This window comes from Thalassoroseus pseudoceratinae, from assembly GCF_011634775.1.
In the GTDB taxonomy this organism is placed as follows: Bacteria; Planctomycetota; Planctomycetia; order Planctomycetales; family Planctomycetaceae; genus Thalassoroseus; species Thalassoroseus pseudoceratinae.
The window spans coordinates 1,211,102-1,441,787 of sequence record NZ_JAALXT010000001.1 but is presented as its reverse complement, the minus strand read 5'-3'; the positions used below and the strand labels follow the sequence as shown (position 1 = coordinate 1,441,787).

Genomic DNA, 230,686 nt, shown 5'->3' with positions numbered 1-230,686 from the left:
GTTTTGCGCGGACTTCGTTGAGGCTTGTCACACCGAAGTTTCGTGTTCCGAGAAGTTCGTCCTGCGTTTTGTGGACGAGTTCGCCAATGGTGGTGATGCCAAGGCGGCTCATGCACTTGCGGGCACGGACAGACAGGTTGAGCTCCGAGATCGGCTTGCCGAGCACCGCTTGTTCCTGTGGAGACAGGTTGACGGATTGGGTCGGTGCGTACGGAGGTGGGGTTTCTTTCTTCTTGTTGATGTTCTGCCCGATCATGAGTCCGTGTTGGCTCATGAGGTCACGGATTTCGTGCAGACTGGTTTCCCCGAAGTTTTTACCGGCAAGCAGTTCGCCTTCGTTGATCCGGGTGAGATCGCCGAGGCTGTAAATATTCATGTTTTGCAGGCAATTGCGTGCTCGGACCGAAAGTTCGAAGTCGGTGACCGGGCGGTTGAGCAATTGCTCGACGCGGGCTTGCTCTCGGGCTTGCTCCTCGTCGTAGTACATGTTGCTGGTGGCTTCGATGTCCTTCAGGTAGAGCTGCGCACGTTCGTGGTTTGGGTCTACCGAGAGGATTTGTCGGAAGCAGTAAGCCGCGGCTGGGTAGTTTTCGTTGTCTTCGTAGAGCAGGCCCAGATTGAGCAGTGCTCCGAGGTAATAGGGTGGCTTGGAGAGAGCTTGTTCGTAGAGGCGGATGGCGTCGTCGTCGTTGCCCCGCAGTGCGTTCTCAGCAGCCAGTCGGAAGAGTGCACGGGAGTGGTGCGGTTGCATGTCGACCGCACGTTCAAAGTATTCGATGGCACCGAATGAATCGCCACGATCCGAGAAGACACACCCCTTCTGGTAGGAATACTCGGCTCGACCGGCCGCTTCGGTGGCGACGCTCTTGAGGATGTCGTCGGCTTCATTGACGCGGCCGGTTTGGCGGATCACGCCAGCCTTTCGCATCGTGCATTCGATTCGATCTTGCCCGAGGCTGGCGGCACGGTCAAAGCGTTCGGCGGCTTCTTGGTATCGCTCCATCGCGGCCAATGCGATTGCGTGGTAGAACACAGCCAAGCTGTCGCTCTCAACCCGTGACAGGTAGCGGTCGGCAGCCGGGTGGTCTCCCAAAATGTAGGAAATGATCCCGACTTTGGCGAGTAGTGTGTCGCTTGGTGAGCTCGATTCTTCGATTTCACCTTTCAGAGACCCGAGTTGCTGGCGGACTTCGATCGATTGCGGGCCGGCAATTGCTTGTTCAAGTAAGTCGATCTCCGCCGGCCCAAATCCGGATGGGGCTTGGATAAGCTCCTGAATGTTCATTGGCTCTGCAACAGGCACGGGGTTGTCCTAACTCAAGAACTGGAGTGTCAACGCTGGCCGTCGTTATTGACCATATCGTTGCCACTAGGTACGCGAACACAACAAGCCCCGATCGTCGGAACTTCAGCGACGATGGGGCGAATGTTTACAAACAATTTCTAAAATATAAATCGCTGAGAAATTTCTTGCAACTCACTTGACGTGCGTCTCTGTGCAGATCGGGTACAGCAAGATTGCTGAATCTGCTTCGATTCAGCAAGTTTTGGAGGCTGTTTGGGGACGCTCGGCCGGTTCTTCCGTCTCGGTTTCGGTCGGCCGATTTCGTGTGGGAGGGAAGCTGCGGTACAGTCCGACCGGGAATCGTAGTGTTCGGAACGGTGTCATCCCGACCAATTGTGTGACGACCTCGCGTGTTTTTTTCGATTCGTCCTCGCGAACACGCAGAACCAGCGGAACTGCGAGCAGTCTGAGCAAAATACTCAGTAGGAATGCCATGTGAAACGCTGTGAAGTCGCGGCCGTTGAGTTCGATGCTCACATCGGAAAACGAGACAATTGCAGATCCCGTGAGCAACGCAGTCGCACCGCCTGCCAACCCGGCGATAGCGGTTCCGGCAGCGATGAACATGGTTCGATTTGCCGGCGGTGAGTTCTTGAGCAGAAAGCCGTTGTTCGCGATGGCCATTCCCGCATTCATGATTGCATCGACCACGAAGACAGGAACAAGAATCCAGAATGCCAGGTCCGGGTCTCTCGGCAGAAAGAGCAACGCGATCATGTTCAGCGACTTAAAAGCCGTACAGAGAACGAGAAGCGGCCGGTTGCCCACGCTTTCGCTGAGATGCCCCATCTTGCCGCAAAGGATCGCTCCGCCGGCCCAAGAGCATGTCCAAAGAAGCATGACCGATTGCACACTCAGGCCGATTCGAGTGAGCAGAAAGAACGATATAAATGGGGCACCCGTGTTGGCCGCGATCTGCCAGAAACTGGTGAAGGCGATGAACGACCGAAAATTGCGGTCTTGGAACGGTGCTGAGAACACAGTCCGCAATCGTGGGATCGGGATCGGAGTGACGGGCGGTTCTTCAACTTTGAGGAACATTAGTAGGTCCGCAATTCCGAAAACCGCTCCAACCAGCAGGTGGATGGAAAAGGCGTAGCGTGTTTCCAGGCCGCTGTTGGCAAGATGGACCGCTCCCACGAACAACGCGAGTGCTCCCGCCCATTGCATCCAGAATTGGCGAGAACCCCAAATGCGGTTGAGTCGCTCGCGGGGTAGGTAGTCGCCCATCCAGGACAACCATAAAGGCGTGCAGAAGTGGAGTAGAAGATGGTTTCCCGCGGTCAGTCCGATAAACAACCATAGCCAAGTTGCATTCAACGCAGATGGGAACAGCCAAGTTCCGATCGCCAATGGAATAAAGAGGCTGCGTTGGACGATCGCGACCGACAGCCAAAGTCGTCGCCGATACCGCAAGTGGTTGGCGACCACCGCAGCTAAAAACTGCGTGAAGAGTGTTGCTGCCGGTAACGCCCCGAGCAGGCCGATGTGAAATGCGTTTGCGTCAAGCGATCGTGCGTATTCGATTGTCGCCGAGGACATCGTCAGTTGAGTGTAGATCATCCCCAAACACCCGGCGAGGATGATGCCCGTTTGCGCCTGTCGTTGATTCCACACGCGAGAGATCCAGAGACTGAATTCTTGAAAAGCCGACTCGATATCCAATTACGTTTGCGGAATCTACCGAGCCGGACCTTTTTTCACGAGATCAGTTCTTGACCACAAATGAGCAAACGCTCGATTTGGTATTTAGGTCGATGCCGGATAGCGATGGGTAGGCACCGGGCGGCCGGGGCGAAAGCTTTGTGTGGAACCAGGTTCCATGTTCAAACCGTGTGCGGTCGTCACGCTCTTGACTGCATCATCAACCAATTCTTGCAAAGTCTCGGGATCGATCGCAACACGAGCGTTGATGACGACATCGGCGGTCTTGGTTTCGGCGTGTGAGGCCAGGGATAGTTCGCTGGCGACATCACTTCCGACAAGATTCGCCACCCCGTAGGCACCTTCGCAGAGACCGATCGCCTTCAGGTGGGCCGTTTCCGCACCGGCGGTTTCCAGTCGATCTCGTAGAGCTTGGACCGCATCGGTTAGGAATTGGTCGAGCGAGAACGCCTCGTCTTTGGAAATCTTTAGGCTGCTGTTCAGCCAACCGAGTTCCGCTTCGCCTTCGGCGTAAACATCGTAATCGAGTTCCAAGACTCGTCGCACACCCTGCCCTGGTTGATCAAGGTGTTGGACGAGTTCATCGAATCCGTCGCCGTTGCGGGCGGAGATTCGCAGAATGGGTACGTCCGGTTGTTCTGTTTTGAGCAGTGATTCGAGGTGGTCAACGTCCTCCGGCGAGAGTTCATCAACGCGATTGATGAGCAGTAAGTCTGCTTCCTCCAATTGTTTACGGAAGATGTATTCCGCTTTGGGGGAGAAGCCTCGTTTGCCGTCGCCTTCCAGAATCCGTCGTCCGTGATTGGGTTTGAGGATGACGGCGTACGGTGCGACTTCGAATTTGTGCTCGAACAGTTTCTGCAACGGCAATACGACCGTGGCGACCAAATCCGTGCAGCTGCCGACCGGTTCCGCCAGGATGACATCGGGGTGTTTGGTTTCTTCGAGTCGACCTACGGTGTCGGTGAGTTCGTTGAAATTGCAGCAAAAACACGCGCCGGCGACCTCGCCGACATCGTAGCCCTGTGATCGCAGCATGTGCGTGTCGACCAAGTCGGCGGCTTGGTCATTCGTCACAATTCCCACGTTCAAGCCCTGCTCTCGGTAGAGTCTTGCGAGTCGGGAAATCGTGGTTGTTTTCCCGGCTCCCAGGAAACCACCGAGCATAATGTAGCGAATTTTCTTGGCCATATTCTTGACTCTCAGAAATTCTGAAGAATGTGATATTGTCGTGTGGAAATGAACCGCCGACATTGCGGCGGTTCAACTTTTCTTAGGTAATGTGAGCACCTTGTGTTTCGACGTACACCGCGTACACTGATGTGCTTGCCGTCATGAATAACCGATTCCGCTTCGCTCCGCCGAAACACACGTTCGAACAGATTTCCGGCAACCGAATCTGACCGATGCGTTGTCCGTCTTCTGCGGCGAAGACGTGCACGCCATCATAACCATCACCAACCCAACCCGCACTGGACCAAACGTTGCCATCGACATCGCAGCGAATGCCGTCGGCTTGACCAGCTTTGATGTTGGGGAGTCGGCGCTCAGCAAGAATCTTGTTAGCTTCCTCGCGGCTGCCGGCCGATCGCAATCTCTCCGAGAACTCACGCGATTCTTCGGGGGTCATTTGGCGGCGTACTGTTCCCATCTGTAAGTCCATCGAGGCAAACACGCGGCCGTTTGCCAATTTCTTGCCATCCACGACATCCCACACCTTGATTTCCTTTTTCGCTTCCGGGTAGTGCGAGGAACCGGTGTCGGCAACGTAGAGTTTCTTGTAATCCGGCGAGAAACACAGCCCGTTTGGTTTGAAGATTTCGTCGGTCACCTGCTCGACTTTCATCGTCTTGGCGTCGATGCGGTAGACGGCTTCCTTCTGATTCGGTTGGACGGAACCGGTGTCGGCTTTGTGGCCTTCGTAGTTCATCAGACTGCCATAACCGGGGTCGGTGAACCAGATGGCTCCGTCTTCGGGATGCACGACGGCATCGTTGGGGGCGTTGAATTCCTTGCCGTTGTAGGAGTCGGCGAGGACCGTCACGGAACCGTCATACTCATACCGCACGACCCGTCGGTTGCCGTGTTCGCAGGAAATCTGTCGGCCTTGGAAATCGAATGTGTTCCCATTGCTGTTGCCGGAAGGATAGCGGAAGCGTTCGCTCACATGTCCGTCTTCGGCCATCCAGCGGAGTTGGCGATTGTTGGGGATGTCGCTCCACACCAGATATTTTCCCACGCCATTCCAAGCCGGACCTTCGGCCCAGAGCAAATCGGGACTATGGTAAATCCGTTGAATCGGCGTGTTGCCGAGGGCGTATTTTTTGAACCGATCGTCCAGCGTCACAATATCGGGATCAGGATACCGCACCGGAGGGGCATCCGGGCCGTAATCACGTCCGAGAGCTGACTTCGCAGCCAAAATTCCGGCAGTCGTCGCGGCTAGAAAACTACGGCGATTAACGGACGAATCCTGCGTTTTTGTCGTCGGAGTTCCTGAAGTTTGATCCATGAGCGGCTCCGTGGCTTGGTCGAGTCATGATGTTGAAATAGTCAGATCAAGAAATCAGCATACCGCCGAACTGTCTTCACGTCGAACGAGTTGGTCGTGTCATGCAGGTTACGAAACTTTTGATAAGAATTTGATGAAAAAAGCGAATAGTCTGAGTGTTTGCGGTGTTGGATTCGTCACCTATGATACAGCAGACCATGTGATTTTTTAGTCAGTATCTTTTTCCAAGGACATGAGAATGAAAAGGGACCGTCGCTCGGGCTTCACGTTGATCGAATTGCTGGTCGTGATTGCGATTATTGCAATTCTGATCGCATTGTTGCTGCCCGCCGTTCAGCAGGCACGGGAAGCAGCGAGAAGAACGCAATGCAAGAACAACCTCAAGCAATTTGGGTTGGCGTTGCACAATTATCACGACGTTCACAAATCCTTTCCGCCGCGGCAAGGTGGACCGATCACCTCGGGAAACACGAGTGGCACCTCACTCCCGCCGCGTCATAGTGGATTTGTGATGTTGCTGCCGTACATCGAACAAAATGCGATGGCGGAGCAAATTCAAGCCAACCCGCAATACGTTTGGAATACCGCGTTTCAACCGTATACCACCCAAGTGGATGCGTGGCTGTGCCCTTCGGATTCCTTGGCCGGGAGCCCGTTTGGTGAAGTCAACTATTCGTTCAACATGGGGGACAATTACAACTTGGCAGGCAGCAATGTGCGTGGAGTCTTCGGTGAGCAATCCGCAGTGAAAATGCGGGATATCACCGATGGAACCAGCAACACGATTGCGATGTCCGAGTTCGTCAAACCCAAAGGCGACAATCGGCTCGGCATGCACATTTCGTCCAACACGACGAATCCGACCGGCTGCTTGGCACAATTTGTGGGTGGGCAGTATGTCAGTGGAGCCCCAGTGATTGCGGCCGATCGTTGTTCGGGCTACCGTTGGCCCGATGGCCGATCCGGGTATGTCGGGCTGACGACGATTCTCCCCCCGAACGGACCGACTTGCAGTTCGCAGTCAGGTGGTGGGTTGTATACCGCTAGCAGTCTTCACCCTGGCGGGGTTCAGGTCTTGCTGTGTGATGCATCCGTCCGGTTTGTGAGTGAAAACATCAACACCGGCGATCTCACGCAAACCGCTGTCACCGGCGGCGTGAGCCCGTATGGTGTGTGGGGAGCATTGGGATCCAAGGGCGGAAGCGAAGTCATCAGCGAGTTCTAAACCGGATGACCGTATTCTGTGTCTGCGAAAGACGTAGAACAGAACCCGCTCTGAACCAGTCGAACAGCGACTGTGTTCGAGTGTCCTGCAATTCTTGCGGAAATTTATGGACTCCGGTTGCAATCGTCGCCGCCGGAGTCTCTTCAATTAACGACCGTCGATCCGGGCCTCCCTAATGTTTGGGGATGAGCGTCCGACACGGTGTGAATCAAACAACTCTGAGGAAATCGATGTTTATGCGTTCGAGGATTCTTGCTCTTTTCTGCATGTTGCCCATTGTGATTGCTGTGGGATGTGGGGGCGCAACGGAAGATCAATGGACCAAAGATCGACCCAAAGTCGTCCCCGTTTCCGGGACGGTCACATATAACGGTGATCCGGTCGAGGGAGCCGATGTGGTTTTCCGTTCGTCGGCCAAAGGTGGTCCCGCGTATGCAAAAACCGATGCCGAGGGTCGGTTTGAACTCACCACTTACGAGCCAGGCGACGGAGCGGTTCCCGGGTCTCACCAGGTGCGGATTTCCAAGATCGTCGTTCACCAACCGGAGATCAAAGATCCCGAAGGCGTGATTCCGCCGACGACCGAGGAAAATCAGCTACCGGCGAAATACAACGACTTTGATCAGTCGAAACTCACCGCGAGCGTGGCGGAAGATGGTGAGAACGATTTCAAGTTTGAACTCACGGATTGAGCGGAAGCTCGCGGATTGGGGCCGATCTCGGAGAAGCTGGGTTGACCGCATCGACTTTGCGAATTATTCAAGTCGTGACGGTACTGGTGACGATAACGATTCTAGATCGATGCGCAGACAGCGTTTGATTGCGTATCGACGGAATCCAACAACTCCTCCCCCGATCGGCTTCGATGACTACTGCGTTGTACCGAGTCGAATTAGACATTTTCAGCGGTCCGCTCGACCTATTGCTTTACCTGGTCGAGCGGAGCGAGCTGGATATCCGCGAATTGCCGATCGCGAAGATTACCTCCCAGTTTGCCGAGTTTCTCGAAGTTCTCGAATGGATCGATCTTGATCTTGTCGGCGACTTCATCGTGATGGCGAGCACGCTGGTTGAGATTAAGAGTCGCGAGGTGCTGCCTCGTCCTGAGGAATCGCAAGACGACACCGAAGATCGCGATCCACGAAGTGAACTGATCCAGCAATTGTTGGAATACAAGAAGTTCAAGGAAGCGGCGACGGCACTCGAAGAACAAGCGGCGATCTGGCAGGAACGTTTCCCACGTTTGACCGACGACCGTCCGCGTGGCGGCAAGGACCCGTCGGCCGATTACATTCGTGATGTGGAATTGTGGGACTTGGTGAGTGCTCTCGGGCGAATCGTCAAGACGAAGACGGAAGAACCGTCGCATGCGAACATCCGCTACGACGACACCCCAATTTCCGTCCACATGGACCGCATCCGCGATCGCGTGATGAAGTCGGGGCGTGTGAAATTCAGCGATTTCTTCCAAGGCGAAAACGAACGTAGCCGAATTGTCGGTGTGTTTCTGGCGATTCTAGAGCTGATCCGTCACTACAGCTTCCGAGCCGAGCAGCCCGCCGATTACGGCGAAATCACCGTCTTGCCACCGTTGGAAGAATCGGAACAAGAACCAGCACCGCAACCCCAGCCTGAACAGGCAGAACCCTCGACCGAGCAAACAGAAGCTCCGGACGACTCCGAGGAAGAGCCGCCGCTACAACAGGCGGCTTGATTGAGTCGACCAACTCGAAATTCGCCAGCGTTCGTTTTACGATCTGGGAACACGTTGGGTTCACTCTCTTGATTGAATGCCGGAGGGCAGCGATGTTCTCGCCCGAATTCCGTCGATTCCTACGCAGTGGCGACGCCTTTCAAATCCACCTGCTGTTTGGTGGGCTTACGGTGGTCCTAGTGGTGGGGCTATTGACTGACGATCGACAACCGGATCTTGGTTGGGGGTTGCTGTTCGCAGTCGTGGCTTGGCCGATTGTCCTGGGATTGGCCTGGTTGGGCCAGAAGTCCGATGAAAAATTCGTGGCCGATCACATTGCTGAATCGATCTCGGCACCGCGACAACTGCTTCAAAAACGCTGCCGTTGGCGGTTGATCTCTCTCGGTTTCTTGTTGGTCGTTGGATTGGCGTGTGTGTTCGCCGGTCATCACGGTTGGGAGTTCGAATCACTGCCCGCGTATTGGTTGGGATACCTGTTGCTGCTCATCGCGGGTTTGGGTGCCGTCGGTGTGAATGTTTGGTATGGTGGTCCGCTCGATCCGAGGTTTGATCCGTCGTTGACGGACGAAGACCTCGTTGCCGATCCAGAATTCACCACCGAAGCAGGACTCCACGATGACCACTCCCGGCCTGACCAATGACCAACTTGCCGCTCTCGCCAAGTACGATACACCGACCGTTTGCAATGTCATTGAGTTATGGGACGTTCGCCCTCGCAACACGGGGTACATGAACCACTCCATCAAGGCGAGTTTCCCCAAGATGCCGCCGATGGTGGGATATGCGTTGACATCGCAGTTTCGGTCGATGGCTCCACCACGCGGGGGCGACGTTTATGCGAGTCTCGATCAACAAGTGGCCCGGTTCGACGAACTTCCCGGTCCGCCAGTCGTCGTGTTTCAGGATCTCGATGAACCCACGACCTCCGCGACATTCGGCGAGGTGATGTGTACGACCTACCAGGCCTTTGGAGCAAAAGGACTGATCACCTCCGGCACGGGTCGGGATTTGGACCAAGTCGAAGCTCTCGGCTTCCCAGTGTTCACGAACGGCGAAACCTGCTCACACGGGTACTGTCATATTTTAGATATCAACGTGCCGATCAGTGTGGGCGGGATCATCGTCTATCCTGGCGACCTGCTTCACGGCGACTTGAACGGTGTTTCCACGATTCCCCCCGAAATCGCCTCCGAGATTCCGGACGCTTGCAAAGAGTTGATGGCCGCTGAGGATATCGTGCTGGATTACTGTAAAGCGGGGAATGTTACTCCAAGTGGGCTTGCGGAAGCTCGCAAAGAATGTGCCGCTGTGATTGCGAAACTCACCCAGCGTCTTCGTGGGGAATCATGAATCGAGAATCGTGTGAGATTCGGACGTGACAACGAATGTTGATTTGTTAAACTGTCGATAAGAGTATTTGTTGACGCGCCTCCCCCCATCGATCTCGCCCGATTGAGAGTACGGAATATGACTCACTCACCGCATGCTGCAAGTCACGCCCAACAAGTTGCCCGTTCTCCGTTTGCGCCCGCCGCACGGGATTTGATTCGCGTGGGTGGTTCGCGACGTTGGTTCTTGCAGACCGGTTTAGCCGGAATGGCGGGGTTGTCGCTTCCGAGTGTGCTTCGCCAAGCCGCAGCCAGTCCGACAGGAACGCCGAAGAAATCTGTGATTCTCTTCTGGCTGTCCGGCGGACCGAGTCAAATTGACATGTGGGACCCAAAGCCGGATGCTCCCGTCGAAATCCGAAGTCCGTTTGGTGACATTGCAACGAAGATTCCGGGCGTGCGATTCTCGGAGCACATGCCGTTGCAAGCATCGATTGCAGATCGCCTGTCGGTGATTCGCTCTGTGGACACGACGGCCAGTAATCACACGCCAATCACGATGCAAGCCGGAAATCCCCTGGCACGTCGCACGAACGATGGCAAAGACGGGGCCGGATATCCTTCGATGGGATCCATTGCGGCGAAGTTTCGCGGCTCGAACAATCCCAACATGCCGGCGTTTGTCGGGCTCGCGGATAGCTGGGCCGCCGATGTGTACGGTGCAGGCATGATGGGCTCAGATTTTGAACCCGTGAAGGGAATGGAACTCGCGGGTAAGTTCGCCATGCCGAAAGGCGTTTCTGTCGATCGTTTGCAAGATCGGGCGGGTTTGCGTCGGCAGTTTGATCGTCTCCAGAAGGATTTGGATCAAAGCAACACGTTGGCTCAAAGTGATCGTTTCACACAGCAAGCGGTTGACATGGTTCTCTCCGGCAAGGTTCAAGAAGCGTTCAGTCTGGACGATGAATCAGCGGAGTTGAAAGAACGATACGGGCAAACGAGCGTTGGACAAAAGGCGTTGTTGGCTCGGCGTTTGGTGGAAAACGGTGTGTCCTTCGTGCTGGTTAGCGGTGCCTGGGGGTACTTCGATCACCACGGCGACAACGTGCGTTGGGGCGGAATCGAGAAGGGATTGAAACCGCTGCTGCCGCGAGTCGATCGTGCCATGTACGGTTTGGTCACCGATCTGGAAGAACGGGGATTGCTCGACGAAACGCTGGTGTTGATGATGGGCGAATTCGGACGCTCTCCACGAATCAACAATGAATTGGGACGCGATCACTGGACGCCGGTGATGTCGATGCTCGCCGCCGGTGGCGGATTGAATCACGGTCAAGCCATCGGTAGTACCGATCGGCAAGGTGGAGCGATCCAATCACGAGCCGTTCGTCCACAAGACTTGGCAGCCACGGTGTTCCAACATCTCGACATCGATCTCCAATCACATTGGACAAACCCGCAAGGTCGGCCGATCCCAATCGTCGAAGAAGGCGGCCAACCGATCTCGGAATTGTTCTGATTCGATGTGGAAACTCCGCCCCTATCAAGCGGGCGATGCATCCGAATTGTTGTCTCTCTTTCGCGATACAATTCAACGAATCAACTGCCGCGACTACACGCCTGAGCAAATTGAGGCTTGGGCGTCGGACGACATTGATGACATCGCCTGGGCCGATCGGTTTACCGGGCGATTCGTCATTGTCGCGGAGCAGAACGAGCGACCGATCGGGTTTGGTGAATTGGAACCAAACGGGCACATCGATCGGTTTTATGTGTCGGCAGATCATCAGGGGATCGGAATTGGTCGAGGGTTAATCACGACCATCTTCGAAGAAGCGACTCGGCAGTCGCTGCCGCGACTCACGGTGGAAGCCAGCATCACCGCCCGCCCCTTCTTTGAACGTCACGGTTTTGCAACGCTGGAACGGCAGATCGTGGTTTGTCGCGGCGTGGAAATGGTCAACTATCGCATGGCCCGCGAACTTCCCGTCTGATTGCGAATTCCCGCCGAAAGTTTTCTCTGAGATTCTTGTTGACGTTTCCGTAATCGTGATTACTATGAAACCAAATCTAAAAAACCAAATGTGGAGGTTTGGCGATGGCTCGGCCGCGTGCCAAAGAGTTGACAGATCGAGAACTGGAAATCATGCAGATTTTTTGGGACTTGCCCGAGACTGATTCCGAATTGACGGTTGCGGAAGTTCGAGACCGGCTGGCCGCCTCGAAGATAGAGCTGGCCTACACGACGGTGGCCACCTTGGTTCGGATTTTAATGGAGAAGAATTTTCTCGATCAAACCAAGTCGGAACGACCGTTCTGCTATCGCGCTCGAAGGTCGTTCGAAGATGTCTCCGGGAGCTTGCTTGGTGACTTACTCGACCGTGTGTTTCGCGGATCGCGGGAGTTGTTGTTGAAACAACTCGTGGACGAGCAGGAACTCACAGATCGCGAACGCCAGGTTTTGGAAGACATCTTGCGGGAGAGTCAATCATGAGTGTTTCCGCTGGTCTGTGGTGTGTGTGTCAGGTCACGTTGGTATCGACCGCGGCGTTGCTGCTCTGCCTGTCGATTCGCAAACGTGGACCGTCATTGCGGGCGGAAGTCGCTTTCCTAGGATTGGTGGCGATTGGCTTGGTGACCGTGTTTGCTCCCCTGCCCGTCCCGAGTTGGGCATCCGTGCTCAATAGGAATCCGCAGCCGGAAACGTCAGAAACCTCGCCATCGAACCGCATCGAGAATATGACAGAAACGGCTTTCACGCCGAATGATGTCACCAATACCGCAGTGCCGAGCCAACCGCATGTGGAACGAGTCTCGATCGAGGCGGAACCAGTGTGGTCAGCGGCTTGGGATGGCTTCGTTGAAGCGTTGCAAGAACCGCGTGCGAGCGATTTGGAAGAATCGTCCGCAGTCATCTGGAGTTGGCAGCGTTATCTGGTGACGGCATATCTGATCGGTTTGGGATTGGGACTGATTCGGTTGCTGGTGGCTTGGGGGCTCTTGTGGCGTGAGTGTCGCGGGCCGGTCGTGGATGATCCCGAGCTGAACCGTTTTGTTTCCGAATGGACGAAGCCCAATGTAGCCAAACGTATTCGCTTGATCGAATCCAAACGATTGAACTCAGCCGCGACAACCGGTTGGCGACGACCGGTGATTCTGCTGCCTAGGACGTGGCGGAGTTGGTCGGCTGTTGAGCGGGAAGCGGTGTTGGCTCACGAGTTGAGTCACATTGTGCATCGGGATTGGCTGACCACATTTGTCGCCGAATGTGTGCGGACGCTGCACTTCTATCATCCGCTGGTTCATTGGTTGACGGCTCGGTTGCGGATGGATCAAGAACTGACTGCCGACGCGAACGCCGCCGGTCAGGTAGGCGGTAATGAACCGTATTTGAAGGTACTCACACAGATGGCTTTGGCTCGATCTTCCGGACGCACTTGTTGGCCGGTTCGAGCGTTTCTTCCCACTCGGAATGCGTTGATGAGGAGAGTCGACATGCTACGCAATAATAAGAAGCTGCAGACGAACACACCGCCGAGGCTTCGCTGGGGGCTGCTGGTTGGTGTGCTGGTGTTGGGAGTGATGGCGATCGGTGTGCGACCTTCCAATTGGCTGCAAGCACAGTCCGATCAGTCGGCGGCGCGCAATGGGAGTGCATTTTCCAGTGGTAAATCCCCTGCGGATCCAAATTCGAATCGTCCGCAGGCTGCAAAGGAAGGAAGCCGAAACGAACCGGCGGAAACGCGGGCGTTCGACATGAGTTTGCGTCCAAGCAATGCAATCGCGACGTTCGGCATCCGTCCGGCACGGATTTTGAACCATCCGTCGCTCGGGCCATTCGTGAAACTCTTGGAGGCTTCCAACATCGAGAAGAATTTGGGAGTTGGTTTGCGAGACACCGAACAGGTCGTTTTCTATTTCGATCTCGGCCCCGATGGAAATCAAATGCTCGGCAATAATACCGGCTTCGGCGGCGGCGAAGGAATGATGGGTGGGATGGCGATGGGGGGGCCAGGCATGATGGACCCTGCGGGTGGTGCTCCGGGCTTGCAACACATCGGGCCGGAACTGGCAGGTTTTTATGTGCGATCGGTGCGGCCGTTGGATCAGGCTTCGGTGGTGCGACAGTTGACGCCGAACGTTCGCTCGGGGACGTATGGCGGACAAATCTATCTTCGTGATAACGAGAACAAGACCAGTTTTTGGTTCCTTGATGACTCTTCTTTCGCCGCTTCGCCACGCGAAGACGGACTGCACGGGATGATAACGGCTCGCAATCAACTCAAGAAGACTGCGGAAAAGTTCTTCGAGGACTTCCAGTTTGCCGACGTGGCTGGATGGGTCGATGTGCATCGTTTGAACCAGCTTACGCCGAGTCTCGGTGCAATGAATCCGAACGTCGATGGTCTTTGGAAAAAGACGGGCACGCTGATTGTCTCTGCAACGATGGCGGACGACTTGAAACTTGCGTTGACTTTTGCCCCGTTGGCCTCACGCGGCGGGGGGTTTGGTTCGGAAGAATCTTATGCCGAGGGCTTGGGAGGCGAGGGATTTGATGCAACCCAGGCGCTCTCGTCGGTTGCTGATGAGCTTCAGGAAAATCTGAACGCACTGTTGGACGTTGGCAAGAACATGGTGAATCAGAATCGGCAGATGGTCCCGCATCTGCCACCGGGCGAACGCGAATCGATTGGAACGATGCTGCAACTGGCCGACGCCGTCTTGGCGAATGCAAAAGTGGTTCGGGCAGACAACTCGACGTTGGTGACTCTTCAAACGGAGATCGACGCGAACACCAGCAAGCGTTTGATATCTTTGCTCGTTCCGGCTGTCAGTAATGCTCAGGCCGCCGCCAGCCGCACGCTTGCCAAGAACGACCTCAAGCAAATCTTGCTGGCGTTGCACAACTACCACGATTTTCACAAACATTTTCCACCACCCGTGGTCATCGGGCCGGACGGCAAAACGCCGCACAGCTGGCGGGTGGCGATTCTGCCATTCCTCGATCAGGCTGAACTCTACGAGCGTTATCACCTGGACGAACCTTGGGACAGCAAACACAACCAACAGATTCTCAAGCAAATGCCCAAGATGTTTCGGCATCCGCTCGATGATGATGACTCGACCAATACCGGCTATGTCGGGTTTGTTGGCGTGGAGACTGCGTTTGGAACGAAGGACGGAATCGACGTCCAAGCGGGAGTCCCTGGCGGCGGCTTCGGTTTTGCTTTCGGCGGCGGTGCGTCAGATGGTGGATCAGGAATTGGCAAGCCGAAGGAGTCGGCAACCAAGAAGATCATGGGAGTGCGGTTGCGAGACATCCTGGATGGCACCTCGAACACGATTTTCGTGGTGGAGAACAAATCCGAGGTTCCGTGGACGAAACCCGTGGATCTGAAATACGACGCGAACAAACCTCCTCAAGTGGGGGGATGGTTCGATGGTGGTTTTCATGCGGGATTGGCCGACGGTTCAGTTCGCTTCGTCTCAGATGATATCAGCGACAAGACGCTCAAACTCCTCATCGAACGTGCGGATGGTCAACGAATCCCTCAAGATTTTCGTTGAGCGTCCTGCGATGCAAACTTCAGCGAGTCGAGTCCGTAGATGAATTCGGCTCGCTGTTGTCATCGACGCCGGGTTCAACATTGCGTTTGTCGGCGTCTGTCTTCCCCTCTTCGACAAGCTCGTTGGCTTTTTGTTTGTCTTTGGAATTTGCCGGTGGCGTCTCGCCGGGAACCGGACTGGCAACCGTGAAAACAGCAAAATGGTCGGAACCGGGAGCGACCACGCGATCGATCCGATGGATGCGGGTGTCTTCTGAGAAAAAGACATGGTCGATCGGGTAACGCAGCAGCGGATAACTCTGATGGTATGTGGTGAGCAACTCACGTCCGATTCGGGGATCCTTGAGTCCGCTCAGCTCTTTGAATAGCTCCGTCGTCGCGGACCAAGCCACATCGTTGAAATCTCCCGCCACGATCCAACGAGCATCGGGATCGTCGGCAACTTCGTCCGCGACGAGAACAAGTTCCGCGTCACGAATTCGGCTGTTTCGCCGATCGTTGCCCGTGGAATCCTTCAACCCAGGCGGTGTTGGATGTAATCCCACGAAGCGAACCTGCTTGCTGGGCTTGAGTTCGATCGTGGCGAAAATTGATGCACGTCGGTCGGAAACCAAGTGGCGAATTTCTCCGTTCTTGACTGGCAGCCGACTCCACAACGCAATACCGAGACCTTCGTCGCGGATCTCGTTCACTTGTTGTGGATACCTCTGCGAAATTGGACTGAGTCCTTTGGCCCATGCTTCATTGAATTCAATCAACAACAACAGGTCGGGTTCGTAGTCCTGAATCATTGCGATCATCGCGTCAAACTGCGTGTTGTCCTTCTTGAGATTCACGACAAGCACGCGGACGTCGCCTTTCGCATCAGCGGCCGCGTCGGGGAGTTCCTTGTCCCACAATGGCGTGTAGGGAACCAAATGACTCATCTGCCATGTGGCCAAGAGCAGCATCAAGCCCACGAGAATGGCATGCTCGCGTCGAAATGATGTGCGTTGGAAGTGAATGCCAAGCAGCAAAAGCGGCAGAATCAGCACCAGCGTCAGTTGGACCCGAGGAAAGTCGCAGAGCTGCACCACCCAAAACCCGCTGGAGAACAGGGGCAGGATTGTCAGCAGCAGCACACCACCGATGAGGACACGCGAGGTCCAGATGAGAAAAGAATTCATGGGCCCGTTCGATACGGTGATGAGATGGGGGGGAAAGGATCGTCTTTGCATTATCATAGTCGGTTTGGCTCTTGGGGAAGGTCGCAAGTGAAATTTCTCCGGATCTAGAACGATACGCGCCTCCCGTGTCACGGATTGAAACGATTCCATGGGATCGGCGTCCCGCGATACCGGCGATCGAGGGCCGAAGAATCCTTGATTCCCGTACGACAGTGTGGCAAATTGACATTTCATCAGGTCGATTCCGCCGACCACACCATCTTGACAGCTCATCACCTTGGAAGACAAAGCCGGTTGACAATTATGAGTGATATCACCATCGAAGTCTGGGATGCGACCGGCAACAAAAAGCAGCAGGTGGAACTTCCCGCGAGTGCCCCGGTGAATCGGGTCATCGCGGTGCTTGTTGAGAAAATGAATCTGCCTCGGAACAGCCCCGATGGCCAATTGATGAGTTACAAATTCCACCACCGGGCCAGTGGTCGGCAGTTGCTTGACGATCAGACATTGGAATCCGCGGACGTTCGTGATGGTGATATTCTCCGCCTGCAACCCGAGATCACCGCCGGTGCGGAGGATGCCAATGGCGGACGCTGAACCACTGCGGCTAAACGAGCAGTTGGAAGAACCCTCCGACGGGCGTTTTTCGCGATTTGAATTGATCAGCTGGTGGGATCAAGAACGGCTCGCGAATGCGAAGGTTGTCGTCATCGGTGCGGGAGCGCTCGGCAACGAGATCGTCAAGAATCTGGCGTTGCTTGGCGTCGGGCGAGTGTTCCTAGCGGATCTCGATACCGTCGAGAATTCCAATCTATCTCGATCCGTATTGTTTCGTGAGTCCGATTGTGGGCGGGCGAAAGTCGATGTCGCATCGGAACGCGGGAAAGAAATTTATCCCGAAATGCGGGTGCGGCCGTTTCGGGGAAATGTCGTCTATGAATTGGGGTTGGGAATCTTTCGATGGGCGGATGTGATTATCGGTGGGTTGGATAATCGCGAAGCCCGTGTGGCGATCAACTCCGCCGCTGCTCGCACCGAAAAAGTATGGATTGACGGAGCGATTGAACGGCTCGACGGTGTGGCTCGCGTGTTCGACCCCGCTTGCGGACCGTGTTATGAATGCACCATGAGCGAAACCGATTGGAAGATGCTCGAAGCTCGGCGGAGTTGTGCCCTGCTCACCCGCGAACAAATGGCGGCGGGAAAAGTGCCGACCACCCCCACGACGGCCTCCATCATAGCCGGGATGCAGGTGCAAGAAGCCGTCAAATTCTTGCACGGAATGGAGACGATTTCCGGTCAAGGTTTTGTATTCGACGGCACCTATCATCAGAGTTATCTCGTCACGTACACGCAAAAAGATGACTGCCCCGCGCATGATCCGTTCGACCCCATCGCACTGTGGGATCGCAAGGTCGATGAGTTGACGGTTGGTGAATTGCTCGACCGCGTGCGTCATGACTTCGACGATTCGGATGCTGTGATCGAGTTGAATCATGATCTGCTTTCGGGACTTCATTGCCCGCGTTGCAATGCCGTGGAACCGCGGTTCACATCGTTGGCTCGTGTCACCGAGTCAGATGGTGTTTGCCCGGCGTGTGGAGAGCATCGTGTCCCGCAAACTTATCACAGCATCGGAAAGCAACTTGGGAACGACGAGCTGCTCGGTGAGAAAACACTGACGGAGATCGGTGTGCCGCCGTGGGACATCGTGGGTGGTCGTGTGGGACTTCAACAGCGTTATTACGAGTTGATCGGTGATCGCACCGCCGTTCTCGGGGAACTTCATGACTGACAATAGCAGCCCGAATCGACCGGACATTCACGAACTCACGGGCGAAGACCTACCACGCCACGAATTTCCCGCAGGACGATCTGAACCGTTCCGGGTGCACTTTGCCGATTCCGCTCACGAGTCGATTTGGTCACATGCAACCGAGAACACCACTGTCGAAATCTGTGGCGTACTGGTCGGGGCGATCGAACACGATGACGATGGCCCGTTTTGCCGGATTGCTCACGCCATTCGTTGCGACTCCGCGACCAGCAAGTTCGCGGAAGTCACGTTCACGCACGAATCATGGGCGGAAATCAATCGGCAGATGGACGCCGACTTCACGGAATTTCAAATCGTTGGTTGGTATCACACGCACCCAGATTTTGGGATCTTTCTGAGCGACCGGGATTGTTTCATTCATCAGAATTTCTTTTCCGGAGCCGGGCAAGTCGCCCATGTGGTCGATCCCATTCGCAAGACCGAAGGCGTGTTCCAATGGCGAAACGGGACGCCGGAACCGATTTCCCATTTCTGGATCGGTGATCGAATTGTCGCGGACACGCACACGGAAAGCCTCGCGGTTGGCGGACCGGAACAGCGTCGCGGGTCAAATTCCAATTCACCGCAAATGGCTTCTCCACAGCCCGCGTTTTCGGAAACTCCTCAGAAGGAGAGTCTGTCCGAGTTTTGGCAACCGATCTTGGTTGCGGTGGCGTTGTTTCTCTTGGGGTTTCTCGTCGCAGAGTGGCGGCGTCCGCGTTTGACCGCTTGGGAGCAGCAAATGATCAAGGCGGAAGTGCTGCGAGATTATTCGATTTGGAAGGGAATGCGTCCGGGGTTGCGGGAGAAGTTGGAGGTCTTGAGTCGGCAACTCGACGAGATCGAGAACGCTACACGTGAACTGTCCGACGATCACACCAACGCCCTCAAAGGAAACGATGCGAAAGCCGTTCGGAAGTCGTGGCAGACCGTGCTGACCGCATTGCAGAAAACGCGAAGTGCGACCGACGACATCGCCAACGACTATGGACTGAATGCCTCCGATACCGAACTTCTCAACCGTTTCCTCGAAGCGGAGGCGAAGTTGATCGAACGCCAAAAAAGCGAACCGACAGACGAGCCCAAAAGTCTGCCTACGAAGAAGAAACCAGCTGAAGAAACTTCACCGAAAGAATCGTCCGACGAGTCCTAACGTTTCCCGGAATCACCGCGAGAGCCACGGCCAATCTCATGCCCCCGTCCGATCCCATTCGCATCAATGACGACGATTTGTTCTCCGATTCCGTCGAGGATTATCTCGATGTGCAAGACGGGTTGCGTCGCGAACTCCACGACACGGAACCCCAACCGCTTTTTCAACGAATCTTCTTTTCCAGTTGGTTCTACTTGTCACTTGCGAGCGGACTCGGTGCGTTTATCGCTTGGCTCTTCATTGTCGAACCATTGATCGACGACGTTGAAACTCAACGGCAATTCATCCGACGATTGCTGTACCTGAAGTACGGTTCGCAGTTTTTCAGCAAGGATTTGATTCACGAGTCCAACCCATTCGCGTTGTTGATCTTCCCCGCAGTAACGGGGGGCGTGGGGTTGTTTCTCGGGGCGGCTGAAGGGGTGATGTGCCGCAATCTTCGTCGGGCGGCCTTGTCCGGATTGATTGGCTTGGCGATCGGTTTCTTCGGCGGCGCGATTCTGAGTTTTCCTTCGGGATTGATCTACGGCACGATGGAAGAGTTCTCGGTTGAATTAGACGAAGAGATTCGCAAAGACGAGGGCATCACCGAAGCCGAACGAGCATGGGCGACCGCTGAGCAACGGTTGTTCGCCGGTGAAGATTACATGGTCGTCGAGTATTGGCTCGTCGCGGAGATGACGCGGATCAAGCCGGCCCCCAAGAAGTTCGCGTTCCTGCTACAAATGATTGGCCGATCGTTGGCGTGGGCGATCTGTGCGATCGCGGCGGGTTTGGGTCAGGGAATTGCGACCAAATCGAAGAAGGTTGTGTTAAACGGTGTGGTTGGCGGCGTCTTGGGCGGATTGTTGGGCGGGATGTTGTTCGATCCCATCGACTTTCTGTTGGCTCCGAGGTCGGGGGAAGCCGATGTGAGTCGGATGGTTGGGTTTACCCTGATTGGTTTGTTCGTCGGATTGTTTGTCGGATTGGTCGAAGGTTGGACCAAATCCGCCTGGCTCTTGATGCGGCAAGGACCGTTGGCAGGTAAACAATTCGTCTTGTTCCGCGATACCACCACGCTGGGCAGTTCGCCCAAAGCCGACGTGTATCTGTTTAAGGATGAGGTCATCGAACCAGAGCATGCGACGATCACGAACCGAGGCGGGCGGTTTGAAATTGTCGACCTGGATACGCCCGATGGAACCTACGTCAACGGACAACCCATCCGGAAGCATATCTTGCAAACGGGCGACCAAATTTCTCTAGGACGGACGGTTTTGGAATTCACCATCAAAGAGCAATAACGTCTAACGCGATTGACTGTCTATAATAGAATGTGTCTTAGCGGTCGGATGATCGGGGAGGTTTTCTGTGCCAATTGAAGCTCAGTGTGGTTCGTGCGGCCGCTTGCTGCGAGCACCGGATTCGGCGGCGGGGCGGCGGGCGAAGTGTCCCGCATGCGGCGAAGCCGTTCGGATCCCTCAGCCCGAAGAACCTTACGAAGACGAAGTTTACGATGCTGAGGAAATCTCGGGATTCGACTCTGAATTCAGCGGATCAACGAGTAGCCGTGGAGCACGCGAGTACGAAGCAGACGATGAGGAAGATTACGAGGAGACCTTCAGTGCCTACACCACCGACGAGCATGCCGAAGTCGAGGGGGATCGCCGCCGCCGAGTGCCGTGCCCCGTATGCGGAGAGCAAATTCTTGCGCGTGCGAAGAAATGTCGGTACTGTGGTGAGGTGCTGGACAACTCCTATTTCGTTGGCGTCGATTCCCGCGCGACTCGTACCAAGCTAGAACGGTTTCGCAAGGAGATCCATGGTCTCGGTGGGTTTTGGATTGTCATCGGTTCACTCGGACTCTTAGCGGCGATCGTGCTCGGCAACGCGCCTCGGAATAACCAGTTCGATCCCGATATACTTGTGGTTCTAGTTCCACTGACATTGTTCTGGATTGCGGTTGGTGTTTGCATGTGTCTCAAACAGATGTGGGCCGTCTATACTGGATTGGTCATGAGTTATTTGAGTTTGATCGGCAATATCTTTCTGAGCTTCAATATCTGTGCCATTGCGATACTCGTCGCCGCTGTTGTTCAAGGGCATCGCGTGATCAAGTGGGCGAGTGAACTGAAAGCGTTGGGTGTGCCGATCAATACGAAATTGGATTGACGTTGTCTCTGGCACGTCGTGAACGTGAGGTAGTCTCTATGGCGATTGAAGTTGAATGTCGGAATTGTGGACGCATTCTGCGTGCGCCCGATGACGCTGCCGGTCGCCGTGCAAAGTGCCCGGAATGTTCCGCCGTTGTGTTGGTTCACGAAGATGGCGACGAGTTCGATGAGTTCTTCGATACTGATTTTTTGCCGACGGAAGAACCAAGCGGATTTCACGAGGACTACGAAGAAACGCCACCACGGGATCGTCGCGATGTACGCCCCTGCCCGGTCTGCGGCGAATACATCAAAAGTCGTGCAACCCGCTGCCGATTTTGCGGTGAGTCGTTGCGAGAGTCTCGGCATGCCCGTCCAGGAGATCGCAGCGAAGGTTGGGCAATTGCGTCACTGGTGTTAGGGATTGTTTCGCTCGTTTTGTTCTGTCTGGCACCGATTAGTGTTCCGCTGGCGTTGATGGCCGTTGTCTTTTCGGTGTTGGAAATGGTGAAAGCCAGTCAGGAGCATCGCGATCGCAGTGGTATGGCAATCGCCGGGCTGATTTGCGGTTTGATTCCCTTGGCCTTTTGGATGGCAATTCTGATTGCAGCGATGACGGACAACGCGCGAATGTTCAATTTCTGATCCACCAACACAGGGCGACAATCGGTATGGCATCGGGACTGGCGGCGGATTCACCGATCATCGAATGTGCGTGTGGCGCGAAAATTCGTTTGCCCAAGCAGCGGGCGAATCGGGCATTCCGCTGCCCTCGTTGTAAACAAGGCATTCCGTTGTCCGCTCAGGCAAAAGTTTTAGCGACAAAGAAAGCCGGTCCGCGATTTGCGGGCTCGATGTGCCCGATCTGCCAATCGGAAATGGCCGCCGAGGATTTGGCAGTGAAGTGCCCGGCGTGCGATCAGGTCCATCACTCAGAGTGTTGGTCTGAGATTGGTGGGTGTGGAACGTACGGTTGTGGGGAGGCTCCGGAACTCAAAAAGGAAGACAACGAACCGGAGGAAGGTCGCGCCGGTTGGGGTGACACAAAACGTTGCCCTTCGTGTCGACGGAAAATCAAATCGATGGCGTTGCGGTGTCGATTTTGCCGGGCGGAATTTCCCACCGCCGATCCGATGACACCCGACGAATTTCACAACCGTAGTCGCACTGAGACTCGAGCATCCGCATTGCGAACCGTTACTGTGGTGTTGTTCGTTTTGAGTCTGATCGGCGTGCTCGCCCCATTGCTTCTGCCGTTGTGTGCCGTCATCTTTGGGCCGCAACGCAAAGCACTGCAAGCAGCGGGACCGTTGTACGTCGTGTTGGCTTACGCAACTGTTGGGTTGTCGTTCGTGTATTCGCTGTTGATTTTGATGTTCTGGTTGGCTCCCTAACGGGGACGAGTATCTGACGAAAGAGCACTCCTTTGGACGACGTGATCCGAATTACCGAGGGCGATCTTGAAAATGCCCAGCCACTCGAAACCGCGCGGCCCGTGCAAAGAATGCCAAGGGACGGGCGTTCTTGCCCCATGTGTGGAACCGTTGCGGCGGCGTCGGCTCGGCAGTGCCCTGGTTGTGGAGAAGCCTTTTCGCGAGAAACGACTTCAAAAAAGCGGCGGTACGATCCTCGGCAACGCATGCGTGATCAAGAAGCCGTTCCGTTCGTCAGAGGTGTGTCGATCACACTGTTTGTGCTGTCGATTGTCGCGATGCTGGCGCCGGTCATTCTCGTTCTTGGACTTGGCCTAGTCACGCTCTATCACCGACCGCTCAAGATCGCGGGGGCCGCGTTTCATGTCATGGCGTATGCCGCAATTGCGGTTTCCTTGGTATACTCGACACTCGCCGCCTTTTATCTTCTGACTTAATTAGACAATCTGTCGTTACCACATGAGTACTGTTCGACTACGGCGACTTCAGGCCGACTTCGATAAGCTCGCGGATTATCTCGTGCGTCATCCACGCTTGCGTCTCGTGGAAGCGAATGGTGATCCGCCGGAACAGTATCGAATCGAGTATCGTATTCGAAGTCTTCGTCAGGCGGCCGATGACGAAATCGAACCGATGACGAAACATCAAGTCGAGATCAGTCTGCCTCGGAACTATCCGCGGACAGCTCCGCAATGCCGAATGTTGACGCCGGTGTTTCATCCAAACATCGCACCGCATGCGATTTGTGTGGGCGACCATTGGAGTGCGGGCGAGCCGTTGTGGTCGATCGTCGCGCGAATCGGCGAAATGCTCGCGTACCAAAGTTACAACGTGAAAAGCCCGCTCAATGGCGATGCGGCTCGCTGGGCCACGGAGCATGCCGACGAGTTGCCACTCGATCGCGTGAGCTTGTTACTCGATGAAGACGATACCCCCGAGACGCCTCAGGTGAAGGCAACATCACGTCCGGCATCTTCGCAAGCCGTTGTGTCGCAAACACCACCGCCTGCGGAAGCCGATCCGATCTTGGTCATCTGTCCGAAATGCAAAGCCAAGTACCGTTTGCCGCCGAAACTCGCTGGTAAACGGGCTCGGTGCAAGCAATGTCAGGGCGTGATCGAAATTCCCGGTTGAAACAATCTTCCGGGAATCGCTGAGCCGGATCGGGTTTCTGTCTAGAACAGTCGATTCAAACCGTTCAACGCCGCCACGCGATACGCCTCGGCCATTGTTGGGTAGTTGAATGTCGAATTGACGAAGTAACGCAGCGAGTTTTGATCGCCAGGCTGCGACATGATGGCTTGGCCAATGTGAATAATTTCCGAGGCGTTCGCACCGAAACAGTGGATGCCGAGGATGTGCAGTGTCTCGCGGTGGAATAACAGCTTCAGCATTCCGACCGTTTGTCCGGTGATTTGGGCACGCGCGAGGTTCTTGAACATGGAGTGGCCCACTTCGTACGGCACGCCGGCTTCGGTGAGTTCGCGTTCGGTCTTGCCGAGGGAACTAATTTCCGGACTTGTGTAGATGCCGGTTGGAATGTCGCTGATCATCGCCCGTTCGCAGGACCCGTTAATCATGTGATGGGCCGCGTACCGCCCTTGCACGTATGCCGCACTGGCCAACGATGGCGGACCGATGACATCTCCGACGGCGTAGATGTGTTCGAGACCGGTTTGGAAGTCATCGTTGATCGGAATCTGTCCGCGGCTATTCGGTTCGATACCAATTTCTTGCAAGCCGAGTGTATCACTGTTTCCGCTACGACCGGCAGCCCAAAAGAGAATATCCGTCTTGATGCGTTTGCCGGATTTCAGCTCGAGCACCACGCCGTCCGCATGCGGTTCGACATGATCATAGTTTTCATTGTGGCGGATGATGACACCACGATCACGCAGGTGATAACTCAATGCATCGATGATTTCGTCATCGAGGAATTCGAGCAACTTCGCCCGAGTGTTGATGAGATTAACTTTGCAACCAAGGTTGCGGAACATCGATGCATACTCGCACCCAATCACACCGGCCCCGTAAATTGTGATGGAACGCGGTGTATCTTCGAGGTCGAGAATGGTGTCGCTGTCGTGCACACGGGGATGACTGAAGTCGATATCCGCCGGACGATACGGTCGGGTCCCGGTAGCGATGACAAACTGATTGGCGTGCAACTGTCGTTTGCCACCGAATTCGCCTTGAATGGAAATCGTGTGGGGATCAACAAACGCCGCCGATCCATAGAAAACCGGAACCCCATTGCGTTCGTAGAAACTGAGCCGCATATCGACTTGTTTCTCGATCACCGAAGAGGCCGACCGTCGCATTTCCGCAAACGAAAGCTGAGGCTTGATGCCGGCTTCGCGGAACAGTTTGTTTTGTGTTACGGATGTCAGTTGAAAGATCGCGTACCGCAACGCCTTGCTGGGAATTGTGCCCCAGTGAGTGCATCCCCCACCGATTCGGCGAAACCTCTCAACGACGGCGACGGATTTCCCCAGTTTGGTGGCTTGCATCGCAGCCCCCTCTCCACCGGGACCCGTGCCAATGACCACAACATCAAAATTCTGCTGACTCATAAAACGAATCATTCCATTCTTTTGAGTTCACTCAAGACGATGTCTCGTTTGACGTAGTGACCGGTGTTTCCTCGTCGCTAAGAAACACCGGTCTTCGATCGCGCCAAATCCACTAGTCTTCGCTTGTCAACAAATCGTGTGGTTCGGCACCGATCGTTCCGACCAATGATTTGAGATAGGCTTCACTCGAGATCGAGTCGATCTGTTCTTGAACATAGTTCTTTCGCGCGTTCAGTTGTAGTCGATCAATTTCGACTTCATCCAATCCATCGGCCATCTTGGTGAGATAGTCGATTTGTCTTTGACGCAGCGACAACTGATTCTCTTGGAAGGTTTTCAGTCGGGCTTGGTACCAATCGCTGTTGTAGAGATACTCACGGGTGAACATCTGACGAACTTCGGGTGAGTGGGCGTCGTGGCCGTTCCATTCACCGTAGGCCATGATCGACAAGATCGCTTGCAACGGCGGACAGGCTTCCTCGTATGAACCATCGCGGAAATAAGCTTTGGCAACGCGTTCCTGAGCTTCCGCGATGTACAGCACGCCATCAGCGAAGTCGTCGGGGTTCTGCGATTCCGGTTGCAGTAGCTTTTCATCGAAGACTTGTCGAGGATTGTCGAACACTCGCCCGCAGAACTGCCGAACGAACTCCGTGTTGATTCGATAGCCCAATCGGCTGGCAGGGATTTTCTTTCCATTGTGCTCGAAGTCTTCGATGCGATCGAGCAGTCCGTTTTCGATCAAGTAACTTGGATCACGTTCTTCCGGACGAAGTCGGCACCAGATTTCGGGAACCAGCAAACTGATGTCATGATCGACGCGGTAGTCGGGGCCGACATGCCCGGCCGATGTCGAAAAACCACCCAATCCCGTAACCAGGAAATCGACGAGGGCGCTATTGAGGTCGGCGGACGGTCGGAGTGCGTTGAAGGGGCCCTTCGTTAGTGCGCCTTCACTCCCGGCTCCGGTTGTCGATGGACTTTTGCCCGTGAGCGAGCAGATGAAGTCCATGAACAATTCGGGAAGTTCCTGGTAGTGAATCGGACTGTAAACCGCGAGCGATCGAATGCCGGCTTCACGGTCAGGCGGATTGTTCCGCCGTCCAAGCAACACAGAATCGACAGGCATGTGAACCGGTTTGTCACTCGGGATAGCACGTCGCAGTCGTGTGCCGACATTTGCCACATACTTGTCGAGCGGGTTGACCAAGTCGGGTCGCGTTTGCAGATAACGCGGGTTTTTCGTGGGTTTGCCGTCGATCTGGCGTGGGTTCGCTGAACACACCACGTAGCTACTGCCGGACTTATCGACCGTCGACAGCATCTCTTGCATCGGTTCGCTGAATGCGTCGAAGTCGATCACATCGCGGGTCATCTTGACCACTTCTTCCCGCGTGAGCGGCTCGAAGTTCGAGATGAAGTTATCGTGTCGGGCGAGGTCGCGTTCGGTTTGTTTGTCCAAACCACGATGGATGGCATCGTCGGGGCGTTGGAACAGACGAAACTCACAGTTCTCGGAGAACTTGTAACTTCGATTTTCGTCCAAGCCATCGAGATTCTCCAAAGATCGACCGGGGATAATCACGGAAGCTGTGATGTCGTCTTCGGTTTGCACCTTCAAGGCGGGCATGAAGTCTTGACGAAGTTTATAGGTCCGCCACGCCGATTTCTCATCCAGACCAACTCGCAAGTAGGTTCCGACAAGTTTCCGGTCGCGGTACTTCAATTCGTGTCCGGAGTGGCCGTTGACGAAATCGACCCCAAAATGGTTCTTCCAATCGTCTTCCCAACCATCTCGGTAGAAACGTTTGATGATGAAGACCAACGCGTAGATATAGTTCGGAATGTCGTTGAGCCATTGATTGTACGCGTCGTTGTATTCCGGTGACGGGGTCAACAATTTGATAACGCTACCCAGCGACCGGTTGGGATCGAGCAACTGTCGACTCGGTCGGCGGTTGGGATGATCGGCTGGGAGTGGGTTTCGCCAACGGTCCTCGTAGTTGCGTTTGACGATCTCATCAATGATAGCGAAGTCTTGATCGATATCGTTCACGAAGACCGGCCCGTAGAGCATGTAGTCGCGGAGTGACTTGCTGATTTCGCTCTTTCCGCCCCCAGAAACCGTGCAGGGCTTATGACAGAAGACCGGTTGTGCCGGTGTGCCGATAATCCGCCACGATGGGGCCGCCGGGTGTTTTTCCAGCCGCAACTGGTAACCAGACGGTGCGATATACACTTCGCCTGGCAACAACGGAATCGACTGTTTTTCTCCGTTGCGATGCCACGAAATGCGTTGTTCTTCGAGACTGGCGTAGGCGTCTTCCGGGATATAGACGACTTCCGGGAATTTTCGATCGCGACCGAAGCCGGCCGGGTCGAATTCGATGAAGTCGGAGTAGTCGTTGATGACTTGATCGAAGGTGCGGTTGTTGTATTTGATGCTGTTCAGTTGGAAATCGTCACCGAGGTTGTAGCTTGGGAATGCCAACGCACCCCCGGCGTGTTCTTCCTCGACGCCACCCATCAAGTTGGCGGCGTAGCCGATTTGTGTTTTGACCTCTTTCTTACAGTAGCCGAAATAATTGTCGGCAATCAGTGTCACCACAATTCCGGCATCGGTTCGGCACGTCAATTTGAAGGCGGTGCCGTTGTTGTAGAGTTCGTCTTCGGATTCCCAGCACATCCCGTCGCGTTTTTGGCGATCGGTGGCTTCACTGATATGTGGTAGGCCGACTTCTTTCTTTGTCACCGTGACCAAATGCGGCGCGAGAATCACGCAACCGGTGTGTCCGGTCCAGTGGACAACGTCCAGGCCGGCATCGTTCTCTGGAATGAACGGATCGCCGGCATTTCCGAAAATGGATTCGACGAAGTCCAAGTTACTCGTCAGGTTGCCGGGCGCGAAGAACCGAACTTCCATCCGTTTTTGCGGGCACACCCCGGAGACCGCTGGTTGGACAAGCGGACGAATCAGCAGAGTCGCCCATCCGACGGCTTTGTCTTCCTGGTTGGAAGTGAATGGAAACTCCAGCAACTCCGGCGTCGATTGAACGCCGCGACGGAACAGCTCGACAAAGGTTTTCTGCGGGACGGCGAGTTTGTCATCGGCGATCGGTAGACCGCCTTCGGTGACGTGAAATGTTCCTTTGGTCGTTCGGCGGTCGTGCTTGGGGTTGTGAAGAACTCCATTTCGAACCCGGAAAGAATTGACAATGTCACTGTGGAATTCGTCGCCATCGGCTGGTAAAGACAACTCACGAGCCATGCCATGACGATCGAGCGTCAACCCCCGACGTGGCAGTTCCAACGGTTCCCCGTTCAGAACGTTCGCGAAATGCCCGTTCAGAAATCCTTCGATCCGTGCGTCCGCCGGTGATGGATGATCGGCAAGCAGTCGATTCTTCTGGGCATGATTCACCAGCAATCCGCTGGCGATCTCCGTGAATTTCAGTTCATCATGACCTTTGGCGGCGGGAAAGCCGTTAGCGATCAATTGAAGATTGATGTACTGAAGGAGGTGTTCACGTTCTGCAAGCCGAAATTCCTCATCGGTGGCCTCGTGAAAGCCAATCGCATGGGGCAAGTCGATTGACTTCTCTTCGGTAGGAGTAAACGGCAACGATCGAGTGAGGCGAATCGGAATGTCCATTGCAGTGTCGTTCGGTTTGGTCTTAAAGAGTTATCCAAGTAGCAAACTTCGATCGCATTCGATGTCTTGGATGTGATCAGCTAGACAACGTTGTGGATCGAGATGCCCCTGTGTTTTACCGGCAACTTCGATGCCATGAAAGGATCGTCCCGTATGATTCAACTGTTGTTGCCAAAGTTTACAGCATGCTTGTAGATTCTTAACGCAGCGGGCGAACAGGTTATGTGAAGGTTCATTCGTCTGATGTGAAATTTTGTCCCCTCGGGGAGCGTGGCAGTCACTTGCTAATTTATCAGGCGTGACTGTGTGAGATTTGTGCAGTGCGAGTCCGAGTCGCAAGACGAAGGAACTCGACTTCGAAATAGGAAGCTGGAGTGGAAGAAAACTCAATCGGGCGTGCCGAATTGGAACGTTTGGCCGCCGAGGCTCAACGGGAACCGGGCGCGAATTGGAAGCGATGGGGCCCCTACCTTGCGGAACGTCAATGGGGCACCGTGCGAGAAGACTATTCGCCGGATGGTGAGTCTTGGCAGTATTTTCCGCATGATCACGCGCGGAGTCGGGCGTATCGCTGGGGCGAAGATGGATTGCTGGGCATCACCGATCGGCAAGGTCGCTTGTGTTTCGCGTGGGCATTTTGGAACGGAAACGACAAAATCCTCAAGGAACGGTTGTTCGGTTTGAGTGGTCCCGAGGGAAACCACGGGGAAGACGTCAAAGAAGCGTATTTCTATCTCGACTCGACGCCGACGCACTCGTACCTCAAGGCGTTGTACAAATATCCTCACGCCGAGTTTCCCTACGATGAATTGAGGACCGTGAATGCGGAGCGTGGACGCGACGAGTTGGAATATGAACTAACCGATTCCGGGATCTTCGACGATAACCGATACTTCGATATTCTGGCGGAGTACGCGAAGGCGTCTCCGGAGGATATTTTGATTCGGCTCACGATTTCTAATCGTGGCCCGGACGATGCACCGCTGCACGTTTTACCGACGTTGTGGTTCCGTAACACCTGGTCTTGGCCGGGAACTTACGAATCCGATTTGCCGAACCCCGTTCTGTCCGCCTGCGAAACCCCGAGTGACTCGTGGACCGCCATCTTCGCCGAGCACGCGACATTGGGGCGTTTCCGGCTTTCGGCCAACACCGAAGGGAAAGCGGAGCCGAAGTGGTTGTTCACCGAGAACAACACGAACGCCAGACGGCTCGAAGACCCGAACCACAGCCAGCCGTCCTGCAAAGACGCCTTCCATCTTGCAGTCGTTGAGGGAAAATCCGGAGCGGTCAACGTCGCTCCACGGGGAACGAAATCGGCGTTGGTGTACGCAATGCACATTCCCGCCGGCGAGAGCGTGGAACTTCAGTTGCGGTTGACACGAGAAGGTCAGCTGACGGACCAACCCTTTGGCGAGGAATTCGAGCGGGTCTTTCGGGATCGCATCGAGGAAGCAGACGCGTTCTACGAAGCGAAAGTGGCGTCCGGCCTGACCGTCGACGAGAAGCGTGTGCTCCGTCAAGCAAGTGCCGGACTGCTTTGGACAAAGCAGTTCTACTATTACATTATCAAGGAATGGCTCGATGAAGCCCCCCGGACGGTCGTGCGAAACCGGGATTGGAAGCATCTGTTCAATCGGGATGTGATCTCTGTCCCCGACAAATGGGAATACCCCTGGTACGCCGCCTGGGACTCAGCGTTCCACATGATTCCCTTCGCCAACTTGGATTTGAACTTCGCGAAAGAGCAGCTGATTCTGTTTCTTCGCGAGTGGTACATGCATCCAAACGGGCAAATCCCAGCGTATGAATGGAATTTTGGCGATGTGAATCCACCCGTCCATGCATGGGCGTGTTGGCGGATTTATCAGCTGACCGGACCGCCCGGCAAACGAGACCGTGTGTTTCTCTCTCGGGCGTTCCAGAAGTTGCTCTTGAATTTTACTTGGTGGGTGAATCGGAAGGACGTTCGTGGCGACAACGTGTTCGCGGGCGGTTTCCTTGGATTAGATAACATCGGAGTGTTCGATCGCTCCAAGCCCCTGCCCACCGGCGGACACCTCGAGCAAGCCGACGGCACCGCATGGATGGCATACTACTGTGCGAGCATGCTTTCCATTGCATTCGAACTCGCCGAGAAGAACCCTGCGTACGAAGACATGGCTTCCAAGTTCTTCGAGCACTACGTCGCAATTGCCGAGGCGATGAATTCTCTGGACGGAAGCGGGCTTTGGGATGAAACGGATGGGTTCTACTACGATCATTTGTACGTCAACGGCGAAAGTATTCCGCTGAAGATCCGTTCGATGGTTGGGATTATTCCGTTGTTTACCGTCGATGTTCTCTACGAGGATGTGATCGCCAAACTGCCCGGGTTCAGCAAACGGATGCGGTGGTTCTTAGAGCATCGTCCGGACCTGTCGGACTTTATGACCTCCATGGAAAGCGATGGGCCCGCCGGCGAGAAAGGGCAAATGCGGTTGTTGGCGATTCCAACCCGCGACCGTTTGGAACGCATTCTCCGATATGTTCTGGATGAAGAAGAATTCCTGTCACCATTCGGTATTCGCTCGCTGTCGAAGTACCACCAAGACAATCCGTTCGTGTTTCATGTGAACGGGGAGGAACTCAAGGTTCAATACGGTGCCGGCGAGTCGGACAGCTACATGTTCGGCGGGAACTCGAACTGGCGTGGCCCGATTTGGTTCCCGCTGAATTACTTGTTAATCGAGGCATTTGAGCGGTATTACACGTTCTACGGCGATTCACTGCGTGTGGAATGTCCGACGGGTTCGGGTGTCTTCATGAATCTCCAGCAGGTCGCGGACGAAATCCGGCGACGACTGGTTGGGTTGTTCCTCAAGACGGAAGACGGTTCCCGACCGTGCTACGTCCGCGGCAAACGATTTGTCGACGATCCACACTGGCGTGATTTGGTTTTGTTCTACGAATACTTCCATGCGGATACCGGTCGCGGGCTCGGTGCCAGTCACCAAACCGGGTGGACGGCGTTGGTGGCACCGATCTTGGAACATATCGCCAGTCTTCGATCGACCGACGAACCTGTCAAGGTCAGCGATTACTGTCCGACGAATTGATGGTGGAATCTGCGACGGTCGGAAATCGGGCGGAGATCGCTTTCACGAGATTTGATCCGACCGTCACAGTGGCATTGTCGATTCCCGACCGCTACAATCGCGTTTTACGTCGGCTTGAATACAGGTTTACATCCAATCAATGATCACAATCCACCGCCATTTTTCGCGTCAGACCGATTCTGGTGGGTTGTTAATGCCCATCTTCTGGGGCGGTTCGCATTGGCGAAATTTCGTGGATTTCATCCAGTCAAATCATTCAGACGATTGATTCAAGTAGAACCTCTCTGGAGTTCCAGCGAAGGAGTTGATTTTCGTGCAAGTGGCTATTACCTGCCGACATGGCAGCATTCGCGATGAGCTTCGTCAGCAGATCACCGAGAAATCGGAGAAACTGCTGCATTATTTCGAACGGGTTACGGCCATTGAAGTTACTGTCGATTTTCAGAACGATCATCTCGTGAAAGTCGAGATGTTGGTCGATGCTGAACACAAGCATAATTTCGTGGCTCACGATACCGGCGAAGATGTTGTTGCGACTTTTCATCGCACGTTGAGTAAGATGGAGCAGCAAATTCGACGGTATAAGGATAAGCTGCAGGATCACAGTCGCGACGTGCCTACGAGCGAAGTCGCGCCGAATCCGGTCGAATTGCGTGATGATGAGTCGGCGGACGACGAGTCGGCGTAAGTTGTTGGGGTTGCGTGTTGGCTCGAGCATGGGTCAACGGGAACGGTTCAAGCAGATCACGGGTGGGCGAATGGTTCGTATGGAATTCTTTCGTTGCCCGGTGTTGTGTCTCTGAGGAGTCATTCATGAGGTTGTCGGACTTCGTGGTCAAAGGCGCTATCTTGCCCGAGATGCGTGTACGGACAAAAGAAGAAGCAATTCGGGCGATGGTTGGAAGTCTCAAAGATAGCGGTAGCCTTCCTGCTGATGAGGAAGAAAGCATCGTATCGGCGATCCTGAAACGGGAAGAACTTGGTTCGACCGGCATCGGGAACGGTGTGGCGGTGCCACATACCAAGCATCCTTCGGTCGATAATTTGATTGCAACCGTCGCAATTGCGCCGGATGGCGTGGATTTTGCTAGCCTCGATGGGGAGGATGTGTTCATCCTGTTCCTCTTGGTTTCTCCACCAGAGCGACCAGGGGATCACCTTCGCGCGTTGGAGACGATTTCTCGTCACTTGCGAAATCACAATTTTTGTAATTTTCTCCGGCAGTCCAAGACCAACGAACAGGTTGTTGAACTGTTGGCTGAGGCTGACAATAACCAGCTCGACTAACCGCCGGGCAAGCTTGTGAAAGCTTTGCCAGGCTGTCGGTGGTGTTGTTGGTGAGTTACCGGGTGTGTTTTGTCGTTTCGGGCATGGCTCTCCCGGGTGGAATGAAAGGACGGGCTAAATGGACGAGCGTCTTGTTTGCCGTCGTGCTTTTGTAGTTGGGGTGGAGGAAGGGTTGCATATGCGACCACTTTCCCAGCTCGCCGGTCGGGTGCGTCAATTTCGTAGTGAAGTCCGCGTCTCCAAAGGGGCGGTCGTAGCCGATGCACGTAGTGTGCTCGACTTGCTGACTCTCGACGCAGGGTGCGGAGAAGAAGTCGTCGTGGAAGTTGTTGGTCCGGACGCAACGGATGCGATCGAGTCGTTGGCTCGATTGTTCGAGTCCAATTTCACGGAATCACCAGAAGCTGGCGGGCAGGACATCGCCGCCGGGTGAGTCGAAGTGGTCGATAGCACCGTGGGAAAATTCTGCATGTGCGGGTTTTGAGAAGCTGCGGGGGTTGCCAGCACGTAGGGAAAACTGAAGCAAGGCAATGTTAGTCAAGCGTGGAATCGCAGTCTCACCGGGTGTTGTTTCCGGTCCGGCATTCGTGTTGGGCGATGATGACGCACGTATTGCCCGCCGGTTTGTCCGAGCGTCCGCTGTGGATGAAGAAGTCGATCGCTTTTATGCCGCGCTTGAAACCGTTTGTGCTGAAATTGCAGGCAACCGGGAACTCGCAGCCGAGCAACTGGGAGAACAATTCGGGCAAATTTTTTCTGCCCACCTCGATTTGGCGCGGGATCCGCTTTTGGCAGCGGAAATCGAAGATTTGATTCGGCAAAAGTCGTACTCGGCGGATTATGCCTCGTCGATTGCTCTAGATCGAAATGCCAAACGGTTGCGGTCTTTGGGAAATCCGTATTTGGCAGAACGCGCCACGGATGTCATTGATCTCAAAAAGCGGGTGTTGAGTCGACTTAACGGCGAAGATCGACTGGCATTGGCCAAACTGACAAGCCCGGTCATCGTGTTGGCCAACAATCTCACCCCGAGTGAAACGGCGCAGCTCAACCGGGAATTTGTCCTCGGTTTTGCGACGGAAGCTGGGGGGCACACGAGTCACACCGCGATCTTAGCGGGCGCTTTGGAGATTCCCGCTGTTGTTGGTTTGGGGCGGTTTCTGAACGATCTTTCCGGCGGTGAGACCGTTATTCTCGACGGGAATATCGGCGAAGTGATCATCGAACCCGATGAGGCCGCCGAGGAACAGTATCGGGATTCGCAGGCACGGTTTCGCAGTGTTGCACAACGCTTGGAGTCGCTGTCCGGTTTGCCGGCAGAGACCCAAGACGGGGTTCGAATCAGTTTGATGGGGAACATTGAGTTTCCCGAAGAGGCGGACCATTGCATTGAGCGTGGTGCGGACGGCGTGGGGCTTTACCGGACGGAGTTCCTGTATCTCGGCCAAAATCAGGACCCGACGGAAGACGATCATTTTCAGGCGTATTCGCAAGTCGTGTCGGCTTTGAACGGGCGACCGGTGGTCATCCGGACGCTCGATTTGGGAGCCGACAAAATCCCCGGTTCGATGGAACAATTGGTGCATCGGGGAGCGAACCCGGTGCTGGGATTGCGAAGTATCCGGTTGAGCCTCCAGAATCTGCCGTTGTTCAAGACGCAACTGCGGGCGATTTTGCGAGCCGCGATCGGTCACGATGTACGGATCATGTTTCCTTTGGTTTCGACCCTGCTTGAGTTTCGGCAGGCGAAGATGACCATCGCAGATGTGATGGAGGACTTGGAAGAAGAAGGGGTTCCCTGCGCACGGGGCTTGCAGATCGGAATGATGGTCGAAGTTCCCGCCGCTGTGATGATGATCGAGGAATTCGCTCGCGAAGTTGATTTCTTTTCGATCGGGACCAACGATCTCATTCAGTATGCGTTGGCTGCCGATCGTGGCGACCCTTCGGTTGCGAATTTGTATAGTTCGGGGGACCCGTCGATCTTGCGGCTCATCCAGCGAGTTGTTTCGGCTGCCCAAGCCAATGACGTGCCGGTATCCGTTTGCGGCCAAATGAGTTCCGACCCTAGGTTTGTACCGTTATTGGTTGGCATGGGGTTGCGGCAGATCAGCGTGACTCCCCATGTGATCCCAGAGTTAAAGGCCGTGATTCGTCAGTTGACGATTGCGGACGCGGAGCGAATTGCGTCTCAGGCGATGAGTTTTGAACTCGCTCGAGATGTCGAGAGCTTCTTGAATAGTGAGTTGATTAAACTGTGTCCAGATTATCTGCGGTGACGATGCGTTCCATTCGCTTCACCGCGATTGCCATTTGAAAATGAATACATCGGGCGGTCTTCGGGCGGCCTTTTGAAACACTTGAATTTACTTGGTGCGAAAAATTGCTTGAGGAGTTGTTTCGCAAAACAGGTCGATTTTGTTCAGGCACCGAAATGTGTCGTGCAGAATCGGGTAGCGTGCAATGTTGCCTTCCATCGGGTCGGCACTGACGGATAAACAGTGAATATGATTCCAGACGTTGAGACGAAGACGACAGAGTATCTTGAAAAACGCAATCACGACGCTGCAGACTCCGACACGAGTGGTCGAAGGGTGGTTTGTGATGGGGTTTCGAGAGCACCGTTTGAATCCACTCGTGTTGGTCAGTCAGCATAGGTCCCGTATCGATTAGGCGCAGACGCGGCTCTGAAGCGAAATTCGCACCCTTTCTCGTATGCAACATGCAAAGACTGAAAGGGTCTCACATGAAGAAGGAGATGTTGGTTAACGTACTCCAGCCGGAGGAAAGCCGAATCGCCATTGTTGAAGATGGCGTGCTGGAAGAGCTGTACCTGGAACGGACCAATTCCGAGAATTACGTCAATAACATCTACAAAGGCCGGGTCGTTAATATCGAGCCCAGCATCCAAGCCGCATTCGTGGATTTCGGTGTGGGGCGGAACGGCTTTTTGCACGTTAGTGATGTGGAGTATCAGTACTATCGGCACCTTGTCGATGATGACGACTCCAACGGGCGATCAGGCCGGAATTCCAGCCGCATGAACGATCGCAACCCGCGAAACAAGCCGCCAATTCAAGAAATTTTTCAACGCGGCAGCGAAGTTCTCGTGCAAGTGATCAAGGAAGGTCTCGGAGCGAAAGGCCCGACACTTTCCACCTACGTCAGCATTCCTGGTCGGTATCTGGTTCTGATGCCCGGTCTGCAGCGGATTGGCGTGAGCCGAAAAATTGCCGACGAAGATACTCGTCGTGAGCTTCGGAGTGTGCTGCGTGAGCTTCAGCCGCCGGAAGGGTTGGGGTTCATTATTCGGACGGCGGGCATCGATCGGTCCCGAAAAGACTTGCAGCGGGATTTGAATTATCTTCTGCGATTGTGGCGGGTGATCGTACGTCGGCTCGAAAAAACGAACGGCCCCAGCGATGTCTACCAGGACAGCGACATGATGATCCGGACAATCCGCGACATCTACAATGGGGAAATTGATACTGTTCTCATTGACGAGCCAGAAGCCTACGAACGCGCACGAGAGTTCATGAAGATCGTGCTGCCGAAGCACGTCGATCGGGTGCAGTTGTACGATGGCAAAGAACCGTTGTTCCATCAGTACAATATCGAAGAGGAAATTACACGGATTCAAAGTCGGCATGTTCCGTTGAAAGGCGGCGGTTCGATCGTCATCGATCAAACCGAAGCGCTCGTTGCCATTGATGTGAACAGTGGGAATTTCCGAACTGAGGATGATGCGGAGTCCAACGCATTTCAGCTCAACATGCGGGCTGCCGAAGAGATTGCCCGACAGATTCGGTTGCGGGACTTGGGTGGCGTGATCGTGAACGACTTCATCGATATGCACGATGAACGTCATCGCCGGTCCGTCGAGAAACGTCTTCGGGATTCCGTGGAACGTGACCGAGCTCGAACCAAGGTTCTTCGGATCAGTCCGTTCGGGTTGGTCGAGATGACTCGGCAGCGGATTCGGCCGTCGATTCGTCGGAGTATCTACGAAGATTGTCCGTGCTGCAGCGGTTCCGGTCAGGTGAAAACGGCCGAGAGTATGGCCATCGATGTGATGCGGACCCTCATGACCAGTGCCCATCACGCCGATGTGCGGACGTTGACCGTCGAGATGCATGAACGGGTGGCCAATTATCTCAATAACCGCAAGCGGAAAGAGATCACCGATCTTGAAGATCGGACGGACGCGGCCATCAATATCATCGCGCGAAATGACGTCGGACCAGAGCACTTGATCGTCAAATGCGCGGATGAAATTGGGAATGTCGTCAAAAATGTTCCCACGGGAGGCTCGAAAGTTGGTGTGTAGGCGACTACACTCATCGATTCCCATGGAGATTTGATCTCGCTCGGGTTGACCTACAACATCGTTCGCCGATCTGTTACGTTCGGTGACTGTTGTTGCCGAGTGAGTACGCAGCGTCATTCGCTGTACGATTACGAATAATAAGTGACCTTTTTGTCGGCAGGCTCGTGGGAACCCGCCCGGTTCCGCATGCCGCCGATATGCTGCACTGCATGATGGTGCGTTTCAACCGATAACCGAGGCCGTATCGTGTGATGCGGCTCAACTCAGGAGTGATCATGTTTGCGATCTTCGCTGACGGTGGCCGTCAGTACAAAGTGAAACCGGGCGACCTGTTGTCATTGGACTACCGTGCGGACGCCGAAGAAGGCGGAACGCTCACGTTCGACCAGGTCCTGCTTGCCAATGGTGGCGGTGCCAGCCAGATTGGTGCGCCAGTGCTTAGCGGTGCAACGGTGACGGCGGAAATCTCCGCACCGGAGCAAAAGGGTGAAAAGCTGGAGATTCAGCATTTCCGTCGCCGCAAAAACTCCCGAAAGCACAACGGACACCGTCAGAAGTACACGATGGTGAAGATCACCGGTATCGATGTGCCGGGGTTGGAGATCGTCGAGAAGTCTGAAGAGGAGTCCAAGCCAGAATCGCAGCCATCCACCGAGACTTCATCGGCCGCGGAGTGATTCGGGTTGTGGACAATTAGCGATTTGCCAAGCCGCTGGGTTTTTCAGCGGCTTCTTTTATTGGTTGGCACTTGAGAGGGCACGATGGGGTTAGCGTCTTTGGCGGAAGTTCGGCAGCAGTTCCCCGCGTTGACGCGCGAGGTGAATGGTCAGTTAGTCGCGCACTTCGATGGTCCTGCTGGTTCGCAGGTGCCGCAGCGTGTTGCCGATGCCGTTTCCAGCTATTTGCTAGAGCGAAATGCCAATCGTGGGGCGCCTTTTGCGACTAGCCGTGAGAGTGATGCACTGCTGGATGACGCTCACAAGGTTCTCGCTGCCTTTCTCGGTGCGACCGATCCGGGCACGATCGCTTTTGGGGCGAACATGACAACGTTGACGATGCATTTGAGTCGTGCGTTGTCGCGAACTTGGCAGGCGGGCGATGAGGTTTTGGTCACTCAGTTAGATCACGATGCCAATGTGACTCCTTGGGTCTTGGCGGCTCGTGATGCTGGGGCGAAAGTGAAGGCGATCCGAGTTCGTCCTGAAGATTGCACGCTTGATCTGGAAGACTTCCGTCAAAAACTCTCGGCGAAAACGCGGTTGGTGGCCGTGGGGTACGCATCGAACGCGGTCGGCACGATCAATCCGCTGCCGGCAATGGTTCGGGATGCCCACGCCGTTGATGCGGAGGTGTTCGTCGATGCCGTTCATTATGCCCCACATGGACTGATTGACGTGACGGCACTCGATTGCGATTTTCTCGCGGTCTCGGCGTACAAGTTTTTCGGTCCGCATGTGGGGGTGTTGTACGGGAAGCGGAATCGTCTCGAGGAGCTTCAACCGTATAAACTCCGCCCTGCTCCAAATTCACTCCCCGGTCGCTGGATGACGGGTACGCAATCGCACGAAGGGATTGCGGGGGCCGCGGAAGCGGTTCGGTATCTCGAGTGGCTCGGGCAAAATGTGTTGTCTGTGAGTGGTTCGCGGCGTGAGATCTTGGCGGAGGCGATGCAGCAGATTTCGCTGTCCGAGCAAGAATTGTGTACGAAGTTGTTGGCAGGGTTAGGTGATCTTCCACGAGTTCGTATTTGGGGGATCACAGATCTGTCACGAATGAGTGAACGGGTGCCGACGGTTTCAATCACGCATGAGTCGTTGACTCCGCACGAGATGGCGACTCAGTTGGCCGAACGTGGTTTGTTCTGCTGGCCGGGCAATCATTATGCGTTGCCGGTAACAGAGGCGTTGGGATTGGAGCCGCACGGGACGCTTCGCATCGGAATTCTCCACTATAACACGGGCGAAGAAATCGAACGGTTGCTGGCTGCATTGGCCGAAATCGTTTGAGTCCAACGGGTCGAAGTGTCGAAACAGAAAAACTCATCCCGTGCTTTGCACGAGGCGGGACGACCACGCTATACTTCGTCTGCCTGATGAGGGTTGCAACCTGCGCCGGCTTCTGCCATTCTTGCGCTCGGCTCGCGCCTCCTCCGATATGACACTCACTGACGACGACGGATTGGGAATCATTCGAACATGAGCGAAGACACCGCGTCCTCCATTACCAGCATTCATTCCGAAGAACTGAATGAATGGTTTGAATCCCTGGATGACATTCTGCACCGCTATGGTTCACAAGCGTTGCAGGAATTGTTGGTGACGTTGCAGGAGCGGGCCTACCGCCGCGGCGTGACAATGCCGTTCACCGCCAACACACCCTACATCAATACCATCTCCTTGGATAAAGAAACTCATTATCCAGGTGACTTGGAAATCGAACGGCGTATCAAGAGCTTGGTGCGTTGGAACGCGATGGCCATGGTCGTTCGCGGCAACAAACGCGGCGACGGCATCGGTGGGCACATCTCGACGTTCGCTTCGTCCGCGACATTGTACGAAGTGGGTTACAACCACTTCTTCCACGCGCGGACGGAAGATCACACGGGTGATATGGTTTACTTTCAGGGGCATGCCGCTCCTGGGATGTATGCCCGTGCGTTCTTGGAAGGCCGATTGGACGAAAGTCATCTCGAGAATTTCCGTCGAGAGATTCCGCGTGGTCAGGGGCTTTCGAGCTATCCGCACCCGTGGTTGATGCCGGAGTTTTGGCAGTTCCCGACGGTGTCGATGGGACTCGGTCCGATCACCGCGATCTATCACGCTCGGTTCCTGCGGTACATGGAACATCGTGGTCTGTTGGATACCTCGAAGAGCCATGTCTGGGCGTTTCTGGGTGACGGCGAATGTGATGAGCCGGAAACGTTGGGGGCGATCACCCTCGCCTCACGTGAGCAACTCGACAATTTGATCTTCGTGATCAACTGTAACTTGCAGCGGTTGGACGGCCCGGTTCGCGGGAATGGGAAGATCATTCAGGAGCTCGAGGCTGCCTTCCGTGGTGCGGGTTGGAATTGCATTAAGGTTGTCTGGGGGCAAGATTGGGATGAGCTCATCGCTGCGGACCACGAAGGCCACCTGATCAAGCGGATGGGCGAGGTGGTCGACGGGCAGTTCCAGAAATACAGCGTGGAGTCCGGTGAGTACATCCGCAATCACTTCTTCAATACACCTGAGTTGAAGAAGCTCGTGGCTCATCTCTCGGATGATCAGCTTCAGAAGATGCGTCGCGGCGGGCATGATCCCGAAAAGGTGTTTGCGGCGTATCGGTCGGCTGTGAATCACTCTGGTGCACCTACCGTGATTTTGGCCAAGACCATCAAGGGTTACGGTCTTGGGGAAGCTGGTGAGGGGCGAAACGTTGCTCACAACACGAAGAAGGTGAATGAGCAAGAGTTGCTCGCCTTTCGGAGTCGGTTCTCGATTCCGCTCTCGGATGAGGAAGTCGTCAAGGCTCCGTTCTATCGGCCGGCGGAAGATAGCCCGGAAATTCAGTACTTGATGAAGCATCGAGAAAAGCTTGGCGGATTCGTGCCCAAGCGGGATGCGACCGGTGAGAAGCTCGAAATTCCACCTCTGTCAAAGTGGAAGAAGCAGTTGGAAGGTACTGGTGATGCTGAGACGTCCACAACGGGAGCCTTCGGTGCAATCGTTGCGACGCTCGCCAAGGACAAGAAGGTCGGTGATCGGGTCGTGCCGATCATTCCCGACGAGGCCCGTACCTTCGGGATGGAATCGTTCTTCAGTATGTTCGGCATCTACTCCAGCAAAGGTCAGCTCTACGAGCCGGTCGATGCGGGAACGTTGATGTACTACAAAGAAGCCAAGAACGGGCAGGTGCTCGAAGAGGGTATTAACGAAGCTGGGGCGATTTCGTCCTTCATTGCCGCCGGGACTGCGTATTCCAATCTCGGCACGCACATGATTCCGTTCTACATCTATTACTCGATGTTCGGTTTCCAGCGTGTGGGCGATTTGGTTTGGTTGGCCGGTGATAGCCGCGTCAAAGGGTTTCTCGTCGGTGGGACATCCGGGCGGACAACGCTGAACGGTGAAGGTTTGCAGCACGAAGATGGTCACAGCCATCTCGTCGCGACAACCGTGCCGAACCTGGTTGCCTACGATCCGGCATACGCCTACGAATTGGCGGTCATCATTCGTGATGGTCTCAAGCGGATGTATGCGGATGGCGAAGAAATCTTCTACTATCTCAGTGTGTACAACGAGAATTACGTTCAACCTCCGATGCCGGAAGGCGTTGAGGAAGGCATTCTCAAGGGGATTTACAAGCTGAAGAGTACTGAAGGTCAGAACAATAAGGAGTTGCGTCCGCAGTTGTTCGGAAGCGGGACGATCCTTCGGGAAGTCTTGCGTGGGCAAGAGATTCTTGCTGAGAAGTACGGCATCGGATGTGATGTGTGGAGCGTGACCAGCTACAGTGAGTTGGCCCGTGATGCCCGTGCAGCCTCTCGTTGGAATCGAATGCACCCTGGCGAAGAGCCGCGGAAAAGCTACTTGGAAGAATTGTTCGCCGATCAGGAGGGGCCATTCATTGCCTCGAGTGACAATGTTCGGCTCGTTCAAGATCAGATCCGTGAGTGGATTCCGGGGACTTACACGACGCTCGGGACGGATGGGTACGGCCGAAGCGATTCGCGTCCGAAACTTCGGCGACACTTCGAGGTCGATGGGGAGTTCGTGGCTTACTCGACCTGCGAGGCGCTCTCGCGTCAATGCAACTTCGACAAGGCGCGACTGCCCGAAGTGATCAAAGAATTGGAAATCGATCCGGATCAGGTTGATCCCGCGTTTGCATAGTTGACTGTCGGGCAGATGGCCTGGGCCTTGCTGACGGCTTGTGCTCGGGCTTGCGTGGCTCGTTGGCGGTTTGGGTCTTTTGGTTGACTTTTTCAAGAAATCATCAATGCCGACAGAATTCAAATTACCGGAAATCTCCGAAGGTGTCGAGGCTGTCGATATCGCTGAAGTCCTGGTCTCCGAAGGGGATACAGTGGCTCCGGACCAGAATGTCGTTGAGGTAGAAACCGACAAAGCCGCGATGGAAGTCCCGGTGAAGATCGGCGGCCGCGTGACGAAAGTGCATGTCTCAGCGGGAGACAATGTTTCGGTCGGGGCGGTGTTGCTGACGATTGAAGAGTCTAGCGACGCGGCAGCATCGTCAAACGATGCGCCGGAGGACAAGACACCTAAAGAAGAATCTCAGTCACCAGAACCGCCGAAGAAGACGGAGTCTGCCCCGAAGGCTTCTCAGCCGTCTTCCACGAAGTTGGCAACCCAAGAGGGGACGGAGCCAAGTCCGGCGGTTGCGACGGTGAGTGAGACGGCTTTGGCTCGCGGCAATGGAGACGGTTCCGTTCCGCCGCCCGCTGCTCCGTCAACAAGACGGTTGGCTCGGGAGCTGAATGTCGATCTGGTCCAGGTCAAAGGCAGTGGCGCGGGTGGACGGATCACGAAGGATGACGTCAAGGCGTTTGTTCGTGAAGGCGGGAATGCCATCTCGACTGGCGTTCGACAACCTGCCGAATCAATGGCCCCGATGAGCGGTGGCTTGGCCGAGTTGCCAAACTTCGAAAAGTTTGGTCCAGTTCGTCGGCAGGCGATGAACAAGATCGCCAAGATGTCAGCGGCTCATCTGAGCTACGCTTGGCAAACAATCCCGCACGTCACGCAGCATGACGAACCGGACATCACCGACATGGAAGCCGCTCGGAAGGCTTACATGGCTGGTCCCGGCAAAAAAGGTCCCAAAATCACGATGACCGCCATCGTGATGAAGGCCTGCGTTGCGGCTCTGAAGGCTTATCCGAACTTCAATTGCAGTCTCGATCCCACTTCGAACGAGCTGATTCTCAAAGACTACTACCACCTCGGTTGTGCAGTCGACACTCCCAATGGGCTCGTTGTGCCAGTCATTCGGGATTGTGACCAAAAGACGATTCAAGAGATCGCCGAGGAACTGACCGACATCGCCGGACGCGCACGCGATCGGAAGCTCGGTCTCGAGGATATGCAAGGCGGTACGTTCACGATTACCAATTTGGGTGGGATCGGTGGGACGAGTTTCACGCCGATCGTGAATTACCCGGAAGTTGCGATTCTTGGGCTTTCCCGCGGACAAAAACGTCTCGAAATGCGAGATGGGCAAGTCGTGGAGCGGATGCGGCTGCCGCTTTCGCTGTCCTATGATCACCGGGTGATCAACGGAGCCGACGCCGCTCGCTTCATGGTGAAGCTCTCGCACTCGTTGACCGACTTTATGGCGCTGATGGTGCAGTGTTAACGTTCGCGTCAGAACATTGTCTCGATTATTCCACTTCGACGATCACGGACTAACGGCAAATCCAGAATCCTATGGCTCAAGAATTTACACTTCCCGCTGTCTCGGAAGGCGTCGACTCAGTCGATGTCGCCGAAGTTCTGGTTTCCGAAGGCGACGTGATCGAAGCCGGTCAAAATGTGATCGAGATCGAGACCGATAAAGCTGCGATGGAGGTCCCCTGCCCGTTCGGCGGTAAAGTCGTCAAGATCCACGTGTCGCCTGGTGACACGGTGAAGGTTGGCGGGACCGTGTTGACGGTCGAAACCAGTGAGGCCTCGTCTGAAGGGAAGAGCGAGTCTTCGCCGTCAGGTTCCACGACGAAACAGGAATCAGCGAAGGAAGAATCGGCTGAACAGGAATCAGCACCTGTCGAAGCATCATCGAGTTCCGAGCCTGCGGATTCCGATGCGGTGGAGTTGGTGGTCATTGGTGGTGGGCCAGGTGGATATCCTGCTGCCTTCGAAGCCGCCGACCACGGCATGCAGGTCGTGATGATCGACGAGGATATCAAGCCTGGCGGTGTGTGTTTGCACCGCGGTTGTATTCCCTCGAAAGCCCTGCTGCATGTGGCGAAGCTCATCCAAGAAGCCCGCGATGCCAGCGAACATGGTGTTACGTTCGCCGATCCAAAGATTGACCTCGACAAACTCCGCGGGTTCAAAGAGTCCGTCGTCGGGCAGTTGACTGGTGGTGTCCAACAACTCGCCAACGCTCGCAATGTGAAGTCCATTCGGGGGCGGGCGACGCTGCTGAGTTCGAACTCGTTGGAAGTGGAGAAAGAGGACGGCAGTCGCGAGACGATGTCGTTCCGCAAGGCGATTGTCGCTACGGGATCGAAACCGGCTATGCCACCGATTTTTGACATCGGTGACGATCGAGTGATGGATTCCTCGGGAGCCCTCAATCTGCCGGATATTCCCAAACGACTGCTGGTCGTGGGTGGTGGGTACATCGGGTTGGAGATGGGTTCGGTCTACGCGGCGTTGGGCTCGGAAGTTACCGTGGTTGAGATGCTCAGCGGATTGCTGCCGGGTGCCGATCGTGACTTGGTCCGTCCCCTGCAAAAACGGCTGGAAAAACAGTTCCACGCGATTCACCTCAACACCAAGGTGGCGAAGCTTTCGGCATCCGACGAGGGGATTGTTGCGGAGCTTGAGGGCGATGGTGTGGAGAGCCCGCAGACGTTCGACCGCGTATTGATCTCTATTGGACGTCGTCCGAATAGTCGTGGCGTGGGGTTGGAAAACACTCGGGTGGAGCTGGACGACAAAGGTTTCGTGAAAGTCGATTCTCGTCAGCAAACCACCGACCCGAATATCTTGGCCATTGGAGATGTCGCTGGTGAGCCGATGTTGGCCCACAAAGCGACGCGTGAAGCCAAAGTGGCCGTGGAAACATTGCATGGGAAACCCGCTGAGTTCGACAACATCGCCATTCCCGCGGTCGTGTTTACCGATCCGGAATTGGCTTGGTGCGGTTTGACGGAAACCGAAGCCAAGGATCGTGGTATCGAAGTGAATGTGGTCCGTTTCCCTTGGGCCGCATCCGGGCGGGCTCAAGCGATTGCTCGAACCGACGGGCTGACGAAATTGCTGATCGAACCATCGACGGAGCGGATTTTGGGAGTGGGCATTGTCGGTGCCGGTGCGGGTGAAATGATTGCCGAGGGTGTTCTCGCAGTTGAGACCGCCGCCGTTGCCCGCGATCTCGCGGAATCGATTCACGCTCACCCCACGCTCTCGGAAACTTTGATGGAATCGGCGGAAAGTGCTTTTGGACAAGCGACTCACATGGTGCGTACACGAAAGAAGTGAGAGGGTAGCTCTTCATTACTAGAACAGTTCGGAATTCCGCTTCGGAATTTTCTCTCGCAAATGAGAATCGACTTTCTCGTCGCATGGCTGGGGAAAAATCCGGTTGCGAAACTCCGGAATCTCGGGGGCCCAAGCCTTCAAAAAACCGAGAGCATGTGTAAGATACCGTGGTCGAACGACTCTGCCCTTTATTTCTGAGCCTGGTTTCCAGCTCAAAAATGGCCTTTGGCTTCGAGTCATGCTTTGAAGTGCTCGCCTTGCAGCCGCTGGCTGTCACTGGTTCTGGCAGTTCCACAATGAACTTGCCAGGCATCATCCAAGTGGTTAGAAGTTTTTAGCCGGTTGACTCTGGGAGTCGGCCGAGAACATTGACCATCCAACCTTTTCGATTCAATGGCAGATGCCAAGGGATCACCATCAACGATGATCAAAATCCGCAAAGGTTTCGATATTCCGCTGGCCGGTGAACCGGCTCAAACCGTCGAGGACGGACCACCTGTGACCACAGTGGGTTTGTTGGGCGATGATTACATCGGAATGCGACCGACAATTTTGGTGCAAGAGGGTGAGTCGGTCAAGAAAGGGCAGTCGCTCTTCGAGGACAAGAAGACTCCCGGCGTGCTCTTTACCGCTCCTGTGGCAGGCACGGTGAAAGCCATTCAGCGTGGGGCGAAGCGTAAATTCGAGAGCTTCGTGCTTGAAGTCGGAGGCGACGACGAGGTCGAGTTCGCTTCTTACTACGACACTGATTTGGATGGGTTGAGTCGCGACGCTGTTCGTGAGAATTTGGTCAAGAGTGGGCTTTGGACCGCGTTTCGGACGCGGCCGTTCAGTAAGGTTCCCGCTTTAAATTCTGTACCGCATTCAATTTTTGTGACCGCGATCGACACGAATCCGCTGGCCGTTCGCCCGGAAGTGGTGATCAAGGAACACGAGCTCGACTTCTCGTACGGCTTGAAGGTCATTCGCCATCTGACCGATGGCAAGGTGTACCTGTGCAAGGAGCCGGATTCGGAATTGCCGGCGGTGTCGTCACCGTCCGTCGAGACTGTTGATTTTGCTGGTCCGCACCCCGCGGGTCTGCCTGGTACGCATATCCATTTTCTTGATCCGGTGAGTTTGGCGAAAACCGTTTGGCATCTAAATTACCAAGACGTGATTGCCATCGGGAAGCTGTTTACGACCGGTCGGCTATTTACCGAGCGTGTGGTTTCCCTGGCTGGTCCAATGGTTGAGCGGCCTCGGTTGGTTCGGACCGTCTTAGGGGCCTCTTTGGAGGATTTGACGGCTGGGCAACTAAAGTCCGGCGATGTTCGTGTTGTGTCCGGTTCGGTTTTGGCCGGTCGCGAGTATGCTTCGCCGCATGAGTTCCTGGGGCGGTATCATCTTCAGGTTTGTGCGTTGAGCGAGGGTCGCGAACGGGAGTTGTTCGGTTGGCAAAAACCGGGGTTCCAGACGGTTTCAACCACTCGTGCGTTTGCGTCTGGTTTCGTCGGACGTGGGAATCGCTACGCTCTGACGACTTCTCAAGGTGGAAGCCCCCGGGCAATGGTGCCAATCGCGTCTTACGATCGAGTGATGCCATTGGATATTGTGCCGGTCTACTTGCTTCGGTCCTTGGTTATCGGTGATACCGAGCAGGCTCAGGCACTGGGGTGCTTGGAGTTGGACGAAGAAGATTTGGGGCTTTGCACCTTCGTGTGTCCTGGTAAGTATGAGTACGGCCCTGCTCTTCGCGATAACTTGACCACCATCGAGAAAGAGGGTTGATGCGATCGGTTTTCGGTCGCGTTACGGTGCAAGTGCTGTGTGGCGAATGATTTTCTGTTTCTTTCTCAGTGAGATGTCGAACACATGAAGCCTTTGCGAAACCTTCTGGATAAGCTGCATCCCAGCTTTGACAAAGGTGGCAAATTCGAGAAGCTCTATCCGCTGTACGAGGCGCTCGACACGTTCTTGTACACACCGGGGACGGTCACGAAAACCGCTGCGCATGTCCGCGACGGGATCGACCTTAAGCGGTATATGGTTCTCGTCGTCATCGCGTTGATTCCGTGTATTTTCATGGCAATGTGGAATACCGGGTTCCAAGCGAACACCGTGATTCGCAACCGCCAAGTTGCGGAAGTGTTGCTGAATCGCAATGTCCTGACGTCGGCGGAAGTCGGTGTGGTCATGCAAGCTTCGATCGGTCGTCCGATCGAGGACCAGTTGGTCGATACGGTTGCCGCTCTCCGGAGTGACGATGACGAAACGCAAGCCGACACTGAGGAATTGAAAAGCAGCTTGGAAAAGCAGCTTGATTCCGTGCTGTCCGGTGAAAGTGTGAACGCGGTCTCGCTGGACCAAATCAAATATACCCAGGACCGGAATACATGGCCGGATTGGCAAACTGCGGTCATGCAGAGCTTGGGGCTGTCGTTTGAGCCCGGGAGTTTTGTGTCGTGTTTGATCTATGGGGCCTTGTACTTCCTCCCAGTCTACATCGTGTGCATGGCTGTCGGGGGTGCATGGGAAGTTCTGTTTGCGATCGTTCGTGGGCATGAAGTCAATGAAGGCTTCCTCGTCACCGGGATGTTGTTCCCGTTGACGTTGCCGCCAACGATTCCGCTTTGGCAGGTCGCACTGGGGATCAGCTTCGGTGTCGTCATTGGCAAAGAAATCTTCGGTGGGACGGGACGAAACTTCCTGAACCCCGCGTTGACCGCACGAGCATTTCTGTACTTTGCCTACCCCGCTTACATCTCTGGCGAACGAATCTGGACCGCACCAGCCGTTGACAGCTTCAGTGGTGCGACTTCGTTGACCATCTTGGGGACTGCTCCCGCTGCGGACGGCATGGGAGCCCTTTCGGTCTCATGGTGGCAGGCGTTTCTCGGGACTATCCAAGGTTCGATGGGTGAGACGTCAGCTCTATGTTGCTTGTTGGGGGCCGCGTTCCTGATCGTCACTGGAGTCGGGTCGTGGAAGATCATGGCGGGAACGGTGATCGGTGCGGTTGGGTTGTCGACTGTCTTTTGGATTGCCGGTAGCGATAGCAACCTGATGTTTGTACTTCCCCCCTGGTGGCATCTGGTCATTGGTGGATTTGCCTTCGGTGCTGTCTTTATGGCGACTGATCCGGTTTCCGCTTCGATGACCGAAACCGGGAAGTGGTGGTATGGAATACTGATTGGTGCGGTGACGATCCTTATTCGCGTGATCAATCCCGCGTTTCCCGAAGGTGTCATGTTAGCCATCTTATTGGGCAATGTGTTTGCACCACTGATCGATTACTTCGTCCTTCAAGCTAACATCAAGCGGAGGTTGGCTCGCAATGCCGCGTGATTCGTTCGTCAATACGTTCAAAGTGGCCTTGCTGCTGTGTCTCGGGTGTTCGCTACTCGTTTCGGCCGCCGCGATTGGCCTACGTGACCAACAAAAATTCAACAAGCTACGCGAGCAACAAAAGAATATCTTGGTTGCCGCCGGTGCCTTCGACCCTGAGGTCAATTCCGTCTCGGAAGTGCCGAAGCTGTTCGAAGAGAAAGTCGAAGTCAAGTTGATCGACCTCGATACGGGTGAAGTTGTTCCATCCGAGCAATACTCCGAAACCATCATGGTTGAGAATGTCTCGGAGTATGATCAGCGTCGTGCGACGACTAATTCCAAGTTGAGCTACGAGATTCCTGGCGAAGAAGACATCGCGAACATCAAGACTCGTGAGAATTATTCACAGGTTTACTTCGTCAAAAACGATGAAGGCAAGCAATCACGATTGGTGTTGCCGATTCGCGGGTATGGCCTTTGGTCGATCTTGAGAGGGTTCATCAGTGTCGACTTGACGACCCTCTCCGATGACCCGTCGACTCTGGAAGTGGCCGGTCTAACTTACTACGAGCAGGCCGAGACGCCTGGTCTTGGTGGCGAGGTCGACAATCCTTCTTGGAAAGCACTTTGGCAGGGCAAGCATATCTATGACAGCGACGGCAATGTCGAGTTGGATGTGGTCAAGCAACCCAATAGTGACTATGAAGTAGATGCTCTTGCCGGTGCGACGATTACCTCAAATGGCGTCGCGAATATGATGTCCTATTGGTTCGGCGAAAATGGGTTCGGACCATATCTCAAGCAACAGATGAAACAATAAGTGGTTCCTGTTTGGAACTGGAGTTGATTCTATGGCGGAAGCAAAACCGAAAGACGTTCTGCTCGATCCGGTCATCCATAACAATCCGATCGCGCTGCAGATCCTTGGTATCTGCTCGGCACTGGCTGTGACCACACAATTGCTGCCGACGATTATTATGTGTCTCGCGGTGACGGTCGTGACGGCATGCTCAAGTGCGGTGATTTCTTCGATCCGCCAAAGCATTCCGAGCAGTATCCGGATTATCGTGCAGATGACGGTGATCGCCTCGCTTGTGATCTTGGTTGACCAAGTGTTGAAAGCGTATGCGTTCACGATCAGTCAGAAGTTGTCCGTGTTCGTCGGTTTGATCATCACAAACTGTATTGTGATGGGACGAGCCGAAGGCTTCGCAATGAAGAACGATCCCAAAATGAGTTTCCTCGACGGGGTCGGAAACGGACTTGGATACAGCGCGATTCTGATTCTCGTTGCATTTTGTCGCGAGTCGATTGGGAGCGGCAAATTGTTTGGGGCACAGATTCTGCCGTTACAAGCCGATTCGGCGAGCGGTTATGGCTATGTTCCGAACGGTTTGTTTTTACTTCCACCGAGTGCGTTCTTCATCATCGGTTTGGTGATTTGGATCATCCGCACGATCGATCCAAAACAAGTCGACGCCAGCTAGCATTTCGGATGCAACGTGGCTTCCGCATTGATCCGCGAAAATTACTGACAAGGGTCAGACAGCAATGACTTCAACTTGGGAATTTCTGGGACATCATCTGGCGTTGTTTACACGCTCAGTGTTTCCAGAGAATCTGGCACTGATGTACTTCCTTGGGATGTGCACATTCCTGGCGGTGTCGAAGAACGTAAAAACAGCCCTCGGGTTGGGGGCTGCTGTGATTGTGATTCAAACAATCACGGTACCGACCAACAATTTGATTTTGAACTATCTGCTGAAAGATAGTGCGATCACCGAAGGTGTCGATCTCACATTTCTCAGTTTGATTTGCTACATCGGGGTGATTGCCGCGATGGTGCAGATTCTGGAAATGACGCTGGACCGCTTCTTTCCAGCGCTCTACAACACTCTGGGAATCTTCCTGCCGTTGATTACTGTGAACTGTGCCATCTTGGGTGGTACGCTTTTCATGGAACAACGGGATTACGGATTTCTGGAAAGCGTGACGTTTGGTCTTGGTAGCGGTGTTGGCTGGGCCTTGGCCATTGTTTTGTTGGCTGGCATCCGTGAGAAGATGAAGTACTCCGATGTGCCACCCGGACTGCGTGGTTTGGGCATTACGTTTATCACAGTCGGTCTGATGGCGATGGCGTTTATGGCATTCTCCGGAATCTAATTGACCCCGACTCCCACTGACTCCGATTTGTTCTTCCGCTGATTTTTCACTCCCGACTTTAGGTAGAGATAGAAACGATTCCATGTCGCCATTTATGCAGATTCTTCTGGGCGTGGGAATGTTCACCGGCGTCGTCCTCGTACTCGTCGCATTGATCGAGTTTGCGAAGTCGCAGCTGGTTGCCTCCGGCAATGTTGAGATTCTCGTCAACGAACAGAAAACGTTGGAGACACCGGCCGGCGGAAAGCTTCTCGGTGCACTTGCTGACAACGAAATCTTCGTTTCCTCCGCTTGCGGGGGTGGTGGAACCTGTGCTCAATGTATGGTGCGTGTGTTCGAAGGTGGCGGTGACATCCTGCCGACCGAACGCAACCACATCAACAACAAGCAGGCTCGGGAAGGTTATCGATTGTCCTGTCAGGTGGCTGTTAAGCAGGACATGAAGATCGAGGTTCCCGAAGAAGCCCTCGAGACGAAGAAGTGGGAGTGCACCGTTCGCTCCAACAATAACGTCGCGACCTTCATCAAAGAACTTGTGCTCGAACTTCCGGCTGACGAAGCCGTGAATTTCAAATCCGGTGGTTTTATTCAGATCGAAGTGCCACCGCACGAAGTTGAATACTCGAATTTCGAGGTTGCAGATCGGTTCCGTGAGGACTGGGACAAGTACAACCTCTGGAGTTTGAAGTCGAAGGTGACGGAGCCAGTTTTTCGAGCCTATTCGATGGCCAACTATCCGGGCGAAAAAGGCATTATCATGCTGAATGTCCGGATTGCGACTCCGCCACCACGGGCACCGGAAGGAACCCCGCCGGGGAAGGTGTCATCGTATATTTTCAACCTGAAGCCGGGCGACAAATGTACGATTAGCGGTCCTTATGGTGAGTTCTTCATCAAAGAGACCGATGCCGAAATGGTCTACATTGGTGGTGGTGCCGGTATGGCTCCGCTGCGAAGCCACATCTTCGAATTGTTCAAGAACCTCAAGACAGACCGCAAGGTATCCTACTGGTACGGTGGGCGGAGTAGTCGCGAGTTGTTCTACGTCGATGAGTTCGAAGCCATCGAGAAAGAGTTTCCGAACTTCAAATTGAACATCGCTCTTTCCGATCCGTTACCAGAAGACAATTGGACAGGATACAAGGGGTTCATTCACCAGGTCTTGTTGGAAGAGTATCTAAAGGACCATCCGGCTCCGGAAGATATCGAGTACTACATCTGTGGACCGCCATTGATGTTGCAGGCCGTTCTCAAAATGTTGGACGATCTTGGCGTGCAACCTGAGAACATTGCGTTCGACGATTTTGGTGGATAGTCCGATGCTCGCTAATTCCCGACTACGATGCCATTTGGTCTGCTTCGGGATGATGCTATTGCTTGTGGAATCTTTCGGAGTCCGCGGTTCGGTTGCGGCAGAGGAACTTGTTTCGCTCTCCGGTGAGACAATGGGCACCACGTACAACGTGCGATTGGTGCCAACCGCCGATGTGGTCAGTGAGACGCTTCAACAGTCCATTGATGATCGCCTAGAGGTCGTCAATCTGGCGATGTCCACCTGGGACCCGGAGTCGGAACTGTCACGATTTAATCGGTATGAGAAGACCGATTGGTTTCCCGTCTCGGCGGCGACCGCTGAGGTCGTCGAGCAAGCCAACACGATCAGTGAGCAGAGTGGTGGTGCTTTCGATGTCACGGTGATGCCGTTGGTGAATCTCTGGCACTTTGGGCCGGAGGGCCAGGATCGGGCCAAGTTGCCAAGCGAATCGTCGATTGAATCGGCCCGTGCTAGCATTGGGTACCAACTGTTGCATGTACGCAGCGAGCCCCCTGCCCTCCGAAAAGATAACCCCAGCTTGACCGTCGATCTCTCGGCGATTGCCAAAGGGTACGGCGTCGATGTGATCGCGAGATTGCTGGATGAAACCGGGATTGAAAATTATCTTGTGGAGATCGGTGGCGAGGTTCGGTCGTGTGGCGTGAAGCCGAACGGTGATCGGTTCATTGTCGGTATCGAGAAGCCCACTCCGTTTGTACGGGCTGTTCAGAGAAAGGTTCCACTTCAGAACTCATCGATGGCAACCAGCGGCGATTACCGAAACTTCTTCGAAATCGACGGCAAACGATACTCCCACACTATTGATCCACGAACCGGTCGCCCCGTCGAGCACTCCCCCGCTTCTGTCTCGGTTATTGCCCAGAGTTGCATGGAAGCTGACGCGGTGGCAACGACACTCATGGTCCTTGGTCCGGACGCTGGCTATAATTGGGCCGAGGAACATGGATACGCTGCTATCTTTTTAATCCATCCTGGCGAGCGTGGTGCCGAGGTGGTTTCCGAGATCGTCGAACGGGAAACATCGGCCTTTAGTCAGCTCGTGCCAACACCTGAGAATTCGAGTTCTGCAATGACGACATGGTTGATTAGTCTCGGTGTTTTTGTGGCCTTCATGGTTTTAATGTCGGTCGGGGTGATCTTTAGCAATCGTCGTATTCAGGGGTCGTGTGGCGGGTTGGCTGGACTTCGAGATGAGCATGGCCAAACGATGTGTCAGGCATGCACAACCCCACGTGAGGACTGCGAAAAAGCCCTCTTGGAAGGCATGCAGTCGGACAGCAACTCCGCTGACGTAAATTAAACTGCAATCGTTTCCCCTGGTCCCACTCCAAGTCGAGGCTTCCTATGGCGATTCGGCAAGCCGATGTCGCAATCATCGGCGGCGGCATCGTTGGGCTGTCGACTGCGTATCAACTGACCCAGAGTGACCCTGACCTCAAGATCGTCGTGCTTGAGAAGGAGTCGCGAGTTGCGGCTCATCAAACGGGGCGAAACTCGGGAGTCCTGCATTCCGGAATCTACTACAAACCGGGATCGTTGAAGGCCAAGAACTGTCGTGCTGGCAAACTTGCAATGCAGGAGTTTTGCGAGCGAGAAGGAATTGCCTACGAGATTTGTGGGAAAGTCATCGTTGCTGTTGAGGATGGGGAACGAGCGGCACTGCATCGTATCTTTGAACGCGGACAAGCAAACGGCGTCCGTTGTGAGTTGGTCGGTCGGGAGCGGCTAACTGAACTGGAACCACATGTGGCCGGTGTGGAGGCGATTCACGTCCCGGAAGCAGGCATCGTCGACTACTCGCAAGTGACGGAAAAGTTTGCGGAGTATTGCCAGCGTCATGGTGGCGAGGTGTTGTTCAATGCACGTGTTTATGCAGTTTCTCAGCAATTGACGCGTGTCGTGATTGGCACGACAAATGGCGACGTCGAAGCGAAGATGGTCGTGAACTGCGGAGGATTATACAGCGATCGTATTTTGCAAATGTCGGGCGAAAAGCCATCGGCGAAGATCATTCCCTTCCGTGGTGAATACTTCGAGCTGAAACCATCCGCCTCGCATCTCTGCAAGAATCTAATCTACCCGGTGCCCGATCCAAAGTTTCCGTTTCTCGGTGTGCATTTTACTCGTATGGTTCACGGGGGCGTGGAATGTGGTCCAAATGCAGTGTTGGCGTTTGCCCGTGAAGGTTACGAGAAACTCAACTTCAACATTCGTGATCTTACCGAGTCGTTGACGTATCCCGGTTTCCTACGGTTGGCGGCACGGCATTGGAAGATGGGTCTGGGAGAGATGTGGAGATCCATCAGCAAGCGGGCATTTGTGCGTGCGCTCCAGCGGTTGATGCCGGAAATTACCGCCGATGATTTGGTAGCCGCTCCATCGGGAGTTCGGGCTCAGGCGTTGCAACGGGACGGATCGCTGGTCGACGATTTTCTGATTCGCTCGACCGATCGCTGTGTCAATGTTCTGAATGCACCCTCACCGGCAGCAACTTCATCGCTGAATATCGGTCGGCTCATTGTCGATGAAATTCGTCCGCGTCTCTCACGATAAGAACAAAAAGCCTCCCGATGCTCATTGAGAACACGGAAGGCTTTCCGTCTTTCAGCAGCGATACGACTCTCGCTCTAGGCACTGAGTTCGTTGCGGACTTTCTTGAGCAAGGCGTGGGTGAGTTTCACACCTTCCACTTCCGGAATGTTCCGACCTTCATATTCGATACCGACGTAGCCGTTGTAGCCAGAGTCGATGACGATCTTCATCATCTTCAGATAGTCGGTCTTGGTTTCTTCGCCTTTGTCGTTGAAATCGTGGCTCTTCGCCGAGACGAGTTTCGCATACGGCATAGTTTCTTTCACGCCTTGGTAGCGATCGTAGCCGTGGAAATTGCCGAAGTCGGGCAGCGTGCCGGCGTTGTCGCGGTCGACGGCTTTCATCACCGACGCCAACCATTGACCGTTCGATGACAGACCACCGTGGTTTTCGACAATGATGGCGACGTCAAAAACTTCGGCGAATTCGCAGAGCTTGTTCATGCCATCGATGGCGTACTTGCGTTGTTCGTCTTTGGAACCGCTAGATCGCAAGTTCACGCGGATGGAATCGCAGCCCAGTGCCTTGGCAGCTTCGACCCAGCGCTTGTGCTTGTCGACGGCTTCCACACGTTTGGCCTCTTTGGCGTTCGCAATCTCACCTTCACCGTCGATGAGAATACACGTGCCTTTGACACCGGCATCGTCGGCTCGTTCACGCATCTCTGCAAGGTACTTTTTGTCGCTACCCTGTTTGAAGAACGGCCGATTCCAGTACTCAACAGCGTTGATCCCGAACGTCTTTTGCACGAAGGCGGCGTAATCGAGATTATCGAGATCACCCTTGGCAATCATTCGGTGCAGCGAGTACTCGGTGCAAGAGATTTCGAAAAGCGGTTTCTTTCCTTTGGCGGCATCCTTTGCAAATACGGATTGCAAACCGAAGGAACCAGCCAAAGTGACACCGGCCAACAAACCGGAGCCATGCTGCAGAAATTCGCGACGTGTCGGTTGATTCATGAATTGACCTTTCGTGGAGAATAGGTATGGAACGGTTTTGGTCAGATTCGAGTATACGGCTCGAGAATCTGGGAAACAATCAACGATCACCTACGGGATTCGATGGGAATCTCAGACGCCGATGACTTCAAAGCCTTTGCGGTATTCTTTGGTGATGTATTGTTCCGCGTCAGGGTTGTTGGTGGCTTTGAGGTTCTCTGCATCCCATTCGATTGCCCCACCACTGCGGTATGCCGCCGGTCCGAGCAGCACGGTTTCGGTCAACGCGCCGGAGTAGTCGAAGTTGCAAGTCGTTGGCGATCCAGTCTTGCAGGCTTGGACCCATTCGTTCCAATGGCCGATGGAATTCGGGATTGATTCCGCAGGTGGCTCAAACCCTTCGAATTGTTTCTGCGGAAGCAATTGTCGACGCCCGTAGTCGGCGGCGAGCATTCCGTTATCACCAATGAACAACACGCCCAATCCCCACTTGCTCAGCGGTTTTCCGGAGTGATCCATCGTCGTTTTGACTTTGTCGAAATGGGCTCCTCCATCGGACCAGTAATACGTGAGTGGACCGTGATCCGTCGGGAATTCATAGGTCGCTTTGCACCAAGCCGGCGCACCGACTGGGTGAACTTCGGGACCTTCAGCGTGGACGGAGGTGGGATGTCGCAAGCCAAGAGCCCAAAACGGTAGGTCCATCACATGACAAGCCATGTCCCCGAATGTGCCGCTACCGTATTCCCAGAACCGTCGCCAATTCGAAGGATGAATTCCGGTGCAGTAGGCATGTTCGGGAGCCGGTCCGAGCCAGAGGTCCCAATCGAGATGGCTCGGCGCGGGCTGACTGCATTGATTGTAGCGACCGTTCGACCAGCCTTTGTTACACCAGTTATAGACTTTGCGAACCGGACCAATCGCACCGCTTTGAATCAACTCGACGACGCGGCGATAGTTGTTGCCAGCGTGGATCTGTGTGCCCATTTGTGTGGCGACACCGCTTTCCTTCGCGAGCTTTGCGATGGCGCGTGCCTCGGCGACCGTGTGCGTGAGTGGTTTTTCGCAGTAAACGTGCTTCTTCAAAGCCAATGCAGCCGATGTGGCCGGAGCGTGCATGTGGTCCGCGGTCGAAACGACCACGCCGTCAATTTGGTCGGCAACGGCGTCCAACATCTTTCGGTAGTCGCGGAACAATCTTGCTTTCGGGAATTCTACGGCTGCTTTGTTCAAGAAGTTCTCGTCGACATCGCACAACGCTACAAAGTTCTGCGACTTCAACTGAGCGATGTTGTGAGCCGCTTTGTGAGCCACCCCGACAGCGGCGAGATTCAACTTTTCGTTCGGTGAATCAGCGGCTTGGGTCGGGGAACCACCAAGATGCCAAGTTGAAGCCAAAGCCCCGGCGGCGAGGGATTGGCCGATAAATTGACGGCGATTCACGGAACGAATCATGGAGGAATCCTTGGGTACGGAGGCAAACGGTGTGAAACACATCAACAGAATACAATACCAGAATTCTTGTGTCTGGGCAGCCATCGGGTTGTCGCGAGTTCGTGGACCTGTTCATAATGCGATCGTTTGGGGACGAAACCATTGGAATGGAGCATCTATGAAACGCGCGATCTTTCTTTTGACGAGTCTTTTGATCGGGAGCAGTTCCGCTGCAAACGCGGCGGAGCGGCCGAACATTCTGTTCTGTTTTGCTGACGACTGGGGACGCTACGCCAGTGCCTACGCGAATCTGGAACCCGGTGGACCAAGCGATGTTGTGTCCACACCGAACTTCGACCGCATCGCCAAGAATGGCGTCTTGTTCAAGAACGCATTTGTGACGGCTCCGTCGTGTACGCCCTGTCGGAGTTCGTTGCTGTCCGGCCAGTACTTTTGGCGGACCGGTCGCGGAGCAATTTTGCAGGGTGCCGTTTGGGACGAAAAGATTCCGAGCTATCCACTGCTGTTGGAAGACGCCGGTTATCACATCGGCTTCACTTACAAGGTATGGAGTCCCGGGACGCCGGCCAATGCTCCTTACGGAGCGAATCGCAACAGTTACGGGAAAGCCGGCGGACGCATGAACGGCTTCTCGCAATTCGTCAGTAACAAGCCCGATATCGAAGCCGCGAAACAAACGCTGTATGACCAAGTCCGCCAGAACTTTCAGATGTTCCTGGCCGATCGGGAAGACGAACAGCCGTTTTGTTATTGGTACGGACCGACGAATTGCCATCGGAAATGGAGACGCGGTTCCGGCAAGAAACTGTGGGACATCAACCCGGATGATCTCAAGGGGAAGATGCCGAAGTATCTCCCGGATGTGCCCGTTGTTCGAGAAGACTTCGCCGACTACCTCGGCGAGGTACAAGCGTTCGATGCGTCTTTGGGAGTCATCTTGGATGAACTCGAAAAACGTGGCGAATTGAAGAACACTTTGATTGCAGTCAGCGGCGATCACGGTATCCCCGGGTTTCCGCGTGGGAAGTGCAATCTCTACGACTTCGGAACGCACGTGCCGCTGGCGATCAGTTGGGGAGATCAAATCAAGGGAGGTCGCGTTGTGGAAGACTTCGTGAACCTGATGGATTTGGCTCCGACGTTTCTCGATGTCGCGGGCGAAACAGCGCCCGACGTGATGACGGGGAGAAGTTTGGTTTCGGTTTTGAAGTCTGGGGAGTCCGGTTGGGTAGACGAAGATCGTCAATTCGTTGTGACTGGTCGCGAACGGCATGTTGCAGCCGCTCGGAAAGAGATGCTCCCCTATCCACAGCGTGCGATTCGCACCAAGGATTTCTTGTTCATCCGCAACTTCAAGCCCGATCGTTGGCCGATGGGAACCGCACCAGGATACGGGTTGCCGGAGAAAGAATATCCCGATTTCAGCACGCTAGCGAACAACACCTTCGCTGCGTTTCCCGATCTCGATGCCAGTCCCACAAAGGCTTGGATGATTCAACATCGTGAAGAAGACGAATACGCCGATGACTTCCAGTACGGTTTCGGCTTGCGACCGGGTGAGGAACTTTACGACATCCGAAACGATCCCGACTGCATGACGAATCTGGCCGATGAATCGGCGTTCGCGGACACGCGAAATTCGCTCTCGAAACAGTTGATGGACGTACTGCAATCCACGGGCGATCCTCGCGTGACCGGAGACGGCACTCGATTCGATCAGCCGCCATTTGCCGGTCCGTTCCAGAATCCGAAACGAAAACGCTGAGCCCAACGAAAAACGCCTCGCCGATGGAATCCGCGAGGCGTTTTTTCATTTCCATTTTTCAATCGGCTTACCCGACGAAGACACCGCCGATGAAGTCTTGATCTCCAAAAAGCGATTCAAGTTCGGCAGCAACAGGGGCACCGCTGATCGGATCAAAGACTCGCACGCGATCGCTGTCGATGCCAGCGGCTGCCACGATTTCACCGTCGCCATCCCCATCGACATCCGAGACCGAAACTCGCACGCCGCCGCGGAACGCATCTTCGAAGGCAAAGAACTGATTGATCAGCCCACCCGTTCGGCCACTAAAAATCTTCACGTGCGGACCGCCGGTTTCTCCCGCACCTGTGATGATGTCTGCGAAACCATCGGCATCGACATCACTCACCGTGACAAAAACGCCGCCTCGGAAGTTCGTGTCGTAGGCGAAGAAATCAGCCACGGGGCTGTCGATTTCCTGACCGGTGAGACCGTTGAACACACGGACGCGTGGGCCACCACCTTCTCCGGCAGCGGCGATAATTTCGGGCACCCCATCACCGTTGACATCACCGACGGCAACACGCACGCCTCCGGTGAATTCGCTTTCGAAGGCGGAGAACTCGTTGAGCAGGCTACCATCGGCACCGCTGAAGACGCGAATATGCGGTCCACCCCCGAAGCCGGGACCCGTAACGATATCCGCTTGGCCGTCGTTGTTGATGTCCCCGGCTGCGACGAAGATTCCCCCGCGGAAACCGGCATCGTATGCGAAGAAGTCACCCGCATCGGTGAGGAGTTTGTCACCCGTTCGACCGTCGAAGATTCGGATATGCGGTCCACCGCCAATACCGGCTCCGGTGATGATGTCGGGGGTGCCGTCACCGGTCACATCGCCCATCGCCACGCGAACGCCACCAATGAAGGCTTCCTCGAACGCCGAGAACGAAAACAGCGTTTCGTTCGTTTCGGTGTCCATGACTTCCACCTGAGAACCGCCGCCGTTACCGACTCCGAATGCCGCAATCGACGATTCATCGGTTGGCGTTGGATTCGGAGTTGGGTCGGGGTTGGGATCCGAGTTGCCATTGATGGTCAACACGTGGTCTTCCACTTCCCCGTCCGACGCAAGTCCGGTCGATCCCAGGGAGGTTTCCGTTGTGACACGGAACCGAGAAAACGTCTCACCGGAGAAGCCGTTGTCCGGCGCAGTGAATGGGATATTGACGACGCCGTTGCCGAGGTTGGCATACGCACCGGTTCCGTCGGCGATCTGCTCGCCGTCATCGTTGAAATCACCGTCGCCGTTGAAATCGATCCAGGCGAAGAGTTGAGCGTCGGCGGAATCCGAGTTGGCAATCGTCACGACAGCGACATCGGATTCACCCGCGTTGACGACGCCGTCGGTCGAAATGACCACGCCATCTTCGTCGTCACCGCCGGAGTAGTCGAGCGTGTCGGACGTTTCAAAGTTTCCAAAGTCGGCATCTGCGATATCAACTCCGACATCCATCGTGATGGAGTATCCGCCACCCGTCGCCGGTTGTGTGTTGCCGAACCCACCTAGTGACTGTTGCCGAATGACATAGTCGCCGATCGGCAGACCATTGATGACATAATCGCCGTTGGCATCGGAGGTCGTCGAGAACTCGCCCACGTCGAGCGTGCCATTGTTGTTGGCATCTGCGAATACGGTGACACCGCTGATCCCTGCTTCGGCACCGTCCTGCCGACCATTGCCGTTGATGTCGTTGTAGACTGTTCCAGCCACACTTCCGACGCCCACTGTGTCGATCACGATCAGTTCATCGAAATCGTTCACTGGCAAGTCGGTGAATGCTCCGCCCTCGTCTTGTGTGGGGAAGCCGGCCAGTTGGTCGACGAGAGTCATGTCGACGATTTCCGCAAACACCGTGAACCCACCATTTTGGTTGTCCAGGTTGTTGGAGTTGTCGGCAAGGTTGATGAAGAATTGGTTGGTCGCGCTATTCGGATCACTGCCAATTTTTGCCATCGCGACCGTTGCGCGAACGTTGGAGCGATTGAATTCGTTGACGACCGCCGGATCTTGCGGCACGGACGTGAACTGCGAGGTGTCCGTGAAGATTTCCGAATCGGTCGTAAACCCGCCGCCTTGCAGAACGAATCCTGGCATCAGGCGATGGAAGATTGAGTTGTCGTAGTCTCCGTCGCGGACATAGTTCAGGAAGTTCTCGACGGTTTCCGGAGCGGCGGTGGGATCGAGCTCCATCACGATATCACCGAAGTTCGTGTGGAGGGTGATCAACGCATTATCGGTTTGGGTGACGGTCAACGGAGGAGCCGCGTCGCCATCGTCGCCGGTTCCATCCAGCGGGAATTGGGCATCTGGTTCGGTGTCACGATCCGTGCCCAGAGTCGGTCCGACATCATCGTGCCGCGCCCCGTCATTGCTGAGGAGCGTACCGTAGGTATCGGGAGCGTCTCCGAAATCAAAACCGGCTGCGAGCAACACGCGTTCTTCGAGAGCTTCGCAATTCTCGGAGAGCTGGCGACGCTGCTTGCTCGTGCGACGCTTGGCGGCGGGCTGTTGGGAGAATGACCAACACCACAACGAAACCAGACCGCGTGCGATCCCAAACGAGTCGACAATCGGCATATACCTTCCACCCAACTAGGCCCACGAAACGAAAAATGACGACCGAGCGAGCGGTAGACGGAGAGCGCTTCGCAAATCGGTGATCAGCGAATATATCGTTAGGGTACGGGTGGTTTCTCCAAAAGGTCAAGAGGGCATTTGGGCGTTCCGGCAAATTTTCGTTGGCTCTAACGGTTAGGTGGGTTACGCTGAGTTCGACTGTCTTCAGTGATCAACCGATCATTCCAGAAATCTTCTGTTATTTCCGTTTTCTCGCGTGATATCCCGCTGAAAAGATCGCCTTGGAAGACAGGCGTGGAGTGCAAAACACCGTCACCAAATGGTGAGACTGAAATGAGCGAACTGTTAGTTCTTGTGGCAATTGTAATCGTGGGGTGGATTGTACTAAGTCCACTTTTCCTGTTCGGTTTGTGGTCGAAGGTCAACGATCTTGACCGAAAGTTCGAGCACCTACGGCGGCAATTCAATGCAAGGCCACGCGCGGAATCTCGGCCAGCAACTTCAATCAAAGAATCAATTTCGCCCCGAACGCCGGTCGTCGCCAAACCGAAACCGCAAAGCCCGGTCGTGATGGAAGTTGAAGAATTCCTCGACGAGCCAAAACCAACACCCCAAGCAAAACCTCAGACTCTGTCGCCGACAACTGCCCCACCATCGCAAACTTTACCCCGGATAGAAACGCCGTCCGTGAAACCGGCGGCCAAGGTGACTCCAAAAGAACCTTCTCTGACCGTGGAAGAAATTCTCGCCGGTCAATGGATGACTTGGGTCGGAGCAATTGCTGTTGTCATCGGTGCGGGATTCTTCTTCAAGTATGCGGTCGAGCAAGGTTGGATCAGCCCGACGTTGCGTGTGATGACGGGCGTCTCTGTGGGCGTGAGCTGTTTCGTCGGTGGCGTCGTTGGGATGCGGAAGAACTATGTCGCGTTCGCTCAGGGATTGGTCGGAGCGGCGTTGGGAATTCTATATTTCTCTTTGTTCGCATCGGCTCGATGGTTTGATCCGGCGGTGTTCTCCGATCCCGTGGCGTTCAGCGGGATGGTGCTCGCGACCGCGGCCGCTCTGACATTCGCCGCCGTCTACGACGCCCAAGCCGCCGCCGTTCTGGCATTGTTGGGTGGTTTCCTGACGCCAATCATGCTTTCACGGGGTGTGGATGTTCGTTGGACGTTGTTTCCATACTTGCTGATGCTCGATCTTGGTGTGCTGGGGATTGCATCGTTTCGACGGTGGCCGCGTTTGAACTTGCTCGCCTTCGGCGGAACGATTCTGATGTGGTTGGGATGGTTTGCGAACCATTATCACCCGGAGAAACTTGCGGACGTCATGGTTTTGATGTCGCCGTTCTTCATCGTATTTGCGGCCCTGGGAGTTTGGCACCATTTGATTCGCCGCACCGTCGCGTTGGCCGAAGACTTTCTTCTAGTGATCGCCACGCCGGTTGTCTTCTTCGGCACGTTTTTCATTTTGACCAAAGCAAGTCATCAAGAATGGCAAGCGGTCATGGCGATCGGATTGGCGGTTCTTTACGAAATCTTTGGCAACGTCGCCCGGCGTCGAGATGGCATCGACCCCAAGATTTCCTTTGCATTCAACGGAATCGCAATCGTCTTCCTAGTGATTGCAATTCCACTCAAGTTGACTGGACACTGGGTTGCGATCGCTTGGGCGGCTTTGAGTGCGGTGCTGGTCGAAATGGGGCTCCGCTTCGACGAACCGAAACTCCGTAAGGCTGGTCTCGGGCTGTTATGCATCGTCTTCGGGATTCTCTCAATTTACACGATCACGACGATTGCCGGTCCTGATCGCTTTTCCACACTCTGGGTTCAACGAACGGCGAATGACCTCATCGTCGGGGAAGCGACAGCAGAAGCCGCTGGTTGGACGAGTGTGGTGAACGGTCGCTCGCTCAGTTTTCTGGCCGCGATTTTGGTCACGGGCGGATTGGCATGGCGTTACCGAACTATAGGCATTGAGGGCGACGGCTCCGTGAGTCTAGAGCGTGATCTTCAAGGCCGGTCTGTAGGGTTGGTTGATCTCAGTATCCTCATCTCGCTTGGAATGGTGATGCTGGAAAGTTACGTGTTGTGGTGGCATTGGGACCGGTTCACGCCATCGCTGCTGAGTCTTTTTGCGATCGAGATAGCGGTGTTCGGTTGCGGCATCAGCATTGTGGCTGCGATTTGCAACCACCCACGACTGAGACAAATCGGATTGACGGTTCTCGCCGGTTCCGGGGTGATGGTTGCATCGGGAATGTGGAACGCGATTTCGACACGGTATTTCATGTCGGCTGACGTTCCGAGCGTTTGGTGGGAGTGGCCGTTGATCAATCCTCGCAGTTTGGGAGTTCTGATTCCGATTGCGTTAGCAGTGATGACCGCCGCCGTGATTCAGAGGTTCTCAGCGAGCAAATCCTCGGCATCCGACGACCACGCACCTCCGGTCGGCCGCACTTTGATTGGCATGAGTATCGTCACAGGACTGCTTTGGACACTGCTGGAAAGCTATGTGCAATGGTGGCATTGGGATCGCTATACGCCGACACTGATCAGCATCTTTGCGATGGAAACGGCCGCGTTTGCCAGTGCAATCTTGATTGCTGCTGCGGTCCGTCGGCAGACGTGGTTGGATAGTTTGGGAACCGTGATTTTTGGGCTCTCGGGAGTGGCGGTTGTCATTGCATTTGTGGGAGCGACGACCAGCGGTCAACAATCCTTAAGTGATGTGCCAAACGCTTGGTGGAGTGTCCCGTTGATCAACCCTCGTGGACTCGGTTTCCTCGTTCCCATCGTGCTAGCCACGACGACAGCCGCAATTACACGCCGGTTTGGAGAACCCCAGCGGTCTTTTGAAACGACCGATCTCACACCGGCTTCCGCACTCGCGTTTGCCGCCATTCTCGCGGGATGGGCTTGGCTGACGGCGGAAGCTCGCGTGTGGGGCGTGCAACACGACTGGAAAACCCTCACCGGACTCGCCATCACACTCGTTTGGACAGGGTACTCGCTCGCCACGCTGCTGGGGGGGATTGCTGCCCGCTCCGCAAACCTGCGGAAACTCTCGCTGGCGTTCTTTGGACTGACGATTGGCAAAGTGTTTCTCGTCGACGTGTGGCATCTACACACCACGATTCGCACATTCGCCTTCATCGCGCTCGGTATGACGTTGTTGCTTGTGTCCTGGTTGTATCGGCGGTATCGGCAACGGATTCGCGATTGGATCGAAGTCGATTCGCCCGCGGCCTAAAGTTACTTGCCGATACAAAACTTACTGAAAATGCGATCGAGAATGTCGTCGGTGTAGACGGTCCCCAGGATACGTCCCAAATGATCGAGAGCCGTTCGGATTTCCAATGCGATTAACTCTTCACCTGCCTGAGAATGGGTGGCGTCCATTCCTTCTTGAAGTGCGGATTCGGTCGCTTGCAAGCTTTCTCGGCAGCGGGCCGCCGTACTTCCGATCAACTGGCGTTCCCCGCGCTGACGCTCGGTCAATCGATCAGCAATAGCAGACTTCAGTGCAGCGAAACTCTCGGGCAAGGAGGTCGAAACTGCAAGCGTCTCCGCTGCATCCCCATCAACGAGATCGCTCTTGGTTTGGACCGCCAGGATTGGCCGATCGAGACGTGACAACTCTTCGGAAAACTCCGCGTTCCATTGAGCTTCCTCACTCGAAAGTCGGCTGGCGGAGCAGAACAGGATCATGTCAGCGGCTTTGAGCAAATCAGTTCGCAGTTCGCTCGCTTGGTGCATAATGTCGCGTGTTGGCGAGACGGGTTCTGCTCCGGCGGTGTCAATGAGTTCGATCGTCATCTCACCACATCGCACGGTTCCGGTAATGTAGTCGCGGGTTGTGCCCTGCTCATCCGAGACCAACGCCGCATCGGAACCGGTGAGCGTGTTGAATAGGCTGCTCTTCCCGGCGTTTGGCAGACCAGCCAACACCACCCGAAGATTCACCGATGACTGCATTCGCGTGTCGGCGTCACTGAGCAAGCTGCGAATTGTCGTCAGCGAATTGCTGAGTCTATTCGTCACTTCTTCCGTTGAGACAAATTGAATGTCTTCGTCGACAAAATCCAAACCCGCTTCGAGATCCGCAAGCAGATCGAGCAAGTCCGACCGAACCGTCGCCAACCGTGACGACAACCCACCAGCGAGTTGCTGCAAGGCGGCATTCAGTTCTTGGTGATCTTCCGCGTCGATCACGCCGAGCACTGCTTCGGCTTGTGTCAGGTCAATCCGGCCGTTCAGAAACGATCGCAATGTGAACTCGCCCGCTCTCGCCGGTCGGATGTTGTGCGAAAACAACGCCGAGAGAATCGCTTCCAGCAACGGTGGCGAACCGAGCGTATGGATTTCGGCGAGTGGTTCACCCGTATAACTGCGACGCCCCGGCCACAGCAATACTGCGGATTCGATCGGCGGCAAATCCGGTAACGTCAACTGTCCGGGATGTCGCAGGGAACTTCGTGTGGCTTGCCAACGCTGCTCGTCATCAGGGTGAAAGATTGCGGAAACCGCTTCTCTGACATCGGGCCCGCTGATACGAACGATGCCGCGCAACGCGGCACCCGGTGGAGACGCGAGCGCCGCGATTGTATCGTCCCATTGAAGTTGCATTCGTCAGCCTCAGCGACGATTCTTCGAACGGCCTCGCGACTTCGATTTCTGGTTCTTATTGGAGTTGTTGCGTTTGGTGCTGCCGTTGCTTCCACCTCCGCTAGGCTTCCAACCAGACGAACCGCCCGATCCACCACTGCCAGAATTGCCGCCATCTGCGGTCGCCGGATTCTTGTGTACGTCCAGCAATTTGCGTTCGCCCATGCCCCACAGGCTGGAAGCGATGAAGTACAAACACAATCCGGCAGGCACGTGATAGAACAGGAAGCCCATGAAGACCATCATGAAGTTCATGATGCGAGCGTTCCAGACGGCTTGCTCGTCTTCCGGATCGGGCGTTGGCATGAACATTTTTTGCTGGGCGATAAACAGCACGATGGTGATGATCGGCAGCAGATTGAACGACGTTCCCAGGAGCGGCACTTTGAACGGCATGGTGAAGAGATTGTCGGGGGCTGCCAGGTTCTGAATCCATAGGAACTCAGATGCTCGCAAGTCAATCGCCGTGTATAGGCCGTAGTACAAGCCGATAAAGATGGGAAGTTGCAGCAACATCGGCAGACATCCCGCAAGTGGGTTGTAGCCAGCGTCGCGGAATAGTTCCATCTGAGCCTTGAGGAACTTCTCCTTGTCGTCACCGTATTTCTTTTTCAGCTCCGCGAGTTTCGGTTGCAGTTCCTTCATCCGAGCGGCACTGATGGCCTGTTTCCGGGAGATCGGGAACAACGCTCCACGGACGAGAATTGTCAAACAGATAATCGCCAACGCATACGGCAGGTACAAGGTTTCGTGCAGGAAGTTCAACAGCCAAAGCATGGCCTTACTGACCGGAGCGAACCAACCATATTCAACGATGGCACCGGCGTCGATTGCATCGAGCAGCTTCTGTCGCTTCGGACCGGCAAACAAATACCAATCCTGCGTCGTTGACTCACCCGGTTCCAGTTCGAACTCGTCGGATGCAAACTTGACGCTGATATGGCTGAGCTTTTCATTCTCCTCGTTGGTTTCCAGGACTTCCGCTTCATAATACTCAACGTAATCGCTGCTTCGCTTCTTCTCTTGCGGAAGCACCAAGGCGGCGAAGAACTGCCCATCGACCCCCACATACCGGAATGGTTTCGTCCAGCGTTCGCGGGTGTTTTCGTCGGTCTGTTCAATGAGCGATTCGACATCGATTTGCGAATTGGTCAATTCACCATCGTCGATGTAACCGTATTTGATGTCTTGCAATTTCCGAGCAGTATCGGGGTTTTCGATGGGAAATTTGACCGGTCCTTGCAATACATATTGAACTTCACGTTCTTGTGTATCGAGGTTCTCAATTTCGACCTGCAAGTGAAGTTGGTAGCCGGACGCGTTTCGATCCCGGACCTGGCGGTTGGAAAGCCCCTCTTTCTCACGGTCGACTGCCGGTACCGTGAAACGTTTGCGGACCCGGAACTGACCGGGAATGGTGAACTCAAACGTCACACTGGATTCAGATTGTTCGACGATCTTCCAGTCTTCTTCATCAAGCGGATGATCTTCAAGCAGCTCTTTGAGTTTATCGTCGCCAGTAAATGTCGACGAGAAAGTGCGAAAGGTTTGCTTGCCGGATTCGAGTGTGCCGACAAGTTCCAAAGGTTCTTCGAGATTCTCAAGGCTGTGGTAACGCGTGTCGCTGAGTTGCAACTTCTGAACGGCAGCGCCGGTGGTCGTCAGCGTTGCTTGGAAGAAGTATTCGCCTTCCGGATCGAGCGAGCCGATTGTGATGTTGTCTTGATGCGGATTATTCGCGAGTTCCGGCTTCGGTTTCTCGGCAACGGCCGGTTCATCTCGTTTGGCTTTGGGCTTCTTGTCGGTATCGTCGTCGTCTTCCTCCACAACCGGAGCCGGAGCTGGCGGAGCAATATTGTCGATTACGAAACGCTTCCAAAGGAAGAGAATCACAAACGACAGCAAGATAAACCGAAGAATGCTGCGAAAATCCATGATGGCTACGCCAATCGACGTTCAAAGAAGGCTGCGTTTGATTCCTGCGAACGGTATCTGCACGCGGTTGATGAGTCTTCCCGGAACCGATTACACAAGCACGGTTGGCAACGGGAGCGACGAGCCGTCCTGCTACGGAGTGACGACTGGGCAAATTTTAGTGGACGGCACACTCAAGAGCAACACGCCGGCTCGAGAGCAGTTGACTTCCGATCCAAACCGGTACGGTCTCGCAGAGAGTGAGAAACGAAAGCGTTTTCGCCTCGACTATGTCCCACAAGAACTTCAGTCCGGTCTAGCGTCCATCACGAAGACGGTCGCCGAGGAAGTTATCAAGATCCGGGATATCGTAGATTTTTGCGGCGGTCTTTTCGAAATCGTATGGCACGCGTTGGAAGCGGATGACGTAATCGCAATCATCTTCGCCATCTTCCAAGATCACGTAAGACGAACGGTTGTCTCCGTTCCGCGGTTGGCCAACCGAACCGACATTCACCAAAGCCTTTTCGCCGGTGGTGCGGTAAGTCATTTCGATTTCTTCAGGCGGGAGGAAATTATAGTCCTCCGTAAAGACACCCGGAATGTGCGTATGCCCCTGAAAACAGTACTTAGCAACCAGGCCGAAAATGCGTTCCATTTTCCGTTGGTTGTAAATGTCCTCTGGGAACACGTACTCATTGAGCGGGTTTCGCGCGGAACCGTGGACGAACAGCAGGTCGTTCTCGCGGTGCATACGTGGAAGTTCGCCAAGAAAATCCCAGCGTTTCCGGTTTCCACGGGCGTCACCGCTTTCGAGCATCTTGCGGGTCCAGAAAATGGCCCGCTCCGCCCCGGCGTTGAAGCCTTCGGGGTCGAACAGCGCTCCTTGATCGTGATTGCCCAGCAACGTCATTTGGCAATCCATCACACGATCAATGCACTCGCGAGGATTCGGACCGTACCCGACAATGTCGCCGAGGCAATAGATCGAATCGCAATTCTGCTCTTTGATGTGCGCGAGGACGGCTTCCAACCCTTCCAGGTTGCCGTGAATGTCGCTAATGATCGCTCGTTTCAACGCCTACTCGCTCCCCGTGTCGGGACACGTATTCTGTCGTTGCCGCAATGGACTCCCCGGCAGTGTATCCATTACGTGTTCGGATGGTCAAGACCTTGGGGCGGTGACCTGACTCGCCAACACACAGTATAGAACGCTCAGCGGCAGACGCAACCGGTGGAATCTAGAGATGGGATTGCTTTCCTTCAAGTTATTGATGCTGACGGTACGGTTTTTGAGACTGGTCAAGTTATAAGGGAACCCGATTAAGACTCGTCGGAGTCTTGATCCGAAAAGAGTCGGCGTTCAAACGACTTCACCGCAATCAACACCGCCAAACCCAAGCCCGTTGTCATCGCAGCGATCGTGAGATACCCCAAGCCACAGGCTACTCCAATCGCCGTCACCATCCATAACGTGGCGGCGGTCGTGAGTCCTTCCACATCGCCATTCGATTGGATGATCGTCCCCGCACCGAGAAACCCGATGCCAGTCAAAATGCCTTGAATCAATCGAAACGGATCGAATTCGATACCGGGTTGCTCTTGGTGTTGGGTCAAGGGGAATTGGACCGCAATGATCGTCAAGGCCGCTGACCCCAATGCCAAGAGCATGTGAGTTTTCAGTCCGGCGGGTTTATCGCGGTATTCCCGTTCCCAACCATATACGGCGGCCAGCAGAATCGAAGCGGCCAATCGCAGGAGAACATTGCCGATATCAGTCGTCGGCTCCAGCATTGCACGGTCATCCTTCTCAATTCACGACGGTTTTCCGAATGGTTCTCACTCATTATACCGTCGTGATTCGTCTATCGTCAGGATTGATCAAGCGTGCTGGCTTACTTCCGCGCGTGGCGTTTTCGATCGGTTTCGGTGAGGTGAATCTTCCGTGTCCGGATGACGGCGGGCGTAACTTCTACGAACTCATCGTCTTCGATGTATTCGAGAGCCGCCTCAAGCGTCATCTGTCGCGGCGGTTTGAGCAGAATCGCATCGTCGGCTCCGGACGAGCGGACGTTCGTCAGTTTCTTTTCCCGAATCGGATTCACGACCAAATCGTTTTCCCGAGAGTTTTCCCCGACGATCATACCTTCGTAAACATCTTCACCCGGACCGACAAACATATCCGCCCGTTCCTGCAACTTCCAAATCGCATACCCAACCGCTTGCCCGTTGACTTGCGAAATCAGCACACCATTTTTCCGTCGCGGCACTTCGCCTTCGATGGGACGGTAGCTCTCGAAGCGGTGGTGAATGATGGCTTGCCCACGGGTCGCATTGAGCAACCGTGTTCGCAGACCGATCAACCCACGGGCGGGAATTGAGAACTCCAGGTGTGTCATCCCGGTCGTTCCGGCTGTCATTTCTTTGACCTGCCCACGTCGATTGCCGACGAGTTCCATGACCGGGCCGACATCCTCGGCAGGAACATCAATCACGAGTTCTTCAAATGGCTCGTGCATTTTCCCGTCGATTTCCTTGCGGATCACCTCCGGTTTGCCAACGGAAAGTTCATACTGTTCCCGCCGCATCTGTTCAATTAACACGGAAAGGTGCAACACTCCCCGCCCGGAGACCAAGAAGGAATCTTTGTCTTCCGTTTCTTGAACCCGCAAGGCGACGTTGTGTTCGAGTTCCTTCATCAACCGCGCTCGCAGGTGACGGCTGGTGACGAACTTGCCATCACGACCGGCGAGTGGTGACGAGTTTACCGTAAACAGCATCGAGAGCGTTGGTTCGTCGACGGCAAGCCGCTCGAGAGCTGTTGGTTGAACCGGACAGGCAACGGTGTCACCGATTTCCGGGTCCGGCAGACCAACCAAAGCCACGACATCGCCGGCTTGGGCTGAATCGACTTCGGCTCGGCCAAGTTTGTCGAATGCCTCGACGGCGTCGATTGTAGCCGACTCGTGCTTGCCGTCTTTGCGAATGACGACGACCTTCTGTCCCTTTTTGACTTGACCAGACGTGATGCGACCGGTCGCGATTCGACCGACGTACTCGGACCATTCCAAAGTTGTGACCATGAATTGCAGCGGGCCGTCAGGAGAGACATCTGGACCAGGGACGTGTTCCAGCACCAAATCCAACAGCGGTTCAATGGTCCCGTCGCGATCTGCCGGATCATGAGAGGCGTAGCCATCCCGACCACTGGCGAAGATGTAAGGGAAGTCGAGGGCTTCATCGTCGGCACCGAGTTCGACAAACAAATCAAACGTCTCAGACAACGCATCATCAGGGCGGGCGTCGGGACGGTCGATCTTGTTGACCACCACTAACGGTTTGAGTCCACATTCCAACGCTTTCTGCACCACAAATCGGGTTTGCGGACGCGGGCCTTCGTACGAATCCACAAGCACCAACACGCCGTCGGCCATCTTCAGCACCCGTTCGACTTCGCCGCCGAAGTCCGCGTGGCCTGGGGTGTCGATGATATTGATCTTCACGCCCTTGTACGTGAGGGCAATGTTCTTGGCCAGAATCGTAATGCCGCGTTCGCGTTCCTGGTCGTTCGAGTCCAGAATGCAGTCGCCCGCAAGTTGGGCATCTCGGAACTGTCCGCTTTGCCGCAACAAGGAATCGACCAAGGTGGTTTTGCCGTGATCAACGTGGGCGATGATCGCAATATTTCGGAGTTCGTCGCGTCGCATGGTGGACTTCGGTGGGAAAGCGTTCGGCGGGAAAAGGTCTTCGAGTTCCGCGTAACTCGACGCGGAGACCAATGTACGGTTCTCGACCGCAGTTGGTCGATCTGTTCCGCGAAGTGTATCGCCAGCAAGACGCTTCGGGAAGACGTTAATGGAAACGAAATGAGCAGTCTGAAGCGAAAATTCACAAAAAAACGCCCCTCGGGCTTGCCAAGGGGCGTTTGTAATCAGATTTTTGTCGGTCAGCTGGCTTGGAAAAACCGGTTTAGCCGAACATCTTCTTGACGTCTTCTTCCGGCGTGGCGGGGTTATCGGGATCGAACCATTCCGGTTTGAACTCGATACGTTGCCGATATTTCATGGCGAGATTCGAAGTCAGTGCCATGATGGCGTCGGCCATACCTTGCACGTCGGGACACCGCAGACCTTTCTCCGATTTCGGCACAGGTTTGCCATCAGGGTAATAGGTCGGACCGAGGTTGCGAATGGCCCAGCAGAAGTGTTCCATTTCTTCGGTGTAGCCTCGGCTGACTTTCTCGCCGATTTCACTGGCCGAAACCGCGGCCGCACTCGACGGTGCGAGACTTTCGCTGGTGTCGATGGCCGCTTGGCCGGCTTTGTCTTTGACGACCTGCAGTCGTTTTTCGTACCCAGCTCCCTCTTTGTAGAGCATGACTTTCTGTTCTTGCTCCATGATGAGAGTCGCACGACTGCCGTAAACGTGCTCACCATATGGTTCGAAGGAGTTCGTATTGAGCGACGAATACGTCACAACGACGATGTCGTCTTTGTTGTGCTCGTAATTCGGCCCGGGAAACTCGAAGATTGTGTAAACATGATCGTCGATTTCACGTTTATCGTCCCACTTGTCTTTTGGGCCGAGTCCGGCTCGATTGCCGTTATCGTCTTCCCAGGACACACCGTAGTAGTTCTTGCCACCATAACCAAGGACAGCAATCGGTTTGACTTTACCAAGGAAAATGCTGCATGCATCGAGTTGGTGACTACCCAACTCCGCCATGAGACCTCCGCCGGTTTCGTTGTACAATCGCCAGTTGCCGAGGTGCTCGAAGTCTTGGAAACCGAACTCTTTGAGGTCGATTTTTGACTTCTGCAAGGCTTCCATGTCACTATAGAACGCCTTGGCGGTTCCACCGGTTTTCTTCTGCCAGCTGTCACGATTGGGGAAACTATTGTTGCGATGCCACAACGCCCGAATGTGCTTGATTGTCCCGAGCAATCCATTCTGCACGAGATCATTGGCGTTGTCGTAAAGCACGTTGTAGTGTCGCTGGTGACCGACCGCGAGAAGCTTGTTGTTCTTGCGGGCGACTTTGATCATCTCCTTACATTCACCGATGTTGTGAGCCATCAGCTTTTCGGTCAGCACGTGGAGACCGGCGTTGAGACAGTCAATGGCGATTGGTGCGTGAGCGACCAACGGTACCGCAATGACAACGGCTTCGAGCTCAAGATTGCCATCGGCAACGGCTTTGAGCAATTCCTTGTGGGTATTGTAGACGTGGCCGTTTTTCTTGATTTTCGAGGCGGTTTTCTCCCCAAGAATCTTGTTCAGACCGCGTCGGTGATCGTTGCCGTCACCGGTGAATGCCCGTTCGCGATTGCTGGGACGGAGGTCGGCGATGGCGACAATGTCCATATGAGCGGTTGGGTGCTCGTTGAGCAGCACGCTGCCCTCGTCACCAGTTCCGATCCACGCGACCTTCACCGGATTACCGGAGAGTTCTTGATAGCCGGCGAAGGTTGCTCCTGCAGCAACTGCACCCGCTGCCACACCTTTGCCGAATTGTCGCCGGGTCCATCCGCTGGCTTCGTGGAAATTGTCTTGACCAATTTGTTTCTGTTCAGGAGTCAGCGGCATGATTGCCCCTTTTCAATGAAGTACCAAAGTGTGTGTTCAGTGTCTGAGGTGGTTGGATTTACGAGTTTTCAGCTTTCGCATCGTTTCGATGGAACAGCCGATAGAAAATCCCGTCGACACCGAACCACGTTCCCGTGGGCAGGAACGTCAATGCAAGCAAGGCGACGACTTCGATCAAGTTCTTGTTGACGACAAAAGAGTGTTCCGGACCGAGTGGTGCCGGCACTCCGGGCCATGGTGGGGCCACCAAATAGAATGATAGAACCATTCCCGCGCCGAGCAAGGCGGCAATTCGGGTGAAGAAGCCGGAAATCAGCAGGATTCCCAACACGATCAAGGCCCAAATTGTGAGCATGTCGATCGTGTGAATCTGGCTACGCTGCGGAGGCATTTTCGGCATCGCACGTTGTTCTTCCGACAACAAGCCAATGGCTGCGACCTTCAAGTCCGTATCCAATGCTTTGACGGGGGGAATCAGTTCTTTCTTCAGATCCTGAACTTCACTCCACTTCTTTTTGAGGTGTTCGTGTTCGAAGTCCTGATCCGCAGCGGCGAGTTCTTCCTCATAGGCGGCCAACTTCGTGCGGTAGAGTTCGACCTTGCCGACACGCTCTTCCAGAATGTTTCCTTCGGCGTCTTTGACGACACCGGTCCATTCCGGGTCTTCCTTCAACAGCGTTTCGAGTTGTTCGAGGTAAGCGTCGTTCTCGTACATCCGTTGGAGTTTATCAACGGCCTCGTGGTATTCCGGAGCGGCTTTCTCCGTGATGTACTTCCGGAGGTTGTCGAACCGTGCTGGAACTGGTTCCTGCCCTTTGATGATCGCCAAGCGTCCACCGCCATCCAAATTGGGGCGATAGATGAAATACTTCGGATCGTTGCCTTTGAGTTCGACGGGCCAATCGTTGAGTTCAACGGAGAAGTCATCCGACCCATGCAGCAATTGATCCAATTCTTTCCGTTGATCGTCGTTGAGCTTGTAATGGCTGGCGAAGTCTTCTTTCCAGGACTCCCACCGCTTGGCCATCTTGTTGTAGTTGAGCCAATTCAAGCCATCGGGATCGTCGGCCATGTCACGGAAAACATCCCGAAACGGGCCGATGGCGTTTGAGAGATAACCTGATGCTGTCCAAGGGGTTGCAGTTTCTTGGGTCCGATATTTCCACAAACCCTCGTAGAGAAATTGCCAGCCGATGCACAGTCGCAGTGTCACCAGAAAGAAACCAGCAATGATCGAAATGCGCTTCAAATCGCGGGACACTCAACTTCCTCCGACTTCAGTACGATCCTCGATCGATAGATCAAGACCGCAATATCTTATGATAGAGTCAATCTAGTGAAAATGCTTGGTTCCGTTGGGGCGGGAAACGAACCGAAACCGATTACTCGGAATCGGTCACGGACCCGGTCGGGTTCAGGAAAAGCAACTCATCCGGGAGATTGCAGCGAACCGGTCTGAGTGCGCGTCCCCGGCGGGGTGACGGAATCAGCCAAGCACCGACGTCAGGTCGATTATCACAATATGCTTGGGTTTTTTCGAGTCCTAAGACGAAAAAAGCGGTGGAAAGTGCATCCGCTTCGGCCGCAGTGGGTGCGAGAACCGTCACCGAGACCAGTTCATCCACCGGCCAACCGGTCCGCGGATCGATGATATGACCGTAGCGTTTGCCTTCATGGCGAAAGTGTTGCACGCCCGATCCACTGGTCGATAGGGCTCCGTCACACAGCAGAATCGTGGCCAATCGTTCCGTCGGAAACATGGGGTTGCGTATGCCAACCGGCCAACCTGGGTGTCCGTTGTGCTCTCCGCGTGCGATCAAACTACTGTGACCACCCGAGACCAAAAAACTCTCGAACCCTTGCTCCGTGAGTTCTTCCGCCACGACATCCAGAGCATAACCCTTCCCGATGCCGCCAAGATTCAACTCGACATTCGCGTTCAAATACCGAACGGTTTCACCAGATTCGTCGAATTGAATTTTGTCGATCCCAGAGCGTTCCAGACAAGATTGGATCTCCGGCTCGGTCGGCAGACGGTTCTCTTGTCGACACGTCCGCCACAACGCGATGCACGGTCCGGAAGTCGGATCGAAGGCGTGTTCCGTTTCGTGGGAGATGTCACGGGCTTGGCACAGTAGCCGAAACAAATTTGATTCGACCCGCACTGCCTGAGTAGGAGCGTTGCGGTTGATCTCCGCCAATTCGCTGTCATCGCGATAGACGGTCATCTGGTCTTCGAGCTGATGGACCAAATCCAGAACATCCGAAGCAGCCCAGGCTTCCGCTGTTGATCTCGCGTGGGGTTTGCCATCGTCCGAATTCAGCAACACCGCGAACTCGCACGCCATCGCAGTGGCAGCCACACGAATCGTCGAACCGGCACTGGGTTCCGGACTTTCCGGCGAATCCGTGTGCAGATCGTCCGCAATTTTCTCGCCGTGCCGACGCAACTCATCACGAGCCGCTCGACCGGCAAGAAAATCTCTGCGATTCGGGGCCGAGTCCGTCATGGCCTACCGTCTATGCCGTCTGGAAATGGTTCAGATAAGGCAATTGTCCGGCGGTTTTTTCGATTTCTGCTTTTCCTTCGAGGAGTTGCGAAAGGAAATCGTATTCGCCACTGGTCAACGCGGAGCGGGCACTTTCGGCCATGGTCAGCGGAAATTCGGCGTCACCGCATGAGACGCGTTTCGCCACTAAGTCGATCGTGATGGGCAGCGTTGGCGTTTGTTGGACCATGGATGTCAACGTTTCCAGGTCCGCCCGTTCCAGACAGACGGCCGGAATACCGAGCGACGTGCAATTGCCGAAGAAAATTTCCGCATACGATTCGGCGATCACCGCTTCGACACCCCATCGCATCAACGCTTGCGGTGCGTGTTCTCGCGACGACCCGCATCCGAAATTCCGACCAGAAATCAGAATGGTCGACTCTTGAAAATGCGGATGGTCGAATGGGTGTTCTTTATCTTGCTCGCGATCATCTTTGAACGCATGTTCGCCGAGACCATCAAACGTCACGCATCGCAAATACCGAGCGGGAATGATGCGGTCCGTGTCGATATCGTCGATCAACAACGGAATGCCCTGCCCGCGAACTTGTTCGATTTTAGCCATGATACTTGTCTTGTTTTCTTGTTTGGACGATCAATAAAAGAGTCTTGGGGGCGAAGTCGAAGCTCTACACCGCGGCTGGTTCCAGGAGTTCTCGCACGTCGACGACGTGACCGTTGACGGCGGCCGCGGCGACCATCGCGGGGCTCATGAGAAGTGTGCGACCGGTAGGGCTTCCTTGTCGGCCTTTGAAGTTGCGGTTACTGGAAGAGGCACAAATTTCGCGACCGACGAGTTTGTCGGGGTTCATCGCCAAACACATTGAACAACCCGCATCTCGCCAATCGAAGCCGGCTTCGATGAAGATTTGATCCAGCCCTTCTTGTTTGGCTTGCTCGAGGACTTTCTTCGACCCGGGCACCACGAGTGCTCGAACGCCTTCAGCAACATGCCGACCACGAGCGACTTCGGCAGCTTCCCGCAAGTCGGAAATACGACCGTTGGTGCAAGAACCAATGAAGGCCACGTCGATCGACGTTCCCTGGATCGGTTCCCCTTCATGGAGATCCATGAAGGTGAATGCCTCGGACGCGCCGCCGCGTTCTTCGGCTTCAAAGGAGTCCAACGTTGGCAGTTTTTCCTTCACGCCAACCGATTGACCGGGGTTGATGCCCCAAGTGACGGTGGGTTCGATCTGCGAACCGTCGATTTCCACCACATCGTCGAATTCCGCATCCGGACCGGAAGCCAAACTCAGCCACCACTCGGCGGCTCGATCGAATTCTTCACCGGTCGGCGAGTACGGTCGTCCCCGTAAATACTCGATGGTGGTTTCATCGGGATTGACGTAACCGCAACGGGCACCGCCTTCGATGCTCATGTTGCACACGGTCATGCGTTCTTCCATCGTCATGCGGTCAAACACTTCGCCGCTGTACTCATAGGCATAACCGATCCCACCCTTAACCCCAAGTACACGGATGATGTGCAACGCCACATCTTTCGCGAACACACCGGGTTGAAGTTCCCCCGTGACTTTGATCTGTCGGACCTTCGGGCGTTGCAATGCAAGTGTTTGTGTGGAAAGCACATAGGCGACTTGACTGGTGCCGATTCCCAATGCAATGCTGCCGAAGGCACCGTGCGTGCTGGTGTGGCTGTCTCCGCACACCAATGTGAGCCCAGGTTGCGTCAGTCCGAGTTCCGGACCAACGACGTGCACAATTCCTTGTCGATCCCCTTTCAGATCGAACAACTCCACACCGAATTCCCGGCAGTTGATTTCAATTTGCGACATCATCTGTTCGGCTAACGCGTCAGCGAACGGACGAAGTTGGTTGTCGGTGGGAACGATGTGGTCAACGGTGGCAAAGGTGAGTTCCGGATGCAACACGGACAGGTTCCGCTCGCGGAGCATCTCGAACGCTTGCGGGCTGGTCACTTCGTGAATCAAATGGCGACCGATGAACAATTGGGTTTGCCCGGACGGCAATTCGCGAACGGTGTGGTTGTCCCAAACTTTGTTGAACAGGTTGCGTGAGTCAGTCATCTTGTTGAGTTATCCTCTGGATATTCGGTGAAGGCTCCATCATATCGTGCCGACGACCTTTCCGACAACACCTCAGAATATCGGAATTTGTTCGCGGGCGTTTCTGTGTTGAGTTGACGATTTTGCGGACGAACGTCATGTTGGGCGGACACGCCTCGACGTGCCCATGTTCGCCTTAAGCTTTGACGACGAAATGATACCCAATGGCAACTGATGCATATGTTAATCAACTGTTCGGTTTGGATGGCCTCAATGCGGTCGTGATTGGCGGGACTGGCGTCCTGGGGGGCGGTTTTGCCGACACCCTGGCCGCCGCGGGAGCGCATGTGTTCGTCGTCGGTCGCAGCGAAGAGCGGGGCGAACAAGCCGTCAAGCGAATTGAAGCCGCTGGTGGAAGTGCCGAATTTTACGCCGCCGATTCCACAAAACAAGAAGACCTCGAAGGTCTCGTGCAACTCTTGAAAGATCGTGGCCAGGAACTGCACATTTTGATCAATGGTGCTGGCACGAATTCCGCGACGCCTTTCCTCGAAATCGACGACGAGGAATGGGAACGCATTATGAACATCAATTTGCGTGGTGTTCGGTTGTCGTGCCAAGTCTTCGGAAAATTCATGTTGGACTCGAAAACCAACGGATCAATCATCAATATCGCTTCGTTGTCGGGGATTACCGCGCTTTCACGGGTTTACACGTATTCCGCGTCGAAAGCGGCTGTGATTAACCTCACGCAGAATTTGGCCCGCGAATGGGCCACGCAGGGGGTGCGAGTCAACGCGATGTCCCCCGGGTTCTTCCCAGCCGAACAGAATCGCAAGGTTCTCACGCCAGATCGTGTGGCGGATATCATGAAGCACACGCCGGCCAACCGATTTGGCGATCCAGACGAATTGGCCGGGGCGTTGCTGCTGCTGGCATCTCCGAAGGCGGGAAGTTTCATCACCGGAGCCAACATTGTTGTCGACGGCGGTTTCACGGCTATGACAATTTGAAACCGCATCGCGTTCATGGGGAAACCACTGTGCAGGTGGAATTCCCCTGCGGACGCATCTTTACGAAACACCACCCGCAATGGCGAACAACGACCCCCTGCCCTATCTGACCACCGATCTTCCGGGGATTTGCGGTGTGCTGAAGCAGGAACCCGAAGACTTCGTTGTCGAGGAGATTCCCGTTTATCAGCCCAGTGGAGAGGGCGAGCATCTTTTCCTTTGGGTCGAAAAACGCGGAGTCGCTGCGGAACAACTTTCGCGACACATCGCTCAAACGCTCAGTTTGAAGCCAATCGACGTTGGCGTGGCTGGGCTTAAAGATCGTCATGCCGTGACGCGACAGTTTGTGTCCGTGCCAGCGAAATCGTGCCCAAACCCGTCGGTCTTGGAAACCGATGACATCCGCATTCTGCAAGCCGATCAACATACCAACAAACTGAAGACCGGACACCTTCGCGGGAATCGGTTTGAAATCGTGTTACGGGACACTCATGCCGATGCCGTGAAATTGGCCGAACCGATTGCCAAACGGATTTCCGCTCTCGGATTTCCGAATTATTACGGCGAACAACGGTTTGGTCGCGATGGCGAGAACGTCAGTTTGGGCATTCAACTTCTGCGAGGTGAGAAGACGGCCGACGACATTCCGCGGCCCCGTCGCAAGTTTCTTCTGCGGTTCGCACTCTCTGCCGTGCAATCCGACCTGTTCAATCAGGCTCTCGCGAATCGGTTGACGGATCAGTTAATTGACCGCGTGTTGGAGGGCGACGTGATGCAAGTTGTCACGACCGGTGGCGTTTTTCTCGTCGATGATCAGCCCGCTGAACAAACCCGATTCGACGACGGAGAAACGATGACGACCGGACCCATGTTCGGTCCGAAAATGCGACAGCCGACCGGCGAGCCGGCGGAACGGGAAACTCAGGTGCTTCAGGCCGCTGGTCTCGACGAAACGTTCTTCCGCCGCTTCGCAAAACTGACACCAGGTACTCGGCGACCGTACTTGATTCGACCGCAAGATTTGGAATGCGAAGCCATCGAGAATGGTTGTCGATTCCGGTTTTCGCTTCCGAGTGGAGTCTACGCCACGACGTTGCTTCGCGAGTTTCAAAAGACCCCATGCTAGACCATCACCGAGTCCGATGTGGTGGATGGTTCTCATATTTGCTGGGGAAGATCTCGCCGAAACGGCAATGCTAATTGAAACCCACTCTGATCCGCCGCTTGACGACAATCCTAGAATTTGGAAATCGAACATCACCCAATGAAGGATTTATCCGATGGCCAAGAAGAAACGATACGAAGAAGGCGAACGTGTGAAGTGGAAGTGGGGAGACGGTCACGGTCGGGGAACCGTGGAAAAGGTTTACACTCGCAAAGTCACTCGCAAGATTGCCGGCAGCGAAGTTACACGGAATGCCAGCGACGATGAACCCGCCTACTACATCAAACAAAGCGATGGGGATGCTGTTCTTAAATCCCACAGTGAAGTGACGAAGGCGTGATGAGGCCGAAACCGGTCGATCTCGGTTTTTTGTGGCAACTCGCAGTCGGCTACGTTATCATAAGCGATTGAAATACACCGACCGAGTGGAGTTGCTGTCATGGAAAACTACCAAGAATTGAGTCTGCCATTCGTGGATGAGGAGCCTTCAATTCAGGTCGAACCGGATTTGACCATCGACGAGACCTGTGAATTGATTTCGCTCAATTCCGATGGCATCAACATCGAGTCCGAGACCGCATTGCATGATGAGTTGAGACTTCATCGCCGGTCAGACTCGGAACACCGGGAATGGTTGCAGATCCATTTCGACGTGCAGTGATGCTGGCGTTGGTTCGCTCCGCGTGAGTCACTCAACGAACCGGGTAGAGTAAAGTTTGGACCAGAAGCGGTCCTCGATCGGTTGGAGTCACGAGGTGTCGCTCCCAACCCAACTCCGTGATTTGTTGTCGTTGAGCTTCGGAAATCTGGAACCAACCCGCGTTTCCGATCGCCTGTGGGGAACCGAGAACGTCTGCCGCTTGCAAGGCATCGAACACGGAAGGTTCGATCGCCGGACTGTACCCGTAAGTGGCCCGGTACCGCAGAATCTCACCCCAATCTACCAGAATGTGGGTGATCCCCTCGTCTGCCAACGTCTCTCGAATCGTGCGGGCCGGTTTCATCGTGAGTGTCTTCGACGAATTCGAGAAACCATCGAAGACCCACGTTCCGAAGATCGATGTGTTGAAGACGGTTTCGTAGCGGATCGGGAATTGTGCGTCGAAGACTTCCGCATCACCGACCGAAAGCACCGAGATCTCAGCGGGGAGTTCACCACGTTGAATTTGTTCGTTGATGAACTGGATTGATCCGGCTGTCTGACGAGCGGCTTCGGCACGGGCTGCTGACAAATCGCTCAAGTATGGGAGTCGTGTTCCGTAATGAGGGGCGACGGCCAAGTGATGCACCCAGGTGAAGGTGGCGAAGATGCCAATCGTCACCATCCAGATCTTTTGCCGGCTCCACGTTCCTCCGATGCCCGCCAGCACTGCGACTACTGGTAACATGGGAATCCAAAAGCGATCGATGCGGTGCGTGAGTGCCCACCAACTTAGGATGTACCAAGCCACATACACGCTCAAGGCAATCAAAACGGTTCGGAACCATGGGGCCGATGATGTTCGACGCAATCGCAGAAATGCCAATGGAGCCAGCGCAAACAGCAGGACGCTCAGGCCATTGCTTCCCACAATGGGTTGAAGCAGCCAACCTGGGCGACCGTTTTCGAAGACGAACATGCGGCCGATCTCGAATTCCGGCGGACTGTGGGCGGCGGTCCATTGAGCGTTGCGTTCGGCATCCCAGAAGTCACCACCGAAGATATTCCACGCAAGCGGATACACCGGGTTGCCGGTCTGAACCGTGTTTTTGATCAACCAGGGGCCCACCGTAATGATGACCCCGAGCGAATAGAGTCCGATCGCACGAACCAAGCTCCGCAGACGTGACGTGGTTTCGTCGCGTCGAACAAAGCCAAAGATCATCCCGACCCCAATTGGCAGGACGACGGAAATTAACGCCGGATATTTGCAGGCCATTGCACTACCCGCTAGCAGACCGGTGATGAAAACTAACCGCAAATCCGATTGTCGAGTGGCGAGTATTCCGCAATGAATTGACACGATCACAAAGAACGACAGGGCTCCTTCGACGTAAGCCGTCGAAGCCATCGTGGTCGACCACGGAATCGTCAGGTAAACAAAAGCCGCCGCCCATCCTGCGACTTCGCCACACCATCGTCGCGCGGATGCAAAACACGCCAAACCAGTCAACGGGACGAAGCCCATTAACACAGACTTTCCGACGAGCGCTCCAGTGAACCAATCACCGCGAAGCGTCATCGAAAACAAAGAAAGCATTTCCGTCAGAAAGGGAAAGGCGGTGTAGACATTGTGTTCCAGAAATGTGATCTGCCCGTTTTGGTACCACTCTTTCGGCCCCTGCAAGTGGTACTCTTTGACGTCGAAGACCGTCGATGGCAGCACGGCGGCCCAGAGCATCAGAATGACAAACGGAGTCAACGCCGCCAGCATCAACCCGCGTCGCATCGTGCGGGCGTCGATTTCGCGTCGTCCATTTGAAGGCTGTTGGCGTTTGGAGGGTTTCGCAGGTGATGTCTCACGATGAGAGGCTCGTGATCGCCATCGGCAAATCAATTCAGAAGCCACAACCAGACCTGCCAACGTTACCGCCATAAATTGAGTCAACTGCCCTGCCAATCCGGCGAGAAGCGTGAGGAGCGACAAAAATGAGATCCCAATTCCACTGGTGAAGACAAGTCGTTCGCATCGATCGATGTTCAATCCAGTGTTGCCGCGTCCGAGCAATCTCATGACAAGACAACCGATTGCCCAAGCGGTGAGCCACACGAATGCCGCGAGGAGCCAAAGTCCAATGCGTTGTCCGAAGAACTCCCAACCGGCCGGAATTCGCGTCTCGCCGAGTTTGCCGTAGCAGAGGATGACAACGGTATCGAGAAACGCATTGGGCGTTTCTTTCCAGAGATCGAGTCGCGTAAGCTTCTCGGAGTTCTCGATGGTGCGTGTCACATAGAAGGTGACGAATCCAATGACCCAGGTGAATGCCAGTGCAAGCAATGCGGGACTCGGGACGGTCTTCGTCTCATCGGCTGCTGTGTTCACCGAGACTCCCGGTTCGGAATTTGACTATCAATTTGCGAGCACTAATCGAGTGAGAAACTCGCATTCCGGCTTTCCGGCGTAAGTATATCGCATCCTCTCGCAATCTCCCACCGATCGGTTGGCCGGGAACGACATTGCTCACGGGTATCGGATGCTGTCGAACTCGCGTCCCTTTGATTATTGTTGACCGGTGAAAAATCGAGCGACATACTGATAGAAACACATGTCGCCTGAAAGTGCTCTGAAGGGATCGTCTCGCATGTCAACCTCACCACCTCGCTGCGCCGGTCCTGTCACTCGCCGAAGTTTCCTCCAGTGGGGCACGCTTGGTTTGGGCGGTTTGAGTCTGGCCGACCGCTTGCGATTGCAGGCGTCCGCGAATGAGACGGCTTCGAACCGGCAAGAGACCTCGATCATTTTCGTGTGGTTGCCAGGTGGTCCACCGCACATGGAAATGTACGATATGAAGCCCAACGCTCCGCTCGATTATCGAGGAGCGTTTCATCCGATTTCCACGAATGTGCCAGGGTTGGATGTCTGCGAACATATGCCGCTGCATGCGAAATGTGCGGACAAATACAACATCATCCGTTCGGTCGCCCACGAGTTTGCCGATCATGGCGGCGGACACAAACGGTTTCTCACCGGTCGAAAACCCAAAGAGCCCACCGGTTTCGTGAATGATTCCCCCGCGGTTGGTTCGGTCGTGGCGAGAATGCGTGAGCAACACAACACGGGTCTTCCGAACTACGTGACCGGAACGAACGCGGGGCGAGCCGGCGTGGACACTTACAGCTTCGGGGCAGCTTATCTCGGGCCGTCCTATGTGCCATTCAATGTTCCGGGTGATCCGAGTGACGAGAAGTTCGAAGTCAAAAACCTATCGCTGCATCCATCGTTGTCGGATCGGCTCGATGATCGGATGCGATTGCTGAGAGGGTTCGATGAACTTCGACGGGACATCGACCAGAGTGGGCTGATGGACGCGACCGACGAATTCACCGGGAAGGCTTTGGGATTACTGACCAGTGATCGAGCGAGGAGTGCGTTTGATCTTTCTCAAGAACCGGACTCGCTCCGCGATCGCTACGGTCGACACGCCTGGGGACAACGGGCACTCTTGGCACGACGCCTCGTGGAAGCTGGTTGTAGTTTCGTGACGATGGTCATGGAAAACCCCTACCAGTCTGGCGTGAAGTGGCTCAATCAGGGAACGTACAACTGGGATTCGCACGCCGTCAATTGTCACATCTTCGATGATACCAAGTTGCGACTTCCAATTTACGACCGCGCCGTCACCGCGTTAGTGGAGGACCTGCACGATCGCGGTCTGACAGAGAAAGTGATGCTCGTCGTGACGGGAGAATTCGGCCGTACGCCCCGCATCAACAATCAGAACGGGACCAAAACGAAGACGATGCAGCCCGGTCGTGATCACTGGCCACAAGCCATGAGCATGCTTGTCTCAGGCGGCGGAATGCAAACTGGTCAGGTGATTGGTTCGACCACATCCAAAGGCGAACGGCCCAAGGATCGGCCGCTGACTCCGAACGACTTGTGGGCCACGGTCTATCGCCATCTCGGTATCGATTACGAAACCACATTCCCCAATCGCAGCGGCCGCCCGATGCCAATTCTTCCCTTCGGGGAACCCATCACAGAGTTGTTGCCGGGGCGTGAACTCGTCTAACCAAAATGCTTCTTTAGGAATTTCACGGTGTAATCCCAACGCCGATTGTAGAAGACGCGATCCTCTTCGTCCTCAACCGTGAAGACTTCACACTCAACACCGACCTTATCCGCGATCTTCTTCAACTCCAGACCGAAGATTGGATGGTGAATCCCGTCCATAGCGTTTTGCTCCGCAATGCGGGGATCCCGCGACCGCCGATAGAAAAATAATATTGGCGGTGCGTCGGCACTGAAATGCGTGAGAGGCGAGCATTCTTCAATGGTCCGAAATTTCTCCTCACTGATCTCGTTGATCGTCTCGGACGTGTAGCCAAACAGCTCTTGTAAACCGTCCCCTTTCCAAGCGTCGCCTGGAATGTGTTCCTTGATCCAGCGAAGGTCGTAAGACGTTTGTGCGTTGAGCAAAATTACCGCCGAAACCCGAGTTGACTCCCGGAGAACGGGGTCGGTTGCGTTGGCGTCCGCAAGGTCTTCGTGAAAGGCCAGCCACTGAGAGAGACCCGAACCGGCTGACCCCCCGCCAACAGCGATTCGTTCTTTGTCGATATTCCATTTCGCGGCGTTGCGTCGGATAAACTGCAATGCTCGTGCACAATCATGGAAGCACGCCGGAGCAAGGGCGTGATGACTCAAGCGATAATTGAGCGAGACATAGTGGATACCGTGATCGGTAAAGGAGCTTGCGAATAGACCACCTTGCGACTTATCTCCACTTCGGAAACCTCCGCCGTGAATCCAGATCATACACGGGGCCGGTTTCGAGTCGTCCGTTTTCGTCTGGTAGATGTCAAAGACGTGCCGTTCGTGGTCGCCATAACGCACATCTGGAAAATCGGGTTTCACCTTCCGACCAATACCGGTTCGCATGAAGGAATTCAGCGGGCGGTCCGTTGCGGGCTGCGTGCGGTCGCCACGCAATTTGGCCACGCGGGCTCGGAATTCCTTGAGCGTTTTCGCGGCTTCCTTCAGGACAATCACACCATCGCCGTCGGCATCCAATCGCTCGAACAATCGGTTGGGACCGGAAAACTCGGTCTGTGTCAGTTTGCCGTCGCCGTTCTTGTCATCGAGCGTCATCCGCCGAACGAAACGATCGTCGTTGTTCTGTGCGAATACGATCGAAAATGGCAACATCGCAATGATGATCGCCGCTACAAACCGAGTTGCCATCTCAGACTCCCAATGACCAACGTTTCCGATCGAGCGCTGTGACCTGCACGATGTAACACCGATCGTGAGTAAGAAGTGTCGCAACACTTTCGACAAAGTGGCTCAATAATCCAAGCTGGCTCCGCCATCGGCCCAGATGCCTTGGCCGGTGATGAATGAGGATGCGTCGCTGGCAAGGAACAACGCGACTTCGCCGATTTCTTCCGACGTGCCCATACGACCCAACACTTGCAACCCCGCGACGCGGTCCAAAGCGGACTTCGGGTCGGGTAGCGTAGCTGCCCACTCTCGCATCAATGGTGTATCAATGTTGCTCGGCAGAATTGCATTCACGCGGATGCCTTCGGGCCCCAGTTCCTTAGCCAGTGCTTTCGTCAAACTGAGTTGAGCGCCTTTCGTCGAGGCGTATGCGCTGGATTGATCTTGCCCCAGAACGGCTGTCATGGAGGACATGATCACAACCGTGCCCTTCGTCTTTCGCAAGTGCGGCAACGCAAATTGCACCCCTGCGAATGTGCTCACAAAGTTGATCTGCATCACTTGCGCGAGGTCGTCCAGGCTTGTGTCTTCAATGCGTGTCGCAGGCGGATGCACACCAGCGTTATTGACGAGGCAATCCAATCGTCCGAACCGCGTTGCCGCCGCGTCGATCGCCGCTTTCAGTTGCGTCGGTTGACTGACGTCACATGCAAAGACCGCAATTCGACTTTCGATCTCGGAATTGATATCCGATGCCAATTCCTCGGCAGCGGATTGGTCTCGATCGAGAATCGCGACCGACCAACCAGCTTTCGCAAAGACCCGGACGCATCCAGACCCGATTCCCTTGGCACCACCCGTAATGATAACCGAGCGCGTTTCCGACGACATCTTCCTCATCTCCAACCTGAACCATAGCGAAACTAGCCAGTGTCTCTACGGTAGCATCATGTCTCGCTCTTCGATCTCGGTCGCTTCGATCCCCGCATCCCGGAGGGCTTCCCGCAACTTGAGCTCCGCTTCGGGAAGCGAATTGCCCCGACGCGCGATCCGAATTTTGACGCCCGAGTCGCCATCGGCGTTCTGAACAGCTGACAGAACGCGTTCCAGCGAGATTGCAGTGTAATTGTCGGTGTCGGTCCAACTCGCTTCCGGAGATTTCAAGATCCGATACTGGCTGCCATCGATTAGAACATTGACGACTGTCCCAATCTCCAATTCGGTTTCATCGGGCGTGGTTGGTGTTTCGGAGTCAATGGTTCCTTGCACGCCCGACAAATTGGGCGGACTGTCGCCGTCACCATCTCCACTGCCACCGCCCACGCCGAAACCTAGTCCACCCAAATAACTGCCGAGCACCAGGAGTGCCGCAACGACAAGCCCGCCGCCCACGGCTTTCCCGCTGGCTCCGCCGAGCCGATGGCTTGATGGTGTGTGAATCGTCGTGGGGTTCATATTTCGTTTGGTATTCATTCTTTGACCTCCAAGCCCATGACTGCGGGCACGAATTGGATTCCTTCACGGTTGCTGTGCATCAATCGCAATGCCAATTCTAACCCATCGAGTGCAGGTTGGCGCCAGTGAGATTCCGCACTGGACCAGGAAAGCAGAATGATCACGATGTCCTTCGGTTGCGGCAGACGCTTGTAAATGTCGAAGAGTTCATCCGCAAACTCTTCGACAGCTTCACCTTGGAACTCGGCGTATTTGTCGGCTCGCTGACTTTTCGGGAGCTTTTGCAACTCTTGGAGTTCTTGCCCGCGGGTTTGACGAAACCGGAATTTATGCTGCTCCCCGCCCGCCGACAGATGGGCAACTCCCTGCGCATCAATCGAAAGCTCCCAGACATCCACTCGCTTTCGCATTGCTTGATGAGCCAACAGATGCTTGATCGCCGGGTTCCGTTTCTCGGACGACAACTCGGCAGCGAGTTTCCGCAGTTGCTCCCGTTCTTCGGGCGAACGCGGTTGCTGCTTGATGACCTTTTCAATGGTTTCCTTGGGAATGTTGAACAAGGCCGCCATCAGCGTGGCGATCTGTTTGCGATTTTCCAGGGCAAGCTTGAGTTCTTCCGAAAGATCTTGCAAGCGTTGGTCGAAACCCGCGCGGAATTGATCTTGGTCTAGCACCATGGCTTCGAGTTGGTCGGCGAGCAACCGGGCTTCCTCGCGAGCTTCGGCGATTTCAATTCGGGCTTTGCGGTTGATTTCCTCTTCCGTCTTGGTGGTGGTTTCACGCACCTCCATGTACTGAGCGAAAATCACGATAAGCAGCAAGTCGAGGAGCGGAGTGAGCTGAAACGTCAATCGGCGATTCATCAGTCTCATTCCGAGCCTCCCGGAATTTCCAACGGACGAGAGGACAATGCCAGTTCGCGTTTCACACGGGCCGTGGTTTCGCGGACGTGTGTGCGATTTTCACTCAGGCGACTGAAGGTCGTTTCCACCAGACCGTTGATGAACATCAACGCGATGGCCGCGATTAGACCAGCAAAGGTTGACCAAATTGCATCACCGAACCGGCCGACAATGGCATCCACTCCGGTGGTCGGTCCCCCTCCCTGCAACGCGGCCCCGATCGCTAAAATGGTGCCCAAAACCCCCGCCAGCGGGTAGGCTTCGATCATTGTCCGAGACAAGTTGTAGCAGGTCTCGAAGAACAGCGAATTGAGATACTTCCGGCGACCATCCAGGATATTGATTCGGTGGAGCAACGCCTCACGATCGGCACGTCGCGACGGGTTGTCGACGACTTCGTTGACGTCCGCGAGGAACGCTTCAATTTGATCGGACAGATGCCCGGTTGAAGACAGCACACTGCGATGTCGCAAATCCTGGGTGAATTCCGCCAACGACGAGGCAATGTTCTTGAGGTCGCGGCGTGACCAAACCCAAAGCACGAAAAAGAAAAACACATGAATCGCGAACGCGCCGGCGATCACGAATGTCGACAACCCCGACAGGCTATCGAGCAACTCTTGAACTCCCATAAACAACGACTCCCGGCGACACGACATATAAAGTCAAAAAGCGGCGCTGGGATCGATGTTAACTACTGGCAACGAGTTGCAACAGTCTAGAGGTCACGCGGAGGAGGTGACGTGTTCGAATGAAAGCCGAAGGTTCAACGGCTCATTCGAAAATGCGGGACCGACGCGAATGACGAACCGGTGTTCGTGCGGCCTGAATGTGAGGTGTTGGTAAGTCGTGAGACTTGATGTATGGCGGTTGGCTTTGGATGTGGCGTTCGAGCCGTTGCATGGCTTCGGTCAACGCTTGACGAGTCTCTTTGACTTTCCGCAGATGACGGGTCGTGGAAAGAACCGCACGCATCGCCAATCCGCCGGTGACGATCGCCAAAGCACTCATTTGAGTCATTGGCCCGCCGATGTTGGCCACAGCGAGCCCCATCAGGATTCCGCAAAGCAGGCCCACATCTGGCAGGAGCCCTGCGGTTAGAGTTGTCTCGTTTTTCGTCATTGTCAATCTCCCAAAAACTCTGTTAACCAATCAATAGGTCACAGGCCGGGAGTTGCAGAATGTTTCATTTTGGCAACACGCAAATCTTTGAGATTTCCTATGCCATCACCGTTCGAATCGGGACTGCGGATTGCAACGGTTCTACGACTGCGACGGTTTGGTGATCACCAGCAGAATCTGGCTGAGCAGAAAGAGAAAGAGCGGCAAAAAGACGAGAATCCGTGTCACTTTCAGAATGGTTGCGAGTGTCGGACCGGCGATCGGTAGCACTTCAATTTGCGTCGTCGGGTTTTCGATGTTGGCGTTGTCGAGTTTTTCCGACACACGTTCCTTGCGAGCGGAATCGAGTGTCGCCACTTCCGTGGCTTCGATCACGATGGGAAAACTGCGGGATTCGATGAGTGAATCAAGTTGTTCCTGTCCGACCCGCGTGAGACTCGGTTGTTCCGCCTGGAATCGGTCTTGGTAGAGAATCGCATTCCGGACTTCGGCCCGTTTTTCGATGCCGGTTCGATTGTCGAACACCGCTGCCACACCGAGATACGCCAGCACCCCGAAGAACGTCAGCGTCAACACACCGCAGCCGATCGCCGTCATCTGCGATTTGAACTGACTGCGTTCGCTGGTGTCCTCAAAGTGCAGTTCAATCGTCCGCCCCTTGCGAATGCTCTTGCGGACGGCGTGAAGTTGTTCGTAAGCGCGAACAAGGTTGGTCCAGTTGAATGCTTGGATGGCGGTGCCAGCCGAGGTGCGACGGGGTTGATTGGGATGCTCAATCGCTTTGAGCAGAGACTGACCCGCTGGACGTTGCGCGTAGGACTCCGAGGCGTTTTCCAAAACGAGTTCGTCGAGGGTTTCGCCACTGGAGTAACGCTGTTCATCTTCATTAAGAACGAACGTGAGATCCCGACGGTCATGGTCGGCAGTCTCACAGGTCCAAACCGCATCGGGCAAACCGCTACCATTGAGAGTGACTGTTGCGGTCGACAGTGAATCTTCGGTGGAACCGGTGAGGATCGCCGTGATGCGATGATAAGTCTTCGATAGCCCACCGAGAATGCAAAGGTCGCTGAGCAAACTCGACTCGAGATCGCTCCGCGTCATCCGGTTTGCGTTGCCGGTGTTGATACGCCGGCGGAGCCGGATTTCCCGAATCTTCGGAACATCGTCGACGTTCGCATCGGGGTTGCGGGCGTCTTCAATTTGCCCGTGAATCGCAATTGTGGCGGGGTGAATTGCCAACGGAACGGCCGGTAAAATCGTTGCGCCATGTTCGTCACGAATCAACGCAAGTTCGTACGCCAACCCTTCGCCGTAGGCCACGCAGGGAAAGACCATCATCGAGATGCCCTCCCCCGCCAAACGACGGGCCGCTTCCAGCACGCTCGCGGCACTACCGCCAACGAGGACTGTGTCGAGTTCTTTTAGGACGAGTAGTTCCGACCAATCATCGACGATCTTGACCTGCGGCACGAGTTGAAGCAGATCCGTGGTGATATCGCCTGACAGCGTCGCATGGGTGAGTTCGTGCCGCTCCGAATCCCCGATGGCTTGCACCAACGGGAGCATGGCGGGATCGTCACCGACTAACGCAAACCTCATAGCGGATCAGGATTCGAGTGCGGATTTCATGTCGGCGATCAGGTCGTCGGGGTGTTCGATGCCGACGGACACACGGATAGTTTTCTCGCTAATCCCGGCTTCCTTGCGAGCGGCGGCGGTCATCGAGGCGTGACTCATCAGTTCCGGATACTCGACGAGACTTTCCACACCCCCCAACGACTCGGCCAATTGGAAGAGTTTCGTGTTTGACAACACCTTCTGAGCGTATTCCCCGTCGCCGGCGACGTCGAAACTCATCATAGCACCGAAGCCGTCTTGTTGGCGTTTGGCGAGTTCGTGACCGGGGTGCGATTCCAAGCCGGGATAGTAGACTTTCTCGACTTTCGGATGATCCGCCAAGAATCGTGCAAGGGCCATGGCCGATTCTTGATGAGCCTTCATCCGCGGTGCGAGTGTTTTGACTCCCCGCAGAACCAACCATGCATCGAATGGTGAATTCCCCAGTCCAAGTGCGTTGACAATGTACGCGATTTTCTCGCCGTGCTCTTCCGTCTTGGAAACGACGCAGCCGCCGACGACATCGGAGTGCCCGTTGAGGTATTTTGTGGTCGAGTGGATCACGATATCCACACCGTGTTCGAATGGGCGTTGCAACGCGGGGGACAGGAAGGTGTTGTCTGCGATCGTGATAACGCCGAGATCCTTCGCGATATCGGTGACAGCTTTGATGTCGACGATGTTGAGCAACGGATTCGATGGGGTTTCGATCCAAATGCATTTGGTTTCGGGTGTGGCCGCCGCACGGATATTGGCCGGATCTCCCATATTCACGAAGGAAAATTTCAGCCCCATTTTCGTGAATACGTCGGCGAACAGGCGATAGGTACCGCCGTAAATGTCGTGACCGGCGATGATGTGATCACCGGGTTCGAACAGGTGCATTGTGGTGGTGATGGCGGACATCCCGGTGCAAGTCGCGCGGCAACTCACACCGCCTTCAAGCGACGCAATGTTCTCTTCCAGAGCCGCCCGAGTTGGGTTGCCACTGCGGGTGTAGTCGTAACCGGCGTTGGTTTGGCAGTCGTCCCAACGGAATGTCGATGTGGGATAAATCGGCGTCGTGGCACTTTTGTAGCTGGGGTCTTTATCGACCCCGATGTGAACGCTTCGAGTTTGAAAGTGCAGCGGTTGATCGGACGGACTCATAATTTTGGCAATCAGTTGATCAATTCGAGAGAATCAAATTTTGTGTGCAAAAGTGTATTGCTTGGCCTCGTCGATGACAACGATGGACACGTCATTGGCGAGGTCGAGCAGCGAACGGAATCCCAGGTGGTGCGATTAGGTTGTCGCCGTTTCCACTGGCGGTGTGGAATCCGAAAGACAACGGCCGATGTTGCGGACTGCCTGACGCAGGCGTTGGGTGTTTTCGACGATAGCGAGCCGCAAATGGCCTTCGCCTTCCTCACCGAAGCCACGTCCGGGGCTGACCGCGACACCGGCTTCGTCCAGAAGTTTCATCGCGAAGTCGATCGACCCCATTTTGCTCCACGGTTCAGGGATTTTTGCCCAAACGAACATCCCGGCCCGAGGTTTCTCCATCTCCCAACCAATGCGTTCGAGTCCTTCGCAAAGGGCGTCGCGACGCTTCTCGTACTCGGCGGCGACGGCTTCGACGGCCGCCTCCGCGTGTCGCATGGCGACGATGGCGGCAATTTGAACCGCTTGGAAGATGCCGTAGTCGTAGTAACCTTTAATCGTGGCGAGTGCCCGGACCATCTCGGCATTCCCCGTGCAGAAACCGATCCGCCAACCAGCCATCGAGTAACCTTTGCTCATCGTCGTGAATTCGACGCCGACGTCTTTCGCGCCGGGTGTGCTGAGGAAACTCGGGGCTTGATAACCTTCAAAACAAATATCCGCATACGCAAAGTCGCTGATCACAAGGAAGTTGTACTTTTTCGCCAGCTTGACCAGATCGACGTAAAAATCCTGCTCGATGCACGTTCCCGATGGGTTGTGCGGGAAGTTGACGATGACAACTTTCGGGGCGGGGTAAAGATGCTCGCAGGTGTAGGCAATGCGTTCCAGAAATTTGTTGGGATCGCGGACGTCGATTGCGATGACGTTTCCGGCCGCCAGTACGACTGCATAAACGTGAATGGGAAATGACGGAGCCGGCACAATGGCGGTGTCGCCGGGGCCCATCAATGCCAAACACAGGTGGCTAAACCCTTCCTTGGAACCAAGACACGCGAGCACTTCGCTGTCTGGATCGAGTTGCACGCCGTACTTCTTGTAATACCGTTTGGCGACTTCCTTCCGCAGATTGTGAATCCCGTTGGAAACCGAATACCGGTGGTTTTTCGGATCGGAGATCGCTTCGGTGAGTTTTTGGCTGATGATCGGATCAGGCGGATCGGTGGGGTTGCCCATGCCGAGATCGATCACGTCGATCCCCGCCGATCGCTTCTCATACTTCAGCTTGTTGATCTTGCCGAACAGGTACGGCGGCAAGCGTTTGACCCGCTCCGCGACGGGAATGCTGAAAGTGTCATCTTCAAATGGAAGTTCGGATTCACTACGCATGATGGTTCAAAACTGGATTGCAGGAAGGCGGATCGCTGGGGAAATTGTAATCGTTGTGTGTGCGCAGAGGAACGGCGTGCCGATCCGAAAAGACCGACACGCCGAGATTTTTCAGGTTCACCAAAAAACGAACCACCAGAAAAACCGGTGGTTCGTGATTCACTTCATCACTCCAGACCTGACCACGTCACGAAGTTTAGCGACGAGCCGGTGGAGTTTGGCCGGTGGCTTGTCGGACGTTGGCGGTGCCGGCGGGTTCTTGTTGACCCGACACTTGTTGCACGTGACCGCCGGTGGTCATGTCTTTGAGGTAGTCGTCGACGCGGATTTCTTTCTTGAGTTGCTCAAAGACTTTCGCGACGGCCACTTGAGTTTTCTCTTCGATCAGCGAGTTGTAAAGCTCTTGTTGAACTTCCGGGGTCATCTCTTTAACGACCGGGTCCGTGAAGCCTTCACACTTGAGGATCACAAATCGGCCAGGAGCGGCTTGGATGACGGGAGAGACCTCGCCCGCTTTCATCGAGAACGCTCGTTTCACGATTTCCGAGTTGCCAGCGTGCTTGCGAATCGGTGGAACGGTGCCGCCCAGTGCACGGCTGTTCGGTTCGATGGAGTGCTCTTGAGCCAAACGCTCGAAGTCTTCCGGTTTCTTTTTGGCTTCCGCCCAGACGCTTTCCGCGTGACGGAAGTTGTCCAGCATGATCATCTTCGCTTGCACACGTGGACCGTAGGCACTTTCGAAGGCTTTGGCCAAGTCTTCTTTGGTGACGTCGACAGTGTTCCCCGCGAGGGCTTTCAACGCGAGCATTGGCCAAATGACATCGGTGCGGTACTGGAGCGGAGTCAAACCCCGTTCCGAATGCAGCATGGCGTACCAGTTGTCTGGTGTGAGGTTGAATTTCTTGGCGATTTTCAGCACTTCGGCGTCGACTTGTTGAGCCGAAATCTCAATGCCGCGTTCTTCGCAGGCTTGCTGAATGATCAGCCGATTCTTCATGGTTTCCAAGACTTCATCGCCGTAGCGAATGAAGCACTCGTTGGCGACGGTGTCGTAGTTGATCACTTTTTTGCCAACGCGAGCCAACGGACGTTGTCGCAATTTGGCGATTTGATTGGCTTTTTGTTGCCGAGCGGCCGCATCTTCGGCGGTTTCGGCGACAGCTTCGTTTTGCCGCAACAGTTGGAAACCGATGGCGAACAACGCGACGGCCGTCACGGTTCCACCGACAATCCAAACAAGTTTGTTGCGTCGTGCGGCTGCACGAGACTTCGCGGGCTGCATTGGGGTCGGCTCGGTCGGATTCGGGGCACCTTCGGTTGGGAAGGATTGAGCCGCCGGCTCCGGAGTGGAGTGATTCCGTTCACTCATGGTCTGGGTCTCCGTTGGGTCTAAGCGAGGAGTCAAGAAGGTTTTGCGACGGATGATCCGGAAACGCTCCGGGGGTTAGACTCTCAAAGCGGCGGAAATCTAGTCCTTTGCAATTTTTTCGTCAAGTCGGATTTTCATTTTGCCGATAGGACCCTCTTCTTCAGGGTTTTTGGGGGTTTTCGCGTTTGCAATCTTGTTTTGTAACGACGAGTCCGGTCGGGAAATCGTTGCGATTCAGGGTTGATGGACCGATCTTGCTTGCCGCGATGGGTGATTCACGAGAGTTCGCCACGCCGAACCATCTTCCCGCCGGATTGACGCCATTTCGCGTCGGATTCCGACGATGATTCTGTGTACCGAATCCCCGCCGTTACTTTCGGAATCGACGTTTGCGGGGTGATGCAAACGGAAGGATACGACACATCATGCAGCATTCGGACGAAATCGAAAACGACGTTGTGCAGGAACTTCGGCTCCGATCGTGGGCGCGGAGTCACTATGTACCGCCGGAAAATCGCGGCGACGACTTGCACCCGATTGTTCTCGATGAGATGCAGCGCCGCGACGCCGAAATTCTCTCTGGGACTTCATCTCCCGCCCGCGAATGGTCTCAACGACTGTCGATCGGCACTGGAAACACCGATGGCGCTCAGACCACAGCCGTTCACGAGACGCTGGCCTGAAATCGCAGGAAAATCAATGGAAACCGTCCTGACTCCCTGACCGTGCCTTGGGGTCGCGAAGCGGCGGTCCGGTGGAACTCACCTTCCAACCGGACCGCCGCTTTCGTTTTTTGACGGATGGCGATACGGTTCGTCGGAAAGTGTCCCCCGCCCTATGACGGGTGCAGATCGTGGCGGCATGCCGGTGATAGCCTGTCGGCAGACTACTCCGGCAATTCACTCGGGCCGATGAATTCGCTGGCGAATGCGTCGAGAATCATCACTTCGACACGATCCGGGTGCGGGGTGAGTTGGTCGCTAATTGTCGTTTCCGGTTCCGCACTTCCAACCGCCGTGATCCGAATCCGGACCGGCGAGATTCCCAAGGCGATCAACTCGGCCCGAACGGCTTTGGACCGCTGGTAACAAAGCATAATGCCCGTGTTTTCGGTGTCGTGAGCGACGTGGCCGCGAAGATCGATTTTGTTCGGTTTTCCCGCTAATTGCCGGGCGGCTTCCACGAGTTGGTCCAGAGCAGCTTCCGAGAGTGTAAATTCGCCGGTCTCGAACAGGATCGGATTGCCGACGCGTCTGGGTTTCCCCTCGCGAGTGCGGAGAATTTGCAACGATTCCCCCGGCATACTGGCTTGGCGAATGCCTCCCGTTCCCGGACCTGATGTGAACGAGCCGAGCGTATCTAGCCGTTCAACCACCGAATTCAAAGCGAAATTCTTGCCCTCTGGCGATGGCGGTGCGGCTTCATAGCCGGAATATTGCATGATCGCTTCGAGAATCGCCTGATATTTTTTGTCGGCGACCACTTCGCTCAAGGAAACCAGCATGATGAAGAACGTGAGCAACAGCGACATCATATCGCCATAAGTCACGACCCACTCTGGAACTCCGGGGGCTTCGTCATCCATTCGGAACTCGAACTGTTCGCCGTGAAAAAAGTTTGAAGGGAACCTCCCCTTTTCCTTTTTCGGTTGTTCTGACTCGGGAACTGTTTCGATTCCCGGCCGGCAACGAGAATGCGGAAAAACCCTGTTAAATCGGAGATTCTTTGCCGTGGCTTGTCATCTGGGATGGTCTGTTACTGGTAATTCGTTCAATGAAATACTGATCTTGGCAAGACTGAAAGAATTTCCATAATACCTCGCGCCCTAAGGAACCCACTTTGCGGCGGGGTGCTTAGTTCTCTTGACGCATTCGGAAGTCGTCAATTCTGACTCCGGTCAGTAATTCCCATCAAATGAAAGGATTCCCCAGATGACTCACCTCGGGACGTGGGCGGCGTCTCTGCCCGCCAAGATGATCCGTCGAATGATCGGACTCCGACGCCTCGCAGCAGCCATGTTGCTGACCGGCGTGGCTTCGATCGTCATTACTCAGGCCGCGAACTCGCAAGACCGACGCGAATACGATCGCTACCGGAACGACTCGCGTGATTACCGAACCTCGAATCGACCGCCCATCACTCGGGCTGTCTACGAACCTCCGACGGAAGCCCCTTCGCGGGAAGAAATCGATGACATTCTGAAATCCTTGACAGAAACGGAACGCCGCAGCCGCGAACTTTCGTATCCTGACGATCGGCGATATGACGACCGTCGCCCGATCAACACCCAACCCCAGAACTTGACTCGACCCACACGGGAAATGGAAGCCGCACGGCGTGTGCTTCCGCAAGTGAGTCGGGAAGCGGACCGCCTGACCTCGCTGCTCAGCGAAGACATGCGACGAGTTTCTGGCATTCGTCCGTACTTTGACGACTTGCTCCGAATGCGGGCCCGAGTGGCCATCATCTCGCAGCGAGCCCAACAGTACAACGATCACAACGAGATCCACAATGATCTCAAAGGACTCGACAAAGACTGGCGTTTGCTGGCCTATCGTCTTTCGCAACTGAGCGGTCTCAGCCGGAACACCATCCAACAGATTCGCACCATCAACGATTACGCGAAGGAAGTTGGTAAAGTCTTTGAGATTGCTCCGCAGTTGGATCGACGGGCATTGATGTCTCAGACGGCCTCCTTGGCATCCGGCGTGCACAACTTGATGGAAGACATCGAAGTCGAACTACCCCGCTCGCAGCAGAAACAGAATCTGTTGTTGGAAGGGCGTCGAATCCAACAGCAAGCGGAAATCTGCTACGACTCCGTCGCGGATCAGGAAGAATATCGGCTCGTCTTGGACGAGTACCGCATGTTCCAACAAATGTGGTTTCCGTTCGCCACCAAACTGCGACCGCTCAACAACCGGTACTTGGAACGAGACGTTCGTCGCATCAACGAACTCGATCACCAAATGCACGAGTTGTTGTGGATGCCGCACCAGATGGACCGCGAACGGCTAATTTACATCTCTTCGCTGCTCCAACGTGACGTTGATGACTTCTTCGTTCGTGCACCGCTCAAATTGTTGATCGAACTTCCACGTGCCGATCAAGTGTTGGCGATTTCCGATGAATTCTACGGAACCTGCGAGCACTTCAATGATGTCGTTTCGCGGAACGAATCCACGGAACGGGTTGTGGAAGCGTACCAATACGTTGATGACGCCTGGCAGTCATTTAGCGGATTGTTCCGTGATCTCAAAAGCCAAGCCGCTCAACAGGTACTCAGTGAAATCGAGCAGAACATCGAAGCGTTGGCCACCGCGTTGCGGTTCGAGACGGGCAGCAGCTCCGGAAACTACAACTACGACCGAGCCATCGAAGCCATCTCGACCCTGGACAACTTGGCTTACCACTTGGAGTCCGACATTGGTCGCTGGTTGAGCACATCGCGAGAGACGTTCCGCAATCAAGCCATGCAAGATGCGTCCACGTTGACGCAACGCACTCGGCGGATTCACGAAATGCTGATCGCTGGAGCGGATCGGCCCGATGTGATTCGGGAAATCACCGAGCTGGATCGTGATTGGCGAGCGGTCGCGCAATGGATCAACCGTTGCAACACTGTCGATCGACCACATTTGGATCGACTAGCCAACCGCATTTCCCCAGCCGTCGCGGAACTTCGGACGCTGTTATAGGGGAGTCGAAGATCACCCGAATTGATGGGGTTCCGCTCTGATCGTGTTTTATGTTCACGTCCTGCGACGCCGAGATTCGCCTCGGCGTTTTTTCATGCGCGGGTCAAACAGGCCCCCAGGATCGCGGAAACGCCTTGGCAACCGGTTTTTCGGGACTTAGAATAGAAAGCGGTGTTCGACCTAATGATCTTCAACCGTGAAGTGCCATGTCCGAGTTACTGATCCCCTGCCCCAAATGTTCCAGTGCGCTAAAGTTGCCAAACCGCAGTTTGCTGGGCAAGCTGGGGAAGTGTCCGCAGTGCCAGCACAAATTCGTCCTCAAAGAGCCGGAAGAAGTCGAACTTCAACTCGCTGAGGATGAACCCGCGATCGGGACGGCACCTCAATGGGTTCCCGATGAACCTGCCGTCAATTCGCCAGCGGGCAACACTTTCGATTTCCCCGGCGTCAGCGATGAGCCTGCATTTCCCGTCGTGGGCGAACAAGCCCCGGAAACTTCGGTGGCCGTCGAAACCCAACCGGAACCAGCCGTCAACGAGACGCCATCCGCTCCTCTGATTGAACGCGGACAATCCAAAGATGACGTGGTCAAACTTCTCGGCAAACCCGCGAAGAAGAAGATCGTCGCGGCGAAAGTGAAGAATCCAAAAACCGGTGAAGTTGCGACACGCAAGCGAGAATACTTGTTGTTCCAGCATGCAGCCGGTCCCTACAAAATTTTGTTCGATCGCAATCAGGTCGTCGAGATTCACTCGCAGCCAGAATCTGCTACGAAGGCGACCGCAGTGGCTGAAGAAACGGCGGCGACTGCTTCGGTTTCCACGTCTTCCTACCGTCCTGGTCAGCGGAAGAAGAAACAGCGGTTGATGGGCATTCTCACCGGCGCGGGTATTGCGGCGGTGATTGTCGGTGGTGTGGTCTGGGTCAACAATCAACCGGCTCCCGTGGCCGATACCGGACCGAAGAAAGAACCACCGAAAGTCGACAAGAGATTCGTTCAAGAGAAATCCACGTCAGAGTCGGCATTCACGGCATCAAACGAATTCCTCGAAAAGACAATGCCTCCGAAGGGCCAGCCGATCCCGTTGGAAATGGCTCCGTTGGGAACCAGTGCCGTCATCAACTTGCACCCCGCCGACTTGTGGGGCACGAACCCACAATTCCAAGAGTTCCGGGCCGCATTGGGACCACTCGGGACATGGTTGGAAGGACAAATCGAAACCCTCAGCGGTTTCCAACCGACCGAAATCGCGGAACTTCAATTCTACCTCGCACAACCGGGCCAAAACTTGGATCCGATTCTCGCCACGAACGTGCGATTGGTCGAGCCACGAAAGCGGTCGGCATTTCTCGTCGAGTATGGCTTCAAACGGTTGGAAGGCACCGACTCCTCGGACTACTACACGAAAGACGGCCGTGCGTACCTGCTGCGTCCTGACCCTGCCAGCGGGGATGTTCCTTCCTTCTCGGTTTGGAACATGCGGGATATCGAGGAAATGAAAATGACCGAGAGTGGCGGCGGTTCGGCTCGTCCCGGTTTGGATGAACTCCTGCCGATGACCGACCGCAATCGGCCGGTGAGTGTAGTATTCAGCCGCAATGATTTGCTAACGTTCCGCGAAGAAATCCTTCCGGAAAACATTCAGCCAGCGGCCGAAGTCGTGTTGGAGTGGTTGGATGCGGGTGTCGAGATCGACGCGGTCGCCTGGAGCATGCAACTGACCGATCGACAATTCGTCTCGCAACTCCAAGTCCGGAGCGGCAACAGCGGATCGTCGCTGCAAACCGTCACCCGGACAATGGAAAAACATCTTCGCCAACTGCCCGAGGAACTGCTTGGCATGGTGCGAAAAATGTCCCCGGCACAACGTGGATATCGACAGTTGATCGGGCGATTCCCCGCGATGATGCAAATGTATTCGCTGAAAACGCTGACGGGGAAAGGTGATCGGTTCGTGCAACTGACAACCGTTCTCGATGAGCGAGCCGCTCCGAATTTGGCGTTGGCGGCGTTGCTAACATGGGATGAATCGACTCGCACCGATTTCTCCAAATCTGTTGGCCCGGCACCCACTTCGAAGGAACCCCAACTTCCGACCACGATCGCGGGGCGTCTGAAGCTGCCAATCGAAGCGGAATTCACTCGTCGCCCATTGCAGGAAGCGATCACCGATATCGCCGAAGCCACGAAACTGACCATCGTAATCGACGGCGATGCCCTGAAGTTTGCCGGTTACACGAAGAACATGCCGCAGTCATTCAATCTCGGCATCATCCCCTCCGAGCAAGCACTTGCAAAGATCTTCAGCCAATACGACAAGATGTGTATTTGCATCAAGGATGAGCAGAAGATGACGCTCGAAGTCACCACCTTCCAATTTGCCGAAAAGAACAAGCTCAAACCACTTGAGTTGGAAATGCCCAAGGAATAGCGGTCGAGCGAATCGGTTTCCCCAAACCGCAAGTGGTGTCCTCATGCCCTCACAGTTTCCGTGTCCGCATTGTCAGGCACCGTTACGGATTCGAAATCGTGCGTATCTTGGGAAGGAACTCGACTGTCCACACTGTGATCAACCCATCCGGATCGTCGCCGGCATTGACACGGAATTCCTTGCCGAACCATTGGGTGAACCGGAACTTCCGATTCCTATGGAAGCTCGGAATCACTTGTGGACACCGCAACGAATCTCTTGGGCTCTCGCGGCAAGCCTGGGGCTGTTGTTGATGGGCGTTCTGTTCTGGCCGAACCAGGAAAGTTCCAAAATAACCGCCGAGAAAGACTTGCCGTCAAAGAACCCCACGCGGGCTGACGAGGATACGGGCACTCCACCAGTCGAAACTCCTGTGGAAACGGATGAGCCACCAACAGTGGTCGATGACCCCGCACCGCCGGTCGTTGAAGTCCCGGTGGTACCCGTCGCCATCGTCGAAGAGAATGGCGATCCCCCAAAGATTGATGTTCCGTTGCCCGCGCCTCCCGAGCCCAATGATCCCCCAGAGATGCAAGCCGCCCTCGATCAGCCGATTGAACCGATGTTTGCAGCTGACGTCGCCATAGAACCGGCGGTAGTCGTCGACGTGCAGCAAGCACTCGATGTGCGAGTGAAGCGGTTCGATCAACCGCGACCGATTGCAGTACGGGAAATCCTGACCGAGTTCGAGGAGTTTCTCGGCGTGCCAATTCGGACCGCAGACCCGCGAATTCCCCCGGCTCAACTCGATCGAACTGTGACCATATTGCTAGAAGACACAACGCTCGGCGAGATCTTGAAGTCTGTCACGGAACAGGCGGGGCTGAGTTTTGAAATTCAAGACGGCGAAATCGTACTGATCCCGTCGCAGGAGTAAATACTGTGGAATTGGATGACGAGTTGTGCCTTTGTTTCCATGTCTCCAAGCGGAAGGTGTTGAACTACTTGCGGATTCACCAGCCACGGGTTCCGAGTCAACTTGCGGACTGCGGAGGAGCGGGGACCGGCTGTGGTTGGTGCGTGCCGTTTCTCAAACGCTACTTTCAGGAGTCACGCGAAGGCGATGTGCTTTTGGCCGATGAGCCCACCGCAGACGAGTACGCCATGGGACGCGGTGGCTATATTCAATCCGGCCAGGGTAGCCCCCCACCCGGTGCAACTCCGCCGCCGCAAGTTTGAGCGTTGAACCTCTTCCGAAGATCAAAGTGAACGAAAACGATGACCAAAACCAAATCTGTCTCTCTTGGATTGACCGCTCTGATTCTGGCGGCAACGATCGTGGTTCCCGTGGGCGACGTCGTCGCCGGCAAAAACCTTGAGGGGATCGCATGCCGGTCGGTGCATTTGGGATATCCAGCTCCCGAAGGGCGGACGTTTTACAACGAGGCTACAATACGCAAGTCCGCGCCGGGCTCGTATTTCATGGTCTGCGGTTGGAACCGGGGATATTTTGGACTGCAAGAAATCGGCAATGGCAAGAAGGTCGTTTTGTTTTCAGTCTGGGATTCTGGCCAAAACAATCCGAACGCGGTTCCTGCAGAGAAACGCGTGAAAATTCTTCACCAAGATGCGGACGTTCGAGTCGGCCGATTTGGTGGCGAAGGCTCAGGAGGGCAGTCGTTTTTCGATTTTGATTGGAAGATCGGTGAAACGTACCGTTGCATGGTCAGAGCAACTCCCAACGGACCACGCACCGAGTACGCCGGGTATTTCTATCTTCCCAAGACCAAGGAATGGAAACACCTTGTCACGTTTTCGACATTGAGCAAGGGGCAGCCACTCCGAGGGTATTACTCATTTGTCGAGGACTTTAAGCGCAATCGTGTGTCAACGACTCATGCCCGTGTTGCGGACTTCGGCTCTGGTTGGGTCGAAACAACCACAGGCGAATGGATTCCATTGCTGAAAGCTCGTTTTACCGGCGATGCAAATCCGGTCATGAACATCAACGGCGGAAAAACCTCCCCGACGACCTTTTTTCTCGCGACTGGCGGGGAAACGAAAAACGTCGATACGCCACTCCGTGAGATGATCGAACTTCCGGCGGACCAGAATCGGAAGCCACCGGAAGATTTGCCGAAATAGACGGTTTTGGGATCAATCCTCGACCGATTGCGTCTGCCGAATGTGTCCGTAATTGAGAATGGCAACAAACACGCTGCCGCCAATCATGTTGCCGAGCAAGGCAAGCAGGACGAAGCGTGTGGTGTCGCTGAGTGTGAAATCTTCGCTCGTGAACATGGCCATGCAGATTTCCGCGGTTCCGGCGATCGAGTGGTGGAAACCACCGAGTCCGATGATGAATGTCACAATGTAAATTAGTGCGACTTTGCTGAAATCGGGCGGAGTGGCTAACACCAACCATGCACCCTGAGCCATTAGCCAACCGGCGAGCACGGAACTAATCAGCAACTCCGATCGCTCGAAATGGACCAAGTGGTGCCCCATTTCCAAAATGCCTTCGTTAGCTTGGACAACCGACGACGCCGAAGTTAGCAATGCGGCAATCAGCGTGGCGCCGATTAAGTTGCCAAGAATGACAATTCCCCAAAGTCGCAGAAGCGACCAAAACTTGGCCTGACGGTCCAAGACTGGATAGACCGCCGTGGCGGTATGTTCGGTGAACAACTGGGCTCCGCTGATGATACAGACGATAAAACCGACCGGGTAAACCACCGCGGTGGCGAGTCGCGTGAGCATTGGGGAGTGCAAAGGAATCGTCGCTTGCGTGACGACAGCCACTGCCAACGCAGAAAACCCCACAATCAGCCCGCCCGCAATCGACGACAATGCCAAAGACACTTGCGGTCGCTTGATCTGTTCCAACCCCTCTTGAATCGCCCGCTCTAGGGTATCATCGGGATGGCGAACCGTTTCATCGTTCCGCTTGATGATGACCGGAGTGTACGTCTGATCTTCACGACCTCGATTCTGGGCACGTTCGGTCTCGATCTGCCCTTGCCGTTTGGCTCGTCGTCCGTTCGGCAGAAGAATCATGGTTTCCGTGCCCTCCGTGGATGGCGGAGTTGGATTGTTCGTCGTTGGTTGTGGCTGTTGCTCGTCCGTCATGAATGGCTCTCGAAACGATTATTTGAATGCAAGTTGAGACCGAGTTTGCAAATCATATACCGCCGCCCTAGTCCCGCCAGTCGGTTAGGGAACGACATCGATCAACGCAATGTAATGATATCGCAACCAAGAAACGGATGATTATCAAGCTCAAGCAAGGTAACGCCGCCGAGTCTCGTTCTGTCGATCCGCATGCGGGACAAGAACCAAACCGGCACCGGTCGGAAATTGTTCAGTCTGCTCTTCTACGAATCAGTTGTGACTGGTCTTGAACGGAATTGCCGTGTGAAAATCGTGTTTAGATGATTGGCGCGGCATTTGCTCCTCTTTCTACAGTCGAACACAGAAATTCACTGAATTGTTAGAAAGATCAAGAGGAGACATTGATGAAACGTTTTACCTGGGCACTTCCCCTCGCCGTGTTCTCGTGTAGTTTGATTTTGGCCGGGTGTGGTGGTGCTGATACCACTGGCGTCGGCGAAACGGACGAAACCACCGCAGACGGTGAACTTCGTCCCGGAGATATCGAGGATGGCCACGCGGAAGAAGGTTCGATTCACACCGTCAAAGGCGAAGTCGAGAAAATCTACGACGCCCACACGATTGCGATTTCCAGCGATTGGGAGTTGTTTCAAAACGACTTGATTGTCGTTTCCGAAGACACACTTCCGACCGATCTGCAGGTAGATGACTACGTGGAAGTTACGGGCGAAGTGAGAAAAGTGGCCTGGATCGAAGTCGAGAAAGAATACGATTGGTTGGACTTTGAACCCAAAGTCGAAGCCGAACTCGAAGATGTCGAAGGCTTCCTGGTCGCCAACAAGTTGGTTGTGACCGAGCATGACGACGACGACGAGTAGATGAAGTAATCTCCTGACACTAGGGGAGGACGACAAAAAGCAAAACCGCCCAGGGGGATCGATGACCCAGGGGCGGTTTTTTCGTTATCTGCTTCGATTTCGCCAGTGATGGATGGTGGTGGCAATTGACCACACAAGAATACCGCCGCCGCACACCCACCAGAACCACCGCCATTGTACGTCGACCCAGCCGACCAGCAGTAGCAGTCCGGAGCCGAGTAATCCGAAAACGTCGTCTCGTTTCATCGTGCTCGACTGACCGCGGATTTTCGTGCAGTTGCTCGGCGTGTGGTTGCCAATGCAAGTGACTTGCGAGCGGCCGGCCGGAAGATTCTGAGCATCTGATCGGCGTCGCGGTAGCGACTTTTCGGGTCGAGTTCCATCGACTTTTTTAGAACTTGCAACAGGTCGGCGTGAACACGACGTCGCAAGGCCGTGAAACCAGGAGGCGGCCAATCAAATGGGTACTCCGGGAGGTTCCCCGTCAGCATCCGGTAAATGCACAATCCGAGCGAAAAGACATCGGATCGGCTCGAAGGTTTTCCCATCGCTTGTTCTGGTGACATATAACCGACCGTGCCCGAACCCGACGCCTTGATGGTCTTCTGCGCGACCTTGGCGATCCCGAAATCGGTCAGACGCACGCGATTGCCCGGAAACAGAATGAAGTTTTCCGGCTTGATGTCACAGTGAATGATCTTCTGTCGATGAGCATACGCCACCGCTTCGATCATTTGATCGCTGAGTTCCAACACCGTCTTGAGTGACATTCGGCTTCGTAACCGATCCGCGAGGGATTTTTCACCGAGCGGGAACACGATCACGAAGTAATCGTCGATGAAACTTGCGTTCTTGAGCGAAAGAATGTTGTTGTGATCAAGCCGAGCCGTCAATCGGACTTCACGTCGGAAATCCTCGAGGACGTCATCGTTGAGCACATGCTGATGCGGCACCTTGATGGCGACACGAATCCCTTCGATCGTGTCCATCGCGCGAAAAACAGCCCCGAAGCCGCCATCGGCAAGTCGTTGTTCAATCCGGTATTTTCCAAGTCTTTGGCGGGATTTGAGCACGGGCGGCCTACTTGTGTAGTTGCGGAGGAACGGCAAAAACGTTGAAGGTTCATTCGTGGGGTATAGCTTGTATCGACCAACCGGACGCAATCGGTTGGCCTGGTCCCCGGAAAAATCGGAACACGCGCCGAGCCGGGATGAACCGATCCGACCAGGCAGACGTGATAAACTAACGAAACTTTGGCGAAAACACCGGACTCGCGGAACGAACCAGTGAGGCTGTTGATGCTTCTCATCCGATCGTCGGCCATCTACAATTCTTTCTCCACGGCGGCATTTCCGCAATCATGATTGCCAAAAAATCTCGAAACACGAAATCGGTATGAATCTCACTCCGCCCAGCAATGTTCGGCAGCGTTTGGAACGCCTGAAATCCAACCTGAGCGGCGTGATTCAGGGGAAGGGCGAGTGTATCGACATCCTGTTGGTCGCGGTGCTTGCCGGTGGATCGGTGTTGATGGACGATGTGCCCGGCGTTGGCAAAACGACCTTGGCCAAAGCATTGGCCAATTCGATCGACCTGTCCTTTCAGCGCGTCCAATTCACACCAGATTTGTTGCCAAGTGATATTCTTGGGTCGTCGATCTACAACCCGGTCGACGGCAATTTTCAGTTCCGACGCGGGCCGATTTTCTGCAATGTGCTTCTCGCGGACGAAATTAACCGAGCTTCGCCGCGAACACAGTCGGCGTTGTTGGAGGCGATGAGCGAGTCCCAAGCCACAATCGACGGTGTCTGTCACCCGTTGCATGCTCCGTTCTTCGTGTTGGCGACACAAAACCCGATCGATTTCCACGGAACCTACCCGCTACCAGAGGCTCAGTTGGATCGGTTTCTGATCCAACTGCACTTGGGATATCCGGATTTGGACGATGAAGTCAACATTCTGTTCTCGCAATCGCTGTCACACCCTGTTGATGACTTGCAACCGGTCCTTTCCCAGGAGGAGTTGCTTTCACTTCAGGAGATCGTGACCCACGTGCACGTGGAACGCAATGTGGCCGAGTATATCGTTCGAATTGTTCAGGAGTCCCGCACAGACAGCCGATTGAAACTGGGGGTCAGTCCGCGTGGGTCTCTTATGCTCTTCCGGGCGGCCCAGGCGACCGCGTACCAAGCCGGACGGGACTTCGTGCTTCCGGACGATGTGCAAAAAGTTGCCCCGTATGTTCTTCCGCACCGAGTTGTGCTGACCTCGAAAGCCAAGTATGGCAGCGCTTCTCGGGGCGAGGTCGTCCAATCGTTGTTGGAGCGGGTGGATGTTCCGGTCTGAGATTTGAAAAACCTCACTCGCAGCGTTGACGTACCGTCAGTGATCCGTCAGAACTCGCGTTGACGCCAATTTTCGCACTAAGCACTCTGTGACTTTCAAGTTGGGAAACCTAACCATGGCCAAGAAAACGATTGCCGACGTCGATGTTTCGGGCAAGACCGTTTTGATGCGTGTTGATTTCAATGTCCCACTCGATGGGGAGAACATCACCGATGATCGTCGGATTCGGATGGCGTTGCCTTCGATCAAGTCCGTTCTCGATCGGGGGGGAAAGTTGATCCTGATGAGCCACCTTGGTCGCCCGGCCGGCGACGGATCAGCGGACGACAAGAAGTTCAGCTTGGCACCGGCTGCAAAGCGACTCGGGGAACTGCTGGGATCGAACGTGGTCTTCGCGGAAGACACTGTCGGTGACGATGCGAAAGCCAAAGTGGCCGCACTTGCAGCAGGAGATACGTTGGTTCTAGAAAACCTGCGATTCAACAAAGGCGAGAAAAAAGGTGACCGCGAATTCGCTGGCAAACTCGCGTCGTTCGCTGACATCTACTGCAACGACGCCTTCGGAACTTGTCATCGGACAGATGCTTCGATGCTCGCCGTCCCGGAAGCCATGGGCGATCAGCCCAAAGTTGTTGGCTTCTTAGTCGAGAAGGAAATTCAGTACCTCACCGACGCAATCTCCACTCCAGAGCGACCATTCGTGGCGATCTTGGGCGGGGCGAAGGTGTCCGACAAAATCGAAGTCATCGAGAATCTGCTCGGCAAGTGTGATCAGGTTCTCATCGGCGGGGCGATGGCGTACACGTTCTCACTCGCCCAAGGTGGTAAAGTCGGCGGAAGTCTCGTTGAGGAAGACAAAGTCGATCTCGCCAAAAGTCTCATTGAAAAAGGTGGCGACAAACTCGTTCTGCCGGTTGATACGCACTGTGGTGACGATTTCAAATCGGAATGCAACAAGCAAGTCGTCGCGGCGGGGGAAATTCCTGACGGTTGGGAAGGTTTCGACATCGGCCCGGAAACAGCCAAGAAGTACAGTGAACTCTTGGCGTCGGCAAAAACGATTGTTTGGAACGGTCCAATGGGCGTATTTGAAATGCCGCCCTTCGACGAAGGCACCAAGACCGTTGCCAAAGCCGTCGCCGATGCGGATGCGACAAGCATCATCGGTGGTGGCGACAGTGCGGCGGCCGTCGATCAACTCGGATTCGCCGACCAAGTCAGCCACGTCAGCACCGGTGGCGGTGCCAGCTTGGAAATGCTCAAAGGCGGTGAGTTCGCAGCGGTCAAAGCGCTTGACGACAAATAGAACTCAACTCGAAACGCCGGAGCTATTTTCGATGCAGTAACGCCAAATACCCACCATCTGCCGGGCGACCGGGATGGTGGGTTTGGTCTTTAGTGAACTGCATCTCTGGCCGCTCTGCCAAGACCGCGTCCACGACTTCGCGGTTCTCTTCCGGTTCGATACTGCACGTCGAATACAACACTCGCCCACCGGATCCAACCCGGTCACACGCTGCCTTTAGCAAGCGTTCTTGCAACGGGCGGAGTTCCTGTAAGTCGTCGGGACGGATTCGCCAGCGGGCATCTGGACGACGACCAAGCACGCCGGTGTTCGAACACGGGGCATCGACCAGAACCGCATCGAACGGACCATCCGGTGTGTCGGAACCATCTGCTTGAATAAGTTGTGGTTCCACGATTGTGAGTCGGAGCCGAGTCGCGTTTTCAATGACTCGGTCCAACCGTTGCGGACGAATGTCGGTCGCGATCAATCGACCCTGGTTTTGCATTCGCTCAGCCAGGTGCGTTGTCTTGCCGCCAGGAGCAGCACACAAATCTAAGACCGATTCGCCGGGCTGCGGATCAAGCCAAGTCGCGGCTCGCATGGCAGTCAAATCTTGCACCGCAAACAGCCCGTCAGCGAATCCTGGCAGCGATTCGGGGCGGACCTGGCTTTGCATTTCGATTGCTTCGGGCAACTCCCCTGCCCGACACTCAAGGTCCAACTCTCGAAGCTGGGCAAGCAATTGCTCACGCGACGTTTCGAGGTTCTCGTCAAGCGGGACCGGATTGACTCGCAGCCAAAGTGGCGGTGGCGTGTTGAACCAGAACCCCAATGCAGTCATCTCTTCGAGAGAAAACCGGCGATGCCAACGTTTTACAAGCCAACGCGGAAAACTGAACGCCGACGCAAAATGCCGAACGGGTTGCTTCTGCGGATCGTCGAAAACGGGTTCGGGGAACTTGCGGAATTGTCCGGCCGTCTGCGGGACCGCATCCGCAGCCAATTCCGTCGTGTATTCCTCCGTCACGTTTCGTGAAACTGCCCGTAGGACACCGTTCAGCAGACCGGTCCAACGTGCTGACCCAACTCGCCGACCAACTTCGACCGTTTCATGGACCGCAGCGTGCGATGGAATCGAATCGAGCATGAGCAGTTGATACACGCCAAGTTGCAGCAATAACCACAAATCATCTTCAATGGATTTTCGCGGCCGATCGACAAAATTCGTGATGACGGCGTCGAGTGTCATCTTCCGGCGAGTGACACCGTAAACCAATTCCATCGCGAATCCCCGATCTTGAGGCGATAGATCGGACGCGTTCAAACGCCGATCCAAACTCTCATCGACAAACACGGACTCGGTTCGCGCATCTTTCAACACGATGAACGCGAGGTCACGTGGCGATTGGGGGATTCGATTTGTGGGCGACATGCCGGCCTTTGTCGATCCGAACATTACCGGGCTGAGGCGGTGAGAGTTGCCAAATCGTCGAAGAAACGCGGGTATGTCTTCGCGGTGCAACCGGGGTCGGCGATTTCGATTCCCTCCGCCCGCAATCCCAGCAGCGAGAAACTCATCGCCATACGATGGTCGTCGTACGTTTGAATCACAGCTGGTCGGACGGGTCCTGGGTGAATCGTCAGACTGTCTTCGGTGGTTTCAACCGCAATTCCTGCCCGTTGAAGTTCCGTCGCAACGGCGGCGATTCGATCAGTTTCCTTGAACCGCACGTGTCCGATATTCCGCATGGTCGTTGGACCGTCCGCGAAAACAGCCACCGTGGCCAACGTCTGAGCGGTGTCGCTGATGGCATTCATGTCGATATCAATGCCCCGTAGATCCCCACCGCGAACCGTGAGAGAGTTGGTGTTCTCGACCAATTCACATCCCATTTGTTCCAACGCATCGACGAAATTCACATCCCCTTGCAAGGCGCTGCGAGACAACCCGTCGACCGTGACTTCACCCCCAGAAATAGCGGCCGCAGCGAAGAAGTAACTCGCGGCTGATGCATCCGGTTCGATCTCGAACTCGGTACTGCGGTATTTCTGCGGTTGGATTCGAAAGCTTTGGGCATCAGGACGTTCGACATCGACATCAAACCGTGCCATAACGCCGAGTGTCATTTCCACGTAAGGCTTGGAGACCAGTTCCTCCGAAAGAACCAGTTCGATCGGCTCGCGAGCCGCAACCGCCGCCATCAGCAAACCGCTGAGGTACTGACTTGAGACGGACCCATCAATCTTCGCCGTACCCCCGGCTAATCCGGAAGAAACAACCTCCAACGGCGGGCAGTCGGTCCCCAAGAGACACCGCGTTGGCACACCTAATTCATTGAGCGTATCGACCAGATCCTGAATCGGACGTTCACGCATTCGTGAATTTCCATCCAATTCATACCGCCCCGAACCTGTGGCACACAAAGCCGTGAGGAAACGAATGCTTGTTCCACTGTTCTCGACGTACAGCTTTGCCTCACGAGCCGGCAAGCTCCCTCGACAACCTTCAATTTCGACCGTGCAGGCATCGAGGTCGTGTGTCAGGGTAATCCCTAACCTCCGAAGACTCTCGATCATGACTTTGGTATCGGTGCTTTCCAAGACCCCTGTCAGCTGTGATGTCCCCTCCGCCAGCGCAGCGACGATCAACGCCCGATTCGTCAGACTTTTCGAGCCGGGAGGCCGAATGTGACCGGAAATTGGGCGAACAACAGGATTGATCGGTAGGGGATCGTCAAGCATGAAGTCTCCTGACCGTATCACGGTCTTGAGTGTCGGCGATTCAGTTCCAATCGATTCGTGAAGACCGAAGTTCGCCGGATAACACCCGTTCGGGTGAGTTGTAAACAGTTTTCAACTGGTCGAAAGACACAGCATTTTGACGAAAACAGCACTGGCTGTCCATCATCGTCTATAACTTCCGGCCGAAAAACCCACCGATTTTCTGGTTTCCTGCCTTCAAGCGTTTGACAATTTCCTTCCCCCGACATACATTTCGTAGACACACCAACGGACGTGTAGATCAGTTGGCTAGATCGCCACGTTGACATCGTGGAGGTCACAGGTTCGAGTCCTGTCACGTCCATTCTAACTCAAATGCCCACAAGGACTTACGACAAGCCCTTGTGGGCATTTTTCGTGGGCAACTTTATGGGCAATTCCGTGGGCAATTTTTCGGCGGGAAAATGACCAGTCGATTAGGTTGCGAAAGTTCTGATAGAAAGTGATTTTCGTTCTTGGATTCTCCGAGTTCACGATAGTCTGTACAAATTCTCCATTATATGATTCCGCTACCAATGGACGAATTCATTGGTTCGATGAGCATAACCGAAACAAAGATTGCGTAATTGGGGCAGAGCCAGAGAAAACCACGTCGTTGGTAAATGGCAGTAGCCGTGGCCGAGAACCTGATCGCCGATTGAACCAATTGCCAACTCATCGACTGGCAATCTGTTCCCTCAGCCGGAGAAGTAGTGATGTTCACTCTTCCATCTTTGGCTGACGGTGCGGCGATCGTGTCGGCTGTGGTCGGAACCGTATAGTTCTGGCTTTGGCTGAAAGAACGCCCCCGTTAGTCACAGAAGCTCCCACCGCAATGCGGTGGGAGCTTTCTGCTTTTGCCGGGCATGCAATCATGCTTGCTCAATTGTTGTCTTGCACTGCTGGTGGCGTTGTGTATAGTGGCTCATTCGCTCGTCTGAACGATGGAAGGACCATGAAACAAAAATGTGATCCATTCGAACCGACAGCCGTTTTTTGTGTCCAGACCGTTTACGGCATAAAAACAAGAGGCAGCAATGAGTATCAGCAAAGAAGCGGCGATCAGGCATTTGGATTCTGTGTTGATTGATTTTGAGAATATCAATCGATTCTCTGACTTCGGACGAGATTGTACTGACGATGAAAGACATGCTTGTGTAGTGCGGATGAAAGCGGCAATTCGACGACTCGCACCGTCTGATAGCGAATACTTGTCATCAATGATGGACACCTCAATAACCCCCGAATGGGGAGATGTGTATCAACTGGCGGGGATTGTTCAAGCGCTTCGGGCGGATTTTGCAGAAGACTGCCTTGATTCATTCCGTGAACTCGTCAATGCGGAACTTTATGACGACTTCCTGGGAATGGCCGAGTTCCTTCTTCACGAACAATCGTTGAAACAACCGGCCGCAGTAATCGCCGGAAGCGTTCTCGAAGAGCATCTTCGGAAGCTGAGCTTGAAGAACGGCGTCGATATCGAGGCGAAGAAGAATGGGAAATCCGAGCCGTTGAAAGCTTCTCGGTTGAATGCTGATCTGCGCAAAGCGAGTGTTTACAACCAAAACGAAATGAAACAGGTTGAAGCATGGCTGGCGATTCGCAACAGCGCAGCACATGGAAAGTACGAAGAGTTCGACGAAAGCCAAGTCGAAGTCATGCTTCTTGGGATTCGGGGGTTCTTGAGTAGGTATCCGGCGTAGGCGTATGGAATCGAACAACGAGACTTTGCAGCAAGCCAGAAACATGAAATTCTCAGAAATCATTGAATCGCACCACCCATTTACGCCCGAGCAACACAAGCGGATATGGGAAACTGCCGACTTTTGCTTGGACACAAACGTTCTGTTGAACGTGTACCGGTACAGCCCCGAAAAACGTGAAGAGTTTCTTGCACTTCTCCAACGCATAAAAGATAGGTTGTTTGTTCCTTATACGGTTGCGGCAGAATTTGCACGCAACAGGAAGATAGTTATCCGAGAGCAATTCGCTCCACAAGAAGAAGTGAAGAGCACGCTAGAAAAGCTAAAAAAGAGAATTGAAAGCGGCTTTGCACGTCACGCTGAAAAAGACAATCTCCACAATATGATCGAGGGCATGGTGAAGGTTGTCGATGAAAAATACGAGATTGAAAAGTCGGCACACCTTGACCTAGTCCATGACGATAAAATCCTCCTTGCATTGTCAGAAATTTTAGATGAGCGAGTGGGTGAAAAGCTAGACACCAGCAGCGTTGAGAAGGAATACAACCAACGCAAAAAAGATTCTCGACCACCGTATTGCGAGACGGATGACAAGAAGGATTCTTTTCGTAAGATGGGCGATGTCACCATCTGGCTTGAGCTTCTAAACAAGTATAAGGAATCATCCAAACCTGTGATTTTTGTGACAGGCGACCAGAAACAGAATTGGTGGCAGAAGACCGAAGGGCATTCAGAACCTCAGCACAGTTTGATTCAGGAAATGACCGAGAAATCAAAGGCTGGCTGTCTCTTCTATCGGGATGACCGTTTTATTCATGCTGCAACGAAGTATCTTGGCGTTGAACCTTCGCCTGGCTTGGTTCAGGAAACGAAGGACATCCGTCGAAGAATCAGGGAGAATCGCAAACGCAAAAAGAAAAGTGAATACTACACTCCAATAGAAATTTCTCGGATAGTCGATCGGCTAAACCATTACCTGCGGAAGCAAGTTGACATCAGCAAAGAGTACAAGTTACTCACAGTTCAATCGTCGAATATGACGCAAGAAGCGTTTGAAGAAGCCGGAAGGCCATTGTTGGACGAGCTTACTGAATTGAACCTCGAAGTAACGCTGCTCAAGGCTAGGCTGGAATCTGAGGGTTGGACCATTGACACCAGCGAACCAGGCAATGTTATGATTCACAAGCAAGCGACTCTATTTGACGAAGAATGAAGGAGGGTTGTTGAACTCGAATCCTCTCTACACATGCTTGAACGGCTTTTCCTATCTAAGTCCCTTCCGCTTCTTGCCGCAACCGCATCCCTTCTTCCGCTCGACTTTCCGAAGACTAACCGGCTTCTTCGGCGTCACGACTTCTTTCGATGGCGACTCGGCCTGCCAATCAAAACCGCAAGAGCATTCGCACGTCGATGGAATCAACGCATATGAATTGAAATGGAAGGCTTCACGTTCTCGGCAGCATTCGCAGTAATCAATCATTTGATGGCGATTCCCCATACGCTGACTTTGGTTGAATGCTCTTCTTGTTCTTCGGCGTGGTATACGCTCAGTTGCTTTGCGAAGACTTCATTGCCGTTGTTGGCCTGAAGTAAGATCACGTTGCTTTCCGAGTTCGCACCGACGCCGACTGCAAAATACGCTTCGTTCCCGGCGATACTCTCGACAGACGGAATCGGTAGGTATGTTGATCCTTCTCTTGTCGCAATCGGTGCCTTCGTGCTCCATGCGTAGGTTCCTGCCGTTGTGAAGGCGTGAAGGTTGTAACCGGTTCCCGTTGCGTTGCAGAAGTCGTCAACGTCCCACATGAGCAATTCCGAATTGCCGCCAGTGACATAATAACCGCCTGACTGAGCGACATTATGTACTTGAAAGAACCGAACGTCATTTGCCGTTCCTGACAAGTTCGGATCGCAGATGGTCCACGTTGCGTTGTATTCGTCTTCGGCGGGATTATTGCTTGTGAACCGTATCAGCATCGGATTATGCTCGCCGTCGCATGGATCGCATTGCACGCCGTGAGGCGGAGTGCATTCGATGCCACTCAAGCAATCGGAGTCGGCGTTCCAAGCTGTTGCTCCAATAAAGCCCGGCGTGACTCCGCCGAAGTTTGGAACAATCTGCCTTATCTGCGGCTTGTTGTCGATCGCCCATGTTTCGAATTGAAAGATTGCTCCGCTGCCGTCTTCGGCCACTAAACAAGGCAAGAGTTCGTGAGCGGCAACAAGCCATACGCTTCCATCGTCCAAAGGAGCCACGCCGCAACCAAAAGAATCATCGTCGGCAATCAAGCCTTCATCCCTGCCGAATGTCTGAATTGTTTCGCCGGTTTCACAATCCAATCGGTGAAAGAAAACGCCGTCAGTATTGCACATCGAGCCGACGTATACGGATTCTTCATCATAGGCGAGAGACATTCTCGGCGGAATAGCATCATTATGGAAGAAGTCAGGCGATATTGTGCCGAAGTCAACGCTCCATTGTAGAACGCCGCTCTTGTTGAGCTTGAAGCAACCGCCTGCTTGAAGATCGTCAGTTGCATAGACGGGATTGACAGTCCGATCCGATGCGACTCTTGCTCCATCGAACCAATAAACGTAGACGTTCCTTGCCGAGTCGAGAACGCACGAAATCGGCTTCTGCCGTGTCAGAACATCCGAGCTAGAATCCCAATTGTAAGTCCAAAGAAGATTGCCTTCGAGATCGAGCATAGAAACGTTGCCGTATTTGGTCGGCTCTTCGTTCTCGTCAAGCTCCGTCGTGCAAGGCAAGTGACAACATGCAATCCGAGCGGAGCCACAACAGCAACCTGGATCAAATCTACTATATGCCATTATTCACATGCCGCCGCTATCACATACCATTTGCCAGTCCCCCATTCTTGCATCGCAATCACAGTCGTACCGCTGTCGATGCTTGCCGAGAGAGCGTCATATACTTTGATCGTTAGATTGCCGTGACTAGCATCGGCGGAACCGTTCGCCGACAAGTCTTCGTCGAGTTCGCAAACGATGATACCGGCCTTGCCACTGCCAGTTGGAAAGCTACTCGGTAGATTACCGAGCATTGCCTTCAGTTTGGCGACTTCCGACTTTAGTCTTTTGATTTCATCTTCATGTTCGCTCAAATTACCCCCACGAAATCGATTTCGTCGTATGCCGTCCGAATCAAAGTCTGATTGTTTTGGAAGTCGAGTTGCCTTGCAGTGACGACCGTCTTCACGCTCTCTCTCAAGTTGAATCCCGATATACCGTTGACCAAGCAACCAACCGGAAGATATATGCCAAGCGACTTGATCGGGATTTGCACGGCTTGACGCTCTCGGCTAAACCACGCTGCCGCCGCAACGGCGACAGCTTTGAGCTTATTGACGTCGTCTCGAATGACTTGATCTTCAACGGTAACGCCGTTGCCGTCTTCGTCGGTCTTATATATCGCTGCCGCCGAAGCATACCAGTAGTGGCAATCGGGGACGTCGATCACAAGACGACGCTTGGGATTCTCCGAGTTGCCGACTTTGATTTGTTGCCGCTTATCAGTTTCAAATGCTGCCGTGACTGTGAATTTGTTGTAATCAAGTTCCGGCTCAACCGTCGTACTGTAAGCATAGGAAACTTCAGGATCGGCGTTTTCTGCCGGTTCATATTCCCAATTACCTAAAGCTATGTAATGATTCGGCGTCACCTTGAACCGTACTCCTAGTTGAGTATCGAGCGGCTCAACAGAAATGTCTTTCAAGTATTCATTTGACTTTGACATTTTGTCGGCTCGGTACGTTTTGTCTGTCGCTTCGTGCAAGGCACCGTCTTCGGTATCGGCGACAAACGCCAAAAGTGGCAATAGTTCGCCTTCGTCGTTGCCGTCTTCGCCAACAAAGAGATTCCGCATGAAGATTTTGTTATGTCGCCACCAATGCAAGGTGACTTCTTCGCCGTCTTCGTTCGTCGAATCGAATGATACGCTTCCATCGTCGCCAGGATTGGGAAGAATGTTCTCGGCGTTCTCACCGATCGTTCCGTTCCAATCGTCGGGCAAAACGAACTTGGAAAAAATGTCTTCGTACTTTGACGCCGATCGCATTTCATCGTTCGTCGTTGGATTGTCTCCCTGACTGCCGGTCTTGTAGTCGGCTTCGTCGTCGTCGCCCCAACCCGCTGTCATGTCGTCTTCGACACTGAAGGTTGCCATCACTTGAATCCGTTCGCCACGGACAAGGATTTCGTCGTACTTGTTCGAATTCGTCACGTTGAAGTTGAGATTGTCGAGCAAGTGCGTTGCCGGAAAGGAATCGGCAAGAGCTAGATCGGTTTGATACTCGTTGGCCGGGATTTCGATTCCGCCAAGATTGAATGGAATATCAAGAATCGAGAAGACTTGGATTTCAATTTCGTCGTCGCTGTTGATGCGAAGCTTCCAGCCTAAGCCTTGCTTGCGGTCGATCAGTCTGTTGAGGACGTCCAGCGGAGTTGCGCCAGCGAAGTTCCAGACTTCAATTTTCTTGGACAGTACAAATTCATCTTGTGAATTCTTGATGTCGGCAAGTCGGAACGTCAATTCGTCAGGCGTAAAGTATTCGAGGACGTACCAAATCACGTCGGCAGCAGTCCATCCGGTATAAGTGTTGAAGAAACCGGGACCGCCAAAAGTCTTGACGTCTCCGGGCTCGGTTTCTTCAAGCGTTGGTTCTTCGGAAGCGTTGCCTTGGATTCGGCTTTGATGCCTGCCGACTCGTCTGTTGAATTCGGGGCACCAATCAAGAGTATAAACTTCGTCGTCTTGAGTAACGTATGCTTTGTCGAGTCGTTCACGCTCCAGAAGGTATTTGAGATCGTAGGCCGTGACCGTCTGCGTTCCCGACAGACTAGAGTTTGTAAGGTACTCGGTTTCATCGTCAACGATTACGCCGACAAAGATCGGAACAAGCTCGTTGCTTCCGTTCTGAACTAGGATTCTGACGTAATAATCTCGAAGCTCTTCGGGAAGGTACGTCACAAAAGAAGAAGCGTTCTCTCTCTTGATACTGCCGAAGTCGTATTTGAGTTGAGCCGTGCCGACATTCGGAGCGGCCATCTCTTCACAGCGGATCGGTTGTAAGTATTGGACATACTGCCAATCATCGGCCCAATTTTGCCGGATTTGCACGAAGCCCCGCACAGTTGGAAAGATGCTCGGCGAACTATAGTTGTTTGGGATACTTGGCATATATCAACCTTCGTCTTTGGCTTCGGCAACGCCTCGCCAGCCGCCTTTGAGCGTTCCGCCGCTTGGAGCCGTTGTATCCGCCGTCGTTGTATGTATGTCCGTGTTCTCCGATTCTACTTCGCCGGAGCTTCGGTAAGTTCTCACAATTACTTTGCCGGTTGTTCCATTGCTTTGAGCCGAAGACGTATAGGAAATGAAGCCGAAGCCGTCAGACTCGACAATATCGAGAGTCGCAACCGGAGAGTCGTTGTCAGGATCGGGATTCGTGCCGTCGAACGTCATATAGATTCTTGCTTGATCGGCACGGACGTCTTCGGAATCGAGTTCATAGAAATAGACCGCTTCAACCGTCAGAACGCCACCGATTCCAGCACGGAAAGAAATCACTTCTGGAGCCGTTGGCGGTTCTGTTTCTTGGTTTCCGTCGTCGTCAACAATGATTATTGTACTGTCGATTCCTTGAGAAACTAGGTTGTATCGGTTCCTATAGTTTGTCAGAAGGTAGTATGTATTTCCTGCCGCTAGACTCAAGGAACTATAAGGCAAGCTTGAAAACGTCGCCGTTGGCGTTGCGGAAAGATCAGGCTCGGCGTTCTCTCCGACGTGAAGCTCGTACCGTTCAAGGCTTGTATCTTCCGCACGCCACAAACCGGAAAGAGCCTCGGTATATGTCGTGCCGTTGATCGTATACTGCACAATGATTTTGTTTTCAATTTCCGCCGAAGCTTCGACGTACTCGTTGATTGATCGCTGAATCCATAAGCCAATGGATTCATCATTTTCCAAGTCGCCAAGATCGACTCCATAGGTTGCGGAAGCTGGCATTTCAAACGTGAGTCCGCTTGGCGAACCGCCGCCGCTTATGTCCTGTATGGCTCCGTCTGTCAGTTCCTCTTTGGCCAGGAGCAAACCGGAAACCGGCGTAACAACGTCGTTGACGCTCCCGTCTGTAAGCTCCGATCCGTCGATTCCTCTCAAGTCGATTGTGATTACGTGATCCGTCCGACTCGAATAGTAGGCAACTTCCTTCGTCGATCCTGCCAAAGAGCCGATATGCACCCAACCGGCTTCCGGCCAATCACAAAATCCGTTTGTCTTCTCCAGTGAAAGATTACCGGTATTTGGAAAATCTGGAGCTTCGAGCCACGCCGACAATCCGGTTTGCGGAGTTCCGAGACTGCCGAGGTACACCTTGATATTTTCGATCGTCGGACAACCGACGCTCTTGAAGATCAAGGCACGATAATCCGAAGAGCTTCCGCTTCTGTCGGCAGTCGGTGAGTCGTCCAAACCGTAGACGTTGCCGAATTTCTTCACGAACTCCAAAGTCGCCTGCCCCTGCATTGGATCGGAAGAGGTTCGTTTGACGACAACAAACTTCGAAGGATCGGCTCCATCGGGAACGACATAAGTATTCGGCGTATTTGGGAACTGGACTGCCGCTCCAGTTGTCGAAGAACCTGGAGCGGTATAACTCAAGCTGTCGGCTCCGACTGCCGTCAAGCTTCCGGTACCCGAAGTATTCGCCCCGCTGGCGTAAAGAATCTTCACTTGTGGTATTGCAGTCGATTGTAAGTAGCCGATCGCTTCGGCCTGTGTTGAAGAACGATATCCACCAAGGCTGGCATCGGGATCGGTCTGAGTTCCGCCGTCTTCGTCCGCTCCGGTCAGATAGATTCGCAACGAGTCGCCAAGCCTGCCTTCCCATGTGCAAGCTGCCGCTTCCATGTCGGCAATGGCGTCCATATAGCTATATGCTCGAATGTAGAGATCGGCATCGGAATAGAAATCCGCAATCGCTGTCATGTTCGAAGAAGCCGAAATGTCCAAGTTCGCATCGGCTTCCATGTCGGCAATCGCCGTCATGTAACTGTATGCTTTGATTTCTAAGTCGGCGTCGGCATAGAGGTCGGCAATCGCTGTCATATCGGAACTACCGCTCAAAATCCCGGCACGATAATGAACCGGCCTTTCGTATAGTTGGCAACCGTCAAGGAAGATTTCTCTTGCCATGCCATAAGGCAACGGATAGTTGTACCACCGGAAATCTTTGATTCGGCAATAGCAAGCCGAATCGAAATCTTTGTTATTGAACAGATAGATCGGAGCCGAGAACGGCGTATATGTTCCGCCGCTACTGCTTCCCGAAATTCGGCCATTGATATACAGTTCGGTTTGATGGCCGTAAGTGAACTCGGTCAGTTGCCGGAACGTCGAAATCCGAAAAGCTAAGTGGTACCACGTTTCTTTATACAAAGCTACGTCGCTTGAACCGCTGAACGTTGAACCGCCTGCCGCATAACTCCAGTTGATTTTGAATTCTCCAACGGCATCGTTTTCCCAAGTGAGTTCGAGTTCTTCGGACGCCGATTTGTATTTGTGGAGTATCGTTTGTGTCGCTTCGTTCGAACTGTCTTCGTCGTGATAGAACCAAAACGACACCGTGAATCCGTCCTCCTCGTCGAGAGCATATTGCTTGGCAATCTGCGCATAGACGTTGTCGTTGCCGGTTGCGGCGTCATTGGCAAGTACGGTCCCAACTTCGAAGTCGTAAGCCCATGTTGGTTTGTTCGATGTCGGAAACGTGAGAGACGTTCCAAAGCCGGAAAGATCGGAAACGACTTCGCCAGTTCCTTCCCACAAAGGCATACAAAGCCGAAGACCGTTTGCTTGTCGGCTTGTGTAGTCAATACCGGGACACCACGGTTGGACGTGCATTCGATCGTGAAGACATGGACTTGAATAACTATAGGCAAAAACATCGAAGGCGGACGTCACATCGAAACTGTCGAAGCTCCAGTTGCTTGTCCCCGCTGCCGAGTATTCAGCGAAGATACCGACTTTGGTTCCTGTCTTTGATGATGATCCGGTTAGCGTCTTCGTTGTTGTTCCGTCTGTGATTGTCGCCGAGATATTATTGCTGTCGTCGATTTCGACTGTCACCGAAGCGGAGTTGCCGACCGACAAGCTGAAAGTTGTTTGGCTGCCGCCGCTCTCGAAGACTAGGCCATTCCAACGTACCGAAAGGTAATCACTTCCATCAGTGTAACGAAAATAGATTCCTTGCCACGGGTAATTGCTACCGGTATCGCCTCTTGTGAAAGTCGCACAAACTGTATGCCGAGTTGTACCGGTTTCGATCGTTGCGGCACCGTCACCGAACAACGGTACAACCGAGTTGCTTTGAATCTCAAGGCCGGAACCGCTCCACGGCCCACCGAGTTCGGGCGTATGACTTGCAATAGCGGTTCCGTTGGAATCGGTGAAGGAGTCGGCGACGACGGCAATCCCGTCTCCGCAACTAGGCTGCGCCGAGAGCATATAAAAATCAGGAAATTCCATAACTATATGTAGTATGAATTTCTTGATTGTTTGCCGCTCTCGAAGCGGATCGACGTTGCTTGCGGATAGCCTGAATCAACACCCGTCGCTCGTTTGCCACGATGAAATCTTCCACTACGCAAGGCATATTCGGGAGAAACACAATCCCGGCATTCCGATCTACGAAGACGGAACCGACGCCGAGAAGTATCTTCGGAAGAAGATATTCAACGTGAAGAATTCCGGCTTCAAATTGATCGACGACCAAGCCAGAACAACGAACTTGTGGAGCTATCTCGAAAGCAATAGGAAACTTGTGGTGATTCACTTGATCCGCTGGAACGCTCTCAACAGATACGTCTCCGGTAAACTTGCGAAGAAGACTGGCAAGTGGCATACGAACCGACAAGGCAGGCCGAAGACCGAAGAAACGTTCGTCTTCACCAAGACGGAGTTAGAAGCTTTCTTTCGATACGACGATGCCTTGTTCCATGACGTTGAAACAAGATTCCGCAATCATCGAATGATACGGCTTCAGTACGAAGACTTGGCTTCCGAATATCTCGACACAATGAACAACTTGTTTTGTGAACTCGGCGTCAAACCGTTCAAACCAGAAATCCGAATGGAAAAAATTACGACTCGGAAGCCATCGGAGATTGTCGAGAACTATGCCGAATTGAAGGAAGCCTTTGCCGATACGCTGTATGGAAAATACTTTGAATGATTGTTACCAGCCTTGAAAGCCGGACGTTTCCGAGCCTTATCCATTTCTCAGTCGATGCGAAGAGAATAATACTTCCCGGCTTCTTGGAGATCATGGATACCGAACAAGTCACGCCAGAGCCCGAATCGAAGCTAACTTGCATCACGTCGAACGTTCCCAACGACAATATGCCGACGTTGGGAACGTTCGAAGAATCATGTAGACGATACGGCCAACCGGTCTTGAACTCGCTCCAAGGTAAAACCAAGTATCTGTCAATCCACAAGCTAACGACGGCGGCAAAGTTGGTCGATCGTGTTGGAACAGAATTCGTGCTCATTTCCGATTCGGCGGATTCGGTATTCGTGCGAAGTCCACGGCAGCTACTTGCCGACTATCAAAGACACTTCACAGCGGAAGCGGTCTTCATTGCTGTCGGCGATGGTGGAGAGAATCGGCACCGTGCATTCGAACGTTACGTTCCTGGAGCTTGGCGATACGAACGCCGTTCGCCGGGATCGGGCACTTTTATCGGCAGGACGACATTCCTACGGCAATTTCTGAATCGTGCCGTTGAACTCATCGAGCGGGGAAAGACGGATATGCACCCAATCCGACTGGCTTGGCAAGAGTTCTATCCGAAGGCCGTTGTCGATTATGAATCGATTCTATTTCGAGTGGTTCGTAACTGGGAACAGATTTCGTTTCAAATCGGCCAGTGATTCCACAATCGTCTGTTTGAAGGCTTCAGGCTTGCAATCTCTCTCGATTAGAGAGAATCCGCCTTCTCGAATTCGATTCCATAGTTCTTCGTTGTCGTGGAGCTTGGCCGAGAGTTCCGCCCAGTCTTCGGGACTATCCGCAACGAGACAGTGAACGCCGTGATCGGCCTTCAGTTGACCGGCAAGCAAAGGCGAAATCACGCAAGGAATTCCGTTCGCCATCGCTTCGTGAACTTTCCAAGGTATGCCCGTGGCAAATCTCGTCGAAGCCAGGAAGACTCGTTGGCCTTGGTACAACGGCTCTAGCTTCGGAACCAAGCCGAGCAAATCGACGCCTTCAAATCCTTTGACTCGTTCGGTTTCGAGTTTCCCGGCAACGGCCAGCCGTTGCCGGATTTGCTGATATAGATTCTCCCAAGCTTCGGTTTGGAGCCAGAACAAAGCGTCTTCGTTCGAACTGTCCGCTTCCATCTTTCCGCCCACAAACAAGAAGCCTTTGCGTTCGCTGAATGGCAAACCTTCTCGAATCGGCTCCAAACAATGGGGAACAAGTCGAACGTCGGCAACTCCATTGGCTTGCAAGATGGCCGCTTCTTCCAAATTCACAACCCACGCCATCGACGCCAAACGGCAAAGGCCGATTTCATCGTACCGTGTCGCCCAGCCTGGAAGCTTTCCTGTGATCGATTCTTGAAGATCGAACCGACGATACCAAAGCGCTTCCGTGTCATATATGGCGGGCATTCTGCCGTAGACTTTGGGCATATACCGATAGGCGTTGTGCGGTCTGGAAAGAATAGCGACGTCGGCCTGTCTCGGTTCCCTCACAACTTGGATTCGGTGACGTGCCAAAGCATCTTTGTTGAGCGGCATTTCTCTTGCGTCCCTGGCGGTGGGCAGAAAGAGAATATCGTGCCCCAACTCCGAAAGAGTCAGAAGAAGCTTGTATGCTCTTGGAAATCCTGCGCCGAACTGCGGCATAGGAATCCGATCGTCGATTAGTAAAATTCTCATATTGCTATTTTGATGCGGTCTTGACGAATCGCCGAGTGACTGTGATCGATACGCTTCCGGTGGTTTGATTGCGGAAGAACAACTTGATCTTTCGTCCTGAATACTGAGAGTTGAACGGGATCACTTTGCGATATGTTGAACTCGGAGAACCATTGAAGTATATGGCTTCAGTCTCGTCTAGTTAGTCAGTGAAGCTTGCACCGCTAACGGTCGGTGTCTCGTAGGAAATCCAGCACCGAAGCGGTCCACGAATGAATGACGTCGAACCGTTGTATTGAACCGTGACACCAACTTCCATTCCTGTGAATGAATCGGCTCCGTCGTATAGGGTTATCTCGTCGGTCGTTCCGTCGTCGCTATATGTCGAACCGTCGTCAAAGTCGTTGTTCGTAATCGTAAGCGTGTCGATAGTCTCGGAGCTTTGCCAATCGGCAATAATCATGCGGAATTCTCCTTGTGTAGTGAAACAGTTCGATAGTACAAACTCACAATAACGTCGCCTCCGGTTCTGTTCGTAACATGAACTTTGAACTTGGAAGCTCTTCGAGAATCGACAAAGACAAGCTGGCTTCGAGTGTTTGTCGTTTCGCTAGTGTCAATGGCTTCGGCGTACCCGATCGGCAGGCAGAACGTATAGGGGGCGTCGTCTTCGCTTTCGTAGTTCGTGCCGTCAACGTCCCGAAGAATCTTGACCACACAAGCCGAATCGAGTGGATTGCCTTCGCCATAGTTGATCCATAGAAAAAGCTCGGTGCCTGTCACGCCGTCATTGTCGATTGCTTCGGACAAAGTCGTATCGTCGTGCTCCAGACTCTCAGACGCTACACTGCTAGTTGTCCACTCACTATTCCAGACCGGGTATAGTTCGACCATATTAGGAACTCACATTCTCGATTGTCATTTGTTTGTATCTGACTGTCGCCGTAACCGAGTCGCCGGAATCGTTGACAATTTTGATTTTGAATTTCGAGACGGATTCACCGCATACAAAGAAGGTTCTTCGATGCGTCATACTTGCCGCAACCGGCATTTGGAAGCCGAATGGCTTGTCGTCTTCGCTTTCATAGTTTGTACCGTCAACGTCCTTGAGCAAATAAACCGTAACCGGATCGGAAGCCGTGCCATCGTAAGCAACAGTAATCGAAACTTCGGTTCCGCTCTTGTCGTCGTTGTCAATTGCCGCCGTCGTCGCAGAGCTAGAATCCGAGATCGTACTAGCGTTGATACTCGTTGCGGTCCAACTTGAATCCCAGCTTGGATTGATTTCAATTGGCATAAGTTAGTTTCCTTTAGTCGAGTTCTTCAAACTCGATATTCTTTGATCCGCATTCACGGCAACGGCAACTGACGCCGGAGCCATGTTTTCCGCTTCTCAATTGCAAGTTGTCGATATGATTGTTAGTTCTGTCGCCGTCAATATGGTGAACTGACTCCCAACTTTCGAGCGGTCTTCCAAGATGCCTTGCCATTACAAGCCGATGTTCCAGAACATAACCGGAGCAATTTGCCATACAAAAGAGCGGGTCGTTTCGTCTGACAAGGCACTGTATGTATCCTTGATTCTGCAACAAGCGTCCGCCTTTCCAATTCCAATGTCGTTCGGCTTTCGCCATCCGATGTCGTATCTTCAAGCCGTTTGCCAGAAGAATTCGACTGACATTCCTTGTTGTAAGATTGTGTTCTTTGTGAAGGCTTTGTATTGACGATCCTTCTTGATACTTCCTGACAATCTCTTGTTGCGTTTCTTCTGGAACTTCATTCCAGACCGCCCCACGATTGCGAAGTTCAATACCATTTCTATTCAGTGTATTTGCTATAGTTCTTCCGCAGCATTCGTACTTTGTTGCAATTGACTTGCAAGTTCCTCCAGCTTGGTATTCGGCAATCACTTCTTGTGTTTCTCTTTCATTGAAACGCTTGACGCCTTGCCCTCTGCCTGTGCGTTCTCTTTCCAAACTAGAGGGCTGAATGCCAGCTTCACGAACTATTCTGTAAACTGTAGTTTTCCCACAATTCAAATCTTTTGCGATGTCGATTGACCGTTCGCCGCTCACAAATCTCTTTACAATCTCGGCTTTGGTGTCCTTGCTTAGTTTTCGTCTTTTCATAGTTGTACTCCTTAGATGGACTAATGGAGTACGCTTCAAAAAAAACGGCACGACTTTTACGTTCGATCAATCGAATTGGATTGACAAATTTGAAATGGGGAAACTAAACGTCGTGCCGTCGTTGATTGTTTCGCTTGTGTCGAGTTCGCCATAGAAAAGCATGTTTCCGGCCCCATGCGTTGCGCTGTCGCAAATCGCAATATGCGTCACAGTTCCCCAACTGCCGCCGCTGGCTTGCGGAAAGGCGATTTCGCTGGAGTTCGTGACTTGTCCTTGCGTTCCGGCTGTCGGATCGCTCCAGTTGCTATTGCTCGGATTCAGCGATTGCCGTGCATAGGCATATGAGTCGGCAACTTCGTCGATGCTCGTTCCATCGTCTGACGAACTTGGTGCCGACTTACAGAGAGCAATCGCCAGGACAGTCGGCTTGGTATAGGACGAGTCCCGAAAAACGTGATTCGCTAGAGCGTTCTCTAGGTAATCACTCATGGAATGTGTTTCAGCCATACAGTAACCTCAAAAGTTAGTTACTGTATGTAGAGTTTCACCGGCAGAATTTCAGACCGCTGCAATCGTTACCGAGCCGGAATCGTAGGTATATGAGACGTTCGGAACGTCGGGATGTCGAACCATGAAAATCGAGAACGTGAGCGGAGTCCCTTCGTTGCCAGCCGAATCAACCGGCGTCACTCGGTATTGGTGCGTCGTGACGTCTTCGAGCCAGCGAGTTCGATATAAGAATACGCCTTCGCCATTGTCTAAGATTGTTTCTCGGTCGATCCAAGAACTTGAAACGTACTCGGCGACGACATAGCTTGCGGCTCCGCTGACGGCCAGCCAGTTCAAATAGATCGAACCGCTAAAAGCAATTTGCGGGATATCGCAATTCTTGTCGAGAACTTCCACGAAAGGCGATTCACCAACGCCGACTGAAAGAAAGAATTCACCGGAACCGGAGCTTGAAACTTGCGTCTCGACAAGCCTTCGATCCTTGAAGATGCGGAACGTGACCGGCGTATCGACGTCGCTGGAGAAATTCAAGCGGAACGTCGCTTCGTCAATCCGAACCGGTTTTTCGTACGTGACTGTCATTAGGCTGGCGTTCCTGCGTATCTGAGCTTCCAACGGCTGCGAACGATCCATGTTCCGCCATTCTCGCCGCCAACTGCGTTGGCGGCCTGCCTTCTCTCGGTGATCGTCGAGTCCAACACCAGATAGTTCGCATAAGTGTTGCCTCTAATCTGAACCGAGACGATGGTTCCGACCGTGGATTTGTAAGCTGTAATCAATGAATTCGCTGCCGAAGCATTGGCGACATCAACGACGCCTTCGAGTTCAAACTCATTGCCTCTTGTTCCGAGCCGTCGCCAAGCCGAACCGCTGACGCTTGGACGAGTAATATCTTGGAGTTGGGTTTGTTGCGGCTGAACGTCTCCGGTCAACCGGATGAATGCATTTGAGCCGATATATTCTGTCATTCGCTGGCGTTCCTATTTCTAAGTTTCTTTAGTTGGGCTTCACTGATTTGGATTTCGAGAAGCTCAATCATGCGGTCGAATTGTTTGGTTTGCCGATCGATTACGGCTTGCGGCTTCTTGGCTTCTTCAAGTTCGAATTCCAACTTCTTTTTCTCAAGCTGTGCTTCCTTGAGCCTTGTTTCCAAAGACTGAAGTGCGGCGTCGGCCCCAAGGTTCGTGAAGTCGATCTTCCGTCCGCTGCCTTCAGTTCCGCCAAGCTTCGGAACTTGTGAGTTGTCGAAGATCGGTTTGCCTTCTTCATTCATGAAGAACGGTGAAAAAGTAGCGTCTCCGGTTCGCTTGGAATCGTCGGAACTAAAGCGGCCATTACCAAAGAAATTCGAAGTATCAACTCGGGTTCCGCCTTTGTAACGACCGAGCTTTTGCAAGATGGCGGTTCGGTCGTCTTGATTCAGGCCGGGAATTTTATTGAGCAATTCGCCAACGTTTCTTTCGTCAATGAATCCGCCCGAATTCAAAATGTCTGTCGTTGCGCCGAGCTTTAGGAATGCCCCCTTCATGATTCCAGCTTGGTGCGGTGTCGAACCGGTCGCCAACATTCGCTCTTCAATCAACTGAGCGACGGCTTCTCGTTCTTCGGCTTCCTGGCCTTGGCGGAACTCTCGGATAGCTTTGTCGTTGGCGATTCGTGTCTGTCTTGCACCGACACCGGAAGTTCCCTTCTCAACAAGCTGACGAAAGGTTCCGGTTGCTGCGTCGGATCGTTGCAACTCCAGCAATCCGCCAAACTTGTCGAGATTACCGAGCAAAGTTGCGGCTGGAGCCGACACTTCACGACCGAAGATTTTCGACAAGGCTTGTTTCTTCGAAGATTCGTCGAGCGTGTTCAAGGCTTCGGCAAGATTCGCCAATGCCGTTGGGAAGTTCTCACCGACCAAGTCGATTCTGTCGGCTAACTCCGGTCCACCGATTTCTTCGAGAACCGCCGAAATGTTCTTGTCGGCTTTGGCGGTGGACATAATCGAAACCATGTTCCGAAGCGCCGTCGCTGCCTTCTCCGGTTGATTGTTTCCGATGTCTTTCAAGACATCGAAAGCCGCAAAGCCACTTTGCTGAGAGACGCCGAATTCTTTCATCAAGGAGCCAATTTGTGCCAATGACGTCAAATCCTGTCCTTGGATCGCTGTCCCCTGGAACAATGCCGCCAGCGGAATCGTGACGTCACGAACGTTTTCTTGGTTGAGTTCACGTCCCTGTGATTTGATGAAACCGGCGATTGCCGTTGCGAAGGCTTGCTTGTCGTCGGTATTCGTGGCAACGGCTCCAAGCAAAAGTTCTTCCAACGCCGAACCGGTCGCTTCGTCTTTGCTGAAGCCTTGCGAAATCAATTCGGTCGCAACGGTTTGGGCTTCTTCCAAACTGACAGCGGAACGGTTGGCCGCTCGTCCAACTCTAGGAAGAATCTGTTTCTGATATTCTTCGTCCGACAAGAGAGCCTGAACTCGGAGCTTTCTGCCAACTTCGTCTTGTCGCCGTACCGACTCGGCAAGTTCTTTGTTGTATTCGGCCTGAAGATCGACGATTCGTTTGATGGCAATAGCAACGCCGCCAACAAGAACGCCTTTGATCAATAGACCGGCCTTCTCGCCTTTCTCGCCGTATTCTTCTGTTTCGTTCGTGAGCTTATCGAGTTCGCCCCGAAGCCGTGCATGTTCCCGACCGACTTTACGAAGTTCGGACTTTTGCCGTTGCCAAGCTTCAAAGGCTTCGTCGTTGCCTTCCTTAGCGGCCTTGGAAGTCGCTTTGATTTCTTTCTTGAGCTTTTCTTCGGCATCGACGACTTGCTTGATAGCCTGAATGACTTTTGTAGAGTCGCCTTCAAAGACGAGTTGCTCTGAGCTTGGCATATAATAATTTCTCCGGTTGACTCTATCTATTTATGAATCAACTGGAGAAAACTATATGAGCGGATTCCTTTACTTTGTTCCTGATACCGACGTACTACCAAGCAAGGCATACGACAAGTTGCCCGAAGATTTGCGAAGCATTTTATACGATGCAACTTGGAGCCATGTCTTCGCCCAACGGGGACCGCATAACAAGAGCGGCATGATAATCTCGGTCCATCCGCCGAAAGGCGGAACCGAAGCCATCGCCGGATACTATGCCAAAAACCAAACATGGAACGCCGTCGAAGCCGACGACGGATCGATTCCGTACTATGTCGGATTCGAGAACGGAAGAAGACCGAAGCCTTCGGACTTGCAAAGGCCGGACATGATGCAAGGCCATGAAGTCAAATTGAACGACGGAGAGCTTTACAGGATTCCGGTCATTCATGCGGCGTATACGACGTTGCCGTTGGGCTACCGAGTCCGCAAAGGAATCCCGAATTTGGAGATTGCACCACAATATGAAGAACTCGTTGCCGAAGGTGCGAAATGGTTTGATATGGCGACGTCGGAAACCGCTGCCGGATTCTCGGAAATGTATTTGTTCGCCTGTCTGATTCTCAGATTGAACTACCGAGTCGGCTTGATGGAATGTTCGTTAGATTGTCTCAATTTGCTGACGACCGACAACGTTTCCGAAATCATTTCGGTAACTCTCGGATTCCGAGACATTCAAGCCGAGATCGAAGCTCAAAAAAAAAGAGCCACACAAGCCGATTCCTAATGTCGCTTGCATGGCGTCGGGGGTTGATGCCTGATTTCCAACCGACTTGGCCGGATATTTATTGGCTTCTGCACAGACAGTAATCTCAGTAGTTGACCGTAACCATCATCACGCCGTCGTATCTCGATTCTTCGGATACTGGTTCGACGTCCGCAATCGTTGGCATTCCCGGCGCTGGCACGGACTTTGTAGGAGCCGTCACCGGCTCGGCTGGAGTGTCCTTCGGTCTTGATGCCTTCGGTTTCTCACCCCACGCCGAGCCGTATATTTCGACGTGCCCAGTTCTCTTGTATGTTTCGATAATCTCGGCAGCTTGGTCTTCGTCGATCGCACGAACGGCTAGGAACTTCTCCAAACTGCTTGGAATGACTCGGTTCATTCTGCCCCTTATGTAATTGCCGAAGCGGTCGAAACAGTCATGATTGCCGAACTACCAGCAACCGGTCGTATGACGACAGTACAATCACTTGGAGCATTGTTGCTTCCGCCAGTTTGCCCGACTGAGATCATGCCTTGCGAACTCGATAGACTAATCTTGATATGCTCGGCAGTATTGTCGGCGACTCTCGTTCCTTGTTCGGCAATCTTGCGAAGATAGACGGCAGTTGCCGAAGATGTTTGCGCCGTTCCCGCAAGGCCGAAAGTTGAGAGCGAAACCGCTTCTCTTGTTGTGAGTTCAATTCTCGGTTGTCTTGTTGTGATTGCCGCAAAGGTAGGCCAAACGTCGCCGTCGCTCATTTCCTTTTGAACCGTTAGACCGAAGTCAACAGTCAAGCCAGTGATGCCGTCGAGATCGGTTCCGTTGATCGTCGCTTTGCCGACTGTGAACATTTCATCGAGACTTGGCGTATCGGGCAAAGACACTGTATCGGTATAAACGAATGGATTATTTGAACCGTCATATATGCCGTGAACTTCAACGTCCAATGTTGCCTTCTCACCTTGCCGAGCCGTGAGAGTTCTTGGGACGACAAGTGCTTTGTTCAAAGTCACTTTTAGGTGACTCGTTCCATCGCTTCTTGTTCCGTTAGAAGCCATTTTGGTGAAGTAGCATTCGAGTTGTTCGTTGGTTGCGCCAGAGACAACCGATAGACCGGCCAAAGCGTCGATGTTACCGAGAGCGGTTGCGATGTCAGACGCCGTGAATGTGATCATGGCTTCGTTGCTCATGGTCGCTACGTAAGACGGATCAGGTTGCCCGGCAGCGGATTCCAAGATTTCCTGAACGCCGGGATCGATGCTCAAGTTATCGACGCCGTGCAGTTCAAAGTTCGATCCGCCCGTACCATCAAGGCCGTAGACCGAACCGATTGTGTAAACGTTTCCAATAGACATTAGTTAGAGTTCCTCACTAGAGAGTTGCTTGCAAGCTACTTCTATCTAGTGGGCTACGCTGAGATTTGTTCTCTCGACTCGGCTTGCCATTTAGCAAGTCGCTCTTTCAATGCTTCCGTTGCAACCCTGTGCATCATCTTCAATTCTTCGTTGACAAGCTTCGTCAATTCGCCCGAGTTCTTCGGATTGATTGGGTGCGGAATTCGAACGGGAACACGAACCTTTTGCTTCTTGCCAGTCGCCGTTGCCTTGATCTTGAAAGCTGATACCGGTCGGGAAAGAACTTCCTTCTTCAACTCACCGGTATAAACTAAGGGACCGGGCGGTTTCGGAGCGGGAACGTATTGTTGCGCCGTTCCCGGCTTCAAGATCATTCGTGCCCGGCGTTTCAGTTTGTTGTAATACGATTTCCGTGCGGCGTATCCGTAGCGACGAACGGCAGACGATTCGAAGTGCAATGGTAAAAATTCTTTGATCCAGAATTCTGCCGCTTCGATCAATGCTTCCCGAACGAGAGCGTTGAATTCTCGTTGCATGATGTCGGCGGGTTTCTTCTTCTTGATATACGTCTGAAATGTAATCATCGGAATCCGTTCTCAGTCCAATCCGTAATCGATCGAATAGTATTGTTGGATGTAATCTTCGCTCTCGTTGAAATCGGCTCGTTGGGGCGGAACCGCTGAGTTGATCGAACGGATAAACAGCTTTCCGCCTGCGTAACTTCCGGCCATGACTTCGGCGACAATTGCACCGGCTTGGTTCGTGAACTCATACGCCGAGTCTTGATGCGTCGATTCCGTGACGTCGGCTTCCAAGAGCAAGTACAAGGTTCCGTTGGCGTAGCGGTTCAAGCCATTGGAAAAGCCTTCGAAGTAAATCAACGCAAAGGGTCGGGAGTATTCGCCGTCGCCCGAAGCGGAGCGAGCCTGAATAAAGACGGAATCAAGAGCTTCAGTTGCGTCGTCGGCGGAAACCCAAGATTGAAACGTCGATGATTCGGAAACGAGTTCGGCAAGCTTGTCGGCTGGCGTCGATAGAATCCCACTCGGATTGATCGGCATCGTTTAGTTCCTCCGAATGCGATAGTTCGAACCGCTTTTTTCATGGCCGATTGTTCGTTCGACTTCAACAGTAATCCAACCGAATCCGTCCGAATCGGGCGAAGCCGAGACGAAGAAGACGTCGCCGCCGATCGTGAACGTATCGCCTTTCTTGATGTCGGAGACATCGGCGGAACTGCAAAGAACGGTTCTTTGAAGCGTCTCCATAGAGCCGTCTTCATAGACTTGCAGACCGATCGATTCATGTCGAAGCACGATAGCCGTGATCGTGGAACCGCCTCCGCCCGAAGGCGTATAGGTCACTTCTTCGGCCTGCATGTCCGTATCGAGAATGACGCTTCGTGCATCTGTGATTATGTTTTCAAGGTTTGCCATATACCGTATTTAGTCTCGGTCATTGCAAAAACCCCGTCGCCTTTGGCGACGGGGTTCTGTTGATCGAAGACAAAGCTTTGTCGTTCCATGCACAACAAGAACCCCCGCCAGCGATGCTGGCGGGGGTTCTGCTAACCGAGGGGATTTCCAAGTCCTACGGTTTAGTTTCGTTTATACGAAATCTCACAAAGATCGACTTCAACACTCGGCGTTCCAGTTCCGCTTGCCTTTGCAACTCTCATGTAAGGTTGCAGGCTTCCGCTATAACCAGACATATCGAAAGTCGTTGTACTTGCAACTCGTCTCAATTGTCCGTTGCCGTTGTCGATATAGAACCGAACGTCACTCTTGCCATGCGACAAGTCAATTACCATTTCTTTGTAACTATTCGCCAACGTTTGACCGGTGGCAACGTCGTCGTTGTCGGTCGATCCGTCGTCGGTTTCCACGACGACCGAAGACGTCGAACCGGAGCCTTCAATCTTGAACCAAGCGTTTTGAGCAATTGAATCAATCGTCGCATTGTGATCGCCAGCCACGCCGAGCACGACCGTAGTTACGGCGTCAACGTTCTGAACCTTTGCCCGATAGGTGACACGTTGAATGGAATCAATGTCGAAGCTCAAAACGTCGCCATGCGTGAGAGCGACCGATTGGGCTTCTGAAGTTGCGTCCATACCCAACTGTACCGAACCGGTCGGTTCGCCATCGAGACAAGCATATGTCGGATTTCCAGCCGAAGAAACGTCTTCAACCTTCCAACCGTTTGCGTCTGCGGTTCCGCTAAAGCTCCTTCCGCCGAAGAAGTCGTCTTTGTAGCAATCTACTCTTGCTGTTCCCATAGTTTTTATTCCTTCTATTTAGCGTTCATTTCTGAACGAATAATGTTTGTTGCTAACTCTTGGCTTCCTTGCTTTCTGCCGCAAAATTGCTTGAGCGAGTCGGCTTTGTATCTAGGCGAATTGCAATAAAAATCCACACTGTTCGGATATCCCAAACATTCTTCTTGTGATTGCATTAGGTCAGTCAGTACGGTATACGAGAAGCTTCTAAACAAAACGACGAGTCATAGAAAGTTTTCATATGGCAACTGATTGGTGTTATCAAGACAAAGAGGGTCGTCAATTTGGCCCCTTCGGAAGTGAAACGTTGAAGAGCCTCGCACGATATGGTGCGATTCAGCAGTCTACATTGATACGCAAATTTCTTGATGAGGATTGGAACCCGGCCAGTCGGGTAAAGGGCTTGGAGTTTGCTACAGAAGACGTGGACACTGACCTTTGGTTTTACTCAAACAGTACGACGGGAGTTGTTGAGGGGCCTGTTTCAACCGGCACACTCTCAAAGCTATACCGAGAAAAGAAGTTGAAACTCGACGATCTGGTTCTTCAGGCTGGGTTAGACGATTGGATTACATACAGAGATCGCTGGATGCTATCGAGTACCTCGAATGATGCGGAGTCCGAAGGAGAAGAAGAAGGTGAAGAAGAAGAACGCTATCCGCAGATTATGCGATATATCTCAATACTTGAGGTGCTGTCGAAAATAAGCATTATATGCGCATTGATTTATCTTGTACTTGGGTTTGCTGCCGCCGCAAAGGTCAAGGAAGGTGGCGGCTTGATATTAGTGCAGTCTATTGCAAGTTCAGTTTATCTCTTTGTAGCGGGATTTTTGCTTCTTGTTACTGGTCAAGCTGTGAGTGCGTTTATCGATCTTGTTGAGAACTCATTCAGTATACGTTCGAACCTCAGAGAGATAAAGGTCGTTCTAAAGAGCCAGGACCAGTGACTATATTTGGGATGAAAAGAAAAACCCCGTCGCCGAATGGCGACGGGGTTTGGATAATCAAGGATTCATCAAGGAATACAAATTTTTCCTTTTGGCTACACAGCCTGCTCTATCTAGTAGAGTCGGTAGCCAAAATTTTCGCTTGCATTATTCACCCGCATTTCGATGGACGCCCCTATGGTCTACAGCTTTCGTTCCAAAGCTTTGCAAAACATGAAAGTTCATGCTCAAAGTCTTCTGATCAGTCCAACTTCGAATGATCGGGCTTTCCTGTCCTTGCAAGAACGAAACTTCAATCGTGTCGATTTGAGAAGGATCGGCGAACAAATACCATTTCTTCGTCGAGTTGGAATCAAGAATCGGTTCGATCACAGGAACCAAGTTTCTGTTCGGATTGAAAACCTGGAACTTGCTTGCGGTCGGATCGTATTCTGAATTCGTAATTTGCAGAATGCTACTTTCCAATGCCGCTGGACCGACAAGGTATCTCGGAACCAAGCCGAGAGTTGCACCGTTCATTCCGGTTTGAGTTCTCAACTTCGCTCGCATTGTGTTCAACTCAGTTGTACCTGGAACGCCGCCCGAACTCACGTCGTTGGCGTGATTGGTGTTGTCGAACAAGTTGTAACCGTCCGCCATTGCCGGATTGCTGGTGATGATTGCCCAGGCCGTTGCGTTCACAGTTCGTGCGGCTGCCGCACCGAGCAACTGAGGAACACGGCTCAAAGCGTCGAGATCGTCATTCACCAATGTCTGATAAGAAATGGAAATGATGTTGCTGTAAGCTTCGACGTTGTAACTTTCCTTTTGATCGGAAAGACTCAGTTGATTCGGCTCGGAGTTGTCCGGCCAAACATCGAGCGACGGAGCTTCGGAAAGACGAACACGGTTGATCGCTTTGAAGTCGGATACGCTCGGAGCTTGGCGGAAACATTGTCGCCAAGTCACCGGAGCTTCTTCGTAACCTTGAAGTAACGACTTGTTTGCAGCGTCAAGCAAAAGATTTGTGAAGTCGGCTCCAGTGTGGAAACCGTAATCAGCGCCACGAACCGAACCGGTCAAGGCTTGGGTTGCGATGTCGTGATTGCTCAAGCCACGGACACGAACGCCGTTGCGTTCAAGATTCGCTTTCGCCAAATCGAGCAAGGTAGCGTTTCGGAAATCCTGCCAGCCTGGAGCAAGCTCCTTTTCGTCGGTCTTCTTCAGACCGCAACGAACCGCCAGACCGTCACGCATGGCATCGTTAGTCTTATCGACTTCGGATGCGCCGAAACGAACATAGTCGGTTCTAATTGTCGGAGCACGCTTGGCAAGAATGTCGAGAATCGCCGCTCTTGCTTCGGCGACGGATTCGTACTTCTCGCAAAGTTCGTCGGCGTCGGCTTCGATTCCGTGACGTTTGCATTCGTTACGAATTGCGGCGAATCGATCACGCTGTTCTTTCAACGCCTTTTGAACCGAGTCATTGATTCTTTGTGTTGCCGATCGCTTGCGGGGCTTTGTTGCCTCCTGTCGTTCTTCGGCTTTTGGTTGTTCTACCTTGGGAGTTTCTTCCTTCTTGGTTTCACTCCTTGTGTTGTTTGCTTCCGGTTCATTCTCCGGCTTTGTTTGATTCTTGGTTTCTTCCTTAGCCAAGGTTCCTCCGTGTTGTTGCTTTCTAATTTTCGCTAATTGGTCGGCTCCGATTGGGGTTAGTGAGACTTCTCGCAACTCCCACTGAGTTGCGACATTCATTGGGCCGGAAAATGCCCGACCGTCAATCATGGCTGTTTCGTCTTCGGGAACATAAAGTTTCTTCAGTACGGAATAGCCAATCGACAAGTCGGTAATGTGTTTTTCGTCGATCTTCTTCTTGACGTCTGCTTCCGTATTTGAAACGTCGATATCAAGAATGAGCTTGTCACCTTCGATCCGAAGGTTTCTTGCCGAGCCGAGTATATCCTTGACTCGGTCTCTGTTATGCGAATCCAACAAAGGAATACGTTCAGGCAAATCGACGCCAGACATCAGAAGCGTTTCTGGAACGACTTCGTATCTCTCATAATCGAACATCGGAACCGGGGACTCCGTTGTCGCTATGGCTTCGATTCGATTGCCATTAGTCCGAACGTGAAACGTTCGGACTTCAAGTTCCTTCGGTAGGGTTTCACATAACTTATCCATCGCCTGTATCTAGTGCGGTTGCGACAGATTTTGCTTCAAGCGTTTCTTCGTCTTGAGTATCAACCGGAGAGACACCGACGCCGATCAAATTCATGGCATAGGATTCCGGCAAACCGGCGTCGATAGCGGCCTTGTAGACTTCGGCGTTTTCTTCGATCACTTTGCGCCAGTCGTGCCCCTTCCTTGCGGCTTCGATTTGTGCCGAGCTAGTTCCGTTTTTGATCGCTCCCATACTGGCGTTCTCGTCTTGGTTGGGATTGATCGACTTCGAAACCGGTCCCCGCCATACGGCATCGCACAAACACAAGTCGCCGCTTTGATCGTTTGGAACATTGCCGAAGTATCCCGCCATGACTCCGGTATCGATTACGGCTTCATAGATCGGTTGATGTGCGGACATATAGAACCAGTTTTGCAAAGACTGGATTTCCGGCATGATGTCGTTCTCGGCGGATCGCTCGGAACTGAAGGAACTGGCTCGATAGTCGCCAGTGATTTGAGACGACTTGACGCCGGGCAGACCGGCAGCAACGCCACGGAGCAAGTGGTTGATGAAGTTCTCGGCAGCTTTGGCCGGTCGATTCGGGTCGAAGCCATCGAGCTTTTCGCCTGGATTCAATTGCAGCAACGTTCCCGGTTGAATTCGAGTGATGGCGTTCCCGTCCGAATCCGTATTGTCGCCGCCTGTCGTCGCCTGCAATCCGAGACTGCCCGACGTCGGTTCCCTTGTGATTGCCAAAGCGATACAGGAACTCACAGCGGAAGCAACGAGTTCGTTGAATTGATAGTCGTTGATGTCTCTCAAATTCAGCAATACGGGCGAGAGCCAAGAAAAACCCCGAAGTTGCGACGGTCGTTGCTGAACGTAGACGTGCAAGATTTCGTCGGCTTGAATCCTAACCGTCTTATAGTTGCGAGAATCGCCAAGCGGATGATTCGGATGCCGAGAATAAACGTGATACGCCAGCCGTTTTCCGGTATCGGCGTCGAGTTCGATTCCCCTGAAGATAACCGTTCCATCCTTCGTCGGCTCGGTCATAATCGCCGCTTCGGAAACTCGTTCGGCTTCAATCACTTGAATCGTGAGCGGGAGCCGAAGATTCCTTGCCGCCTGTTCTTCCTTCGAGATTCGCCGTAGACGAAGAAAGCATTCACCGGAACAAATGACTTCAGTAAGAACTTGTGCCGACAATTCATGGAATGTAATTCCACCCCGTCCCGGCCTGCCGAGATCGGACGGTTCACGGCAGAATCGATCCCAAAGCTTTCTGGCTTTGGTGCGGAATTCGGCAAGCGGTTCGCCTTGCGGATTGACGGCAATTGATTCAGGACTAACGCCATTGCCGATCAAACGTGAAACAATTGCACGCACCGCCTTATTGGCGTACATGTTGTTTCGAAATTCATACCAAGCTCGTTGACGTAATCTTTGGATTACGTCAACCCTTGATATGTCTCCTGCCGCAGCTTGAGCGGCCCAGCTTGCTGTTGTGCGGTCTAACTTTCCAGCTTCGAGTTGCCGCTCGGCAATGTTACTTGCGGCAAGCTTTGACAAGCGATTGAGTTGATTGATAAGTTCGTGCGGATTCTCCATGCCCTATATAGGGGCTGGGAATGGACATTGTTGTTGTCTCACAATGCCAATGAGAGAACAAGCTCATAAACTGTAGTCATCTTCATCTTCCAGTTCGTAAATGTATTCATGAAAGTCATATACCAACTGATTAGCATGTCGGAACATTTCAGATAATCGATTGGCTACTGGAGGAAGTTCATTGTGATTGTCGGCATGTTTAGTGTTGCTCATAAGCATCGAAATATCGTCGGTAATTTCTCGAAATGTCTTCTCAATTTCGATTCTGAGAGACTCAATGTATTCATCAATACGTTCTACTGGTAAACTGGCTACTGCTGCCGAGACTTGGAGAGCGATCTTTCCTAAAGCCGTCGCAATTCCAGCAAACTGGCCAACACTACATCTTGTGGGGTCGTTAGGCAACAGTTGCAACGCACGTTGAATACAACGCCTCATTTGAATGATTGCAGTGTCTGGCCTTAGCTTGATGTACGATTTCGCCTCATCGCCTAAGACGTCAAGCAATTGAGTAGATTTCAAATTTAGTTCGCAACGCATATAATCCCAATCGGCAGTCCGAATGTTTAGCTTACGTTCTTCCTCTGATTGGCGGATATATGACTCAGCCTGGCTGTTTATGCAAGCTAGGTATGCTGATATGAATTGCCACCGAGAGGAATCTTCTTGAGCGTCCGACATTTTTTCATATTCGATTCTTGCTCGTTGGGATTCGATCAAGCTTAGACGCAATTCTCTTTTCTGTTGCTTCAGGTCATATCGTTGCGCAAACAATGCTAGAATAACAAAGGCGAAAGCCAAACCACTGAATAATGCGTTTACTGATCCGAACAAGTCTCCGAAGGTTCCAGCCTCTCCGATGCTTTTGAAGTACAGTATCGGTAGCCAACCGACTCCCCATAGAACTGCAACGCCAATGATACATCCGAGGACTTTGCCCCACGTAAACCAGTCGCCTTCCGATTTTATCTCGTTGCGTAGCGATTCTTCTTCTTTTTTCAATTTCGCAACTTCGGACTCAATGCTATCTTTCGTCATAGTCAAACCTCGTAAGGTGCTCATGGGAAGCTACGAGATTATTTGACGAAAGAGGCTATCGCAACCGAACGGAATCAATCCGCCGAACCGGGACGATCGACTTGAAGCAACGAGAAACCAAAGCCAGAGCGGCCCTCCCTGGCAACTTCGGACTGGAGTTCCTTCTCCATTTCTCTGAGCGTTTTCAACTCGGCAAGCCGTTGTTGCATTTCGCCACGGCTAAAAGATTGCACCGACAGAACTTTGTCGATAGCGTTTCGCACTGCCGCCAATCGGTCGGCAGCGGAATTCGAAGTATATGACATGTTATTTCACTCCTTGACTCGGAAAGCCGAGTTCTCTGCCAACTTTGAAAGAGTGCGAACACTTCGTGCATTTTCCGAAGTAGGATCGGAAGTTACTCTTCGTGATTCGTGCTCCGCTGCCGCAAAGCGGGCAGCGGAGCTTGTGGGACTCAGTTTGCATCGGTTCTTTTTTCTTTGGTTTTGGTTTCCTTACCGGTTCCTTCACTGGCTCTATATTTGGCTCTTGTTTCTTTGACGCAGGCTTGGAGTCGGCCTTCTTTGGTTCCGATTTTGGCGCAGGCTTGGAGTCCGGTTTAGTCTTCGCTTTTGGTTTTGATTGTACGTCGGCGTCCGCCTTGGGTGTTGATTCTGGCATACTGTATTTATGCCGGTGGGGTCAGATTCGCCCGAAGTCGAAGAAGCTTCTGCCGTCACGTCTGACGAATGGATTTACCGACGAACTTGATTCTTGCGGTTTGGGCTTAGGCTTCACTTCGTTCGGAGCCGTTGGCCGTTGCTGTCTCAATCTGAGATCGTAAGCCAAAGCAAGCTGATAGACTTCACAATCGAGCAAGTGATTGTCTTCTCGAACCTTTTCCCAGTAATAAACGTCGAAGCCTTTTGAATCTTTCTTCTTGGCGAGAACTTCGCTAGTCAACTGACTGGCATAAATGCCGCAAACGTCTTCGGGCAAATGCCATGCTCCAGGCGAACCAAGCGGTTTGCCGAGTTTGTCTTGAAGAGCCTGTTTGAACACGTCAACCGAAATCATCATAAGATTCAAATGCTCGCCTTTGATCGGATACCATTTCACAGGCGTTGTCTGTTGCGTTCCGCTTCTGCCTTTCACGGGAATGAATCGATTGGACCGACAGAAGTTGTATACTTCCTTGGTATCGAAACCGGAGTCGATCAAGGCATGAGTGATTCGGATTGGTTCGCCATTGGGGCCGTCAAATACGGAGCCGACGACGTTCAAAAGTGCGTCGGTGTTTGGAACTTGGCCATAGTCGAGAAGGTAACTCGTTTCTCCTGGAAGCCAAGCCCGAACGACATACCAAAGCGAATCCTGTTGAACGTCGGCGGTCAAGACGACGGCAATTGGTTCAACCGGACAAGTCCGAAGTTTGTAATCGGATCGGTGAGCAAAGACTTCCGAGTCGTCGGTGGCATGGATTTCTCGGAGCCACGGAAGACCGAGCCAAGAGTTCCTGAAGTTCCGCAAGCTGTCGGGGTAGTCTTTCGATTCCAGAAACTTGATAGCGACGTCGGCGAAGCGAATCCATGACGGATATAACGCCGACAAGTGATAGCTTCGATGTCGGTTGCCAGTCGCCGTTGCACGCCATTCGCCAAGCTGGAGCATCTTTCTTTTGTGTTTGTCGAGAATCCTGCCTTTGCAAAATTGGCACTCGTAATAGACCGAGTCTCGAATAGCGTCGAGATCGTAACTACCGTCGTCGTGCTTCAGTGAAGAATCGAACTTCAGATTCTCGAAGTTTAGCTTCTGGAAGCCTGCCGTCGTCCCGGCCTTCTTCGAGCAATGAGGACAAGGGACGAAGAAGTATCGTTGGTCGCCTTCCAAGAACCGTCGCCAAATGTTGCCGGTGTCGAGCGTTGGCGTACTTGTGCAAACGATCTTCCGATTCCAGAAAGTCTTCGTTCGCTCAATTGCTAAGTCTAAAGCCCCGGCTTCCTTGTCGCTTGCCGCTGGAAACTTGTCGATTTCGTCGGCGTACAAATAGCGGATCGGACGACTTGCCAAATTCGCCGGACTGTTCGCACCGGTGAGCCGTAGCGTGCAACGAGACAAATACATTTCGAGCAAAGAGAACTTGTCTCTGTCGTTCGGTTTGTGTCTGGCGAGAGTTCGGCAGTCATCAATCAATGGCTGGATTCGGTTCCTGGAAACCGACTTTGCCAAATCCGAATTCGGATACACGCAAAGTATTTGGCCGGGATCGACATCGATGCCGTAGGCCATCATGACAAACAGGCCGATCGTTTTGGCGCATTGTGCGGCCCAACAAAGCGTGATTTGTTCGGTGTTTGGATCGGCAATCGAATTGACGACTTCGGTTAGGTACGGGGTTCTTGAAAACCTTAGTGGACCGGGCGTTGCGGTTTCACGTTCGGACAATGTCAACTTCAGTTCCGCCCATTCTGCAACCGTTAGCTTCTCCGGTGGCGTGAAGACGCTGCGCCAGTTGGCTTCCAACTCGGCAAGCGTTTTCTGTCGGACGTCATTTGGAACAAGTTCGCTCAGTCCTCCCCCTTACTGAGCAACGCCAACGTATCGAAAACAAGTTGCTCCAAGACTTCTTTTGCTTCGGCTATCGTCTGAAGATTCGTAATGCTGTCGGCGTAACTGTCAGGAATGCGAAGAAGGTGCTTCTTGATTTCACTCGCAAGCCGTGCTTGCGAGTGTTTGACGTCTTCGGCAAGAACAAGTTTTCCTTGCTTCAGTTGCAAATCGTAATCATGAAGTCGCTTCCGAACCTTCTTCAGTTCGATGTCGGCTTGAAGTCGTTGCTCAGTTAGACTTGCGGCTTCGGCCTTCGACTTTGGTTGCAGCTTTTGTTTCTTTGATTTCTTGCGGTTCCGTCGCCATCGTGCAACGGCATCGACATCGTAAGGAGCTTGGTTGAGTTCCTCACAGCCTTGTGTTTTCCAATGCTGGATTGTACGCCTAGCAACGCCTAATTCATCGGCAACGTTTTCTAATGTGTGAAGTAGCGACATACTTTATTTACGGACTCAAAACCTAATAAAACTAGCAATTTTCACACTCGTTTTTTTACCAATGCGCAAAAAGTGTCGAGCATAGGTTCCACGGCCCGTGGCATCGCCGGTTTACAGAACCTATCCGGTCGCCAGATGGTCTGCCATTCTGTCAGTTTGGGCCGGATTCGACCGCTCTCACCGAGTCTTGATGTCTTCAGTTTGGCTTCGAGCATTCGTAGCCGTTGTTCGAGTTCCTTGATTCGTCGCTGGAGTTGTTCAATACTGTCGTTCATATCTTTATCTATGATCGACCGAGCATTCCATGAGCGACAAGTATCGAATCTTTCCTGTTGCAACCAAGCAAGAACGTGCCGAACTCCGAGCTTCCATCGAAGCGGTTGGTTTGCGGAATTCAATCGTGCTCGACGAATACGGCCAAGTGATCGACGGCCACGAAAGGCGTGACGTCTGCACGGAACTTGGCATTGATTGGATGGCCGGAGCCGACGTTCGGATTGGACTAAGCGACGACGAAAAGAAAGCTCTCGCCATCGACTTGAATCTATGGCGAAGGCCGATGCAATTGCCGAGACGAGTGCGGAACAAGCTGATCGAGATTTATCTCGTTGCCAATCCCGAGTTATCCGAGACAACGGTAGCGGAGTTGTTCGGCGTTAGCCAACCGACGATCAACAGACGTAGAAAGGAACTTATTCAAATGAATAAGTTGCCGCCCGCCGTCTCGACGGTTGGCAAGGATGGTGTTCGTCGAAAGATCGGAAAGCGAAAAGGAGCGAGACTCATTGTAAAAAGCCAGCGTGAATTTGAAAGTCTCACGCCGGATTTGGAAGAAATGAAAGACGATCTTCAAGGAATCATCCGAAGGCCAAAGCGCTTTGCATCGGAAGCCAGACGGAAGCGCCGACTCCGAGAAATCGAAGACGTCAAAAACCTGCCGCCGAATATCTCGATTCGAAATTCCGATTGGCGGAAGCTGAAAATCAAACAGCAATCCGTTGATTTGCTTTTGACCGACGTTGTATGGTCCAAGGAGCACTACCAAGATTGGGCCGAACTCGGAGTACAAGCGAAGAAGTGGCTCAAGGCCGATGGGCTTTTTGCGTCGTATATCGGAACGTCTCGGTTGTCTGAGTTCTGCCAAGCAATCGGCGAGAGCCTGTCGTATCTCACGACAATTGCAATTGTCTTCAAAGCGGGAAGCAAAGATTACAAGACCGGCCATATTGAGCGTTGGCGTCCGGTTCCGATCTTCAGTCCAAACCCAGACCGACAGTATTATTTTGACGATGTGATTTACAATCCCGGCATCGAAAAGGACTATGGCGATTGGCAGCAATCGCTCCCGGTCGCAAGACAACTCGTTCTGAAGCTCTCCGATCCTGAGAATCTCATCGTAGACACGCACCTTGGAACTGGAACCAATGCCGTTGCTGTCTCGCAAGTTGGCGAAGGACGTCAATTCGTGGGTTGCGACATCGATGCCGACATGGTTCGAATCGCACGGCATCGAGTAGCGACAGAAGGTATTGAAGAAATGGCTTCGTGATTGGCTTGGAACTGCCTTTTCCAATCAAATCTTCGACCGAACAGCGGGAACCCAAATGACTGACGAAGAAGATAAACTTGCGAATCCATCGCCGATCGAAGTCAGTGTCAGAAACGAACTCGAAGAGGAAGGTGACTGGCTTACAACAAGAGAAATCTGGAAGTGGGTTGCAATCGTATTCGCATTATACGTTGTTGGAGCCGTGCCGCTTCTAGTATTCGGTGTCAAAGACAAAGCCGGATATATCGGCGATGCGTTTGGTGCTATCAACGCCTTATTCAGCGGACTTGCCTTCGGCTTTGTGATCCTGAACTTGTTTGCTCAACGTTATGAGCTAAGGAAGCAACGTCAAGCGATGTTGCTTGCGTTGGATGAATCTGAAAGAGCGAGAGCCGAATATGCAAAGATGGCGAAAGCCCAAGAAGTTTCTGGAGAGCAGTTGCAGAAACAATCGGATTTGATGTTCGTTTCTTCGTACTTGTCGCTATTGGATATGCTCATCCAATCGAAGAATCAAAGATCGACGATGCCAGTTGCCGGTAGTGCTTTTGCGATTGAGTGGGGCAACCAGAAGGAAACACACGCTGAAGTGATAATGGAGCGACTGGCGGGAGTGCATGAATCTGCGTTGGGACGTCTCACAGGGTCGCTCGAAAAGTTTGCGGCTGAGAAGATTCGGTCGAATTGGCTGATCGCATATCAATTTGTTTCGACGCTGGATCGGAATATCAAAGACGACAATCGTGAATCGAACGAAAATGGACGAGACGCCGATATGATTATCACAACCGTAAGGGGAATAGCGGATACCGTAGCGGAACTCAAATCGACGACAGTTCAAAGCAAGCACAGTAAACTCAACGAACTATACAACGCAATTGAACATCATATAAGGAGGTTGTCTACGGAGATTGAACAGATTGAACTGAGAGGAAATCCCGACCGATTCCCGGACTTAGTTAGTGCAGCAGTCGAGGGCTTATCGTCAATTGGCAATGAGCTTGCATATTTTGAGAACGAATACACATAGTTTACATTGCCCCACGCCTTCGGCGTGGGGCTTGACGACATAGTTCTTACCGAGCCAAAAATAGCAATCCGCTCCCTATCTAATGCATGGCTTCATGCATTAGATTTGTTGATTTGTTTTCCGGCATTGGTGGCTTCCATGTCGGTCTGAAGGATTTCGGAACTTGCGTTCTGGCTTGTGAGATCGACGCCAATGCCCGATCGGTCTACCAAAGCAACTTCCCAGACACGCCGATTTGCAACGACGTCACCGAGATAAAAGAACTGCCCGATCACGACATGATCACGGCTGGGTTCCCGTGCCAGCCGTTCTCGGTCGCTGGCAGGCGTCTCGGCTTCGAAGACGATCGTGGCGGCATGTTTAGTCGTATACTTTGGTTGGCTCGGCAGCATTCGACGTCAACATTGCTTCTTGAGAACGTTCCTTTTCTATTGAAACATGACCAAGGAAAGACGTTCGCCACGATCAAGGCGGCTCTCGAAAACGAAGGATACGCCGTCAGTTTCTCCGTTCTAAATGCCGCTGACTTCGGAGTTCCACAAGAACGAAAGCGGTTGTTCATCGTTGCCAGAAGAGAGGGCAAGAATATCGACTTTCCAATTGGCAACATGGACCGAGTTCCGATCAAAGCGATTCTGGAAAACGACGTCGATGGAGAAGAACTGGCTTTCAAGCACAAAGATCGGATTCCTGATCCGATTCCGAAGGAAGGCCGGATTCCGTTGGTGAATCCACAAGGTAAGCTCCATCAATGCGATTATTTGGTTCGATCGTCGAAACCTGCCCCGACCATGACTTACCAAATTTACGCCGTCACGAAGTCGCTGAAAGTGATTTGGCCCGAACTCCGGTTCTTGTCTGCCAGGGAAGTTGCTCGGATCGGCGGGTTTCCTGACGACTTCAAGCTTCATCCGAATCGGAATCGGGTTTACGAACAAATCGGGAATTCGGTAGCGCCGCCAGTCGTTACGGCGATTGCAAGCAAGTTGTTCGGCGACTGTGGGCAAACCAGCGAGTACACAGCACAATCTTCCGATAGGTGATATCCGTTCCCTATTCGAGAAAGGTTGGAAAGATGAAGAAAAATGGTCCTGTCGCTCTTCGGTTTATGATTTCGCTCGGAATCGGTCTGTCGCTTGTTGGCTCGGTCTTCGGCATGGCAACGTTTACGCCTTATGCCTTCGGTACGTTTGCGGCAACCGTGCTGTTCGCTGGCGTCTATTCGGAATTGATCCGCCAGACGGATAGCTTGTCTGCCATCGAATACTATCTTGAACCGGAAGAAGACGTCGAACCGGTTTCGGTCCCTGAACAAAGCCGGGCCGCTCGGCGTCGGTACGCTGGATAAAATCGATATGGTTTTCAAATTCCTTCAGAACGCCCACAAACGAAAGTTTGTGGGCGTTCTGCTTGTCGCTTGCGGAATCACGATCAATTGTGATCATATCTGAGAGAACAGCCCTATCGTTTTTCTCCGATAAAGACATCATGCGAGACAAGAAGAATCTTTTTGACTTTCCACGTCCCAATCCAATCAATTTGCGAATCTGGTTGATCGTTTTCGCAATCGTTATCGACGTGTCACTCCAGGTAGGAATCGTTCCCTGGCTCGTAAAGTCTCCACCGAATAACGCTGGAACCTTCGGTGATTCATTCGGCTTCGTAAACGCCATTCTCTCTGGATTGGCATTTGCAGGTGTAATCGTAACTATGCTAATGCAGAAGCACGAACTCGAATTGCAACGATTCGAACTCAGGGAATCCCGTGAACAATACGAAAGAAGTGCGACAGCCCAAGAGCAGTCGGAAGCACAATTACAACGGCAAGTATCGCTGATGTTTGTTACCTCCTATCTGGATACCTTGAAGACATTAGCCAATGCCGAGACGACAGACATGCACTTCGACAAGTCTTATCGAGAACCAGAATCTGCTGCGGCTGGAAGATATCTGGAACTAGAACATCTAAGCGAATGCCTCCAACCACAAATTCACGATCTAATTGCGCAAAGCGAAAATACAAGTTTCGCCTTCATAAAGCGCAAAATGGCCACTGCGCTTTCGGCAAACTCACAACACATCGGAAAGTATCGGACAACATGGGAGGGGGGGAATATCACGCAAAGCGACTTCCGCAAATTCTCAGAAAACAGTTCGCAAATTATATTTCGCCTGACTGGACTGAAGGGATACGCAGAAAAGATCAACGAGCGTACTTTGGCAGATATTGGAGAAGAAGCGTCTCTACGATTGATGGCACTCAATGTGCTTGCGTCAAAAGCCAATATTGGCGTCATGAAGAAAGGCGGCAACTACTACTCTTCCGATGAATTCATGCAATTCCTGAATGCAATCAAGAAGGAAGAAGACCAATTGAGGCAGGATACTCTAAAACTTATCCAGTTAGAAACCGCCTGAACGCACTGAGCCTGACACGTTGATTTTTTCTACTACCGCTTTCGATTCTTTGCTTCCAAATTCTCGGCCTTCGCCGCTTGAAACATCTTGAACAATCCACGAATAAAAGCCGACATCGACAAGCCTTGCGTCTTGGCTTCGTCTTTGATTTCTTCCAATTCTTCTTCCGATAGGCAAAATGATGTTACGATTTTTCTCATATAGTTAGTTAGTAATTTCGGGTCGATTTATTTCTTGGAAAAGTAACTTTGGAGTTCGGGCAAGTCGTCTTTGTGATAATACAGTCTTGTTCTTCCTTCGACTCGGTACTCTGGCCTTTTGCAATCGCCGATTCGTTGGCGATACCACAGTTCGTTCCGATACACGCCGAGTTCATCGGCAGCTTCAGCGATTGTAAGTAGCCCTGCCTTCTGTCTATCTTCCTTTGCAGATTGTATCGTCAATTTGATCGTCTTGTTTTCCATGATTAGTTTTTCCTTTTGGTAAAGTGATTTTATCTATATAGTTCGAACTGATTGATTTCTATGCGCATAGAAAAACCCCGCTCCTTTCGGAGCGGGGGCAGTTGGATCACAGCCAACAGAAGTCATACTCTTGGCCTACCGTATCTATAGTTACTAACTTTTCGTTTGTCCGTGCATAGATACTAGCATGGATAATCAACGATTCAGATCGCTCTTCGGGGCATATTCAAAAGACAAGCTATATGAGTTCTGGCAATATCACAAAGAGCGACCAGAAATATATGGCGGATTTCTTCGGCTCGCCGAGAAATGGCGGGATCGGGGCGTTGGCACGATTTCAGCAAATGCCATTTGGCATGTTCTTCGATACGAAATCGTGACTTCGTCGGATGAAGAAACATATAAGCTGCCAAATCAGTATGCGCCGTTATATGCCCGACTCTTGGTTTGGCGGATGCCTGAGTTTGAAGGGATGTTTGAGTTTAGGAAGTGACTTTGTTGGTGTTTGGTCGTTCTGCGCATGGAAAAACCCCATCGCCGAGAGGCGATGGGGTGGGCAATCAAAGGAGTCCTAGTCGGCGTACCAACCGTTAGGATTTTCTTTTTGTCGTGCGGTCCATATTTCGAGTCTCCTCTCCAATCCCTTGATTGACGCCGCCATTCCTTTCTGAATCTTTTCGATTCTCGGGCGGACTGTTTTTCCGAGTTGGAACTCAGTGTACCAGCCTCTTGACGGCTTATGGATCAGTCGTCCGTTTTCTTCGATTTCTTGCCGATTCAGGCGAATTGTTTTCGTTTCGAAGTCCCATTGCTTCACGTACCAGAATCTTTCCGTCTTCTTTGCCGTTGGATAGTGCCAAAGGTGATAATCGTACATCGTTTCGCCATCCGAGAACGAATAGACGTCTTCGTCCTTGAGTTCTTCAACTGCTTTGGTCAAATATGCATGGCAAGATTTCGTTTGTGCCAAATGGTCTTTGGTAACTCGAATGCCCGACGAAGGTTTTCGCTCCGGCCTTTTTCCTGATAGCCAGCGAAAATCTTCCGTTTCTATTGTTGTTTCTATGATTTGCATGTCTGCAACTCCTTTTGATTGAATTTGATTTGAGAACTATAGTCTTGATCCGGTCTAAAAGGAAGACGTTTTCATTCTGCTCTACAATCCTTGAAGGCGTCTACAATGTTCTGGAAAGGTGAAAGTCAAAGCCTTGGGGGATGGGAAAAAATTGAAGGTATTTTGAATTGCTATAGGAATTGGTTGACGAGATTACTAATATACTCTTGTTGTCCAGGTTATGTTTGCCGAGAACTTTCGCCTTTGCATCTTTCATGCAAGAAAAAGAACTCTGGATATGGCTTGATCCTATTGGAAACAGTAGGAGACATATCTTTTCTATTCCTGAGCCTTGTGCAGACGAATAAGGAAGTAACTTTGAATTGCCGTCACGGGAGCAAGTAACAGATAGCAGAAAACCAGGCGACGATTAGGTATATCCTATCATGCGGGGGTGCGTCCTGGTCCATGTGAAACTGACTCCGGTCAGAAGTGAAATAAGCGATAAGACAATTAGTTGACCACTCTGATTGTCTTCTGTCTAAGTTCGAAAAAGAAGATTGATAAGGACAACTGAATAAGAAGGAACTAAGAATACCCACTTTTCACGGGGGAAGCCCCCGCTGTATAAAGTGGATCGGTTGCCTGCAATAGCTTCAACTCCATACCGTGATGGAGTTGAAGCTGTTTCTTTGGAGTCGAAAACAACAATTCCGATTGATTGTAGACCGCTCTAGTCTTCACGCCCTATTGTAAAGCGCAAATCTGAAATGTCGGCCTTGAGCTAGTTTTTGATTTCGGTATCCTATTCTGACAATTCAAATCTAGTAGGATTCAGAAAATGAAGACAGCAAACCCAAAACCTACGGTAGACCAACTCGTCCAGCGGCTAATTGAATTCATCAAGGACGATCCGGTGACGTTAGATAATTTCGATATCCTGCCGTCGTACCATGTATTTGATGATTGGCACCTTTTTGAAGGCGAAGCAGCAAGGATTACAGACGACTGGAGTGTCTTCGCCAAAGCAGTCGAGATCACTGCGGAGGACGACTATGGTCGTGAATTTTTGACTGACGACAAAGTCGTCGAATACACGATTTCGCCGTTCAATCCAGACACGAACGAATTTGAGGATCAAATCGTGTTGGTCCATGACCTACTTGCAAATGAGTGGAGAGAGTTTTGGAGTTGACTACGAACAACAAAACCCCGTCGCCATTCGGCGACGGGGTTCTTTTCGTCGAAGCAGAACCGAAGAAGTCACTGTGCAGTCGTCGGAAACCCGAACTGTTCGCCGAGCCAAGCGACAGCGGCGTTGAACCGATCCTGACTCGGAACACGGTAAAATTGATCCGTGATCGTTCTCGGCGAATGACCTGCGAAATACTGAGCGTAGCGGGCGAATTCGTCGTGACCGTCAAGCTTGGTGATTGCGGTCTTTCGTAAGTCTTCAAGCGTTCCCCAAAAATCCTTCTTCTTCAGTTTCGTGCGATATCGACCGAATTGCCGACCGATCAGGTTCTTTCGCTTCCGTTTGTTCTTCTTGGTTTTGTCGTTGTGAAGTTCTTCAATGTACAAAACCGTGTTGTCTTCGGACGTCAGAAGATATTCGGGATGATTGGATCTATATTTCTCCAAGAGTTCGAAAGTCTCGTCCCAGAGACGATACGTGACGGTCGGAACGCCTTCCTCATCCCGCTCTTTCCGACGTTTGAACCTGATTGTTCTGGCTTCTGGATCGAAGGTATTGAAGGTTTTCCCTTTGTCGTCGGTTGCAGTATGCCGCCAAGTTCCAACGTCGCCTTCGTAACATCCTGAATTCAACATGAGCAAGTAGAAGAGTCGCTTCGGACCATCGACGACACGGAATAAGTCTTCAACGGCTTCGTCGCTCCAGATTTTGATTATTCGTTTCTTCGGAACTCTGATTCCGGTCCCCCGCTTCCGCAAGTTCGAAATCGGCTCAATAACCTTTGCCGTGTCTCCGCACCATTCCAGGAAATTCTTCGTCGTCGTAAGCGTATCTCGGGCGGTAAACTCCGATGCGCCTTCAGCAATTTGATCTTGGAGCTTGGCTCGGAATTCGAGGAACTTCATGCCATCGGCGTGAAGAATGTTCGGGCAGAAATCGGCGAACTTCTGCAATTGGTTTCGGTTGTTGTCGAGCGTTCCTGCGGTGATTTCTTTCGATCGGACGTCGGAGAGCCGGAATACAAGCCATTGGTCGATGAGTTTCGACGTTTCATAGACTTCGGATTCGGCGGTATTCTTTCGAGCTTCGGTCGCCTGGAAATCGGTCAAACCGAGATTCTGCAAAGCAATGTCCCGCAAGCTCCCGAAACCTTCTTTCGGCAAAGCTTGCAAATCGACGTCAGCGGTTTGTTCCTGTTCAATCTTGGCTTTGATCTTCTCCCGCCATTCGATGAACTCCTGCCATGCCAACGAACGATTTCGGCGTGACTCCTGATCGTAAGCAGACGACTTCCAAGGTTGTTTGTTGTACGATTTCCGCCATCTGACTTTGCCGCTCGGCAACGTTTCCGGTTTCCCCAGTTTGATCTTTTCCTGTGGCATTTCTTGCGTTCCTCTTCGGAGTCCCGTGGGCAACTTTTCGTGGGCAATCTGACCAGGAAATTGCCCACGAAGGCGAAATATACCCCAAAAACCCTAGGGAAACAATGTTGGTCCCACGTTGACATCGTGGAGGTCACAGGTTCGAGTCCTGTCACGTCCATTTTTAACGTCAGAAGTGACAAAAAGTTACGACACGCCGACTTGGTCCACTAAGGACTAAGTCGGCGTGCTTCGTTAATCGCTCCGCTATTCTGCATTTGTTGTTGCAATCGGAACGGAAATCCGAGGGATTCGGCTATGAATGGCAATCATCGCTAGAAGTCGCGATCGAGGTCAGCATCGCCTTACCTTGTTATACGACGGATGATTGCTCGTTCCGAGTTTCCCCTGTCTTCTCCGCCAATCTGGTGGTTATCTAAAGGGCATTTCTCATCGTATAATCGTATGCCCGCAGAACGACATCGACGTTGGCTTCAGTAACGTGAGTACCGTTAACACTTAGACGCCGTTTTCCCATTAGAATGGGGGCAAAGTTCCGAATATCAGTGTTTGAGAGGGAATCACGAATGTCGATCAGCAGCTCGGGTCAGATCCGGTCGGCCAGTTCGGCAAACAGTTTTTGCAGGGAGTCCGGTTCGGCAGGCTTGACGAAGTGGTGGTCGAATCCCGCATTTTCGGTGCGTTGTCGATCTTCGTCCTGGCCCCAACCGGTCAACGCGACCAGAATCATGTCGCTGCCCCACTCATGAGTTCGGATGTGCTGAGCAGCTTCGTAGCCGTTCATGACTGGCATTCCAATATCCATCAAGACCACATGCGGGCGGAATGTCTGTGCCGATCGGACAGCTTGAGAACCGTCATAAGCCGTCTGCACCTCGTTTCCGAGCATCTTGACAACCACCGTTAGCATGTCTGCGGCTGCTTGGTTGTCGTCGACGATCAGTACGCGAAGTTTCGACTTCTCGGCAACAGAGCGATCGACTGGCGACTCAGGTTTCTCGGCAGGAGAATCCGTCAGAATCGGCAGTCGCACCGTAAACTCACTGCCTTGGTCCGCACCTGCGCTGCGGATTTCGATTCGGCCGTTATGCATTTCGACAAGCCGTTTGACCAATGTCAGTCCGATGCCAAGCCCCCGATAACCTTTCTCCAACGGTTGGTCGATTTGGCTGAACATCTCGAAAATGCCGGCTTGCAACTCCATCGGAATGCCAATGCCGTTGTCTTTCACAGTGACACACACCTGGTGGTCCTGATGATGAGCAGTCAGTTCGAGGCAACCACCCTCTGGTGTGTACTTGGTGGCATTGTTGAGTAGATTCGAGAAGACTTGAGCCAGGCGGTTGGGGTCGGCACTGAGGTGGATCGTCTGGGACGGCATGGTCACGGTCAGTTCGTGGTTGGCCTCGTCGATGAAGGGACGAGCGGCTTCCACTGCACTCTGCATAACATCGTTGAGGGCCACCCGGCAAGTTTGGAGTGTCATCTTGCCTTGTGTGATCCGAGAGACATCCAACAGGTCGTCGATGAGTCGCACCATTTGGCGAGTCTGTCGCTCCATCATGCTGCGGGTCTCTTCCATAGCCACCGGGTCGCCCATTGACAGTTTCATCACCTCCAAGCCCGTGCGAATGGGAGCTAGCGGGTTACGGAGTTCGTGGCCGAGCGTGGCCAAAAACTCTGTCTTCCGCCGATTGGCTTCAGACAAGTCAGCGGCCACTTGTCGAAGATTGTCCTCCAGGTGTCGTTGCTTGGTCTGGTCCCGCATGACCTTCATGAAACCAATCAGCCGATCCGATTCGTCATGTAAGGCCGAGGTGATGCCGTTGGCGAAGAATCGCGTGCCATCCATTCGCTGCATCCAACGATCGTTCCCGGTACTGCCATTAGTTGCAGCTTCGTCCAACTCTCGTTGAGGAACGCCAGCCTTCACATCCTCGGGAGTGAAGATGGTGGATACGATGTCTTGGCCCAGAAACTCGGACTCCTCGAAACCCAGCACCTGACGGACGCCTTCGTTCCAAGTCGTCGCACGGCCATCGACGTCGGTCATGAAGATCGCGTAGTCTTGGACTTGCTCGACCAACGTGCGAAATCGCTGTTCGTTCTCTCGCAACGCCGCCTCAGCGAGCTTACGATCGGTCAAGTCGATTCCCTGGACCAGGATGCCGGTGACTGTGTCATCAGGGCCACGCAGAGCTTGGTAAACGAAGTCGAGATACCGTTCCTCGGGCGGATCGCCGGGCTGTCGTTGCAGGAGAACCGACATATCGGTACCGACGAACGGTTCCCCGGTCTGGTACACGCCGTCAAGCAACTCAAACAATCCTTGACCTTCGACTTCAGGAAGTGCCTCTCGTGCGGGAAGACCAAGCAGCTTGCGGTGCCCGACAACTTGGTAGTATCGATCGTTGGCTCGCTCGAACACGTGGTTCGGACCGGTCAAAACACACATGAACGACGGAGCCCGTTGAAACACATCGATTAGTCGTTCGCGTTCGGTCTCGATCTCTTTGAGCAACCGTTTTTGTTCGGATTCGGCCCGTTTGCGTTCGGTAATATCACTGAAGAGAATCGCAACTTGGCGGGCCTCTGGCTCTCCGATCCGAGATGCGAAGACGTCAAACCAGCGTCCAAGCGTCGGGGACTCGTTGATGAAACGGACTGGCTCGCCGGTGGTCGCGACTCGACCGTAGATTTCAAACCAATGCGGTTCCAGTTCCGGGGCCAGTTCTCGCGCGGTCTTACCGGCTGCATCTTGCAGTCCGGTGTTCTGCGCGAAGACGCGGTTGATTTCGAGGAACCGGTAATCGATCGGCTGACCGGCGTCGTCAAACATCATCTCGACGATACAGAACCCTTCGTCGATCGACTCGAACAAAGTGCGATATCGCTCCTCGCTGTCCCGCAAGGCCGCTTCGGCCTGTTTGCGATCGGTGACGTCGGTATGCACGCCGACCCACTCGCGGATTTCGCCCTCACCGTTTACGACAGGGACTGCCCGAATCGAACACTCTCGCCATTGGCCGTCCCGGCGACGGACACGGTGCTCGAACTCGAACAACCGTTTCTCAGCGACCGCTTGATTCCAGGCCTCGATCGTTGGCTGGGCATCCTCAGGATGCACGACGTTCGCCCAGCCGTAGCCCTGATACTCGTCTTCACTTTGCCCGGTGAAGTTCCCCCAACCGGGTTGCTCGCCTTCCATCTGACCTTCGGCGTTGTTGGTCCAGATCAAACTGCTGACGACGCTCACCGCGGCTCGAAACCGTTCTTCACTCTCGCGCAAGGCTTGTTCGGTTCGCATGCGTTCGGTGAGATCGAGCATCGAGCCAACCATTCGGATCGGCCGACCGTTCTCGTCATGCACAACTCGACCGCGATCGAAGACGAAGGCGGAATCACCGTTCGCTCGCAGAAAACGGTACTCCGCACTCCACCGCTCCTGACCACCTTCGATCGCTTCGTGAATGCCGTGAACGACTCGCTCACGATCGTCGGGGTGGATGTGTTCAACCCACCAATTCGCTTCCGGACCGACTTGTTCGGCCGTATAGCCAAAGCGGGTTTGCACACCTTCGTTCCACGTCACTTGGTTCGTGACCAATTCCCAATCCCAAATGGCGTCGTTAGCCGCTTCACTAATCAGTCGATAACGCCGTTCACTCTCGCGGACTTGCCGTTGCGATTCTCGTTGCTCGGTCACGTCTCGAAAGATCAGGACGACTCCGATAATCGTTCCTGCGTCGTCGCGAATCGGAGAGGCACTGTCGTCGATCGGGCATTCACTGCCGTCTCGCGAGATCAAGACCGTGTGATTCGCCAGCCCGACAATTACACCTTCCCGCAGAACTTTCTCCACGGGATTCTCGACTGGTTGACGAGTTTTCGCGTTGATGATCGAAAACACAGCGGTCAACGGTTGGCCCAAGGCGTCTGAGCGAGACCAGCCGGTCAAGGTTTCCGCGACCGGATTGAGCAGAGTCACGCGGCCTTCTGCGTCAGTGGTGATTACTGCATCGCCGATGCTATCCAACGTCACGCCCAGTAAATCGCGTTCTTGTTGAAGCTCCTGCTCGGCCAGTTTTCGCTCGGTGATGTTGCGGATCACGCCGGTCAATCGGATGGTTTTTCTTGAGTCATCACGCTGAGCTTCCCCCTGCTCCTCGACCCACAGAACCGACCCATCGCTGGGACGAATCAGACGAAAATGGCTGTCATACCTACCGCCATGCTCGACACTTTCGTCGACGATCGCCCGATGCCTCTCGACATCGTCCGGATGAACAAGAGCCAACCATTGGGATCGCCGCTGTCGAGAAAAATCATCGGGCAGACGAAGGACTTCGGCGGCGTTTTCCGAGAACGTGATTCGATCGTCGGCGATGTTCCATTGCCATGCGACCATCCGAGCGGCAGCCAGAGCCGTCTGCATTAGTTCTTGGCTTTGGAAAAAGTGATTCTGTTCCGAAGACTCGACCGCCATCCGTGCTTCCCGCGATTCGCTCTTTTGACACTGGATCATTGTATTGGACCGGGCCAATTGTACGACCTGCCCGCAATGACGAATAGCGTCTACTTCGGCTCGATCGGCAAGAGATGCGAAGACGTGGACCACCAAATACCGTCTCAGAGACAACGGTCACAACGCACGGGACTATCGCAATGGTTGGATCACCCTCTTCGGCTATCTGTCGTTGCGACGCCGGTTTTGGTCGCCATGACCGGCCCCGCGGCCGGGAGAATGCATCGGGCGTTGTTCGTATTGGAAGCCGTCTTGTTGAAGAGCGGACATGCTTAGGTTGACTGTTCGTGACGATCTCGGTGCTGTTGTTTCATGCGAAGGTAGTCTTTGTGCTCCCTCGCTTCGACGTACTTAGCATAGAACACTTGCGCTGCCGCCGCTTTTTCTGGATCGTTGGTTCTTGGTAATTCTTCGCCGGTTTCCTTGTCGTATTTTCGACCGCCTTTATGGTTGGCGTAGCGTCTTGCCCGAGTCCAACCCATTTGCAGAAATTTTCGAGCCATATCTGCGCCGACAAAATCGTCAGCGGCTAAGTAGTCAAGAAACATTTGATAGATCACACCGGACGACTGCTCCGCCACGGCTTCCGTTTTGAATCGCCAATGCGGGAGAATCTCGCTTTTGTAGGGTTCGACGAGGAGTACGCCCTGCTCACCTTTTCCGATTCGGTAAAGTTCGGGCTGCTCTCGAAAGTCAATGTTGTCGAAATCGAGTTCGTAGTCGAATGGTAAGTGAGTCATGTCCAGATGGAGATTCCGCAAGATGTCGAAGCAGTCAGTCTTCCATCGATGTTAACAAATCTTCCTTTGCCTTCCGGGATAGGGCCTTGATTGCCAGTTCCCGCTTCAAGGCACTGCTTTGATTTCTCTGCTCTTCCTGATACACGCGAGTCACCGGCAAACGACTGCGGGTGTAGCGTGATGCAGTTCCGGCGTTGTGTTGTTCGATTCGCCGTTTCAGATCATTCGTGATTCCGGTGTAAAGTGACCCGTCAGCGCACCGTAAGATGTACACGAACCAGCGATCCGCTAATTGTTTCTTGAGCTTCAATACCGCCAGTTCTTTCGCCTTCGCTTCGACCTCGATAGTCAATTCGACATCACGCCAGCAGTCAGGAAAGTCCACAATGTTGATGTAGTCGTGATGACGATTTGGTTTCGGCCCTTTCCAGCCTTCAAGTGGACTGGAGAGATGAAACATCGGCTCTCGATTCCATGTGGCGATTGCCTGTGCCGTGGCCTCCTCCACCGTCAGATTGTCTCGATTGCAGCGGTGGTGATGAACGTCGTAGACCAGCGGAATTCCTTCCGACAGGCACATGGGAAGTAAGTCGGATGGGGAGAAGGTGCGATCATCGTTTTCGACGGTCAATCGGCTTCTCGCTCTTTCGGACAGCCGACCAAGAGAGGTGGCGAATTGGGCCAGAGATTCAGGTTTATTGCCATACGCCCCGCCGCCATGAATGTTTACGACGTCGGCCCCTATCCACTCGGCCACTTCGGACTGATATTCGAGTTCTGCAATCGAGCGATCAACGACATCAGGCCGTGGAGAATTTAATACGACGAATTGATCGGGATGGAAACACGTTCGCACACCATGCGATTTAGCGAATTCGCCGCAGTGCTTGAAGCGGTTTATAATCTCCTCGCCATCTGGTAGGTCATGGATGTCGTAACCGCATTCGGCGTGTGTCTTGATCGGTAGTATTTGGCTGTTGACTCTGAAGCAGCCAATGCCGTTCTCGACACAAAAATGGAGCGACGCCAGCAATGCCTCAGCGTTGGAGATGCATAGGTTGGAAAGTTTCGCTAATGCGGGTTCGCGATCCATACCTTTGATCGATTTGACCGTTGTGTTGCGGAACTTGATCGGCTCCTCAAGAAACGTGCAGCAAAGCCCTAGGCGGATTCCGGGTTTGGGAACTAGCATTTCCATCACGAATCGTTCCACCAAGTGATCGAGAGTCGAAGTACGGTCACAATCGATACTCGAATAAAATTGGGCACCTGTGCTACAGCCAACTATTTGTAGTGCTTCCCCACGACCTTGGCCATTCAAACGGTCGTCGCCTGAAATCAGAGAATGTGATTTCGGAGACTACTAAACTTTCCTTGTCCAGTGACGTGACGCAACACTTCCAAATTGAACACGCACCCGTTGTTGTTGCTCGAGTGGTCCTGGAAAATACCCCGTCGGTCATTCGGGCTCGGTTGTGTCCGCAACAACCAATGTTCGGTTCGGGCTTTGCGGTGTCGTTCTGTACCGAATCGGTAGGTGGGGCCAGTGTGGAGCGGTTTCTGCTCGGAGGGCTGAGATTTCTCTCGTCGAACCGACTAGCAGCAGCGTTGCAGAGACCGCGTGAGGATGTGTGCCGCGACATTACGGATGGTTGTCGACGTGGAAAATCGGTCCTACGGTGAGGAGGATGAGCGAACGAAAATGGTACGAGCCAGTTGTTGTCAACCGGCTCGTACCACGCAGTAATCAAGTTCGCGACTGCTTTGGTGAGCAACCGACGGTGTGACTATGCCAGTCCTGTTAGTTCACCACCGGAGCAGAAGTCAGGGTTCCCGAACGATTCGACGGGGTGTCCCATCGCAGAGCAAAAGCTCATCAGTAGGCGGTTGTGGGTGACGCCCTTGAAGTCGTGGGCAACGCCCGTCTTCCAGCCCAATCCGCCGCCAACCATCACGAAGGGAATGTTGTTGCGGGTATGGGAGTTTCCTTTGCCAAGCTCGTTCGTCCAGACGATGGTAGTGTGATCGAGCATCGATCCATCCTGCCCTGGCTCGGGCACTTCCGAGAGCCGTTTCGCCAGGTAGGCGACTTGCTCGCAATACCAGGTATTGATTTTGATCAGTTTCTCGTAAGCCTCTTCGTTCTTATCTGGTTCGTGCGACAAGGTATGATGGCCTTCGTCGATCCCCAGCCACTTCATCCGCGGCTGCCCCACACTATTGGTGATTTGGTAGGTTCCAACACGAGCAAAATCTGCCGCGAAGCTGTTGACGAGAAGATCGATTTGCATCTTGCTCAACAACGGCATGTTTTCGTTCTGCTCTTCGATATTGGGCGGCAAAGTCGGAACCGCATGCCCGACTTCTGTCGCAGACTCCTTAGCTCGCGGTTTGTCTGAACTCAGCTCGATGGACAAGTCTTTTTCCAGTCGTCGAGTCATCTCCAGGTGTTGTTCGAGCAATTGGCGATCTTCACGGCTGATCATTTTCGACAACCGTTGGTAGTCGTCCTGGATTCCGTCCAAAACACTCGCGAGAATCTGACGGTTTTTTTGTTGTCCGTAGAGCTTGTCGAACATCTGATACGGGTCGTCGATGGGCGACATGGGCTGGTTTGGGCCCGCATAGGACATGCGAGTCCAAGTGTCCGCTCGATCGGGCACCATCACGCCAAATTCGAGCGAACCGAAACGAGTCCGGGTTTCTGGGTTTGCTTGAAGCTTGTTCTTGATGAATTGATCGACCGAAATCCCCATCGACCAACCTGCGGGCGTATCGGAACCACCTTGGATATCGCCGGGAAACAATTCGATTCCGGTCAGTAGACAGCCGATACCCCGCATGTGACCATCGCCGTCACCTTTGATCCGGTTACAGACACCGTGCATCGTGATGGTTTGATCGCGGAACGGTTCGAGTGGTTTGAGGATTCTCTTCAGCTCGAAATCCGCCCCGAGTTTCTCCGGCCAGAAATGCTGAGGAATAACGCCGTTCGGGCTGAAAACGAAAATCAGCCTCTGCTTTCGCGGCTGAGATGACACGCCAGCCTGCGATAGGCTCGGAAGTCCCATGGCAAGGTGGGCTCCCAAAGCACTCAATCCGGTTTTTTTGAGGAATTCACGTCGTGTTTCGTAGTGTGTCATCGGTGGGACCTTACTTGGAGGAAATGTTTCGAGAGTTGAGCGTTGCTACGGGAGGCTGTGTTGCAATAACTGCAATCTCGACGAGGAGTTGGTGAAGATTAAAATCAGCGTCCACAAATTTTTGGGTTAAGTGTTGTTGCGTCTCGGCTCCGTAGGCAGCAATCGGTTGTTTTACGAAATGTTGAAATACGCGACTCACAAAAGCTTCGTGGGCGTCGTTGCTGGTTGCCAAATATTCTGCCAAATCCGCTGGCCCAGAAAACGAAACTTCCTGACCGCTGCGATCGATGTAGCTTCCGGTCGAAACAATTGGTCGATCGATTTCCTGTTTTCGGAATCGACCGACAGTGTCGAAATTCTCCAGCGTAAAGCCCAATGGATTGATTTTCGAATGGCAGACTTGGCAAGTGTTACCGCCTGTTTGCAACGCAACGCGTTCTCGCGTCGTCAAATTCGGGTGCAAATCGGGACTGAACGGCGTGAACGCTTCTTGTGGCGGTTGTAACATCCGACCGAGCATGTACCGCATCAGGAAGACGCCCCGATGGATCGGCGAAGTCGTGTCCGAGTAGGCGAGGCCACTCATGAGGTATGGGTGGGAGAGAACTCCTTGGTCAAACGGAGCCTTCGCCGGAATCTTTACCAGCGTTTCGATCGGTTGAAGACCGAGCAAATCTCCTTCGATTGTCGTCGATTCATCGGTAAGCGACCAAGCGTCGCCGTAGAAGCTAGCAATCGATGCTGTTGTGAAATTTGCTTCCGGACGAAATAGGTCGCGAAAGTCCCCATCGGCTCGGAGAACGGCGTCCTCAAGTGTGGCCTCTAAGGACTTTCTAAGGTCGGCAACCAATTCACCGGAGAAATCGGCATATTGATCGCTGTTTTTCTCAATGGCACCCAGATGGCTCAGGTTCAGCCATTCGAAAAGCATGTCGCGTGTTTTCCCTTCGCAGCGATAGTCGCGGACCATTCGCCCGGCCATCTCACGAATTTGCTGATCCGATTCGAGCTGACCCTTCTCCGCGGCTTCCAACAGATTCCGGTCGGTGGGAAGCGAGTCAAACAAGATCAGAGCCAAGCGATTTGCGACTCGGCGACTTTTCGTTCGATCTCGATCTAGGTCCGGATACAGGAATCGCGGTGATTTCAGAATGGTCAGCAATGACCGCTTCATTGCGATTTCATTGTCTTCGCTCGCGTTGAGTTGGTCCGCGATGTAGAACTGTTTCTCACGTTCAGAAAGCGGTCCCCGAAATGCCAACTCAGCGAGTTCGGTGAGAAACGCTTGCAATTTCGCCCGATCGTCTCCGCCGTCTTTCCGATGTCTCTTCAGGTACTCTCCCCAAAGTTCTTCGCTCGCAATCTTCGAGAACTCGACTGCCGCTCCCGTTGTCGCCTCGTCCCAGGTTCGATCGACATTCAACCCGCGATCGAAACCGTAGCTTCTGTCATCGGGCGGCAATTTCGCTTGGAGGGCAAATGTTGGTGGCGGCGATGTTGCGAGCAGATGTCGATTCGGAATCACCTCTTCGGTACCATGAGGTGTCACCCAGGACAGGCTGACAGTCACCGGCGGTTGTTCGGTTTTGCGTTTCCGTTGGTAGAGTTCGATCTGCACAGGGTAGACACGCCCCGCCAACAAGAAAATCGATTTGCGAAACTCCGTCTTGTCACCAGACTGGACGTGATTATCGATGAACAGCCGATCAAACGCTCCAAACCGCATTCGAAATGCTGCCGTCGACCGCACGACAATCTCATAGCGACCGGTTTCGTTGACTTTGAGTCCTGTCCGCCAGTTCACGTAGAACGCTTCGGACGAAATTCCTTCGCCTGGGCTGTCTTTTCCCCAATCAAAATTGATGTAGGGATCGACACGTTCAATTTTCAGATTTTCCCGCTTCCACCGAGAACCGTCAAAGTAATTGGCGTTTACGCCGTGCTTGTTCTCTCGCCACATACTTCCGCGAGAATAACCAAATAAGTCAGCGAGACTTTGCCTGAGCTGGTTGTTCGTGAGGTGCGTCAGCTCGATTCGCGGCGGGCGGTTTCGCAGACGAGCCGCTTCGCTGTAGAACGTGTGGTGCATCCACTCAGCCACCGCCTGCGCATCTTCGGCTAAACACGCTTTCGGATCGTCCTTGGGCATCGTTTCGGAGATGACTTTGGCCAGTTGACCAGCCGTTTCGTCACCGATGAGAGGCAACTCATAGATGCCTCCCACGCCTTCGCCGTTTTCACCGTGACAGTCGACACAAGACGAATTCCAAATCCGTGCCCCTTTTTCACGAACGACGTCCGTTTCGGAAGCGTGTCCCACAGAGTTCAGCGTCAACGCGAGAAAGACAAACATCGTCGTCAAAGCGAGGTTGCGACACGTTCCTAGCCACTTCTTGAGGAATGGTTTGGAAACGGCGACTGCGTTTGTCGAATTTTGGCGTTGGATGGGCATTTCCATTGTATGTGAGGTCAACTGGCTTGTGGGCATCTGGGGAGATTGTGGGGAAGGATCAATATTCAATTATACTTGCAGTGCTTTCGAGGACAAGTTTATCAGCTGTCGCTGCTGAGAAGAACTGCCGAACCCGATGTCGTCGAAGCACCGGTTCCGACGTTTTTTACGGGGAAGTATGAAAAAGGCAGCATGCGTCGGCCAATCCATCGATGGAAGAACTCTTCCAGACTTCCCCATTTCATGAAATTCTATGGCAAACTTGGTTGTCAGAGAACACGAAATTCCATGGCAACCGCTTGATGGAGAGGCCGGCGCCGCGAGGCGATCAACGAGCTCATCGATCGGTCTTGCCGTCGCTGAGCACCAGCCGGTGACACTCGAGCCACGTCGGCGGCTCGCATTTCTCAGCCAACTTGTGGATGACACCTTCAGGCACGGACTTGGTCCGCGCTCGGTTTTGCCGGAGCAGCGTTTCATAGGGCGGTTCGAGGTACACGATCTCAATGCTCGCATTGTAATCGGCAAACAGGTCGAGCCAGCGGCGACGGGTCTGCCGCATTGTGTTCGTCGCGTTGAAGGCAAACGAAGTTCCTGACCGTAGGAACTCCCGACACCGCTCCCGCGCGGTTTGGGCGACCTGCCCTTGGTTGTCCGTCGGATCAACCCCAAGTTCGCCACGGATTTCGTCGAGCGAGACTACTGGAAGTTCGCTGCGATTTCTGGATAACCACGTATCCTTGCCGCTACCAGGAAGACCGGCCATTAGCATGACAGTGCAAGAAAAGTTCTCGTGCGGAACGTACTGCAGATTCGACTCCCCCTGCTGGAAAAACGTGAAGCGGGCATGGTCGGTGGCGAACGGATATGGCTGGTCGTAGCAGTTCGCTTCTTCCGCCATTAGCTTCCAGAAGTGGAGTTTTTCCTCCGGCCGAGCCATCGATTCAGTGTCCCGGCCGCGGGTGTCCGCGAGAGCAAACAGATACAACAGCCGATTGTCAACGAGCCACGACAACCGGACGACTTCGTGCGTCGGTTCATCGCGTTCAAGCAGGAACACTGGTCGCCCGTGGTAACGGACCATCCTTGCGATTTGCTCTCGCGTTGCCAGATCACAACCAAGATCACGCAGGATGTTGCGTGCGACGTGTTCCCCTTTGACGGCATGTTTCGGGGAGCGGACTCGCCCTGATTCGGGATCGATTTCGGTCGTCAACGGCTTGGCGACATCATGAAAAATTGCTGTGAAAACCAGGATGGTCTGTTCATGCGACGAGAGCGAAGGCCATTCGTCCAAGTCGAGCAATTGTTCGAGGACCATCTTCGTGTGCGTCCAGACATCCCCTTCGGAATGCCACCCGGCGTCCTGAACACAGTCCGCCATCGCCTGGCACCACGCCTGGGTTTCGGCCCAAGCCGTGATATCGTCGAGTGAGGATTCTTGGAGTTGCTTCCAGTTCATTGCCAGATATCCACATGCTCGGCCAATTGGTTCGGCACCATCTGCTGATGCTGCCAGTGTGTGCTTTGCTTGATCTTCTCGACAAACTCAGGCCGTACAAACTTTGCCCGTCCGGTCACCATGCCGTCTGCTTCGGTCCGTAGGTATAGACCTTCCATCAGGTTATCAGGGCGGTTGGTGATTGGGTTGTCAAAGTGGCTGTCGAAATGCGACGGCCCGATCAGGTCTTTCAAGCCATCCTGTTTTAATCGGCCGGTATGAATCACGGGCACCGTTTGGACTCCCGTGCCGGCGAGCAGCGATAACCGATCCTCCAATACCAGAAAGATTTCCTGCTGTTTGTCGAAGATGTCAAACTCGAAGAAGTAATGGGTGAGCTTGCGGTAATGGATTGAATGCCGGGCGTAGACCCATTCGCCAAACAGTATGAAACGGTCCTGCAACTGCTCCTTGAGCACATGCCGTTTGACGGCTGCCCATTGTTTGAACAAGTCGTACTGCGGGTGCATGCCTTCGGTGACTCGATGTCCCCGGCATTGCAGAATCATTTCCCCAGAATCCGAGAAGTGAATACCGACATTCGTACCGTCAATCTTTTCTTCGACAATCAACGACTCATCGGCGATAAACGCCTGCGACTCTGCTTCGCCAAGATGCTTATCGTCGGCGGTTCCCGTGGACCCAAATAGATGAGGTGTGCGGGGATACTTGGTGAAGTCACCATGAGAAGCACCCATCATCGGGTTCCTTGGGGTTTGGAGAAAGGAAACGAATGACCGCACAAATTCGTCATCGGCTGTTGTCATTCCGGAAATCGTTTGATCATTATGCTTACGCACGTAAAGGTGACACGAAGTTCCTACAAATGGTTCACTGAGAGCCAGGTCGCTGTCGCGCGGTCTAGAAATTCCGTTGTCGACGTCGGTCGAGTAGATTCGTCATTTGTCGTCGGACTGGTGGGCCAAGAAACGGTGTCGGTGTTTTTGACACCAGACCACTGATCAGGACCGGATGTTCATCCTGTTGGGCGGATGCCATCGTAAGAAACTGCGTTAAACGAACGAGACAGCAAGACGAGTTGCTTTGGAAAAGTGGGGAACGGACACTCGCTGCGGGAGTCCTCGCTAGAACGCCATGTGTTAGAGCGAACGACTTGATCCGCCTTAGACCAGTTCGATTTTGTTCCGCGGAGTTCTTTCATAAACTGCCAGCAAGCGAAGCATCGTGAAGACGCCCGAACGAGAATTCAACATTGACCCGAACGCGTGGATAAACCAATCGCCGCCGCAATTTCCCATGAGAACCGTGTGCCACTGCTCCAGGCCAACGATTTGATTCGCCGGTCTGGTAAGCAAGTCCTGCTGGATCACGTGTCACTGACGGTCCAACCGGGCGAGCGAATTGCCGTTGTCGGGCCGACGGCCAGTGGCAAGACGCTGCTGCTACGGTCACTAGCCCTGCTCGATCCTCTTGACGGTGGTAACATCGTTTGGCATGGCGAGCGAATCAGTCATCGAGACATATCGGGTTACCGCAGTCAGGTCGTGTATTTGCACCAGCGACCAGCACTGATGGAGGGAACCGTCGAAGCGAATTTACGGTTTCCCTTCTCATTGAAAATCCACAGTGCCCGAAAGTTCGACATCGATGCTCTTCACGCGTGGCTAGCGACGCTGGACCGGGACGGATCGTTCTTGAGTAAGCGGCAACGCGACCTCTCCGGCGGCGAATCGCAGATTGTGGCATTGCTACGTGCAATACAGCTTGAGCCGGAAGTCTTGTTGCTCGATGAATCAACGTCGGCCCTTGACGCAGAGACAACGACCGCGATCGAACAACTCATTGACAAATGGTTCGACCAACAGCCTGACCGACGGGCCACGGTCTGGGTCACTCATGATCAGCAGCAGGCTCAACGCGTCGCCGATCGCGTCTTGGAGATGAGAGTTGGCGTCCTATCACCTAGGGAATCGACATGAGTGGTTATGTAGAACTATCGTACTCTCAGGTGGGGTTGGCCGCATTGCTGATCATTGTGAATGGTGCCATTTCGATCGGTCTTCGGTTGCGAATGGAGTGGTCTTTGATTCTCGCAAGTCTGCGAACGGTCGTGCAGTTGTTGCTGGTCGGCTTGGTGCTTGAGTGGGTCTTTCGGCTGGATCGCTGGTATGTGGTCCTTGGTATCGGATGCTTGATGACGCTCATCGCCGGCATAACCGCTGCCAGTCGCAACAAGCGGCGTTATCCGGGAATCTGGCTGAATACAATTATCTCCGTGTGGGCCAGTGCTTGGATTGTGACATCATTCGCCCTGTTCGCCGTGCTGCAGGGAGTAGACCATTGGTACCAGCCGCAGTATGCCATTCCGCTTTTGGGGATGGTGCTTGGAAACACACTCAATGGCATCTCTCTCGGACTGAACTCATTCACCGAAGCTCTGGTCGCACGTCGCGAACAAGTCGAATCTCTGCTTGCTCTCGGAGCCACGCGTTGGGAAGCGGCTCGTGGAATCATGCAGCATGGTGTCCGCACCGGTATGATCCCAATCATCAACTCGATGATGATCGTAGGCCTCGTCAGCCTCCCCGGCATGATGACCGGTCAGATCATTGCGGGCATGCCGCCAATCCAGGCGGTGAAGTATCAAGTTGTCATTATGTTCCTGATTGCATCCGCCACCGCGATGGGCACCGTCTGTGTCGTAATGCTTAGCTTCTTCCGTCTGTTCAATGCCGATCACCAGTTCCTACACGAGAAGGTTCGCTGAAGTGAGTGTGCAGTCAATTGAAGCTGATCATCGAACTCTCTAATACGTCAAGCCGGTTTCTATTTTGATGGCGGTTGGCTAACGAGCATGCGTTGTGCCTCAGTGACTCGTGCGGCTTGGATGCTGGTCATCTTGAGATACCGGTGACATCCGGATTCGTCACGCGAAAACGTGGTGAAGCCGTCATCGGCGACCGATACAGTACCAGCCGGGGACAGTCCGAAGTAGCCATCTCCCGGACGCACAGCGTACAAGACACTTGTCAAATCCCAACACGGTCGGTCATGCTCGGGGCCGCTATGCAGAAGGTATGACTCGCGGACAATGTGGTGTGGTGTATAGTTAAAGTCTCTCGCAATACTTCTTCTGGGATAGCGGACGCGAATCCCGATGTTGAAGTCACTCCACACCGCTGGGACTTCGTTCGGCCAGTTTTGAACAAACCGCTGCATCGAGCCGACATGATTGACAACGTTCGCTTCCAAGAAATGTTTGTTCCCATTCACGGGGCCGAATGCACCGGCCATGATCGAAAGTCGCTTGACCTTCTTGCGAACAAGTTCGACTCCGGTCAGCGGACTTATCTCATCGGCTGGCGACTCAAGCAAATCGGCGATGTTGACCGCTAGTCCCACTGAGACAATCGATATAGAACTTGGTTCGGCGTTCGCTAGCACCCGTCTCAAGACTTCAACGGCGTCGGGCGCGTCTGAACTGTTCAAGAGATCGTGGGGATAGCGAACGGAGTTGCCATCGGTTTCGTCGACCAATTTTGCATATTTGCATTCTCGGGGGTAATTCCCTTTGGTGACCCCAATGGTAATGTCAGGCCGTCCGTAGAACGTGTTGACCGCATCAACGATCGGGCCGTTCTTTGGATGGGTTTTAGAAACTGTGACAGCTTCGATCGAGCATTCGTCACGGTCCGCCAAGGTATGCAGCATCGCTAGGGCGAGCACATCGTCGACATCACCCGCAATATCCGTATCGAATACAACCTTCGCCGGACCATCCGCCCAACCGATTATGGGAAGTCCGAAGGTGCAGCATAATGCGATCAATTGAGTTTTCATGATTCGGACGTTTCCCAGTTGCGACGTAGAGTGTCAATCAATACTGCCATGATGATCACCACGCCGGTGATGATTTGTTTGTTTGCATCTTCGACCGACATACGGCTCAGTCCCGTTTGCAGCACTGCAATGACTAGCACTCCGAGGAATGTGCTAATTGCATTGCCACGACCGCCCATTAAACTCGTTCCACCGATGACACAGGCAGCAATTGCGGATAACTCGATTCCAGTACCCGCGCCGGGGTCGGCGGCTTCCATCAGGGATGTTGGTGCTAGTCCGGCGAGCCCGCATAGTAGCCCGCTAATAACGAATACCATGATTGCATAAGGGGCGGTTCGGATTCCCGACATACGGACAGCTTCCGCATTCGTTCCGATGGCAATGCAATAGCGGCCAAACACCGTTCCACTAATGAGAAATTGAGTCGCGAACACGGCCGCAATGGCGATTAAGAATATGGGGGAAAGACCAATGCCTGATATTGGTTCACTGATCACTGCGACATCGAAACCGATTGTTAACGTCTTGGAATCGAGTAACTGCCGAGTCGCACCACGGGCAATTTGCAGCATCCCAAGCGAGACGATGAACGACGGAATCCGAAACCAAATTGAAATCGCTCCCGTCACCCAACCGCATACGGCAGCAGTCGCTAGACCAGCAGCGATTGCTGGACCTAGCGACCATTCATAGGTCGCCATCAAGACACCGAGTACAGCCCCGGCTAACGCCATCACGCTGCCAACCGACAAATCAATTTGACCAATCACGAGGACCAGTGTCATCCCGACAGACAATAGTGTGAGTTCGGGAATTTGATTGGCAATGAGTCTCGCTGTACCCAGCTGAAAGAAACTCTCTGTTTGCAGACTAAAGACCAAGATCAATAAGGCTAACGCTGTTAGCAAGCCACCATATTGCAGTACCGTTCGATTCATATGTTTGATGATCATGCAACAGTCTCCGTTTGTCGATATCCTGCAAACGCGGCTTGCATGATTTGGTCTGATGACCACGAATCGCGACTAAACTCGCCAGTCCATTTCCCAGCTGAGACAACACCAATTCGGTCGCAAGTTTCCAACAACTCTTCTAAGTCACTACTCACAATAACAATGGCTTTTCCGGCCTGAGCTAGTGACTCGATGAGTCGGTAGATCCGTCGACGCGCTGCGACATCAATGCCGCGCGTCGGTTCGTCAAATAGCAACACATCAGCGTCGCGGACTAACCATTTCGAAACCGCAACCTTCTGCTGATTTCCACCGCTGAGTGTGCCGACCAGTTGGTCGATGTGGTTGCACTTGGTCTCTAGCTCTGTGACCATCTGTTGAACGACCTGCCGCTCCCGCTGATTTCGAATGATTCCCAAATTCGCAAAACGCTTGCCTAGTGATCCTAGAGATGTGTTAACACGAATCGGCTGTCGCAATAACAGACCGTCCTGCTTGCGATCTTCGGTCACGAGTGCTAGTCCCGCGGCGACCGCTTGATTCGGATGCGTAAATCGTGTTGGCCGGTGGTTGACAACTTGCACTGTTCCGGCTTCGGGGGTATCTGCTCCGAAAATCGCACGCAACAATTCCGTTCGCCCGGAACCAACGAGTCCGGTGATACCAAGTCGCTCCCCGCGACGAATGGAAAAGGAAATGTCTCGAACAACGCCCACTGTGATCCCTTGAACTTGCATCGCCGACTGATTCGTCGCAAACGATTGGAACTCGTGGTGTTCGTGTTGGGATTCCCCGGTCATCCAATCGACCATTTGGTTGGTCGTCATCGCCGACGTTTCTTTCGTGCAGACGCATTGTCCGTCGCGAAGCACTGTGACCCGGTCTGAGAGTTGGGCGACCTCATCCAGTCGGTGACTAATATAGATGATTCCAATTCCCCGGTCGCGCAGACTTCGTAATCGTTCAAAGAGCCGTTCCGTTTCACGATTGCCGAGCGCGGCTGTCGGTTCATCGAGGATCAATAATCGACACTGGCGGTCAAGTGCTGTGGCAATCTCGATCATCTGTTGCCGACCCACGCCCAATGTGCTCATGACGGCATCAGTGGGCACGTTCTGTAAGCCAAAATGGTCGAGTACTCGGCGTGCTTGCTGGGCTAGTTTGCGTTTCCGGATGATCCCCAAAATGCGAGGCATTCGCGTCAGGAATATGTTCTCCGCGACGGTCAATGTGGAGACTTGATTCAGTTCCTGCTGGACGATCTGAACGCCAGCGCGTTCAGCCGATTGCTTATGACGCGGTGAATACCTGTTGCCTGCGATTGACATCGCCCCGCCATCCGGCGTGAGCAGTCCGGAGATGATCTTGCAGAGCGTACTCTTGCCGGCTCCGTTTGCACCGAGCAAAGCGTGAATCTCTCCGGCGCGAACATCGAACGAAACACCATCGAGCACCGTCACACTCCCAAAGCGTTTCGTGATATCCGTCGCGGTGAACAACGGTTTCATTTCGACTCCAGCGTTTCTTTAGTCACGAGATCGACGGGAGTTTCGACGTCGGTGACTTCTGCGTTTTCGTCGGCGATCAGTTTCAAGGCTGCCTCGATTCCAAAGACGGCCAATTGATCGCCGTGCTGGTCAGCGGTAGCAAGAATTTTGCCACTGCGAATCGCAGTTTGCACCGCTGCAATGTTGTCAAAACCAACAATGAGCAAATCATCGCTACGTCCGACACTCTTAGCCGCTGCAACAGCACCCAACGCCATGCTGTCGTTCGCAGCTAAGATCGCTTTGATTTCCGGATGTTCGCTGAGCATCGACGATGCCACTTCATTTGCCTTTGACATCTCCCACTCGGCGGATTGACTGTCTACGATTTTGGCACCAGCGTCGTTCATGGACGCCTCGAAACCCGCTTTTCGAGCACGACCATTCTCGGATGTTTGCAGTCCTTCCAAGATGGCGACGGCATCACCTTTGGTAAGGTTCTTCGCTAGATAGTCGCCAACGCTCTTGGCTCCGGCTTTGTTGTCCGGGCCGACGAATGGTATCTTCAAATCTTCCTTGGCTAGCATTTCCGCATCGAGTTTGTTGTCAATGTTCACAACAATAATGCCCGCCTTCATTGCTCGTCGCAGGGATGGAATGAGAGCTTGCGATTCCGCAGGGGCAATCACAATCGCATCGACCTCATTGGCCACCATCTCTTGCACGAGTGCCACTTGGCGACTCACATCACGCTCGTCTTTGATACCGTTGACGATTAGCTCATATTCACCGGATTGCTGTTGATGCGTTTCCGCACCTTCGGCCATCGTCGAGAAAAACTCGTTCGCGAGTGATTTCATAATCAACGCGATCTTCGGTTTCTTCGCTGAGCCGGAATCTGAAGAGTCTTTTGTAGCAGACTGATTGCATCCAAACATCAGGCAGACACATAAGAGTCCACCGGCAACTAAGGTTGATCTTGCGCTTTTCATGAGTGGTTCCTTCGGGCATTGATTTCGTTTCGGTCGGCAAGGCTTTGCTGGGCACCAAATTTTGTGGCAGCCAACGCACCGGCGACACTAGCGAACTGAGTCGCCTGTAAGAGATTCGATGTGTTCGCCCACTCGACGGCTAACGCACTTGCAAAAGCATCACCGGCCGCTGTGGTGTCGACTGGCTGAATAGGAGTTGGTGCAATGTGATGGAATGAATCATCTGCTAGTAATACCGTTCCTCTATCACCGAGTGTGATAATGGCATTCTTCGCGCCGCGGTTTATTAGTTGTTGTGCTGCTGTTCTAGCGTCTTCGATGGAATCGATCTCGATCCCGGTGATAGCGGCCGCCTCGCTTTCATTGGGGCAAACGAGATCCACATCGAGTAAGCCATCAGTCCATTCGGCAGCAACCGGGGCCGGATCCAGAATGCAACGCACGCCACACTGCTTTGCAATGTCGATGGCAGCAATCACACTTGGCGTCGGTATTTCCAATTGGAGCATCAAGACATCCGCCGACTCGATCAGTTGATGATGAGACTGGATATCAGATTCTAACAGCTGACCATTGGCTCCCGGAACAACCATAATTGCGTTTTGGCCGGAACTTTCTAACGCAATGATTGCCAGTCCACTCGCGCAGTCGTCTGTGGACAAGACCGCTTGGCAGTCGACATGGTATTGTTCCAGATTGGCTTGCAGACGCCTTGCAAATGCATCGTTGCCGACACGACCAATCATCTGGACCCGCCCACCGACTTTCGCTGCTGCCACCGCTTGGTTAGCACCCTTTCCGCCACAAACTTCAGTAACCGATTCCGCGGCAATTGTTTGTCCGGGTTTCGGGATTGTTTGACAGCGAACAACTAGGTCCATGTTGATGGAACCGCAAACGACGATTCTTGGTGCTGAGTGGTTCTGATTCGACATGTCAATCGTCGGCCTTTGGCTGATGCCCTGCTGGAGGTTGGCTGGAAAGTTGCACAAGCGCTTCGCGGGCACGGCCTTTTTGTTCTTCTCGCAGAATCAAGTAGCGGTCGCGACCATTGCTAGATTCTTCAAAGGTCGTCAGACCATCGTCGGCCACATGCACGCGGCCGGTTGCCGATAGGTCGAAGTATTGATGCTCGGGACGAACTGCATGCAAGACCGAGGTTAAATCCCAAGTGGGGCGATCGTGTGGCGGAGGATTGTAAACTATGTAAGCCTCAGACAGTGGATGATGCGGCACGTATTGATAGTCACGCAAGATGCTCATGTGAGGATACGTCAGATTCTTGCCAATCTCATATCCGCTCCAGACGATTGGTGTCGGCCAATCTTTCGCGATTGCTTTCGCCGCGGGGATGTCTTTGACAATGTTGTATTCTTTGTGGTCGTACAGTTGTCCCCTGTTGTTCGCAATCTGCCGAAATGCACCGGCCATAATCGATAGCAGTTTGACCTTCTTCTTGACGAGTTCTAGGCCGCTCAAGTCACTATGTTTGTCAGCCGGTGACTTCAAAAGATTCGCAAGGTTGGTGGAGAACCCGACTTGTACAATCACAACACTGCCATCTTCTTGACTAGCCAATGTCTTGCGGAGGACATCGACAGCATCGGGAGCGTCTTTGCCGCTTCGCAAGTCGTGCTCGTAGCGGTCGTTGCCGTTGTCCTTTTGGGCTGCTAGGACATTGAATCGTCCTGGCTCTGGCGTGACACCGCTTCGGCAGACACCGATCGGAATGTCACCACGACCATAGAACGTATTCACCACATCTGTAAACGCGGCTGCGAGCTCGTGGTCTTTGGTAATCGTGACTGCTAGGAGTTCACACTCGCCTCGCGTTTGCAACGCATGAATCACACCCATCGCGAGGACATCGTCGCAATCGTTTCCAATATCGGTATCGAAAATCAAAGGAACCGGCTGACGTTCATCAGCGTTTGCGAAAGATGCTCCCCACGACATGCAGGCAACCAATAGAGCGAATTGTTTCATGAGTTCCTCAGGGGTGAAATAGAATTTCGAACGATGACACGCGTTTTGATACTGTGCCGTTTCTTGAGCTTTTGACGATTCGAACCTGCCGCCGCAGTGAGAGCCAGATCGGCTGCAAGCTGGCCGATGCGGTTGACATCCTGGCAGACTGTCGTGAGCGGTACGTTCATTAAATCTGCAAAAGGGCAGTCGTCGAACCCAACGATGGACAAGTCGTCAGGCACCCGCCGCCCCAATTCAGTGGCCGCGCGAAGTGCCCCCATTGCGTTCGGCGTGCTGAACGCGAAGATTGCGGATACATCCGGGCGATCCATTAGCAACGTTTTTGTAGAGTCGAAACCCGATGTCTCGGTAAAATTGTCTCCGACGACGAGCGATTCATCGAACGCAACACCAACTTCTTCAAGAGCAGTCATGTGGCCCTGTAGCCGCTGCTCATTGGGCAGAGTGCCTGGAAGTCCTTGCAATACTCCAATGACACGGTGCCCTTTGGCAGTCAGTAGACGAGTGGCTTTCAGGGCTCCGCTATGATGGTCGGAGGTCACTTGGACCAGATCGCAATTTGGAAAAGTGCGATCAGCCAGGACGACCGGCGTTCCTCGCTCACTAATGTTTTGGAGGTGTCCGCTTTCGGTTCCGACCGGGCAGACGACGAGGGCTTCAACCTGTCGACTTTCGAGTTGATGCAGCATTCGGATTTCATGATCCGTCTGTTCGCGGCTATCGGCCACGATCACGCTATAACCCTCGGTTTCCGCGGAGAGCGCGATCGACCGTGAGATCGATGCAAAGAACGGATTCGAGAGGTCGGGAACAACGACGCCCACCAACCCCGTTTTTTGCAGCCGAAGTGACCGAGCCGTTTGGCTGGGGCGAAATCCCAATTGATCGGCGGCGGCTTTCACTCGCGAAACCGTGGCATCGCTGATGCGGTACGCCTTCGCATGGCCATTCAGAGATCGGGACGCCACCGAAACACTGACGCCCGCCTTCTGGGCTACCTGACTCAGAGTTGTGGCCACCAAATGCCCCTTTCGTGAGTAGCACAAACGATTGTGCCCCACCATCGTAACGGACGATTCGAGAAATACAACCGAATCCGAAGAGGCGTGGAAGAGGTATACGGCAGATCGGAACGAGTCCGATCATGAGTGTTTCAGGGCGACGTCGTTGCGTGTGACGGGCCTTCTCTCACCGTTGGTAAGAGTTTCGATAGGATTGTATATGCGGTTCCACACTGATGAACAAGAAGAGAAGCGTATGGTTTGTTACAGGCCTTGGAGTGGGCTTTCGGCGTCGCCGAATTGTTTCGCTGGTAAACCCATGCGGTTCATGAGTCCGAGATACAAACTACAGAGTTTACGGTTTTCGTCTCCACGATCGCTGTAGTCGAGCACTCGGCCGGTCTCCAAAGTGCCGCCTAAACTGCCGACGGTGAATAGCGGAACTTTGCTTGAGTCGTGTCGGCTGCCAGACCACATGTTGTTCAGGAACAACAGGCTGGAATGGTCCAGTACGGTACCGTCGCCTTCGGGCATTGAGTCCAGTCGATTCGCGAGATAGGCCACCTGACTGCAATAGTATCGCGAGACTTTTTCCCAATCGTCGGATCGATCATCGTGCGAGCCGGAATGGTGGGCTTTGCGGACGTTGAGGAACGGATAGAACAACCCGGAAATGTCACGGCACATCAGCAGCGTCGCCACGCGAGTTTTGTCCGTTTGAAACGCCATTGCGATGATGTCGCACATGAGTTTCATGTGTTCGCGAATATCTTCGGGCAGTCCGTTGTCGGGACGCTTCATCGTGACGAGCGGTTGACCGGATTGTTGAGATCGCTCGACAGCTTTGTTTTGATGAGTCCGCAGGCGTTCGATTCGTTTTTCGACTTCACGCACACTGGTTAGGTATTCGTCGAGTTTCGCGCGGTCGGCGAAGCTTGCTCGGTTGCTCAAACTTCGTGCTTGCTCTTGAATGCGATCGAGAACGCTTTGGTTTCGTTTGAGTCCACGATTCTCGACGAGACTATCGAAAGCCAGCGACGGGTAGACTTCCATCGGAACCGGTGAGGTCGCGTTCTGCCACGAAATGTGCGAACTGTACGCCATCGAAAAATTGGTTTCGTGATACCCCGTCACTGGTTGTTCGCATCCAAGCACCAAGCTCGATTGGACCGTTTCATGGCCGATGTGATTGGCAAGAAACTGGTCCACACTGATGCCGCCACGGAGTTCTGCCCCCTTCTGCAATGAGGCACCCGAGAGAATGTTGCCGGTCTGTCCGGGGTGAATTCCCACGCCGGTCGCGTTTTTGTTGAACAGACCGGAAATCACATTCAGCTTTTGTTTGAATGGTTCCAGCGGTGTGAGCGTCTTGCCCAACTCCATGTCGTCGCCGTCGCCCTTGGCCCACCAGTGTTGGCCGTTGATTCCGCATGCCATGAACAACGCGGCAAATCGTTTTGGAAATGGATTGCTGCCAGCGGATGCCGATTCCGAAGCTCCCCAGACGGGAATGGATTCCAGCCAAGGCAAAGCCATCGCAACGCCGGTTCCTTTGAGGACGGTTCGGCGGGAAAGTGCGTTTGAGCGGTGGGACTTCTGACTCATCTCAATCGTCCTTCAAAAAGTATTGGCGGCCGCGTTTGGTTCGGAACTGCTGACTGGTGACAATGGCTTCGATGATACTGCTGATCCGATAGTCGTTTGCATGGAGTCGTTGCTTCATGTCCGCAAGTAGCGGTTCATCGGTGAGGAGAAGCTGACGACCCAGTGCGTATGCAAGAAGTTTTCGACAGAAATTGTCGACGAATTCTGCTTGGCGGTGTTGTGTGATGTAGTCTCGCACGCCGTCGAGTCCTGTTCCGTTCACGCCGCCTGGGAATTCACCGGATGTCTCTACGGGACGACCACCGAGATCAATTTCCCGTTTCTCACCGATCGGACCGAAACCTTCGAAGGCCAGCCCGAGTGAATCGAATCGCTTGTGACAACCGGCACAACTTTCGTGGTCGCGATGACGAGCTAACACGTCCCGCAACGAGAGTTCGCCGAGTTTCGTTTCGTCTTCCGGGAGATCAGGAACGTTCGGAGGCGGCGGAGGAATATTCTCGCCCAATAGTCGGCGTGCGACCCAGTAGCCACGTTTGACCGGACTGGTCCGCAACCCCGGTGAATTCTTTGTGAGAAACACCGACATGCCCAACAACCCACCCCGACCGTAGGCGTCTGCCTGATCAATACGTTGCCAACTCGGAGCGGAAGCCGACATGTTTTTCGTCATGCCGTAATGTTTGGCAAGCACCGGGTTCACGAACGTATGCCGAGCATTGAGCAACTCCAAGATCGAGCCATCATTGTTCAAAAGATCGGTAAAGAAATAAACCGGCTCTTCGAACATTGCTTGCCGAAGTTCGTCAGTAAACTGTGGAAAGCGATTTCGATCGACGCTGTTGTGTTCCTCGAATCGGCGAATGTCGAGCCAGTTCGTCATGAACTCCGTCGACAAACCGGCGATTCGTTCGTCTTGGAGCATCCGGCGAAATTGCCAACGGAGTGTGGGGGCGTCATTCAGATTTCTGGACGACGACCGCAACTCCTCATCAGGTGCGGAAGACCACAAGAAGAAACTCAAACGGTTCGCCAGTTCAAAGTTCGTCAGTTCTCGATGGCCTTCACCGATGCTGATGAGATCCGTTCGATAGAGGAAGTGAGGCGACATCAAAATCGACACCACGCTATCCCGCATGGCATTCACGTGGTCGAGTCCGTCGGTCTCTCGAAGTGTTTCGTAGAACGCGACGATCTGCTCCTTCTCAGCGGGTGTGAGTTCCCGTCGCCAGGCATCTGCGGCAAATTCGAGAAGCGTTTTGCGATGTGCGGGTTCAGCAGTTTCGCGGGTGGTTTCAACCCATTGGATTTGGCGGTCGATATTCCGGAAATAGTCGGCGATTGCCTTCAGAGCAACTGGATCGCCGCCCGGTTTTCCCGCTTTCGCGAGGTACAATTTCGAAAGCGATTCGATCATCTCCGTCGATGCGGCGTTCTTGTTCTCGGCACGAGCAAAATCGAATTCCGGATCACGCATGAACCGGGAGTCGGTGCGTTCAAACCAAAGAAACCCCAGGTATTGTCGTCGCGGGGCGAAGGTGATGAAGTCGAGTTCCTGCCAAAGTCGATCGAGTTCCGCGTGTTGATGTTCGTCGAGAATCAACTCGCACAACGGAGCATCATCGCGAAAGTATCCCATCATGCTGTGGAAGCCCGCACTCAGCAAACGACCCTTTTCCTGCTTCTCCTTGGGCACACCCAAATAGTCGCGGCCTCGTTCGGAGATGTAGAAAGCATCCGGAAATACCGAACAAAATTCCTCCACGGACGCGATGAATTGTTGATGCTTGTCGGCGTCTTCGGGGAGTACCAACTCTGGTGGAGTTCCCTTGGGTTTTTCGCGATCCGGTGGAATGAGTTGTTCGGGATCGAAGCGTCGCCGATTCGCGGCATATTGTTCGTTCTTCCACAGAACTAGTGATTGTGATCCTTTGTGGACATCGGCAATCTTCAAGTTCTCGAATGTCTTGGATAACTTCGGGCGGATGTTCTGCACGTAGTCACGCATTCTATCGCAATGACGGCGAGCGACTTTCGGCGTAGCATCCGCCGGGATGCGGTGAAATCTTTCCTGCAACACACGAAGCGGACCGAAAGCAGGTTCGGCGTGCAAAGTCTTCCAAACCAATTGGGTGTACCGAACGCTCAATTCCGACTGTTTTGCCAATTCGATGAGTTCGGTCTTTTGTGCATCGACCGAGTTCTGCCAACAGACAAAGAAGTAGTCGGCCAAATTCGTGGGTTGGTTCGCGTAGAAGTCGACAATGCGATTCACGCAATATTTATCGCGGTCGGTTTCGGTAACGACTGGATGAGAAGCAAGCCGGAAATCGCTCGGCGTTAGCACCATGTGTTCGGCCACCATGCGTGCGGCTTCGAGGTACTTCCCCATCAAAGCCGGCGACATCGTCAGCGACTCACCGGAGTTGTCGAAGCCAGCTTCATTGGCAGGATCGACGGGGAAAGTCTGAGTCGGACGAACGTCGACACCCGTCAAATCCCGGATGGTGTAATTGTATTCCGCATTGTTCAGCCGACGCACAAGCACGGGACCGGGATCGCCCGCGTTTCGTGTGGATTCATGCTCACGGACACTGCGAACCCACTTGGTGATGGATTCCCGCTGGGCATTCGTGGGTTGCGGTGAGAATTCCTCAGGCGGCATTTCGTTCGCTGTCACACGATCGAGAATCTCTTTCCAAGTTTGGTGAGATTTCGTCACGTCGGCGAGCGAGTCATAGCCGGATAAATCCAGCTTCGCTTCGGGATCGACTTCGCCATGACAGTCCAAGCAAAACGATTCTAGAAACGGTTTGACAGTCTGACGGAACTCGGTTTCGAGTTGCTTCGATTTATCGACGGTGTCCTCGGCTTGAAGTTGGGCTGAGATGAACAGCGGCAACACCAAAGGGAACAGCCAACGCAGAAGCGGGATCAATCTCATCGCGGTTCCGAGGCAAGCAATGTGGGGGCGGGATTATGGTGTCGATGATATCATATCGACCAATGTTGTTCCAAGTCGAAACGTTGCGGGCAGCGATGCCGACTGCCCGCGGTTCGTGTCCTTGGTCGTGTTTGCCGACGTGCAGGATTCGATCGGCAAAGGAATTACGCGTGGATCGTTTTGGCAATCTGTGACGAGACAATGTCCCGCGGATGTGGTGAAACGGCGCGGTGAGGAAGCGTGGTCAGCACAACGCAAATGGAGTCCGTAGTCGGATCGGCCCAGCAAATTGTTCCGGTTGAACCGGTGTGACCAAAGGTTTTCGGGCTGAGGTGAGGCGTCTTGCCAATCCGACCGAGATCAAAACCGAGACCACGCGGACGCAGTTTCCCAGGGTTCTGGTTTGAGGTCATCAGGGTAATGGTTTCCGGTTTGAGAATCTTGCCCGTTGGATGGAGAAACTCATGTAGGAACTTGGCGACATCTTCGGCCGATCCGTGTGCCGCTCCCCACGGTGCCCCCATTTTTCGCCAATAGAGGCTATTCCAATCCCAGGATTTCGTGGTCGGATCCCCTGCGCCGGATTCGGGCGCGGCCCGGTCGACTTGGTTCATCACAACATCCGACAACTTGAATTCCCCCAGCCCCATCGCCGAACGTGACATCCGCAACGGTTGATAGATTCGCTCTTGTGTGAGTTCTGCAATGGACTTTCCGCTGACTCGTTGGGCGATTTCCGTCGCGAGCAGAATTGCCATGCTGGAATAACTGTATTTCGTGCCCGGTTCAAAGAGGAGCGGTGTTTCGATTGCGGCGGAAACGAACGCAGAGAGCGGCGAATGGGCGGCTCGCAACTTCGCATTCTCAGGAAGTTGGTCCGGCAGTCCGGATACGTGTGTCATAAGTTGACGAACAGTGATTTTCTCTCGCCCTGCCCCGCGAAACTTCGGCAGATACTTCTGAACGGGCTCATCGAGTTCAAAGCGACCTTCATCGAAGAGTGTCATGACGGCCGCAATCGCGATCGTTTTCGAGATAGAAGCGAGCAAGAACATCGCATCCGTATTTGGGGCGTTTCCGTAGACGCGTGAGAAGACCCTGTCCCCGTGCTGCACGTAGACCGCGCTCGACTCGACTTCTCCATTTACAGCCGCTTTCGCGAGGACATCACCCGCACGCTGAAGCTGATCTTCGTTCCAAGCCGCACTGAGTCGCGAGCCGGCCAGGAGTGCGAGTCCGCTTTGAAGGAATGTGCGTCGTTTCATTGTGGTTTGTTTCATGGGAAGTCCATCAGGTTGTGGAGAATCATGGCAGCGGAATCACGCGAGCACATCTTGGACAACGTGGCCGTGAACATCGGTGAGACGAAAGTCGCGACCTTGGAAGCGGTAGGTGAGTTGCTCGTGATCGATACCGAGACAGTGCAGAATTGTGGCGTGGAAGTCGTGCACGTGCACGGGGTTTTCTTCGATGTTGTAGCAGTAGTCGTCGGTGCGTCCGTAGCTCAAGCCGGGTTTGATCCCGCCCCCGGCCATCCAAATCGAGAAACAACGGGGATGGTGGTCGCGGCCAAACGATTTGGGGTTGCCCTGTGAGTACACCGTGCGTCCGAATTCCCCGCCCCAGATGACCAGGGTTTTGTCGAGGAGTCCGCGTTGTTTGAGATCCGCAATCAACGCGGCGGAACCTTGGTCCGTCTGTTTGGCGAGCGTTGGGAGATGTGTCGGCAGATTGCTGTGATGATCCCAACCGCGATGAAACACTTGGATAAACCGCACGCCCCGTTCGGCCAACCGGCGAGCCAACAAACAATTCGCGGCATGAGTTCCTGGCTGCTTGGCTTCTTCTCCGTAGAGTTTGAAGGTGCTCTCCGGTTCTTGCGAGGTGTCGGCCAACTCTGGAACCGACGTCTGCATTCGATACGCCATCTCGTATTGGGCAATGCGTGTTTGAATTTCCGGATCACCGATTTCCTGGGCGCGAAGTTGATTGAGCTTTGCCAATCGATCCAGCATTGCCCGACGTGCGGAGTCGTCATTTCCTGCGGGATCGGTCAAATACAGAACCGGGTCGCCTTGGCTGCGGAATTTCACGCCTTGATACTTTGACGGCAGAAACCCGCTGCCCCACAACCGATCGTACAACGGTTGGGCTTGGTGGAAGGTGTTCTTGCTTAACAGGACGACGAACGATGGCAGATTCTCGGTTTCACTGCCCAAACCGTAACTCAGCCACGCGCCGATGCTCGGCCGTCCCGGTTGTTGATGACCGGATTGAAAAAACGTGATCGCCGGGTCATGGTTGATCGCTTCGGTGTGCATCGACTTGATCACACAAATGTCGTCCGCGACGTTTGCCATCGACGGCAGCAATTCGCTGATCCAAGTTCCCGACTCACCGCATTGCCGAAACTTCCAAGGCGATTGAATGACCGGAAACTTCTTTTGACCGGCCGTCATGCCAGTCAACCGTTGAGCATTGCGGATACTCGCTGGCAGTTCGGTCATGTGGAGATCGGAGAGGGATGGTTTGTAGTCGAACAAGTCCATCTGCGACGGCGCACCCGATTGCAGCAGATAGATGACCCGTTCGGCCTTCGGTGCAAAGTGCGGAATGCCCGGCAAACCGCCGAACCGTTGAGGGGCGGAATCTCCCGCGAACAATTGGGGATTCAGCAAAGACGCCAACGCCACGGAGCCAAGTCCCGTGCTCGTGCGTCCGAAAAATTGCCGGCGGTTTTCGAGCAATTGAAAATCGTGGATAGGAGAGTTCATCAGTTATCCCTTCGTGATGGCTTCGTTCAGATTCAATAGCAGTCGCGCGGTGCTCGCAAAGGCGGCCAACTCCGCGACATCTGCTTGGTTGGAAACCGGTGATTCACCAACTTCGAGCATACGGTTTGCCGCTGCGTGGTCCCGTTGGAATTGCTTGAGGTCAGCGGTGTACGCTTCCTTGAGTACCTGCAATTCCATCTCGGTCGGCGAATGCGATGTGACCAACCGAAAGCCGTATCGCAATTGATCTTCCAGCGTTTTGCCGCCGTGTTGTCTCATCCGTTCCCCCAGATGCCGGGCGGCTTCCACAAACTGTGGGCCATTGAGCAATAGCAACGCCTGCAAGGGCGTGTTGGTTCGAGATCGTTGAAGTGTGCAGAATTCACGCTCGGGAGCATCGAGTAACTTCAGCATCGGTGAAGGAGCCGTCCGTTTCCAGAACGTATAGAGACCGCGTCGATAAAGGTCTTCACCACTGCCCTGAGGATACGCTTGCGAATAGCCGGGCCGATTGTTCAACTCCAACCACAGTCCTTTGGGTTGATAAGGATAGACGCTCTTTCCACCCACGCGGTCGACTAACAACCCACTCGCGAACAAGGCGGCGTCTCGAATTTCTTCGGCGTCCAATCGGATTCGTGGACCGCGGGCCAGCAAACGATTCTCGGGATCGGTTTGGTAGGCAGCCTGTCCGACATGAGAGGATTGCCGATACGTTGCGGACATTACAATCAATCGCTGCATGTGTTTGATGTCCCAACCGCTTCGGATAAACTCGAGCGCCAACCAGTCCAGCAATTCGGGATGGCTGGGCAGTTCACCTTGAATGCCGAAATCTTCGGAGGTCTTCACCAAACCCAGTCCGAACATACGTTGCCAATACCGATTGACTGCGACACGGGCGGTCAATGGGTGTTTCGGATGGAACAACCAACGTGCCAATCCCAACCGATTGGTCAACGCGTCTTTGGGCAATGGTGGCAAGATTGCCGGAACCCCCGTAGAGACTTTTTCGGTGGGTTGGTCGTATTGGCCGCGATTGAGAATGTGCGTCGCCCGCGGTTGGGGCAGTTCTCGCATGATCATCGTCGCCGGAAAACCCTCGGCTTTTTGCTTTTCCAATGCGGCGATGCGTTCTTGCAAGTCGTTTCGAGGATCGTGATGAGTAAGAAAATACGCTTTGAGTTGTTGAGTTTGCGACTCCGTGCGGGTTTTCGGTGACACCTTGGCGAGCCGTCGAATTTCGGCCGGAATCTCGTCAAAACCGATGGACTGCGGTGAGTCCGTGGTGATGGCAAAACGCGGACGGCCAATGCCATGCGTTGCAAATCCCGCTTCGTGCCGAAGTCGAAATTCTAATTGTGTTCCTTCGGGGAAGCCAAACGGTTTCTCGGCGATGAACAACGCGGTGGTGGGTTCCTTGCGAGTGGGCCCATCGACAGCCCAACCGTTATTGCCGGCGACCGTTCCATCAATGGACTTGCCAATTTCGTAGTTCTTCTGGGAATAGTCCGCGATGGCCTTTTGAAATTTGACCGTCTGCCGTCTTGTGGGATCTTCGACGGAAACCGCGGTCAATTCGAATTCACTGAGCACAAAGTTCGAATTGGAATGTCGCCCCGGACCGCCGCCGGGAAGCGTGTCGTGCGTGAGCGCTTCCAGTCGGACCGCAGTAATGTTCTGCTCGACGGTCTGCGTGGTGATGGTGTAGATGTCCTTTCGAGGATTCGCACCACTGGCGAGGACAGAGTCATCGTCGAGTTTTGTCAGTGTGGTTCCGCCGCTGGACTTCATTTCCATTGGAGCCAACACGTTCCATCCCTTGCGAGATTCCCTCGCGACTTCCTTCGCCCAAGCGTCGAGGTGCGTTCTCCAATCGAGTGGTTGTTCGAGTTTCGCTTTCAACTCGGCGATTTGCCGGTCCCGCTGGCGATGTTGCTCGATGGCCAACGGCGACGGGATTTGCTCACGCGGATCGAATCCACGCATTCCCCGTTCGGGCACTTGATTGAAATACGCATAGAGTTGATAGAACTCTTTTTGAGAGATGGGATCGTATTTGTGATCGTGACAGCGGGCACATCCAATCGTTAGGCCCAGCCAAACCTGCCCTGTTGTGACCAGGCGATCCATGACATATTCGGTGCGGTACTCCTCATCGATGATCCCACCTTCAATCGTGATCCCATGATTGCGGTTGAAGCCGGTGGCCAATCGTTGTTGTGGTGTGGAGTTCGGCAGCAAATCACCAGCGAGTTGTTCGATGGAAAATTCGTCGAACGGTTGATTTTTGTTGTACGCATCGATCACCCAATCCCGCCACACCCACTGTTGGCGTTCGGTGTCGTATTGGTAGCCGTTACTGTCGGCGTACCGGGCTAAGTCGAGCCAATGTCGAGCCATATGCTCTCCATATGCAGGGCGATCGAGATAACTTTCGACCATGCGTTCGTAGGCGTCAGGTGAGGAGTCGCTGAGGAACGCGTCGATTTCGTCCAGACTCGGTGGCAATCCGTTGAGATCGAACGCCACGCGTCGGATCAACGTCTCGCGACTGGCTTCCTTCGCCGGTTGAGTCTGACGTTGCTCCAGACGTGCAAGTACGAAGTAGTCGATTTCGTTTCGCGGCCAATTGGCATTCCGAACGGGTGGGCGAGTGGGCCGACGTGGCGGAATGAATGCCCAATGTGCTTCGTATGGGGCTCCTTGGTTAATCCACGTTTTTAACGTTTGGATTTCCGCCGGGGTGAGTGCCTTCGAGACCCCACCGGGCGGCATGCGTTCGTCGTCGTTGTCGCTGGTGATTCGGCGAATCAACTCGCTGCTCGCGATGTCGCCCGGCACGATAGCCTGTTCTCCCGAGATCGCAGCTCCCGTGACCGACTCGCGTTGGTCCAAGCGTAATTCGGCCTCGCGAGTTTCCGCATCCGGGCCATGACACGTGAAGCATTTGTTGGAAAGAATGGGCCGAACTTCGCGGTTGAAGTCGACCTCGGCAGCGGTGCTCTGGGCAACAAAGACGAGAACCAGCGTGATAGACAATTGTGCGAGCGTGGGGGAAATCATTCCGACTCTCTTTCCCGAATATTACGAGCGCGAATACTAATCTCAGTATGAGAACACGATGCCCAAGGTGAAAGGGCGATGAGTTTTTCGCTGTGTGATGTGAGAAACAGCAGTCGGCAGAAATGCCTTTGCGAATGGTTATCGCCCTTGAATCCTCGCCGTTGTCTGCGAAACACGTTTCATCGTGTGGCTGTTGATAGAAGTTCATGACCGGAAACGATTTGGGATCGAATCAATGCAATCACGCCGTGATATCCCCAGATGGAATCAAACGCCGGTAACAGATGTTGTTTTCCGCCGAAAGCCCGTCAATAACCTAGAATGCCGAGTTTTTGTTGCCGTAACTTGTTTGACTTTCAGTGGTTAAATCTCAAACACAATTTCCCCATAAGTTCAGCTTGCAAACAGTTTGAACGTCCGTTTAGATACGGGTGACTACTTAGAAGGTCACAACAGTGCATCAAAAGTGGTCAATGAGTCGACAGAGGGCATGATCGTGAGTTTTTGTGGGATTGATGAATGGCAATGTTGGCAACCAGTTCGGCATCATCGAAAGATACTGTTGAGCGGCTGCGGAAGGAGCTTCGCCAATGGGAACGTCCCACGTCTGAAGTTCCGCAACATGACGCCATTTCCACCGGCATTGCGGTCTTGGATGATGTTCTGCCGGATTCCGGGATCGGTGCCGGGGAAATTGTCGAATGGCAGACCGAACGAGGTGGAGCGTGGTTGCTGACCATGCTGCAATTGCGAGCCGTATTGACCGCCCGGTCGGCTGGTATGGCGGTGGTCATCGACGATGCAAAAACATTCTCGCCCGTCGCGGCGATGTTGTTGGGGGTCGATCTGGATCGCTTGATCATTGTGCGTTCCAAGTCGGCCAACCAAGCCGTGTGGGTCATGGAACAATGCCTAAGATGCTCCGGTGTCGTGGCGGTCTGTGGGCGTCTGGGAGCAATCTCGGAAACGTCAGCTCGTCGACTCAAATTGGCCGCCCGAACCGGCGGCGGAGTGGGATTGTTTTTCCGAGACGAATCTCGCAATAGGCAGCGTACGGGGTCGTGGTCTGATATCCGTTGGCGTGTGGAGCCGGTTGCGGTGTCATCGAATTTGAATGATTTTCAGAACGCGGTCGCTGGGAGGCGATTGCGCGTGGAACTCGTTTCTTGCCGAACCGGGAGGGCTGGCAAGACCGTAGAAATCGACATTTGCGATGAAACGGGTCTTGTGCGTGAGGCTCCCCGCGTGGCCCCTGCAACGGGTCAGGAATCGTTCCCTCTCTCAAACCGCCGACGCCAAACCAGATCCTTCCAACGCACCGGATAAGACGGCATGGGTGTTGTACGCGGTCAACGGTTCACGCGGCGAGTGTGTCACTCACTGCTCGCGATTGGCGATTGACTCTGGCGTTCGAGTCGGAATGCCCGTCACGGAAGCCCGAACTCTTCTGGGGCCAATCCCCACTCATTGGGAACGAGCCGATTCCGCTGCCGACGCCGAGGAGTTGCGTCAACTCGCCGAGTGGTGTGAACAATTCAGCCCGTGGGTTGGTGTGGAATCGAGTGAACCGGCCGATAGTTTGTTGCTTGATGTGACTGGCTGCGAACATCTTTACAACGGCGAAATGAATCTGCTCAAACACGTCCGGCAATTGTTCGAAGCTCGCCATTGGACGGTTCGGTTGGCCATTGCGGAAACCGTGGGAGCAGCATGGGCATTGACGCATGGGGCTCACTCGAAAACCGCCATCGTTCCGCCCGATACTCAAGCCCTGCGGAATGCCATTTTGCCGTTGCCGGTGGCTGCCTTGCGAGTCGATCCGAATGTCAGCGAAACGCTGTGGCAACTTGGTTTGAAGACCATCGGTGATGTGGCTCAACTTCCGCGAGCCGATCTGCCAAGTCGATTTGCCGTCAAAACTGTCAAGCGGTTGGATCAAGTATTCGGCCAAGTTGCGGAATCGTTTGCCCCCATCCGCCCCGATGGTGTGATCGAAGCTGCCGAAGCGTTCGACTGGCCAATTGCCGATCGGAAAACGTTACTCGTCGTCATCGAGCGTTTGCTTGATGAAGTTCTCGAAACCGTGAGTCGGTTTCAAGTCGGCATCACGCAACTGCAATTGCGGATCGGGCTGGAAAAACCACTTGTGATCGGATTTGCGCAAGCGACCGATTTATCCAAGCATTTGTTCGGAGTCATCACGTCTCGGATGGAACGGGTTCGGTTGGCCGGTCCGGTCGGTGCGGTGCGATTGCGAGTCACTGGCATCAATCGGTTCACCGAACGCCAAGGCCATTTGTTCGAAGACAAGAACATCAAAGCCGAACGTACCGCCAAGCGGGAATTGGCCCGACTCATGGACCGACTGCGAGGCCGCTTGGATGAAGATCAACTGGTGCGACCGCAGTTGCAATCCGATCCACTCCCGGAACATGCGACGGGTATCGAGCCGATTACGTCAATCAGTTTGAAGCCGGATTCGTCCACGCAACCGATGCCGTCGGAATTCACACCCCTCTCACGACCATTGACGATGTTTCCCGAACCGCAGGCGTTGGAAGTTGTTTCAGTCTATCCCGATGGTCCCCCGCTTCGATTGCGTTGGCAGCAACGAAACTACGTCATCAATCGTTGGTGGGGCCCCGAGCGAATCGAATCGGGTTGGTGGCGGGATCAACAAATCAAACGCGATTACTACCGCGTGGAAACGGACGACGGCCGTTGGTTCTGGTTGTTTCGCGACAATCGTAGCAATGGTTGGTTCCTGCATGGCGTCTTTGATTGATTCCCGTTCCCCCTGCCCGCTCAGTCTCCGATCATGCCTGATCCACCCCCCAATCAACGGCGGATTCCTGAACTGCCTGCAATCTTACCGTTCCCGCAGCCACGGGGAGATTGCGTTGTCAAAACAGACGATTCGCGACCGCTGCCGCAGCGTCGTGAAGCGAGCCCACCGCCCACGTCGTCGAACCGCTATGCCGAGTTGCACTGTCGCACGAACTTTTCATTTCAGGAAGGAGCTTCGCATGCGGACGAGTTGGTCAACCAAGCTGTTCGGCAAGGATTGGCGGCGTTGGCGATTACCGATCGGAACAGTCTCGCAGGTGTCGTGCGGGCTCACACCGCGGCCAAGGCCGTCGAATTAAAACTTCTGATCGGGGCTGAAGTCACTCCCGCGGATGGTCCGCCCGTTGTGCTGTGGGTGACCGACCGAGCGGCTTACGGTCATCTCTCTCGATTGCTAACTGTCGGACGACGACGTTCCAAGAAAGGCGAATGTCATTTGACATGCAACGATATCGCCGAGCATGCCGACGGTTTGATTGCAGGGGTCGTGTTGCGATCGTTGTTGTCGAGCGATGACGAAACCCGAATGGAAGCGTTGGCAACATATCGAGACATTTTTGGCGATCGCTGTTACGGATTGGTGTCGCGGCATCTGGGACCGAATGACGAGGTTCTCATGCGGAGGCAGTTGCGATGGGCAAACGCGGCTCGCGTTCCCGCTGTGGCGTCGAATAATGTGCGATTCCACGAACCGAATCGGCGTTACCTCCACGATGTGTTGACGGCCGTGAAACATCACTGCACCGTCGCCGACTTGGGACGCCGCGGACTTTCCAATGCGGAGTGTTATCTCAAATCGCCAGACGACATGCACACCTTGTTCGCGGAGCATCCGGAACTCGTTCGCCGCACGATGGAGATCGCCAACCGTTGTCATTTCCGTCTTGATGAACTGCGATACGAGTACCCAACGGAACTTTCTCCTTCCGACCAAACGCCGTTGGAATATCTCACCAAGCTGACATGGCAGGGAGCCAACGAACGCTATCCGCAGGGAGTGCCGGGGAAAGTTCGGCAACTGCTCGAACACGAATTGGCATTGATCGAGGAACTCCATTACGAAGCGTATTTTCTCACCGTCTGGGACTTGGTGCGGTTTGCCCGTTCCAAAGAGATTCTCTGCCAAGGTCGTGGGTCGGCGGCGAACAGTGCGGTCTGTTATTGCTTGGGAGTGACGGCGGTCGATCCCTACCGAATGGATACGCTGTTCGAGCGGTTTATCAGCAAGGAACGCGATGAAGCCCCAGATATCGATGTGGACTTTGAACACGAACGCCGTGAGGAAGTGATTCAATACGTCTACAACAAATACGGTCGGCATCGTGCGGGATTGGCGGCAACGGTTGTGACGTATCGTCCGCGATCGGCCATTCGGGACATCGGCAAAGCATTGGGGTTGTCGCTCGATCGAGTGGGTTTGCTCGCCAAGACCATCGGCGTTTACAAGATGGAAGGCGACCCCAATGAACGACTCCGCGAAGCCGGTCTCGATCCCGATTCCAAACTTGCGAAACGACTGCTGTTTTTACTAACCGAACTGCAAGGGTTTCCGCGTCATCTCTCGCAGCACACCGGCGGCATGGTGATTACAGAACATCGACTGGATGAACTTGTGCCGATCGAAAACGCCGCCATGCCCGACCGCACCGTCATTCAATGGGACAAAGACGATCTCGAAGCGTTGGGACTTTTGAAAGTCGATGTGTTGGCGTTGGGAATGCTGACGGCGATTCGGCGTTGCTTTGATTTCTTGAAGCAAGATTACAACTTGCCGATGACGCTCGCCGATGTGCCCGCCGAAGACCCCGCCGTCTACGACATGGCTTGTCAGGCGGATACGATCGGTGTGTTCCAAATCGAATCTCGCGCTCAAATGGCGATGCTGCCACGACTGAAACCGCGATGTTTTTACGATCTTGTGATCGAAGTTTCGCTCGTCCGCCCCGGGCCGATTCAAGGGGACATGGTGCATCCGTATTTGCGACGGCGAGCCGGTTTGGAGGAAGTCGAATTTCCCAATGACCGCGTGCGGGATGTGCTCAAAAAAACTCTCGGCGTGCCAATCTTCCAAGAACAGGCCATGAAACTGGCGGTGGTCGCTGCGGGGTTCACACCGGGGGAAGCGGATGAACTCCGGCGAGCCATGGCGGCGTGGCGACGGAAGGGTGTGATCGAAAAGTTCCAACAGAAACTCAAAGACGGTTTGCTCGCCAACGGCTATTCACCCGATTTTGCCGACCGATTGTATAACCAGATTCAGGGCTTTGGTGAGTACGGTTTTCCCGAAAGTCACGCGGCGAGTTTCGCGTTGTTGGTTTACGTGTCGGCATGGTTGAAATGTCATTACCCGGCGGTGTTCACGGCGGCCCTGTTGAACTCTCAACCGATGGGGTTTTACGCTCCGTCCCAGTTGGTTTCCGACGTCCGCAAGCATGGCGTTGACGTTCGGCCTGCCGATGTCAATCACAGCGATTGGGATTGCACGCTCGAACCCATGGGACAAAAGCAGGAATTCGCACTTCGCCTCGGTTTTCGTACGATTAAAGGGTTCTCGCAACTGGATGCGGAACGATTGGTGACTGCTCGCGGGGGCACGCCATTCCGCTCGTTTCACGACCTTTCGCATCGCAGCGGATTGACTTCAACGGTCCTCAAACGGCTTGCCGGAGCCGATGCGTTTTCCTCACTGCAATTGAATCGTCGCGAAGCTCTTTGGCAAGCGTTACCAGATCAAACACCGCAACCATTGCTCGACCGTAGCGAACCGGATGCCACAGTCCCGGAGCTGCCCAAGTTGTCGAAATGGGAGGAAGTTCTCGCCGACTATCGCACCGGCGGGCTATCGCTCAAAGGGCATCCGGTGCAATTTTTTCGAGATCAACTGACCGATCGCGGAGCCGTCACCGCCGCCAGTTTGACACAACGACCAGATGGTTCACGATGCAAGATCGCGGGACTTGTGTTGTTGCGTCAACGGCCTGGTAGTGCGCGAGGCGTGACATTTATCACTCTCGAAGACGAAACCGGCACCGCCAATCTGATCATCTGGCCGGATACGTGGGAACGTCATCACACCGCCGCGCGACGCGCTCAGGCTATGTTCATCACCGGTCGAGTGCAACGACAAGGCATCGTCACACACGTTGTCACCGAGACCATCGAAGATTTATCGCAAACGCTCGCGGGTGTGCCGATTCCGGCGAGGAACTTTCATTGAGATCGCTCCCCGCCGGCAGGCGTGCCCGAATCGACCGCCTGTCATGAATCGTGCTTCGCGGATTCGGCTCCCCAAGGCTCAATCATTCGCAATCGCTTGGCTCTCAATGCCGTGTAGCAATCCGGGAGGTCGAAACGTGATAACACGTTCGGCAGCAAAGTCGAGAGAGGCCAATCATAGTGTTCGCTCTCGGCAATCGCGGAGTACGAAGTCAGCGTGTTCTTTAACGTCACTTGTTGAACTCGATCAGACATCACGGCGGCAAACGTCGCTGCAAGCGCTCCCCATCCCCGACTGACCAAGTGAATCTCCGTGTGGCCGAGCGACGCCAACCAATCGAGAACTCGCAAAACGTCGAACGTCTTCTGACCCAAGTACGGACGATCCAACATTACACTATGAATCGCGTAGAAGTAGTCGTTGCCGTATGCGGTGTGAAACGATCCGGGATTACACGTCTCCGGGCGTGATTCCCCAATCCCGCGAACGTCGCATGTGAAAAAGGGCGTCTCCGGTTCTGCCTGCATGACCTCGCGGATCAACGGTTCTTCCCGCAACTCGACATCGCTGGAAAGATGCGACACATAAAGCATCGCCCGTTTGCCCGCTCGCGGCGGTCGTGAATGCCATCGTTCCTTGGTCAGCCGATAGACAATCGCTTGAATCCCAGGTTCGGTTTCGACCGTGTAAGCCATCGCGTATTTCGACGGGTAACCTCGCGAACTGAGATATCGCCAATTCCGGTAATCCGGAACGCCGCCGAGTTGAGTTGGGAGTTTCAAAACATCTGTGATGGCTTGCGTCAACGCCGCGTCTTTCGGGTTCCCCCGAGTAGCGGCCAATTGTTTCGACTTCTCCCGCGTAAAGTCGAACACCGTTCGAGTACCGTCTAGTGTGTCGACCTGTCCTTTTTCGGTACACCAGAGCGTCTCATCCTTCTCGATGGTAAGTTTCGGTTCGGCACTGAAGTTAACATCGGCAGTGGTGGTGAGTGTGCCGTCGAACTCCCCGGTCGATTTGTCTTCGGCGAGTCCCGTTGCTCGATTGAACCACGAGTACATTGCTTCCCGATTCTCTTGCGAGAACCCATGGCCGGTTGGTCCGACGAACAAAGCCACTTGATCTTCGGCACCAAGGAGCCGATACAACCGCCGCAACCGTTCGTAGGTTTCTTCCGAACCGCGCACATCGAAGAAGTCCCGTTCTTTGGCGAGAATAATCACCGGATGCGGAGCCATCGCCGCGAGAAAGCTGTCATGGTCCAAATTCAATGCGAGAGCTTCCGGTGGACATTGTTCGGTATCTTGGGGCAATTCGTTTTCCATGTTGCGACGGAATGTCGACACGAAACAACTGGGAGCGGCCATCGTCCAACGTGGCTCGACACCACACAGCCACGTAGTCATCGTGCCACCGCCCGAATTCCCGGTCACGCCGACCCGTTCCTTGTCGACTTCGGGACGCGTCAGCAAATAATCCAATGCACGAATCCCGTCCCAAGCTCGCCAAGACCCCAAGAACTCGCCGACGAGAAACTGTTGATTCCCCGCATGCAAGTGCTCTCGGACACCGACTCCAACTTCGGACTTCAGGTCGTCCGTTGTGTACTGCAACCGTTCCCCTTGCCCAATGGGATCGTAAATCAAGCACACATATCCCTGTCGTGCCAAACCCTGTGCGAACGACTGATAGGCCGTCTCCGCTTTGCCGTTGGTAGAGTGTCCACAGGTACCAACAACCGCCGGCAGCGGTTTCGATGTGTCGCTTGGAATGTACAAGTTCGCTGTGACTGGGAAACCAGGGCGACTCTCGAAAATGACATTCTCGATGCGATAACCATCACGCTCGATTCGCTTCGTGACTCGTGGTTTGAGCGGTGTTCGTTTCGGGTTTGCTCCGAAAGATTTCCGAATCCGCTTCCGAAGATTGGCAACGTACTTCTCTGCATCGGCTTTCGTTTTCAGTTGATCCAATTGCTCAATGTGCCGCCGTTCCGATTCTCTGACCTGTGCAATAAACCACTCTTGCACCATGCGTGGAAATCGCTGCATCGGCTCGGAGGTGTCCGCCGCGAACGCTGACGGAGCCAACCAATTCAAGACGGGTATGGCCGCCGCGTTTGCACCGATTGACATCAGCAATCGGCGGCGGGAAATCATGGGAACGTCCCGTTGGAGTGAGGCCGGTCGATCAATACTCATAGAAATGACTTTCGTCTTGGATTGTTCATGTTCAAAGCGGTCCACACTGTTCCGAGCCACGAACAAATTCGTCACATTCAACACGGTGTAACATCGGAGTTCGCCTATCTTACAAATTTCCGGCGGGAGAACCACGGCACACGCTTTCTGCCGGTTCGGTCTTTCGCTCGAAGGGAGATGGCCGGATTGTAAAGACGTGGTGCATTTGCATAATCGGATTAGTGATTGCATCCGCGAATTCCAGTTTTGATCCCATGACTCCGAACAACCACAAGACGGGGACCTTCATGCAGACCTCATCAATCGATCGTCGTCGCTTTCTGGCTTCGACTCTTCTCGGTGGTTCAGCGGCCGCTTTGATGCCGTTTGCCGGCGAGAGCACGGCTCAAGAAGTCTCCACTCGAAGTGCCGCCAACGATATCGGTGTCGGTTGCATCGGCATGCGATACCAAGGGAGCGTCATCGCGAACAAGGCGGCGATGTATGGCAAGATTGTTGCCGTCTGCGATGTCGATCGTCATGTTCGGGACCAAGCCAAAGCGAGTTTCGGCAGCACACCGCGAGCTTTTGAAGATTATCGAGATCTGCTGAAACGGAAAGATGTCGATGTCGTCACCATCGGCACGCCGGACCATTGGCATACGAAGATGGTGATCGACGCGTGTCGGGCCGGAAAAGATGTGTACTGTGAAAAACCACTCACGCTAACAATCGAGGAAGGTCAGCAACTACAACGAGTGGTTGAGGAAACCGGGCGAGTTGTCCAAGTTGGTTCGTGGCAACGCAGTGATCATCGTTTTCGGCTGGCCGTCGAAATGATTCGCCAAGGAAGAATTGGAAAGCTGACGCGAGTCGATGTCGTTCTGGGCAAGAACAAGACCGGCGGTCCGTTTCAGTCCGGCGAAGCGCCTCACAATCTCAACTGGGATCTCTGGCAGGGCCAAACACCGGACGTGCCCTACATTCAAGAACGCTGTCACTACACGTTTCGCTGGTGGAAAGAGTATTCCGGTGGCCAAATGACCGACTGGGGTGCTCACCATCTCGACATCGCACAGTGGGCGATTGATAGTCTCCCAGTCGAAATTCAGGGCAACGCCAAGTGGCCGAAAGTTCAAGACGGCTACAACGTCCCGATCGATTTCAACGTGACATATCAATACGAGAACGGTGTCACGATGACGGTGGCGGATGAAGGCCGAAACGGGATTCTCTTTACCGGCGACGAAGGACGAATTTTCGTGAACCGTGGCACGGTGTCAGGGAAACCCGTTGAAGAGTTGGCTAAACATCCGCTCGAGCGGCAAGACTGGAAGGTTTACGAATTTGACAACCTCGACCGCCCCGAGCGAGCCGGCAAGCTTGATGCGATTGTCAATCACATGGGGAATTTCTTCGACTGCATCCGAACTCGCAAAAAGCCGATCTCAGACGTCGAGAGTCAGCATCGTAGCGTAAGCACATGTCATCTTGGAAACATCGCTCTTCAACTTGGCCGAACACTGAAATGGAATCCACAGACGGAAGAATTTATCGACGATACAACCGCCAATGCCCTTCGCCGTCGGGATCAACGTGAAGGATTTGAAACCGCGTAACGGACGTTTCGCTGGTTGATCACGGTCGGACGGGACGTTCAGCGAGGTATTCACGAACCGCGGCGGCGAGATTCGCCCCGACGGATTTGTAACCGCTTGTGGTGCTGTTCTTCGAATTCCAGATCGTCTCTAAACACAGGCTGACGGTGTGTGGATTGCCATGCATGCTGACCCAGTTTGTGCTGATCTGCTTCCACAATGGATGGTAACTTGCACCAGTCACTTTGGGTTTGTTGCTCATCGGGATCAACGGTTTGATCTGGCTGATCCGCGAATAAGCGAGTTCTATAAACCGATCACGAAGACTGATCATAGGTTCTTTCAACATCTCACGAGGCAGCACATAGAAGAAACTAGGATCGCCGGGAGCCGGATTATGCAGATCTAAAAAGACATCCATTCGGCCCTCGTTAATCAGCCCCTTCACATTCTGCTGAGCCGCACGGACTTCGTTCCAATGTGGCGTCGCGGACCAATCTCGATTGTGATCATGCGGGATGGAGTTTTTGCCGCCGTTCCCGGTCGCGGTATTGTCGATATCCATTATCGGCACAATAAAAATCTCGGCATGTTTTCGTAGCCAGGACGCCTGCTCATCATCGCTGAGAACCCACTCTGCGAAACCTTGAGCCACCCAACTGGAACCACTTTCCCAAGCATGCTGTCTTGCTTGAACCCAGACACCGAAGCGTTGCTTGTTGGAGCGGTCGCCTTCTTTGATGTGCAGCATCGGTACACTTCGGTCCTGTCGAGATCGACACAACTCGGTTGCGGTGGCATACGGAGATCGCTGACCCATTTTGCGAACAAACGCCGCAGCGGTCTTAGGCGTGAAAGGCGGCCCCCAGGCCACATACACCGAGTTTGTCTCCGGTGTGATCTGATAGATCATCCACTCGCCATCGCGACGACCAGCCTCGCTGTGGTTCCATGTTTTGCCATCAACTGAGTAAGTTGCGTATTTGGGCATGGCCCACGAAGCCGAGAGTGGTTTCTGTTTCCCGACGGACGCGAGTGATCCATGCAAACGCAACGTGATGTTTTCGTCCGGTGTAATACCATCGACTCGAAAATACCACCAACATGGCCATCCACGTTCTGGATCACCACCCGGCATGAAACTGATACGACGAGACTCCTGGTCAATCTCCAGGACACGAACCGACGCCCCTTCAAAATCCGAAACAACACGGATCGATTCCTGTGCGACCAGCGGGTTGCTACTCAAGACAACCAGGAAAAAGAGGAACAAAAAATAGCGTTTCATCGACACTCCCCGCGTGGTCGTTGATTGGGATGACGTTTCCCGATTGATTGCTGAAGTCAATGACGAATCAAGATTGTATCATGCGTGCATCCGAGCCCCAACCAAATTCCACAGATATCAATCGTGCCCAGTGCAAAACTCCGACTCAAAATACGGTAGCAATCGTAAAGAACTTTTAAAGATGGTAGTCTGGCAATCCCGTGTCATTCTATAAATGACTGCTGTTTCGTTTCAGCAATGAAAACTCAGCCGTCGTGTTCATCTGTGGTTGGCGTCGGAATTTCGATTGAAGACGACATTCGAGTTCCTGTCCAACCGCATCGAGTCCGTTCAGCTTAATTAATATTGAAATTCGTGACTGCAATGAAACATTATCTCACCTCAATTCCAATTTGGCTTGCACTCGCACTACCGGTGTTTGGACAACAACACTGGAGTGGTGTCTACCCTCACTTGAGAATGTGGAACGACGAGGCTGAATGTGGAACCGGGGCGGTCGTTCCCTGGCAAGGCAGCTTATGGGCCGTTACATATGCCCCGCACAGACCGAATGGTTCGACGGATCGACTCTACGAAGTGACATCGAATCTTCGCCAGAACATATTTAAAGGGAGTGTTGGCGGGACACCTGCCAATCGAATGATTCACCGCGAAACAGACCAGTTATTGATCGGTCCCTATGTGATTGATTCGGAGAAGGCAATCCGCGTCATTCCATCATCGAAAATGTTCGGCCGGTTGACTGGCAATGCGCGACATCTTAGCGATCCAGCGAACAAGGTCTACTATGCGACGATGGAAGAGGGACTCTATGAAGTCGATGTGAATTCGCTCGCCGTTAAGTGCTTGATTCGCGATGGAAATCCCGGTGCTCCTGAGACTGGTATTGTCAGTCAATTGCCAGGCTATCACGGCAAAGGTCTATACACCGGACAAGGTCGCTTGATCTATGCCAACAACGGCGACCGCGATCCGCGAGTGAAAGTGGACCCTACCGTTCCCTCAGGAGCCTTGGCGACTTGGCAAGGCCAAGGGGACTGGCAACTCGTTCGTCGAAATCAGTTTACCGAAGTGACGGGACCAGGCGGAATCTTTGGCAACACAAACCCTGAGCACGATCCTATATGGTCGATGGGATGGGACGCACGTTCGGTCATCCTGGCGCTTTTTGAGAACCAGCAATGGCACTACTATCGCTTGCCCAAGGGGAGTCATAGCTACGATGGTGCCCACGGGTGGAATACGGAGTGGCCGCGTATCCGTGATATCGGTGAAGACAACCTCCTAGCAACGATGCACGGGACGTTTTGGAAATTTCCATCGGGGTTTTCGTTCACGAATTCTGCCGGAATTGAACCACGGTCCAACTATCTCAAAGTGATTGGTGATTTTTGTCGTTGGAACGATCGAATCGTTTTCGGTTGTGATGATTCCGCCGCGTCTGAGTTCCTGAACACCCGCACGTTCAAGGCTAAACATGGTGGTCCGGGGCAGTCGAATTCCAATCTGTGGTTTGTTGAGCCGGAAACACTCGATCACCTTGGTCCGGTCATCGGTCGAGGTTCCGTCTGGCTACGAGACGACGTCGAAGCGGGAGAAGTGAGTGATCCATACTTGTTCTACGGTTACGACGTTCGACAACTGCATTTGATGCATGCTAGTGACCAAGAGGTGACCTTTACGATCGAAGTCGATCGTCAGGGGACGAGTCAATGGCAGACTCTCAAAGAGATTGTTGTCCCGCCTGGCGTTGCGATTTCACTCATTTTTGACCGTGAGGAGTTAGGGGCTTGGGTTCGGCTGATAAGTCATCAACAGGCTGATGCTGTAACAGCCCACTTTCAGTATCGAGACCATGATCCGCGAGACACAACAAACGATGCAATCTTTGATGGGATTGTCAGCAACAACAAGACTCCCGCATCCTATGGTTTGATGCGAAGTCTATCTTATGACCGACTTGGACTTGTTGCCGCTGACAATCCGATTGGTGAAGAGGCGACATATTACGAGTTGAATCACAAGATGGAACTCAAGCCAGCGAAGAGTTCATCTATCGGCTTATTTGTGTCTCAAGTTTCACAACCGTTAGCGGGGATCTCTGTCGATGACGCTTCGGTCATTGTTGTTGAAGATGGGAAACGTTTCCGCCTTCCCAAGAACGACGACTATATTGCGATATCACAGGCCCCGAAAACTCAGACTCGACTTGCAGAACACCTCGGTCGTCACTTGGCAATCGGCGCGAACGTGAAGACGAGTTCCACTCATGCCGAGTACAACGCTAGCAATGCGATCGACGGCATAGTGACCGATGAGTCTCGATGGATTGGCAAGAACAAAGGTGAGATCTGGATTGAACTGGATCTTGGTCGGCCTCAAACAATGGAAAGCATTTGGGTAATAACTGGCTGGTTAGATAATAGTCAGTACGCCGCATCGAACTTTGATATTCAGGTCAAAGAGGAAGGCAAGTGGATCACAGTTCCTGGTGGGAAAATTCGTGATAACAGCCAAGTCCTGCGAGAGATTGTCTTGGCAGAACCGGTCAGTACACGGCATCTGCGGTTGGTTTCGAATACCGAAGACTACCTTCGTGTGTATGAGATTGCCCCATTTGCAAGTCGGCTCAATGTCGTCGAGAATTCGAATCAGTTTTCACAAGCTCGCATTTGTCGGGAGGTAGCGACGGAACGCGATCTGCTCAATTTGCATGGGACCTTCTATGAATTACCTGCCCGGAATGCTCAAGGTGTGGCAAAGATTCGACCGATCTCGACACACAATCTTGCAATTCATGATTTCTGTTCGCACAACGGACTCCTATTGTTGACGGGCGTTGAATCCGAGGCGAAGAGTCGGCACATCATCCGCAGTGCTGATGGGAAGGCTGCGGTCTGGGCGGGGGTTGTCGATGACCTTTGGAAACTTGGCAAACCACGTGGTTACGGTGGCCCTTGGAACAATACCGACGTAGAGGCGAACAAACCGTCAGATCCGTACTTGATGACGGCCTATGATCACAAACGTGTGCAAATCAAGTCAGACACGGCAACAACGATTCGACTTGAAGTCGATGTTGATGGGACTGGTTTATGGATGCCTTATCGGTCGTTTGCGGTGCAGCCTGGTCAAACGGTCGAGCACAAGTTTCCTGACGGTTTTAGTGCCTATTGGGTTCGGGCGGTGAGCGATTCGCGAACGACGGCAACCGTCATGTTTCAATATGATTAAAGCACGGTGTTTCGTCTGTCATTAGACCGTGTCGAGGTTTTATAGAGACTCGACACGGTTCATCTTGTCAGCATTCTCGAATCAATGCATGACGCTGAGTTTCGATTCTAGTTGCGTGTCGAGATCTGTGAGGACGTCTTGGTGCTTCTTTAGGCTGTGCGCGAGATTCGAGAACTGATGGGGATCGGTCTTCATGTCGTAGAGTTCCTGATCGCCGTTGCGGTATCGAATGTATGCCCATCGGTCGGTGCGTAATAGGTGATCGTCCTTTCCCCGTAGGCAATACACAGACTCGTGGACAATATGACTCGGATCAGTCATTGCTGGTACTAGGCTCTTTCCTTGAACGTGTTCCGGGATGGGCAGTCCGCATAGTTCCGCCAAGGTTGGATAGATGTCGATTTGCTGACTAAGTGCGGGAGTTTGGCACGCGTTCTTATTAGGAGCGTGAATGATAAGGGGAATCCGTGTGGATTCTTCGTGCAAGCTCATCTTTTGCCAGAACTCGTGTTCTCCCAGGTGATACCCATGATCGGCTGTGAAGACAATAATCGTGTTGTCTCGAAGTCCTAGTCGATCGACGGCTCGAACGACTTTGCCGACTTGCGTGTCCATATAAGTCACCGAGGCGTAATACGCTTCGAGAACTTTCTGCTTCTGCAAGTCATTGGATAGACCGCTGCCAGTGCTGTTTTTTGAGATGCCTAGTTTGGGGATGTCTTTCCAGTCGTTTTCGAACTGGGATGGCAATTCGATTTCCTCAGCCGAATATGCATCAAAGAACGACTTTGGGGCGACTAACGGGACATGGGGGCGGACTAATCCGACTGCTAGGAAGAAAGGTTTTTGATCGACTGCGCGTTGCTCCAATAGTTCAACGGCTTTCTTAGCCGCCTTGTGGTCGGCTTGTTCCGTACCATCACTTTCCCCACGGACTACATAGAACGCTCCCCCGTAACCCAACCGATAGTGAATTTGTCGATTGGGGTCCGGTTTCAATTTCTCGTTCGTTAAATGCTCGTGTGTTCCTTGGGTCCACTGTTCCGGAGCTTGGCAGTTGAATCGTTCGGTCCAAGACGCAGCATGGTCGGGACCATCCACACCGGCGGTGATATCACCAGGCACACGCATGTGATAAATTTTGCTGACACGGGCGGTGTGATATCCGTGGTTGCGGAAGTGTTGCGACATCGAGGGCCGCGTGCCGAGATTCTTCGTAAAGCGACTCGATCCCCCGTTGGAGGTCACGCCGATGCTTTGAGCGTACATGCCCGACATGAGAGCAGCACGGGATGGGCCGCAGACCGGATACTGCGTGTAAGTCCGCGTGAACTTCACTCCTCGCTCGGCAAGAGCATCGATGTTCGGCGTTTGGCACTGCGTGTTTCCGTAACACCCGAGCGATTGACTCCCCAGATCATCGGAGATGATGAACAACACATTCGGGATGGGGTCGGCGGCGGCAGCGATATTCGCCACGATGAGGAGCAAGCTGGCAATCAGTGTTTGGCCGGTCATTCGAGGAACACTCCCGGGTTTGGACATGAGATGAGATGGTCCGGACGAAAGTCTAATATGGGAATCGTCAGGCCGAATTGCCAGTCATCTCCCATTGACTCGAATCCCGTCTAGCCGCAACGATGTGTCGCACGCGGTTGCTGCTGCTGTTAGAATGATGGTTCTCAACGCGGGCAAATTCCGTTGGAACGGGCATCGTCCCCACCACATTCTGAATCAGATGCGATTGGGAATGTGCGATGGTCACGTTCTTGATTGCAAGTCGCATCGACTGACGAAAGGCTAAACGATGAGGTCAATGAATCGCCGCGAAGTACTGAAGCACTCACTGGCGGCAACCGCAGCGGCCACGTTGCTTCCGCACAGCAGCTTCGGCAAAGTGGCAGAGAACGAAAAATTGAACTTGGCGGTCATCGGTTGTGCAAACCGAGGAGCGGCGATCGGTGCTGATGCCGTGAAGCACAAACTGACGCAATGTGTGGCGTTATGCGATGTGGTGCCATCACGGGCCGAAGGCTTCAAGAAAAAGGTGAAAGGTCAGTGCGACGACGCGGCCGTCTACGACGATTTCCGCAAAATGTTCGAGGAAATGGGCGACAAGATCGATGTTTGCACCATCGGTGTTCCGGACCACGCTCACTTTCCGATCGCGATGTTGGCGATGTCGATGGGCATTCATGTCTACGTCGAGAAGCCGCTCGCTCACACCTTCGAAGAGTGTGAATTGTTGATCCAAGCCGAGAAGAAGTTTGGCGTGCAATGCCAAATGGGAAACCAAGGGCATTCCAGCGGTCAACGTCTCCAGTTCCAATCCTGGGTGGATGAGGGGGTGATCAAGAACGTTCGCCGCGTCGATGCGTGCATGAACAAGGGGCGACGCTGGCATCCCTGGGGAGATGTCAAAGGTTACCCCTCCGCGGATAAATTGCCTAGTGGGATGAATTGGGACGTGTGGGCTGGCACAGCACCGCTGCGTCCTTACAGTAAGAAATACGACCCGGGCAACTGGCGTGGCTGGTATGACTACGGGAATGGTGCGTTCGGTGACTGGGGACCCCACACTCTCGATACGATCCATCGTTTCTTGAAACTCGGTCTTCCGCACACGGTTCGAGCCGAGACAATCATCAAGCCGAACGAATACATCTATCCTCACGGGACCACAATCGCTTTCGATTTCCCCGAGCGAGGGCCTGACATGCCGGAAATGACCATTAATTGGTATGACGGTGTCAAGAACCGTCCGCCGTCCGAAGACGGTGTGAGTATTCCCGCTTGTGGCAAAGCCATCTACAGTGACGATCTCACCTTCGTTGGCGGCACGCACAGTGCGAAGCTCAAAATCGTGGGGGGCGATCAACAGAAGGAAGTCACCGCGAATCTGCCGGGGCCGTCCGTCAGCGAAACATCGACCGGACATATGGACAACTTCATCAAAGCGGCTGCCGGAATCGATCCGTATTGCAACTCGTCCTTTGCGGTTTCGGGCCCGCTTACGCAAGTCTTTATGCTTGGGTGTATCGCTCAGCGGCTTGGTGAAAACTTGGAATTCGATGCGGAGTCCAAGCAGATCACCAATAATGCCCGCGCCAACGAACTACTCAAAGGCAACCCGCCGCGAAAAGGCTGGGAAGAGTACTACAAGTTTGTGTAAGCACAACTATTGATCGAACCTCGTCCAGTGACGATTTCACGCCGTCGCATGGTGACCTCTTTGGCATATCCATGCGACGGTCTTTTTCTTCGAAACGCCTTCAACAAATCGCATCTTCTCCGGCCTAACCTTTGAGAAGTCCGGCAACAAGTTGACCGGGTTGGCCATCCAAGAGTGATTCTTCTCTGGCATTTCGTTTGAAGGTGAGTGCTCGCGCATCGAGTCCAAATAGGTGCAACAGCGTGGCGTGATAATCGTAGTGATTGACGATATCCGTCACGGCGTGGTGCCCGAACTCATCGGTCTCACCGTAGGTTCCACCGGCACGGAATCCTCCACCAGCGAGCCACATGCTGAATCCATACGTGTTGTGATCTCGGCCGACTTTGGCCCGCCCCGCGTCGTTTTGGATGACTGGTAGCCGTCCCATCTCGCCACCCCAATGCACCACGGTGGAATCGAGGAGGCCACGTTGCTTGAGGTCCGCCACGAGTGCAGCCGCTCCGCGGTCGGTCTTTCGGCACGCTGCGGGGAGTGAAGAAATGATCGAGCCGTGATGGTCCCAGTATTGGTTCTTCGTGAAGACTTGGACGAAGCGAACACCCCGTTCCACCAGCCGTCGGGCAATGAGGCAACGCCGACCATACTCGTCGGTTTCTTTCTCTCCGATGCCGTACATCTCCTGCGTCGCTTTGGTTTCTTGACTGATATCCAGAGCCTCACGTGCGGCTGTTTGCATACGGGAGGCTCGTTCATAGTTGGCAATCCGGGCAGCCAAGTCTGAGTTGTTCGGGTGCTGTTCCGCCTGCTGTTCGTTGAGTTTCTGAAGATAGGCGAGATAATTCTCCTGGGCACGCCCACGCAGTGAGGGGGGCGGTTGCAGATTCAGAATGCGAGGCTCTTTGGGACGAATCACGGTTCCTTGGAACAGCGATGGCAGCCATCCGTTAGACCAATTCAGCACGCCCTCAACCGGAAGCCCCTTGGGGTCGGACATAGCCACGTATGCCGGAAGGTTTTGCGTTTCGGCCCCCAAACCATACGTCAACCAACTTCCCAACGATGGGCGGCCTCGCTGAATCCGTCCGGAATTCAAGGCATGGATGGACTGCCCATGATTGTTCACACCCGTGTGCATCGAACGCACGACGAGAATGTCGTCCGCGATTTTTGCCGTGTGTGGTAGGAGTTCGGAAATCTCGGTGCCACACTCTCCGTGTTTGGCGAACTTCCAAGGGCTCCCCAAGATTTTGGAACTGGCCGCGCCGACGTCGTCGTATTTGATTTTGCCGGGAAACTTTTTGCCGTCCATCCGATTGAGTGTCGGTTTGGGATCAAGCAAATCAACCTGGCTCGGCCCACCCTGCATGAACAGCGAAATCATCGCTTTGGCCGTCGGTTCTTGTGGCGGCGTTCGGGCTGCGAGTGTGAATTCTTCGGGGGCCAGGTTGGGCTGGATCGGCGCAGCGGACGCCTGCTCCTCACGAAGCAAACTGGCGATCGCCAGCGGAGCCAAACTGAACAAGCCGGATTGGCAAAATGCGCGACGCGATAAGGCGGGATTGGTCATCGGGAAGGCCATTTATTCCACGTAGAGAAATTTGCTCGAGCTGAATAGCGCTTGGCAATACGATGCGAGCGCCTCAAGTGCGGCTTGGTCGTCGGAGTCCTGGTCTGAACCGTCGCGAAACGTTTCTTGCTGCAGCGTGACGAAGGCGACGGCCTGTTCGACATCATCGCCATTTGGCACAGAACCAAAGGTCAACCGCCATCCGTTGATCACCTGAGTCTTGAGGTCATCGGGCGACTCCGATTGCAATCGGGCTGCAAAGTGCTTAGATGAGTCGATCACGAACTGACTATTCATAAACCATAGCGACTGCGGAGCCACGTTGGAGTCTGACCGCTGCTCGCAATTGGGAGTCATCGTCGGGGCATCGAAGATTTCCAGGCTGGCCAACGTGCGACTGCGACGAACTTGCACATAGACGCTTCGGCGGCGTTCATCTCCATTGAGCGATACTTCCGCCCCCGGTTTCCGTTCGCCGTCGAGATTCTCTCGACCAATTACAATCTGACCAACTTCGTCTTCCATTACAGGGACAGGTTCGCCGAACTGTTTCGCGTTGAGTTGACCACTTACCGTCAGCATGGCATCGCGGACCGCTTCCGATTCCAACCGACGAATGGTTCGTCGTCCGTAGAGCCGATTCTCGGGGTCGGCTAATGCCAATTGCGGATCACCCGTCGGCGATTGTTGGTATGCATAGGATGACAGAATCAGACGGTGCAACCGCTTAAGGTCCCAACCCGATTGCACAAACTCGGCGGCCAACCAGTCCAATAATTGAGGATGCGACGGACGTTCGCCAAGAAAACCAAAGTCGGCTGGGGAGTTGACGAGACCACGTCCAAAATGATGCATCCAAACGCGATTGACGATTACACGGGCCACAAGCGGATGTTGGCCGCTGGTCAAATATCGCGCGTAATTCAATCGCCGAGCGGATGTGGGCTGTTGCGAATCGTTCTCGGGCAACGGCGTGTTGTTCGGTAGCACCGTTAGCCCAGAAGGTTGGACTCGTTCGCGAGGTTGTTCGTGATCACCACGATGAAACACGAACGTCGCCGGCACGGTTCCCGGCGTTTCAGTCAACGCTCGCAGAAAATCTTCCCGCGGAATTTTTGCGCGAATTGCCGCCGCGTCGTCACGATACTTCTGCAGATCCTTTCTGATATTCGTGGTGCGAATTTCCTCTGCAGCTTCTGTGTAGAGAGACAATTCGGCGGCCGCATCCGGGTTGATCTTTGCGAGGTTTTCCGAAGTCACCAGCACATTGGGGTATTTCGCAAGCAATTCGGTTTGGGCGGGAGTTCGTTCCTCTGTCGGAACTTCGAGGGCAGCGGCGATGTCGGCTTGGATCTCATCGGGTAGTTTGGCGACTTCGATGGCTCGTGTTTGTTGGAGCAGCTCAGCTTCACGCTGGTCACGCTGGGTATTGATGTCATCAATGCGAGCCGACTTGCGGCGTTCATACAGATAGAGCGAGCCTTCCCGAATATTGGCGATGCTCGGGTGGGCACTGAGTAAATCTTTTTGCTCTTTCGTGCGTTTTGACGACGCTGTCTGGAAGGCATCGCGGAGCTGATCGCGGCTTTCCTTGGGCAGCAACAGCAATTCCTGCTCTAGGGTTCGGCTGATGTAGTGGTCAACCTTTTGCTTTCGTTCCGCATCCACGAGTTTTGCTTTGGCTTCGATCTGGCTGCGTTGTTCCCGCTGGGCATCGGAGTACAGAGAAATCTGACGGCCCGCCGGTGTTTTCCAATGCTTCCAATCGAGAGCCGGCTCAAAGATTGCTCGCAGGCGGTAGTAATCGACTTGAGGAATCGGATCGTAGCGGTGGTCGTGACATTGGGCACAATGCACCGTCATGCCTAATAGGGAAGTCCCGACAATCTGCAGCGTGTCCGCGACCACTTGATTCCGAGCCAATCCTTGATCGATTCCGCCCGATGCGCTGCCATCCGGAGCCATCCGCAGAAACCCTGTGGCGGTGAGTTTTTCGATTTTCTCAGCCGTCATCTGCGATTCGTGAGAGACTAATTCATCACCGGCAAGTTGCTCGATGAGGAATTGGTCGAACGGCTTGTTGGAGTTGTAGGCGCGAACGACGTAGTCGCGATAGTGGTAGGCGAATGGTCTGACGCGATCTTCATCGGTGTAACCTTCGGAGTCCGCATAGCCTGCGACATCGAGCCAATGTCGCCCCCATCGCTCACCGTAATGGGGAGATGCCAACAGCCGATCCAACAAGCGGTTCCAAGCATCGGGTCGGTCATCAGCGACGAATTCCGCGACTTCGTCGGGAGTGGGTGGGAGCCCGAGCAAATCGAAATACGCCCGCCGAATCAAAACTTCTCGTGAGGCCCGCTCCGCAAACTGGAAATGTGACGGCTCGTTGGCGGTTTTGGTTTCAGTCTGAAGACGCGAAAGCAAAAAGGCATCAATTGGTGTTTCGATTGTGGAGGCATCCGGTAGCGATGGCACGTCCGGCCGCTTGACTGGACGGAACGACCACCAATTTCGTTCTTCGTCGGTGAAAATCGGATCGTCGCCAATGGTTTCCGGTTCCACACGGGCGGTGTGTGCACCCTGGGCGATCCATTGCTTCAGCGTCTTCAGATCGTCGGGTTCCACCGGATGTTTGTTCTCCGGTGGCATCTCACCTGCTTCGATCCGTTCAATAAGGACGCTTTCATCCGGCTTCCCGGGAACAATCGCCGGTCCCGAATCGCCACCGGTGACCATGAACCGTTTGAGCCGCAGATCGAGACTACCCTCACGTTCGCCGGCTTCCCCATGACATAGGAAGCAGTGAGCCTTGAGAATCGGGCGAACGTCGGCTTCATACGTCAATGGAGGCGCTGCGGACACAGACGTTGCGCAGAGCAAAATGAAACCAAAGAATGTCAGGCGACGCAAAGCGTATCTCCTCCAAGACAGTCCACTCAGTCCACAATTGGGGTGCACTTTGTATCAATTGCGGCTTATGCAATTCATTGTGACGAATTGCGAGGGGAATCGCAATCTCAACAACTGTGCCTATTCGTGTCCTGTCTGAAGGCGGTTTCACGGGCAACTAACCCGAGGAATCTTGGTCTCGGAAGCAAAGGCTCAGAGTTGTAACCGCGAATAATTACTGACTGCCGTTTGCTGTCAGGTTTGGTGCGGTTTGTTCTTGGCTGGTGATTCCTGGGGGGAGTTCGAGAATTCGAATGTTGCGGAAGTGGATTTCCGCCCCTTCGGATTCGAGGCAGAGATACCCCTTCTTCACGGACGCATCGCGAATGCCGTTCACGAACTTGCCATTGATCGAGAGTTTAACCGTTCCGTCCACGCAGACGACATCGTAGACGTTCCACTCCCCATGAGGTTTACAACGGAGTTCCTTGGACATACTTCGACTGCCGCGTGGATTCTCCGGAACACCAGTAAGACCGTTCGCGCCGAACAGTTCGCCACTGATGTAGCCAATGTGGTTTGGTTTGCCATCGCGTTTGTGCTGGTTGATCCAATCGAGTTCGAGCATCTGCACTTCCATGCCCTTTGGCAGACGACGACCGGGTGCCGGTGTGCCCTCACTCCATACGAAAACTCCCGAATTCCCACCGGGTTCCATGTGCCGCCATTCGATGTGCAGGATGAAATTCTCGTACTGCTTCTCGCTCCGCATCACGCCGATCGGTTCACCCTGGCAGACCAGCAATCCGTCTTTGACACCCCACGTTTCCGGCGACGTGTTGACATCGACCCAACCTGTGAGGTCTTTGCCATTGAAGAGACTTTTCCAAGTCGGCAACTGCGACGGTTCATCTGCACTCACTTGAATTGCGGATGACCCCAGCACAACCATCAGCAGCGTGGCGAAGCGAATCGGAGTTTTCATTGGTCGGGTCCCTTTGTCTTCGGATGGAAACGGATAACTAACCCGAATCACGACGGATTTCGTGGTCGGTTCAAGAATGGTGTTGCGTGTCGGGGGAGTTACTCGGCGGTTGGGAATTGGAAAGAACTGACTGGTTTGCCTTCGACACTATGATGACGAATGGTGAGCGTTGGTTCTTGGTTCTTCCGGTATTTCACTTCGCCGGAGAGGAAACCGCCTTTGACACGCAGGAAGCGGTGCACGGGGCGTTCGTCTCCCGGTTTCCAGCCGAGTTGGTGTTTCTCGCTGCCGGGACCACAACCGAATTCCCAAAGGTTGGTTTCATCGTCGACCGACGCATACTGCCAATGCCGGTCTCCGCAGAACACGATGACGCCAGGAATTTTGGAAATTGTTTCGCGAATCTGGTTGCCCTCGTACGCGAAAATCTCGTTGGCGTGATTATCTTTCTTGTTGGCACGATCGGGACCAACAATTGGTGTGGGGCTGCAAATCAGCTTGAACTTTGCGTCAGATTCTTTCAGTGTCTTGAAGAGCCACTCTTTCTGTTTCTTGCCGAGGATCGATTTTTCCGGGCCGTCCGGCATTGTGTTGGGACTGCGGTAGTCACGACCTTCGAGAATCCAGATTTCGAGGTCGCGCCCCCAGCGAATGTTCGCATATCGCGGATTTCGTGAGGGAAACTGCTCTTCGTTGAACAACGCCACACCTTCATCAAATGTCACCGAACCGTAAGTCTGACCAGGCCAGGAATCGTTCTTCAGGGTGTCGTGATCGTCTTTGATGAAGTAGCTCGATGTGCGATTGTAAAAGTCACGATTGTTGGGCAGCGCGAAAATCCGTCCCCATTTGAACCGCATGAGTTCTTTGGTCAGTGCCCACGGATCGGGTTTGTCGTAGTATTCGATATCGCCAGCGTGCACGACGAAGTCTGGCCGAATGACGTTCATCGCGGGATAGATTTTGTGACCTTGCATGCCGTCGTCTCGGCGGATGAAGTCATGACAGGTGGTGATGCAAAATTTGATCGGTTTCGCTTCGGACGCTTTGGGAGCGGTTCGGAATGCCCCATGAATGACGGCCGACGGTTTGCCGTCGAGCGTGCGAGCCTGAGTGACGGTTGTGTATTTCGTGTCTGGCTTCAGCCCTTCCAGTTTCCATTGGGCCGTGAAATCGCTATCGGCGTTCGTGATAATCCACTTCGTGTGCTTCGTCGCCTTGCGTTGGCTTCCCGGATAGTACGACACACGCACTTGGCCCGGTGCCCCAGGGCATGCCCCGATCATTTCATCAAGCTGAGCCCCTTCGGGAAGTTGGGGGTCGAGCAGTTTCTTGGGGTCGGATTGTTTGGCCAACGCACTCGCCTCCTTGTTGCTCAGGCTGACGAATTTCTTCCCGTCAACCAGCATCTCGGGATTCCGGGTCGTGCGTGTCCAGATCACAATGCTATTCTGATCAGCCCAGCTATTGCGGGTCGCGTTCGCAAGAAATGGACCCGTTCGAGGCGGTTCGACAACTTCGTCATCGTAGGCGGTGAATTGGAAATCCTTGTAAGTGACTTTGCCACCGTGGTCAGTCAGCATGATTCGGTCGCCTTCCCGAGGCTGTCCAAAGCCGTCGCAACCGAGAAATTTACTCAGAGCCACCGTCGTTTCCCAAGCGGGCCCGGCCATCACCGCTGATGCAACTAGCGTCCCGTTTAAGTAGTGCTCGATTTTTTCTCCGCGTGCGATCACCTTTCCGTGGTTCCATTCACCCGGCGGATGCAGCGTCTTCTTCGCTTTGGGTTCGACCAGATCATAAATCGCCGCCGTCGAACTCTTGCTGGTGCTGCTCGGCGAACTGTCGATGATTTGGTACTCGACACCAAGATACGTGTTGCCGAACTGTGCTTTCCCGAAGCGGCGGACACGATATTTCAAACCACTGTTGACGCCTTTTTCGATCTTCCACTTCCACTCAAGTTCAAAATTTGGCGGCAATGGAGGCGTGAGAATGTGACTGGCTTTCCGGGGATCCACCAAGGCGATTTCCCCGTCACGGAATTCCCACCCCTCCGTCGCCGGTTTCCCACTTGTGGTTTGCCAGAAGTTCCGGTCATACCAATTGCGTTTCGTCGACTCCTCTGGCGTCTCCTCCGCCAACGCAAACCCGGCGAGGCAAAATAGAATCTGAGGTAGCAGAAAATTGTTGAGGCGTGTCATTGCAGAACCTAATGATCTTGACGGCGGATGGAACTTGAACTTGCTGATGCTGGTACAAGTCCTTGTGGGGAGTTTCCGTGTGTCCGCAAGATTGTACGGTCTGGCAGGTCAGATTTCAGCCTTGAGTCAGCAACTCAGTCACTAGACCTCTTCAGACTGGTTTGCGAATTTAAACGTGGGATCGTCGTTTACTAAAACAGTAGTCTCGAAGGACTGTGTTCGATGGAGAGACCATCCCAATTCCAAACGAAAAAGCATCTCATGCCGCTATATAGAAACTAGAGCGGGTCTTGCCGTTGCACTCTGCCCTGACTGGCCCGTTGTTTCAAATGGAAAGGAAACGGAGTGGATGGACACAATCAGATGTTGCTGGGCGAACATGGTCTAATTCAATGACACAGTTACCAACGGTGTGTAGATCGGCCCGTTGCGTTTTGAGCCGGATTGGAAGTTGGATTCGTAGAGAACCACTGTGTCTATTTGCGTTTGGCCGAACGCCAATTGAGATTGGGCTTGGCAGAATTCGGCGAGGTTGATCGACCGTCCGCGTCGAACTCGGGCGATGGTCACGTGCGGGTGATAATCGCGGTTCTCACGGGGAATGCCGATCGTTGCCAAGTTGGCTTCTAAGTCCTTCGCGATGGAGTGCAAGTTCGGATTGTCCGCCAATCCGATCCACACAACCGAGGGTCGTGTTGGTTTCGGGAATGCACCCACGCCTTGGAGTTCGAGTGGAAATGCAGTTTGCCCGGCGAGTGTTTCCTGCAAGACGGCTTCGATCACTGGGACTTGATGCGGTGGCGTGGCTCCGATGAACTTCAAAGTGAGGTGAAGCGGATCGTCGCGGCCGACTCGCAAAGCCGATTGATGACCCCGCAATTCCTGCCGAACTCCTTCAATGGCTGAAGTGACAGGAATCGGGATCGCGATGAATAATCGCAAATCGGCCGACATTAAGTCGACTCCGGCGGCAACATCGTCAACGAAACTCGGCGACGTTCAAGATCGACATTCAACACCCAGACCGTCACCACATCTCCGACTGCCACGATTTCATGAGGATTGCTGACGAATCGGTTCGCCATTTTGCTGATGTGTACCAGACCGCTGTCTTTGAGTCCGATGTCTACGAACGCTCCAAAGTCCACCACATTCAAAACCGTGCCCTGCAATTTCATTCCGTTGGCCAGGTCTTCGAGCTTGAGCACTCCCTTTTTGAATAGCACACCGGGAAGCTCCGCTCGTGGGTCGCGACCGGGACGGGCGAGTGCTTCAAGAATGTCCCGACAGGTTGGCAGCCCGATGTTGATATCACTTGATAACGACTTGGCATCGAGTTCTCGAAAACGGCTGCGAATGGTTTCGTCGCCTTTCAAAATCTCTTGAGGCGAGAGTTCGAGACGCTCCAAGATTTTTCGCGATGCACCATAGCTTTCGGGGTGAATCCAGGTGGCATCGAGTGGTTCGGGACCACCAGGGACTTTGAGGAAACCAGCCGCTTGCGTGAATGTGGCTTCTCCAATTCCCGAGACGTCCAGCAGTTGCCGACGGTTTTCGAAGCGTCCGTTCTTTTCCCGCCATTCCACCACCCGTCGAGCCACCAGCTGATTGAAACCGGAGACGTGTTTCAAGAGAGACGCACTCGCGGTATTTAAGTCGACGCCAACAAAGTTGACGCACGATTCGACGACATGACTCAACGATTCCTGCAGTCGTTTCTCACTAACGTCGTGCTGATACATCCCGACACCGATATGCTGCGGCTCGATTTTGACGAGTTCACTGAGCGGGTCTTGCAAGCGGCGACCAATCGAAACCGTGCCGCGAACGGTGGCGTCGAGATTGGGAAACTCATCACGGGCGACGGAACTTGCGGAGTACACACTGGCCCCTGCTTCGTTGACTACGACATATCGCACGTCGGGCATCGACTGTTCAATCAATTCGGAGACAAGTTCCTCCGTCTCACGGCACGCGGTTCCGTTGCCAATGGCGATGAGTTTGGCGTTGTGCTCTGCGAGGAAGTCGTGGAGTTTCTGACGGGCTTCTGCTTTCTGCTCGTCTTTGCCAAGGATGGAAATCACATCGTGAGCGATGAGGTTGCCAGATTCGTCGAGTGCCGCAATTTTGCAGCCCGTCCGAAAACCCGGATCGATGGCGACCACACGTGTGTTCGGCAACGGTGCACCGAGAAGAAGACTCCGTAGGTTTTGAGCGAAGACTTCGACGGCATGACGTTCGGCGGCTTCGGTCAATTCCCGACGAATCTCGCGGTCCAAGCTCGGTTTGATCAGCCGTGATAATGCGTCCGATGCGCAGTTGGTCAGAAACTGCGAAAACCGATGATCCGGGAATCGATAGTGGAAGGAAACGGTGACTTCGGCACGGGCATCGTTCCAGGTGAAGCGAACCCGCAGCATGCCGGTGTTTTCGCCGCGATTAATCGCCAACACACGGTGCGGAGGAATCTTGGAAACTTGTTCGCTGTAGTCGAAGTAGTCGCGGAAATCGCTGCCGTTTTCTTTGCCTGCTTTCGTGGCTTGAATTTCCAATTTGCCAGTGTCATTAGCTAGCTTTCGGCAGGCATCGCGAATGGCCGCCGTTTCGCTGATGCGTTCGGCTAAAATGTCCGATGCACCGTTCAACGCATCTTCGGCCGAACCGACTTCCTTCTCGGAATCAACATATTCCGCTGCCGCTTGGCTGAGGTCGGTGATGGTCTGATTCCAAATCGCGTCGGCGAGCGGTTCCAGTCCCCGTTCCTTAGCCTTGGTGGCTCGGGATTGTCGTTTCGGACGGTAGGGAAGATACAAGTCTTCCAAGCGTTTGAGGGAATCGGCGGATTCAATGTCGGTCCGTAATTCGGGCGTTAGTTTCCCTTGGGATTCGATCAACCGCAGGATCGCTTGGCGACGTTCGGCGATCTGTCGCAGCGTATCCACTTGCTCTTGGATTTGGCGAATCGCTTCTTCGTCGAGATTCCCGGTTTGCTCCTTCCGATACCGCGTGATGAACGGCACGGTATTGCCATCATCCAGCAAAGCGACAACCTGCCGAACCTGCGGTTCACGAATGTTGAGTTCGGTGGCAATTTGAGAAAAGTCGACGGGAGCGGCAGCATCCATGATTTCGATTGATCGTTTCAATTGGGAGATATAAACGCGAAGCGAATGATCGCCGATTTCGTCTATCGTACTGAAATTTGCCGGTCAGGGGAAACGCCCGGTCCATTCAAACAGATTCCGTGGGAGGAGACTTTCGGATCAATTGAAGTCGACTTCCAACACTGTTACGATCACGCAAACCCAACCGAATCTTCGTGCATTCTAAGTCCTTCCCCATGACGGCTCCCTACTCGGAACCCGATCCACACTTCCGCAGGCAGTGGCATCGGAAACATTTGTTGGGGCTGCAAGACCTCACGGCGGAAGAAATCAACCTGATTCTCGATCAGGCAGCCGCTTTCAAAGCGATGGCAGCCGAGGGTGTGACCAAAACCAAATGGTTAATGGGCACCGTCGTTGCCAATTTGTTCTTCGAGCCATCGACTCGGACGCGGACAAGTTTCAGCCTGGCGGCGAAACGGCTCAGTGCGGATACGGTCGATTTTTCCGCCGCTGGAAGTAGCCTTTCCAAAGGTGAGACGTTCATTGATACGGCTCGCACAATTGAGGCGATGGGCGTTTCGCAGGTGGTGGTGCGGCATCAAACTCCCGGCGCTCCGCACATATTGGCGAAGGAGCTCGACGCCGGGGTGCTCAACGCCGGAGATGGAACTCACGAACACCCGACCCAGGGATTGCTCGATATTTTCACGATCCGTGAGAAGCTCGGCAGCTTGGAAGGCAAAACGGTCACGCTGGTCGGTGACATCCGGCATAGTCGCGTGGCACGTTCGAATATCTGGGGATTGAAGAAACTCGGCGCCCGTGTGATTGTCTGTGGACCTGCCACATTGATTCCCTCGCAAATCGAGGAACTCGGTGTTGAAGTGGCGACAGATTTCGATTCGATCGTCCCGGAATGCGATTGTATCAATCTGTTGCGGGTCCAGTTTGAGCGGCAACGCGGGGCGTTTTTCCCGTCAATCCGTGAATACGCTCATCTGTTCGGGATGAATGGTGATCGGCTGCGACGAGCCAAGCAAGATGTGCTCATCCTCGCACCGGGACCGATCAATCGGGGTGTGGAAATTACCCCGGAAGTCGCCGACGGACCGCACTCGGCCATTCTCGATCAAGTGACCAACGGCCTGCTGATTCGAATGGCGTGCTTGTACCTGCTCAGTGGTTGGAATTCAAACTGAATCGCACCGAAATATGACACGTTTACTGATTCACAGCGGCCGGGTGATCGATCCCGCGCGGGGTTTCGACCAGCCGGCAAACGTGCTGATCGAGAACGGGGTGATCACCGAAATCGGCGACAACATCGGTCCGGGCGACCGAGAAATCGACGCTTCCGGCTGTATCGTGTGTCCTGGGTTTATCGATACCCATGTGGCGTTTCGCGAACCCGGCACGGAAGACGATGAAAGTGTGGCCAGCGGTACCGCAGCGGCACTTGCGGGCGGCTTCACCAGTGTGGCGTGTCTACCGGATACCTCTCCCGTCGTCGACAACCGGGCCAGTGCGGAGTTTCTGTTGCTACAAGCCGGCCGTGCCAACAACTGCCGCGTGTTTCCGTTGGGAGCCGTGACGAAAAATCACGAAGGTCAGGAACTCGCCGAGATCGGACAGTTGCTCGAAGGCGGAGCCGTCGCGTTCACCGATGCGAAACGACCCATCGCAAATGCGGAAATCATGCGACGGGCGTTGGAATACACGGCGATGTTCGATCGCAGTATCTTTGAACATCCTCAAGTGCCGGAAATGGCCGCCGATGGTGTCATGCACGAAGGCTATGTTTCGACTTTGCTCGGACTTCGTGGAATACCGGCAGCCGCGGAACACATCATGGTCAGTCGGGATCTGTCCCTCGCTGCTCTAACGCGTGGACGATTGCATTTAATGAGTGTTTCCGTGCGGAGAAGCATTCAACAAATCCGCGATGCGAAAGAAAACCAAATCCAAGTGACTTGTGATGTCACGCCTCACCACTTGGCGTTGACCGATGTGTCGCTCACTGAATTTGATGCAAATTACAAAGTCGATCCGCCGTTGCGATCACGGGAACATATTGCGGAACTGATCGTGGGTTTGAAAGATGGCACGGTGGATGCAATTTCATCCGACCATCAACCTTACACCGAGGAGTCGAAAACCGGCGAAGTTGATTTAGCACCGGCGGGGATCGTGGGCTTGGAGACTGTGCTACCGATTTGTATTCGGACGTTGATTGAACCGAATCACCTTACTTGGATGGAGCTGATCGCCAAGTTGACCGTTGGCCCCGCGAAGATTTTGCAGATCGATCATGGCACACTCGCGGTCGGTGCTGCGGCCGATGTCACCGTGTTTGACCCCAACGAACAATGGACGATTGATCCACAGGCGTTCCATTCCCATAGCCGCAACACACCGTTTGGCGGTTGGGAGGTGCGAGGGCGAGTGAAGCATGTGTTGGTCGGCGGTGAAGTCCGATTCCAACTTGATCCGACTCAGCAAGAGACCACACATGTCTGAAGAAACCCCAGCGGAAACCATCCGCCTCGATCAGTTTCTCAAACTCGCCGGAATTGTCGGCACTGGCGGGCAAGCGAAACTCTTGATCCAGGATGGCCAGGTGATGGTCAACGGTGAGATCGAAACGCGACGCCGACGACAGCTCCGCCCCGGCGACATCATGGAATTCGATGGCGAGGAGTTTCATGTCGTCAGTGATGACGACGATGAAGTTGAGGTGTGATCGAGACCAATTTTGGTCACGATAACTCTGCGAAGTTCTGTAGGAGTTTGAGACCGACGTTCTGGCTTTTCTCGGGGTGGAACTGCGTGGCGAACAAGTTGCCCCGTTCGATGGCGGCCGTGAATGTCGTGCCGTGTTCACAACGGGCGGCAATGACACTTTCATCCCGTGGAACCACGTGAAAACTGTGTACAAAATAGAAGTGGGATTCGGCTGGGATGCCTTCGAGCAATCGCGGTGAACCGGATGGTTGCAGCTGATTCCAACCCATGTGCGGAATCTTCAACCCCGGTTGATCCTCGAACCGCACGACTTCGCCGGGCACAATTCCCAGCCCCGCATACTCTCCGTCTTCGTAGCTCACATCGAACAGTAGTTGCAGCCCCAAGCAGATGCCGAGGAAGGGGCGATCGGCGGCGATGTGCTCACGAATTGGATCGACTAACCCATGGTCTTTCAACGCCGCGATCGCGTCTCGAAACGCACCTACACCGGGAAGAATCAGTTTTTCTGCCCCATGCAATTCGTCAGCCGTGCCGCAAAGACTGGCTTCGAACCCGAGTTTTTCCAGGGCTTTTTGCACACTTCGCAAGTTGCCCATACCGTAGTCGATAATTTTGATCATTGTTTGAGGTCTGTCACTAAAGCAGTTGACGGTCGATCTTTGCGAGGTTTTGTCCCGTCGATCCAGAATGCAGCCGATTCAAGAGATTTATCCGGAGGACAATGATTGAGTTGTTAAGGTTCGGGCCATCCGGTTGGTCCGCCGGAATTCCGCCAGCGTTCTTCGTGAATTGTGCCGTTCGCGGCCGTTCCGCCCGGCCATTGATCGGCGACCGACCACGACTGCCGATCGCGGTCGACGAACTCACCGGCTTGATAATGTGTTTGGTCAGCGGCCGTCCATGATTCTTCGAACCAACCAAATGGCGGTGGGTCGGGAATTCCGAGTGCTCGCTTGATCGCCTGAGTGACCAACAAAGCGGGGAACATCAGAACGAGGAACATCACACCCACAAGGATGACCCAAGGGCCGGTCGAAAACCAATGGCCAACCATCGGCCAAAGTCGATTCCAAAACAGAACGACAATCAATGTGCCGAGACTCAGGAATGGACCGTAGGGGATAAAGCCGTCGTTACGGGAGATCACGCGAACAAGCAGCATGAACATCGCACAAAATGGTGCGATCAGAAACGCCACGAGTGTCGCTTGCCAACCCAGAAAACTGCCGACAAGACCCATCAGGATGACGTCGCCGAAACCGAGGGCTTCGCGTCGCAATGCGAGTTGCCCGACAATGCGAATCAGCCACACCACACCGCCACCGACAATCAGGCCAACCACGCTCACGGCCAACGCGTGAAGGTGCGGTTGCGTGAGGACCCATTCCGGGATCAGTAATCGTTGGCCGGGATGCATCGCCTCAGAAGACGGAACGATCGACAACGGCGGACGCACAAGTGATCCGAACCATCCCTGACTCCATTCGGGAGCTAGTCCCGCGAACAACGGATCTTCGAACCATACGGGAATCATCCAGACTTGGCCGAGAATTCCAGCGGCAAGGACTCCCACGATCATCGCGGGGACCGTGGAGCCGTCGGGGATGGTGGTGGTGTCGATATCGATCAGGCTCGCGACAAACAACGCTTCGAACAGCACCATGTGATAGGCGTACCGCCAGTGGAGCAATACGGCATCGCTGAATGTCACAGACGCGGGGAGAATCTGTGGACCGATCGGGCAGAAGCCACAGCTTTCGAAGATCTGGGTCCGGAATTCGTGTGGAACTTCGAATAAGTAGACCACGACGAACAGGCAGCCGTTGAGAAACTCGATGATCGGGTAACGCGCGGAAATCGGTAGCTGACACGTTCGGCAACGGCCTTTCAGCAATATCCATCCGAGAATCGGAACGTTGTCCCGTTTGGCGATTGTGGATTTGCAACGCGGACAATGCGACGGTGGCCACCAAATGCTGCGGAGTTGGTCTTTCAGACGTTCGTGCCGGGGAAACCGATGCACGCAAACATTCAAGAAACTCCCGATCACGCTACCAAGAATAAACAGCCAAACCAGCACCAGCCCCAACCAGATGTCCTCAGCCGTCACGAACCTTCTCCCTTCGCGTCCCAACGGGGCATCGCTGAGATGATTTGGCCGGCGAGCGTTTCCGGATCGGTTTGATCAGTGGGTAGTGTGATGTCGGCACACTCTTGATAAATCGGATTGCGTTGGTTGAGGACGGTTTCAATTTCCTGACGTCCCCCAACATCCGTCAAGTTGGGGCGATCGTCTTTTGTGTTCGCATCGCCTGCAAGTCGTGTCATGAGTGTTTCGATGTCTGCGGTGAGCCAGACGATCGGCCCCACGGTTTTCATCTGGGCTCGGGTGTCTGCGTTGAGAATGGCACCCCCACCGGTGGCCAGCACCAACTCATCGCGGCTGAGCAATTCGGCCAGAACTTGACGTTCCAGTTCCCGGAACGCCGGCTCGCCGTTTTGAGCGAAGATTTCTCGAATCGGTCGGCCTGCGCGTCGCACAATTTCGCGGTCACTGTCGACCCAGGCCCATCCCAAACGCTGAGCTAAGATGGCGGCCACGGTGCTTTTTCCGCTGCCACGATAACCGATGAGTGAGAGAATCATGGATGGACACTTTGAATGAGAAAATTAGATTGGCATCACGCCAAACATGTCCTTGGGGAAATCACGAAATGTGAACCGGCGAAATGATCCGGCGAAGAGTCTTCAACATTGTTTCGACCGGCGCGGTCCGTTGCGTGAATCGTTCATATTGCACAGCGGCTTGGCGTACGAACATCTCCGTTCCCGCCACAACATGACACCCACGTTTGCGGGCCCGTTTCAGAAAGAGTGTGTTTTCCGGCGTATAAACAGTATCGAAAACGACGGTGTTCTCAATGAAACAATCTTCGGCAAATGGGGCCACATCGACATCTGGATGCATGCCGACCGATGTGCAGTTCACCAGCAACTCGTAATCCACATCGCCCCGGTCGGTCCAGGGAACCGTCTTGCAACCTAATTCGGCAGCCAACTCTTCCGCTTTTTTGGGAGAACGGTTCGTGATGGTCAACCGTCCGCCGTTCTTGATAACCGCTTTGCCGACCGCTCGCCCGACTCCGCCGGCTCCGAGCATCAACACGTCACGCCCGACGAGACTTGGTTCAGCGTCGCCGCGACGTTTGAATCCACTGAGCATGCATTTGAGTGCGGCGTCGTAGTCGGTGTTGGCCGCGTGCCACTCTTGCTGATCGGATCGGTAAAGTGTGTTGGCCGCACCGATCTCTTTGACGGAATCTTCAAAATGCTTGGCGATTTTGACGGTCGCTTGTTTATGCGGAATCGTCACGCTCAGACCCTGAATGTCGAGCCATTCCAACGCCTTGAGAGACTTCTCCAACTCACCTTTGAAGATCCGAAAGGGAACGTAAACGCCGTCGAAGCCGTCTTTTTGAAAAGCGGCATTGTGAATTTGCGGGCTGAGACTGTGTGCGATCGGATCGCCGACCACACCAAACACTTGCGTCGACGGGCCGATTTGCTTGTATCGGTAGCCGAGATGCATGTCTTCGAAAGACAATTGGCCAGGCGCTAGTTGCCGTTCTTTGCTGAAAGTGGCGTAAGTGAATGGCGAACCGTATTTGCCGCATAGGATTCGGCTGGGAATGCCGATTTCCCCCATACAAAAACCGACGGTCGGGACTTTGGATTGCTGGACAAGTTTCATCATTCGCACGATGTCGGCGTGAGCGTTCGCCGTCGTGACGATCTTGACGATGTCGGGATCTTTCCCGCAAAGCCGTTCGTGAATGTCTTCCAAGTCGTCTGGAGTTTCATCGAAGTTGTGATAGCTCACAATTCGCTTTGTTGGCCCGTAGCGTTTGATGTCGTCGGCGATATCTTCTTCGAGATCCACATAATCGGCTTCAGCGACGATGGCGGACCGGAGAATTGTCAACCGTTGTTCTTCGGTACCTCGCCAACGGCCTCGATCTTCCGGACGGCGGCATGTGATCACGCAAGGCGTTGGGCGTTCGTTCAATAATTTGACGACATCCGGTGATCGGCCGAGCCAATCCACACGGAATTCCACCAACTCCGCCCCCTGCTTGGCGAGGAGTTTGTGTTCGTCAATCATGCGTTCGTGTCGAGACCGACCAATACTGACACAGATCATAGGGGCGACGGCGTTCTTTGGGACCGATAATTTCGTTTGACAGAACGTCCCATCGTCGTCAATTGGCGGCAATCTTTCAAGCATCGCGTGCTTGGATCGAACACTCCTGCGATTGATTCCGCCATCAGCGTTCGAGGACTTCAAATTCCGCCCAAACAAGCGGATGATCGGAGGCCCCTTCGTCGATGCAATCCGCGTCGATGGTTTTCAATCCCCGTGTGAGAATCCAGTCAATTCGGCGATCCACCGGATCACCCAGCCCTTCCGCAACCGCGTCGTGGACGTCGGCACGAGCCAACAACGCAGCCAATTGGGGATCGTCAGCAGTGGTGTTCAAATCGCCGACGAGGATCGCTGGTTCCTTGAGGGAATTGAACAAGGTGATGACTTGTCGAAGTTGATGAGGACGGTCCTTGACGCGGTCGAGATGGACCGTGAGAAAATGAACGGTCGTCTCACCCACTTGAAAATTCGTGAGGACCGCATTGCGGAACTTCTTGCCCTGCGTGCCCGGTAACGGAACCCAATGGATGGCACCGAGTTCCACATTCGTCAGGACTCCGTTGCCGAAATGATCGTGCCAATAGCGTCGCTCCGTGGGCACGAAGACAGCGGACCGATCCAGCGCTTCACCAAGTTCAACCGCTTGATTCGGCAACTCTCCCCACGCGTGCCCATGAACTTCGCTGAGACCAATCACGTCCAAGTGGTGTTTTCGCAACGCTTCGACCGTGCGGGTGAGATCGAACTCGTTCGCTCGATTCTTGCCACCACGGATATTGAAACTCCCAATCCGAAAGCGGGGTCCGGTCAGAGACGCACGCTGTGGTGGCTCGTGCAACGCGAGCACGGAATTCGTGTTCGCGGGAACACGGTTTGCACCCCACGCGAAGACCAGTCCGGCGGTGACGGTTATTCCGACGGTCAACCATGCGAGCCGAGAAGAAAGTGACCGCGTCGGCGTCGGAACGGGGAAACGGAACATATGGTTTATCCGAGCGGATTGTCGCGATGCATCAAGGCGAGACAATACCCGACTTCGTCGAGCATTCGCGACTAGGAAAACAACTGCACGCAGGGAATCGTCGCAGCCAACGGACCTGGGACGCATGACGGGTTTTAGCTGGAATACGCCATTGACACAACAGGATTTCGGGTGGCAACTTGCGATCAGTTCGCCGGTTTTCCAGTCTGCCCGATCTTGCACAGTTGACACTGCCGTTTGGCAGGTTTCTAATGGTTCGCGGTTCGGATCAACTTCAATGGATTCGTCGAAGACGTCGATTTCGGAAAATGGATCGCATGTTGGATCGTGTGACTCTGTGGAGTGTTGGTCTGAGTCGAACTACGGGGATGTGTAAATTTCTTTGAACACTTGGGAGGAACATGATGCGTGGAATGCTGAATTTGGTACCTGTTCTGGCGGTCGCCGGAGCTTTCTTGCTGAGCCCATCCACCAGCGAAGCTCGTCCGCAATACCTCAAAGCCTTCAAGACGGAATATGAAAACGTCGCGAAGGAAAACAAAGTGAACTGCTTCGTTTGTCACGCCAAAAAAGACGGCAAACTCGACAAAAAAGGCTGGAACGCTTACGGCAAAGGTCTGGGCAAAAGCTTGGCCAAGAAGAACGAGAAAGACGCCGATGCTTTGAAAGAAGCGTTGGGCAAAGTGGAAAAGATGGACAGCGAAGTTGAAGGCAAAACCTTCGGCGATTTGCTCAAAGCCGGCAAACTGCCTGTCGCTGCCGAGTAATCACGATCGAACGAAATTCGGAATTCGGTGTCGGATGGCATCCGGATTTCGACATTCAACAGTTGCAAGACCGCCCGAGTGTTTTGGGTGGTCTTGCTTCGCGTTGGGAAGATGAATTATACAGCGGTTGCTGCTCCTGCAGTTCCAGGAGTGGAAAACCGCAACGTCGCCGGCCTTTATTCCTCAAGGAAGTCCCGCATGAAATCATCTCGCTTTTCGTTCGCCATTGGCACGTTCGCCATCGCATTGGGGTTCGTGATGGTTGACGCATCTCAGCTTCACGCACGCCCTAAGTATTTGGCAGTCTTCACGAAAGAGTACTCTGGCCTGAAAGCGTCGATCGACAAGGCTCGATGTGCTGTTTGCCACCCGACCGCGAACAATCGCAAGAAGAAGGTTCGCAATGACTACGGCAAAGCTTTGGGGAAAGCCTTGGGAGCGGCCAATGTGAGCGATACCGACAAAATCAAAAACGCTCTGAAGAAGATCGAGTCCGAAAAAAGTGAGAGTGGCAAGACTTTCGGCGACCTGATCAAAGCTGGCAAGTTGCCTGGCACTAACAAAGAGTAGACTGATAGTCGTCCGTGAAAGTGGTCGACGCGACTCAGGCGTTGTACACTGACTACCACGAGACGAAAATTGCTCGACTCAATATCGCTGCAACGGTTCTGAATTTGAAAGATGCCAAGGCTCCTTGAGTCTTGGCATCTTTTTTTTGCGGATTCACTTGCCGCTGAGGTCCAAACACTTCAGGGTTTTGGTATCTCGAATGAAGAGTTTGCCGTCCACCAATGCGGGCAACGCTCGGGTTGTACTATCGAGAACCTGGGCTGTCGCCAGTTCGCGGTACCCAGCTGAACTGACTTCCGCCAGCACGAGTTCGCCATCCGTCTTCAGTGCCAGCAGTTTGTTCTTGATCAAGAGCACGGTCGCATAACCAAAGTCAGTTTGCTCCCACAGGACTTTTTCCGTGCTAACATCAACGCACCGGAGTGCCGCCCGACCGATGTCTTGCCGACCGTGGATTCCAATGAGATGAATCCCCGTCTCTGTCGGTAGTCGGACACTGGTGGTGTATTGGCTGGAGAGCAAATCGTCTCGTCGCCAGAGTTCTTCGACGCTGTTCGGAGAGACTTTCGCATAAACGGCTCCGAAACCGTAACTGGCGGAGATGAAGAGTCGATCGTCGAAGATCAACGGGTTGGCGGCCGTCACATTCGGTCCCGGTTCGCCGAACGGGAATTGCCAGGCGACTTGGCCATTGCGAGGATCAATCGCAAGCACCTCGAATCGAGTCGCAAATACAACTCTTGGTTGGCCATGCAGTGTGACGGCGGTCGGTGAGGAATAACTCGCCCGCGTGGCGGTATTCTTCCACACGGTTTTGCCCGTCTTGAGATCAAATGCCACAATTCCCGCGTTAGCGTCGTCACCGCCGACATTCACAAGCAGTTTGTTGTCGGCAACAATCGGTGTGCTGCCGAGACCGAAATAACCTTCAGGCGGTTCGCCGCGTCGGGTGCGTTTGGAGTTGTACTCGTCGAATGTCTCACGAGACCAGACGGTTTTGCCATCGGACAACGTCACGCAACGAAGCGTGCCCATGGCACCGTATGTGTAGACGTGATTGTTGTGGATGAGCGGAACGGCTCGGGGGCCGTTGTCGCTTGTATACGACGGCTGGAACGTGGCGGGGGCGTCGGAGGTCCAAAGTACACGACCAGACGCCGTGTTCATGGCTTCGATCCGCTCTTTGCCGGCAACACGATGGAAAAGGATCGCGATGTCGTCGGAGACTGCAATCCCGGCGAAACCCGTACCAACCGGCCGTTCCCAGAGGACTGGCGGACCGTCAGCGGGCCATCCGTTGGTGATGGTTTCTCCTGGGACCACTCCATCCCGGTTTGGGCCGAGAATTTGCGGCCAATCACTGCCTTGGAGTGTTGTCGTCGCAACGACAACGGCTACCCAAACTCCCCCATTGAATCGCATCCGTATCCTCCGCCGGTTGGTTCTCAATCGTGGTTTTGCACGACAACAGAGTACCAACGGCGGCGTTGGAATGCGACCAGATCGGGAGGGATTCAGGCCGTGAGTCTCAACGTGTTACAACTGAAGATCACACCGGCGGGCGCGAAAAATGTCCGGCGTGATTCAGTTTCGTCGCCCAACGCGATCTAGACGGGCCATTCGCTTTCGCAGCGGACGCAGTGAAAACCGACCAAGGTGGCAGTGCCGGGAATCGGCATTCCATTGCAGTTGACGACTGCGTCATCGAGTTCCACTGGTTCGACAACACAGTGACCGCATTCTGGGCAGGTGCGGTTTTCGTGGAGCGTGCGTGCTCGACTGAGGATACTCATCCCCGACGAACCGACAGAGCGTCGCGAGAACTTCGGAAACCGAATAACATCCCGTTCCGGTTCGTCGAAACGGAGGGTCACTTCGCGATTGATCGACGGACGATACAGTTTGAGGTGGCTCATCCTTGAACTCCCCGAATTGTGGCGTGAATTTGATGCCTGTGGGTTGGAATCCATTCCAACTTGTTCGTCGCGAGCACCATCATTGGATGATGATGGGGCTTGCGAGTCAGACGAAATATACCCGCTGTTAGCGGATTTCTCAAGCGAATTCACCGGCATTCTGAGTCCCACAACTAAGGTTTCGTAAGGCTTTGACCGGACTCGGGTTGCGTTGCCCGCATCGTTTACGATCGTGTTGGTCTCGTGAGGCTGGGATGATTGGAGGGCATACGTTGGGATTGCGGGTTTTTCGGCAATCCGATACGGTGTGCGTCCGTGATTCCACCCCATCATCACATTTCTTCGGACGACCGATTTGCGATTCATGCGTTTTTGTGGCCAATGGATCAGCAAGAACCAAAATTGGCTGAAATGGCTCGTTGCGGTCGGAATTCTCGGATTCCTCTTCACGAAACACGGCGAGAGTTTTCGCCAATTCGAGTGGTCACGTGTGAACCCTTGGGGCTTCCTTGGGGCAATCGGGCTGTGCTTTTTCGCCCAGGTGGTGACTTACTCCCGCTGGTTTCTTCTTGTTTGGGCTCAGGATCTCCCCTTTTCCTGGCGTGATGCCATTCGATTGGGGTTTATCGGCTACGTCTTTAACTACATTGCCCCGGGGGCGGTCGGCGGAGATGTCGTCAAAGCCTCTCTACTGGTGAAACAGCAGCCCGAACGCCGATTAGTCGCGTTGGCGACCGTACTGCTTGACCGAATTGTCGGGTTAGTCGGCTTGCTGATCGTGGGCGCAGCGGCCATGAGTATGGCCACACCGCTTCGCGACCATCCGCAGTTCAAGTACATCGCAAACACGATCGTTTGGGTGGGAATCGGGTTGAGTGTTGGGATTTTGCTGATTCTACACCCCTGGACGACACACGACATCTGGGTGCGGCGTTTGGTTGAACTGCCCAAGATTGGCAGGCTGTTCGGCGGCGTCATCAATGCGGTTCGGCTTTATCAGGCTCGATGGAAGGTCGTGATCTTAGTGATTCTGCTGAGTTGCTTTGCGCATGTGGTGACGATTGCCTCGGTCTATCTCGCGGCGGCATCGGTTCAAGGTATCGACATGATTCCGAGTTTCGCGATGCATTTGCAGTTGTCGCCACCGGCACAATTGGTGGGGGTGATCATCCCGCTGCCGGGTGGTGTGGGGGCAATGGAAGGGGCGATGGCCTATCTTTACGGTCTTGCGGGTTCGACCGATAGTATCGGTTTTCTCTCGGGGATTGCCTATCGCATCGTCACAATCTGCGTCGCGGCGATTGGGGGCGTCTGGTATTTCGTTTCCCGTGGTGAGTTGCCCACTCCGCAGACGACACCCGCCGAAGCTCAATACGCCGATCAGTAAGTCCGCAGCCTCGCGGTACCAAACTCTGAGGATCGGCAAACCACGCGCTTCGTGTTGTTCGGTCATGTTGTGGGTTTTCAACGGTCGAATCGACAGCAAATCGCTAGGAACTTGTTCGCGGCGTTTTTGCACCAAGTAGACTTTCGGTGTCTTCTTCCGACACTGTGATACCGAATTGTCTTTTGGGAATTGGCATGACCGACTTGCCGACGCCGAATTCTTCCGCTGCACGACAAGCATCCAGACCGACAGCCTCCCGAGGAACCAGTCGACCGCGACCGCAAACGGCCAAAGACACCGATGAAAACGCCATGCTCAATCCGATGCGGGTTTGGCATGCGGTCCGACGGCGTTGGTGGCCGATTCTTGTCGTGGGCGTCCCGTTGGCATTGATGGTGGCAGCGGCGGTGTGGAAGTTGTACCCCGTCAGTTTTACCGCCACCGCGATCCTCAAGGTTTCATCGGTCGAACCGCGAATGGTGTTCAATACCGCCGAACAACCGGCGGACTTCGACACCTATCGTCAAACCCAAATCTCGCTGTTGAAAAGCAAGCGAGTCATGATGGGCGTTCTCGAAAACCCGGCCATCGGCGGACTTCCAGCCATTCAAAAAAAGCAATTTCCGGTGGAATGGTTGCGTGAGAAGGTCTGGGTTTCGACCGACGATAGCCCGGAGTTCCTCAAGGTTTCCATGTCGGGACAAGATCCCGAGATGCTGGCGAACGTCGTGAACGCCGTCACCGATAGCTTTTTCACGAATGTGGTGAACGTTGATCGGCAACAGCGAGCGGCTCGGCTGGCCAAACTCGAACGCATCTTCGAGGAAACCAACCGCAACGCGAAGAAGGAACGAGCCCGTGCCAAGGAGTTGGCCGAGAAGTTGGGCACCGGCGATTCCAGAGCGTTGACAGTGAAACAGCAAATGGCCGAGGAATACTTTGCCGAACTCCGGCAGGAACATGCCGCCATCCGCGCGGAACTCATGCGTGAACAAGTGAAAGCGTCCGCAGCCGCCAATATGCACATCGCTGTGCAAGCGACGGACGGCGATGACGATTCCACCACAAAAGCGAACGTCATTGCCATTCAAGCGGCCGCCGCGGACGACATCGACGTGCAAATGATGGCGAAACGCGTCGTGGAGATTCGTGGCGTCATTTCCCGTTATGAAGATATTGTCGCTGATCGAAACCACCCGCACTTGGTCGCCTATCGAAAAGAACTTCGCGATCTCGAACTGGCGCTCAAGAAGCGGATCGAGCTCCTGACGTATCGAAAGCGTACGAACGCTGTTGACGGCAATCCCGCATTAGCCACCGAGTTTGACCCCGAACTTTCTCGGCTCGAAGTGCTGGTGCGGCAAGAGCAGGTCCTGCGTGAGGAGGTCGAGAAACACGCGAAGCTCATCGAGGACTTGGGCACGAAGTCGTATGAGCTGGAGTCCATGCAAACGGACATGAAACAGATCACCGATGTGGCAGACCGCGTCGCGGAGGAAATCGAAACTCTGCGTGTGGAACTGCAATCGCCGCCGCGGATTGAAGTTCTCCAACCGGCCGAACCGCCGGAAATTCTCGACGCTGGCAAGAAGCAGAAGCTGAGTCTGTTGGCCTTCGTCGGTGTCTTGGGGCTGACGGCGTTGGGGTTCTTGGGACCGGAGTTACTCGCCCAACGGGTTGCGACCAGCGAGGAAGTGACACAGCGAACCGGAATGCCGATGTTAGGGCAACTCGATGCGAAGACGCTTTCCCAATGCATCGACTCACCGCAGGAGAGCATACGAAATAGCGAAGTCGATACCATCCGGGCCGTCCTCCAGCGGACACGGGATTCGCAATCGCTGAACACGGTGGTTGTCGCTGGAACGTCGGAAGATGACGACGCGGCCAACGTGGCGTTCGGATTGGCTGCGGCGTTCGCACGGGCGGGAGTGCCAACAGCAATCGTCGATTGTGACCTGGCTCATGCCCGTCATCGGATTCAGCCTGCCAAGGTCGCCGTGGACGGTTTCGCGGAACTGCTTCGCGGGGAAGTTTCAGTGCCGAACGTCGGCGAAGACGTTGCGGAAAACCTGACGTGGATTCCCGTCGGTCATGTTGATTCCCAGGCTCACGAGCGACTTGTGACGTCGACATCGCGGACAGTCGTCACGGAGCTTGGCCGGCGATTCAAACTGGTCATTCTCAAAGCTTCCGCATTCGGAACGTCCAGCGAAACCGCGTTGCTGTGTGAACTGGGCGATGGAGTTGTGCTCCCGGTTCGACGGGATCAAGCCCGTTTGCCGGACGTCGAAAAAGCCGTTGAGAAATTGAACCAACTCAATGTTCCGGTCCTCGGTGGAATTTTGACATCCTAGGCCGCTTCGTTCGCTGGGTGGGTCGTTTCTCGTGTTCGATAGTTCTACTTTGGTTTGATTTCTTATGCCAATTCTGGCCGCCACGCAAACTCGACGCCGGCACGCCTTCACGGTGGATGTCGAGGATTATTACCAGGTATCGGGTTTCGCGAAAACGGTACCGTTTGGTGACTGGGCAAGTTATCCAAGTCGAGTTGTCGAGAACACCCAGCGAGTGTTGAGTTTGCTCGAACGACATGCGGTCCGCGGAACATTTTTCATTCTGGGTTGGGTTGCCGAACGCCATCCCGAGTTGGTGCGAGACATCCAAGCCGCCGGACACGAAATCGGTTGTCACAGCTACGCCCATCAAATCGTCTACGAGCTTTCCCCCGACGAGTTCCGTGACGATTTACGACGAGGACGTGACATTCTCGCGGAGATCACGGGCGAGCCGATTGTCTCTTATCGGGCACCGAGTTTTTCGATTACCGATCGTTCGCTATGGGCTTTGGAGACTCTTGCGGAAGAAGGGTTCACGATCGACGCAAGTATCTATCCCATCCGTCATGATCGCTACGGCATACCGCGAGCTGATCTTGTGCCGCATCGCATTCAAACCGATGCCGGCATGCTTTGGGAGTTTCCGGGAACATGCTGTTCGTGGGGACGGTTCAAACTCCCGGTGGGTGGCGGGGGGTATCTGCGATTGTTTCCACGGTGGGTGACGGAGCGAGGGCTTCACTCGATCGAGAATCGTCATCAGCGGGTGTTCGGTGTTTATGTGCATCCTTGGGAACTCGATCCTGACCAACCCCGTTTGCCGGCAAGACTACTCACACGAATTCGTCATTACCGCAATTTGAACGCGACAGAACATCGGTTAGAGCGACTGCTCGAACGCTTTGAATTCACGACTATTTCCGATGTGCTCGCCGATGTCGCTGCCGAGCAAGTTCCTGTCTATTGCTCGAAGGGGTTATATCGTGGCTGATCTGCTCTACATGACGCATCGAGTGCCCTACCCGCCCAACCGTGGTGACCGGATTCGCACCTACCATCTGTTGCGACATCTCGCGAAAGACCATCGGATTCATCTGGCGTGCCTGGCCGATGAACCGCCGTCGGACGAGACCCGTGCCGAGTTGGATCGTTTGTGCGAACGCGTCGCGATTGTCCCAGTCGCATCGAAACGGCGTTGGTTGCGGGGAGCGAGTTCGTTTCTGGTGGGTCGTACTGTGACCGAGGGAATGTTTCATGAACCAAAACTGCATGAAGTCCTCCGGCGTTGGCAAGCGGAAACGGTGTTCGATGCCGCGTTGGCTTCGTCGTCGGCGTTGTCTCCGTATCTAAGGGCGTTGCACCGATCGGCTGTGCCCTGTGTAATGGATTTCATCGACGTCGATAGTGTGAAGTGGCAAGACTACGCCAGTGAATCGGTCGGC

The 230,686-nt window shown here is 53.8% G+C and carries 184 protein-coding genes and 2 tRNA genes (2 of these 186 cut by a window edge); 86 read left to right on the top strand and 100 right to left on the bottom strand.

The features are described from left to right. From G6R38_RS05390 to G6R38_RS05375, 4 genes are all read right to left on the bottom strand, one after another. Nucleotides 1-1,303, bottom strand: partial view of a DNA-directed RNA polymerase subunit alpha C-terminal domain-containing protein gene (locus G6R38_RS05390; protein ID WP_240928074.1) — the 5' portion only. The gene continues 35 nt to the left of window position 1, outside the view; only the first 1,303 of its 1,338 coding nucleotides appear in the window; its start codon is at nt 1,301-1,303; its stop codon lies beyond the left edge, outside the window. A gap of 234 nt (nt 1,304-1,537) precedes the next feature. Next, a complete protein-coding gene (locus G6R38_RS05385; protein WP_166820689.1) occupies nt 1,538-2,962 on the bottom strand; it encodes an MFS transporter in 1,425 nt (474 codons plus the stop codon). A gap of 132 nt (nt 2,963-3,094) precedes the next feature. Then, nucleotides 3,095-4,201, bottom strand: coding sequence for a GTP-binding protein (locus tag G6R38_RS05380; RefSeq protein WP_166820686.1), 1,107 nt, complete (start codon nt 4,199-4,201; stop codon nt 3,095-3,097). An 82-nt stretch (nt 4,202-4,283) separates the two neighbouring features. Next, the gene (locus G6R38_RS05375; RefSeq protein ID WP_206028463.1) at nt 4,284-5,522 is read right to left on the bottom strand and encodes an SMP-30/gluconolactonase/LRE family protein; all 1,239 of its coding nucleotides are present in this window, start codon (nt 5,520-5,522) and stop codon (nt 4,284-4,286) included. A 238-nt stretch (nt 5,523-5,760) separates the two neighbouring features. Between G6R38_RS05375 and G6R38_RS05370 the strand changes: the two genes are divergently transcribed. From G6R38_RS05370 to G6R38_RS05330, 9 genes are all read left to right on the top strand, one after another. After that, entirely contained in the window at nt 5,761-6,747 is a 987-nt protein-coding gene (locus G6R38_RS05370) for a DUF1559 domain-containing protein (protein WP_166820683.1), read from the top strand. Between the two features lie 236 nt (nt 6,748-6,983). Then, nucleotides 6,984-7,439, top strand: coding sequence for a carboxypeptidase-like regulatory domain-containing protein (locus G6R38_RS05365; RefSeq protein ID WP_166820680.1), 456 nt, complete (start codon nt 6,984-6,986; stop codon nt 7,437-7,439). A 173-nt stretch (nt 7,440-7,612) separates the two neighbouring features. After that, nucleotides 7,613-8,461 carry a segregation and condensation protein A gene (locus G6R38_RS05360; RefSeq protein ID WP_166820677.1) on the top strand — a complete coding sequence of 283 codons (849 nt, stop codon included), beginning with the start codon at nt 7,613-7,615 and terminating at the stop codon, nt 8,459-8,461. Nucleotides 8,462-8,553: 92 nt separating this feature from the next. Next, complete coding sequence (locus G6R38_RS05355) at nt 8,554-9,102, top strand: hypothetical protein (protein ID WP_166820674.1); 549 nt, start codon at nt 8,554-8,556, stop codon at nt 9,100-9,102. After that, on the top strand, nt 9,077-9,811 hold the full coding sequence (locus G6R38_RS05350) for an RraA family protein (protein WP_166820671.1): 735 nt from the start codon (nt 9,077-9,079) through the stop codon (nt 9,809-9,811). The genes G6R38_RS05355 and G6R38_RS05350 overlap by 26 nt, the downstream gene beginning before the upstream one ends. Nucleotides 9,812-9,928: 117 nt before the next feature. Beyond that, nucleotides 9,929-11,308 (top strand): DUF1501 domain-containing protein, encoded by a 1,380-nt coding sequence (locus tag G6R38_RS05345; RefSeq protein WP_166820668.1) that lies wholly within the window; start codon nt 9,929-9,931, stop codon nt 11,306-11,308. Nucleotides 11,309-11,312: 4 nt separating this feature from the next. After that, on the top strand, nt 11,313-11,783 hold the full coding sequence (locus G6R38_RS05340; protein WP_166820665.1) for a GNAT family N-acetyltransferase: 471 nt from the start codon (nt 11,313-11,315) through the stop codon (nt 11,781-11,783). 104 nt (nt 11,784-11,887) lie between these two features. Next, complete coding sequence (locus tag G6R38_RS05335; RefSeq protein WP_166820662.1) at nt 11,888-12,283, top strand: BlaI/MecI/CopY family transcriptional regulator; 396 nt, start codon at nt 11,888-11,890, stop codon at nt 12,281-12,283. After that, nucleotides 12,280-15,357, top strand: a complete 3,078-nt coding sequence (locus G6R38_RS05330) for a M56 family metallopeptidase (RefSeq protein ID WP_166820660.1) — start codon at nt 12,280-12,282, stop codon at nt 15,355-15,357. The genes G6R38_RS05335 and G6R38_RS05330 overlap by 4 nt, the downstream gene beginning before the upstream one ends. A 19-nt stretch (nt 15,358-15,376) precedes the next feature. On the opposite strand, the gene G6R38_RS05325 is transcribed toward G6R38_RS05330, so the two are convergent. Continuing rightward, entirely contained in the window at nt 15,377-16,522 is a 1,146-nt protein-coding gene (locus G6R38_RS05325; RefSeq protein ID WP_166820658.1) for an endonuclease/exonuclease/phosphatase family protein, read from the bottom strand. Nucleotides 16,523-16,825: 303 nt separating this feature from the next. On the opposite strand from G6R38_RS05325, the gene G6R38_RS05320 reads away from it, so the two are divergent. From G6R38_RS05320 to G6R38_RS05280, 9 genes are all read left to right on the top strand, one after another. After that, complete coding sequence (locus G6R38_RS05320) at nt 16,826-17,119, top strand: EsaB/YukD family protein (protein ID WP_166820656.1); 294 nt, start codon at nt 16,826-16,828, stop codon at nt 17,117-17,119. Then, nucleotides 17,106-18,317, top strand: a complete 1,212-nt coding sequence (locus tag G6R38_RS05315; protein ID WP_166820654.1) for a HesA/MoeB/ThiF family protein — start codon at nt 17,106-17,108, stop codon at nt 18,315-18,317. Before G6R38_RS05320 ends, G6R38_RS05315 begins: the two co-directional genes overlap by 14 nt. Further along, nucleotides 18,310-19,491 carry a Mov34/MPN/PAD-1 family protein gene (locus tag G6R38_RS05310; protein WP_166820651.1) on the top strand — a complete coding sequence of 394 codons (1,182 nt, stop codon included), beginning with the start codon at nt 18,310-18,312 and terminating at the stop codon, nt 19,489-19,491. The genes G6R38_RS05315 and G6R38_RS05310 overlap by 8 nt, the downstream gene beginning before the upstream one ends. 38 nt (nt 19,492-19,529) lie before the next feature. After that, nucleotides 19,530-20,777 carry an FHA domain-containing protein gene (locus G6R38_RS05305; RefSeq protein ID WP_166820649.1) on the top strand — a complete coding sequence of 416 codons (1,248 nt, stop codon included), beginning with the start codon at nt 19,530-19,532 and terminating at the stop codon, nt 20,775-20,777. A 67-nt stretch (nt 20,778-20,844) separates the two neighbouring features. Next, the gene (locus tag G6R38_RS05300; protein ID WP_166820647.1) at nt 20,845-21,645 is read left to right on the top strand and encodes a zinc ribbon domain-containing protein; all 801 of its coding nucleotides are present in this window, start codon (nt 20,845-20,847) and stop codon (nt 21,643-21,645) included. A gap of 38 nt (nt 21,646-21,683) precedes the next feature. Next, the gene (locus tag G6R38_RS05295) at nt 21,684-22,271 is read left to right on the top strand and encodes a DUF4190 domain-containing protein (RefSeq protein WP_166820645.1); all 588 of its coding nucleotides are present in this window, start codon (nt 21,684-21,686) and stop codon (nt 22,269-22,271) included. A gap of 26 nt (nt 22,272-22,297) precedes the next feature. Then, nucleotides 22,298-23,020, top strand: a complete 723-nt coding sequence (locus tag G6R38_RS05290) for an RING finger protein (RefSeq protein WP_166820643.1) — start codon at nt 22,298-22,300, stop codon at nt 23,018-23,020. A 137-nt stretch (nt 23,021-23,157) separates the two neighbouring features. Continuing rightward, nucleotides 23,158-23,496 carry a hypothetical protein gene (locus G6R38_RS05285; protein WP_166820642.1) on the top strand — a complete coding sequence of 113 codons (339 nt, stop codon included), beginning with the start codon at nt 23,158-23,160 and terminating at the stop codon, nt 23,494-23,496. A 22-nt stretch (nt 23,497-23,518) separates the two neighbouring features. Beyond that, the gene (locus G6R38_RS05280) at nt 23,519-24,193 is read left to right on the top strand and encodes a ubiquitin-conjugating enzyme E2 (protein WP_166820641.1); all 675 of its coding nucleotides are present in this window, start codon (nt 23,519-23,521) and stop codon (nt 24,191-24,193) included. A gap of 41 nt (nt 24,194-24,234) precedes the next feature. On the opposite strand, the gene sthA is transcribed toward G6R38_RS05280, so the two are convergent. Both sthA and G6R38_RS05270 read right to left on the bottom strand, forming a co-directional pair. Next, nucleotides 24,235-25,632 carry a Si-specific NAD(P)(+) transhydrogenase gene (sthA, locus tag G6R38_RS05275; RefSeq protein WP_166820640.1) on the bottom strand — a complete coding sequence of 466 codons (1,398 nt, stop codon included), beginning with the start codon at nt 25,630-25,632 and terminating at the stop codon, nt 24,235-24,237. A gap of 112 nt (nt 25,633-25,744) precedes the next feature. Further along, nucleotides 25,745-29,284, bottom strand: coding sequence for a hypothetical protein (locus G6R38_RS05270; RefSeq protein WP_206028462.1), 3,540 nt, complete (start codon nt 29,282-29,284; stop codon nt 25,745-25,747). Nucleotides 29,285-29,658: 374 nt separating this feature from the next. Between G6R38_RS05270 and G6R38_RS05265 the strand changes: the two genes are divergently transcribed. From G6R38_RS05265 to lhgO, 19 genes are all read left to right on the top strand, one after another. Next, nucleotides 29,659-32,382, top strand: coding sequence for an MGH1-like glycoside hydrolase domain-containing protein (locus G6R38_RS05265; protein ID WP_240928073.1), 2,724 nt, complete (start codon nt 29,659-29,661; stop codon nt 32,380-32,382). Nucleotides 32,383-32,695: 313 nt separating this feature from the next. Beyond that, nucleotides 32,696-33,070, top strand: a complete 375-nt coding sequence (gene hpf, locus G6R38_RS05260; RefSeq protein WP_166820639.1) for a ribosome hibernation-promoting factor, HPF/YfiA family — start codon at nt 32,696-32,698, stop codon at nt 33,068-33,070. A gap of 125 nt (nt 33,071-33,195) precedes the next feature. Next, entirely contained in the window at nt 33,196-33,669 is a 474-nt protein-coding gene (locus G6R38_RS05255; protein WP_166820638.1) for a PTS sugar transporter subunit IIA, read from the top strand. A 118-nt stretch (nt 33,670-33,787) separates the two neighbouring features. After that, nucleotides 33,788-34,102 carry an HPr family phosphocarrier protein gene (locus tag G6R38_RS05250; RefSeq protein WP_261345356.1) on the top strand — a complete coding sequence of 105 codons (315 nt, stop codon included), beginning with the start codon at nt 33,788-33,790 and terminating at the stop codon, nt 34,100-34,102. A 97-nt stretch (nt 34,103-34,199) separates the two neighbouring features. Next, the gene (gene ptsP, locus G6R38_RS05245) at nt 34,200-35,948 is read left to right on the top strand and encodes a phosphoenolpyruvate--protein phosphotransferase (protein ID WP_166820636.1); all 1,749 of its coding nucleotides are present in this window, start codon (nt 34,200-34,202) and stop codon (nt 35,946-35,948) included. Between the two features lie 467 nt (nt 35,949-36,415). Continuing rightward, the gene (locus tag G6R38_RS05240) at nt 36,416-37,996 is read left to right on the top strand and encodes an Rne/Rng family ribonuclease (protein ID WP_166820635.1); all 1,581 of its coding nucleotides are present in this window, start codon (nt 36,416-36,418) and stop codon (nt 37,994-37,996) included. A gap of 275 nt (nt 37,997-38,271) precedes the next feature. After that, nucleotides 38,272-38,673: a 50S ribosomal protein L21 gene (gene rplU, locus G6R38_RS05235; RefSeq protein WP_166820633.1), complete on the top strand. Its 402-nt coding sequence runs from the start codon at nt 38,272-38,274 to the stop codon at nt 38,671-38,673. 84 nt (nt 38,674-38,757) lie between these two features. After that, entirely contained in the window at nt 38,758-40,002 is a 1,245-nt protein-coding gene (locus G6R38_RS05230; protein WP_166820630.1) for a cysteine desulfurase-like protein, read from the top strand. Between the two features lie 189 nt (nt 40,003-40,191). Next, nucleotides 40,192-42,870: a pyruvate dehydrogenase (acetyl-transferring), homodimeric type gene (gene aceE / locus G6R38_RS05225; protein WP_166820628.1), complete on the top strand. Its 2,679-nt coding sequence runs from the start codon at nt 40,192-40,194 to the stop codon at nt 42,868-42,870. A gap of 106 nt (nt 42,871-42,976) precedes the next feature. Then, the gene (locus G6R38_RS05220) at nt 42,977-44,353 is read left to right on the top strand and encodes a 2-oxo acid dehydrogenase subunit E2 (RefSeq protein ID WP_166820626.1); all 1,377 of its coding nucleotides are present in this window, start codon (nt 42,977-42,979) and stop codon (nt 44,351-44,353) included. A 71-nt stretch (nt 44,354-44,424) separates the two neighbouring features. Continuing rightward, nucleotides 44,425-46,206, top strand: coding sequence for a dihydrolipoyl dehydrogenase (lpdA, locus tag G6R38_RS05215; RefSeq protein ID WP_166820624.1), 1,782 nt, complete (start codon nt 44,425-44,427; stop codon nt 46,204-46,206). Between the two features lie 423 nt (nt 46,207-46,629). Further along, a complete protein-coding gene (locus tag G6R38_RS05210) occupies nt 46,630-47,976 on the top strand; it encodes a Na(+)-translocating NADH-quinone reductase subunit A (protein ID WP_166820622.1) in 1,347 nt (448 codons plus the stop codon). An 84-nt stretch (nt 47,977-48,060) separates the two neighbouring features. Then, nucleotides 48,061-49,533 (top strand): NADH:ubiquinone reductase (Na(+)-transporting) subunit B, encoded by a 1,473-nt coding sequence (locus G6R38_RS05205; RefSeq protein WP_166820620.1) that lies wholly within the window; start codon nt 48,061-48,063, stop codon nt 49,531-49,533. Beyond that, complete coding sequence (locus G6R38_RS05200; protein ID WP_166820618.1) at nt 49,523-50,335, top strand: Na(+)-translocating NADH-quinone reductase subunit C; 813 nt, start codon at nt 49,523-49,525, stop codon at nt 50,333-50,335. Before G6R38_RS05205 ends, G6R38_RS05200 begins: the two co-directional genes overlap by 11 nt. 31 nt (nt 50,336-50,366) lie before the next feature. Beyond that, nucleotides 50,367-51,002: an NADH:ubiquinone reductase (Na(+)-transporting) subunit D gene (locus tag G6R38_RS05195; RefSeq protein WP_166820616.1), complete on the top strand. Its 636-nt coding sequence runs from the start codon at nt 50,367-50,369 to the stop codon at nt 51,000-51,002. Between the two features lie 64 nt (nt 51,003-51,066). Further along, the gene (nqrE, locus tag G6R38_RS05190; RefSeq protein WP_240928072.1) at nt 51,067-51,678 is read left to right on the top strand and encodes an NADH:ubiquinone reductase (Na(+)-transporting) subunit E; all 612 of its coding nucleotides are present in this window, start codon (nt 51,067-51,069) and stop codon (nt 51,676-51,678) included. Nucleotides 51,679-51,772: 94 nt separating this feature from the next. Next, nucleotides 51,773-52,993 (top strand): NADH:ubiquinone reductase (Na(+)-transporting) subunit F, encoded by a 1,221-nt coding sequence (gene nqrF / locus G6R38_RS05185; RefSeq protein WP_166821133.1) that lies wholly within the window; start codon nt 51,773-51,775, stop codon nt 52,991-52,993. Nucleotides 52,994-52,997: 4 nt separating this feature from the next. Then, nucleotides 52,998-54,314 carry an FAD:protein FMN transferase gene (locus G6R38_RS05180; protein WP_166820614.1) on the top strand — a complete coding sequence of 439 codons (1,317 nt, stop codon included), beginning with the start codon at nt 52,998-53,000 and terminating at the stop codon, nt 54,312-54,314. Between the two features lie 44 nt (nt 54,315-54,358). Further along, entirely contained in the window at nt 54,359-55,567 is a 1,209-nt protein-coding gene (lhgO, locus tag G6R38_RS05175) for an L-2-hydroxyglutarate oxidase (protein ID WP_166820612.1), read from the top strand. 74 nt (nt 55,568-55,641) lie between these two features. On the opposite strand, the gene G6R38_RS05170 is transcribed toward lhgO, so the two are convergent. After that, nucleotides 55,642-56,565: a sugar phosphate isomerase/epimerase family protein gene (locus G6R38_RS05170; protein WP_166820610.1), complete on the bottom strand. Its 924-nt coding sequence runs from the start codon at nt 56,563-56,565 to the stop codon at nt 55,642-55,644. Between the two features lie 111 nt (nt 56,566-56,676). After that, entirely contained in the window at nt 56,677-57,999 is a 1,323-nt protein-coding gene (locus tag G6R38_RS05165; protein ID WP_166820608.1) for a Gfo/Idh/MocA family protein, read from the bottom strand. A gap of 157 nt (nt 58,000-58,156) precedes the next feature. On the opposite strand from G6R38_RS05165, the gene G6R38_RS05160 reads away from it, so the two are divergent. Beyond that, nucleotides 58,157-59,764 (top strand): sulfatase family protein, encoded by a 1,608-nt coding sequence (locus G6R38_RS05160; protein ID WP_166820606.1) that lies wholly within the window; start codon nt 58,157-58,159, stop codon nt 59,762-59,764. 67 nt (nt 59,765-59,831) lie between these two features. On the opposite strand, the gene G6R38_RS05155 is transcribed toward G6R38_RS05160, so the two are convergent. After that, nucleotides 59,832-62,381 carry a peptidylprolyl isomerase gene (locus tag G6R38_RS05155; RefSeq protein WP_166820604.1) on the bottom strand — a complete coding sequence of 850 codons (2,550 nt, stop codon included), beginning with the start codon at nt 62,379-62,381 and terminating at the stop codon, nt 59,832-59,834. Nucleotides 62,382-62,714: 333 nt separating this feature from the next. Between G6R38_RS05155 and G6R38_RS05150 the strand changes: the two genes are divergently transcribed. After that, nucleotides 62,715-65,630 carry a DUF2339 domain-containing protein gene (locus G6R38_RS05150; RefSeq protein WP_166820602.1) on the top strand — a complete coding sequence of 972 codons (2,916 nt, stop codon included), beginning with the start codon at nt 62,715-62,717 and terminating at the stop codon, nt 65,628-65,630. A gap of 2 nt (nt 65,631-65,632) precedes the next feature. Here the strand turns inward: G6R38_RS05150 and G6R38_RS05145 are convergent, their stop codons facing one another. The 10 genes from G6R38_RS05145 to leuC form a co-directional block, all read right to left on the bottom strand. After that, nucleotides 65,633-67,006 carry a tRNA modification GTPase gene (locus G6R38_RS05145; protein WP_166820599.1) on the bottom strand — a complete coding sequence of 458 codons (1,374 nt, stop codon included), beginning with the start codon at nt 67,004-67,006 and terminating at the stop codon, nt 65,633-65,635. A 9-nt stretch (nt 67,007-67,015) separates the two neighbouring features. After that, nucleotides 67,016-68,980, bottom strand: a complete 1,965-nt coding sequence (yidC, locus tag G6R38_RS05140; RefSeq protein ID WP_166820597.1) for a membrane protein insertase YidC — start codon at nt 68,978-68,980, stop codon at nt 67,016-67,018. A gap of 295 nt (nt 68,981-69,275) precedes the next feature. Further along, a complete protein-coding gene (locus G6R38_RS05135; protein WP_166820595.1) occupies nt 69,276-70,037 on the bottom strand; it encodes a metallophosphoesterase family protein in 762 nt (253 codons plus the stop codon). Between the two features lie 245 nt (nt 70,038-70,282). Further along, nucleotides 70,283-70,753: an MgtC/SapB family protein gene (locus G6R38_RS05130; RefSeq protein WP_166820593.1), complete on the bottom strand. Its 471-nt coding sequence runs from the start codon at nt 70,751-70,753 to the stop codon at nt 70,283-70,285. A gap of 101 nt (nt 70,754-70,854) precedes the next feature. Next, the gene (gene typA, locus G6R38_RS05125) at nt 70,855-72,666 is read right to left on the bottom strand and encodes a translational GTPase TypA (protein WP_166820591.1); all 1,812 of its coding nucleotides are present in this window, start codon (nt 72,664-72,666) and stop codon (nt 70,855-70,857) included. Between the two features lie 262 nt (nt 72,667-72,928). Next, nucleotides 72,929-74,545: a Gfo/Idh/MocA family protein gene (locus G6R38_RS05120; protein WP_206028461.1), complete on the bottom strand. Its 1,617-nt coding sequence runs from the start codon at nt 74,543-74,545 to the stop codon at nt 72,929-72,931. Nucleotides 74,546-74,603: 58 nt separating this feature from the next. Continuing rightward, nucleotides 74,604-75,806: a DoxX family protein gene (locus tag G6R38_RS05115; protein ID WP_166820589.1), complete on the bottom strand. Its 1,203-nt coding sequence runs from the start codon at nt 75,804-75,806 to the stop codon at nt 74,604-74,606. A gap of 121 nt (nt 75,807-75,927) precedes the next feature. After that, nucleotides 75,928-77,055 (bottom strand): FAD:protein FMN transferase, encoded by a 1,128-nt coding sequence (locus G6R38_RS05110; protein WP_166820587.1) that lies wholly within the window; start codon nt 77,053-77,055, stop codon nt 75,928-75,930. Nucleotides 77,056-77,065: 10 nt separating this feature from the next. Further along, the gene (locus G6R38_RS05105; RefSeq protein WP_166820585.1) at nt 77,066-77,662 is read right to left on the bottom strand and encodes a 3-isopropylmalate dehydratase small subunit; all 597 of its coding nucleotides are present in this window, start codon (nt 77,660-77,662) and stop codon (nt 77,066-77,068) included. Nucleotides 77,663-77,726: 64 nt separating this feature from the next. Further along, nucleotides 77,727-79,148 carry a 3-isopropylmalate dehydratase large subunit gene (leuC, locus tag G6R38_RS05100; protein ID WP_166820583.1) on the bottom strand — a complete coding sequence of 474 codons (1,422 nt, stop codon included), beginning with the start codon at nt 79,146-79,148 and terminating at the stop codon, nt 77,727-77,729. A 203-nt stretch (nt 79,149-79,351) separates the two neighbouring features. Between leuC and G6R38_RS05095 the strand changes: the two genes are divergently transcribed. From G6R38_RS05095 to G6R38_RS05080, 4 genes are all read left to right on the top strand, one after another. Next, complete coding sequence (locus tag G6R38_RS05095; RefSeq protein WP_166820581.1) at nt 79,352-80,140, top strand: SDR family oxidoreductase; 789 nt, start codon at nt 79,352-79,354, stop codon at nt 80,138-80,140. Between the two features lie 79 nt (nt 80,141-80,219). Beyond that, a complete protein-coding gene (truD, locus tag G6R38_RS05090) occupies nt 80,220-81,266 on the top strand; it encodes a tRNA pseudouridine(13) synthase TruD (RefSeq protein ID WP_166820579.1) in 1,047 nt (348 codons plus the stop codon). 154 nt (nt 81,267-81,420) lie between these two features. Further along, nucleotides 81,421-81,645, top strand: coding sequence for a hypervirulence associated TUDOR domain-containing protein (locus G6R38_RS05085; protein WP_166820577.1), 225 nt, complete (start codon nt 81,421-81,423; stop codon nt 81,643-81,645). A 99-nt stretch (nt 81,646-81,744) separates the two neighbouring features. Further along, on the top strand, nt 81,745-81,966 hold the full coding sequence (locus G6R38_RS05080) for a hypothetical protein (RefSeq protein WP_166820575.1): 222 nt from the start codon (nt 81,745-81,747) through the stop codon (nt 81,964-81,966). 31 nt (nt 81,967-81,997) lie between these two features. Here G6R38_RS05080 and G6R38_RS05075 read toward each other — a convergent pair whose 3' ends face one another. After that, the gene (locus tag G6R38_RS05075; protein ID WP_166820573.1) at nt 81,998-84,328 is read right to left on the bottom strand and encodes an ArnT family glycosyltransferase; all 2,331 of its coding nucleotides are present in this window, start codon (nt 84,326-84,328) and stop codon (nt 81,998-82,000) included. 259 nt (nt 84,329-84,587) lie between these two features. Here G6R38_RS05075 and G6R38_RS05070 point away from each other — a divergent pair, with 259 nt between their 5' ends. Then, nucleotides 84,588-86,018, top strand: a complete 1,431-nt coding sequence (locus tag G6R38_RS05070; protein WP_166820571.1) for a DUF1501 domain-containing protein — start codon at nt 84,588-84,590, stop codon at nt 86,016-86,018. Here G6R38_RS05070 and G6R38_RS05065 read toward each other — a convergent pair. The 10 genes from G6R38_RS05065 to G6R38_RS05020 form a co-directional block, all read right to left on the bottom strand. Beyond that, nucleotides 86,015-87,190 carry an alpha/beta hydrolase fold domain-containing protein gene (locus tag G6R38_RS05065; RefSeq protein WP_166820569.1) on the bottom strand — a complete coding sequence of 392 codons (1,176 nt, stop codon included), beginning with the start codon at nt 87,188-87,190 and terminating at the stop codon, nt 86,015-86,017. The genes G6R38_RS05070 and G6R38_RS05065 overlap by 4 nt on opposite strands. Nucleotides 87,191-87,292: 102 nt before the next feature. Beyond that, nucleotides 87,293-88,060 (bottom strand): SDR family NAD(P)-dependent oxidoreductase, encoded by a 768-nt coding sequence (locus G6R38_RS05060; RefSeq protein WP_166820566.1) that lies wholly within the window; start codon nt 88,058-88,060, stop codon nt 87,293-87,295. Between the two features lie 45 nt (nt 88,061-88,105). After that, the gene (locus G6R38_RS05055; protein WP_166820564.1) at nt 88,106-88,642 is read right to left on the bottom strand and encodes a hypothetical protein; all 537 of its coding nucleotides are present in this window, start codon (nt 88,640-88,642) and stop codon (nt 88,106-88,108) included. Next, nucleotides 88,639-89,487, bottom strand: a complete 849-nt coding sequence (locus G6R38_RS05050; RefSeq protein WP_166820562.1) for a hypothetical protein — start codon at nt 89,485-89,487, stop codon at nt 88,639-88,641. Before G6R38_RS05050 ends, G6R38_RS05055 begins: the two co-directional genes overlap by 4 nt. A gap of 5 nt (nt 89,488-89,492) precedes the next feature. Beyond that, on the bottom strand, nt 89,493-90,185 hold the full coding sequence (locus G6R38_RS05045) for a MotA/TolQ/ExbB proton channel family protein (RefSeq protein WP_240928070.1): 693 nt from the start codon (nt 90,183-90,185) through the stop codon (nt 89,493-89,495). A 115-nt stretch (nt 90,186-90,300) separates the two neighbouring features. Continuing rightward, nucleotides 90,301-90,648 carry a hypothetical protein gene (locus G6R38_RS05040; protein WP_166820560.1) on the bottom strand — a complete coding sequence of 116 codons (348 nt, stop codon included), beginning with the start codon at nt 90,646-90,648 and terminating at the stop codon, nt 90,301-90,303. 141 nt (nt 90,649-90,789) lie between these two features. Continuing rightward, complete coding sequence (locus G6R38_RS05035; protein ID WP_166820558.1) at nt 90,790-92,250, bottom strand: hypothetical protein; 1,461 nt, start codon at nt 92,248-92,250, stop codon at nt 90,790-90,792. Between the two features lie 6 nt (nt 92,251-92,256). Beyond that, complete coding sequence (locus G6R38_RS05030) at nt 92,257-93,417, bottom strand: trans-sulfuration enzyme family protein (protein ID WP_206028460.1); 1,161 nt, start codon at nt 93,415-93,417, stop codon at nt 92,257-92,259. A gap of 135 nt (nt 93,418-93,552) precedes the next feature. Beyond that, a complete protein-coding gene (locus G6R38_RS05025; RefSeq protein WP_166820556.1) occupies nt 93,553-94,800 on the bottom strand; it encodes an aminotransferase class I/II-fold pyridoxal phosphate-dependent enzyme in 1,248 nt (415 codons plus the stop codon). 196 nt (nt 94,801-94,996) lie between these two features. Then, nucleotides 94,997-96,169 carry a peptidylprolyl isomerase gene (locus G6R38_RS05020; protein WP_166820554.1) on the bottom strand — a complete coding sequence of 391 codons (1,173 nt, stop codon included), beginning with the start codon at nt 96,167-96,169 and terminating at the stop codon, nt 94,997-94,999. 425 nt (nt 96,170-96,594) lie between these two features. On the opposite strand from G6R38_RS05020, the gene G6R38_RS05015 reads away from it, so the two are divergent. Further along, nucleotides 96,595-96,852: a hypothetical protein gene (locus tag G6R38_RS05015; RefSeq protein WP_166819648.1), complete on the top strand. Its 258-nt coding sequence runs from the start codon at nt 96,595-96,597 to the stop codon at nt 96,850-96,852. Nucleotides 96,853-97,055: 203 nt separating this feature from the next. On the opposite strand, the gene G6R38_RS05010 is transcribed toward G6R38_RS05015, so the two are convergent. After that, nucleotides 97,056-97,754 (bottom strand): OmpA/MotB family protein, encoded by a 699-nt coding sequence (locus tag G6R38_RS05010; protein ID WP_166820552.1) that lies wholly within the window; start codon nt 97,752-97,754, stop codon nt 97,056-97,058. 346 nt (nt 97,755-98,100) lie between these two features. Here G6R38_RS05010 and G6R38_RS05005 point away from each other — a divergent pair, with 346 nt between their 5' ends. The 5 genes from G6R38_RS05005 (at nt 98,101) to G6R38_RS04985 (ending at nt 104,423) form a co-directional block, all read left to right on the top strand. Next, complete coding sequence (locus tag G6R38_RS05005; RefSeq protein WP_166820550.1) at nt 98,101-99,867, top strand: hypothetical protein; 1,767 nt, start codon at nt 98,101-98,103, stop codon at nt 99,865-99,867. Nucleotides 99,868-100,073: 206 nt separating this feature from the next. Further along, entirely contained in the window at nt 100,074-102,299 is a 2,226-nt protein-coding gene (locus tag G6R38_RS05000) for a hypothetical protein (RefSeq protein WP_166820548.1), read from the top strand. A gap of 43 nt (nt 102,300-102,342) precedes the next feature. After that, nucleotides 102,343-103,215 carry a hypothetical protein gene (locus G6R38_RS04995; protein WP_166820546.1) on the top strand — a complete coding sequence of 291 codons (873 nt, stop codon included), beginning with the start codon at nt 102,343-102,345 and terminating at the stop codon, nt 103,213-103,215. A 5-nt stretch (nt 103,216-103,220) separates the two neighbouring features. Further along, nucleotides 103,221-103,517, top strand: a complete 297-nt coding sequence (locus tag G6R38_RS04990) for a (2Fe-2S)-binding protein (protein WP_166820545.1) — start codon at nt 103,221-103,223, stop codon at nt 103,515-103,517. A gap of 39 nt (nt 103,518-103,556) precedes the next feature. After that, the gene (locus tag G6R38_RS04985) at nt 103,557-104,423 is read left to right on the top strand and encodes a DUF3472 domain-containing protein (protein WP_166820544.1); all 867 of its coding nucleotides are present in this window, start codon (nt 103,557-103,559) and stop codon (nt 104,421-104,423) included. Between the two features lie 12 nt (nt 104,424-104,435). On the opposite strand, the gene G6R38_RS04980 is transcribed toward G6R38_RS04985, so the two are convergent. Continuing rightward, nucleotides 104,436-105,407: a formate/nitrite transporter family protein gene (locus tag G6R38_RS04980; RefSeq protein ID WP_206028459.1), complete on the bottom strand. Its 972-nt coding sequence runs from the start codon at nt 105,405-105,407 to the stop codon at nt 104,436-104,438. A gap of 386 nt (nt 105,408-105,793) precedes the next feature. Here G6R38_RS04980 and G6R38_RS04975 point away from each other — a divergent pair, with 386 nt between their 5' ends. Further along, the gene (locus G6R38_RS04975) at nt 105,794-106,267 is read left to right on the top strand and encodes a hypothetical protein (RefSeq protein WP_166820543.1); all 474 of its coding nucleotides are present in this window, start codon (nt 105,794-105,796) and stop codon (nt 106,265-106,267) included. Nucleotides 106,268-106,509: 242 nt separating this feature from the next. Here G6R38_RS04975 and G6R38_RS04970 read toward each other — a convergent pair whose 3' ends face one another. After that, nucleotides 106,510-107,340, bottom strand: a complete 831-nt coding sequence (locus tag G6R38_RS04970; RefSeq protein ID WP_166820542.1) for a serine/threonine-protein kinase — start codon at nt 107,338-107,340, stop codon at nt 106,510-106,512. Between the two features lie 322 nt (nt 107,341-107,662). On the opposite strand from G6R38_RS04970, the gene G6R38_RS04965 reads away from it, so the two are divergent. Both G6R38_RS04965 and G6R38_RS04960 read left to right on the top strand, forming a co-directional pair. Further along, nucleotides 107,663-108,613 (top strand): AAA family ATPase, encoded by a 951-nt coding sequence (locus tag G6R38_RS04965; RefSeq protein ID WP_166820541.1) that lies wholly within the window; start codon nt 107,663-107,665, stop codon nt 108,611-108,613. A 115-nt stretch (nt 108,614-108,728) separates the two neighbouring features. After that, nucleotides 108,729-109,919 (top strand): phosphoglycerate kinase, encoded by a 1,191-nt coding sequence (locus tag G6R38_RS04960; RefSeq protein ID WP_166820540.1) that lies wholly within the window; start codon nt 108,729-108,731, stop codon nt 109,917-109,919. A gap of 22 nt (nt 109,920-109,941) precedes the next feature. Here G6R38_RS04960 and rsmB read toward each other — a convergent pair whose 3' ends face one another. Next, nucleotides 109,942-111,333, bottom strand: coding sequence for a 16S rRNA (cytosine(967)-C(5))-methyltransferase RsmB (rsmB, locus tag G6R38_RS04955; RefSeq protein ID WP_166820539.1), 1,392 nt, complete (start codon nt 111,331-111,333; stop codon nt 109,942-109,944). Between the two features lie 23 nt (nt 111,334-111,356). Beyond that, nucleotides 111,357-112,643, bottom strand: a complete 1,287-nt coding sequence (gene aroA, locus G6R38_RS04950) for a 3-phosphoshikimate 1-carboxyvinyltransferase (RefSeq protein ID WP_166820538.1) — start codon at nt 112,641-112,643, stop codon at nt 111,357-111,359. Nucleotides 112,644-112,912: 269 nt separating this feature from the next. Here aroA and G6R38_RS04945 point away from each other — a divergent pair. The 3 genes from G6R38_RS04945 (at nt 112,913) to G6R38_RS04935 (ending at nt 115,577) form a co-directional block, all read left to right on the top strand. Next, a tRNA-Val gene (locus G6R38_RS04945) sits at nt 112,913-112,986 on the top strand. Between the two features lie 712 nt (nt 112,987-113,698). Then, nucleotides 113,699-114,364 carry a hypothetical protein gene (locus G6R38_RS04940; RefSeq protein ID WP_166820537.1) on the top strand — a complete coding sequence of 222 codons (666 nt, stop codon included), beginning with the start codon at nt 113,699-113,701 and terminating at the stop codon, nt 114,362-114,364. 43 nt (nt 114,365-114,407) lie between these two features. After that, complete coding sequence (locus G6R38_RS04935) at nt 114,408-115,577, top strand: PIN domain-containing protein (RefSeq protein WP_166820536.1); 1,170 nt, start codon at nt 114,408-114,410, stop codon at nt 115,575-115,577. A 263-nt stretch (nt 115,578-115,840) separates the two neighbouring features. On the opposite strand, the gene G6R38_RS04930 is transcribed toward G6R38_RS04935, so the two are convergent. The 4 genes from G6R38_RS04930 to G6R38_RS04915 all read right to left on the bottom strand — a co-directional run bounded on the left by G6R38_RS04930 (nt 115,841) and on the right by G6R38_RS04915 (nt 122,885). Next, entirely contained in the window at nt 115,841-117,073 is a 1,233-nt protein-coding gene (locus tag G6R38_RS04930; RefSeq protein ID WP_166820535.1) for a hypothetical protein, read from the bottom strand. 122 nt (nt 117,074-117,195) lie between these two features. Beyond that, nucleotides 117,196-117,489, bottom strand: a complete 294-nt coding sequence (locus G6R38_RS04925; RefSeq protein WP_166820534.1) for a hypothetical protein — start codon at nt 117,487-117,489, stop codon at nt 117,196-117,198. Next, a complete protein-coding gene (locus G6R38_RS04920) occupies nt 117,486-119,564 on the bottom strand; it encodes a hypothetical protein (protein ID WP_166820533.1) in 2,079 nt (692 codons plus the stop codon). Before G6R38_RS04920 ends, G6R38_RS04925 begins: the two co-directional genes overlap by 4 nt. 3 nt (nt 119,565-119,567) lie before the next feature. Continuing rightward, complete coding sequence (locus G6R38_RS04915; protein WP_166820532.1) at nt 119,568-122,885, bottom strand: LamG domain-containing protein; 3,318 nt, start codon at nt 122,883-122,885, stop codon at nt 119,568-119,570. Nucleotides 122,886-122,919: 34 nt separating this feature from the next. Here G6R38_RS04915 and G6R38_RS04910 point away from each other — a divergent pair, with 34 nt between their 5' ends. Next, a complete protein-coding gene (locus G6R38_RS04910; RefSeq protein ID WP_166820531.1) occupies nt 122,920-123,612 on the top strand; it encodes a hypothetical protein in 693 nt (230 codons plus the stop codon). A 92-nt stretch (nt 123,613-123,704) separates the two neighbouring features. After that, complete coding sequence (locus G6R38_RS04905; RefSeq protein ID WP_166820530.1) at nt 123,705-124,313, top strand: hypothetical protein; 609 nt, start codon at nt 123,705-123,707, stop codon at nt 124,311-124,313. Here the strand turns inward: G6R38_RS04905 and G6R38_RS04900 are convergent. The 9 genes from G6R38_RS04900 to G6R38_RS04860 form a co-directional block, all read right to left on the bottom strand. Continuing rightward, on the bottom strand, nt 124,260-125,186 hold the full coding sequence (locus G6R38_RS04900) for a glycosyltransferase family 4 protein (RefSeq protein ID WP_166820529.1): 927 nt from the start codon (nt 125,184-125,186) through the stop codon (nt 124,260-124,262). The genes G6R38_RS04905 and G6R38_RS04900 overlap by 54 nt on opposite strands. 322 nt (nt 125,187-125,508) lie before the next feature. Continuing rightward, the gene (locus tag G6R38_RS04895; protein WP_166820528.1) at nt 125,509-125,769 is read right to left on the bottom strand and encodes a hypothetical protein; all 261 of its coding nucleotides are present in this window, start codon (nt 125,767-125,769) and stop codon (nt 125,509-125,511) included. Continuing rightward, nucleotides 125,766-126,200 (bottom strand): hypothetical protein, encoded by a 435-nt coding sequence (locus G6R38_RS04890; RefSeq protein ID WP_166820527.1) that lies wholly within the window; start codon nt 126,198-126,200, stop codon nt 125,766-125,768. Before G6R38_RS04890 ends, G6R38_RS04895 begins: the two co-directional genes overlap by 4 nt. 1 nt (nt 126,201) lies before the next feature. Next, on the bottom strand, nt 126,202-126,603 hold the full coding sequence (locus G6R38_RS04885) for a hypothetical protein (RefSeq protein WP_166820526.1): 402 nt from the start codon (nt 126,601-126,603) through the stop codon (nt 126,202-126,204). 13 nt (nt 126,604-126,616) lie between these two features. Then, a complete protein-coding gene (locus tag G6R38_RS04880; RefSeq protein WP_166820525.1) occupies nt 126,617-127,435 on the bottom strand; it encodes an HNH endonuclease in 819 nt (272 codons plus the stop codon). 66 nt (nt 127,436-127,501) lie between these two features. Next, the gene (locus G6R38_RS04875; RefSeq protein WP_166820524.1) at nt 127,502-127,924 is read right to left on the bottom strand and encodes a phage tail fiber protein; all 423 of its coding nucleotides are present in this window, start codon (nt 127,922-127,924) and stop codon (nt 127,502-127,504) included. A gap of 69 nt (nt 127,925-127,993) precedes the next feature. After that, complete coding sequence (locus G6R38_RS04870) at nt 127,994-128,527, bottom strand: hypothetical protein (RefSeq protein ID WP_166820523.1); 534 nt, start codon at nt 128,525-128,527, stop codon at nt 127,994-127,996. Then, nucleotides 128,527-128,913: a hypothetical protein gene (locus G6R38_RS04865; protein ID WP_166820522.1), complete on the bottom strand. Its 387-nt coding sequence runs from the start codon at nt 128,911-128,913 to the stop codon at nt 128,527-128,529. Before G6R38_RS04865 ends, G6R38_RS04870 begins: the two co-directional genes overlap by 1 nt. Next, on the bottom strand, nt 128,910-130,820 hold the full coding sequence (locus G6R38_RS04860; RefSeq protein ID WP_166820521.1) for a phage tail tape measure protein: 1,911 nt from the start codon (nt 130,818-130,820) through the stop codon (nt 128,910-128,912). The genes G6R38_RS04865 and G6R38_RS04860 overlap by 4 nt, the downstream gene beginning before the upstream one ends. A 55-nt stretch (nt 130,821-130,875) precedes the next feature. On the opposite strand from G6R38_RS04860, the gene G6R38_RS04855 reads away from it, so the two are divergent. Beyond that, nucleotides 130,876-131,589 carry a hypothetical protein gene (locus G6R38_RS04855; RefSeq protein ID WP_166820520.1) on the top strand — a complete coding sequence of 238 codons (714 nt, stop codon included), beginning with the start codon at nt 130,876-130,878 and terminating at the stop codon, nt 131,587-131,589. A gap of 85 nt (nt 131,590-131,674) precedes the next feature. Here G6R38_RS04855 and G6R38_RS04850 read toward each other — a convergent pair whose 3' ends face one another. From G6R38_RS04850 to G6R38_RS04825, 6 genes are all read right to left on the bottom strand, one after another. After that, nucleotides 131,675-131,968 carry a hypothetical protein gene (locus G6R38_RS04850; protein WP_166820519.1) on the bottom strand — a complete coding sequence of 98 codons (294 nt, stop codon included), beginning with the start codon at nt 131,966-131,968 and terminating at the stop codon, nt 131,675-131,677. An 8-nt stretch (nt 131,969-131,976) separates the two neighbouring features. Next, a complete protein-coding gene (locus G6R38_RS04845) occupies nt 131,977-132,924 on the bottom strand; it encodes a hypothetical protein (protein ID WP_166820518.1) in 948 nt (315 codons plus the stop codon). A 53-nt stretch (nt 132,925-132,977) separates the two neighbouring features. After that, on the bottom strand, nt 132,978-133,508 hold the full coding sequence (locus G6R38_RS04840) for a hypothetical protein (protein WP_166820517.1): 531 nt from the start codon (nt 133,506-133,508) through the stop codon (nt 132,978-132,980). Nucleotides 133,509-133,520: 12 nt separating this feature from the next. Beyond that, a complete protein-coding gene (locus tag G6R38_RS04835) occupies nt 133,521-133,985 on the bottom strand; it encodes a hypothetical protein (RefSeq protein ID WP_166820516.1) in 465 nt (154 codons plus the stop codon). A gap of 3 nt (nt 133,986-133,988) precedes the next feature. Further along, nucleotides 133,989-134,360: a head-tail joining protein gene (locus G6R38_RS04830; RefSeq protein ID WP_166820515.1), complete on the bottom strand. Its 372-nt coding sequence runs from the start codon at nt 134,358-134,360 to the stop codon at nt 133,989-133,991. Nucleotides 134,361-134,521: 161 nt separating this feature from the next. Next, complete coding sequence (locus G6R38_RS04825; protein ID WP_166820514.1) at nt 134,522-135,202, bottom strand: hypothetical protein; 681 nt, start codon at nt 135,200-135,202, stop codon at nt 134,522-134,524. Nucleotides 135,203-135,443: 241 nt separating this feature from the next. Between G6R38_RS04825 and G6R38_RS04820 the strand changes: the two genes are divergently transcribed. Continuing rightward, nucleotides 135,444-136,151: a DUF4339 domain-containing protein gene (locus G6R38_RS04820; protein WP_166820513.1), complete on the top strand. Its 708-nt coding sequence runs from the start codon at nt 135,444-135,446 to the stop codon at nt 136,149-136,151. A 147-nt stretch (nt 136,152-136,298) separates the two neighbouring features. Here the strand turns inward: G6R38_RS04820 and G6R38_RS04815 are convergent, their stop codons facing one another. The 6 genes from G6R38_RS04815 to G6R38_RS04790 all read right to left on the bottom strand — a co-directional run bounded on the left by G6R38_RS04815 (nt 136,299) and on the right by G6R38_RS04790 (nt 143,972). Continuing rightward, nucleotides 136,299-138,314 (bottom strand): phage major capsid protein, encoded by a 2,016-nt coding sequence (locus G6R38_RS04815; RefSeq protein WP_166820512.1) that lies wholly within the window; start codon nt 138,312-138,314, stop codon nt 136,299-136,301. Then, nucleotides 138,307-139,908 (bottom strand): phage portal protein, encoded by a 1,602-nt coding sequence (locus G6R38_RS04810; RefSeq protein WP_166820511.1) that lies wholly within the window; start codon nt 139,906-139,908, stop codon nt 138,307-138,309. Before G6R38_RS04810 ends, G6R38_RS04815 begins: the two co-directional genes overlap by 8 nt. Before the next feature lie 63 nt (nt 139,909-139,971). Then, on the bottom strand, nt 139,972-140,946 hold the full coding sequence (locus tag G6R38_RS04805; protein WP_166820510.1) for a hypothetical protein: 975 nt from the start codon (nt 140,944-140,946) through the stop codon (nt 139,972-139,974). Nucleotides 140,947-141,020: 74 nt separating this feature from the next. Beyond that, on the bottom strand, nt 141,021-141,251 hold the full coding sequence (locus G6R38_RS04800) for a peptidylprolyl isomerase (RefSeq protein ID WP_166820509.1): 231 nt from the start codon (nt 141,249-141,251) through the stop codon (nt 141,021-141,023). A gap of 376 nt (nt 141,252-141,627) precedes the next feature. Next, entirely contained in the window at nt 141,628-143,448 is a 1,821-nt protein-coding gene (locus G6R38_RS04795; RefSeq protein WP_166820508.1) for a terminase gpA endonuclease subunit, read from the bottom strand. 44 nt (nt 143,449-143,492) lie between these two features. Beyond that, the gene (locus G6R38_RS04790; protein ID WP_166820507.1) at nt 143,493-143,972 is read right to left on the bottom strand and encodes a terminase small subunit; all 480 of its coding nucleotides are present in this window, start codon (nt 143,970-143,972) and stop codon (nt 143,493-143,495) included. Nucleotides 143,973-144,276: 304 nt separating this feature from the next. Between G6R38_RS04790 and G6R38_RS04785 the strand changes: the two genes are divergently transcribed. The 5 genes from G6R38_RS04785 to G6R38_RS04765 all read left to right on the top strand — a co-directional run bounded on the left by G6R38_RS04785 (nt 144,277) and on the right by G6R38_RS04765 (nt 148,969). Further along, nucleotides 144,277-145,521 carry a ParB/RepB/Spo0J family partition protein gene (locus tag G6R38_RS04785; protein WP_166820506.1) on the top strand — a complete coding sequence of 415 codons (1,245 nt, stop codon included), beginning with the start codon at nt 144,277-144,279 and terminating at the stop codon, nt 145,519-145,521. Nucleotides 145,522-145,576: 55 nt separating this feature from the next. Then, nucleotides 145,577-146,551: a hypothetical protein gene (locus G6R38_RS04780; RefSeq protein ID WP_166820505.1), complete on the top strand. Its 975-nt coding sequence runs from the start codon at nt 145,577-145,579 to the stop codon at nt 146,549-146,551. Nucleotides 146,552-146,637: 86 nt separating this feature from the next. Then, nucleotides 146,638-147,594: a DNA cytosine methyltransferase gene (locus G6R38_RS04775; RefSeq protein ID WP_261345355.1), complete on the top strand. Its 957-nt coding sequence runs from the start codon at nt 146,638-146,640 to the stop codon at nt 147,592-147,594. A 32-nt stretch (nt 147,595-147,626) separates the two neighbouring features. Continuing rightward, a complete protein-coding gene (locus G6R38_RS04770) occupies nt 147,627-147,899 on the top strand; it encodes a hypothetical protein (RefSeq protein WP_166820503.1) in 273 nt (90 codons plus the stop codon). Nucleotides 147,900-148,039: 140 nt separating this feature from the next. Continuing rightward, nucleotides 148,040-148,969, top strand: coding sequence for a hypothetical protein (locus tag G6R38_RS04765; RefSeq protein ID WP_166820502.1), 930 nt, complete (start codon nt 148,040-148,042; stop codon nt 148,967-148,969). A gap of 32 nt (nt 148,970-149,001) precedes the next feature. On the opposite strand, the gene G6R38_RS04760 is transcribed toward G6R38_RS04765, so the two are convergent. Beyond that, nucleotides 149,002-149,169 (bottom strand): plasmid mobilization protein, encoded by a 168-nt coding sequence (locus G6R38_RS04760; protein ID WP_166820501.1) that lies wholly within the window; start codon nt 149,167-149,169, stop codon nt 149,002-149,004. 27 nt (nt 149,170-149,196) lie between these two features. Beyond that, the gene (locus G6R38_RS04755) at nt 149,197-149,433 is read right to left on the bottom strand and encodes a hypothetical protein (RefSeq protein ID WP_166820500.1); all 237 of its coding nucleotides are present in this window, start codon (nt 149,431-149,433) and stop codon (nt 149,197-149,199) included. 242 nt (nt 149,434-149,675) lie between these two features. Between G6R38_RS04755 and G6R38_RS04750 the strand changes: the two genes are divergently transcribed. Continuing rightward, nucleotides 149,676-149,813 carry a hypothetical protein gene (locus G6R38_RS04750; RefSeq protein WP_166820499.1) on the top strand — a complete coding sequence of 46 codons (138 nt, stop codon included), beginning with the start codon at nt 149,676-149,678 and terminating at the stop codon, nt 149,811-149,813. A gap of 191 nt (nt 149,814-150,004) precedes the next feature. Here G6R38_RS04750 and G6R38_RS04745 read toward each other — a convergent pair whose 3' ends face one another. Continuing rightward, nucleotides 150,005-150,508, bottom strand: a complete 504-nt coding sequence (locus G6R38_RS04745; RefSeq protein WP_166820498.1) for a hypothetical protein — start codon at nt 150,506-150,508, stop codon at nt 150,005-150,007. A gap of 820 nt (nt 150,509-151,328) precedes the next feature. On the opposite strand from G6R38_RS04745, the gene G6R38_RS04740 reads away from it, so the two are divergent. Continuing rightward, nucleotides 151,329-151,682: a hypothetical protein gene (locus G6R38_RS04740; RefSeq protein WP_166820497.1), complete on the top strand. Its 354-nt coding sequence runs from the start codon at nt 151,329-151,331 to the stop codon at nt 151,680-151,682. A 68-nt stretch (nt 151,683-151,750) separates the two neighbouring features. Here G6R38_RS04740 and G6R38_RS04735 read toward each other — a convergent pair whose 3' ends face one another. Next, complete coding sequence (locus G6R38_RS04735) at nt 151,751-153,064, bottom strand: site-specific integrase (protein ID WP_166820496.1); 1,314 nt, start codon at nt 153,062-153,064, stop codon at nt 151,751-151,753. Between the two features lie 89 nt (nt 153,065-153,153). Between G6R38_RS04735 and G6R38_RS04730 the strand changes: the two genes are divergently transcribed. Then, a tRNA-Val gene (locus G6R38_RS04730) sits at nt 153,154-153,224 on the top strand. A gap of 426 nt (nt 153,225-153,650) precedes the next feature. Here the strand turns inward: G6R38_RS04730 and G6R38_RS04725 are convergent. After that, entirely contained in the window at nt 153,651-157,550 is a 3,900-nt protein-coding gene (locus G6R38_RS04725; protein ID WP_166820495.1) for a PAS domain S-box protein, read from the bottom strand. A 75-nt stretch (nt 157,551-157,625) separates the two neighbouring features. Here G6R38_RS04725 and G6R38_RS04720 point away from each other — a divergent pair, with 75 nt between their 5' ends. Continuing rightward, nucleotides 157,626-157,865 carry a hypothetical protein gene (locus tag G6R38_RS04720; RefSeq protein WP_166820494.1) on the top strand — a complete coding sequence of 80 codons (240 nt, stop codon included), beginning with the start codon at nt 157,626-157,628 and terminating at the stop codon, nt 157,863-157,865. Here the strand turns inward: G6R38_RS04720 and G6R38_RS04715 are convergent. From G6R38_RS04715 to G6R38_RS04690, 6 genes are all read right to left on the bottom strand, one after another. Continuing rightward, entirely contained in the window at nt 157,862-158,329 is a 468-nt protein-coding gene (locus G6R38_RS04715) for a DUF4385 domain-containing protein (protein ID WP_166820493.1), read from the bottom strand. The genes G6R38_RS04720 and G6R38_RS04715 overlap by 4 nt on opposite strands. Nucleotides 158,330-158,363: 34 nt before the next feature. After that, a complete protein-coding gene (uvsE, locus tag G6R38_RS04710) occupies nt 158,364-159,527 on the bottom strand; it encodes a UV DNA damage repair endonuclease UvsE (RefSeq protein WP_166820492.1) in 1,164 nt (387 codons plus the stop codon). A gap of 589 nt (nt 159,528-160,116) precedes the next feature. Continuing rightward, the gene (locus tag G6R38_RS04705) at nt 160,117-161,472 is read right to left on the bottom strand and encodes a DUF1552 domain-containing protein (protein WP_166820491.1); all 1,356 of its coding nucleotides are present in this window, start codon (nt 161,470-161,472) and stop codon (nt 160,117-160,119) included. Nucleotides 161,473-161,482: 10 nt separating this feature from the next. Then, entirely contained in the window at nt 161,483-163,960 is a 2,478-nt protein-coding gene (locus tag G6R38_RS04700; RefSeq protein ID WP_166820490.1) for a DUF1588 domain-containing protein, read from the bottom strand. 301 nt (nt 163,961-164,261) lie between these two features. After that, the gene (locus G6R38_RS04695) at nt 164,262-165,386 is read right to left on the bottom strand and encodes an AAA family ATPase (RefSeq protein ID WP_166820489.1); all 1,125 of its coding nucleotides are present in this window, start codon (nt 165,384-165,386) and stop codon (nt 164,262-164,264) included. Continuing rightward, nucleotides 165,383-166,192 (bottom strand): RNA ligase family protein, encoded by an 810-nt coding sequence (locus tag G6R38_RS04690; protein ID WP_240928069.1) that lies wholly within the window; start codon nt 166,190-166,192, stop codon nt 165,383-165,385. Before G6R38_RS04690 ends, G6R38_RS04695 begins: the two co-directional genes overlap by 4 nt. A 459-nt stretch (nt 166,193-166,651) precedes the next feature. Here G6R38_RS04690 and G6R38_RS04685 point away from each other — a divergent pair, with 459 nt between their 5' ends. Both G6R38_RS04685 and G6R38_RS04680 read left to right on the top strand, forming a co-directional pair. Beyond that, nucleotides 166,652-167,365, top strand: a complete 714-nt coding sequence (locus G6R38_RS04685; RefSeq protein WP_206028458.1) for an ABC transporter ATP-binding protein — start codon at nt 166,652-166,654, stop codon at nt 167,363-167,365. Beyond that, the gene (locus G6R38_RS04680; protein ID WP_166820488.1) at nt 167,362-168,153 is read left to right on the top strand and encodes an ABC transporter permease; all 792 of its coding nucleotides are present in this window, start codon (nt 167,362-167,364) and stop codon (nt 168,151-168,153) included. Before G6R38_RS04685 ends, G6R38_RS04680 begins: the two co-directional genes overlap by 4 nt. A 59-nt stretch (nt 168,154-168,212) precedes the next feature. On the opposite strand, the gene G6R38_RS04675 is transcribed toward G6R38_RS04680, so the two are convergent. From G6R38_RS04675 to G6R38_RS04620, 12 genes are all read right to left on the bottom strand, one after another. Further along, nucleotides 168,213-169,226: a nucleoside hydrolase gene (locus tag G6R38_RS04675; RefSeq protein ID WP_166820487.1), complete on the bottom strand. Its 1,014-nt coding sequence runs from the start codon at nt 169,224-169,226 to the stop codon at nt 168,213-168,215. After that, nucleotides 169,223-170,182 (bottom strand): ABC transporter permease, encoded by a 960-nt coding sequence (locus G6R38_RS04670; protein WP_166820486.1) that lies wholly within the window; start codon nt 170,180-170,182, stop codon nt 169,223-169,225. Before G6R38_RS04670 ends, G6R38_RS04675 begins: the two co-directional genes overlap by 4 nt. Beyond that, on the bottom strand, nt 170,179-171,690 hold the full coding sequence (locus G6R38_RS04665) for a sugar ABC transporter ATP-binding protein (RefSeq protein ID WP_166820485.1): 1,512 nt from the start codon (nt 171,688-171,690) through the stop codon (nt 170,179-170,181). Before G6R38_RS04665 ends, G6R38_RS04670 begins: the two co-directional genes overlap by 4 nt. Continuing rightward, on the bottom strand, nt 171,687-172,661 hold the full coding sequence (locus tag G6R38_RS04660; RefSeq protein ID WP_166820484.1) for a sugar ABC transporter substrate-binding protein: 975 nt from the start codon (nt 172,659-172,661) through the stop codon (nt 171,687-171,689). The genes G6R38_RS04665 and G6R38_RS04660 overlap by 4 nt, the downstream gene beginning before the upstream one ends. Continuing rightward, nucleotides 172,658-173,596, bottom strand: coding sequence for a ribokinase (gene rbsK, locus G6R38_RS04655; RefSeq protein WP_166820483.1), 939 nt, complete (start codon nt 173,594-173,596; stop codon nt 172,658-172,660). The genes G6R38_RS04660 and rbsK overlap by 4 nt, the downstream gene beginning before the upstream one ends. A gap of 1 nt (nt 173,597) precedes the next feature. Beyond that, the gene (locus G6R38_RS04650; protein WP_390881373.1) at nt 173,598-174,617 is read right to left on the bottom strand and encodes a nucleoside hydrolase; all 1,020 of its coding nucleotides are present in this window, start codon (nt 174,615-174,617) and stop codon (nt 173,598-173,600) included. Between the two features lie 26 nt (nt 174,618-174,643). Continuing rightward, on the bottom strand, nt 174,644-175,669 hold the full coding sequence (locus G6R38_RS04645; RefSeq protein ID WP_166820481.1) for a LacI family DNA-binding transcriptional regulator: 1,026 nt from the start codon (nt 175,667-175,669) through the stop codon (nt 174,644-174,646). A gap of 246 nt (nt 175,670-175,915) precedes the next feature. Then, a complete protein-coding gene (locus tag G6R38_RS04640) occupies nt 175,916-177,256 on the bottom strand; it encodes a DUF1552 domain-containing protein (protein WP_206028456.1) in 1,341 nt (446 codons plus the stop codon). A gap of 1 nt (nt 177,257) precedes the next feature. Further along, complete coding sequence (locus tag G6R38_RS04635) at nt 177,258-180,200, bottom strand: DUF1592 domain-containing protein (protein ID WP_166820480.1); 2,943 nt, start codon at nt 180,198-180,200, stop codon at nt 177,258-177,260. Nucleotides 180,201-180,364: 164 nt separating this feature from the next. Further along, nucleotides 180,365-181,480, bottom strand: coding sequence for a serine hydrolase domain-containing protein (locus tag G6R38_RS04630; RefSeq protein ID WP_206028455.1), 1,116 nt, complete (start codon nt 181,478-181,480; stop codon nt 180,365-180,367). Nucleotides 181,481-181,519: 39 nt separating this feature from the next. Beyond that, nucleotides 181,520-182,974 carry a DUF1501 domain-containing protein gene (locus G6R38_RS04625; protein ID WP_166820479.1) on the bottom strand — a complete coding sequence of 485 codons (1,455 nt, stop codon included), beginning with the start codon at nt 182,972-182,974 and terminating at the stop codon, nt 181,520-181,522. A gap of 3 nt (nt 182,975-182,977) precedes the next feature. Beyond that, nucleotides 182,978-186,040 carry a PSD1 and planctomycete cytochrome C domain-containing protein gene (locus tag G6R38_RS04620; RefSeq protein ID WP_166820478.1) on the bottom strand — a complete coding sequence of 1,021 codons (3,063 nt, stop codon included), beginning with the start codon at nt 186,038-186,040 and terminating at the stop codon, nt 182,978-182,980. Nucleotides 186,041-186,559: 519 nt separating this feature from the next. Between G6R38_RS04620 and G6R38_RS04615 the strand changes: the two genes are divergently transcribed. The 3 genes from G6R38_RS04615 to G6R38_RS04605 are packed head-to-tail and all read left to right on the top strand — an operon-like array spanning nt 186,560 to nt 192,104. Beyond that, entirely contained in the window at nt 186,560-187,366 is an 807-nt protein-coding gene (locus G6R38_RS04615) for an ImuA family protein (protein ID WP_166820477.1), read from the top strand. After that, nucleotides 187,254-188,825: a Y-family DNA polymerase gene (locus tag G6R38_RS04610; RefSeq protein ID WP_261345354.1), complete on the top strand. Its 1,572-nt coding sequence runs from the start codon at nt 187,254-187,256 to the stop codon at nt 188,823-188,825. Before G6R38_RS04615 ends, G6R38_RS04610 begins: the two co-directional genes overlap by 113 nt. 33 nt (nt 188,826-188,858) lie before the next feature. Next, entirely contained in the window at nt 188,859-192,104 is a 3,246-nt protein-coding gene (locus tag G6R38_RS04605; RefSeq protein WP_166820475.1) for an error-prone DNA polymerase, read from the top strand. A gap of 41 nt (nt 192,105-192,145) precedes the next feature. Here the strand turns inward: G6R38_RS04605 and G6R38_RS04600 are convergent, their stop codons facing one another. After that, on the bottom strand, nt 192,146-194,305 hold the full coding sequence (locus G6R38_RS04600) for an alpha/beta hydrolase family protein (RefSeq protein WP_240928067.1): 2,160 nt from the start codon (nt 194,303-194,305) through the stop codon (nt 192,146-192,148). A gap of 287 nt (nt 194,306-194,592) precedes the next feature. Between G6R38_RS04600 and G6R38_RS04595 the strand changes: the two genes are divergently transcribed. Then, on the top strand, nt 194,593-195,903 hold the full coding sequence (locus G6R38_RS04595; RefSeq protein WP_166820474.1) for a Gfo/Idh/MocA family protein: 1,311 nt from the start codon (nt 194,593-194,595) through the stop codon (nt 195,901-195,903). 19 nt (nt 195,904-195,922) lie between these two features. Here the strand turns inward: G6R38_RS04595 and G6R38_RS04590 are convergent, their stop codons facing one another. Continuing rightward, nucleotides 195,923-197,170, bottom strand: coding sequence for a M14-type cytosolic carboxypeptidase (locus G6R38_RS04590; RefSeq protein ID WP_166820473.1), 1,248 nt, complete (start codon nt 197,168-197,170; stop codon nt 195,923-195,925). Between the two features lie 363 nt (nt 197,171-197,533). Here G6R38_RS04590 and G6R38_RS04585 point away from each other — a divergent pair, with 363 nt between their 5' ends. Further along, a complete protein-coding gene (locus tag G6R38_RS04585) occupies nt 197,534-200,404 on the top strand; it encodes a discoidin domain-containing protein (RefSeq protein ID WP_206028454.1) in 2,871 nt (956 codons plus the stop codon). Between the two features lie 81 nt (nt 200,405-200,485). Here G6R38_RS04585 and G6R38_RS04580 read toward each other — a convergent pair whose 3' ends face one another. Beyond that, a complete protein-coding gene (locus G6R38_RS04580) occupies nt 200,486-201,922 on the bottom strand; it encodes a sulfatase (protein ID WP_166820472.1) in 1,437 nt (478 codons plus the stop codon). A 289-nt stretch (nt 201,923-202,211) separates the two neighbouring features. Between G6R38_RS04580 and G6R38_RS04575 the strand changes: the two genes are divergently transcribed. Continuing rightward, a complete protein-coding gene (locus tag G6R38_RS04575) occupies nt 202,212-203,576 on the top strand; it encodes a Gfo/Idh/MocA family oxidoreductase (RefSeq protein ID WP_166820471.1) in 1,365 nt (454 codons plus the stop codon). Between the two features lie 124 nt (nt 203,577-203,700). Here the strand turns inward: G6R38_RS04575 and G6R38_RS04570 are convergent, their stop codons facing one another. The 6 genes from G6R38_RS04570 to G6R38_RS04545 form a co-directional block, all read right to left on the bottom strand. Next, a complete protein-coding gene (locus G6R38_RS04570) occupies nt 203,701-205,146 on the bottom strand; it encodes a DUF1501 domain-containing protein (RefSeq protein WP_166820470.1) in 1,446 nt (481 codons plus the stop codon). Between the two features lie 12 nt (nt 205,147-205,158). Further along, nucleotides 205,159-208,059, bottom strand: coding sequence for a PSD1 and planctomycete cytochrome C domain-containing protein (locus G6R38_RS04565; protein ID WP_166820469.1), 2,901 nt, complete (start codon nt 208,057-208,059; stop codon nt 205,159-205,161). 214 nt (nt 208,060-208,273) lie between these two features. Next, entirely contained in the window at nt 208,274-209,023 is a 750-nt protein-coding gene (locus G6R38_RS04560) for a 3-keto-disaccharide hydrolase (RefSeq protein ID WP_166820468.1), read from the bottom strand. Between the two features lie 98 nt (nt 209,024-209,121). Next, nucleotides 209,122-211,227, bottom strand: a complete 2,106-nt coding sequence (locus tag G6R38_RS04555) for a family 16 glycoside hydrolase (RefSeq protein ID WP_166820467.1) — start codon at nt 211,225-211,227, stop codon at nt 209,122-209,124. A gap of 384 nt (nt 211,228-211,611) precedes the next feature. Next, complete coding sequence (thpR, locus tag G6R38_RS04550; protein WP_166820466.1) at nt 211,612-212,181, bottom strand: RNA 2',3'-cyclic phosphodiesterase; 570 nt, start codon at nt 212,179-212,181, stop codon at nt 211,612-211,614. Beyond that, on the bottom strand, nt 212,181-214,352 hold the full coding sequence (locus tag G6R38_RS04545) for a Tex family protein (RefSeq protein WP_166820465.1): 2,172 nt from the start codon (nt 214,350-214,352) through the stop codon (nt 212,181-212,183). Before G6R38_RS04545 ends, thpR begins: the two co-directional genes overlap by 1 nt. Before the next feature lie 215 nt (nt 214,353-214,567). Between G6R38_RS04545 and G6R38_RS04540 the strand changes: the two genes are divergently transcribed. From G6R38_RS04540 to G6R38_RS04530, 3 genes are read left to right on the top strand one after another with little or no spacing between them, the layout of a single operon-like run. Continuing rightward, nucleotides 214,568-215,533 carry an aspartate carbamoyltransferase catalytic subunit gene (locus G6R38_RS04540; protein ID WP_166821098.1) on the top strand — a complete coding sequence of 322 codons (966 nt, stop codon included), beginning with the start codon at nt 214,568-214,570 and terminating at the stop codon, nt 215,531-215,533. Nucleotides 215,534-215,546: 13 nt separating this feature from the next. Next, the gene (locus tag G6R38_RS04535) at nt 215,547-216,851 is read left to right on the top strand and encodes a dihydroorotase (RefSeq protein ID WP_166820464.1); all 1,305 of its coding nucleotides are present in this window, start codon (nt 215,547-215,549) and stop codon (nt 216,849-216,851) included. Then, a complete protein-coding gene (locus tag G6R38_RS04530) occupies nt 216,844-217,074 on the top strand; it encodes an RNA-binding S4 domain-containing protein (RefSeq protein ID WP_166820463.1) in 231 nt (76 codons plus the stop codon). The genes G6R38_RS04535 and G6R38_RS04530 overlap by 8 nt, the downstream gene beginning before the upstream one ends. Nucleotides 217,075-217,090: 16 nt before the next feature. Here G6R38_RS04530 and hisH read toward each other — a convergent pair whose 3' ends face one another. From hisH to G6R38_RS04505, 5 genes are all read right to left on the bottom strand, one after another. Further along, on the bottom strand, nt 217,091-217,699 hold the full coding sequence (hisH, locus tag G6R38_RS04525) for an imidazole glycerol phosphate synthase subunit HisH (protein ID WP_166820462.1): 609 nt from the start codon (nt 217,697-217,699) through the stop codon (nt 217,091-217,093). A gap of 113 nt (nt 217,700-217,812) precedes the next feature. Next, nucleotides 217,813-219,189, bottom strand: a complete 1,377-nt coding sequence (locus G6R38_RS04520; protein ID WP_166820461.1) for a prepilin peptidase — start codon at nt 219,187-219,189, stop codon at nt 217,813-217,815. After that, entirely contained in the window at nt 219,186-219,725 is a 540-nt protein-coding gene (locus G6R38_RS04515; RefSeq protein ID WP_166820460.1) for a shikimate kinase, read from the bottom strand. The genes G6R38_RS04520 and G6R38_RS04515 overlap by 4 nt, the downstream gene beginning before the upstream one ends. A gap of 61 nt (nt 219,726-219,786) precedes the next feature. Then, the gene (gene aroE, locus G6R38_RS04510; protein WP_166821095.1) at nt 219,787-221,280 is read right to left on the bottom strand and encodes a shikimate dehydrogenase; all 1,494 of its coding nucleotides are present in this window, start codon (nt 221,278-221,280) and stop codon (nt 219,787-219,789) included. A gap of 124 nt (nt 221,281-221,404) precedes the next feature. Next, nucleotides 221,405-222,265, bottom strand: coding sequence for an endonuclease/exonuclease/phosphatase family protein (locus tag G6R38_RS04505; protein ID WP_166820459.1), 861 nt, complete (start codon nt 222,263-222,265; stop codon nt 221,405-221,407). Between the two features lie 413 nt (nt 222,266-222,678). On the opposite strand from G6R38_RS04505, the gene G6R38_RS04500 reads away from it, so the two are divergent. Together G6R38_RS04500 and G6R38_RS04495 are read left to right on the top strand one after the other, a co-directional pair. Further along, nucleotides 222,679-223,032 (top strand): hypothetical protein, encoded by a 354-nt coding sequence (locus G6R38_RS04500; protein ID WP_166820458.1) that lies wholly within the window; start codon nt 222,679-222,681, stop codon nt 223,030-223,032. A 198-nt stretch (nt 223,033-223,230) separates the two neighbouring features. Then, a complete protein-coding gene (locus G6R38_RS04495) occupies nt 223,231-223,602 on the top strand; it encodes a hypothetical protein (protein WP_166820457.1) in 372 nt (123 codons plus the stop codon). Nucleotides 223,603-223,755: 153 nt separating this feature from the next. On the opposite strand, the gene G6R38_RS04490 is transcribed toward G6R38_RS04495, so the two are convergent. Both G6R38_RS04490 and G6R38_RS04485 read right to left on the bottom strand, forming a co-directional pair. Further along, nucleotides 223,756-225,024: an outer membrane protein assembly factor BamB family protein gene (locus G6R38_RS04490; protein ID WP_166820456.1), complete on the bottom strand. Its 1,269-nt coding sequence runs from the start codon at nt 225,022-225,024 to the stop codon at nt 223,756-223,758. 185 nt (nt 225,025-225,209) lie between these two features. Continuing rightward, nucleotides 225,210-225,518: a hypothetical protein gene (locus G6R38_RS04485; RefSeq protein ID WP_166820455.1), complete on the bottom strand. Its 309-nt coding sequence runs from the start codon at nt 225,516-225,518 to the stop codon at nt 225,210-225,212. 364 nt (nt 225,519-225,882) lie between these two features. Between G6R38_RS04485 and G6R38_RS04480 the strand changes: the two genes are divergently transcribed. The 4 genes from G6R38_RS04480 to G6R38_RS04465 form a co-directional block, all read left to right on the top strand. Beyond that, nucleotides 225,883-226,905, top strand: a complete 1,023-nt coding sequence (locus G6R38_RS04480) for a lysylphosphatidylglycerol synthase transmembrane domain-containing protein (protein WP_166820454.1) — start codon at nt 225,883-225,885, stop codon at nt 226,903-226,905. A gap of 194 nt (nt 226,906-227,099) precedes the next feature. Next, nucleotides 227,100-229,262: a GumC family protein gene (locus G6R38_RS04475; RefSeq protein ID WP_166820453.1), complete on the top strand. Its 2,163-nt coding sequence runs from the start codon at nt 227,100-227,102 to the stop codon at nt 229,260-229,262. A gap of 64 nt (nt 229,263-229,326) precedes the next feature. Next, the gene (locus G6R38_RS04470) at nt 229,327-230,235 is read left to right on the top strand and encodes an XrtA system polysaccharide deacetylase (RefSeq protein ID WP_166820452.1); all 909 of its coding nucleotides are present in this window, start codon (nt 229,327-229,329) and stop codon (nt 230,233-230,235) included. Then, nucleotides 230,228-230,686 carry the 5' portion of a TIGR03087 family PEP-CTERM/XrtA system glycosyltransferase gene (locus G6R38_RS04465; protein ID WP_166820451.1) on the top strand. 774 nt of this gene lie beyond the right edge of the window, so the window shows 459 of its 1,233 coding nt (coding positions 1-459); it begins with the start codon at nt 230,228-230,230; the stop codon falls past the right edge of the window. The genes G6R38_RS04470 and G6R38_RS04465 overlap by 8 nt, the downstream gene beginning before the upstream one ends.

Coding starts and splice junctions, on each gene's coding strand:
- G6R38_RS05380 (WP_166820686.1), bottom strand. CDS start 4,201: ATGGCCAAGAAAATTCGCTACATTATGCTCGGTGGTTTCCTGGGAGCC.
- G6R38_RS05375 (WP_206028463.1), bottom strand. CDS start 5,522: ATGGATCAAACTTCAGGAACTCCGACGACAAAAACGCAGGATTCGTCC.
- G6R38_RS05370 (WP_166820683.1), top strand. CDS start 5,761: ATGAAAAGGGACCGTCGCTCGGGCTTCACGTTGATCGAATTGCTGGTC.
- G6R38_RS05365 (WP_166820680.1), top strand. CDS start 6,984: ATGCGTTCGAGGATTCTTGCTCTTTTCTGCATGTTGCCCATTGTGATT.
- G6R38_RS05360 (WP_166820677.1), top strand. CDS start 7,613: ATGACTACTGCGTTGTACCGAGTCGAATTAGACATTTTCAGCGGTCCG.
- G6R38_RS05355 (WP_166820674.1), top strand. CDS start 8,554: ATGTTCTCGCCCGAATTCCGTCGATTCCTACGCAGTGGCGACGCCTTT.
- G6R38_RS05350 (WP_166820671.1), top strand. CDS start 9,077: ATGACCACTCCCGGCCTGACCAATGACCAACTTGCCGCTCTCGCCAAG.
- G6R38_RS05345 (WP_166820668.1), top strand. CDS start 9,929: ATGACTCACTCACCGCATGCTGCAAGTCACGCCCAACAAGTTGCCCGT.
- G6R38_RS05340 (WP_166820665.1), top strand. CDS start 11,313: ATGTGGAAACTCCGCCCCTATCAAGCGGGCGATGCATCCGAATTGTTG.
- G6R38_RS05335 (WP_166820662.1), top strand. CDS start 11,888: ATGGCTCGGCCGCGTGCCAAAGAGTTGACAGATCGAGAACTGGAAATC.
- G6R38_RS05330 (WP_166820660.1), top strand. CDS start 12,280: ATGAGTGTTTCCGCTGGTCTGTGGTGTGTGTGTCAGGTCACGTTGGTA.
- G6R38_RS05325 (WP_166820658.1), bottom strand. CDS start 16,522: ATGAATTCTTTTCTCATCTGGACCTCGCGTGTCCTCATCGGTGGTGTG.
- G6R38_RS05320 (WP_166820656.1), top strand. CDS start 16,826: ATGAGTGATATCACCATCGAAGTCTGGGATGCGACCGGCAACAAAAAG.
- G6R38_RS05315 (WP_166820654.1), top strand. CDS start 17,106: ATGGCGGACGCTGAACCACTGCGGCTAAACGAGCAGTTGGAAGAACCC.
- G6R38_RS05310 (WP_166820651.1), top strand. CDS start 18,310: ATGACTGACAATAGCAGCCCGAATCGACCGGACATTCACGAACTCACG.
- G6R38_RS05305 (WP_166820649.1), top strand. CDS start 19,530: ATGCCCCCGTCCGATCCCATTCGCATCAATGACGACGATTTGTTCTCC.
- G6R38_RS05295 (WP_166820645.1), top strand. CDS start 21,684: ATGGCGATTGAAGTTGAATGTCGGAATTGTGGACGCATTCTGCGTGCG.
- G6R38_RS05290 (WP_166820643.1), top strand. CDS start 22,298: ATGGCATCGGGACTGGCGGCGGATTCACCGATCATCGAATGTGCGTGT.
- G6R38_RS05285 (WP_166820642.1), top strand. CDS start 23,158: ATGTGTGGAACCGTTGCGGCGGCGTCGGCTCGGCAGTGCCCTGGTTGT.
- G6R38_RS05280 (WP_166820641.1), top strand. CDS start 23,519: ATGAGTACTGTTCGACTACGGCGACTTCAGGCCGACTTCGATAAGCTC.
- sthA (WP_166820640.1), bottom strand. CDS start 25,632: ATGAGTCAGCAGAATTTTGATGTTGTGGTCATTGGCACGGGTCCCGGT.
- G6R38_RS05270 (WP_206028462.1), bottom strand. CDS start 29,284: ATGGACATTCCGATTCGCCTCACTCGATCGTTGCCGTTTACTCCTACC.
- G6R38_RS05255 (WP_166820638.1), top strand. CDS start 33,196: ATGAGGTTGTCGGACTTCGTGGTCAAAGGCGCTATCTTGCCCGAGATG.
- G6R38_RS05250 (WP_261345356.1), top strand. CDS start 33,788: ATGGACGAGCGTCTTGTTTGCCGTCGTGCTTTTGTAGTTGGGGTGGAG.
- ptsP (WP_166820636.1), top strand. CDS start 34,200: ATGTTAGTCAAGCGTGGAATCGCAGTCTCACCGGGTGTTGTTTCCGGT.
- G6R38_RS05240 (WP_166820635.1), top strand. CDS start 36,416: ATGAAGAAGGAGATGTTGGTTAACGTACTCCAGCCGGAGGAAAGCCGA.
- rplU (WP_166820633.1), top strand. CDS start 38,272: ATGTTTGCGATCTTCGCTGACGGTGGCCGTCAGTACAAAGTGAAACCG.
- G6R38_RS05230 (WP_166820630.1), top strand. CDS start 38,758: ATGGGGTTAGCGTCTTTGGCGGAAGTTCGGCAGCAGTTCCCCGCGTTG.
- aceE (WP_166820628.1), top strand. CDS start 40,192: ATGAGCGAAGACACCGCGTCCTCCATTACCAGCATTCATTCCGAAGAA.
- G6R38_RS05220 (WP_166820626.1), top strand. CDS start 42,977: ATGCCGACAGAATTCAAATTACCGGAAATCTCCGAAGGTGTCGAGGCT.
- lpdA (WP_166820624.1), top strand. CDS start 44,425: ATGGCTCAAGAATTTACACTTCCCGCTGTCTCGGAAGGCGTCGACTCA.
- G6R38_RS05210 (WP_166820622.1), top strand. CDS start 46,630: ATGATCAAAATCCGCAAAGGTTTCGATATTCCGCTGGCCGGTGAACCG.
- G6R38_RS05205 (WP_166820620.1), top strand. CDS start 48,061: ATGAAGCCTTTGCGAAACCTTCTGGATAAGCTGCATCCCAGCTTTGAC.
- G6R38_RS05200 (WP_166820618.1), top strand. CDS start 49,523: ATGCCGCGTGATTCGTTCGTCAATACGTTCAAAGTGGCCTTGCTGCTG.
- G6R38_RS05195 (WP_166820616.1), top strand. CDS start 50,367: ATGGCGGAAGCAAAACCGAAAGACGTTCTGCTCGATCCGGTCATCCAT.
- nqrE (WP_240928072.1), top strand. CDS start 51,067: ATGACTTCAACTTGGGAATTTCTGGGACATCATCTGGCGTTGTTTACA.
- nqrF (WP_166821133.1), top strand. CDS start 51,773: ATGCAGATTCTTCTGGGCGTGGGAATGTTCACCGGCGTCGTCCTCGTA.
- G6R38_RS05180 (WP_166820614.1), top strand. CDS start 52,998: ATGCTCGCTAATTCCCGACTACGATGCCATTTGGTCTGCTTCGGGATG.
- lhgO (WP_166820612.1), top strand. CDS start 54,359: ATGGCGATTCGGCAAGCCGATGTCGCAATCATCGGCGGCGGCATCGTT.
- G6R38_RS05170 (WP_166820610.1), bottom strand. CDS start 56,565: ATGAATCAACCGACACGTCGCGAATTTCTGCAGCATGGCTCCGGTTTG.
- G6R38_RS05165 (WP_166820608.1), bottom strand. CDS start 57,999: ATGATTCGTTCCGTGAATCGCCGTCAATTTATCGGCCAATCCCTCGCC.
- G6R38_RS05160 (WP_166820606.1), top strand. CDS start 58,157: ATGAAACGCGCGATCTTTCTTTTGACGAGTCTTTTGATCGGGAGCAGT.
- G6R38_RS05155 (WP_166820604.1), bottom strand. CDS start 62,381: ATGCCGATTGTCGACTCGTTTGGGATCGCACGCGGTCTGGTTTCGTTG.
- G6R38_RS05150 (WP_166820602.1), top strand. CDS start 62,715: ATGAGCGAACTGTTAGTTCTTGTGGCAATTGTAATCGTGGGGTGGATT.
- G6R38_RS05145 (WP_166820599.1), bottom strand. CDS start 67,006: ATGCAACTTCAATGGGACGATACAATCGCGGCGCTCGCGTCTCCACCG.
- yidC (WP_166820597.1), bottom strand. CDS start 68,980: ATGGATTTTCGCAGCATTCTTCGGTTTATCTTGCTGTCGTTTGTGATT.
- G6R38_RS05130 (WP_166820593.1), bottom strand. CDS start 70,753: ATGCTGGAGCCGACGACTGATATCGGCAATGTTCTCCTGCGATTGGCC.
- typA (WP_166820591.1), bottom strand. CDS start 72,666: ATGCGACGCGACGAACTCCGAAATATTGCGATCATCGCCCACGTTGAT.
- G6R38_RS05120 (WP_206028461.1), bottom strand. CDS start 74,545: ATGCCGCTGACTCCTGAACAGAAACAAATTGGTCAAGACAATTTCCAC.
- G6R38_RS05110 (WP_166820587.1), bottom strand. CDS start 77,055: ATGACGGACTCGGCCCCGAATCGCAGAGATTTTCTTGCCGGTCGAGCG.
- G6R38_RS05105 (WP_166820585.1), bottom strand. CDS start 77,662: ATGGCTAAAATCGAACAAGTTCGCGGGCAGGGCATTCCGTTGTTGATC.
- leuC (WP_166820583.1), bottom strand. CDS start 79,148: ATGACTGACTCACGCAACCTGTTCAACAAAGTTTGGGACAACCACACC.
- G6R38_RS05095 (WP_166820581.1), top strand. CDS start 79,352: ATGGCAACTGATGCATATGTTAATCAACTGTTCGGTTTGGATGGCCTC.
- truD (WP_166820579.1), top strand. CDS start 80,220: ATGGCGAACAACGACCCCCTGCCCTATCTGACCACCGATCTTCCGGGG.
- G6R38_RS05085 (WP_166820577.1), top strand. CDS start 81,421: ATGGCCAAGAAGAAACGATACGAAGAAGGCGAACGTGTGAAGTGGAAG.
- G6R38_RS05080 (WP_166820575.1), top strand. CDS start 81,745: ATGGAAAACTACCAAGAATTGAGTCTGCCATTCGTGGATGAGGAGCCT.
- G6R38_RS05070 (WP_166820571.1), top strand. CDS start 84,588: ATGTCAACCTCACCACCTCGCTGCGCCGGTCCTGTCACTCGCCGAAGT.
- G6R38_RS05065 (WP_166820569.1), bottom strand. CDS start 87,190: ATGGCAACTCGGTTTGTAGCGGCGATCATCATTGCGATGTTGCCATTT.
- G6R38_RS05060 (WP_166820566.1), bottom strand. CDS start 88,060: ATGTCGTCGGAAACGCGCTCGGTTATCATTACGGGTGGTGCCAAGGGA.
- G6R38_RS05055 (WP_166820564.1), bottom strand. CDS start 88,642: ATGAATACCAAACGAAATATGAACCCCACGACGATTCACACACCATCA.
- G6R38_RS05050 (WP_166820562.1), bottom strand. CDS start 89,487: ATGAATCGCCGATTGACGTTTCAGCTCACTCCGCTCCTCGACTTGCTG.
- G6R38_RS05045 (WP_240928070.1), bottom strand. CDS start 90,185: ATGTCGTGTCGCCGGGAGTCGTTGTTTATGGGAGTTCAAGAGTTGCTC.
- G6R38_RS05040 (WP_166820560.1), bottom strand. CDS start 90,648: ATGACGAAAAACGAGACAACTCTAACCGCAGGGCTCCTGCCAGATGTG.
- G6R38_RS05035 (WP_166820558.1), bottom strand. CDS start 92,250: ATGAGGTTTGCGTTAGTCGGTGACGATCCCGCCATGCTCCCGTTGGTG.
- G6R38_RS05030 (WP_206028460.1), bottom strand. CDS start 93,417: ATGAGTCCGTCCGATCAACCGCTGCACTTTCAAACTCGAAGCGTTCAC.
- G6R38_RS05025 (WP_166820556.1), bottom strand. CDS start 94,800: ATGCGTAGTGAATCCGAACTTCCATTTGAAGATGACACTTTCAGCATT.
- G6R38_RS05020 (WP_166820554.1), bottom strand. CDS start 96,169: ATGAGTGAACGGAATCACTCCACTCCGGAGCCGGCGGCTCAATCCTTC.
- G6R38_RS05015 (WP_166819648.1), top strand. CDS start 96,595: ATGCAGCATTCGGACGAAATCGAAAACGACGTTGTGCAGGAACTTCGG.
- G6R38_RS05010 (WP_166820552.1), bottom strand. CDS start 97,754: ATGGATGACGAAGCCCCCGGAGTTCCAGAGTGGGTCGTGACTTATGGC.
- G6R38_RS05005 (WP_166820550.1), top strand. CDS start 98,101: ATGACTCACCTCGGGACGTGGGCGGCGTCTCTGCCCGCCAAGATGATC.
- G6R38_RS05000 (WP_166820548.1), top strand. CDS start 100,074: ATGTCCGAGTTACTGATCCCCTGCCCCAAATGTTCCAGTGCGCTAAAG.
- G6R38_RS04995 (WP_166820546.1), top strand. CDS start 102,343: ATGCCCTCACAGTTTCCGTGTCCGCATTGTCAGGCACCGTTACGGATT.
- G6R38_RS04985 (WP_166820544.1), top strand. CDS start 103,557: ATGACCAAAACCAAATCTGTCTCTCTTGGATTGACCGCTCTGATTCTG.
- G6R38_RS04980 (WP_206028459.1), bottom strand. CDS start 105,407: ATGACGGACGAGCAACAGCCACAACCAACGACGAACAATCCAACTCCG.
- G6R38_RS04975 (WP_166820543.1), top strand. CDS start 105,794: ATGAAACGTTTTACCTGGGCACTTCCCCTCGCCGTGTTCTCGTGTAGT.
- G6R38_RS04965 (WP_166820541.1), top strand. CDS start 107,663: ATGAATCTCACTCCGCCCAGCAATGTTCGGCAGCGTTTGGAACGCCTG.
- G6R38_RS04960 (WP_166820540.1), top strand. CDS start 108,729: ATGGCCAAGAAAACGATTGCCGACGTCGATGTTTCGGGCAAGACCGTT.
- rsmB (WP_166820539.1), bottom strand. CDS start 111,333: ATGTCGCCCACAAATCGAATCCCCCAATCGCCACGTGACCTCGCGTTC.
- aroA (WP_166820538.1), bottom strand. CDS start 112,643: ATGCTTGACGATCCCCTACCGATCAATCCTGTTGTTCGCCCAATTTCC.
- G6R38_RS04940 (WP_166820537.1), top strand. CDS start 113,699: ATGAGTATCAGCAAAGAAGCGGCGATCAGGCATTTGGATTCTGTGTTG.
- G6R38_RS04935 (WP_166820536.1), top strand. CDS start 114,408: ATGAAATTCTCAGAAATCATTGAATCGCACCACCCATTTACGCCCGAG.
- G6R38_RS04930 (WP_166820535.1), bottom strand. CDS start 117,073: ATGCTCGATCTCGAAGGCAATCTTCTTTGGACTTACAATTGGGATTCT.
- G6R38_RS04920 (WP_166820533.1), bottom strand. CDS start 119,564: ATGCCAAGTATCCCAAACAACTATAGTTCGCCGAGCATCTTTCCAACT.
- G6R38_RS04915 (WP_166820532.1), bottom strand. CDS start 122,885: ATGCTCTCGGCGCAGCCTAGTTGCGGAGACGGGATTGCCGTCGTCGCC.
- G6R38_RS04910 (WP_166820531.1), top strand. CDS start 122,920: ATGAATTTCTTGATTGTTTGCCGCTCTCGAAGCGGATCGACGTTGCTT.
- G6R38_RS04905 (WP_166820530.1), top strand. CDS start 123,705: ATGGATACCGAACAAGTCACGCCAGAGCCCGAATCGAAGCTAACTTGC.
- G6R38_RS04900 (WP_166820529.1), bottom strand. CDS start 125,186: ATGCCGCTCAACAAAGATGCTTTGGCACGTCACCGAATCCAAGTTGTG.
- G6R38_RS04895 (WP_166820528.1), bottom strand. CDS start 125,769: ATGATTATTGCCGATTGGCAAAGCTCCGAGACTATCGACACGCTTACG.
- G6R38_RS04890 (WP_166820527.1), bottom strand. CDS start 126,200: ATGGTCGAACTATACCCGGTCTGGAATAGTGAGTGGACAACTAGCAGT.
- G6R38_RS04885 (WP_166820526.1), bottom strand. CDS start 126,603: ATGCCAATTGAAATCAATCCAAGCTGGGATTCAAGTTGGACCGCAACG.
- G6R38_RS04880 (WP_166820525.1), bottom strand. CDS start 127,435: ATGAAAAGACGAAAACTAAGCAAGGACACCAAAGCCGAGATTGTAAAG.
- G6R38_RS04875 (WP_166820524.1), bottom strand. CDS start 127,924: ATGAGTGATTACCTAGAGAACGCTCTAGCGAATCACGTTTTTCGGGAC.
- G6R38_RS04870 (WP_166820523.1), bottom strand. CDS start 128,527: ATGACAGTCACGTACGAAAAACCGGTTCGGATTGACGAAGCGACGTTC.
- G6R38_RS04865 (WP_166820522.1), bottom strand. CDS start 128,913: ATGACAGAATATATCGGCTCAAATGCATTCATCCGGTTGACCGGAGAC.
- G6R38_RS04860 (WP_166820521.1), bottom strand. CDS start 130,820: ATGCCAAGCTCAGAGCAACTCGTCTTTGAAGGCGACTCTACAAAAGTC.
- G6R38_RS04855 (WP_166820520.1), top strand. CDS start 130,876: ATGAGCGGATTCCTTTACTTTGTTCCTGATACCGACGTACTACCAAGC.
- G6R38_RS04850 (WP_166820519.1), bottom strand. CDS start 131,968: ATGAACCGAGTCATTCCAAGCAGTTTGGAGAAGTTCCTAGCCGTTCGT.
- G6R38_RS04845 (WP_166820518.1), bottom strand. CDS start 132,924: ATGTCTATTGGAAACGTTTACACAATCGGTTCGGTCTACGGCCTTGAT.
- G6R38_RS04840 (WP_166820517.1), bottom strand. CDS start 133,508: ATGATTACATTTCAGACGTATATCAAGAAGAAGAAACCCGCCGACATC.
- G6R38_RS04835 (WP_166820516.1), bottom strand. CDS start 133,985: ATGCCGATCAATCCGAGTGGGATTCTATCGACGCCAGCCGACAAGCTT.
- G6R38_RS04830 (WP_166820515.1), bottom strand. CDS start 134,360: ATGGCAAACCTTGAAAACATAATCACAGATGCACGAAGCGTCATTCTC.
- G6R38_RS04825 (WP_166820514.1), bottom strand. CDS start 135,202: ATGGGAACAGCAAGAGTAGATTGCTACAAAGACGACTTCTTCGGCGGA.
- G6R38_RS04820 (WP_166820513.1), top strand. CDS start 135,444: ATGGCAACTGATTGGTGTTATCAAGACAAAGAGGGTCGTCAATTTGGC.
- G6R38_RS04815 (WP_166820512.1), bottom strand. CDS start 138,314: ATGGATAAGTTATGTGAAACCCTACCGAAGGAACTTGAAGTCCGAACG.
- G6R38_RS04810 (WP_166820511.1), bottom strand. CDS start 139,908: ATGGAGAATCCGCACGAACTTATCAATCAACTCAATCGCTTGTCAAAG.
- G6R38_RS04805 (WP_166820510.1), bottom strand. CDS start 140,946: ATGACGAAAGATAGCATTGAGTCCGAAGTTGCGAAATTGAAAAAAGAA.
- G6R38_RS04800 (WP_166820509.1), bottom strand. CDS start 141,251: ATGTCATATACTTCGAATTCCGCTGCCGACCGATTGGCGGCAGTGCGA.
- G6R38_RS04790 (WP_166820507.1), bottom strand. CDS start 143,972: ATGTCGCTACTTCACACATTAGAAAACGTTGCCGATGAATTAGGCGTT.
- G6R38_RS04785 (WP_166820506.1), top strand. CDS start 144,277: ATGAGCGACAAGTATCGAATCTTTCCTGTTGCAACCAAGCAAGAACGT.
- G6R38_RS04780 (WP_166820505.1), top strand. CDS start 145,577: ATGACTGACGAAGAAGATAAACTTGCGAATCCATCGCCGATCGAAGTC.
- G6R38_RS04775 (WP_261345355.1), top strand. CDS start 146,638: ATGGCTTCATGCATTAGATTTGTTGATTTGTTTTCCGGCATTGGTGGC.
- G6R38_RS04770 (WP_166820503.1), top strand. CDS start 147,627: ATGAAGAAAAATGGTCCTGTCGCTCTTCGGTTTATGATTTCGCTCGGA.
- G6R38_RS04765 (WP_166820502.1), top strand. CDS start 148,040: ATGCGAGACAAGAAGAATCTTTTTGACTTTCCACGTCCCAATCCAATC.
- G6R38_RS04760 (WP_166820501.1), bottom strand. CDS start 149,169: ATGAGAAAAATCGTAACATCATTTTGCCTATCGGAAGAAGAATTGGAA.
- G6R38_RS04755 (WP_166820500.1), bottom strand. CDS start 149,433: ATGGAAAACAAGACGATCAAATTGACGATACAATCTGCAAAGGAAGAT.
- G6R38_RS04750 (WP_166820499.1), top strand. CDS start 149,676: ATGAGTTCTGGCAATATCACAAAGAGCGACCAGAAATATATGGCGGAT.
- G6R38_RS04745 (WP_166820498.1), bottom strand. CDS start 150,508: ATGCAAATCATAGAAACAACAATAGAAACGGAAGATTTTCGCTGGCTA.
- G6R38_RS04740 (WP_166820497.1), top strand. CDS start 151,329: ATGAAGACAGCAAACCCAAAACCTACGGTAGACCAACTCGTCCAGCGG.
- G6R38_RS04735 (WP_166820496.1), bottom strand. CDS start 153,064: ATGCCACAGGAAAAGATCAAACTGGGGAAACCGGAAACGTTGCCGAGC.
- G6R38_RS04725 (WP_166820495.1), bottom strand. CDS start 157,550: ATGGCGGTCGAGTCTTCGGAACAGAATCACTTTTTCCAAAGCCAAGAA.
- G6R38_RS04720 (WP_166820494.1), top strand. CDS start 157,626: ATGACGAATAGCGTCTACTTCGGCTCGATCGGCAAGAGATGCGAAGAC.
- G6R38_RS04715 (WP_166820493.1), bottom strand. CDS start 158,329: ATGACTCACTTACCATTCGACTACGAACTCGATTTCGACAACATTGAC.
- uvsE (WP_166820492.1), bottom strand. CDS start 159,527: ATGGAAATGCTAGTTCCCAAACCCGGAATCCGCCTAGGGCTTTGCTGC.
- G6R38_RS04705 (WP_166820491.1), bottom strand. CDS start 161,472: ATGACACACTACGAAACACGACGTGAATTCCTCAAAAAAACCGGATTG.
- G6R38_RS04700 (WP_166820490.1), bottom strand. CDS start 163,960: ATGCCCACAAGCCAGTTGACCTCACATACAATGGAAATGCCCATCCAA.
- G6R38_RS04695 (WP_166820489.1), bottom strand. CDS start 165,386: ATGAACTGGAAGCAACTCCAAGAATCCTCACTCGACGATATCACGGCT.
- G6R38_RS04690 (WP_240928069.1), bottom strand. CDS start 166,192: ATGACAACAGCCGATGACGAATTTGTGCGGTCATTCGTTTCCTTTCTC.
- G6R38_RS04680 (WP_166820488.1), top strand. CDS start 167,362: ATGAGTGGTTATGTAGAACTATCGTACTCTCAGGTGGGGTTGGCCGCA.
- G6R38_RS04675 (WP_166820487.1), bottom strand. CDS start 169,226: ATGAAAACTCAATTGATCGCATTATGCTGCACCTTCGGACTTCCCATA.
- G6R38_RS04670 (WP_166820486.1), bottom strand. CDS start 170,182: ATGATCATCAAACATATGAATCGAACGGTACTGCAATATGGTGGCTTG.
- G6R38_RS04665 (WP_166820485.1), bottom strand. CDS start 171,690: ATGAAACCGTTGTTCACCGCGACGGATATCACGAAACGCTTTGGGAGT.
- G6R38_RS04660 (WP_166820484.1), bottom strand. CDS start 172,661: ATGAAAAGCGCAAGATCAACCTTAGTTGCCGGTGGACTCTTATGTGTC.
- rbsK (WP_166820483.1), bottom strand. CDS start 173,596: ATGTCGAATCAGAACCACTCAGCACCAAGAATCGTCGTTTGCGGTTCC.
- G6R38_RS04650 (WP_390881373.1), bottom strand. CDS start 174,617: ATGTCGTGGGGAGCATCTTTCGCAAACGCTGATGAACGTCAGCCGGTT.
- G6R38_RS04640 (WP_206028456.1), bottom strand. CDS start 177,256: ATGAGTCAGAAGTCCCACCGCTCAAACGCACTTTCCCGCCGAACCGTC.
- G6R38_RS04635 (WP_166820480.1), bottom strand. CDS start 180,200: ATGAGATTGATCCCGCTTCTGCGTTGGCTGTTCCCTTTGGTGTTGCCG.
- G6R38_RS04630 (WP_206028455.1), bottom strand. CDS start 181,480: ATGAAACAAACCACAATGAAACGACGCACATTCCTTCAAAGCGGACTC.
- G6R38_RS04625 (WP_166820479.1), bottom strand. CDS start 182,974: ATGAACTCTCCTATCCACGATTTTCAATTGCTCGAAAACCGCCGGCAA.
- G6R38_RS04620 (WP_166820478.1), bottom strand. CDS start 186,040: ATGATTTCCCCCACGCTCGCACAATTGTCTATCACGCTGGTTCTCGTC.
- G6R38_RS04615 (WP_166820477.1), top strand. CDS start 186,560: ATGGCAATGTTGGCAACCAGTTCGGCATCATCGAAAGATACTGTTGAG.
- G6R38_RS04610 (WP_261345354.1), top strand. CDS start 187,254: ATGAAACGGGTCTTGTGCGTGAGGCTCCCCGCGTGGCCCCTGCAACGG.
- G6R38_RS04605 (WP_166820475.1), top strand. CDS start 188,859: ATGCCTGATCCACCCCCCAATCAACGGCGGATTCCTGAACTGCCTGCA.
- G6R38_RS04600 (WP_240928067.1), bottom strand. CDS start 194,305: ATGAGTATTGATCGACCGGCCTCACTCCAACGGGACGTTCCCATGATT.
- G6R38_RS04595 (WP_166820474.1), top strand. CDS start 194,593: ATGCAGACCTCATCAATCGATCGTCGTCGCTTTCTGGCTTCGACTCTT.
- G6R38_RS04590 (WP_166820473.1), bottom strand. CDS start 197,170: ATGAAACGCTATTTTTTGTTCCTCTTTTTCCTGGTTGTCTTGAGTAGC.
- G6R38_RS04585 (WP_206028454.1), top strand. CDS start 197,534: ATGAAACATTATCTCACCTCAATTCCAATTTGGCTTGCACTCGCACTA.
- G6R38_RS04580 (WP_166820472.1), bottom strand. CDS start 201,922: ATGACCGGCCAAACACTGATTGCCAGCTTGCTCCTCATCGTGGCGAAT.
- G6R38_RS04575 (WP_166820471.1), top strand. CDS start 202,212: ATGAGGTCAATGAATCGCCGCGAAGTACTGAAGCACTCACTGGCGGCA.
- G6R38_RS04570 (WP_166820470.1), bottom strand. CDS start 205,146: ATGACCAATCCCGCCTTATCGCGTCGCGCATTTTGCCAATCCGGCTTG.
- G6R38_RS04560 (WP_166820468.1), bottom strand. CDS start 209,023: ATGAAAACTCCGATTCGCTTCGCCACGCTGCTGATGGTTGTGCTGGGG.
- G6R38_RS04555 (WP_166820467.1), bottom strand. CDS start 211,227: ATGACACGCCTCAACAATTTTCTGCTACCTCAGATTCTATTTTGCCTC.
- thpR (WP_166820466.1), bottom strand. CDS start 212,181: ATGTCGGCCGATTTGCGATTATTCATCGCGATCCCGATTCCTGTCACT.
- G6R38_RS04545 (WP_166820465.1), bottom strand. CDS start 214,352: ATGGATGCTGCCGCTCCCGTCGACTTTTCTCAAATTGCCACCGAACTC.
- G6R38_RS04540 (WP_166821098.1), top strand. CDS start 214,568: ATGACGGCTCCCTACTCGGAACCCGATCCACACTTCCGCAGGCAGTGG.
- G6R38_RS04535 (WP_166820464.1), top strand. CDS start 215,547: ATGACACGTTTACTGATTCACAGCGGCCGGGTGATCGATCCCGCGCGG.
- G6R38_RS04530 (WP_166820463.1), top strand. CDS start 216,844: ATGTCTGAAGAAACCCCAGCGGAAACCATCCGCCTCGATCAGTTTCTC.
- hisH (WP_166820462.1), bottom strand. CDS start 217,699: ATGATCAAAATTATCGACTACGGTATGGGCAACTTGCGAAGTGTGCAA.
- G6R38_RS04515 (WP_166820460.1), bottom strand. CDS start 219,725: ATGATTCTCTCACTCATCGGTTATCGTGGCAGCGGAAAAAGCACCGTG.
- aroE (WP_166821095.1), bottom strand. CDS start 221,280: ATGATCTGTGTCAGTATTGGTCGGTCTCGACACGAACGCATGATTGAC.
- G6R38_RS04505 (WP_166820459.1), bottom strand. CDS start 222,265: ATGTTCCGTTTCCCCGTTCCGACGCCGACGCGGTCACTTTCTTCTCGG.
- G6R38_RS04500 (WP_166820458.1), top strand. CDS start 222,679: ATGCTGAATTTGGTACCTGTTCTGGCGGTCGCCGGAGCTTTCTTGCTG.
- G6R38_RS04495 (WP_166820457.1), top strand. CDS start 223,231: ATGAAATCATCTCGCTTTTCGTTCGCCATTGGCACGTTCGCCATCGCA.
- G6R38_RS04490 (WP_166820456.1), bottom strand. CDS start 225,024: ATGCGATTCAATGGGGGAGTTTGGGTAGCCGTTGTCGTTGCGACGACA.
- G6R38_RS04485 (WP_166820455.1), bottom strand. CDS start 225,518: ATGAGCCACCTCAAACTGTATCGTCCGTCGATCAATCGCGAAGTGACC.
- G6R38_RS04480 (WP_166820454.1), top strand. CDS start 225,883: ATGCGTTTTTGTGGCCAATGGATCAGCAAGAACCAAAATTGGCTGAAA.
- G6R38_RS04475 (WP_166820453.1), top strand. CDS start 227,100: ATGACCGACTTGCCGACGCCGAATTCTTCCGCTGCACGACAAGCATCC.
- G6R38_RS04470 (WP_166820452.1), top strand. CDS start 229,327: ATGCCAATTCTGGCCGCCACGCAAACTCGACGCCGGCACGCCTTCACG.